This is a genomic window from Thiobacillus thiophilus (assembly GCF_055378705.1).
Genome location: NZ_AP042404.1, coordinates 286,404 through 514,691 on the forward strand (window position 1 = coordinate 286,404; position 228,288 = coordinate 514,691).

A 228,288-nucleotide genomic window follows, 5' to 3' on the forward strand; every position below is an offset into this window, starting at 1 on the left:
AGGCGGCGGGTGCATGCTGAATCGGGCCACCGCTCAGTTCCAGCCCGAGAACCGGGCCGGGCTGATAAAAAATGAAGGAAAACACGTGGTGGCAGTGATTGCCGTGATGGCCGTCTTCATTGTGCTGCTCGCCGTCGGTACTGACGAGCGCGGCGAGGTCATGGCTGGCGTGCCCGCCATCGTGATGGTCATGGTCGTGGACCTGCGCGCCGACGGCATCCGCCCCCACGTAACCATGCAAGCCAGCCGCCGCTGCCCAGGCAAACTGGAGCGGTACGATGAACATGATGATTAGGGCGATGAGACGACGCATGGGTCGGATTGTACAGATTCCAGCGTATTCACCAAGAGTTCGATCGTACGCATTCGCCGGAGTTGGTCATTCATCGGCATTTCTAGTCAATGGCCGGTGTGCGCTGCTTAGCTGACTTGGCAGGCGCAGTACACCAGCGGCGGCTCTGGCCGACGACCAGCCTCCCGAGAATATTCGGCCCACCGTCGCTTCCTCGGCCGAAGCTGACATTCGGCCTGCTGACCGATTCGGTCGGCAATGCGGCGGCAAGCTGATCTTCAATGGCCATCACCCTGATCGGCAGTTTTTCGGTTTTCGTCACCGCACAACTGCAGTGACGCTAGTATGCTACTGGGGTTAGGGAAACGTACCCGTCCGAGTTTCATGCCCGAGGAGCATCAGCGTTTCATGCAGCGTCAGATCACCCGCGACAACCACTATGTGCCGCAGTGGTACCAGCGAGGCTTCTAGCAGCCTGTCGGACTTGGAGCCCCGCACGGCAGCAATTTCCCCGCCGGGACGGTATTTGCACAATATTTAGGCATTTTTAGTCGTTCATCGCCGCATCGGTATCAAATTTGAACGGGTTTCTGCTCTTTTCAGGCGCTTGGGACGGATTTCTGGCGCAACACGGCCATGCGTTTCAAATTCCACGCCAGACATACCAGCGTCCACTCGCCCTTCGCCTTCTCCAAACCACGCAGCAAGAACTGCCTGAACCCCATCACCGATTTGATGATGCCAAACACCGGTTCCACGCTCTGCTTCCTCAGCGCATACAGCATCCGCCCCAGTTTGGTCTTGAGTTTATGCGCCATCTTTTGCATCGGCGTGGCGTCCGCTTCCAACTGCGGCGGCTCGGTGAAACGCTCGCGCCAGCCGGGATGGTGATCTTCGCGGGCGACGGCAATGTAAGGTTCAACTCCAGCTTCTTCGCAAGCGGTGATGTTGTTCGCGCTGCAATAGCCCGTGTCAGCCAGCAGGGCATCGACTGTGCCCAGGCTGGCGGGTAGCGCACCGAGCTTGTCCAGCATCGGCTGAACCTGCTGTTTGTCGTTGCCCGCATTCGTGAGTGATGCCGCCACTACCAGCATCGTCGGCGCATCGACCGCCGCCTGAGCGTTGTAGCACTGCTCAAAGCCGCCGCCGGCAATCTTCATGATGCGGGATTCCTCGTCGGTGAGATTGATCTGGTCTTCCGGACGGGGTTCCGGCGTCGGCGGCTGGGGCGGCTTGCCGCTGGGCTTCTTGCCTGATTCCGCTGCGCGTGCGGCTCGCTGGGCGAGCTTCGTTTCATAAGCCGCTTGTTCCGCTTCGAAGCGGGCTCGGGCACGCGCTTCGATCTTGGCTTTGGCGGCGGCCATGACGGCCAGCCGGTCTTCACGGCGTTTGATTTCTGCGGGCAGATTCACGCCATCCGGGATGTCGGCCTGGTCAGCGGCTTCGGCTGTCGCCAGCAGGTCTTGTACTTCGGCCTTGAGTTGGGTTTCGAGCTTGACGATGTGGCCGTGCGAGAGCGCACTGTGGCGGGAGGCGTTGGCGTGAACCTTGGTGCCGTCGAGGCTGACTGTCCCCAGCTTCAGGAGCTTCATCTCGCTCGCCAGTTCGAGCACTTGCAGGAACACGCCGGCGAGTTCTTCAAGAAAGCGGCGGCGGAAGCTGGCGAGCGTGTCGTGATCGGGGTGGCTGCCTGCGGCGAGGTAGCGGAAGGCGACGGAATCGTAGGTGGCGCGTTCGATGCGGCGGCTGGAGAAGGTGGCGGTGGCGTAGCCGTAAACCAGCAGGCTGAGCAGGACTTCAGGGTGGTAGGCGGCGCTGCCGCGCCCGGCATAGACGCGGGTCAGTTCGGTGAGGTCGAGTTGTTCGATGGCTTCGACGATGAAACGCGCCAGGTGGTCTTGGGGAAGCCAGTCTTCGACCGAGGGCGGCAGCAGGTAGGCAGTCTTGCGGTCGATCGGGCGGAAGCGGCTCATGCGATGGAGGGGCTCGGATTCGATAGCGGGATTATCGCGGATTGGAAGACGAATTGGGGGTTCAAGTCCGACAGGCTGCTAGGTAAGGGCCGGCACAAGTTGCATGTCCTTAACCTGCATCCGAGCGCTAGGCCATTGCCAAACGGACAGACCCTCTCTGAGCCCGAGGTGGAGGAACTTGGACCGAAGCTGGCCTTCAAGGAATTTGATCTGTACACGACGCGCCTGGGGCGGGCACTGAACGACGACATCGAGACATTCCTTTTTGGGAAAATCGACAAGAGCGGTGCGGATGCTGTCCGCGGGTGGATCGCCGGTGACCCCGTCAAGATCCACCGCAGGTTTCAAGACTTCTTCGCGTACATGGATGCCCAGAAGCTGCGCACTCCAAAGGGCCTTGACTGGATTCTGAAGCACTACCAGGGCCTACCGCAGATGGATTTGATGGCGCAGATGCAGGCGCTGCGGCAGATGCACTGCACCATGTGGTCCGAAGGTGTGCGAGAGATCGTGTCGGCGGCGAAGTCGCCAGTGAAATTTCTGGTGAGCGACCACCCGGTCACCATCTACCACCCGAAGCTATCTCCTGACGCAACCGAATGCCAATATCCAGGTGATCCGGGCGTCGAACTCGTTGGTTCGCAAACTCTCTTTGCGTTGGACGCGAATCACTGTTTGATCCTGACCAACTTCGAATACGCCGAGGATCCGGAGGAAGCCGCTCTGCTGTCACGTCGAACGAATGCTCGGTTCCGCGGCGACTCAATGGCACGGACTGACGCATTCATTCGTAGTCGCGAGCTGAGCGAGGCCGAAGTCCATGCGATCAACTTGGTGCTCAAGTCTCGCGCGAGGAAGTATGTGGCGTCGTCCAATCCTGCCTGGCTCTACCCAGAACAGCACTGCACCCTTCCGTGGGAGCGCATAGCAGAGATCCTTCTGCCTCGGAGCGATCTTTGGCGGTTCGGCGGCGAGATTTACATTGGGTATAAGGACGGCACTTCGGCGTACCGCGACAAGTTCGGGCGGACCTCCAAGGCGCACGAGTTCCTGACGAAGCCGCCGCAAATGGAGGACCCAACGGCAGATGCTCCATGCGGTTGCGGCGGTGGTATCGCGTTTCGCGACTGCTGTGCAAACGTAGCGCCACAAAGACGGCCGTCCTGGCGTGTGATGAGCATCCGCGAGCGCAATCTGGCCCTCGTGGGCGGCATCAACCGCATCCTGCGATTGGACGAAGATCAGACGACTTGGCTTGATGTCCGCCGGAGGCTATCTGACGACCACGTTCGCCAAATTCACGAGCTCTATGCAGCGCTTTGGCCAACAGACACTCGGCTGATTGAGCTTCTCCCGAGTCCGCAGAGCAAGCGATCCCGCGCGCTATATTTGGGCATGATGGATGCGCGGACGCTATCAACAAACGTTACGGCCATGCTGGCGTACATGGACGAGTTGGTTCTGGTCCACCCCTTTGTCAACGCAAACGGTGTACGGCCGGAGTTCAGTCCGATTCATCACCCCGAGCAGTTTCGAGATCAGACGTTGCGCAATGTTTTCTTGCTCATGGTTCTGGAGCCCGAAATAAGGGCGGGCCGAATTCACCTCGTCCCGGATCCACTAGACTACGACGTCGGCTTCCGGAATGAGATCATGGCCATCACGGAGCGGACTGGCCATAACGTCAAGCTCGGCCCCATCGACAAGAAGCTTGCTCAGGCCCTCAGTCGTGACGAAATGAAGAGAGCGATAATGCGGCTCCCTCCGGCCAAAATGAAAGCCTATATACAGCAGCACCTCCCAGAAGGCCCAGAAAGGCTGGCGGATGCCGATATTGATTCAGTGGTCCGCCTCTGGAAGCGGGAAGTCGAGGAGGATCCGTTGGCTTTGCTGGATCAACCTTTGTCGTCTGGTGAGAGGGGCGAATTCAAGATCATGAAAGGTTTTGCCCGCGAGACTGGCCTTTACGTGGCGACGTTGACCGGATCCCTCGTATACACAGATTCAGACACTCAGTGGGCGCGGCTCCACGAGACCGATGGCATTCATCGCTATGAACCGGATCCGGCAGCCTCGGAGGCCGTTCATTACTTGGATAGCCTCCACATCAAGGTTCCCATGCTCACATATCACCACCAGGTAGAGCCTTTAGGCGCTAGTGGAATTCGGGCGCTTCTGCGAAGTGTCGCGGTTGCACTGAGGGCTGGGGTGGCGCTTGATGTCGATGCCTGGGCCATCGCACAGGAGGTGCCTTCGTCCGAGGAGGAAGGATTGCTCATACGCAAACTGCAATCTTCAGTGCCGCGGAATGGCTTCCAGCACACTGACGTCTCGCGACTGGTTCTGATGTTTGGTCGCCAGGAAGACGTGCCACCGGTTCGACTGGCTCTATTCCTTGAACCCGTCTCCCAACCCGGCTAGGCCTTTTCCAATCATGCAGAAATCCATTCAAGAGTTGCAAGCCTACTTTCGTAAGAGAATCCCAGAGTACGCAGGCATTGATGGGGAGGCTTACGCTGAAAAATGGCTTTCTAAGAGCGGTTGGAAATATGAGATGGTTGAACAAGGCAAGCATAATCTGTCCAGCGAACTGCGCAAATTCGGAGGCAAGCGGCCTGACTTTATAGTCGATCCCGGCGACTCCTCGCTTGTCCTCGTCGACGCAAAGTACCACTCGACTGATAACGGTAAAGTCTTCTGCCTGCCTGACGGCGAGTTAGCAAAATATAGACGCCTAAAGGAATTCACAGAACGACTGTGCCCAGACACTATGATTGATGTGCTTTTTATGGTTATTCCAAAAGAACACGACGGCAAAAGGCTTGTTTGGGTGCATTTGGATGAATTCAACAATGGAGCCCCAAGCCTTATCAAGGATCTCCCAGCAACGGCGGTGAGCCTCTTGGATCGGCAAGAGCTTTGGTCCGATATTGATTGAGGCCCAGCCGTTGAACGGCAACTTAGCGACGGATCGCTGACCGAATTAGCCACCGGGTCGAATGGCGGCAAAGGCCAAACTCCGGCCTAATGGCATCCTAACTTGGCCGTCTCAAAGTCGGCAGTACGGCCAGTCCTGACATACCTGCATCACGTCTGCTTCATTGCTAAGAGCAGTCAGTGAAGCTGGCCCAGGCGACATGGAGGACGCCGTTCTCCCATGAGGTTCGCTCCTGATGGTTGAGGTTAAAAATCAGGCGCATAATCCGGCAGACCCTGTCTCCTTTTGCATAACGTAATAAAGAGATAGACGAACCAGTATCCATAGAAGAATCAAGACTATAGACCGAGCAAATGCCTGTCTCTTTATCAAAAAACGTCCGGACCCATGGGTCTCTCTATTAACTGTTGGGCCTCTTAGCAACTGACAGAGCTTCTCTATGCCAAGAAAGAAACGGCTATCGCCCGCCAAACCACCTGCAACGTCTTCAACTGTTCAGGTCAAAGCGCCGTGGTATCTGCGCGTGTGGTTCGTGATTACTCTCGTTGGCGCAGGGCTGTATGGTTTACTCGCAAATGGCCCAATGTTGCTTTCAAACGCTGAGAAACTTCCTTCTGAATTTGAACGTGTGTCTGGAAAATTCCTTTCGTGGCACTACGAAGATCAGGCATGGGAAGGACTTTGGTCAGCCAATCCTGAAGGGTATGTTGATTCCGTTGAAATGAAGCTTTCTGATGTTGATATAAAGCTGCATCTCTTGGTGGAACACGGCAATATTGGTGGCGAAATCTCAATGAAATCCATATGTCACGTGGTCCCGATGTTTGACTATCTCTTGTTAGAAGGAAAGGTCAGCGGAGACACTGCAACAATTACTGCTTTTGACTTCATTGGAGGAGAACGGAAGAATTTTTTCCGGTTCTTCGCCAAACGCGATGGGGTAGTGATCACTGTTTCCCCTGGAGAGGGAGCTCAGGATTGGCTACCGTCTGCCCCCGTGAGAATTGGGCTTCACCCGTCCAACAAGAGCGAGGATCCATATGACCAATTATTCGAAACATGTAAGGTAGAGAAAGAAGCGCTAATGAAGAAGATTCGACCGGATGGACTGGGGCGGTGAGGCCCACCCCATCATTCCACCGGACGCTGCGCGATAAAGCCGCGCATCGCCGGTGAATTCAAACGTTATGCCTCTTGAGTTGCGCCAATGACCGCTCTCGTCTTCGCCCTCCAGCCCGAGCAAGTTTGTATCGCCATGGACACCCTCGTAATCGGTGCCGATGACAGAATGCCCATGTCTTTTCAACGCAAGTTCTTGTCTGTTCCAGAGTCCGATTTGGTTGTCGCCGGCACTGGCCACGCAGGTTTCATTAACGGATGGTTTCAGCATCTTCAGGCCAATCTCCAAGGAGCGACGATTGACGACCTGAACGCAGAAGCCCCGAGCATTTTTCGTGCATCCGTCAGTCCCGAAGGCGGTTTGAGTGGCCTTACTGCCACGATCTATCACTTTGGCTACTCAGTCCGAGAACACCGGTATGCTGGTTATGCCTATCGTTCAGAACATGGCTTTCGTTCCGATAGACTTCAGTATGCCCTTGGGTTCAAGCCCGTTGTCTCAGTCACGCCAAACGACGACATTCGCTTTCCCGACTTTCTCATTGACATCATATTGGAGCAGCAGCGCCAAGATCGCCTCCTTCCAATAACCGAAAGAGTAGGCATAGGCGGCGAAATTGAGTTTGTAGCTATGTCGGATCGCGCAATCCATGTTGAAACCGCACACCGTTTTTCGTCGTATGAAGCCGAGTTAATCCAAATTGAGCAACGCGCAGAGGCACCGGGCGCTGCGCGATAAAACCGCGCAGCGCCCCTGTGGTTGAACGTTGAGCGTCGTAATCCGAGTTCCGCATCCAGGCACTTATGACTATTCTAGAAAAAGACTTCTTCACGCTCGAAGAAATTGTCCATCGGTGGCGCTTCGCAGGAATGGACAACACAACATTGCTGAAGCTCGCGACTGATGATCTTCTCGTTTTCTCGATCTACATACGTGACATCGGCAGCCATACCGCGACAAGGGAAACGCCGAACGGAACAGTGACGACGAATCACCAAGTGCAGTTCAGCTTTCGAGCGGAAGACTACTCGCGCCCAGCACTTCAATACCTGAAATCTGACGACGCACGCCGCATCCTTGAGTCGCGCCCGGGTGAAAAGATTGCAGTACGGGGTCACTACAGCGTCCCGGAAAGAACCAAAGAATCCGGGCTTGGGCATGCAAATGCCCCGCTATTCACACGCGAGGATCTTCTCGTTTCAAGAATTGAAAGAGATCGCTTCGAGAAGACGCACAAGGTCACTTTGTCTCCGCCTTGGCACTCCCGCGTGTGGCAATGGCTAAGCGATCAGGCAAACCATCGTGTTCTCACGATGCTGAGCGGTTGGTTAACAGCACTTTTAGCTGCTGCGTGGGCTGCATGGGTTTGGTGGCATCAGCAACCTCAGATTCCGCCCGCAGCGACACCCAGCCCTTCCATCGAGAGGACGTTGCCCGGCAAGCCGGGCGCCGGCTCTCATGTCAAACGTTGAATGGCGCTTTGACCGGTAAGTGGCGAACATCGGTCATATGGAGCGATCAGCCTAACAGGCCGCTAATGCCGAGGACGCGACGGTCGTCAACCAAGCCATGGCAGGCAGGTCATTGGCCAGAGCGGTCAGCCAATATTCCCCGTAGCGGACATTTCAGTCAGCCTTTCAGTGCTTGAAATCAGTCCACCGCCTGCGTGATGACTTTTTCATCCCAGACCGATTCATTCTCGATTACCTCGATGAACCTAACTGCTGAAAAGCCTTCTGGATAGAGCGTCAATTGTTGTCGCGCATCATTCACTTTCTCTGACTCGATATCTGGGTGTCGTCCGGAAATAATCCCATCTGGATCGTTCAGCAGATGTCGATCGTCACGAAGTGCGATCAACACTTCTTCCAGCGAAACCTTGAGAAAGCCACTGAATCGTTGGTGGTCGTGCTCGATCGACGTATCGACGATCCAGCCATGCATAGTCAGTGGGGCGGCTAAGTTATCTATGCCAAGCGACGAAGCAAGTCCCACTTCTTCAGACAATGCCCGCCGCACGGCGGAAACCTTTCTGCTTACCTGCTGCCCCGCCTTCCTAAGTGTTGTTGTCGCGTGAAGCCACGCATCGCGTTGCGAACGCCTGAGGAACGTTGATTTGACCTCCATAACGAGGACGATGCCGTCACGGGCGCAGATCAGATCGACCTCACCGGCTTTTGGGTGGTTTTCCATTGGCGGGTGCCAGTTTAATACGACCTTAAAGCCGCGTACCTCGAAGAGCCTACCAAGACGCTCCTCGATTCGTCTCGTCTCGCCACCGGCCTCGCCGCGCCGCGCACCCAGGCGCCGGAGATTGTTAATCGCTGCCGTGCTGTTGTTCTGCAAGCCAACAAGCCAAGGTAGCTGAACGAGTAGTTGCCCAAGTTTCAAGATTGGGCGCTCGATCAATTCCGGGTGCAATCCAGATTCCCCCTTGCTCAACCGCTCGGATAGCGCCACCCAATCGCTTGTCCAGAAATCAAGAATGACAGCCGCGATGAGGGGATTGCCCTGTGGGGAATTCGCGTTGACGGTCCAGCCAACGATATTGGCGATCTTGGCCTCACGATCCGACCAGGTCAGGGGAAAGCGATTTTGGTTGCCGTTCACCAGGCCGTCCAAAGCCAGACGGCCAAGTGCCGCCACCCAATGGCCCGACTCCTTCAGATTCTGGGCAAAGGTTTGCAGAAAGTCACGCTGAAAAAACGCCGACATCAACTCCAGCGACAGTAACGCCTGAAACAGGTTGACTCGTGCCCCAGAGTCCGTGATCACCATCTCATCCACCCCGTACACCTCCGTCAACCGAAGCTGCGTGCGCATTGCTTGGATGTAGGCCAAACGATTGGCTTCGTGGTTCTCCGGGCGCCCAATCAGCTGCGTTGCCATGGCGGAGCTAACGAACTCGTCCATCGCACGGTAGAACCAATAGCCGTGAAGGCGCGCAAGCCTGAGACCATTGCGTCGCCAGGCTGCACGGGCGGTGGGGTCTACCTCTTCGATTTCCAGACGTTCTTCACGTCGCACGAACTGGATGCCATCGTCGTAGCTGAACGCATCAGCCGATTGAGTGATGAAGCTATTCAGTTCGATTTGCGCATCAACGAGTGTCCCGAACGCTGCTAGCAGGTCGTGCCTGGGGACCTGTGTTGATGGCGATGGGAACAAGAACGGTGACAGATGCTTCGCGAGCGATGGACCAATATCGGCTTCCTTCAGGTTGACGGAGGCCTCGGATGTCTTGAGCTTCCATATGAGCAGATCATTGATCGCATCCCACGCCTCCTGCATCCAGGAATCCGCACCCTCAGCCAAGGTTGGTATATCTAACCGACGAGGAACGAGGTGCTCGAAGGCATACAGGCTGGCGTAGATCAGCAGATCGACGGGTGAAAGCTCTGTCAGGGAGGCCTTCCATTTGTTCACAGCCGCTATTCGCTCTCTGTGCGCTTGGTCGAAAATATCCAGTACCCGACACAATTCAGCGATCTCAGGCGTCGATCCAGCTATCTGATCAAGCTCGGCGCGTCGCGGGGAATGCGGCAAGAGGACAAGGCCGGAATGGCGGACCGCGCGTGACACCGCGTCAGGGGCCAACAATGCGATGCGTCCCAACAACTTCACATTCGCCACCCGCTCTTGGCGCAGGTAACGCGTCAGAGCAAGTGTCAGGATGTCCGACCTCCACAATTCCGCAGGCACGTCGTTCACAAACCCGCTCGACCAGAAAGCCGCATCACGCTCGGGCTGAGTGATTTTCTTTTTCCCGCGGTTGCTCGGTTTTCCATCGAGATATGCCTCGACAACGACCTCCACGGCGGCTTTCGCTGACTCACCAGATTCGATTAAGCCCCCATACAGCCTGTCATAAAAGTTTGGCTGTGTAGGTTCTTCTAAGGACCGATTCATGCGGGAGATGTCCAGAATTCTATGTTTTTATTGATGACTGTTCCTGGCCGGCCTGTCTCGATGGATGGTCACCGGAGTTCGAACGAAGATGCTGAGTTTAATCAGAATACTGACAGACTACGACCGGCCGTTATGGCCGATCATAGAAAGTGCGCTCCGATTTAACGTCTGGTACTTACTGTCCTACACCGACCGCCGAGTAACGCATTCCCCCCCACTCAGCCAGTGACGGCGATGACCGACTAGAGACGGCGCAACCGCTTTACACGAGATGATGTCTCGTCAGTTGATGCACCGCAAAGATGAATTCCATCGATCATGGAGTGTGGCCTTGGTGGTCACGATGCAGCGCCAGATTTTTTATCCTGCAAGAATTTGGAATTCAGTCGCCATGACAATGGGCCGCACGTGGCGATTCTCCCGGCGCATTTCCACTATCCCATAGTGGGACATGGTTTTTAGAGTGCGCGAAAGGTTTCCGGGTTTGCGACCAGTGATAACGGCCAGACCGCTGATGGATTCAGGCTGCAAATCACGGATCGTCTTAAGCAGGGCGCGATTGTCGTCGCTCAGGACTTCAGCCAAGGATTTCATCGAGGTGAACCAGATTTTGGGTTCGCTGGGTTTGGGTTTGTACTCGCCCTTGGCGATGGCCAGCATGCGTTCGCGGATTTTCTCTTGGGTCATGATCCCGAAGGTGATTTTTTTCATTGCTTTGATTCCTTTAATACAAGATCCACTTCGGCACGTCGACCTCACTTCAGTCGACAGTATCAAAGAGAAATTGACCACGCTTTCGCAGGTTCTCGATGTCTTTCGCAAGATCCGCCTCGGCAAGCTCGCGAACATGAACCCATACCTCACGCATCTCGATGTGCTCAGCAAAAATCACGTCATCACTCTCATGAGCAAGGCTCAATTCTTCATGGTGTTCATAGAGCACACCACGCATCCACCCTTCCTGAGAAAAAACCTCAACCAGGCCATGCACGGAATGCATGGCCATGCTGCCAACCGGGCACTGAAACCCTGCAAGGTCCACCACATTACTCATATCCCGCTCCATGACAATTCATCCACATTTTCTGTGGATAAGACTTTAGCATTTCACCCAAAATCTCAGTCCGATCAAGCATCCTTGCCGCGCGATTATTTTTTCATCAATCGGTAACGATCAATGCAAACCATTCTGAAAGCGTGCCAGCCATTCAAAGGCCGTGGCCATGCCACTTAGCCACCCCGCCCCTGGCGCGCGCGGCCCAAAATCATGCACCGCCCTATCCCATGAACTCGCCACGGTATCGAGCGTACCGATTTCGTCGATCAACCCGATCTCCCTGGCTTGCACCCCATCCCAGACTTCACCGGTGGTGTAATCCACCCCGCTCTGCAGTTTCGTCCCCCTGGCAGCCTGAACCTCTGCCTTGAATCTTTCGCCCATCTTCTGAACCATTTCCTGCGCCTTGCGATCGGCTTCTGGCGTCATGGGCATATAGGGATTGAGCATGGATTTCAGATTGCCGGAGGCATACACCCGCTGGCTGATCTGGAGCGTCTCAAGCGCCTTGTGGAAGTCCCAACCTGTCAGAACCGCGCCTACGGATCCGACAAGCGAATAATTCGCAGCGTAGATTTTGTCGGTATGCAGTGCCACCATGTAGGCGGCCGATGCACCGACGTTGTTGATCACCGCAACAACCGGTTTGGGATGCTTCTTTCTGAAAACCTTGATCGACTGGTAAATTCGCTCCGCTTCAACCGGAGCGCCTCCTGGGCTGTCGATACTCAGAACCACTGCTTTGACGTTCTTCGCCTCGAAGGCCTTCCGGAGCAAGGGAACCACTTTCTCCGCCGAGGCCGTGGCGCCGGCGGAAATCTCCCCATCGATGTGAATCACCGCCGTGATCTCGTTGTTGGGGATCATCTTCCATCCCATCTGCTTCGCGTAGCCGAAGAGATACAAGGCAAAGAACACCACGCCGGCCGCGACCATCATTCCGCGCTTGATCAGTCGCCAGCGCCGTTCTGAGCGGCGCTCGCGAAGCACATCCCTCACCAGCTCGTCGCTCACTGCGTGGCGGATTTCACTCTCTGTCATGTGCAATTCGGGCTCCATCGTTGAGTTTTAATTGGGGTGAATCCTTCGTCGTGCGTCAGCACTCGAACAATCTGGTAGTCGTCGCTCATGTGTGTCATTTCACGCAGCTCATGAAGATCGCACCAGGTGCCGTCCGGCCATTCGGCAACCAGCCACACCGGCTCGGCGCATGGAATTTCAATCCGTGTGGTGTGCATCACTCGCATCCGGCTATTTCTCTGGCCATGCGAAGAATCTGCACGCCGGAAAGCGATTGCATCCCACGAATGCCTTACCGGAATCTTTCATGGTTTTGCTGACGAGCAGGCCCGTCTTGCAGTCCGGACAGGCTGCACCTGCCCTGGCGGTACGCATGGGTGTTCCTCGCGCCACGGCCGCCTCGGGTCGCTGAACCTTGCCTGCCACCTCGTCAGTCCGCACGCCTGGTTTCCCATCGTCATCCGGCTGGGTGTGCTTGCATGCCGGGTAGCCTGTGCATCCCCAGAATGGCCCCTTGGGGCCTTTTACCAGGCGCAAGGGCTTCTGGCATCTGGGGCATGGATAGGAAGGCCCTGCCTGCGATTTTGGAAGCGGCGCCTGTCTGGCGGCGCCGGGCTTGCCATCGACATCTGGAAGCGTCGACTTGCACCCTTCCTGGTACGCCGTACAACCCCAGAAGAAGCCATTCTGGCCATCAATTCTGCTCATTGGCTTGCCGCAAGCAGGGCACGCCACGACCGAACTACCCTTGGCCGGCAAATCACGAGTCTTACCAGACAAGATCTGCCGCGTGCCCTTCTGACTCTTGATGCCGCCAATCACCTGCACCAGCCACTCGCCAAGACTGAGTTCAAACTGCGACAACTCGATCTCGCCCTTCTCAATCTGGCTCAGTCGATCTTCCCACTGAGCAGTCAAGACAGGATCTGCAATTTCCGGCGAAACCTCCTCGATCAGTCCAATAAGCGCGACAGCTTTCTCGGTCGGCAGCAGCTCCTTCTTTTTGGCGACGATGTAGTCCCGCTTGAACAACCCCTCGATAATGGCCGAACGCGTTGCATCCGTTCCGATGCCCGCTTTCTCCTTGTTCTTCATCACCGCCTTCCAGCGCGGATCCTCGATCTCCTTGTCGATCGACTCCATCGCAGCCAACAGCGTGCCCTCGGTATAACGCTTGGGCGGTGAGGTCTTTCTGTCCTGCACCTCGCAACGCAGGTTGCGAGCATCCTCGCCGACACGTACCTTCGGGAGCGTTACCGCCTCCTCCTGGTCATCGTCCTTGTCCGTGGGTGCTTTCGTCGCCTCGGGCAGGGTCTGCCGCCAGCCGGGGACCAGCGGCGTCTTGCCGCTCACCCTGAATTTCTCTGCCTCGCAGATCACTTCGATCACCGTCTTGCTGTACTGGTAATCCCCCAGGAATTGCGCCAGATACCGTCGACAAACCATGTCAAAGACTGTCCGCTCGGTCGGCGTCATGGCCGACACATCGATGTTCGGGTTTCGCGTCGGAATGATCGCGTGGTGGGCCGTGATCTGTTTGTCGTTGAATGCCCTGCCCCGGAAACGCTCATCGGCACCCTTGAGCGCCGACTCGGCAACCGTGGCCTGTGTTGCCAGTTCGGGCTTCGCTCCGGCGATGGCCTGCAGCGTCTCGTTCGATTCGGCCAGCATCGAGCGCGGCAGGTATTCGCAATCCGTTCGTGGATACGATGTCGCCTTATGTTTCTCGTAAAGTGCCTGCGCAGCATCGAGTACGGCCTGCGCCTTCATCCCGAAGCGCGCCGAGGCCTCCCGCTGGAGTGATCCCAGGCTGTACAGCAACGGCGCGACTTCGCGTTCCTGTGTCGTCTCGACAAGGCTCACCTTCCCGGTCTGCCCTGCGACCCGCTTGACCACCGCTTCTGCACTTCCGCGGCCGAGGAGACGCCCCTCATCGTCGAGAAGCGCCGCTCGTGCCATCCAGGCCATCGGCACGGATGCCCCGCCCATCAGGAAGGTCGCATTGACCCCGAAGTGCGCCTTTGGAACGAACGCGGCGATGGCCCGTTCGCGCCGCACCACCAAAGCCAACACAGGCGTCTGTACACGACCACAATGCAAGGTTCCGTCCTTGCCGCCGGCACCGAACGCCTTGGTCAAGGCCATGGTGAGATTCATCCCGGCCAGCCAGTCCGCCCGGCTTCGGCCCATCCCAGAGAAATACATCGGCAGCGTCTTCTCGCCCGGCAGAATATTAGCCAGAGCCTTCTTCACCGACGCATCGTCGAACGCTGAAAGCCAAAGGCGCGAAACCTTCCCGCAGTAACCGTTCAGCTGCATCAGCTCCCGTGCGATCACTTCGCCCTCACGGTCGGCATCGGTGGCAATGACAACCTCAGTTGCCTGCTTCAACAGCTTCGAGACGATCTTGTACTGATCACGGGTCTGGTGCTTCACCTCCATGTGCCACTCATCCGGCACCACAGGCAAGTGCGCGATGTCCCAGAATTTCAATGCCGGGTTGTAGTGCTCCGGTTTCGCCTGCTCAACCAGGTGGCCGATGCCCCAGGTTACCGTTACACCGTTGCCAGTAATGCATCCTTCGCCACGTGTCCGAGCACCGATGTGGCTGGCGATTTCTCTGCCTTGTGAGGGCTTTTCGCAGAGGTAGAGCTTCACTCAAGCCCCTCCTGACATCGCAGACACATCAATGAGAACTGCCAGCGCGGTCGATAACATCAGGCCCCAGATCGCAAGGGAATTCATTCCCCCCTCCCATTGATCCGCCATAGCATCATCGCCAGATTGGCAATGTCCACCTCCTGCCCACGGGCCAGCGGTACCGCAGCGCCTTGGGCAAGCATGGCATTCCAGATCTTGATGCCCGATTCAGGCTGGTCCCAGCCCGTCCAGCCCTCATGTGCTTTCTGCGCGAGCTTCGCCTTCATGGCGCTGGCAAATTCATCGACTGCCTCATTCAGGCGGGCCACTTCCTGCCGCACCCAATCAGGATCCGGGGCAATTTCCTGCCAGTTCTTGTCTATCACTGCATCGCCTCCCTGAACAAACCGTTGCGTCCCATCCAAGAATGACGGTCACGGGTTCACCGTCAAACGTCGTGTTGAAATAGTGCTGGCTCATATCCCGGACTCAACCCAGCCGCGGCCTATAGCGGATCATTCAGGACATCGAGTAATCGTGATTCGATCACCTCGCCATCCTGGCTGACCACAATCTTCAATCTTGCCATTGCACCTGGCCGACCACGCCGCCCAAGCCTCATGGCCTTGAACTCGAACCCATGAAAACATCCCGAGCCCATCCCATGCCGACACGCATCTTCCGACACCGATTGCAGCACCGCTGCCATCATGTTTTCCTCAGGCTGTGTTGGGTGTCTCATGAAGCCTCCTATTTCTGGGCAGGTGAAGCGGGGCCGGATGTCGTTGTCCGGTTCAACAGGAAAATCACCGTCGCCTCCCCGGATGAGCTCGCCGGGTAGGTCGACATGGACTCAACCCTCCAACCCTGGCCGTACAGGTCCGTTAGACTCGTAGTCCAGAATTTGCTGTAGCCGCGAGCATCCGGTTCGCCTTCGCACTTGAGGGTTCTGCCCTTGACGCTGACACCTCCGCCACCCGAATAGGTGTTGCACATCATCAGCTCGTGACTCTCAGCAGCAAATGCTGAGGTATTGAGCATGAGCGCTGATGAAAGCAGCAGAGATGGGACTGTTCGCATCAAGCACCCACTTCCTGCGCTTTCGGCCTGAATTTCACTTCCTCCAGACGAGACAGCGACAGATAGACATCGTCGGCATTGAGCTGCATCGTTTTCCGCACTTCGCCAGACTCTTTGTCTGTCCACTCCTGCTCGGCCAGGCGGCCGGCGATATGCACACGCGCCCCCTTGCGCAGGTGCTGGGCAACATCCTCGCCGCGCTTGTCCCACACCGAAGCATTCATCCAGAACCCACCGGACTGCTCGAAACCACCCTGACCATCCGGCTTGTATTCGTCGAAGAAAACCCGGATCTCTGCGACCTTTCGATCCTCGCCCTTCACCAGTACGGTCTTCAGCGTGGGGTTGTCACCCAAATTGCCAGTGCCACGAAATTCATTGCTCATTGCCTCTTCTCCTTCAGTTGATTAAAAAACCCACGCCAAGGGGTGGCGTACCCACTTCAATGCTTCAATCCTCACTGTTCAGTTCCTGTGCCATGCGTATTGCCTTCCTGGTCACGACCTCCTTCGCATTCAGCAACCGTACTGCCGCATTGACCTCCTCAAACCAGTCCTGCTGTGATCGTGTCATTCGGCCCAGCGTGAGCTGGATGCTGTCCCATGTCAGGTGGACATGCTTCACGCCAAAGCTGCGCCACATCAGGAAGCGTTGCCCAGTCGATTTCCGGTGATGCAGATACACATACCAGGCATTGCCTGCGGCACGCTTTGAGTGCTCGGACAATTCCTCCATCTCAAACACGACCTTCCGGTAGTCACGATGGAGCCGCGCCAACCATTCATCCGCCCCCTTACCCTTAAAAGGCCTTTTATCCATCTGGATTGATGACAAACCGCTCATAGGAGCGTGTTTTCCTGGTTCAGATCACTTCCGGCCGTATCCACTTTCCCCTGCGCCACATCCACCAGCAATCGCATCTCTGCCTCACTCACATCCGCCCGACGACGGCTATGACGCGGTCGCATTTCACCGGTGAAGATCGGCTGCGGCACCTCACCGAATATCCCAACCGCAGCTTCAACCCGCTTCCTTGCTTCATCGCTGGCGCCAGGGAGGAAATCGCTCCTGGATAGCAGGCGCAACTCCTCACGGAGGAGATACTTCTGATAGGGCAAGGTGGACTCGAACAGCGCCCGAATCCGTTTGGTCATCTGGTACAAGTCCTCCTTCCCTTCGATGTCGCCCAGACGATTCTTCTGCACCATCGTCTTGACCACACGCGCATACCAGTCAAAGTCCAGGATCAGATCCACGATCATGTAGCCGTAGGGACTGCGGAAACCCAGTTCCACTTCCACTGGCGCACGACTCTTCAATACGGACACGCGCAAGCCACGCGCCTGCAACTTGTCCAGATCGTCCTGGAAATGCTTTCCGGCATGCTCAAGCTGTTGGCGCAGTTCGCCGACCCGATCTGTCACCTGCACCAGAATCCAGTCTGCATAGGGATTGTCATTGGCCGACAGATTCCAGATGGACCGGAGCACTGCTGCAACCTTCTTCCCGCTGGTGATTCCGTAGCCGCGCGGGCTTTCATCACGCGTCCTGCCGATGAACAGTCGATAGGCCTCCTTGGTATGGATTGCCATCACATCCGTCTCATCAGCAACGAGGCTGCCGATAGCCTTCAGTGCGCGTGCCTCATGATCGGGAACGATCGGGTCAGCGTATTGGCGTTGCTGGCGATTCGCCTGTTCCTGCCGCAGGCGCTCTTCCCTTTCGAGCAGGTCCATGAAACGCTCCCAGCGAGGATCTTTCTCGTCCGGTTCCTCCGCCTCGACCAAATCTTTCAGAGCATCTCGCTCCCCAGCAATGTCATACCCATCCTCGAACGGAGAATCCGCCGAGGTAGGGAACTTGATCTTCGATTTCGGTGTTGCCATCAAATGCCTCCGTCTATAGTCATCACTTCCTGCTGCGCCACCTTGCGGTTGCCTGTTCGGTGATGGCACTACCATCACCCTCACTTCCTGCTGCGCCACCTTGCGGTTGCCTGTTCGGTGATGGCACTACCATCACCCTCACTTCCTGCTGCGCCACCTTGCGGTTGCCTGTTCGGTGATGGCACTACCATCACCCTCACTTCCTGCTGCGCCACCTTGCGGTTGCCTGTTCGGTGATGGCACTACCATCACCCTCACTTCCTGTAGCCGTGGCTCTGGTCATTTCTTTCCCCAAATGGTCTGACGCAGTTCGGTCAGCTTGATCCGGGCGGAATCCCGGTTTGTCGCAAACTGTGTTTGTGGCTCAACGATCAGGCGCTTTCGCTGTTCCAGTATTTCCTGCCGGCGCTTTCGATCTGCTTCAACCCGATGGGCGTACTCAGCCTCAAATGTCCCGGCCTGTTGTCTGGTTTTCAGGGTTCGCAGGTAGCCGATCGCATTTTTGACGTGGCCGTCCTGCATCTGGCCTGCCAGCTCGTCGAGGATGAGTTGAGGATTGGGGCTGCCGTGCAGAATCTGCCGTGCGGTCTGTTTCTCGCCGGGAAGCAGCTTGTCCGGATAGATCAGGTTTTCCAGATCAGCGCTTGCTGGCGCAGTCCGGATGGTCTTGGGGAAATCGAATACGCCCACCCCCTCCAAGCTGTTATGGAGGGGGTGGTATGGAGTATTTATTTCTTTATTAGAGTGAGTTGCTGTTTCCGCAGAACTTGTTTCGCGGAAACGTGAACTGTTGTCTTGCGGTTCCGGCAACTCTTGTTTTACGGTTCCGGCAACTCTTGTTACGCGTTTTGAGCAACTGTTGTTTGTCGGATTCCGGCAATCTAGTTTGTTGGATTCCGACAAACTGTGGAATTCATTGGATTCCAGGCAGATTTTGGCCGGCAGAGTTGTCAACATAATGCGTGACAACAACTGGGATTGCATACGGCTTTCCCGCACCTCTTCCATCATGCCGGACTCGATCAGTTTGGCTCGGGCATTCGTCAACATGCGACGGCCAAAATGGAGATGGATCAGTGATTGGCTGGTCGGGCTGCTGAACCAGCCTTCCTTGTCAACTTCGTTCCGGGATAATGTCTGCCGCAGCCGATTGAACAGGCTGGACATGTAGAGACCCGCCAAGGCGCTGTCCGCCGTCCACGCAAAAGGGGCGTAGAACATCACCGGTTTACCGAGCAGCGTTTTCAGCACCCGGTCTTCCCATGACCAGGGACGGTAGGTGGTATTGGCATACTGGCACAGCTTCAAAGCCAGGCGGTCAAGATCGACCCTGAACCAGAGTTTGGCTGGCATTCCACGTCTTGATTCCTGCAAGATGCCGTCTTTTAACAGCACTTTACGAGATGTTTCAATCTCCCGGACGCTCAACCCGGCGACCTGCTTCCATTCCTTCGATGTCTTCCAGAACCACCCTCCGCGATTGGGCTGCTTGTCCAGGACCACACGGGTCATGAACATGGCGTGTCCAAGCATCAGGGCGGCTTTGGGAGAACCCGTCAATTCGGCGAGGGAGGGGTAATACGCCACGTAGCGGTTACCAAGCGCAGACAGAAGGTCTTTCACCCCCTGGGCCAGGTTTTCGTTCACCTGACTCGATTTGGCAGCTATGGCGTATCCGTGGGGCATCATCTGGTCCTAGATGACCTGCCCCCACTTGGCTTCTGCCTGATCCGATAGCAGCTCAAGAATGCGATCAATTCGAATCTTGAACCAAAGCTCGGCCGGCAAGCCCGCCCGCCGTTCAATCAGAACATCCAGCTCCCGCAGGATACGGCGAGCCGTTTGCTGCTCGAAGCGGGTCAGTCCCGTTTCAGCCTTCCATTCATCCCCAGTCTTTCTGAACCAGCCTTCCGCGTCTTTCGGAAGACGGTCTATCGTGTAGATCGCATAAGACAGGAACAGTGCTGCCACAGCGCTGCCTGTCAGACCCACATAGGCACGCTGGAACACGATTGGCTCGTCGAATATGTCCAGCAACATTGCTGGGCTGATCGTGTTGTAGACGGCCTGATCGTCTGTCGATGGATTCATTGGCAGACAGTCCGGAGGCGTGGCACGGCTTTTATTTCTGGCCATGGTGCTTCCTTGGGGGTTCGTTGAATTCATTGACGGTGGCGTACAGCCCGTCGAGGGAATAGTTGCTGAAAAACCCATGCAGAAGCATGAGTTTTTCGCGGAGAGTGGTGATCTCGGGGTATTCCTCATTCATCCCGAACCAGCATTGGTGGATCAGATCGCGGACACTTTCATCAGGTAGCGCGACACGGCCGATTTTGCGGTCATTCTTGAGGAGCTTGCGGTAGGTCTGGATGACACGCGGGTCGGTCGACGGGAACAATTGGTTCAGCATCGACTGGCTGGCGCCATTCTGGATGCAATACACCAAATGCTCGGTTTCCTGCTTGCGCCGAAACAGGGTTTCGATTCCGAGTTCAAAACCGCCCTCATCGATCGAGAAATGGATGTCGGGATGGCCTGATGAGGCCAGGTGCAGAATTTCATTAATGGCGAGACCTCGCAACCGATCCATGGACCGCGGACAAGCGCCCTTTTCCAGCAGGACGGCAAGGTCGCCACGCTCAAGCTGCTCGATCAAGTGCATCAGCAGCGAGGCTCTCAGCGTGTTGTCGGTGACGCGAACCATCATCATGATCGAGTCCCTCCACGAATGACCGAGAGCAACTCAAGGCACACGCCCGCAATAGGGTTGTCCGGGTTCAGCAGCCATGGAATCGGCAGAAACTCACCTTGGCCACCAATGTTGTGCTGGATGGCGAGCTCCAGGCCTCCCAGCGTTTCCTGACTGCCTTCTTCCAGGATCAAGGTGCGCCACTCATTGGGGTCGTCAAGGCCAGACCGGCACACGTCCGCTTCAAACTGCCCGCTTGCCATCGCAAGCACCCACCAGGCAGCCTGGCGGCTTTGCGCGTTCTCTTTCAAATCAAGTGGGCCATCCTTGGGGAAACCCATGCAATACCCCATGGGCATGTCGGGTGCAGGCTCATAGCATGAGCCGAGGCCAGCGGAGACAAGCACTTGCTGAATCAAGGTCATCAACCGGTCAGGCCCTCCACTCTCAGTTGAGATTGGGGGGAGACTGACTGTGGAATGAGGAGCCGGTGAACTCACTTTTTGGCTGCGCTCACCGGGTTCTGTAGCGGCCGGAATGGAGGGTGTGGCCGTCCCAGGCAATCGTGGAGCAAGAGCAATGGACTGTGACGATTTCCCCGGTTCCTGGCCAACAGACTCTGCTGTGGATTGAGTCTGGGGTTCAACCGGACACTGGGGCTTGCATATCCGCTGCAAACCTTCCAGCGTCATGTCAGGGAAGCGCTCCATGGCGGTGAGCAACTTGCCCATGTCCCTCCCATTCAATTCCAGTCGGGCAGACAAGTTGGCTTCGCATCGACCAAGAAACAGGTCAGCGGTAAACGCATGGCTATCTTCCAGAACCATGCCGGCTATGGTCTTTGCGGTTGGCGTGACCACCTCGGCGTAGAAAGCGCTTTCCTCGATGTCGTGATGATTGGCCAGCTTCAACAACAGGTTCAGGCGGGGCTGGATGGCTCTCACGGCTAAACCGGAAAGCCACGGGCCGACATCGGCAATTTTTTCGACTGCGAATCGGTACATGCTGAGTGTTCGCAGATCAGTCTGGAGGCCGAATTTCTTGATTTCGGCTTCAAACTCCCGGTGTGAGAGTGTTTTACCGCCCTCCTCTTCCATCTGCCGCTTTATTTCCAGCGTCCCGTTGGCACGATCCCAGAAGGTCATGTCGTTTCGCTGGGTGTTTTCGGCCATGTGGGCCAGCAGAACAGATGCCTCGCCGCGCCAGGCTTTGATGATGACGCGGGTTTCGCGAAACATCGGATCCCCGGTTTCTTCCCACAACTCCCGGATAGCCTGCAGGCGGGTATTGCCACCTGCGTACAGGATGTAATGGGTTTCTCCCGGCCGCTTGGTGACAGTCAAGGGTTGGAGGATTCCGTTGACCCGGATACTCTCCTTCAGCTCAGCATAGGCTTCGTTGTTCGCCTTGCGGGGATTTCGCTCATAGAAGTGGACGGCGGTTACGGGAAGACTCGCCCACGAATCATCCACTTCAGTGTCATGCTTGAGGCCGCTCCCGCTGTTTGGCGCCGGCACGTTCAGGCTATTGGACACCTCCAGTTTCAGGCGCTCCCGTACGGTCCGCTTTTCCGAATCGGACTTTGGGGTAAACCCATGCTTGGCCGCCAAGTCCACCATCTTGATCGAATTCGGAATGTTCATGAGTGGTGGCTTTTTCTTTCCGCCCGCCATCATGCTTCAGCTCCGTCACGGCCTATGTCTTGTGCTGCCTCCGATCCGGCGTAATGCCATGCAAGGCTCGGCACCAACTCCCAGAGGAGAGCATGCATGGTTTCATAGGCAGATGGCATCGTGCCCTTGCGCGACGGTTCATGCCGGTGCGCAGGGATGCACAGGGTGGCCGATTCCTTGTAGGACTTGGCGTCAGGAACTACCGTATCGAGGACCGTGACCCGTCCGCCAAGCTTGATGAAGTCCTGTCTGATCGACTCCGCGATGATTCTCGCGTCGGCAGTCCGGTCCTGCATCGAAATGACTGCTTTGACCGGCCCTACCCTGTATTTCGAGTTTGGGGAGGGCTCAAGCCGCGCCAGCAGTTCCATCGTGCCCGTTTTGAACTCACGCGCTGACAGAATTTCCGGCTTGATTGGAGAGATGATCTGCGTGGCGGCGAGTGCGGCGGTGTCCTGCAGTGGGCCTACGGTTCCCTGCGTGTCGATTAAGACGCAGTCGTAATAGTCTTCGGATACTGCGGGGGAATTCAGGGCATTGCCAAGTCGCTCGCCTCGATCAATACGATGCAGGAGCCAGGTTTGCAGACTGCCATCTGGATCATCCGACCGGATTACATCAAGCCCATCGATTACCGTCTGAGAGATGCAATCCTCTGTGACATACCCGGTGGTGATGACTTTTGTGAGCCCAAACGGAGCTTCGCGTTTTATCCGGTAATATTTCGAGAGCGCTGGCTGCACATCGGCGTCGACAAGCAGAACTCTCAGCCCCATGTCCGCCATGAGTGCGCCAAGATTTGCTGCCAAAGTCGTCTTGCCGACCCCGCCCTTCGTACTCAGTACAGTGAACTTGATCATATCCCTCCCCAGGTTTAACGAGGGACATGGAGACAACCAGTCTGAATGCTACGGAACCCGCAGCAGGCTTGAGTTTCGCGTTACTCAATAGAGTACTATATCAGGACTTGCTAATATACATTATGCGAAGTACAGCAAAGAAGCCGGAAAGAATTGCCCATGGTGTGACTAGCAGCCCAACCCAACTGACTAGTTGGTGAAGCCAACTGACTACCACCGGAGCCAACGCCTCTCCTGATTTAAAAGTTGCCGATTGGTATAACTATAAAAGTGGAAACTCCGGGCATGATGCTGGGCTGGAAGATGCCTGGCGAGAAGGCGTTTTTGATGGTCAAGAAATCGGCACGGCGCCACCCACAATCCGGCATTCAAGGCGCGCGTAGCGCTGGCAGCCCTTCGCGAAGACAAGACGATGGCTGAGCTGTGCAAGGAGTTCGAGTTGCACCCGAACCAAATCGCCGAATGGAAGAAGAAATTGCTTGAACGTGCCACCGACGTCTTCGGCGCGGGCACGGAACCCATCGAACCGGTCGATCTGGTTCCGCTGCACGCCAAGATCGGCCAGCTGGTGCTGGAGAACGATTTTTTAGAATGCGCGCTTACCAAAGCGGGATTGCTGAGCGCAAAGCCAGATCGACCGTGACCATATCCTCACCGTCACCCGTCAGGCCGAGTTGCTGGGCATCGGCCGGGGGGGCGGGTGTACCTACCTGTCCAAGCTCGTCTCCGAAGCCGACCTGGCGCTGATGCGCCGGATCGACGAGCTGCATCTGGAACACCCATTCATGGGCAGCACGGATGCTGCGTCGCCAGTTGTGGCAAGTCGCATCGCCACGCTCATGAAGAAGATGGGCATCGAAGTCCGCCAGGATGCAGCGTCCGCTAAACGCGATGCCGACTACAAAGTGGCAATCGAAAAGTGCGGCAATTTTTCCGGCGACGCGAAAGATCAATGTGTCGAGCACATGCTAAAGTGCAGTACGGTAAATAAACTGCAGTGATTCTGGCCCTCCGCCCGGCCGCTCACCCAACCTGGCATGTCGACCACGATCGCTTGCCGATCAGGATCGAACCACCGCCTTGAACGGAAACCCACTGATGAAGACTCCAAGCCCCCCCACAGGCAAGACTCGCTGGATCGTGCTCGCTATCGCCACCATCGCCGCCATGGTCGCCGGTGGCTTGTTCGTCTTTTGGCTAATGCACGACAGGGGCAATGACAATGTGTTGCGTTTGTATGGAAACGTGGATATCCGCGAGGTAGAGCTGGCCTTCCGCCAGCCCGGCCGCATGACGGATATGGCTGCCGATGAAGGCGATGCCGTTACCGCCGGCACGGTGATCGCTCAACTCGACGCCGTACCTTATCGCGAGAAACTTGCCGCAGCGCAGGCCGAATTGAACGCAGCGCAGGCCGAACTGGACAAACTGCGCAACGGCAACCGACCACAGGAAATTGCACGGGCACAAGAACATGTGCGTCAGGCGCAAGCAACCTCCCGCGAGGCCGAGCGCAACTTCGCACGCCAGAGCACCCTGCTCGAATCGGGCGCCAGCAGCCAACGCACCGTCGACGCCGCACGTGCCGCGCGTGACCGGGCCGCAGCCGATCTGGCATCCGCCGAGGCAGCACTGTCGCTGGCCAAGGACGGATTCCGCAGCGAGGACGTCGCCGCCGGCAAGGCGCGGGTAGCCGCGGCTGCGGCGGCCCTGGCACAGGCGCACACTGCACTGGCCGACACCGAACTTGTGGCGCCCAGCGACGGCACCGTGATCGCGCGGGTTCGTGAACCAGGCAGCATGGTGGCGAGCAGCACGGCCGTGTACACCCTGAGTCTGCGCGATCCGGTCTATGTGCGCGCCTATGTCAGCGAGCCGGGCTTGGGCCGCATCGCGCCAGGGGCGTCGGTGCGCGTGCTCACCGACTCTTCCGACAAGGTCTATCACGGCCAGATCGGCTTCATCTCGCCGCGCGCGGAGTTCACCCCGAAGACGGTGGAGACCACCGACTTGCGCACCGACCTGGTCTACCGGCTGCGCGTGGTGGTTGCCGATGCTGACGAGGGTCTGCGCCAGGGCATGCCGGTAACGGTCGATGTCGACACCGCCCGCACTGCTGACAAAAACGCGTCAGGGCGTTGAAATGAGTGCGCACACCGCCAGCGATACCACGGGCGAGCGCGGCAAGGACACCCCTGCGGTCGTCATCGACAGCGTCGCCAAGCACTTCGATGAGGTCCACGCCCTGCGCGGCTTCAGCGCCGAGATTCGCTACGGGCGCCTCACCGGCCTGGTCGGCCCCGATGGTGCCGGCAAGACCACCTTGATGCGCATCATGACCGGTCTGTTGGTGCCCAATGGCGGTAGCGTCACGCTGGCCGGTCTGGATGTCGTCAAGGACAACGACGCGATCCACATCGTCAGCGGCTACATGCCACAGCGCTTCGGCCTTTACGAGGACCTTTCGGTGATGGAGAACATGCGCCTGTACGCGCAGCTGCGCGGCATGGACGCCGATCAGCACTCCGACACCTTCAAAAGCCTGCTCGATTTCACCAAGTTGGGCCCATTCACCAAACGCCTCGCGGGAAAGCTCTCCGGCGGTATGAAGCAGAAGTTGGGACTGGCGTGCGCGCTGATGGCGAAACCCGAAGTGCTGTTGCTGGACGAGCCCAGCGTCGGCGTCGATCCGGTCAGCCGTCAGGATCTGTGGCGCATGGTGCAGGAACTCACCGACGATGGCATGGCCGTGGTCTGGTCCACGGCCTACCTCGACGAGGCTGAGCGCTGCGAGAGTGTGCTGCTGCTCAACGAAGGCAAACTCGAGTTCGACGGCCCGCCGCAGGAGCTCACCGATCGCATCAAGGAGCGCAGCTTTCGCCTGACCGGAGTCAGCGACGAGCGCCGCGCCGTGTTGTCGCGGGCACTGAATCTTGGCAGCGTCGGCGACGGCGTGATCCAGGGCGACGCCGTGCGCGTGGTATTGCGCGCGGATGCCGGACGCGAAGAAATTGATGCATTGGCCAACGAGGTCGGTGCGAAAGTCGAACCCGTACAACCGCGCTTCGAGGACGCCTTCATCGATCTGCTCGGCGGCGGCCCCGGTGGCACTTCTGCCCTGGCCGACCGCATGGATGAGGTCAAACTCGATTCGGACATCGCGGTGTCCTGCAAGGATCTGACCAAACGCTTCGGTGATTTCACTGCCACCGACAGCGTCAGCTTTGAGGTCCGCAGGGGCGAGATCTTCGGACTGCTCGGGCCCAATGGCGCCGGCAAGTCCACCACCTTCAAGATGCTCTGTGGACTGCTGAAACCGACCGCAGGCGAGGCGCACGTGGTCGGACTCGATCTGCGCCGCGCCACCGGAGCGGCCAAGAGCCAACTTGGCTACATGGCGCAGAAGTTCTCCCTGTACGGCTTGCTGACGGTGAAGCAGAACCTGGAATTCTCCGCCGGCGTCTACGGGCTGGAAGGCGCGGCTAGGCGTGAGCGCATCGACGAGATGATCGAGACTTTCGATCTGAAGCAATACCTCACCACCTCGCCGGACGCGCTGCCGTTGGGCTTCAAGCAGCGCCTGGCCCTGGCGTGTTCGTTGATGCACCGTCCGCCGGTGCTGTTTCTCGACGAACCGACCTCCGGCGTCGATCCGATCACCCGACGCGAGTTCTGGACCCACATCAACGGCCTGGCGCGCAAGGGCGTGACGGTGATGGTCACCACCCATTTCATGGACGAGGCTGAGTATTGCGACCGCGTGGCACTGATGTACCGCGCGAAGCTGATCGACCTCGACACACCTGACGCGCTCAAGCGCGCTTCCAGGAGCGACAAGCATCCCGATCCGACGATGGAAGACGCCTTCATCCATCTGGTCGAATCGGCCGATCTCGAAGACGAGGCGCGCGAAAACGCCAAGGCGGCGGCATGAACGTTGAAACCACCGATATTGACGCAGGTGCAGCGCCACGCGGGCAAGCCAACCGCGAGCAGGCCAGCCGCAAATTCGACTGGCGTCGTCTGATGGCGCTGGTGCGCAAGGAAAGCCTGCAGGCGATCCGCGACCCGTCCACCATCCTGATCGCCTTCGTGATGCCCGTGGTGCTGCTGTTCCTGTTCGCCTATGCAGTGTCGCTGGACGTGCGCGAGGTGCGCATCGGCGTGGTACTGGAATCCGATGCCGCCTCGGCGCAGTCGCTGGCTGCCGGATTTGCCGGCACCCGCTACCTGAAAGTCACGCCGGCGCGCGACCGCCGCGAGGTCGCCGATCAGGTGGTATCCGGCAAGCTGCGCGGTTTCGTGGTGATTCCACAGGATTTCGAACGGAGGCTAGCGTCTTCCGTACCACAACCACTGGTACAGGTGATCACCGACGGCTCGCAGCCGAACACGGCCAATTTTGTCGCCAATTACGCACAGGGTGTGGTGCAGACTTGGGGAGCAGGCCGCCGTGCCAGCACGCCGCCAGCGGCCATCCAACTGGAGCCACGCTACTGGTTCAACGCCGAACTCGAAAGCCGTCGTGCGCTGGTGCCCGGCGCCATCGCGATCGTGATGACCATCATCGGCACCATGCTCACCGCGCTGGTGGTCGCGCGCGAGTGGGAGCGCGGAACGATGGAGGCCATCATGTCGACCCCGGCTTCGGTGGCGGAGATCCTGATCGGCAAATTGCTGCCGTATTTCATCCTTGGTATGCTCGCCACACTGGCTTCCGCGGCGCTCGCGATCTTCGTATTCGATGTGCCGTTGCGCGGTTCGCTGCTGGCGCTGCTGACCCTGTCGGCCGTATTCCTGATTCCCGCGCTCGGCCAGGGATTGCTGATCTCGGCGGTCACCAAGAACCAGTTCCTCGCCTCGCAGATCGCGCTGTTCTCCGGCTTCCTGCCGTCCTTCCTGCTCTCGGGTTTCCTGTTCGAGATCGACGCCATGCCAGCGGCCATCCAGGCCATTACCTACGCGATACCCGCGCGCTACTTCGTGGCCTCGTTGCAGACGGTATTCCTGGCCGGCGACGTCTGGGCGGTGTTCCTGCCGAATCTGGCGGCTATGGCGGCGATCGGCGTGTTCTTCTTCGTGATCGCCAAGTACAAGACACGCAAGAATCTGGAGTTCTGAACGATGCGCCGCCTGTTCAATACATTCTTCAATGGCCGCCTCCGTGCCCAGGTGGTCAAGGAGTTTCTCAGCATCCTGCGCGATCCCCGCAGCCGTATTATCGTGTTCGTGCCGCCGCTGATGCAGTTGCTGATCTTCACCTTCGCCACCACGCTGGAGGTACGCAACGCCAACATCGCCGTCTACAACCAGGATGCCGGCCATTGGTCGTATGAAATGGAGGCCCGTGTCGGCGTCGCCGACTTCGTCAACAAGGTGTACACGGTGCACAACCGTGACGAGTTGCAGACGCTGATCGATGAGCGCAAGGTCATTGCCGCGCTCGACATGGGACCGGACTTTTCGCGCGACATTGCCGCAGGAGGCACCGGCACCATGCAGGTCATCGTCGACGGCCGGCGCAGCAATGCCGGCCAGATCACGGTCGGCTATCTCAATGCCATCGCGGCGGAGGTTGGCACCGATGCCAGGAAGGAGCCGCAGCGCGCTTCCCCGGTTGTCGTCCGCAACTGGTTCAATCCCAATCTGATCTACCGCTGGTTCGTGGTGCCGGCCCTGTCGGGCATTCTGGTCTTCTTCAGCGCGCTGATGATCACGGCACTGTCGATTGCGCGTGAACGCGAGCTGGGTACGTTCGACCAGTTGCTGGTCTCGCCAACCACCACGCCGGAAATCATCGTCGCCAAAACCGTACCTGCGCTTGCCATCGGCGCCGTCCTGGGGTTGCTGATGATCGCCGCGGCGGCGTTCCTGTTTGGTATTCCCTTTACCGGCTCGTTCTGGCTGCTGCTGCCGAGCCTGCTGTTGTTCATCCTGTCGGTGGTGGGCATTGGCCTGATGATTTCCTCGGTCTCCGCGACGCAGCAACAGGCCATCATGGGGGCCTTCGCGATCGGCGTACCGGCGGTGCTGATGTCAGGCTTCGCCACGCCGGTGGAAAACATGCCCCTGGTGCTGCAGTGGATGGCACAGGGAATTCCGCTCACCCACTTCCTGATCATCGTCGAAGGCACGTTCCTCAAGGCGATGCCGGTTTCGGACATTATCGCCAATACCTGGCCGCTGGTGGTGATCGCACTGGTGACGCTGACGGCTGCGACGCTGCTGGTCCGCAGTCGTCTGCAGTGACGGATCCCGACGATTGATAAAGGAATTACCATGAAACGTTCACCGAATCTCCGGCCTCACGCAGCGGGCACAGCAATCACCGCGCTGAGCGCGCTGTTGCTCGGCGCCTGCGCCGTCGGTCCCGACTACCGCAATCCACCGCCGGTGGACACGGGCAGCGGCTGGACACAACCGACCGAGGACGCGCGGGCGTCGGTCGTCCTGGCGACCTGGTGGAGGTCGCTGAATGATCCCATCCTGGACCGGTTGGTGGATGTCGCGCTGGCCGGCAACCCCGACCTGCGCCAGGCGCAGGCGCGCATCCGCGAGGCGCGCGCGCTGCGCGACCGTGCCGCGGGCGATTACGCACCAGTCGTCGATGCCAGTGGCAGCGTGACCCGACGCCGGCAGAGTGAGAACGGGCCGTTGCCGATCAATTCCATTCCCGGGCTCGAACGCGACCAGACGATCTACGATGCCGGTTTCGACGCCAGTTGGGAAATCGATCTGTTCGGCAGAACCCGACGTGCGGTGGAAAGCGCCGAGGCCAGTATGCAGGCGGCACAGGCTGATGCGCAGGCCATGCGCATCAGCGTTACCGCCGAGGTCGCGCGCAGCTACCTCACCCTCCGCGGCGCCCAACGCGAGCTGGCCGCGCGTGAGGCCTCAGTGCAGACCCTGCAGCAGACGTTGGATCTGGTACGCAAGCGCCTCGATGCAGGCGATGCCGCGCAGGCCGATGTTGACACCGCGCAGGCGCGCCTCGCGGCTGCCGACGCCGACGTGCCCGGTATTCGCGCGCGACTGCGTGCGGCCGTACTAGGTCTTGGCGTACTGCTTGGTGCGCCGCCGGAACGCGAGCTGGCGCTGGTGGACACCAGCGCAGCGGAGATCACGCTGACCCCGATACCCGTGGGCGAGCGCGCCGACATACTGCGCCGCCGACCCGATGTGCGTGCTGCCGAGCGTAGCCTGGCCGCCCGCACCGCCGATATCGGTGTGGCCACAGCAGAGCTGTTTCCGAAGTTGTCGATCGGTGCCGGCGGCGGCTTCGAGTCGCTGGATGCAGGCAGCCTGTTCAATTCCGCCAGCCAGAATTTTTCGATCATGCCGCTGATCTCCTGGCGCGTGTTCGACGGTGGTCGCGTGCGCGCGGAAATCCATGCCAGCGAAGCACGTCAGGAGCAGGCCGCGCTGGCCTATGAAAAGGCCGTGCTGGCGGCGCTGGGTGATGCGGAGCGTGCACTGAGCGACTACCAATTGGGCCTGGACGCGGTGCAGCGCCAGCGTGTGTCGTGGGAGGCCGCGCGCAGCAGCTACGCCCACGCGCAAACGCGCTACAAGGCTGGTGATATCTCGCTTACCGACCTGCTCACCGAGGAGCGCGTCCTGCGCGATGCCGAAGATGCCTACGTGCGCACTCACACCGACACCGCGATCAATCTGGTCTCGTTGTTCAAGGCACTGGGTGGGGGCTGGGACGCCCCCGCCTCTGCGCCGGATGCGCGCGCAGGTGAGCAACAACCCTCAACACAGCACCTTTCAGCACAACGCAATGGGCATACCGGTCTGTGACGGGGTGGAACAGCAGCTTCTGCAACGCCGGACGGCTCAGATTGCAAACCTACTCTTCGGTTGGCGGTTTGTCAGGTCGGCCGCATACCCTTGCAAGTGGGATATTGAGTACATCCCCAAAACGCATTTCCAGAATTGGCACCGCGCCTGGCTGTGTGAACCGCCCCGGATTTTGTGGAGGCTCCATCTTCTCAAGAGTTGGAGCCTCCACAAAATCCGGGGCGGTTCAGTCCTGTTACTTCCGCTTGGTAGACCCGCATATCAGCGCTTCCCAGCCTGATATGCGGGGCGACCCGGTTGGCTCGAACACGAGTTCGCGGACCGAAATCTTGTCTTCGTCATGGATGCCCGGCCGGATAGGCAACAGCAGTTCGGCGCACTGCGCCTGCTCGGTTTGGCGAAGCGCCCATATCACCTGTTGACAGGCCTTCGCGACGGCATCCGGCAAAGACGCGCCGGTGAGCCAATACCCGGTCAAGGCGGCGCTGAACAGGTCGCCGGTTCCCTTGGGGGTGGCGTCTATGCGCGGATGCGTGATGACCTGGGCGTGCGTGTGGGTGACAAGAACGACCTGCATCTCGTCAACCGCCCAGGTATCGGGGGCCGCGCTGGTCACGGCGATCCATTCGGTGTGACCTGTCAACAGGGTTTGAGCTGCGGCGACGACGCTTTCGAGATCGTTCACCGGCCGCCCTGTCAGGTGCGCCAGTTCAAAACCGTTCGGTGCCAAACCATGGGCCAGTGGCAACAAGTGCTGGCGGTAGGCATCAGCCATACCGGCATCGACATAGATGCCGTGGTCGTGGTCGCCCATCACGGGATCAACGATAACGCGCAGATCAGCGTGTCGGGCCAACAGCAGCCTGGCCCAGCGGGCCAGTACCACGGCTTGCGCCGGACTGCCCAGATATCCGACCAGAATGGCCTTTAGGTTTCGCAGCGCGCCGCGCGCAGACAAATCCTCCAAATAGCCGCTGAACCATTCGATGGGCAAAGCGCCCCCGTGGATCGTCGGGTAGTGCGGCGTGTTGCTGAACACGACGGTCGGCACGGCGGCCACCGACAGGCCCAGTGCTTCCAGCGTCGGGAACGCAACGTTGTTACCCACCCGGCCATAAACCACTTGTGATTGCACCGAGACCACATCAAGCAGCAGCGGTTGTCGTACTGTGCCTGGCGTTATCTCTGTCATGACGTCTCCCTTGGCGGGTCAGTCTCGATACCGGGCAGGCGTTGGATGGCGACAGCGGTCTTCATGATTTTGGCTCCTCGGTGTCGCCCGTGGGCCAATAGTAGCTGTCTGGCAAGGCTCGCGCGCCGAAGATGGCCTGGCCCACGCGCACCACGGTGGCGCCCTCCTCGATGGCGATCTCGAAGTCGCCGGACATGCCCATGGATAATTCATCCAGGCCGATACCCGCGGGCGCGCTCTGTCTCAATTGATCGCGTAAATCTCGCAGTAATATGAAACACCGGCGCACCCGCTCGGCCTCGCTGGAGAATAGCGCCAGCGTCATCAGCCCGCGCACGCGCAGCGCTGAAAACGCCGGCAATTTTTCGATGAAGTCCGGCACATCCTCGGGAGCCAGCCCGTACTTGCTGGCCTCGCCCGAGGTATTCACCTGCACGAACACGTCCAGAGAACGGCCCTCGATCTGCAAATGGCGATCCAGCGCCTCGGCCACGCGCAGGCTGTCCAGCGCCTGGAACTCGGCGGCAAAGTGCGCCACCAGCTTGGCCTTGTTGGTCTGCAGGTGACCGATGACCGACCAGCGCAGATCTTCCAGGTCCTGCATGGCCTGCCATTTGCGGTGCGCCTCCTGCACCTTGTTCTCACCCAGCAAGCGGCAGCCCGCCGCGTAGGCAAGGCGGATACTGGCTTCGGGCTTTGTTTTGCTGACCGGCAGCAGGCGCACGCTGGCGGGGTCACGCTCGACGCGATGACAGGCGGCGGCTATGCGCGCCTGCACGGCGCCCAGGTTGTGCCGGAAATCCTCCACGCTGGCGGCCTGGGGATAATTGCCGTGTTGGTCATGCCTCGTCGGTGTATCGGGTAGGGGCTGCATCAGTTGGGCACTTCCTTTTCAATTGCTGCAAAGCTCGCTGTCACATCCACTACTGAGTGACCTGCTTGACCACTTCAACCTTGGATTCTTCCGTATAACGCTTGCTCGTCATACCACTTCCGTCAAGGAAACACTGATTTATTCACGATTCGTCATTCCGGTGAAGGCCGGAATGACGAATTAATCGGCGTGTCCTTAAGCCAAATTTATAGGCTCAAAGGTGTCTAGTAAACTAGGGGGCGATTCACTTTTGATTCATGAGACAAGCAAAGAATGGCTAAGGATTACAACGCAGACTCGATCCAGGTTCTCAAAGGACTTGAGCCTGTCAGGGCGCGCCCCGGCATGTACACCCGGACCGACAGTCCGCTTCATGTCATCCAGGAGGTGATCGATAACTCGGCAGACGAAGCATTAGCGGGGCATGCCACCCGGATCGATGTTCGCTTGTGTGTGGATGGCTCTGTCAGGGTCAGCGATGATGGACGCGGCATTCCTGTAGACCTCCATCCTCAAGAAAAAGAGCCCACGGTCGTGGTGGTGCTGACCCGTCTGCACGCCGGGGGCAAGTTCGATAAAACCTCCGGCGAAGGGGCTTACGCTTTTTCCGGTGGTCTGCACGGTGTGGGCGTCTCGGTGACCAATGCCCTCGCCACCCGTCTAAGCGTGACTGTGAAACGAGACGGCCAGATCAACGAAGTCGTGTTTGCGGATGGAGGAAAGGTCAGCAAGAAGCTCGCTGTCATCGGCAAGTGCGCCAAGAAAGAGACGGGCACCACAATTCATGTCTGGCCCGACCCGGCCTTTTTCGATTCCCCCAAAATCCCCGAGCGTGAACTCGCGCGTCTGCTGCGCGCCAAGGCGGTGCTGCTGCCTGGCGTGACCTTCCGGCTGGAGATCGAACGTGACAACGCGGTGGATGAGCAAGTCTATTGCTACCGCGGCGGGCTGGTCGACTACCTGTCCGAACAGGTCCCCCCTGACGAAGCCTTGGTTCCTGTCTTCGCTGGCGAGGCCTACGCGGACGGGTCCGATGGGTTTGCCAAGGGCGAAGGCGCGGCCTGGGCGCTGACCTGGGCGGAGCCCGGCAGCTTCTCTGAATCCTACGTCAACCTCATTCCGACCCTGCAGGGCGGGACCCATGAGGCCGGTTTGCGCGCCGGCGTCTTCGATGCGGTGAAGTCATTTGCAGAACATCACGCCCTCCTTCCGCGCGGCGTGCAGCTGCGCCAGGAAGATGTCTCGGGGCGCATGTCCTTCGTGCTCTCCGCACGACTGCTTGACCCCCAGTTCCAGGGGCAGGTTAAGGAAAAACTCAACTCACGTGAAGCGGTGAAGCTCGTATCGACAAGGATCCGCGATCCCTTCGAAGTCTGGCTCAATGGTCACGTGGAGTATGGCAAAGCCATCGCCGAGATGGCGGCCAAGGCCGCAGCGACCCGTCTCAAATCCGCCCAGAAAACCGAAAAGCGGAAAACTTCCGGAGTCGCTGTCCTGCCCGGCAAGCTTTCGGACGCCGCAACGGACGATCCGGTTATTCGTGAAATATTCCTCGTCGAGGGGGATTCCGCCGGCGGCAGCGCAAAGCAGGCACGGGACCGCGAAACCCAGGCCATCCTGCCTTTGCGCGGCAAGGTGATGAATTCATGGGAAACCGACCCCAACGCGCTCTACGCCAACAAGGAAATCCACGACATCGCGGTCGCGCTCGGGGTGGAGCGGCATAAGCTGGGCGACCATCCGGACCTCACCGGCCTGCGTTACCACAAGGTGGTGATCATGACCGATGCCGACGTCGACGGCGCGCACATTTCCACCCTGCTGCTGACCCTCTTCTTCCGTCACTTCCCGAAGCTGGTCGAGTTGGGGCACATCCATGTGGCGCAGCCGCCTCTTTACCGGGTGGACGCGCCGGCCAAGGGCAAGAAACCGGCTCGACGCCAATACGCGCTGGATGACGGTGAGTTGACGGCCATCAAGGACCGTCTCCTGCTGGACGGGTTCAAACCTGAGGCCATCGAGGTTGGTCGCTTCAAGGGCCTGGGCGAGATGAACCCGTCCCAGCTTCGTGAAACTGCCATGGACCCGGCCACCCGGCGCGTCCTGCCCGTGCTCGCCACAGCCGACGAAATGCACGAGGCGCTGAAGCTGTTCGACATGCTGATGGGCAAGAGCGCAGCCGGCGATCGGCGCGACTGGATGGAAGCGAAGGGCAGTCTGGTGGAGGCTGACGTATGAGCAAGGCGGTTGAAACCCACACCCTGGACCTCTTCGGCAACCCGGCTGAAACGCCTTCCCCATCCACGCCCCCTCCTCCGCCGTCTTCCGGTGACGGCGGTTTGAGTGGTGATGATGGGCTTCCGCTGGGCATTTATGCTGAGCGCTGCTACCTGGCCTACGCGATGAGCGTGGTGAAGGGCCGTGCGCTGCCTTACGTCGAGGACGGCATGAAGCCCGTTCAACGCCGCATCCTCTACTCCATGCGCGAGATGGGTCTGACGTCCAGTACCAAGCACGTCAAGTCTGCCCGTGTGGTGGGCGACGTGATCGGCAAGCTCCATCCTCACGGCGACCAGTCCGTCTATGACGCCATGGTCCGCATGGCCCAGGGCTTCACCCTGCGCTATCCACTGATCGACGGCCAGGGCAACTTCGGGTCGCGCGATGGCGACGGCGCGGCCGCGATGCGCTACACGGAAAGCCGCCTCACACCCGTCGCCGAACTGCTGCTGTCGGAAATCGACATGGGGACGGTGGACTTCGTGCCCAACTACGACGGCGCCTTCAGGGAACCCGCCCTGCTTCCGGCCCGGCTGCCCATGCTGCTGGCCAACGGGGCGTCCGGCATCGCCGTCGGCATGGCCACCGAGATTCCCTCCCACAACCTGCGCGAACTCGGTTCCGCAGCCATCGCCGTCCTGAAAAAACCCGAGATCAGCCTCGACAGCATGCTGACTCATGTGCCCGGCCCCGATTTTCCCGGCGGCGGGCAGATCATCACCGCAGCCGCAGATCTGCGCGCGGTCTATGAATCGGGTCGAGGCAGTGTGCGCGTGCGTGCGCAATGGACGGTCGAGCAGCTTGCCCGCGGCCAGTGGCGCATCGTGGTCACCGAACTGCCGCCTGGCGTGTCCACGGCCCAGGTGTTGACCCAGATCGAGGCGCTGGCCAACCCGCAACCCAAGACCGGCAAGAAGGAACTGTCGCCGGAACAGAAGAACCTCAAGCAGGCGATCCTCGCGCTCGTCGACAGCACCCGCGACGAATCCGACGAGAAAAATCCGGTTCGCCTGGTCCTGGAACCCAGCTCACGGAACCATGATCCCGAACCCTTCATGCGTTTCTTCCTGGCCCAGACCAGTCTGGAAACCAATGTGCCGGTCAACCTGACGGTGATCGGCCGCGATGGTCGGCCTGGACAAAAGGGGCTGGTGGCGTTGATCGCCGAATGGGCGGGCTTCCGGGTCGACACCGTACGCCGTCGAAGCCAGCATCGGCTCGAAGTGGTGAACCGGCGCGTCCACATTCTGGAAGGACGGCTGACCGTCCTCCTCAACATCGACGAGGTGATCCGGGTCATTCGTGAGTCGGACGATCCAAAAACTGATTTGATTGCCGCTTTTGACCTCTCCGAAGTGCAGGCCGACGACATCCTGGACATTCGCCTGCGTCAGCTGGCCCGGCTTGAATCCATCAAGATCGAAAAGGAATTGAAGGAATTGTTGAGCGAGCGCGACGAACTCAACCGCATCCTGGGCGACGGCAAGGCCCTGACGACGCTCATCATCGACGAGATCCGCGCGGACATGAAGAAACACGGCGACGACCGCCGCACCCGCATCGAGGCCGCGCAGTCGGTTACCGCCTCAACGACGAGCGAAGCGTCCATCGTGGACGAACCGGTGACCGTCATCGTTTCACTGAATGGCTGGCTTCGCACCCGGCAAGGCCTGGGTGTCGACCGGGCATCCATCCAGTACAAGGCGGGCGATGGCGAAATGGCGGCCATCGAAACCCGCACGGTGAATCCGCTCATCCTCATGGACAGCAGCGGCCGCACGTATACGCTTCGCATCGCCGACTTGCCCTCCGGTCGTGGCGATGGGGTGCCGTTCACCAGCCTGGTTGATTTGGCCAAGGGCGCGAAGCTGATTCATGCGCTTTCGGCGCCACCAGAATCCCGCTGGCTGGTATCAACCACATTGGGCTACGGATTCATTGCCAGGTGTGCCGACATGGTGTCCCGGCAACGCGCTGGCAAAGCGTTCATGGCGGTCGAGGACGGCCATATCCCCCTGCCCCCAGCCCCCACAACGGGCGACTGGGTTGCGGTTGCGGCAAGCAACGGCAAGGCCCTGGTGTTCCCCATCGAAGAAGTCAAGGAAGGCACGGGCGGCAAGGGCGTGCAGCTGATCAAGCTCGACGCGGGTGAAAAGATGATGGCGCTGACCGTATTCGACGGCCAGACCCTGATGGTGGAAGGCGCCGGCAAGGGCAAACGCAGCGGCAGGCTGAAACTTTCGGGTGAGAACCTGGAGCGCTACCGGATCCACCGAGCGAAGAAAGGCTGCCCCCTCGAAAAAGGGATAGTGGCGAGCAGGCTCTGGACAGATTGATCCTGCCTGTCCTATCTCTTATTGGTGCCATCGAGCAGCGCCGACAAGCCCCTCTCGGCCACTCGATACGTCTCCAAAAGGCGCCCTTGGCGCGGGGCGGCGGCCGTCCGCACATAAGCCCCCCGTGTTACTGGCAACTATTCAGCGATTAAATCGCAGATCAAGTATGCCCAACGTCTTTTATCGGCCGGAGGAGTCAGTGGAGAGTTGATCTGGCGAATTCCGCTATGGATTCGTTACCGAAAGTACGCTGGAAAATCTTGCCGAACATCCTCTCGCGGCAGGTACCGAGATCGATTCTGAGTTTGCGAAATCACACGGCATCACTTGGCTCCTCTCTGCCCCATGGATCTGGCGATCACGAGCAGGGAAGAGAATGCACCGATAGTCATTCGATTAGAGCAGGCTTTCGAGCTATTTTCAGCGACACAAACGCTCTGATGAGAGTTGCCGGCAAGGTGATCCGGCAGTGCCCGATGCGACGCTTATCCTCCATCCCTGGTACCCTGCAAGCATCAACTGCCTCACAATCGTTTAGCATCCGGGTCTCGTTTCTTTGGCTATACTTGCTCTCAGACAACGATGTCAGAGTGCGCTACCCGCGCCACGATTCTGACCGTTTGGATTCTGATCTCTTGCGCGCGGCGAAGTGCATGACCGCCTGTCAGTGTCCTCACCATCTCCGTATCGAGGGAGAACTACGTGCTCAAACATTCATCCGAATCTTTTCACGATCCAGCAGGCAGGCAGGGCAACATGGGTATTCTGTTCAGGCTCGGGCGCCTGTCAGGCTTTTTCAAGGCGCTGCTGGTGATGATCACAGTCGCAACGATGCTACCCATGCAGCAGGTGTCGGCGGCCAATGCCGACTCGGCTACCGACGTGCAGGTGCCAATATCGCAGGAGAGATTCGACTCCCTGCTTGCGCCGATCGCACTCTATCCTGACCAGTTGCTGACACAGACATTGATGGCATCGACCTACCCGCTCGATGTCGTCGAGGCGGCACGCTTTGTCAAGGGCAACAGGGGACTCAAGGGCGAGGAACTCGACAACGTCGTCGCAGAAAAAAACTGGGATCCATCGGTGCAGTCGTTGACCGCATTCCCCCAGGTGCTTGAGATGATGAGCGACAATCTCGAGTGGACGCAGGAACTCGGCAACGCGTTCCTTTCCGATGAAAAGCGCGTGCTGCAGACTGTCCAGGACTTGCGCCAAAAAGCAGAGGTCGCGGGCAACCTGAAGAGTGACGATGAGATGAAGGTCGTCAAGCAACAGTCGGTCATCATCATCGAGCCCGCCAGTCCCAATGTCGTCTACGTTCCGACCTACAACCCGACCGTAGTGTATGGCGTCTGGTGGGCACCCGCATATCCCCCCTATTACTGGCCACCCCCAGTCTACTACTACCCCCCCGGCGCCATGATCAGTGCGGGGCTGATCGGATTCGGCCTCGGCATCATGATCAGCAACAATCACTGGGGCTGGTCCAATGCAGGCTGGCATAGTGGCAGCATCAACATCAACAGGAACAGGAACAATACGTTCATCAATAACAACGCCAGGTTCAGGAACAACGTAAGTAACGGCAACTGGAAGCATAGTCCGTCGCAGCGCAAGGGCGTGGCTTATGGCGACGTCAGGACACGTGACCAGTACCGCAAGTCGGACCCAAACGCCGTATCGTCCCGCCGCGATACACGCGGTTTCGAATCGAGCGCAGGCACACGGGGTGCGCAGCGGCCCGATCGGGGCGGCAGCGTCAGCACGCGGAATGCGCAACGGCCGGACCGTGGCGGAGGTTCGAAATTTGGTGGCGGCGCCGGTACCCGCGATGCGCAACGGCCCGATCGGGGCGGCAGCGTCAGCACGCGGAATGCGCAACGACCGGACCGTGGTGGAGATTCGACGTTTGATGGCAGCATCGGCACCCGCGATACACAACGCTCATTCGGCCGATCCTCCGGCGCGAGCCCGTCGTTCAATGCCGGTCACTCCCGCCAGCAGACGCAGGACTACAGCAACCGTGGTGCGTCGAGCCGTTCGACGATGGGCCGAAATGGTGGGTACAGCGGTGGTGGTGGACGTAGCGGCGGCGGGCGCAGCGGCGGGCGTGGTCGCTAAGGAGACAGGATGAAACCAGGAATGAATAAACGAACACTCATCTCAGGTGTGGTAGGCGTCGCGATTGCGCTGGGCGCAACACATCTGACTGCAGCGGACTTTCCAACGGGGCAGATTGCGTCGACACAGGCCAAGGCTGCAGCGCAGACACAAGCATCGTATGCTTCGCCTCAGCAGGCTGCCAAGGCGCTCTACGAGGTGATCAAGTCACACGACGTCAAGGCCATCTACAAGGTGCTCGGGCCGGGCAGTGCGAATCTGATCTACACCGGCGATGCCGTAGTGGACCGTGAGATGCACGATAAATTCATCACCGCATATGACACGTCGCTCAAGATCGAAAAGGATACCGAAATAAAGGTGACGCTGCTGCTTGGCGACAATGAATACCCGTTCCCGTTCCCACTGGTGAAGGAATCAGAAGGATGGCAGTTCGATGCCAAAGAGGGGGCGGAAGAACTCGTTAACCGCCGTGTCGGGGAAAACGAGCTGTTCACGATCAGGTTCTGCCTGGCTTTCGGCGACGCCCAGCGTGAATACGCCGAGCAGGACCGCGACGGCGACGGACTGCTTGAGTACGCGCAACGTTTCCGCAGCAGCGAAGGCAAGCAGGACGGTCTCTACTGGCCAACCAAACAAGGGCAACCCGACTCACCATTCGGCCCCCTCGTCAGCAGTGCGGTCAATGAAGGCTACTCGATCGAAGGCACGGCTTCATTACCCTTCCACGGTTACTACTACCGCATCCTCACCGCCCAGGGTAAGGATGCGCCTGGCGGCAGCTACGACTACCTGGTCAACGGCAAGATGATCGGTGGTTATGCACTGATCGCCTATCCGTCGCGCTGGGGCGCCTCGGGCGTGATGACGTTCATGTGCAGCCACGAAGGCACCGTCTACCAGAGGAATCTTGGCGCGGACACCCCCGAAATCGCGAACAGGGTAATGTACTTCGATCCCGATGCGACCTGGACCAAGGTGGAGTCGCATTAACAAGTCATATCGGATGGATCAACTGCCCGTCGTGCCATAGGGCGATCCTCCATTCCGGCAAGGCTTAATCCGTGCTTACTGGAAGTAACACCAACCCGGTCTGGATGCTTTTCACATGAGCACGCGGAATCACCGGCATTGCCATGGCCTGCCCCGCAACAAGTTAGAAAAAAGCTACCCCGTTACTTAAGCTTATAAACCCCACTAACATGGGAGTGTCCAGAGTATTGTTTGTTGGTAGTTTTGTTGGTACAGAAAACGCCTTGCATGACATCCTCGTGGATAGGCGTCTGTATGGCAGTAGGCGGAGAGGGTGGGACTCTCCGCCACTTTTCCAATGCCACCTCAAACCCTAGTGTTTATTGGGTTTCAGTATAATCTGAATTTCCGATAGTGGACCACTTAGTGTGCCAAATTAAATTTGCCAGTTCGCCACCCGACCAAAATAGTTTGTCATGATTGGCTCATCCAGAGTCCATTCAGTGGATGAGATGGCCAGACGATCTCAATCTCACCAGTGAAAAAGAACTTCCGACGAATTGGGGAGGTGAATCAAGACGGCCAAAATCAATCGTCACCCCCCTCGCCGTTCCCAAATTCACCGCGAATGTCCTCCTCGTTTGCGTTGCGGTGGCACTCGACGCAATTCTTGAAATCGCGAATGCCTTCCTCGATGTGCTCGCGGCGGATGTCGCCTGGCGTATGCTCGTGGCAGCCGTAACAGGTATAGCGCCGATAGTCGTTGCGCACATGACAGGTCACGCAGCGGGTCGTGTGGTCGCGGTCGAGCGCGAAATACTTGTCGTGGTCGAAGGTCGCCGGCGTCCACTTTTCCTGGCTGTGGCACTGGCTGCAGGTTCCGCTGATTCGTTCATGCAGCGGATCGACTGGCGCTTTGTGACAGGATTGGCACTGATCAAGCGTCGCCTTCTGCAGCAGGGCGTGCTTGAACAGTCCATGTTGCCGGTAGCGCCTCACCCCTGAGTGATCGCTATGGCAGACCACGCAGTCCTGGCTGGTCAGCTTCTGATGGAAAGGCACGGAGGTAAGCGGCTTCACGACGGGCAGGCCTGCTGTTGTCAGACGCCCGATCTCTTTTGGCTCATGGCAGGAAATGCAGCGTTCCGACCTGGCGCCGAGCAAGGGGGTATGGCAGGCAAAACAATCCGCCTCCAATTTCGTGTGGCCGGGAATCAGCTTGCCCGGCCCAACCATCAGGTGTGGGTAGGCGAACGCCAGAACCGCGATCACGATCAGGTTGGCGGCCAGAATGATCTTGAGGAGCCGGCTCATATCCAGCCCCAGAACAGGAAGATGCTGACGATGTGGCCCAGCGCCAGCACCGCAAAGACGATGAAGATCGGAATATGCACCTTCCGCCATTTGGCCATGGCATCGAGTGTCACCGCATTCCAGAATACGGCCCGCTCCACCTCGGGACGCGACAGGCCCCCCAGCTGATATTGCTCACGCTGTGCCTGCACGTAGTTGCGTGATCGGGCAAGCAGCAGCTTGCCGACCATGCCGCTGATCACGTTCACCCCCATGGCGACAGTGGCCAGCCACGGCAGGATGGCATTGAAATGTACGCCGGCATGGAGCAGCACCATCAGGGACCCAAGCCAGGTGCCGATCTCGTGCAGGGTCAGCAGGGTTTTCGGATTGCCCGCCGTGATGAACTTGCGCTTGCGCAGCGAATAAACCAGCGAGCCGATGATAAGCAGCGTGCCCGGGATGCCGAGATAGCGACCGACCCAGACGAGATTCATGCGATGCAGCAGGTAATCGCCGGCCAAGGTGCCCGCGGCGAGCAGACCCAGCAGCCCGGTGAAGGGTAGAACATATTGGCGCCAGAGCGAGGATGTCATCTATACCTCCAGGGTCACACTCGTGCGGGGAACGCCAACACAGAGCAGGCAGCTGCCTGGCTCGGGATCGAAATCCGGCGGCTCGCGGTAGGACACCTCGCCTGTCCGGATCGCCGTCTGGCAGGTCCCGCAGCTCCCCGCCCGGCAGCCGGAATTGACGGCGATGCCATTGGCCTCGGCAAATTCAAGCAGGCTGCCTGCATCGGGCCGCCACGGCAACTGTTTGCCCGACCTGGCGAAGGTCACGACGATGCCGGTGTCCGCCGCTTCGGCAACCGGGCTTGCCTGGGCCTGCTTGCGCTTGATCGATGCCGGACCGAACGCCTCGAAGTGGATGTGTGAATCCGGCACCCCCCACTCCTCAAGTGCTGGCACCAGACTCTCCATCATCGGGGCAGGGCCGCAGATGTAAAAATGATAGGACCTGAACGGCAGCTGCATGCGCAACAGGCCGACGTCGATGCGGCCGCGGTGTTGATAATCGCGCCCAGCGATCTCTTCCGGCAGTGGATTGCTGAAGCATAGATGCAGATGAAAATTCGGATGTTTGGCGGCCAGTGCTTCGAGATGGGCCTTCATCACCAGCTCCCGGCCATCGCGTACCCCATAGAACAGCCATAGCTCGCGTCCCGGCTGCTCGGACAGGCACCAGTTCAGCATGCTCAGCATCGGCGTGATGCCGATGCCGCCGGCGACAAGCACCACCGGGGTATCGCCGCGGTCGATGTGAAAGTGACCAGACGGTACACGTACCTGCAAAAGCGAGCCAGCCGTAATCCGGTCATGGAAGTAGTTCGATGAACGCCCCGGCGGAACATCGCTGCCCAGGGGGGCAGGCATACGCTTGATCGATATGCGGTAGTAATCGGGGCAAGGCGCATCCGACAGCGAATAGCAGCGGATGATCTGCTCGCTGTCTCCCGCCGACGCAGGGGCGTCGAGGCGAAACGTCAGAAATTGTCCTGGCAGGAATGTGGGCAACGGCTGCCCATCTTCGGGCACAAGGTAGAACGAGCAGACCGAGTGCGCGGCATCCTCCATGACCTTGCGGTCAACCCTGAACGTCCGGAAATCCTGCCTGGGGCCAACGCCCGCTTTTTCGGATGCCCGGCGTGCATCCTGCCCAGTGGGCACATTCAACTCCGCCCCACGACTGCGCAAGGCCAGGTAATTCAGCCAATGGTGCCAGAAGCCGATGCTGAGCCACAGCGCCAGTTGCAGCGCAATACCGAATACGATCCAGAGCAACAGGGAGAACGAAGTCATGTTTTTCAGTCTACAACAGACCAAGACAGGCTAACGGCACGTTGCAGAAGAATGAATAACCACTGGTTGCCGTCCCGCCAAGGTCGGCTTTCCGTGGGATTGCCGCGTCTGCACCTCAATCGTCATCGTCGTCGCGATGCTTGGCCCGGCGGTCCCGACGCTCTTTTTCCGGCATCGGTTTGTCACCAAAGGCGGCCTGATACACCTCGGCCGTCGAAAAACGACATTCCGGCTGTGCGTCCAGCTTTTCCAGCATGGCGGTGTCCGGCGTGGGCAGCACGCCAGTTTGCGCCTTGATTTGCAGCCTGATTTGTTCGCAGGACTCAGCCTGGGGAGCTGCGGCATTGGCATTGACGGCTAACAGCCCGAGCAAGCCGATGACAGGGAAGTAGTTGTGTTTAATGTATGTGAGCATCATGGACTCCAGTTTGGTGTTTGATGGATGTCACTTTGCCGGAGCCGACCTGAACAGGTGTTGAATCTACTGTTCACCTTGCATTCATCGCACACGCTGGCGTGCCCCCGCTCATAACTGGGCAATTGCCAAAGAGGTTGGGCTGCAAAGCCCAGCCCGCACGGGTTGATTGAACGACCCGGCTTAAAGGTCTTCGCGCCGCAGCATGAATACGAACTGGCCGCCGCTTTCGGTGTCGAGCCAGGTGAAAGGGAGCCGGGGTAGGCGAAAATGGTGTCCGACACGAATGACACTTACTTAATCTGACTGTGTCACTAAATTCTGAAACTTGCCTATATTTCAGAACATCTTCCTTACTGAGGGCGATGTCATGGAAGTCGAAGACGAACTGGAACGGTATCTTGATCGCCTGGCGGGTGTGCTTGGCCATGCGGATCGAAGGACGGGGTTGATGGACTACTGTCGGGGATTGATGTTGCCGATCAAACGCAAGAGCGTGGAGCCGCTGGCAGCGCATGTCGATCCGCTGCACGTTCAGGCCAAGCACCAGTCGCTGCACCACTTTGTGGCCAAGTCGGCGTGGTCGGACGAAACGGTGTTGAGGGAAGTGCGAGCCGTTGTGGAACCGGCGCTGAATTTCGATCGCGGTTGCTACTGGATCATTGACGACACAGGCATCCCGAAGCAGGGCACTCACTCGGTCGGCGTCACCCGGCAATACTGTGGTCAACTGGGCAAGACCGAGAACTGCCAGGTTGCTGTCAGTTTGTCGCTGGCCAGCGACACGGGCAGTTTGCCCATCCAGTGGCGCCTGTATCTGCCCAAGGAATGGACGGGTGACCTGCCGCGCTGCCATGCAGCGGGTGTTCCGGAGGACATCAAGTTCTCGACCAAGATTGACATTGCCTTGGCCCAAGTGAAGCAAGCTCAAGACGATGGAGTGCCTGCCGGAATTGTTCTGGCTGACCCGGCGTATGGCGATAGCGCCTCGTTTCGCGACAAACTGGCCGCGATGGGTTTGCGCTACGCGGTCGGCATCAGATCGGCCACCAGTGTGTGGGCGCCAGGCGTGGCGCCCTTGCCGCCCGAGCCCACGGCAGGCCGGGGACGCCCCAGCAAGAACCTGCGCCGTGCGCCCGGCCACACGCCGGTGTCGGTCAAGGCGCTGGCGCTGGCCTTGCCGGGCGAAGCCTACCAAACTGTGGCCTGGCGCGAAGGCACGAACGAAACACTAAGCTCGCGTTTTGCCGCAGTGCGCATCCGTACCGCCTACCGCGACTATTGGCAAAGCACCCAGCGTCCCGAGGAGTGGTTGCCGATCGAGTGGCCGGAAGGCGATGCGGAACCGCTGAAGTACTTCCTCTCGACCTTGTCTGCGGATACGCAGATTGAGCAACTGGTGTTCGTTACCAAGATGCGCTGGCGCATCGAGCGTGACTATCGGGAATTGAAGCAGGAGTTTGGCCTGGGCCAGTATGAAGGGCGAAATTGGCGAGGGCTGCATCATCACGCCACCCTGTGCATTGCTGCCTACGCCTTCTTGCTGCATCAGCGCCTCGCGCTGGGCAGTAAAAAAAACGCTGCTCGACCAAAAGCGCCTACCCTACCCAAAAATTACCAGCCTCGCGGCAGCGGGGCGAGCACAACGACACGTACCCGATTCGATCGCCACGCTTCGCTTTCTCATCGCCGCTCGTATCGTACTTTGCCTGCAGCGATGTCCGTGTTGCGGATCGGTTAAACGCAATTTGTGACACAGTAAAATTAAGGAACCGCTGATTAATTTGTCATTGCGAGGCGCGCAGCGACGTGGCATACGATTCCACATGGGCTTCAGCCCATAGCGGATCGGAGTCCTTTAGGGCAATCCAGAAATGCCCGCATCGTCTGGGCGCTGTTGGCGCATGACAGGAATGACCAATCCGCTTTCACCCGCACCATCAAATCGGTGTGAGGCGGGGTGACGGGGATTCTTTACCTTTTACTGAAGCGTACACACCACCGATTGCTCAGGCGATCTTGAAATGATGGCAAAACAGGTCAGACCGTGGTTGGCTAAACCCGCTCATTGCGAAGCATATCAAGTACATCATCTCGTTGGAGGAGCCAACCATCGGCCGGCACCTGGCAACGGCGACGCTCGAAGGCATCGCGGAAAGACGGTTTTTCGGCAACGGTTTCGCCGCGTGCGTTACTGAGTTTGGCGCCGATGCTCGGGTCTTTGGCCCAGTGCGGTACCAGCCCCCAGCGCAACAAGTGCATCACCCGTTTGCCTTCGGGTGAGTGGTGGATGGTCGGGATGTCGGTTCCTGGGGCGATGTTGTAGCGCGGCATTACCTCCACTGTTTCATCCAGCTTGAAGTGGCTGGCTAACACGCCGGTCGGGGCTTTCAGGGCAAAGCGTCCGCACATGTCAGTTCACCCTCGGCAGCCAGATACGCTGTGTCTGCATCGACAGAAACCAGCTTTTCGTGTGCGCTGTTTTTTGTCGCGGGTGCCAAGCGATAAGCGAAACTCGGTGCGGCCGCAGCAAGCTAGGTGCAGGCGTTCGGGGACGACGATGCGGAAATAAAAGATGCTGGAACGCAACAGCAGATGGGACGGGATATGCATGTCCAATGCGCCATGGCTTTGGAACACTTCTTTGTGACACCCGTCTGATGGCCTAACTGATATTCTTATTGCTATTCAGTTGGTTAAGATGTATTGGCGGAGAGGGTGGGATTCGAACCCACGGTAGGCTTGCACCTACGCCTGATTTCGAGTCAGGTACATTCGACCACTCTGCCACCTCTCCGGCGGCGCGTATTGTAACCGAGCCGCACGGTTTGCTGGACGAAAATTTCACACTCGGGCAGACTATGGTCATGCCCATTACAAGAAAAATGGCTGGTTTCGGGAGGGGCACCGCGCTTGCATTGAGTCTGATACTGGCTGCCTGCAGCCAGCCGGTGCCGCCGCCTGAAATCAGCGGCGAGTTGCGGGTGGGCGCGCGCAACAGCCCGACCACCTACTACGTCGCCCACAACGGCGAACCTGCCGGCTTCGAACACGATTTGATCCTGGCCTTCGGCCAGTCGCAGAACTGGTCGCTCGTGTGGACGGAAAGGCCCCACCCCGAAGCACTGTTCCAATTGCTCGACCGCCACCGTATCCACCTGGCGGCGGCGGCCCTGCCGCGTGCAGTCGTCAAAGACCACCACCTGATTGCCGGGCCGGTCCTGTTCGAGACCCCGGTCCATGTCGTATACCGCACCCGCGACAAGCGGCCGCGCAACACGGCAGACCTGTCCGGCAGGAAACTGGCGCTGATTGCCGGCTCCGGGCACACGCCCATCCTGATGCGTCAGAAGCGCAAGCATCCCGAACTCGCCTGGGCGACACTGGAAAATGTCTGGCCGGAGGAACTGCTGGCGCAATTGCAGGCCGGCCTGTACGACGCGGTGCTCATCAACGGCATGGATTTCGACCTGATGCGCAATGCCTACCCCGAACTGGCCGTGGCATTCGACATCGGCGACATGCAGAAAATCGTGTGGGCGCTGCCGACCCGCAGTTCACGGGCGATGCGCAATGCACTGGCGCGCTTTGTCGGGCAGGCGCGCAAGGACGGCACCATCAAGCGCATTTACGAGCGCTATTTCGGTCACGTCAGGCAACTGGGCAGCAGCGACATCCTCGGCATCCTGCAGCGCCGTCCGCAACGGCTGCCCGAGCTGCGCCAACACTTTCACGAGGCGCAGACGCTCACCGGGATCGACTGGCGCCTGCTGGCCGCGATCGGCTATCAGGAGTCGCAGTGGAATGCCCTCGCCACCTCGCCGACCGGGGTGCGCGGCCTGATGATGCTGACCGGGCAAACCGCCGACCGCATGGGCATTTCCAACCGCCTCGACGCGCGCCAGAGCATCCTGGGCGGCGCGCGCTATCTGGCACTGATGAAAGACAGTCTGCCCGCGCGCATTGCGGAACCCGACCGCACCTGGCTGGCGCTGGCCGCCTACAACCAGGGACTGGGACACATGGAGGATGCGCGCCGCATCGCGCAGACGCGCGGCGGCAGTCCGGACAGCTGGGCCGATGTGAAGGAAGCGCTGCCGTACCTGAGCCGAGGCGCCTACTCAAACATGACGCGATACGGCTATGCCCGCGGCGGCGAAGCCCTGAATTTTGCCGAGAACATCCGCAACTATTACGACATCCTGCTGCGGCTGGAGCCGGCGTTCAACCCGATGATCAACCTGGGAAGCAGCGAGGATGGGCTGGCCGTACCGGGCTGACCCGACTCAGGTTGGCGTGAGCCTGTCCACGCCGCTCGTCCACGGGCGCAGCGCTTCCGGAACGGTCACGCTGCCGTCGGCGTTCTGGTAATTCTCCAGGATCGCCACCAGCGTGCGCCCCACCGCCAGGCCCGAACCGTTCAGGGTGTGCAGCAACTCCGGCTTGCCCTGCCCTACCTTGAAACGCGCCTGCATGCGGCGCGCCTGGAAGGCCTCGAAATTGGAGCAGGAGGAAATCTCGCGGTAGGTGCCCTGCGCCGGTAGCCACACTTCGAGGTCGTAGGTCTTGGCCGCCGAAAAGCCCATGTCGCCGCTGCACAGGGCCATCTTGCGGTACGGCAGGCCGAGCTTCTGCAGGATTGCCTCGGCGTGTCCGGCCAGCGCCTCCAGTGCGGCGTAGGAATCCTCCGGGCGCACCATCTGCACCAGTTCCACCTTGTCGAACTGGTGCTGGCGGATCATGCCGCGGGTGTCGCGTCCGTAGGAGCCGGCCTCGGAGCGGAAGCACGGCGTGTGGGCGACGAACTTAAGCGGCAGCGCTTCGGCGGCGACGATCTCGTCGCGCAGCAGGTTGGTCACCGGCACTTCGGCGGTGGGGATGAGATAGAGCTTCTCGGCGTCCGGCCGCGGCACTTGAAATAAATCTTCCTCGAACTTCGGCAGGTTCCCGGTACCACGCAGTGAATCGGCGTTCACCAGATACGGCACATAGACCTCGGTGTAGCCGTGCTCCGCCGTGTGCACGTCGAGCATGAACTGCGCAAGCGCCCGGTGCAGCCGCGCCAGCTCGCCTTTCATCACCGAAAAGCGGCTGCCGGTGATCTTCACCGCCGCGGCAAAGTCGAGCTGCCCCAAGCCCTCGCCGAGGTCGACGTGGTCGCGCACCGCGAAATCGAATGTCTTTGGCGTGCCCCAGCGGCCCACCTCGACGTTGGCGGTCTCATCCAGGCCCACTGCCACCGATTCGTGCGGCAGGTTCGGTACCCCCATCAGGAAATCGTTGATTTCCGTCTGCAGCGCAGCCAGCCGCGTTTCCATCTGCTTCAACTCGTCGCCGAGCCCGGCCACCTCGGCCATCACCTCCGTAGTGTCCTCGCCCTTGCCCTTCAGCATGCCGATCTGCTTCGAAAGTGTATTGCGGCGGTTTTGCGCGTCCTGGGTGCGGGTCTGGATCGTCTTGCGTTCGGCTTCCAGCGCGTCGAAACGCGCCGCGTCGAAAGCAAAACCGCGCGCCGCCAGGCGCTCGGCAACGAGGGCTGCGTCTTTGCGCAGCAACTGGATATCAAGCATGGGAATTCAAATTAAATAAGGCAAAAAAGGGATTGTCCACGAAAGTGTTTCGCCGGGGTGAATCGGGTGAGCTTCCTCATCGCGCAGCCGCCTGCGCTAATCGGCAAACAAGCCAATCGGTACACCGAAAACGCAATACCTCCACTCCGCTCATTTCAGGCGGCATGGGGTAATGCGTATGCTCCCAGGCCGACACCAGATTGCCCAGCATCACCGCCAGCCCGGCCAACGGGTGCGTCTCGTCCGCCCCGTCCCATTTGGCGATGAAGTCGTGCGGGGTCATGTGCGAGGGATAACGGACGCGAGTCGTAAAAATCAAAAGGCCCGAATTGGACCGGGATATTGGGCGATCAGCGCATCCGCCGTAAGTAGCGTGATGCCTTCGACCGTTGCCTGCGCGATCAGGATGCGGCCAAACGGATCCTTGTGGATAGGCGGCAGGCTGTCGATGAAAACTGCATGCTCACTGGTAATCGGCAACTCCAGATAGCCGTTGTCCAACAAGCCGCGACGCAGCACCCGTGCATCGACCTGAAAATCGGCGCGCCCCAGACCGCGCTTGATCGTGATTTCCCACAGGCTGGCCGCGCTGAACACCAATTCATTATTTGGGTCTTTCAGCATGGCGCGTGCGGCGGGCGGCAATTGCGCGGGTGAACCCGCCGCCCAGAGCAACACATGGGTATCCAGCAGCAGCTTCATCCTTCTGCGCCAAAAAGCTGCTCGATGACTTCAGTGCCCATGCGGTCGAAATCGTCCGGCACGGCAATCTGACCCGCCATGAAACCAAGTCGTTTGGCCTGCCCGGTCGCAGGTGCATCCAGCCGGGTGACCTTGACCAGGGGTTTCCCGGCCTTGGCAATAATGAAGGCTTCGCCTTGCACCGCCTGCTCGATCAGCTTTGACAACTGGGTTTTGGCTTCGTGAATATTGACGGTATGCATGGCACCTCCAATCAAACTAAGTTTCATTAGTCTAGTTTGATTAGCCGGGAATGGGAAGTCCTGCCAGGGGCTCAGGCCGCCTCGACCATCCCCACCGCTTCTTCCACGTCTACCGTGACGATGCGCGACACGCCCGGCTCCTGCATGGTGACGCCGGCCAGATGCTGGGCCATTTCCATGGTGACGCGGTTGTGGGTGATGAAGAGGAACTGGGTGTGGTCGGACATCGCCTTGACCAGATTGCAGTAGCGCTCGGTGTTGGCGTCGTCGAGCGGGGCGTCGACCTCGTCGAGCAGGCAGAACGGCGCCGGGTTGAGCTTGAACATGGCGAACACCAGCGACAGCGCGGTCAGGGTTTTTTCGCCGCCGGACAGCAGGTGGATCGAGGCGTTCTTCTTGCCGGGCGGCTGGGCGAACACCTGCACCCCGGCGTCGAGCAGCTCGTCGCCGGTGAGGATGAGCCGCGCCTGGCCGCCACCGAACAGCCTGGGGAACAGCTCGCCCATATGCCGGTTGACGGTGTCGAAGGTTTCCTTCAGCCGTGCGCGCGATTCCTGGTCGATGCGGCGGATTGCGTCTTCCAGCGTGGTGACGGCCTCCAGCAGGTCGGCGCACTGCGCGGCGAGGTAATCCGAACGCTCCTGCGCCTGGGTGAGCTCGTCCAGCGCGGCGAGGTTGACCGCGCCCAGCGCAGCGATTTCGGCCTGCAGGCGATTGATTTCGGCCTGCAGCTGGCTGGGTCTGGGGCTATCGGCCAGGCCCGATTCGAGGCTGGCCTCGTCGGCTGCCGCCTCGCGCAGCTGCAACTCGAACTGCGACTGCATCAGCATGGCTTCCTGGTCCTTGAGCTTCAGCTGCTCAATGGTACGGCGCAGCGGGTCGAGCCCGTGCTCGCAGACCAGGCGCGCTTCGTCGTGTGCACGTAACTGCGCGGTCAGGCCTTCCAGCGCGTCGCGCGCGGCGGCCAGCGCGGCTTCGGCCTCGGTGCGCGCGGTCAGGGTGCGTTGCAGTTCGACATCCAGCGCGTCGGCCGGCAGGCGGGCCAGTTCGTCGCGCGCCTGGGCGAGACGCGTCTCGTCGTCGGCGATTTCCTGGTCGATCCGTGCCAGCGTGTCGCCGAGTTCCCTGATCTTGTTGCTGCAGGTAGTGAGTGCGAAGCCCGCCTCCTGATGCCGCCGCTCGGCCGCGCGCTGCAGTTCACGCGCCTCGAACACGGCGCGGTCGGCCTGGTCGCGCAGCTGGCGCGCGGCGTAAAGCGCCTCGCGGGCGGCGTCGCCCTGGCTGCGGTAATCCTTGAGGCGGTTTCCCAGCATTTCCAGCGTGGCGTGCTCGCTGGTCTGCTGATGGATGACCTCTTCCAGTTCCTGCGCGATCTGCGTCGCCCGGCCCTGCACCCGCTCCACCGCCTGCTGCAGGCGCAGCAGCTCCATCTGTGCGGTGTGATGGCGGCTCTGCGTCTGCCCGGTCTGCGCGCGCAGCGCCTGGATTTCGCGCTGGCGTTCCAGGAAGCGCTGCTGCGTCTCGGCGTAAGCGGCTTCGAGCTGCGCCACCTCGTCACGCAGGCGCACGGCATCGCTGGCCAATCGTTCGAGTTCGCGCCCGCGCGCGAGGATGCCTTCGACCGCGGTGTGCGGGCCGTGGAAGGTGACGCTGTGGCGAGTGAACAGGTGACCCTGCGGGGTGACGGCGTATTCACCGGCTTGCAGGCTGGCGCAGCGGGCGCGCGCGGCATCCGCGTCGTCGGCCCAGTACACGCCGGCCAGCCAGTCGGCGAGCGCCGCGTGGGCTGTCCCATCGTCGCTGGCAATTTTGCTGGCCAGGCCTTCCGCTGCGGCCGGCGCCGCAATACCGTCCCCGGCCCACAGCGTGAGCCGCGCCGGTGGCGCATCGGTGAACCAGTCGGGGGCAGCATCGGCGGCCACCGCCTGCAGGCGTTCGCGCAATACCGCTTCGACCGCCGCTTCCCAGCCGGGGGCGACGCGCAGTTTTTCCCACAGGCGCGGCGCGGCATCGAGGCCGCGGCTACGCAACCAGGCGCCAAGTTTCTCGTCGGCTTTCAGGCTTTCCTGCAGCTTTTTCAGCGCGGCGAGTTCGGCTTCGGTCTGGTGCAGCGCCTTGCGGGCAGCTTCGAGTTCGTGCGTGTGCTGGGTGCGGACGGCGTCGAGTTCGGGTAGCGCGACCTCGGCTTCCTTCAGTCCGGCCTGCGCGGTCGCCAGTGTCTGCGCCAGTTCCTCGACCTCGATCTGCTTCTGCGCCAGGCCCACGGTATCGGTGCGCGGCAGCTGCGCCTGTTCCTGGGCGAGCCGGCGCTGGCGCGCGTCCAGTTGTTCGAGCTGGCGCTTGGTGTGACCGAGGCTGTTTTCGTCGACCTGGCGTGCCTGCTCGGCTTGCGACACCACGCGCTGCGCCTCGCCCACGCCCTGCTGCGCCTCGCGCAGCGCGGCTTCCTTTTGCGGCAGCGTGCTGTCAGTGGCCTGCCGCGCGGCGGCTTCGGCCTCCATCAGCGCGGCCTCAAGGCCGGGCTGCTGTGCGCTTACCTCGTTCAGCGCCTCCTGCGTGGACGCGCGGCGCGCCTGCTGCGATTCCATGCGTGCGGTGAGATCCTGCACCTGGCGATACAGCCGGTCGCGGGTGGCGTTCTGGTGCGCCATGGTCTGCTCGATGCGCGCGACGTCGGACTGCGCCTGGTAATACGTCGCCTGCGTGGTGTTCAGCGTGTCCTGCCCGGCGAACTGGGTTTGGCGCGCGGTTTCCAGTGCGGACTCGATATGGCGCAGGCGGGCGGTTTCGGCTTCCAGCCGGTTCTGTGCCTCGACCAGATCCTTGTCGATACGCGCACGCTGCTGGGCGGCGTCGTGCTTCCTGGCGAACCACAGGCGCTGCTGGGCAAACGTCAGGTCGGCCTGCAATTGCTTGTAGTGCTGGGCGACTTCGGCCTGCGCGGCGAGCTTTTCGACCTGGGTCTTGAGTTCGCGCTGGATGTCCTCGACGCGATTCATGTTGTCGCGCGCGTCCTTCAGCCGGGATTCGGTTTCCTTGCGGCGTTCCTTGTACTTGGACACGCCGGCGGCTTCTTCCAGATAACCGCGCAGTTCCTCCGGCCTGGCCTCGATCAGGCGCGAAATCATGCCCTGCTCGATGATGGCGTAGGCACGCGCGCCGACCCCGGTGCCGAGGAAGAGGTCGGCAACGTCGCGCCGCCGCACCCGCATGTTGTTGATGTAATAGGTGGAGTCGCCGTTGCGATCGAGCACGCGCTTGACCGAGATCTCGGCGTATTGCGACCACTGGCCGGCGGCGCGGCCAAGCTCGTTGTTGAACGCCAGCTCGACCGAGGCGCGCGATGATGGTTTGCGCGTGCTGGAGCCGTTGAAGATCACGTCCTGCATGGTTTCGCCACGCAGGTGCTTGGCCGACGATTCGCCGAGCACCCAGCGTACCGCGTCGATCACGTTCGACTTGCCGCAGCCGTTCGGCCCCACCACGCCAGTCAGCTGCGCGGGAACGGGAATGACGGTGGGATCGACGAAACTCTTGAACCCGGCAAGTTTGATGTGGGTTAAACGCAAGACAGCGGACCTAAGCTTTTATAATGGGTGTCGTCGTCAACGCATGGTCAGGGAAGTTCCGGGCAAGCCGTCATTGCGAGGAGCGTAGCGACGTGGCAATCCAAAAGGCCTGTTCATATTGATACGCTGGATTGCCGCGCTTCGCTCGCAATGACAAAGTTGTTCAGGAGTTCCTTGGCGGCGTCTGATTTCGCCACATTCTACACCGAGCCCCCTATGTCCTCCACGCCCGCCAAAACCCTGGAAACCTTCCCCAACCCGAAACCGGGACGTGACTTTCACATTCACATGGAAGTCCCTGAATTCACGTGCCTTTGCCCCAAGACCGGACAGCCCGATTTCGCCACTCTGATCCTCGACTACATCCCCGACAAGGCCTGCGTCGAACTGAAGAGCCTGAAGCTCTATATGTGGAGCTTTCGCGAGGAAGGCCATTTCCACGAGGATGTCACCAACCGGATTCTCGACGACCTGGTCAAAGTGACGAAGCCGCGCTTCATGCGGCTCACCGCCAAGTTCTATGTGCGTGGCGGCATCTTCACCAACGTGGTGGCCGAGCACCGCAAGAAAGGCTGGCAGCCGGCCGCGCGCGTCGACCTTACGCAGTTCGAGCATCAGTCGAACACACGCGGATAAGCTTTTGTATTTTCTTGGAATTGACTTCGGGACATCGGGCGCACGTAGCTGCGTCATCGACGCTAAAGGCGCAATCGTTGCCGAGGATGCGCGTGATTTCGGCGAACTCGCCGAGTACGAGCGCGCCGGCATCTGGCGCGAGGCGCTGTGGGATCTGGTCGCGGCGCTGCCGCCCACGATTCGCGGCCTGCTGTCGGACATCGCGCTCGACGGCACTTCCGGCACGGTGCTCGCCTGCGACGAAGCGCTGGCGCCGCGCCACCCGCCGTTGTTGTACAACGACGACCGCGCGGCCGACGAAGCTGCGCTTATCGCCAAAACCGCCGTGCCAGGCCATCCCGCCGCGGCGGCGACCTCGGGCCTCGCCAAGGTGCTGTGGCTGAAAAAGCGGCTCGGCCTCACCGGCGCGCGGCTTTACCTCAACCAGGCCGACTGGCTGTCGGGCCTGCTCACCGGCCGGGTGGGGATGACCGACTACCACAACGCCCTCAAGATGGGCCTCGATCTCGACGACCTGAAATGGCCGGAATGGGTGGAATACCTGGCCGACATCAACTATCTGCCAGTGCCGATCGCGCCCGGCGCCCGGCTCGCCACCGTGTCGCGCCCGCGTGCGCGCTACCTCGGCATCAACCCCGGCTGCATGGTGCACGCCGGCACCACCGATTCGATCGCCGCATTTCTGGCGGCAGGCGTTACCCAAAGCGGAGACGCCGTCACCTCGCTCGGCAGCACCCTGGTGCTGAAACTGCTGTCCGACACCCGGGTGGAATCGACCGAACACGGCGTCTACTCCCACTGGTTCGGCGAGCGCTGGCTGGCGGGCGGCGCGTCCAACGCCGGCGGCGCGGTGCTGCGGCAGTTTTTCGACGACCGCCAGCTGGCCGCGCTCAGCAAAAAGATCGACCCCACGGTCGTCAGCCCGCTCGATTACATGCCGTTGCCGAAACCCGGCGAACGCTTTCCCGTCAACGACCCACAGCTCGCACCGCGCCTGACACCGCGCCCGGCCGACGACGCCGAGTTCCTGCACGGCCTGCTGGAAAGCCTCGCGCGGATCGAGGCACGCGGCTATGCGTTGCTGGCCGAACGGGGCGCGCCGCTGCGCCGGGTCGAGACCGCCGGCGGCGGCGCGCAGAATCCAGTCTGGACCCGAATCCGTGCGCGTTTATTGGGCGTGCCGGTCGCGCGCGCAGCACACACCGAAGCCGCCTACGGCGCCGCGCTGCTGGCGCGCGATGGATTAGGGTTGTTCAAGTGAGTGGGCTGACAGCGACGTAAAGCCGGCGGCAGGCCAGGCGAGGATCAAGCCGAAATCCGAAGGGCAGTAACCGGCCAGGTGCCGTCATTTGAGCATTTTCCCCGCATCAGACATTCTGTACGGATTATCATTACATACGTGAACAGACACCTGCGACGAACCGACCATGAATCAAGCAGTTACTGCACATCAGCATGTTCTGCGAATTCAATCGATGAGGGTAATATTTTGGCATCCAACGAAGGGCGTGCTTACTTCTCACTCCGAGGCTATCATTTCAATCCCGACGATGTCACTCGCCTGCTGGGCATACAACCCACCTCGGTCGATGCGGCCGGTGCAGGTGTTGTATCAGCAAGTGCAGAAGGTTGCTGAAGACCTGCCGAGTGACGACAACAAAAATTGAATCCGTTCAGGTTGCATGACGGAAAAAGTGTACTAAGCTTTCTCAATAAGGTCGCTCCCTGAGGTTCTGGTGCCAGACATGGTTCGCATGTGCGCCTCTTCCTTGAGCATCCGGTCCAGCTGGCGAGTGATTCTGATCGACTTGGTCAATCTACCCTCTGCCCCGCTAGAGATACCCGCTGCAGGCATATTGCGCACCCCAATGGTGTTGAGCGGCCAGACCGACGACGTGATCAAACGATTTGACATTGATGATCACAGACAGTATCTATCCGGATACCGATCAATGTTGACATCGAAACAACCACTGCTTAGCACCCCTAAAAAAGGTAGTCAGCACAAAACACCCAGGGCCAAGGTATGAAATCAGATAATTCTGCCTTGATATTGAGGTTGCTCGGCGTCGCGTCGTTTCAACACCCTCGACAATTACATATGCAGGACAGCCGTACTGTGCTTAGGAAATCTGCTGGGTAATGTCAAATTGCCCACATTGTTGCAGTAACTAACTACGACTTGCGACTTGGAGGCGATAATGAAATTGAGGGATATCCGCAGGATGACTGCTATCATCCTCGCGCTGCTTGTTTTTTGTTCATCTCCGGCAATTTCGCAGTCCTCAGAAGAAGGAGAGGAACCATGGACAGGCGGTGTGTTCGACAATCGAGAAGGTGGCACTTCGGTTGATCTTCCGCTGCCAGATAACATCCCGTTGCCCCCAATAATCAATAACAGGGGAGAAACAAACGAGTTAGTACTTCTACCAGATTATTCCGATGGTAGTTTTATTCAAGCAGCTGTTCCATCTGTTAATAAAGGGACTGACATGCGACCTGAGGACGTCCTGATTCATGCAGTTAATATTAATACCCCAACTACTCTTAGTGCCCTGGGCAACCCGACGAAGGGCGCGCGATATGTAATTAAAGATGGTCGATTAGACGAGTTGGCTCGGCGTCGCTTGAGCTACAACGATCCGGTTGAGGAGTTGCATCGGTTTATTATCCTGAGCTATCCCTCAATTGACGCTGCGAAGTCTGCACTTCAACTCCTTGCAGGGCAAAGGGGACTAATAACTGTTGCTCTCAACCGAGCTTTGGACTTTTCTTTCTATCCAAATGATCCATATTTCGCAGTAAAACCCCAAGCCCCACTTTACCAGTGGGGAATGCACGCGATGAATTTCCCATCGGCTTGGGACAGGACCAAGGGGCATGGTTATGTCGGCCTAGTTGACTCAATGTCCTATTTATCCACTCATGCCGATCTATCTAACGTTCGCTCACAATTATCGTTTATTGATCAGAGCTATAGCAACTCATACCATGGATTACATGTGGCTGGTGTCATCGGTGGCACACAAAATAACGGACTCGGAGTCACAGGTGGATGCCCTAATTGCAGTATTGCGTCAGCCCAGTCCAATCTTACCGACAGTAGCATCGCCAATAGCCTATATGGGCTAATCAGCCGCGGGGTCTCAGTCATCAACCTGAGTTTTGGTAGTGATACTGGAAGTTGCTCGGTTTTACCGCTAACTTGTGCTGCGATCAATAATGCAAATCAGCGCGATGTGCTACTGGTTGGAGCAGCTGGCAATTTCAGAAAAACATCCCCCCAATATCCCGCGAGTGATCCATCCCTACTTTCCGTTGGCGGAGCCCAATCAGCAGGTGGGACAAATTGGAACCTCTGGATATATGATGCTGCAAATGGCACGAACTATGCTGGCTCCTCTGGTGTGATCGCACCAGCGCGTTCAGTGGTGTCTACGACCCCAAGCGGGGGGTCTTGGAATCCATATCCCCAATACATGTGCGCAGACACATCAGGTGTCGACGAGTCTGGGATTCCCGGCGACGGTTACGGTTCCTGCACTGGGACATCTATGTCAGCGCCGCACATTACGGCGCTTGCTGGTCTAGTACGATCCATTTACCCAAGACTGTCAAAGGACAGCATCAAAAGTATTATCAGGAATAGCGGAAACCGTGCAGGCTTTCCAGATAGCCAATACGGATATGGCATGCCAAATGCGCGTAGCACGGTTGATCTAACGATGAGCTACAACCCATATCGTCTCACACCATTGTTTGCTTTCTACAGTGCCCAGCGAGAAGACTACTTCTACACAACATCCCCACAAATGGGAGCCGCTGCACGCTCGGGTACCATTAGGCCTGCCCCGATAATCCAGTCTCCTCCATACGAAGTATTCCCGCAATACGAAACCCGTGGAATTACGATTAACGCTTACCTCAACTTTCCAGGTATGCCTGGGGGTTGGCAAGACTATATACCGCGTGCGCAGGTATGGATTTTTACTACGCAGGACAACCCAATCACTCCGTCGATTCCATTAGTCCCTCTGTATCGGTTAAGCTGGAAATGTGGCGATTCATACTCTCCGGCCTGTGCTGGCAACCCATATCACACCGATTTTGTATATACCGCAGACACAGCCGGTATTAGTGCATACCAGTCTGTCGGGTACAAACTGGATGGGATAGAGGGTTACATCTATCCAAAGACTGTTTCGCAACCCGCCGGCTCAGTGCGTCTTATGCGTAAATACAACCCCACGCGCGACGACCACGCCATTTTCCCAGAATCTGAGCTCGCGGCCATGGCGTCGCAAGGATATACCCAGAACTCCGGCAGTGACTGGTTGGGGTATGTCTATCCGAATCTGACTGGGGCCATGCCAATTTACTAGCCCCTGCGCCACCACGTCACAGCACAAGGAACTGTTATGTCGAGCACAATTGGAAAGATGATACTTTTCACATGTTGCATTGCCCTCACTGCTTGCGGTGGTGGTGATGATTCCTCACCCACTAATGGTGGCGGGGACAATGGCAGTACCGGGCCGGACATTCAAACGACGGTCCCAGAGCCCACCTATCCCGCTGGTTCCGGTGAGTCGACGTACTTTCAGTTCATCAACCAGGTTCGACAGCAGCTCGGGATGGGCTTGCTCGCCCAAAATCCACTCTTGGATACCGTGTCGAGAAACCATGCCCGATACCTTGACTCCTCCGGCACGTCTGATGAAATCGTCTCTGGTATCGAGGATCCCGCGAAGCCTAACTTTTCGGGAGCCGCTGCGCAGGATCGATGCGTCGCTGTAGGGTACTCAGGTCTGTGTCCGCAGACCAGCATGTGGTCGGAAGCCATTTATCAAGAGCATCCGTCGCCATACCTCGGACTGACGATCCTATCGCAAGGCGCGCGTCAGATTGGTCTGGCGATGCATACGACAGCCCTTTTCACAGGTACATTCAACGGTCCAGAGGTCCAACTTGGCTTCCCGGCCGGAACAACGCCCCAGAAGCAAGCGGCAGGTTACGTCATGTCGACACATCTCTGGGGGGCTTTCCATGTGCAGATCAACGAGGGGGAAACCCTGATTGTCGATGCCTTCCATATCTGGAATGCGCTCGGGCAGGAGGTTGTTGGCGATATTTTGACGAATGGCACAGATCCGCTACGGCGGGTTCCGCCGCATGCCGTAATGTTGGTCCCATCGTCAGGAAGCGTCCGGTGCGACGGCAGTACGTACTCGATATACCTTGCTGGAAAGAGAGATGGAGTGCCGTTCACGCACACCCGTAGTTTGACTCTAACACCTTATCTTCATTGCATGTAATTGATTAGATCACGGTTCTTCCTCAATTTCACTGTGATTTTTCCCACAATGCCTGAGAATTTGGTTTTTCAAACTGACTGCTGCCATCATGATCGCTTCGCAATGCGCAATCCAACCGTCGGCTCTTCGATATCCAGCGCCGATAGCGGACGGCTTGGCCTTGCGCTGGAATAACGCCGTTTGCCACTTGGCGCCGCGCCAAAGAATTGGGCGTATCCGCTTCAGGAGGCGATATCAAACTGCTGCCCAACAGAGGGTGATTCGCCTCATCGTCACGTCCAGCACGAGTGCGGCCCTTCAAATCCCCATAGACCGATAGGCTCTCCAGCCGCCATCGGAACATCCTGCGGTTTCCTCCCTCGAGGCTTGTCCGACGCCTGCCCGCCAGGCTCGTGCGTACGGGACCTGTGTGAGGGCAGGCATCGTACAACCCTTAACAGTTTGAGTCAGCCCCGATCGGTTAAAGGCCCCAAGTCGACAGAAGCTCGAAGCCCGCCACCTGTCAACTGACTTCAACGAACTCCAGCGTGTTCGCATCCGGGTCCCGGCAGAACAGCGCCGCCCGCCCCGACTGGCTGGCGGTGTAGCGCACCCCTGCCGCATCGAGCCGGCTTTTCAGCGCGGCTATATCCCTGACCGCCAGCGCGATGTGGCGGTCGCGGCCGCCGTGCTCGGGGCGGGTCGATCCCACATCGGGATTGGGTAACTGCATCAGGTGCAGCTGCTGGCCGTTGCCGAGTTCGTACCACTCGCCGGGGTAAGGCAGGTCGGGACGATTCGGGTACACCTGCAGCCCCAGCACCGCTTCGTAGAAGCCCCTGGCGCGATCGAGATCGGAAACCAACAGGCCGGCGTGGTGCAGTGCGCAAACATCAGGCATGGGGGTTCTCTTTCGCCTGGTCGTCTTCCATGTGACCGGAGAACAGGCTGGCGGCGACGATCATGATGGCGCCCACCCACTCCTGCAGCCCCATGCGTTCCATCGACAGGAAGTAGGCCGCGACTGCCGCCACCACCAGTTCGAACAGGAAGATGACGATGGCCTGGTTGGCCGGGACGCGGGCGAGGCCGTACTGCACCGCGTACGTCATGCTGCCAATGGCGAGACCCACGCCCAGCAGGAGCAGCCAGACGCCCCACCCCGCCTGTTCGATGAAATCAAGCTCGCCGGGATAGCGCCACAGCCCGATCAGGGTCAGCACCACCACCCCGGCCCAGATCGACACCGACTTGGCGCCTTCGGTGACGCCGCCGAGATGGCGGCTGATGACGTTGCTGAACGCGAACATCACCCCGGCCGACAGCGCCAGCCATTCGGCGCGGTTGGTCGGCAACGGCAGGTCGCCGCCGGGCTGCCACAGCATGACCATCGCACCACCCGCCGCCAGAACCATCACCGCCCAGCCGCCGCGGTTGAGCTTTTCATGCAGCAGGATTCGCGCGAACACCACTGTCCACAGCGGCGACAGAAAAAACAGCAGCAGCACGCGCACCACCTCGCCCTGCAGCATGGCCAGCACGTAGGCCAGATTGGTCCAGCCCGCCGCCAGTCCCAGCGCGGCCAGCCACATCCAGCGGCTGCGCGCCCGCTGCAGCTCGCGTCCGTGCAGCCAGCCGAGCGCGAGCAGCGGCACGGCATAGGTGAAGAGGCTCGATGCAATTCCGCCGACGCCGGCTTCGTTGAGCAAGCGGTAGGGGTACCACATCATTCCCCACAGGGTGGCGGCATAAATCAGACTGCCGATGGCAAGGGTGCGCTGCAGGGGAATCGGCGGCATGGGGCTTTATAATGTGTGGCTTTAGTTAAATTCCGTTGCGATGAATCCGCGTCTCGAACAACTCCACCCCTATCCGTTCCAGAAACTGCGCGAGCTGTTCGCGGGGGTGACGCCGAATCCGGATCTCGCGCCGGTCAACCTGTCGATCGGCGAACCGAAACACCCGACGCCGCAGTTCATCAAGGATGCGCTGGTCGCCGGCCTCGGCGGGCTTTCGAATTATCCCATCACTCAGGGCTCGGATGCGCTGCGCGAGTCGATTGCCGCGTGGGCCGGGCGCCGCTACGGGGTGAAGCTCGATCCAGCGACCGAGGTGCTGCCGGTGAACGGCTCGCGCGAAGCGCTGTTCGCTTTTGCCCAGGCCAGCGTCGATTCGAGCCGTCACGGCCGCCGCGTCGTTATTTCACCCAACCCGTTCTACCAGATCTACGAAGGCGCGGCGCTGCTGGCCGGCGCCCGCCCCTTCTTCCTCAACACCCTGCCGGAAAACGGCTTTGCCATGGACTGGTCGAAGGTGCCGCAAGACCTGTGGGGAGAAGTGAATTTGGTTTATACCTGCTCGCCCGGCAACCCCACCGGCAAGGTGATGTCGCTGGCCGACTGGAAGGAACTGTTCGACCTCTCCGACCAGCATGGCTTCGTGATCGCCGCCGACGAATGCTATTCGGAAATCTATTTCAACGAAGCTAGCCCGCCGCTGGGCGCGCTCACCGCCGCGCAGCAGCTCGGCCGTGGCCTCAACAACCTGATCGTGTTCAATTCGCTGTCCAAGCGTTCCAATGTGCCGGGTATGCGCTCCGGCATGGTGGCGGGCGATGCCGCGCTCATCAAGCAGTTTCTGCTGTACCGCACCTATCATGGCAGCGCGATGGGTCCGGTGGTGCAAACCGCCAGCATCGCGGCATGGAACGACGAGACGCACGTCATCGAAAACCGCCGCCAGTACGCCGAAAAATTCGCCGCGGTGATGCCGCTGTTGAAAGACGTGCTGTCTTTCGACGCCCCCGACGCCGCCTTCTATCTGTGGGCGCGGGTGCCGGGCGGCGACGATGCCGTGTTCGCGCGCGACCTGTATGAAACGCAGCATGTGACCGTGCTGCCCGGCAGCTTCCTCGCGCGCGACGCCGCCGGCGTCAATCCGGGCCGGGGCTTCGTCCGCATCGCCCTGGTCGACAGCCTGGATGCCTGTGTCGAGGCCGCCGGGCGCATCGTCCGCTTCGTGGGCGAGGCTGCATGAAACCCACCAATTACCGCCCCATTCGTTAAACATCCCCTACCCAACAAAAAGGAAACCCTCATGCAAGACCTGCAAAAAATCATCGAAGACGCTTTCGAGCGCCGTGCCGAGATCACTCCACGCAATGTCGAACCCCAGGTCAAGGACGCGGTCATGGCCGTGATCGATCTGCTCGACATGGGCGAACTGCGTGTGGCCGAGCGCAGCCAGGATCCAAACGATGGTGGCCAGAACTGGATCACTCACCAGTGGTTGAAAAAGGCCGTGCTGCTGTCGTTTCGCCTGGAAGACAATGCGTTCATCAAGGGCGGCTTCACCAACTACTACGACAAGGTGCCAAGCAAGTTCGCCGACTTCAACTCCAGGGATTTCCGCGAAGGCGGTTTCCGCGTAGTACCGCCGGCGGCCGTGCGCAAGGGTTCCTACATCGCCAGGAACGTCGTACTGATGCCAAGCTACGTCAACATCGGCGCCTACGTCGGCGAAGGCACCATGGTGGACACCTGGGCCACCGTCGGCTCCTGCGCGCAGATCGGCAGGAACGTGCACCTGTCCGGCGGCGTCGGCATCGGCGGCGTACTCGAGCCGGTGCAGGCCAACCCCACCATCATCGGCGACAACTGCTTCGTCGGTGCGCGTTCCGAAGTGGTCGAGGGCGTGATCGTCGAGGACAACAGCGTGATCTCGATGGGCGTCTACATCGGCCAGTCGACCAAAATCTACGACCGCGAGACCGGCGAAGTCACCTATGGCCGCATTCCCTCCGGCTCGGTGGTGGTGTCCGGCAACTTGCCGTCCAAGGATGGCAGCTATAGTCTGTATTGTGCGGTGATCGTGAAGAAGGTCGACGCGAAGACGCTGTCCAAGGTCGGCATCAACGAACTGCTACGCGGAATTTGATTCCGGCCTTGGGAAAACGCTGATTAATTCGATATGGCCGTCATTGCGCAGCGAAGCAATCCAGCGTATTGATCAAGCGGGCATTTCTGGTTTGCCGCGTTGCGCGCGGCATGACAAGGGAATGGACTTGTCCGGCCCGATCACATGATCTGCTTCAAGGAGTCGCCATGAAGAAATACCCGCTCATCTCCACCGCCCTGCTCGCCGCCAGCCTGGTCGCCTGCCAGGCCAACCCGGTGTCCGGCCGCCAGCAACTGGTGCTGGTGTCCGAGGAACAAACGCAGGCCTCGTCGGCCGAGGCTTACACGGAAACGCTTAGCGAGGCGCAGAAGAAAGGCAAGCTCAGCACCGACGCGGCGCTGAACAGCCGCGTCAAGCGCATCACCGACCGCCTGATCGTGCAGGCCGGCAACATGTATGCACCCAGCCGCGAGTGGAAATGGTCGGTCGCGGTGATCGACGAACCCACGCTCAACGCCTGGTGCATGCCCGGCGGCAAGATGGCGATCTATACCGGCATCGTCCACAAGCTGAAACTCACCGACGACGAAATCGCTCAGATCATGGGCCACGAAATCGCCCACGCCCTGCTGGGGCATGGACGCGAGCGCATGTCGCGCGCCATCGCCATGCAGGGCGGCATGCAGATCGGCTCCGTCCTCGCCGGTCGCGACCTCAGCGGCCTGGCGCCGGTGGCCGACCTCGCGCTGACCCTGCCCCACAGCCGCGCCAGCGAATCCGAAGCCGACCGCTACGGCATCGAACTCGCCGCCCGCGCCGGATTCGACCCGCGCGCCGCGGTGCGTCTGTGGGAAAAAATGGAGGCCGCCAGCGGCGACGGACCGCCGCAGTTCCTCAGCACCCACCCCGCCTCCGGCAATCGCATCCAGGCGCTCGGCGCGCTGGTGCCGCAAATGATGCCGATTTACGAGAAAGCACGTTGATGAACATGGACCTCACTCCCGCCACAGACGAAAAAATTGCAGGCCTCAAAACCCTGACCATGGTGATTTATGCGCTGTACGCCGTCTCGCTGTTTATCGGCGTCACCGCCATCGTCGCCATCGTGCTGAACTACATCAAGCGCGAGGACGCCCAGGGCACCTGGCTGGAAAGCCACTTCAGCTGGCAGATCAGGACCTTCTGGTGGGGCCTGCTGTGGCTGGTCGTCGGCGCAATCACCTGGATCATCCTGATCGGCTGGCTCGTCTGGGGCGTGGCCAGCATCTGGTTCATCTACCGTATCGCCAAGGGCTGGCTCAACCTCAATGACAACAAGCCGATGCCGCTTCAATAGCGGCGCGACATCCCGTTGCTGCCGGTTCGGATGATCCCGGCACGACGGATTGCGGGTGCGGGCCGCCTGTTCGCCTGCATCCTTGCAGGCCTCAGCCTTCCGGCCCTGGCAGGCGGCCTGCCGCCGCTTGCTCACAGCGTGACGGGCGGCTACACCGAATACACCATTCAGTCCGGAGACTTCCTGATCGCCATCGGCGCCCGCTTTGGCGTGGCCGCCACGCTCCTGGCCCTGCAGAACGCCATTCCCTACGATGCCATCATCTACCCCGGTCAGCGCCTCTATATCCACAACCCCCACATCGTCCCGGCGGCGCTCGACGACGGCATTCTCATCAACCTCCCGCAGCGCATGCTGTTCCACTTCAGCCAGGGCAAGCTGCGCGCGGTCTATCCGGTCGGCCTGGGCAAGCCCAGCTGGCCCACGCCGCAAGGCGAGTTCAGGATCGTCTCGCGGGTGAAGAACAAGCCCTGGCTGGTGCCGAAATCCATCCAGGAAGAAATGCGTCGCGAAGGGAAAGTCGTGCTGGAGGAAGTGCCGCCCGGTCCCGACAATCCCCTGGGCGCCCACTGGCTCGGGCTGAGCATATGGGGCTATGGCATCCATGGCACCATCGCCCCCGCGAGCATCTACCAATTCCGCAGTCATGGCTGCATTCGCCTGCATCCAGACGATGTGGCCGAACTATTCGACCAGGTGAAGGTCGGTACTCAGGGCTGCCTCGTTTACCAGCCCGTCCTCCTGGCGGTGGTCGAAGACGGCCGCATCTTGCTCGAAGTCCATCGGGACATCTACAACAAGGGCATCGACCCGGCGCAGATCGTGCGCGACATGGCCGAAGCCAATGGCTTGTACCATGCTGTCGACTGGATCGCGGTGGACGCGGTCATTGCGGCGCAGGACGGCCTTGCCCGCGAAGTGGGCCGCCTCGCGCCTTATGAATTGAAGGGAAATCCATGAAACACATGATCAGCCGACGCAAATTCCTCAAACTGGGCATGCTGGCTGCCGCTCTGCCGGGCGCCGCATTCGCCGGCCAGGGACTGTCCGAATCCGAGCGCCGGCTCGGCTTCCTCAACCTGCACACCGGGGAAAAGGCCGACCTGCCCTACTGGATCCAGGGCGATTACGTGCCGGAATCGCTGGTGGAAATCAACCGCGTCCTGCGCGACCACCGCACCGGCGAGGTCGCCGTCATCGATACGCAGTTGCTGGACCTGCTGCATCGCGTCAATGGCGCACTCGGCGCTTCCCGGCCATTCCAGGTCATTTCCGGCTACCGTTCGCCGGCCACTAACCGGATGCTGGCCGGAAACAGTTCAGGCGTCGCCAAGCGCAGCCTGCATATGGAGGGCAAGGCCATCGACATCCGCCTGCCCGGCGTCCCGCTGGCCGACCTGCGCCGGACCGGACTCATGCTGAAAGGCGGCGGCGTGGGCTATTACCCGGGCTCCGACTTCGTGCACCTGGACGTCGGGCGCGTGCGGACCTGGGGCGGCTAGCAGCGCCGGCTCAACCTCTCCCCGTAAAGCCCGGTTCGCGGCCTGCCTTTTGAAGCAGGCCGTCCCCCGACGCACCTTTCCGCTTTTCGCGATTCCCGCCGTACGGAACAGCCGCCAGCGAAGCGACTATATTTAAACTGGTGGTGTCCGGTTACCGCGTGGATACCGCGGCGCAGGGGCACAAGGGCGCTCCGCATGCGGGCCCGGCCCGTTCGCCCCATGCCCCTCATCTTTCAACGATAGAGGACGAAAACATGGCTAGACAGGCAGGCAAACCCGCCAACCCGAAAGGCGCTTCGGAAACAACCTTTTGGCAAGGCGCCTTCGACCTCGATCAGCGCGAGGCGATGATTCGCGATGCCGCCTACTACCATTACGCAAAGCGCGGCCACGCCCCCGTGCATGGCTTTGACGACTGGCTTGCGGCCGAAGCCGAAATCGAGCGTCGGATGGCCGAGTCTCCCGAATTCCCGCCGGACGCCCCTTGCTCGGCGCCAGGTCGGAACGCTGCATTTCCTGCCATGAGCCAAAAGAGATCAGGCGTCTGACAACAGCAGGCCTGCCCGTCGTGAAGCCGCTTACCTCCGTGCCTTTCCATCAGAAGCTGACCAGCCAGGACTGCGTGGTCTGCCATAGCGATCACTCAGGGGTGAGGCGCTACCGGCAACATGGACTGTTCAAGCACGCCCTGCTGCAGAAGGCGACGCTTGATCAGTGCCAATCCTGTCACAAAGCGCCAGTCGATCCGCTGCATGAACGAATCAGCGGAACCTGCAGCCAGTGCCACAGCCAGGAAAAGTGGACGCCGGCGACCTTCGATCACGACAAGTATTTCGCGCTCGACCGCGACCACACGACCCGCTGCGTGACCTGTCATGTGCGCAACGACTATCGGCGCTATACCTGTTACGGCTGCCACGAGCATACGCCAGGCGACATCCGCCGCGAGCACATCGAGGAAGGCATTCGCGATTTCAAGAATTGCGTCGAGTGCCACCGCAACGCAAACGAGGATGACATTCGCGGTGAATTTGGTGAAGGGGGCGATGGCGGTGACGACGATTGAGCGTGTTGGCCTTGATTCATTCCGCCATGCGGGCGGCGAGGGCGGATTCTGATTGCCGGGTGACGCCCGCCTCAACCATTAGCCGGGAAACGTACCCTGGCCCCGAGGCCACTGCCTTCCAGGCCCTCGCCGAAGACCAGTTCGGCGCCATGCAGTTCCGCGATGCGTCGCGCGATGGACAAGCCGAGGCCGACACCTTCGACAGCTTGGTTGCCGAAGCGATGAAAGCGCTGGCCGAGCATATCCCGCTCCTCCACCGCCACGCCGGGGCCATTGTCCGCCACCGTCAATACCACGTATCCGCCCTCCCGGGCCAGGCCCACCCGCACCCTGCCAGCGTCGGGCACGTAGCGAATGGCGTTGTCGATCAGGTTGCGCAGCAATACCCGCAGCAGTTCGGCATTGCCGGTCAGCACGCAGTTCGGTTCAGTGTCGGTCTTCACCTGGATGCCCCTGGACTCGGCCTGGGGCGCCAGCCCGGCAACCACGTCATGAAGCAGGTCATCGAGGTTCACGTTCGCATCCGGCTTGTCGGCGGTCTCCGCCCCCAGCCTGGCCAGGGCCAGCAACTGCGCCACCAGATGCGTCATTCGGCTGGTTCCGCCCAGGGCCTTGGCGATGGCCGCCTGCCGTTCTTCCGGGTCCGGCGTGCGCTCGGCCACCTGCAGCTGGGCGCGCAGGGCCGCGATCGGCGTGCGCAGTTCGTGGGCCGCATCGCTGGTGAAACGGCGCTCCTTGTCCATGGCCATGCGAATGCGTCCGAAAAGCTGGTTCATGGCGCGGACGGGCGGTCGGAGTTCCCTCGGCAGCCCGGCTTCCGGCAGTTCGTCGAGGCGTTGCGGGTCGCGCCCGGAAAGGTCGGCTGCCAGGACATGCAAGGGTTTGAGCCCCCGGCGGATGGCCAGCAGCAGCAACACGGCCAGGATCGGCACCGCCAGCAGGTAAGGCGACATGTTGCTCAGCGCGATCTGGCTTGCCAGTTCCTGATGGATATGCAGATCGTTGGCTGCCAGGACGACGTAGCCGTTGTCGCCCCTGGCAACGAAGAAGCGCCATGCATGCCCCGTCAGGGTGACTTCCGAATAGCCGGACGGTTTCACGCCCTGCGGCCAATGGTGCGGCGCCTCCGGGGAACGGAGCATCAGGCGGGGGGCGCCCCTCATGTCCCATATCTGGAACATCAGCTTGCTCTGGTAGGGGTGGGCCTTGATGTCCGGCAGCCGCACCTCGTCATCCCGCCCCTCGTGGGCCAGGGAGAGCATGATCTGGGCGTACTGGACCAGCTGGGCATCGAGCAATTCATCGGCCTCGTGCAGCGCCCGCCGATAGCCGGTCCATCCGCTCACCAGTTCGACGGCCAGCAGCGCCCCCAGCACCAGCAGGATCAGGCGCGACTGGATGGAAGATGGCCGGGTTGTCATCGCTTCATTCCATCAGGTAGCCGACACCCCGAACGGTGCGGATCAGGTCCGCCCCGAGCTTGCGGCGCAGATGGTGGATGTGGACCTCGACCACATTGGATTCCGCCCCCTCCCCCCAGCCATAGAGCGCGGATTCCAGCTGGGTGCGAGAGATCACCTTGCCCACGTTGCGCATCAGCATTTCCAGGATGACAAACTCCCTGGCCGAGACCTCCACCGTCTGGCCGTGCACGCGAACGCGCCGGGCCGCGGGATCCAGTTCCACATCCCTGAACTTCAGCAGCGGCGCGCGCGTGCCCGAGCCCCTGCGGGTCAGGGCCCGCAGGCGGGCAGCCAGTTCATCCAGATCCACGGGCTTGATCAGGTAGTCGTCGGCGCCGCTATCCAGCCCGCCCACCTTGTCCCAGGTGGTATCCCGCGCGGTTAGGATCAGGACGGGGATGGCATTGCCTTCCGCCCGCAGAAGGCGCAATACAGCCATGCCGTCCAGGCGCGGCAAGCCGAGGTCGAGCACCAGCGCGGCATAGTCCTCCGTCGCCAGCACCACACGGGCGGATTCGCCGTCCCGCAACCAGTCGACGTTGTAGCCGCAATGGCGAAGACCGGCGGCGAGCCCGTCACCGAGAAGTTCATCGTCTTCCACCAACAGGATGCGCATGGCTTTCTTCAGGAAATCGATCGAATCTGGATTATCCACGCCCGGCTTAAGCCTTGCTTAAGATCATGCTGAAGAATGGGCAGACTGCCGATAACTGGAACCTTTTCTCTCTGACTTCGTTTAACGAGGGTGCGGCAATTTGTCACAATTAATTTGCCAAAATTAAGCGTAAATTAAGGCCCGTATGGAGTTGCTATCTCAACAAATGTTCGCGGCAATCAATGTTGCCGGACCTTGCCTCGACAAACCGGCCGACAATCGTTGCAAGACCTGCATCCTGGACAGTTCCGATTATTTCAGCACCCTGAGTCTGGAAGTGAAGCGCGCCCTGCAGGAATTTCTGCAGTTCAAGTCCTTCGATCGCCGCGCCCTGCTTTATCGGGAAGGGCATTCCGGCGAAAATCTGTTCATCCTGATGTCGGGCGAAGTCAAGATCTACAAGTCCCTGTCCAACGGGCGCCAGCAGATTCACAAGCTGGCCGTCATCCCCGGCGATCTGATCGCCTGCGAGGATATCTACCTCGACAAGTACAGCAGCTCAGCCGAGGCCATCAGCCCGGTCACCATCTGCTACCTGCCGAAAGCGCATTTGCAGAGTGTCATCAGCCGTCACCGGGAGATTCCGGACGCCCTGATGCGCTCCATGGCGCGCAACCTTAATTCCTATATCCGCAACATCGCAAACCTGGGCCAGAAAAATGCGCTGGAGCGGGTTGCGTCCTACCTGCTGTTCCTGCACGAAACCCACCATGAACGCAATCTGCACAGCGAGGAGCTGCGCGAATCCCTGACCCGCACCGAACTGGCCGACATGATCGGCGTAACCCAGCGCACCCTGATACGCGGCCTGAAGAAACTTGAAAGCGACAAGGTCATCGCCCTGGTCAAGGATGGCTTCCGCATCCTCGATCAGAAGGCCCTGGAATATCTGAGCGCGGGCGGCTGAGCCCCGGCTTCAGGCGCAACCCATTGCGGACCCGGTCCGCACCTCTCCCAAACGGGGCGGACGCCCCACCCCCTTCTTCGTGTCTTGGCGCCTGCGGAATCGTATTCCGCGATCACGTCGCCGCCACATTCTGAAAATTTTTTCAGGTTTTTAAAAACCTAGAAAAAGCACCTCCGCTGACATTTGTCATCGTCATCCCCCTGTAATATTTTTAGTATTAAAAATCCTTAAGGGGACTTAAGAGAAGTTTAAGAAAAAACCACGCCGCCGACCAGCCTTTTGACGGAGAAGCGCTTGCCGGCGGTTTCATCGCAACGATTTGAGGAACAGGTCCACATGGCGACTCACAAACACGATCGGCACCCTGTAAAGGTGTTCACTCAGACCGAGCTGAAGGAGCTCAAGCAGGAGCCGCAACTCTGTAACCACGAACGGCGTACATTCCTCAAGTGGGGCGCGCTGCTGACCTCGCAAGCCATTGTCGGCGGAGGCGTGCTGAACCTGCTGACCGGCGAGGAGGCGATGGCCGACGATACCTTCGTCAATGTGGTCAGTTGGGTGAAGTCGGTGTGCGGCTACTGCTCGGTGGGTTGCGGCCTCGAAATCGGCATCAATGCCGCCGGTACGGCGGTGGCGGTGCGCGGCAATGCGGCGCACCCGACCAATGCCGGGCGGGTCTGCGTCAAGGGCCTGTACGAACACAAAATCCTGGCCGACCAGGACCTGCGGGTGGGCAGCCGCGCCAAGTATCCGATGAGCCGCGACGCCAGCGGCAACTGGCAGAACATCACCTGGGACGAAGCCACCACGCTGCTCGCCCAGAAGATCATCGAGGCGAGCAACACGGCCGGTCCCGATTCGGTGGGCATCTACAACACCGGCCAATGGACCATCGAGGAATACTATTCCATGGGCAAGCTGGGCAAGGGCGCCATCAAGACCAGCACCATGGACTCCAACACCCGCCTGTGCATGGCGGCGGCGGTGTACGGTTACATGAGCACCTTTGGCTCCGACGGCCCGCCCGGGTGCTACGACGACATCGAGAACACCGACTGCTTTTTCCTGATCGGCACCAACCCGGCCGAAATGCACCCGCAGGTATGGCGGCGCATCATCCAGGCGCGCCGTTCGGCGCGTGCGCCCAAGATGATCGTGGTCGACCCGCGCCGCACCGCCACCGCGCGCAGCGCCGATCTTCACCTGCAGCTCAGGCCCGGCACCAACGTGGCGCTGATGAACGGCATCCTGCAGCAACTCATCGCCAACAACTGGATCGACAGCGCCTACATCAATGCGCACACCCGCAATTTCTCTGCACTGGCGGCCAAGGTCGCGGCCTACACGCCGACCTACGTTGCCGGCATCACCGGGCTGGCGGCCGTCGACATCCAGACCGCGGCGCAGTGGATCGGCCAGTCGCCCGAAGTGTGGTCGATGTTCATCCAGGGCGTATACCAGTCGATGGGCGGCACCGACACGGTGCGACTGATCTGCGCCATGCACCTGATCACCGGCACGATCGGCCGCCCGGGCTCGGCGCCCTTCTCCATCACCGGCCAGGCCACCGCCATGAGCAACCGCGAGGCCGGCGGCTCCTCGGCGCTGGCCGGCTACCGCAATTACTACAACCCCACCCACATCGCCGAACTGGAACAGCTGTGGAACGTGACGCCCGGAACCATCCCGCCGCACGGCACCACGGTCGTCACCTCCGACATCGACCTGCAGCCGACCATTCCCAGCATGGTCGACATGATGCGCAAGGGCACGCTCAAGGTGTACTGGGTGGCCTGCACCAATCCTTCGGTCACCCTGCCCGACCTGGACAAGTATCACGACTACCTCAGCTTCAGTAACCCGGCGCGCCCCTTCGTGGTGGTGCAGGACATCTTCGACCCGATGGAATCCATGCACTTCGCCGACCTGTTCCTGCCGGCGGCGCAATGGGGCGAGAAGACCGGCACCTACACCTGCTCCGAGCGTCGCGTCAACCTCGGCCGGCAGGCAGTGCAGCCGGTCGGCTTCGATCTGCGACCGAACTACGGCGCCTATTCCGACCTCGAGATCATCAAGATGGTTTCCGACAAGCTGGCGGCATTCGACTTCCGCTTCCGCGATCAGGCCGGCGGTTCGCTGGTGAAAAGCGCCGACCCCGAAACGGTGTTCAACGAATGGAAGCAGGTGTCGACAGGCAAGATCTGCGACATGAGCGGCATGACCTACGCCAACATCGCCGCCAACAGCGGCATTGCCTGGCCGTCGACGCCCGCCAACGTGCTGGGCGGCAAGCGCCTGTACGCAGATGGCCTGTTCAACACCAACTGGGGCCGCGCGCAGTACGGCAAGACCCCGACCGCCGCGTGGATCGATCCGGACGGCCTGAGCCGCGCCTACCTGTGGGCGGTGGACTACGTGGCGCCGCCCGAGGTACCGAATTCAACCTACCCCTTCTGGCTCAACACCGGCCGGGTCATCGAGCATTTCCACTCGCGCACCAAAACCAAGCGCGTGGCGCAGTTGCACGAGATGGCGCCGGAGAACTACGTCGAGATCAGCACCGCCGACGCCAGCGCGCTGGGCGTAGTCACCGGCAACCTGGTCAAGGTAACCTCGCGCCGCGGCGAAATCGTGGTCAAGGCAAAGGTCACCGACACGGTGAAGGCGGGGGCGGTGTTCATCCCCATGCACTTCGGCGACCTCGACCCGATCGACGTGGCGGAGAACAACGGCCGCAAGGTGTCGGTCAACCGGCTGACCATGAACTACGTCGACAAGGATTGTGGCCAGCCCATCTACAAGCATTGCGCCGTCAAGCTGTCCAAGGCATAAATAAGGAATCCAACATCATGATGCTATCCAGAACATTCGCGTCGATTTCCAAGGTCTTTCTCGCCGGCCTGCTGCTGGCCAGCGCTTCGGCGTGGTCCGCCCAAAGGGGCGGCGGAGGCACGACCAGCGGCGTCTTGCCTGGCGAGGACACCAGCTATGCCATCGAGAAGGAGTACTCCTGCCTCACCGGCGGCTGCCACGAAACCAACACCCAGCTGCTGACCGAGCACGCTGGCTCGCTGATGACCCACGCCATGGTCAAGTGCAACGCCTGCCATGGCACCCATACCGCCTCGCAGCTGGGGCTGCCGAAACCCAATCTCACCGGCTACTATCCCGGCATCGGCGCAATCGGCTACGTGGTGGGCAAGGACCGCTGCCTCACCTGCCACAGCGCCCAGCTCCTTAGCGCAGCGGGGCATCGGAGCAACCCGAGCGAGTGCATCAGCTGCCATACGCCGCACATGTTCCTCAAGTAGCAGCCTCAGCATATTTCCCGGCAAGACCGGGAAATATGCTCCGCAAGCAGGACAGCAGCGGAGGCTCTCTGCGCTGCGCCTGCTTTTTTGTTAGCATCGACGTCACATGCGTGCTTCCACCGATTTTTGCCGTCATCAAGCCCGTTTTGCAGGGGCCGGACTGTGAATGACCTGCCGCCAGTCGCGGCAATCCAGCTCCTGGTCGGGCGGGCGCAGCCCTTTGGGCCCAACGGCGAACCCAGCGCCATCGACAAGCATCCTGTCGTGTACCCCTTGAGGCTCACCGCAAACGGCTTCGAGGGCGACGAGCAGGGCGACCCCCGCCATCACGGCGGCCCGGACAAGGCCGTGCACCACTATCCGGGGGAACACTACGCCGCATGGCGCCTCGAACTGCCGGAACTGCTGGCGGAACGATTCGGGGTCGGGGCCTTCGGCGAAAATCTCGGCACCGACTGGTCGCGCCGTCTGAACACGCCCGCAAAACAGGCACGGCGTCAATAAATGACGCAACCTTTTCTGACAGGTCGAGCTTCCAGACGCTAACGCCCGCTCGGGCCCGTTGCCGCAGCAGCACCGGCACCCTTACCTACCAGATCGGCACCCGCCATGCCGGCACCACGCTGCGCCTGGCGGTTCAATGCCCCTGCATAGCCGTCGTCGTATTACTTGTTGCCTTGATTGTTGCCTTTGTGCTGCCTGGTGATGGCCATGGTCTTGTCGTTGCCGGTGCCGGAATGCTGCACGTTGACATACAGGGTGTGCGGATCCTTGCCGAAGTAGATGCCGGAGCCTTCGGCCGGCTTGTCCTTGAGCGAAGCGAACAGATGCACGCCATCCTTGTAGCCGTCGCCGTTGGCATCTTTGGAGCGCAGATCGTACACCCAGATGTCGCTGTAGTCGTTGTCTTCCACCATCCACAGCTTGCCGTCAGGGCCGCTGGCCAGGTTGTCGACCTTGGCGAAACCGGTCGTGGCGGTCGCATGGTTCTCGTACGGCGTGTTCTTGCCGGACGCCACGACATACCTGGCAGAAGTCTTCTCGCCCAGTTCGACGGCCAGCACAGCGCCGACGTTGAAGCCGGCGGCATTCTTGCCGCGGGTGTTGGCGGGGTTGTCGACGTCCTCGCAGGTCAGTGCCACATACAGGGTGCTATCGATGCGCTCGAGGTCTTCGGGACGGCAGTACTCGGTGGCGCCAACCGCGGTCGCAGCGGCATGTGCCTTGATCTGGACCTGGGTCATGTCGAGAGCAATCCATTCGGCAGCGCCGGTCTTGCCGCCGTCCATCACCTTCAGGGCATACAACCGGCCGCCGGAAAGATCGCCGTAGGTGGTCGGCACGAATTTATAGATCGAACCTTTGCGGTCTTCGTCGATGACATAGACGTTGCCTTTGGCGTCGATTTCGAGGCCTTCGTGGGCCAGCGCGCCGAGCATTGGACGCACGGTCACGCTCGCGGCGGACATGGGGTCATGCTTGTCCAGTTTGAGCTCATACACCAGGCCAGCCCGGGCTTGGGGCGCATCGGGGTCGGGACGCGCAGCGGTGCCGACTTCTTCGGCGAACAGCACGGTCCGCCACGGGGTCCAGACGATGCCGTCCAGCGCTTCCCAGTCGGCACGGCCGACGACTTCCCTGGCGACCCCTGTCTTCAGATCGACCACCGACACAACACCGCCGCTGCTGTCGTCATTGCGTAGCGAGTTGCCGTCGATGCCGATGGCGCCGCCGCGCACTTCGTGGGTGCGGTACAGGTAGCGGCCGGCGTGCTGGCCGGTTTCGTTGACGGTCAGCATGTCGTACCAGTCGTTGGCGACGTAGATGTCGAGGCGGGTCTCGTCGGAAACGATGGACTGAACATAGCCCTCGGGAATCACCCAGGGGGTGGCGGCAATTCCGGGATCGGCGTCCATGCCGTAGGCGGAAGCGGCGATGGGGTTGAACGACATGGAGCCATTCACGACGGTGGCGGCGGCGTGGACATTGACGGCGAAGGCGGCGGCCAGGGTGAGGGCAAGCGCGGAAATCTTCATTGAATATCTCCTGAAACAGCAATGATAAATGGGGCTGCGGCACGGCCATGCCGCGCCCCGCATTGTTCTGGGAGTGTGTTACTTGCGGATGATCGTTTTGTGAGATGTAGCGTTGCCGTCATCTCCGGAACCCGCTGCCGCAGGCAAGGCTTGCGAGATGAAGCAAAGTTCGTCCGCAATGATATCGGCCAGTTTCTGCGTTGAGGCCCGAACCTCGGCACAGGGACTCTCACCCGGTATTGCACCGCCGATCTCGATGCCATAAAGATCCAGCCGGAGCGGCAAACTGCCGAGTTCGCGCGCCAGCGTCAAGGCATTGAGCACGCCGAATCCATGACCGGAGAGCCCCTGGCAGTAAGCCGGCCAGTCGTTCACCCCATACCGCTGGATCCACCCGGGCTGGCCGCCGCTTTGCATGGCGTCGACCAGAATGACCCAGCTGGCGTTGTCCAGGAGCGCAATCAGGCCGGCACCGGGCCGATCCAGCTTTTCGATGACAAGTTCGTCGCCGGCCTTCATGCCGCCGGCCAGCAAGGCGTCGACGGTGAGCCAGCCGGCCTGGTCGTCGCCCGACGGCGAGCCGATGCCGAAGATGCGTACCTGGTTCATCCGCGCTCGACCTTCATCCGCAAAAAATGGGTGGCGCAGGAAATGCAGGGGTCGTAGTTACGGATGACTTTTTCGCAATGCAGGCGCAGCGCGCCGTCCGCATGGTCGAGTCCGAAGTTGAGCAGCGACAGCCGCAAATCCTGCTCGATGCGCGCCTGGTTCTGACTAGTTGGCGGTACGATGCGCGCGTTGACCGCACGGCCTTCGTCGTCCATTTCGTAGCGATGCCACAAAAGGCCGCGCGGTGCTTCGGTGCAGCCGATGGCAATGCCGGCGCGCGGGCTGACCGGCACCGCGGGCGAATCCGGCACGCGGTAGGCGTCGAGCAGGCGCAGCGCTTCGTGCAGGGCGAGCAGGATTTCCAGCGCGCGTGCGACCAGGCTGTGAAACAGGTTGCGGCTGGGCAGCACCAGACCGGTCTCGTCCAGCAGCGCTTTGACCCGTTCGGGCAGGCGTTCATGATTGAGATTGAGACGCGCCAGCGGCCCAACCAGATAGGGCTGGCCGCGATAGCTGCCGAACAGCGCGGTGGAATGCGCCTGCTGCTGCTCGGTGAAGTGTTCGTCGAAAACTTCCGGTTCGATGAGCAGGCCGTCGCTGGTGGCAATCGTACCGGCCTCGATGGCGTAGTCGTGCGCGTGCCGCATTGCGACCGAGACAAAGGCCTGGTCGTCCTGCGGCACCGCAATGCCGGCCGCCCAGCGGATCAGCGCTTCGGCCTCGGGCAAGGCGGCGCGCAGTTTCTCCCGGATTTCCTCAACGCGGGACAGCGCGGGCGCGCCATGGAATCCCCCCACCCGGATGCCCACCGGGTGCACCGAGCGGGCGCCGAACAGCTCCATCAGCTCGTTGCCGAGTGCCTGGATGCGCAGGCCGCGACGCACTTCCTCCGGCGCGATTTTCGCCAGTTCGATGGCGTTGTCGCAGCCGAAAAAGTCCGGCGCGGCCAGCAGATGGATGTGCAGGCTGTGGCTCTGGATCCACTCGCCACAGTAGAACACCCGGCGCATGTCGCGCGCCCACGGATCGAGTTCGACGCCAAACAGCTTTTCCAGCGCCTGCGCCGCGGTCACCTGGTAGGCCACAGGACAGATGCCGCAGATGCGCGCCACCATGTCGGGGATTTCCGTGTAGTGGCGGCCCTCCAGAAATTTCTCGAAGAAGCGCGGCGGCTCGAAGATGCGCAGGCGCAATTCGGTGATGTCGCCGTCTTCGATGCGCAGATCGAGGGCGCCCTCGCCTTCCACCCGCGCGAGTACCGGGACATGGATCGAAACCGTTCGTTTCTGTTCACCCATCGCCGCGCATCCTGATCTTGTCGGCGGCCGCCAGAAACACCGGCGCCTGGCTGTTGATCGACTGGAAGCGCTGCACGATGGCCTGCGGCGTCAGCCCCTGGCTGGCGAACTGCGTCGCCAGCGCGTCGGTGTTGGCGTTTTCCGCCGGGCCGTAGCAGCCGTAGCAGTCGCGGCCGAGGCCGGGGCACAGCGCTCCGCAGCCGGCCCGCGTCACCGGCCCCATGCAGGCGATGCCGCGGCTCACCAACACGCAGGGATAACCGTTGCGCTTGCATTCGGTGCACACCTTGTCGGCATTGTCGCGCGGCGCCACCCCGAGCAGCAGGGAATTTACCACCGCCAGCATCTGCGCGCCGCTGACCGGACAGCCCCATAGCTCGAAGTCCACTTTCACGTGGCTGGCAATCGGCATGGAGCATTCCAGGCTGGCGATCGCCTCGGGATGGCTGTATATCTGCGCCACCCATTGCACGCCGTCGGCGTCGTTGCGCAAGGCCTGAATGCCGCCGGCGGTGGCGCAGGCGCCGATGGCGACCAGCTGGCGGCTGTGGGCGCGGATGTGGCGGATGCGCTCGACGTCTTCAGGCGTCGATACGCTGCCTTCGACGAAGGCGACATCCACGTCGGCATCCGAATCGAGCGGCCCGGCTTCGGCGAAGTGCACCAGATCGATGCGTCCGGCCAGCGTCAGCAGATCCTCGCCGAGGTTGAGCAAGGCCAGCTGGCAGCCGTCGCAGGAGCTGAACTTGTGAACAGCCACGCGCAGTTTGAGCGGATTTTTCATCGATGCATTCATCCTGGATAGCCATAAGCAATGAAGAAGATGCGCCGCGCCATGGGGGTGACCCATCGGGGCTGAAGCCCCTCCCACAGGTGACGGCGGCCACACGATCCTGTAGAAGCGGAGTTGTCCGCGATCAGAGCAGGCCATCGGAGCTGACAATGCAGGCACCGGCGCGCACGGCGCACGCTTCGTTCCACAAACCGGCCAAATGGATAATCCGAATTCATCAGAAGCCCCGGTGCGTCAGCAAGACCTTGGCCTCGCCCCAGTTGAACACCGGGCCGTCGCGGCAGACGAAGGCGCCGCCGAACTGGCAATGACCGCAGCGCCCCACTGCGCACTGCATGTTGCGCTCCATGCTCAGGTACAGGCTCGATTCAGGCAGGCCGCGTGCCAACAGGTGTTCGGCGGTGACGCGCATCATGCCTTCCGGGCCGCACATCATCGCCACTGCGCAAGCCTTGTTGAAGCGGGCGAGATCGAACAGTTCCGTCACGCGTCCGACATGCCAGGGCCATAGCGCGCCGCCCTCGTCGGCCGCCACCAGCACCTGGGTGTCCGGCAGCTTCGACCAGCGGCTGTAGTGCTCGCGCCAGATCAGGTCGTCGGCGTGCTTCACCCCCTGGATGATGACCAGCTTGCCGAAGCGCTCGCGCCGCCGCAACACGTAATGGATCACCGACACCGCCGGCGCGCAGCCGAGCCCGCCGGTTACCAGCATGACGTCGCGCCCGCCCATTTCCTGCAGCGGCCAGCCGCGCCCGAACGGCCCGCGCAGCCCCACCCTGTCGCCCGGTTGCAGCGCCGCCAGCCCTCGCGTAACGCGCCCCACCGCGCGGATGGTGTGACCGATCCCATTGCGCTCCTCCGGGTCGGACATGATGGAAATCGGCACCTCGCCGACGCCGTAGAGATACAGCATATTGAACTGGCCCGGCGCGAAGCGGTACGCCGCCTGCGCCGCCGCATCGTCGAGGCGCAGCTTGAGGGTAAAGATGGTCGACGACTCCTGGCTGCGCGCCACCACGCTGGCCGCGTGCGGAGGTCCGGAATCCATGGCGGGCGGCGCGTTCATCGCTGGACCCCGGCAGTGAGCGCGGCGACTTCTTCGGTCAGGTCGATTCCCGCCGGACACCAGGCGATGCAGCGGCCGCAGCCGACGCAGCCGCTGCGGCCGAACTGGTCGTGCCAGGTGGCAAGCTTGTGGGTGAGCCACTGACGGTAGCGGCTGCGGATGTCGGACCGTACGTTGAAGCCGTGCAGGTAGCCGTGGCTCTCGCCGAAGCACGAATCCCACACCCGCTCGTGGCGGCTGCTCTGCCCGTCGAGTGCGGGGGCGTCGGCCTCGGCATGGCAGAAACAGGTGGGGCACACCGCGGTGCAGTTGCCGCAGGCGAGGCAGCGCACCGCCACCTCGTCCCAGCGCGGGTGTTTCAGCCGGCTCATCAGGGCCTCACGCAGATTGCGCCCGGGCAGAGTGCGTGTCTGGGTGGCTGCGGCGGCCTGCCCCTGCTGGCGGGCGGCGTCGAGCTGCTGCGGCGTGGCCGGCAACAGGTTCAAGGCGTCCAGCACGGCATTTCCCTTCGCGCTCCCCGCCACCGCGACGAAGCCTTCCGCCAGTTCCGCCAGTGCCAGGTCGTAGCCCGCGGTCGGGGTCGGGCCGTCGCCGGTCGATGCGCAAAAGCAGGTTGCCCCAGGTTCCGCGCATTGCACGGCAACCAGAAACAGCTGTTCGCGCCGCTTGGCGTAGTGTGCATCGCGCCGGCCTTCGGACATGAAATGCGCGTCCTGCAGGGCCAGCGCCGCCAGGTCGCAGGCGCGTACGCCGACGATGGCCTGGGCCGGTGCGGCCGGCTCCACTGCGGCGAACTGCAGGGCGCCCGCATCGTCCCGTTCCACGCGCCACAGCGATTCCTTCGGCGCAAACGCCTGCGGCTTGATGGCCTGCGGCCCGTTGGCCCAAGCGAAATAACGATTAAGCGGATCGCGCGTCAGCCGGTAGCGGCCTGCTGCCTGCTCGGCCTGCAAGCCGCGCGGCAGGCCGTCCGGCGCATCCAGTTCGCGCATGACGATGGCGCCGTTTTCCACCGCCGGCCCCAGGCATTGATAGCCCAGCTGCATGAGCTGGGCTATCAATGCCTGCAATTGGGCGAGCGGCAGAAATCGGGCGTGATCGGGCTGAGAAAACATGGTAATGGAGATGCCGTGGTTCTTTACCAGTGTATGCATAAAGCCACGCTTGCAACAGGCTTGTGCAATTGCCAGCCCACCCAATGCCGGACAGCTGAAAAGGCCATCCCGGACCATTCGCTATAATCGGTCTTTTCAAGCAGCAAAAAAGGAGCGTGCCATGCAGCAACAATTCGACGTATTCGTCGCCTCCCTGACCACATTCTGGACGCAGCTGGCAGGTTTTGTTCCGCAATTACTGGCCGCGCTGCTGCTGCTGTTCGTTGGCTGGCTGCTCGCCAACCTTGCCCGCACGGGGATCACCAAGCTGCTGGACCTGCTGCGCTTCGACCGGCTGGCGGAAAAAACCGGCATCGAAGCTTTTCTCAAGCAGGGCAATCTGGATCTGTCGCTGTCGCGGCTGCTCGCCAAGCTGATCTACTGGATCGTCATCTTCATCGTGGTCGTCACCGTGGCCAACAGCCTGGGCCTGCACATGGTGGCCGAACTGTTCAACAAGATCGCGCTCTACATCCCCAACATCATCGTCGCCATTCTGGTGCTGGTGTTCGGCGTGCTGATGGCGCGCTTCATCAACAGCATGGTGTTCGCCTACCTCAACAACATCGGCGTGCAGGGCGCGCTCACCATCAGCACGCTGGCGGAATACGCGACCATCATCTTCGTGGTGTTCGTGGCGCTGGAACAACTGGCGATCGGTACCACCCTGCTGACCGCCGCCTTCCAGATCGGCTTCGGCGCGATCGGCCTGGCGCTTGCACTGGCGTTCGGGCTGGGCGGCCGCGAATGGGCGGCGGGGGTGATCAAGAAACTGACCGAGAAATAATACAAACCGGCCCCTGGCCGTTGCCTCGATGGTCGGAGACAGACGCTTGAAACGCCTGGCCGGGTTTCAAATCAGGAAAACAATATGGCGTGGAAATTCCACGCCATATTTATTTGTGCATCGAGAGCCCGGCTAAAAAGGATCAACCGAACGCGAGTAGACGGATAGCTTGAAGTTTCTCCTCACCCAGGCCTTCAAGATCTTGTTCTTCAATCCACTTCTCCCGCAGCAATCTCGCAAATACGAAGACCAGTTGCGAATAGCGGTAGTCGTACTTTGTGTCGATTGCTTTCCGCTGTTCGGTGAGGGAATCGTGGATTGCCCAGATGTCTTCAGGCTTGCTCGCACTGGCGGCAAGTTTCTTGAGCATCGCCATCATTGCCGTGCACTCTCTGTTCAATGCAGCATCGAATGCCCGCCTTGCAATTTTCTTTTCGGCACCCGACCACTTGAGACCTGTCATTGCTTCGTCCTGGTAAAGCCCCAACGTTCACGTGGGGGATTTGGCATAAGCGCGCTCGACCTTTGCGATTCTGAGTTCATAATGCTCGTACCAAGCGCGCTTGCCAACTTCTTGCGCAGCGAGGTGCTCGACATCGGCCTTCCAGGCTGTAATGGCCTCGGCTGACTTCCAATACGAGACGGTAATGCCAAAACCATCATCGCCCCGAACGCTTTCGACACCGATAAAGCCGGGTTGGCGGGCCGCAAGTTCGACCATTCTTGCAGCCATTTGGCTGTATCCGTTATCGCCATCGGTGCGCTGTGAAGAAAAAACCACGGCGTAATATGGTGGCTCGGGTGTATTGGCGAACGTGGGCAATGTGCTCATTGCTGCGGCCTGACGTTAAGCTTGAGGGACGCAGAGATAGCAAACGAAGCCCTGCATGAAGTTGCTCAAGCTTTTCTGTCTCCGGGGCCGGCCTGCACGGCTTTTCGTGCAGTGTCCGGTTGGAGGGTGTAAGAATTTTTGTGTAAACGGTCATTCGGCATAATTTTACAGCGATCAGAGTGAAAAGAGACAGTGACGGGTTGTTCGGTAGTTGTGGACTTCAGGGAAGATGGCTTTTATTCTTCTTGCACTTCCTTGTTGTTGAATAACCTTCGCAACTAGCCGGTCGACTGCTAACGTTTAGCCGCGTACAAACGGCCTAAGCTTTTCGCATGACTCATTCCATAGGCAGCAACGTGTTCAACTTTCATTCTTTCCGTGCCCCTGTTATTGCCATGCTCGGTTTTATTCTACTGAGCGGCTGTGCGGGGGTAAAGACTGTATCAGTCAGCACCAATGATTATATGTCGCAACGCCGTGGTGATATTTTAACCACGGGTGAAATAAGCTCCGCTGTAGGGGTTGCCTTGCAAGTGGTAGGCATCAGCGAAAAACAATGCCGCGCCAGGCCGCAACAATGCCGTAGCCGATTAGCTGACAATATCGGCCTCGATGATGAACAACGCATGTCGGCTTTGGCCGAACTCTGGCTGCAAGAAGCGCTTTCCATTGATAAAGAAATTAATCAGGAAATTCTTGCTGAGGATGTGCTCAATGCTTACTTAGAAAGTGCTCGCCACGCTTATGCCTATTTATTTTTAACTCATCGCTCGCCCAGCCAGCGCGCACTGGAAGACCGACAAACACAAGTCCGTGATTACTATAATTTTGCCGTACAGAAAACGGTGACTCATGCCTTTAATCATCATCCTAAGCTCCTACGCGACAGTATTGATGAGCAAGGAAAATTCAGTATTATCTCAAAACAATGGACGATTGTCGGGCAGCTCAATGAAGTGCGCTTAGCCGAGCATCAACAAATACCCGAACAACTGATTCCGGCGTCATCATTGACCTTTAAAGGACTGCGCAACCAATACCGCCGCGATGGGATCGGTGCAGAACTGGTCGCAGTCACCGCCAAGCGTGTGGTCAATACACACAGCCGTGAAGAGGCCTTCAGCGAAACACCTTTCCCCGCCATTACCGTAGTGCTGCGTTTTTCTGGCGACACCCTAGAAGAGGTGCTGAGCAGGCAATATGTCGAGCTGCTGGGTTTTGACCCTTACCGCCGCAGCAGTGTGCTCTTAGCCGGCACGCAAGTACCGTTGGCTGCCAACTTCACCTCAGGTTACGGTTTATGGTTGGCGCGCTCAGGCTTTGCTCGACAATCGCTACTGACCCTAGTCGGACGCGGCGAAGTTTTAGAGAAACCACGCGTCTACCTGATGCAACCCTATGACCCAAAACGTCGAGTGATCATTATGTTGCATGGCTTAGCCAGCAGTCCAGAAGCCTGGATTAATGTCGCTAACGAAGTATTGGGCGATGAAACCTTGCGCAAAAACTTTCAAGTATGGCAAGTGTACTACCCGACCAATGCACCTTTAGCTTTTAATCAGCACGCCATTCGCCAGGCCATCCAAGACACATTGCAAGCTTTCGATCCAGAAGGGCATAACCGTGCCTCGCATGATGTGGTGCTGATCGGCCACAGCATGGGTGGTGTCTTGGCTCGCCTTTTAATCTCTGACTCCGGTGATCACTTCTGGCAACCGATTGTAGAAATGTATGGCCTGGAAGGTGAGCGTAAAGAACAAGCTCAGAAGAAGTTACGCAACTACGCATGGTTTAAGCCCATGCCAGAAGTCAGCCGTGCGATCTTTATTGCCGCTCCGCATCGCGGTACACCCTTTGCAGAAAACCGTTTTTCACGCTGGGCAGCGGGCATCGTCAAGCTGCCGGTCTCCATACTTGGGCGTATGACGGAAATTGCGCAACTGCTGGTCGATCCAAGTTCTGCCAATGCGGTACCACTGACACGACCGCTAAACAGTATTTCCAACCTTAGCGATCAAGACCCTTTTGTTCGTTTAGCCGCCGACTTATCCATCTCAAAGCAGGTGCCGTATCACTCAATTATCGGCAACAACACACCAGCGCTAAGTCTGCAGCTATCCACTGACGGTGTAGTGCCCTACAGCAGTTCTCACTTAGCAGGCGCGCAATCAGAAAAAGTCATACGTTCAGGGCACAGCGTGCAAGAGGCACCGGCAGCAATTGTGGAAGTCAGACGCATCCTGCATAAACATTTACAAGATACCAATGGGATTTCCTATGCTCATTAGGCTCTGCTCAACCCCTTGTTTCAGTTTGCAACTGCTGCTCTCGCTGATCATCCTCTGCGCCGCTGTGTGGGGCGGTTTGGCGCTGTATTATCAATTGCCACTGAGCATGCCGTGGCGTGCTGCGAGTCTGTTGTTATGGGCGGGATTATCAATATTTGCACTATTGCGCCTATGGCATGAAGGTCTACTGCAAGGTGTGCTGATCTATCTCGCCCTGCATATGGCACTCTTGTGGTGGTGGAATAGCTTAACGCCCTCCAATCAGCACCTCTGGGAGGACAATGTTGCGCAAATGACCTCAGGCCATGTCGACGGCAATCAAGTCACTTTATTTAATGTGCGCAACTTTACTTGGCGTTCAGAAACCGACTACAGCCCGCACTGGGAAACCCGCCAGTATGATCTCAGCAAGCTGCAATCAGTGGATATGCTGACCTCGCACTGGGGTATGGAAGCGATTGCCCATGTACTGGTCTCGTTTGGCTTCAGTGACGGTCAGTTTGTCACCTTTTCGGTAGAAATCCGTAAAAAGAAAGGTCAACAGTTTTCAGAAATTGCCGGATTTTTCAAACAATATGAGCTTAGCATACTGGCCGCCGATGAACGCGATGCAGTGGCTGTACGCCCGAATATTCGCGGTGAAGATACCTTTTTATACCGTATCGATATGCCTGAAGAGATTCGTCGCCAACTGTTTTTATCCTATATCGAGCAAGCCAATCAACTGATCGAGCAGCCGCGCTTCTACAATACAATAACCGTCAATTGCACCACCTTAGTGCTCGCTATGATGCAACATATCAGCGGTGGTTTACCGCTGGATTTTCGCCTGTTGCTCACCGGCTATCTGCCCAGCTATATCGAAGAGCAAGGTGGCCTCACCGACGGCTTTGATTTATCGCAGTTACGTACAGCAGGACGAATCACCGAACGATCAAAGCAAGCCGCACAAAGTCCCGCTTACTCGAAAATTATTCGCCAAGGTGTTCCAGGTTGGTAATTACAAAATCTAAAAGAAAGCAGTAAAGGGCAAGTAAAGGGTCGCTAACCTTTATTTAGGGTGATAATAGGCAAAAGGGTAGCGTCTCCTTTATTTTGGCATAGAATCCGGAGTCCCGGCCGATATAACGCACGAGATCGTCCAGGTCGTCCCCCGCGCAATCCGACCACTCAACCTTCATGGTTGAGATAGCGTTTTTCCATTTCTTCCTGGGAGATGATCTTGCCTTCTTCAGCCGCCTTCAGTGAGCGCTCCAGTTTCTGGCGCACGTAGAGAGCATACATGGCATCGTCGAAGCTTGCCTGGTCTGGCAAGTGGTCTGCCTCAAACTTGAATTCCCGGCTGAATTGCCGTCTTGTAACCATAAACCTCCTCCGGTTTCACACCTTAACAAAGTGTCTTTGAAACCGGCAGCAGCCCGCGAACGACGTCTCCCCATTTTCAGTAGCACTCGGGTTTAGAGTCCGGGGTTAATGTAGCTGATTTCTCGGCCAATCGTCTGGCATAGGCAGACGGCGTCAATCCGCCCAGTGCCTTCTTCGGTCTTTCCTCGTTGTATTCCCGTCTCCACGCCTCAATCACAACCTTGGCGTGCGACAGGCTGGTGAACCAGTGCTCGTTCAGGCATTCATCGCGAAAGCGCCCGTTGAACGATTCGATGTAGGCATTCTGGTTGGGCTTGCCCGGTTCGATCAGGAACAGCTTCACGCCTCGCGCGTGTGCCCAGGTCAGCATGGCCTGGCCGCAGAACTCCTTGCCGTTATCCGTGCGGATTGCTTGTGGCAATCTACGATGGTGTGCAATCCCATCCAGGATCCGCGTCAATGACTGTCCGCCAATCGCCCGCTCTGGCACGATGGCCACCGCCTCGTGGGTGGCATCGTCCACCACGGTCAGGTTCTTGATCACCCGCCCTTCGGCAGTGCGATCGAACACGAAGTCCATCGACCAGACCTGATTGGCGGCTTGCGGCCGCCCCAAGGGCTGACGATCCGTAACCGGTACCTTCTTGCGGCGCCGCCGCTTCACTTGCAATCGGGCTTCGGCATACAGCCGTTCCACCCGTTTGTGATTGACCGCCAGACCCGCCTGACGCAGCTTCAGGTAAATCATGCCTGAGCCATATCGACGATGCCGCTGAGCCAGGGTGATGATCTGCCCCCGCAAGGCCTGGTTGCGATCAGGTACCGTTTGGTAACGCAAGGTGCTCGCACTCATGCCAACGACCATCAGTGCTCGGCGTTCGCTCAATCCGCGCGTGGTCATATGGCGCACCAGCTCGCGGCGTGAGGGTGCGCTTACCACTTTTTTCTCAAGGCCTCGCGGGTGATCTCGTTCTCCAGAACCGACTCGGCCAGTAGCTTCTTCAAGCGAGCATTCTCGACCTCCAACTCCTTCAGGCGCTTGGCATCCGAGACGCTCATGCCACCAAACTTGCTGCGCCAGAGGTAGTAGCTGGCTTCGGAGAAACCATGCCGGCGGCATAGCTCCTTTATCGGCAGACCTGCCTCGGCTTCGCGCAGGAAACCAATGATCTGCTCTTCGGTAAAACGCTTCTTCATGTCCAATCTCCTTAGTATGGGATTGGACTCCAAAGCTAGGTGCTACTCAAATAGGGGGAGACGTCGCGAAGACAATCGGTATATAAAGAAGTCAATGCACAACCCCGAAGCCAGTCTGCCAAACACCCGCAAACATGATTAAAGAGAATGACAGGTAAAGCATCCGATTGGCGGTCATAGTGATTTTTCCTGTTTTGTGTTTGCTTGATCTTGGCAGCCCTGCTGCTCCCAAATCAAGTTAAGAAGTTCTGATATTTGAAGCTTTTGATTGACGGGACACTGTGGGCATCCTTTTCTAGTGGGCGGATTAGCGCAATGGAAACAGCCCTCCACGGTGGACGAGGCAAATAACAACTCCGATTCCAAATTAGCAAGCGACACGATTTGGTCCTTAACTTGCGAGATCAATCGGTGGAGAACAGCATGGACTTTGTGGCTGCTCTCCTCTCCGGTAGCGCATTCGCTTCTTATAGAGGCGAGTTTTTTGATGAGGCTAATCGGCAGCCCCGAATGAGCCAAACGCAGAACGGCCTTGAACCGGGCAATGTCTTCCTTCGAGTAGAGACGCATGCCGCCGGGTGTGCGGCAAGCCGCAACCAACCCTTCTTCTTCGTAATAACGTAAGGCTCTTGGTGTGGTGCCCAGTAGGTCGGCGACCTCTCCGATTTTTTTTAGGCTCTCCGCATCCATATTGACTAGCCGCCGATCAATTGTGCGTTGTAGCCGAAGGACTGAACCTTGGTCAATAGTGTTGCCGTGCTGGCAACGTCGGGGTTGAAAGCGACAAGTAACAGGTGCTCTTTTCCTGGATTAAATCGAGGTGCAACTACCCCTTCGATTTGGCGGACTGCTTCTTCCAAGGCGCTTCGCTGTTGTTCGTTAAGAGATTCGTTGATGTGAATCAAAATATCGCTGACGTTCATGATATTGCTCCTTTGTCGGTTTGCCGGTACGGGCAATATCTTTATATTACGTTAACGTAAGATAATCAAGTGCGCGAATGCCTAACGAATGAAAGGGACTTCCCCGTCCCGTGGCTGCGGCGAAGTAGCCGCGACCGGCATCGAAAGTGCCATGATGGAATTTCTGGATTTCATCAACACCTCAGGAGGGGAAGTCATGAGCATTATCGTCATAGGAATTGATCTGGCCAAGTCCGTTTTTGCGGTTCATGGTGTGAACGAATCGGGTCAAGCCGAACTGGTCAAACCCCGGGTAAGCCGGGAACAGTTGCTGCCGCCGATTGCCAATTTACCGCCGTGCCTGATCGGCATGGAAGCCTGCACCGGCGCCCACCACTGGGCCCGGCTGTTCCGGCAGCACGGCCACAGCGTCAAACTGATTGCCCCCAAGTTCGCACCCCGTACCGCATGAGTGGCAAGCGAGGCAAGAACGACGCAGCGCCGCCATCTGCGAAGCCGTCACTCGTCCCCAGATGCGCTTTGTCCCCACCAAGGAAGAACACCGGCAAATCATCCTGCTGTGCCTGCACCGCACCCGGCAAGGCTTTATCGAAGAACGCACCGCCACCTACAACCGGCTGCGCGGCCTGATCGCCGAATTCGGCATCGTCCTGCCGCAGAAAGTCACCGGCCTGCGACAGAGCATCGGCCCGCACCTGGAAGACCTGCCCGGTTATGCCAACCAATGTATTGGCGATCTGCTGGCGCATGCCGACCAGCTCGACCTGCGAATTGCTGACTATGACAAAGCCATTGCACAGGCCGCGCGCGAAGACGCGCGGAGCAAGCGTTTGATGCAACGCCCCGGCATCGGCCCCATCACCGCCAGCGCGCTGCTGGACAGCATCGGCAACGGCCACGACTTCAGGAACGGCCGCCAGGTCGCCGCCTGGATCGGACTGACGCCCGGCCAGCACAGCAGCGGAGGCCGTGCCCGATTGGTCACATCACCAAAGCCGGTGACCCCTACCTGCGCAGCCTGCTCGTCCTGGGCGCACGCGCCGTCCTCAACAGCACCGGCGACAAACAGGACAGCTTCAGCCGCTGGGCCCGCAGCCTGGTCGAACGCCGCGGCTACTGGCGCGCAGTCGTCGCCATCGCTGCGAAGAATGCGCGGCTGGCCTGGGCCGTCCTGCATTACGGCGAAGACTTCAAGCTCAAGCCGAGCGCAGCTTGAACCCATTTAAAAAGAGTCTGCAAGAAAAGGAAATAGAAAGGAACGCGTAAGCTGCCGGACGGCGGACAAGAATCACCGATGCACTGCACGTGTTGATGTGAAGCGGGTTGGACCCGCGCCGGGGGAACCTGATTAGCTCAGGGGGAGAAAGTGTTCCCGACTAACGATAGAGGTCCCGGCGCGCGTCTTTCATCAGGGTCCGGGCATTGAGCCCAACATGACCGTTTGTAGTCTCGCAGTCCTTCGCCTACTTTCACGACCGGAGCGGCGCACTAGAGAAACCGGATGAGGAAATGGAAATGAACTGACAGCAAACCGCTAGTTGTAATTCTGAGGAAGCCCTTGTGGTTTGAGTTAGGCCTTGCGCGCGATCAGTCATTCGTTTTACCTCGGCCTTGACGAAGAATCATGGCGATTCCTCCCAAGACAAGGATGCTGCCCGGAATGAACATAGATGAAAGCTTTTCCCCGAGTATCAAGAAGGCGAATAGTCCTGCGAACAAAGGAATGAAAAGTGAAATCGTCGCCGTAACAACCGCAGGCAAACGCCTTGATGCAAGCGCGAAACCTATTGATGGAATGGCCGTAGAAAGCACACCAAGGCCGAGAAATACCAGCAGAGCATGTCCATTCAGAGTATCTAACCCGGAAGGTGTCGATGCAAAACTAACCATTAACACCAGGATGACGCTTCCAGAGATAAACGTCAGCAAAGATACGCCTATTGTCTCTGGTGCGACACCGCGCTCATGCAGAATCCGGTATGTATAAGCGTAGAGCGCGGTCAACCCCGCAGCGCACACTGCAAGAATGTTTCCCGTGAGATGGTGAATTGGACTATCTCCAGCGAAGGACATTCTGGGAACCAGAATCAAGCCTATTCCGGCGACCGCCAGCAGGGCGCCACCAATTTCAGTGTGGTTGGGGATATCACCCCGCATTCGGCGGAAAGATAGTATAAAAAGTGGTGGGGTACTCAGTAAAAGCGCCACATCCGCCACCGGTGCCATTTGAAAAGCCGCGGTTGCTAACAAGAAATATCCTGCTAATAGCAAGGCGAGAACATGAGCGATGGGGCGCTCCAGTGCTAATTTAAAACTCTGGCGACTGCTTCGGAATAGCCCAAAAATAGGCAGAACAACCACCAGCGCCACCAAGAGCCGCCCCGCAGTGACCGTCAACGGTGGGAGAGAGGGTAGCAGGCGCACAAAGATTCCGGTGAGTCCCCACATCAAGGATGTCAATCCGGCTGCTAGCAAGGCATTTCTTTGCATGGACACTGCTTCCTTAGGCCTAACGAGGCTGTATAAAAAGCCCCTAAAAATAATCATTCCCGCATCTTGCCCCAGCCTCCCGCCTGCATCAACATCGCTGCATTGATTTTGTGATGGCACAGACCGCATGGCGCGCTACAAGCATATCGACACCAGCCCCCGTTTCCTTGCCGTCGACCTGCAACGGCAACTGCTTCCCGGTACTTTCGAGCACGCGCTCAATCACCTCATCGACCACGAGCTGGACCTGTCCAGCTTCGATGCCCGCTTCAACAACGACGCGACCGGTGCGGCGGCTTATCCGCCTGCCATGCTGCTCAAGGTCGTGCTGTTTGCCTACAGCCAGGGCATTATTTCCAGTCGCAACATTGAAGCAGTCTGCCGTGACCACGTCACCTTCATCGCCCTGTCAGGCGACACCCAGCCCCACTTCACCACGATTGCCGGATTTGTCTCGAAGCTTGCCGACGACATCGCCCGCGTCTTCACCCAAATCCTCTACCTGTGCGACCGGCAGGGTTTGATCGGACGCGAGATGTTTGCCATCGACGGCGTCAAGCTGCCCAGCAACGCCAGCAAACAGAAGAGCGGCACCCGTGCCGACTTCGAGCACCAGGCCACCAAGCTCGAAGCCGCTGCCCGCGTCATGCTCGAACGGCATCGGGAAGAGGACAGCAAACCGGTCGAGGCCGACCTCAGACAGAAAGAAGTCCAGCGCATCAGCCGCCTGCAAACCGATGCCGCCCAACTGCGTCAATGGCTCACCGCTCATCCCGATGATCGCAAGGGCAGCAAAGGCACGATACGGAAGAGCAACCGCACCGACAACGAATCCGCCAAGATGGCGACCAGCAAAGGCGTCATCCAGGGTTATACGGGTGTGGCCGCCGTCGATGCCCGTCACCAGATCATCGTGGACGCGCAGGCCCACGGTACCGGCAGCGAACAGGAACTGCTGGTACCGGTGGTCAAAGCCATCCAGGTCGCATTGAATGATGCTCCACTCATCACCCCGGCCAGCCTCATCACAGCGGACGCGGGTTACCACTCAGAAGCCAACCTTAAGCAACTTACTGAACTGGAAGTGGACGCCTTGATTGCCGACAACGGTATGCGGCAACGCGATCCACGCTTCAAGGATCAGGACAAACACAAGCAGGCCCCCGATCCTCTGCACGACAAATCCGGCCAGAAGAAAGAGAAGAAGCCGACTGCTGTTTATCGCCCCGCAGACTTTCGCTATGACATGGACGCGCAGACCTGCGTTTGCCCTGCGGGCAAGACACTCTACGGCAACGGCAGCCATTGCATCATCAATGGTTTCGTTGCCGTCAAATTTCAGGGCGCGCAGCAGGACTGCGTACCGTGCGCACAACGGGATAAGTGTCTACGCACGCCGACCAGGACCAAGACCCGGCAAGTGAGTTTCTTTCAGGGCAAGGCTGACGGCACGGAGTCCTTCACCGACAAGATGAAAGTCCGTATCGATTGCCCGGAAGGACAGGCGCGATACGGACGACGCTTCGCCACGGTGGAACCGGTGTTCGGCAACTTGCGGCACAACAAACAGCTCAACCGCTTCACCTTGCGGGGGCAGAAGAAAGTGGATGCGCAGTGGAAGCTCTACTGCCTGGTGCACAACATCGAGAAGCTGGCGCATCACGGGTATGCGCAGTAGGGACGGGGCGGGCAGCCCGCACTACGTCAATCAGATGCTGCCATGACTGATCGGAACATCCCACCGAATCGGTTCGGTAAGTTGCAAATCATGAATTGAAAACGGCGTGGAAATTCCACGCCGTTTTTTACGTCGCCAATTTGGCTGAAAAGGGGTTTTTCTACAGCGTCAACGTTCGCCTTGAGGGACCAAGGGAAGCGCGCAGCGCTTTCCGAGGTCCCTCTCGAAAGCGGTGTTAAGCCGACACGCGGCACATGTCGACTTTGACAACTGCTTGCCCATCCAAACCCTCGAATCCAGTAGCTGGTGCCTCACTGACGACGGTGTAACCCAGTTGGCAGAAGAACTCGAGATTACCGGTCTCCTTGATCGTGCTCAGGGTCACGCTCGGCGTCCCTTCTCGGGCAGCAATTGCTTCGACCTCCCGCATCAAGGCTTTCGCAATTCCTCGCCGCCGCCGCTTTGGATGAACAGCGAGCCCACGGACATGCAGCGATTTTTCCCTTTCGCAGTACTCAATGACACCGACGATAACATCATCCTCAATCGCGACAAGAGATGGTGCTGCGTTGTCGTCTTGAGGTGCGGCGGAACCATGGGTTCTCGGTGCTGGCCGATACACACGACGCAGGTCCTTCGTTGCTAGAGCAACGATCTCGACGACATCATCTGTTGAAGTCTTCTCGCGTATCTCTGCCATGGTTCAACAGGCCCAACGTGGAGCTAGGGGGCTGCGCGCTTTTGCGCAGTCCCGCTTGAGCGTAGGGTTAGACAGGCTTGATGACCAGCATTTCATTGCCACCTCGCTGAAACTCGTAAGGTACGCGCTTGACCTCAACGCCGAAGCCGTGATTCTCAAGATATTTGCTCACAAAATCAAGGTGGGGCGATGGCGCGCCATCGAGCGCAAGCAGTGGAAACACACGCACTTCGCGAGCAACACGCAACATTTCTTGAAGAGCCTGAAGATGAAACTCCGCCGATAAGTGGGTACTGTACAAAAATAGAAAATGAGACGACAAGGCGATGTCGAATCGTCCACTTTCGAAAGGCAACGATGGTAGCTCCCCTGCAATGTATCTGCCTTCCTGTTTTCCTATTTCGAAGTCAGCAAGGAAAGTTTTCATCGCAGACATACGAACATTCCCGAGTTGTTCCACTGACGGAATGGCACCCCAAACGTAGTCGTTTTTGTTTTTGCGCATTTGAGTCATCACGGTTTCATACGTATCAGAGACGCGGCTTCTGATCTGCGCAGCGTCAAAAACATAGATCGGATCGACTGAGACGACGTTTCCGCCACGCTTGCTCAGAGCGGAATTAAATGCGGCAGGACCATCGCCACAGCCGAGAACACGAAGCTCCAGATTGCTCTCTGTGAGGTCGAACATGCTGACGTATTCGTCATACGATCGTCCCCACGGTACTACTTCGTCGAGCGAAAATCCCATAGATGGCTTGCCTGTCTAACGTAGAAGTCACCTGCGCTGTACGGCTTTATCGCGCAGCGTCCCTTGGAGCGCCGGGTTGGGCGATAATCTTTTTTGAATCAAAGTAAATCAAAGGGGCCAGGCACGAATTAATTTTTCTATGATGGTTCATGCTCCGTCGCGCCCGGAGATAAAATCGAGCCTGGCCCCTTTGATTGATGAAGTTTTGTACCAATTGTTTCCGTGCGAACAAGAACTGCCATGAATACTCTCCTGAGAGGGCTAATGCTTTAAGGTCAATAGGGTCAGACACGATTAATTGACTTCAATATCGTGTCTGACCCTATTTACAATATTTACAATACGATTAATTGACTTCAATATCGTGTCTGACCCTATTTATTGCTTTGGCGCGTCCCTCTTGTGACTTGTTAGCAATCAGAACCATTGCAACCGCAAGCAAGACCAGCCCGCCGAAACCAACGCTAGGAATGGGAGCCGGAAATGGTAGGACACCCTGCGACACGGCCAAGGCTTGAGATTCCATAATACTGCCGCCTAGACTCAGCGTAGTCGTGTAGTCGCCAGGTGGAAGGCGACCAACGTTCCAAGTAAAGCTAAACGAAGGCGGTGTTGCGAAGCACGTGCCGTTAAGAATAACCGTGAACTCAAAATTTGCGCCGACCTGCGCTTGGCTGGTCGAGAGCACACACCCTGAGCCGGAGAAGACGAGTTCAATGCTGTCGTCCGATGTTGGAGCTGGTGGGCTAATTGTGATCGGCATGCTGTCTCCTGCTTGCTAACGTCTGAATTCACCGGTCTGCGCGGCTTTTCGCGCAGGTCCGGTGGAATGATGGGTTAGCCATTTCCCAGTTCTCCCGTGAGGCAACAGATTAGGCGGTGATCTGAAACAACGAAATCAGATGGGTTGGTCGACTCCTGCTGGCCAACAAAGAACACCCAACTCTTCTCAGATTTCTTGCCTGCGTCAGCTCGTTCCTTGGCTTCTTTACGGGAAACTTCTAGCTCAGTAAGAACATAGTTCTTCTTAGCAGCACTCCAGCTCGAGGAATCGATGACTAAGCGATAGGGCGACAAAAGCTTCTTGTTGGCCCAAAAGCCATAACTCAGTTCTACAATAATTTTTCCAGGAATATCTTTCGGTTTTGACCAGCTCAGTGGAGCAACGAAAATATGTTGTTTTGGATATACCACGATATCCTGTGACACAAGTTTGCGAATGACCTCATCATAGTTGTTCCCGTCTGCACCGGGAACGCTCAGTGGAAGATCGCGGTCCTTGGGGAAATTTATATATGTACGGCAAATAGGACGAATCGTGTGTGCTGTCCATTGAGTGTGCGTCTTCCCCGTTGCAGTTCCTGATGAACTGCCTCCAGATGAGGCCCCTTTCCCTCCAATGGGTGCCCCTGGTATAGCTACTTTCTCCCGTTCATCAACTAGCTGTAGCTTTGAAGGGAAAGAGCCTGGAAACCCTACCTGAGTAGTAACGCGCTCTTTGCGCGCCTTGGCGACGAGCTTCTCTTCACCCTCAACGTCGCACCACGATTCATGAGGTTTGGATGGAAGCTCTTTGAAATGAGGACGTACTTTGTGATGAGCCTCAAAGGAAACTGGGTTAACCATAACTCCACATCCTCGGCAGATGTAACCCTCCTTATCAACCGGGTCGATATACCAAAGTTGCTCACCATCAACGATTTGTCCTGTATAGCGGTCTACAGCTGAATCCATAGGGGAGTCCTTAGAAATGGCTAACGTAGAAGTAACGGGCGCTGCGCGGCTTTATCGCGCAGCGTCCCTGTTGACTGCCGGGTTGGGCGTTTCATGGCCGAAAGAAGATGACGAACAGCCCTGCTGTAGAGACGACAACGCCAACCCAATACCACATAAACCAATAGCGCCGCTTGTAAGGCGGATTCAATGGTGAACCTGGGATATAGACCCCAGGCTCATCAAACCCAAGTGCCGTATTGATGTTCTTGATCGTGTCTGCTACTTCCTGCCGTCTGCAGTGCTGGTTGTGAAGGAGCTTTACGGAAAGAGCAGCTAGTACGACATCAATGACGGCAAGCCCGACGCGAACCGTACAGGATGAAATGGGATTTGCTGAGAGCCAGCCTCCCATGACCAACTGAAGTGTGAAGAAAGCGACAAATATTTTGAAGTCGAACTGAGTCAACGAGCGGAGAAGGCCAACCTGATCTTCGTACCGCAACTTCAGTGCGTCAAACTCATGTCCTTCGTAGGCCTTGGTCATGTCGGCTCTTCTCCGTTATTCAGACGCCCAACGTAATTTAGACAGCACACTCTCCTGAATCTTTTGCCGTCTAAATCAAGCAGGCCATCTGGCAGTGTGCTGTATTGGGTTGATTGAATTGGAACTTTACGCCTTGCTTGCCCGTATAGGCAAGCCTAAAATTTCGCGGATGAAAGTTCACGTTGTCTCTCAAGATTCGCCCAAGCTGCTTGATCGGATGCGGGCTGAAATTCGGCTGCGTCATTACAGTCTGCGCACGGAACAAGCTTATGTCGATTGGGCACGGCGCTACATTCTTTTTCATGGCAAGCAACATCCCCAGGCGTTGGGTGCCGAGGCGGTGCGGGATTTTCTGTCCTATCTGGCCAGCGAGCGGCATGTTTCGGCATCCACGCAGAATCAGGCGAAGTCGGCCTTGCTATTTTTGTACCGTGAGGTGTTGAAGATCGAGTTGCCGTGGCTGGACGAAGTGATTGCTGCAAAATCCACGCAGCGCTTGCCGGTGGTTTTGACGCCGACCGAGGCGCGGCGACTGCTGGACGCGACATCGGGAACGATGGGCCTGATTGTCGCTTTGCTGTATGGCACGGGGATGCGCCTGCTGGAAGGGCTGAGGTTGCGGGTGAAGGATGTGGAGTTCGAACGCCGCGAAATTGTGGTGCGCGAGGCAAAGGGCAACAAGGATCGGGTGACGGTGCTGCCGGAAAACCTGATTCTACCCTTGCGCATGCATCTTGAAAAAGTGCGTGCCTTGCACGAGCGCGATCTGGAAGCGGGGTTTGGCAAGGTGCAGTTGCCCGATGCGCTGGCTGTCAAATATCCCTCTGCGCCGCATGCCTGGGCCTGGCAGTTCGTGTTCCCATCGGGCAACCGCTCGCTCGACCCACGTTCGGGAATGGAGCGACGTCACCACGTTCATGAATCAAGCGTGCAGCGTGCAGTGCGCGAGGCGGCAAAACTGGCGCGCATCGCCAAGCCGGTATCACCTCATGTGCTGAGGCATTCGTTCGCTACGCATCTGCTCCAGGCTGGCTACGACATCCGGACGGTGCAGGAACTGTTGGGCCACAAGGATGTTTCGACGACGATGATTTACACGCATGTGCTGAACAAGGGCGGGCGCGGGGTGGTGAGCCCGCTGGATCGATAGGCTGCAAGCAGCTCGCGCCAGACTCCCTCAACGCATGCGCGGCTTGCGGGTGTGCTTGTCCGGCACGCCACGCGTATGCCGGCGCGGGCTGGGCGTCATCTCGGCCCATTCCAGTACGCGCGCGACCAGTTCGTCGTCGAGTTCCATTTTCTGCCCGCGGCGCAGCTGCGGCGGCAGCGCGATCGGGCCGAAGCGGATGCGGGTGAGGCGCGAAACCGTGAGGCCGAAGTGTTCGAACAGCCGCCGCACCTCGCGCTTGCGGCCTTCCTTGATCACCACGCGATACCAGCGGTTGGCGCCCTCGCCGCCCGCGGCGAAGCAGCTTTGCAGCTGCGCCATGCCGTCGTCGAGCTCGACCCCGGCCAGCAGTTGCGCAATCATGTCCTCGGTCAGCTCGCCCAGCACCCGCACCGCGTATTCGCGCTCGACTTCGAAGCGCGGGTGCATCAGGTTGTTGGCGAGTTCGCCCGAGGTGGTGAAGATCATCAGGCCGTCGGTGTTGTAGTCGAGCCGGCCGATGGCGATCCACTTGGCGCCGCGCAGCTTGGGCAGTGCGTCGAACACGGTGTCGCGGCCTTCGGGGTCGTCACGGGTAACGATTTCGCCTTCTGACTTGTGGTAGATCAGGATGCGCGTGCGCTTGTCCTCGAAGCGCAGGTACACGCGCCGGCCGCTGACCTTGACCACGTCGCCCGGCCCCACCTTGCTGCCGATCAGGGCCGTTTCGCCGTTGACCTGCACGCGGCCCTGGGCAATCCATTCCTCCATCTCGCGGCGCGAACCGAGCCCGGCTGAGGCCAGCGCCTTTTGCAGGCGCTCGCTGGGCGCCTCGGGGGCGGTCGCCTGTTGCAGGCGGCTCGCCGCGCGCCCCATGGGGGCGGTGGGCGAACGACGGATGGGGGTTGGGCGGCGCATAGTCAATCAATCTCGGTTGCTGCTCGAACAGGAGCGGTGCCGGCGGCGGCAGTCTCGATCACTGCGCCGAACAGCTGGGGGACGCCATTGTCCAGCAATTCCCCGCGTAATTCAGGAATTAATGCAGTTTCATCCGGGGTGACGAGGTGGCCGAGCTCTTCCAGCGGCGGCAACTCCGACAGCGTGACCAAGCCCAGATCGCCGAGGAAATGCCCGGTGGTGCCGAACAGCGCCGGGCGTCCCGGCACGTCGCGATGGCCGATGGCCTCGATCCAGCCGCGCTCTTCCAGCGTCTTGATGATATGGGGATTGACCGACACCCCGCGGATGTCCTCGATGTCGCCGCGCGTCACCGGCTGGCGGTAGGCGATGATGGCGAGCGTTTCCAGCACCGCGCGCGAGTAGCGCGGCGGCTTCTCGTTCTTCAGCCGCGACAGCCAGGGCTGCATCTCGGCGCGCGTCTGGAAGCGCCAGCCGTCCGCCACCTGCACCAGTTCCACCCCGCGGCCGTGCCACTGCGCGCGCAATTCGTCGAGCGCGCGGCGCAGTACGTCGTTGGACAGGCCCTGATTGGGGGCATCCTGTTCGAACATGCGCTTGAGTTCGGCCAGCGTGAGCGGCTCGACGGCCGCCAGCAAGGCGGCTTCCAGCACCCGCTTCAAATCGTCGGGATGGTCATTCGGCTGCAGATTCATGGAGCTTCACGTAGATGGGGGCAAATGGTTCGGCCTGGGTCACGTCGAGCAGGGTTTCCTTGGTCAGTTCCAGCACGGCGAGGAAGGTAACCACCAGTTCGTGCACGGTCGACGCTTCCGGGAACAGATCCTTGAATTCCACGAACTCGCCCGGCGCCAGCCGCCTCAGAATCCGGCTCATGTGTTCGCGGATCGACAGTTCCTGGCGGCCGATGCGGTGGTGGGTGCGATTTTTCGCGCGCGACAGGATCGCCAGCCAGGCCGCGGCGAGCTCTTCCGGATGCAGGCTCGGCAGGCGTCTGGCGGCTGCCGGCAGAAACACGCTGACCGTGTCGAAATCGCGCCCGGCCTGCGGCATGGCATCGAGATGCTGGCCGGCAAGCTTCATCTGCTCGTATTCCAGCAGGCGGCGCACCAGTTCGGCGCGCGGATCGTCGCCCTCGTTCGCCTCCTCGCTCTGCTCCCGCCGCGGCAACAGCATGCGCGACTTGATGTCGATCAGCATCGCCGCCATCAACAGATATTCCGCCGCCAGTTCCAGCCGCGTCGCACGCGCGGCTTCGACGTAGGCCATGTACTGCCTGGTCAGCGCCGCCATCGGGATGTCCAGCACGTCAAGGTTCTGGCGGCGGACCAGGTAGAGCAGCAGGTCGAGCGGGCCCTCGAAGGCATCGAGAAAGATTTCGAGCGCGTCGGGCGGAATATAGAGATCCTGCGGCAGTTCGATCAGCAGCTCGCCACGCACCTTGATGACGGGGGCAGGCGGTGCGGACGGCGTATCGAGAAGCTCGGGGGCGTTCATGGCGGCCATTTTACCCGAGGGCTCGCACAACCCGATGGGTGGCTTTTCCGGATTGACTATAGCGCGCATAATGCACATTATTCTGTACAAACCCAGTTAAGGAATCGCCATGACCTTCTCGACACGCGACGTCGTTCCCCTATCGCAAGCGCGCGCCCACCTTTCCGAACTCGCTGACCAGGTCAAGGCGGGCGCTGAAAAGATTGTCACCAAAAACGGCGAGAGCTATGTCGCGCTGATCGATGCGAAGCGACTCGACTACTACCACCAACTGGAACGCGAGCGCATCCATCTGCTGCTTCTCGACGACGCACGTCGCGGTCTGGAAGACATCGCCGCCGGACGCACCGAAGACGCCGATGCCGCTCTTGCCCGCCTGCAGCAGCAGCACACGGAAAAATCAGCCAGCCGCAAACGTGGCTGAACGCCGGCATGCGGTCGAACTCGCCGCGAGCTTTCTGACGTGTCTGGAATCCATCGAGACTTTTCTGACGGAAGCTGAGGCCGCGCATGCCTACGACGACCTGCTGACCATGCTGCGCACGGAGGTTCTTCCAAATCTGCACCGCTTTCCCAATATGGGCCGCCCTTACCTGGAGCAGCCGCCCCGCTCCGTCGAAGCACTTGCCATGCTCGCCACGCTACCGCCCGGCATGACGGACAGCCTGCGGGTGTATCTGGCGGGCGATTACCTGATCCTGTATGTCGTCGACAAGGCCGGTTCGGTGACCACGCTTTTATCCATCCGGCATCACCGCCAGCTATCCTTCGATTTCGGGAAAATCTGGAACGGCAATACCTGACCACATTGCCATTCAATACCTCCAGGCAGGTTAGCCTTGTTCAGAAATCAGGCATCGATTATCGGGGCGTTTGACCTCGATGCAGGGCAAAGCGAACGCAGTACCGAGTAACACGCATCAAGATGCTCGTTGATGTGATGGAGTAACTGCGTGTATGCAGCGGTTGCGTCCGACAGGTGTTCGTCTTTGCCCAGCCATAAATATTCACTGCGCAACCGATCAAGAGCATCCAGCGTTTTCAGCCACTGTGTGGCAATAAGGCGTAGAGATGTTGTGTATGCGGATTGTGGATGCCTTCGGCCATGCTGTGCATGAAAAGACCTTGCCTCAGGTATGGCTGCGATAGCATTGAACGTCGAGGAAAAAGGTTTCCATGATCCAGAACATTGCGTTTAATCAGCATACGGCTTTGACCATTTAATCCGCACCGAAAATCACCGTCGCCACATCCTGATAGCGCTTGGCGTAATGCACGGTGAATCCGGCGCGGATATGCTCGGGTAGCTTGTCGAAGTCGCGCCGGTTGGCGTCGGGCAGGATCAGTTCGCTGATGCCGACCCGGCGCGCGGCGATGACTTTTTCGCGGATGCCGCCCACCGGCAGTACCTGGCCGGTCAGGGTGAGTTCACCGGTCATCGCCAGCGGGCGGCTGATTTTGGCGTTTTTCGCCAGCGACAGCAGCGCGGTGGCCATGGTGACGCCGGCACTGGGGCCGTCCTTGGGGGTGGCGCCTTCCGGCACGTGCAGGTGGACGAAGCTGGTGTCGTAGAACTTGGCGTCGGCACCGTAGAGTTTCAGGTGCGAGGCGATATAGCTGTAGGCGATCTCGGCCGATTCCTTCATCACCTCGCCCAGCTTGCCGGTGAGCTTGAAGCCGCGATTGAGGGTGTGGACGCGGGTCGCCTCGACCGGCAGCGTGGCGCCGCCCATCGAGGTCCACGCGAGACCCGTGACCACGCCAACGCCGCTCATCGGCTTTTCGCGGCTGAACACCGGCTTGTCGAGATAGGCCTCGACTTCCTTGACGCCGATCCTGATCGGCGTTTCCGCACCGCCGAGGATCTTGACCACGGCTTTGCGCGCCACCCGCCCCAGCTGCTTTTCCAGGTTGCGCACGCCGGCTTCTCGCGCGTAGCCCTCGATGACGTGGCGGATCGCGCCTTCACTGATGGCGAGCTGGTTCTTTTTCAGCCCGGCACGGGTGAGCACGCGCGGCCACAGGTGGTGCTTGGCGATGGCGACTTTTTCTTCGGTGATGTAGCCCGACAGGCGGATGACTTCCATGCGGTCGAGCAGCGCCGATGGAATGGAAAAATCGTTCGCGGTGCAGATGAACAGCGTCTTGGACAGATCGAAGCGCACGTCGAGATAGTGGTCGAGAAAGTCGGCGTTCTGCTCGGGGTCGAGCACTTCCAGCAGCGCCGAGGCCGGATCGCCCTGGTAGCTGGCGCCGATCTTGTCGACCTCGTCGAGCATGATGACCGGGTTGGCCGATTCGACTTCTTTCAGTGCCTGCACAAACTTGCCCGGCATGGCGCCGATGTAGGTACGGCGGTGACCTTTGATCTCGGCCTCGTCGCGCATGCCGCCGACCGAAAAGCGGTAGAACTTGCGCCCCAGCGCCTCGGCCACGGACTTGCCGATCGAGGTCTTGCCGACGCCGGGCGGCCCGATCAGCAGCAGGATCGAGCCGGCCATTTCGCCACGCATCGCGCCGACGGCGAGGAATTCGATGATGCGGTCCTTGACGTCGTCGAGCCCGTCGTGGTCGCGGTCGAGGATGCTGCGTGCGTGTTCGAGGTCGACCTTGTCCTGCGTGTGCACGCCCCACGGCAGCACGGTCAGCCACTCGAGGTAGTTGCGGGTGACGGTGTATTCCGGCGAGCCGGTCTCCAGCAGTGACAGCTTGTGCATTTCCTCGTCGATGCGTTTTTTCGCCGGCTCGGGCAACGTCAGTTTGGCGATACGCTCGCTGAAGGTGTCGAGTTCGGCGGTCTTGTCGTCCTTGGCCAGCCCCAGTTCCTTCTGGATCGCTTTCAGCTGCTGGCGCAGGAAAAACTCGCGCTGCTGCTCAGTCATTTTCTCGTCGACCTTTTCGCGGATGTCCGACTGCAGGCGCGCCACGTCGAGCTCCTTCTTCAGCAACACCAGCACTTTTTCCATACGCTTTTTCAGGCCGAAGGCTTCCAGCACCTCCTGCAATTCCGGCTTGGAGGCAGTGGTGAGGCTGGCGGCGAAGTCGGTCAGGCGCGAGGGTTCGTTCGGCCCGAAGCGGTTGAGGAAAAACTTGAGCTCCTCGGAATACAGCGGGTTGAGCGGCAGCAAGTCCTTGATGGTGTTGATGATGGCGATGGAATAGGCGCGGATTTCCTCGGAATCCGGCTTACCGGTTTCGTTCGGGTATTCGACCCGAACCTTGTAGGGTACCGTCTCCGACAACCACTTGACGATACGGAAGCGCCGCGTGCCTTCGGCGATGAACTGCATCTTGCCATCGGTGCGGACCGGGTGATGGATGCGCACCACGGTGCCGACGCTGTGGAAATCCGACCGTTTCACGTCGTCGGTGTTGTCGGCCTTGACCACCACCAGGCCCACCATGTGGTGCGGAGTCTCGCCGATGGCCTCGACCGTCGGCAGCCATGGCGCCTCGTTCATCAGCAGCGGCAGGGTTTGCGCCGGAAAAAAAGGCTTTTCGGTCAGCGGCAGCAGGTAAAGCTCGTCCGGCAGCGCCGGGGCGGCTGGCAACTGGCGGTCATCGGACAGGATTTCGCCTTCCAGTGCGGAGTCGTTTGGCATGGTTTGATCTTCACAATCCGGTCAACAGGATTTAGAAGTATCGGGCCTGTCGGCCGAATTTCAAGGTCGGGACGGATTGGGCCGCAACGGAATTTCCTCGACCGTGTCCGGCAGGCCGGACAGGACCATCAGTTCGACCCGGCGGTTGCGCGCGCGCCCTTCCGCCGTGTCGTTGGCGGCAATTGGCTTGCTGGCCTCGCGTCCGATGGCGAGCAGGCGCACCGGTGCGATGCCGTTATCGGCCAGCAGGCGCACCACGCTGCTGGCCCGCACCGCCGACAATTCCCAGTTGGAGGCAAATATCGAATTGCTGATCGGCACGACGTCGGTATGGCCGGTGATTTCCAGGTTGAACGGCTCGTTCTTCAAGGTTTCCGCCACCGCGCGCAGCACTTCCAGCGAGCCGGGATCCAGTTCGGCACGTCCCGGCTCGAACAGCACGTTGGCATTGATTTCGATGCTGACGCCGCGCCGGCTCTGGGTCACCCGCACCTTGCCTTCCTTCACCAGCGGTCCCATTACGTCGAGCAGGCTGCTCGCCACCTCGGTCATGTGCGCCTGCTCTTCGATCGCCTGCTGCTGTTTGAGGGTGCGTTGCCTGACCTCGGGCGACAGCGCGGCCGGCGTCAGCTGCGGCACCGGGGCGTCGCCCGCCGGCGACCTGCCGAAAGCGTCGCCGAGCGCGCCGGCCAGCACGCGAAACTTGTTTTCATTGACCGCCGAAATGGCGTACATCACCACAAAGAAAGCGAACAGCAGCGTGATGAAGTCGGCGTAGGAAATCAGCCAGCGGTCGTGGTTGTCGTGATCGGCGGCGATGCGGCGGCGACGGCGCATGATCCTAGGAACCGTGGTTGGACGCACCCGATGGTGCGTCTGGGCAGGTGGCTGCCGCGAAATGAGGAGGCGGCAGGCCATCGCCTGCAACGACGAATGGCAAAGGCAGGCGCGTGACCAGGCGTGCCAGCGGGTGCGTAGCGGACCCACCTTTTCCATGGGCGCGATCAAAGGCACAGAAAACAGTATTCAAGCGGTACGCCATGAGCTTATAAGCGGTCAACCGCGGTTTCTAGGATCATAGGTAGCCTTTGAGACGCGCCTCGATGATGCGCGGATTGTCGCCCTGGGCAATGCCGATGAGGCCGTCGCAGATGATCTCGCGCTCGGCCACGCGGCGCGCGATGGTGAACTTGATCTTGTTGGCGATCGGCAGGAACACCAGGTTGGCCAGCCCGACGCCGTAGATGGTGGCGACAAAGGCGACCGCGATGCCGGCGCCCAGCTTGCCCGGATCCGCCAGGTTTTCCATGACGTGGATCAGGCCGATCACCGCGCCCAGAATACCGAGCGTGGGCGCATAGCCGCCGGCCGCCTCCCATACTCGCGCAGCCTGGCGCTCGGACGTTTCGAAGTTGACGATCTGCACGTCGAGCGTGTCGCGCAGCTTGGCGGCGTCGGCGCCGTCGATCAGCAACTGCAGGCTCGACTTCTGGAACGGATCCTGGGTCAGGTTGACGTATTTCTCCAGCGCCAGCACGCCCTCCTGGCGCACGGTGTGCGACCACTGGACGACACGGCGGATGAGCGAACCGGCTTCCGCCTCGGGCGGGCGAAAAACCCACTTCGCCATGCGCATCCCGCGCATGAAAACCGGCAGCGGATGATGCAGCAGCACCGCGCCCAGGGTGCCGATCACCACGATGACGAATGCGGCTGGCTGCAGGAACAGGCTGATCTGCCCGCCTTCCATCGCCTGGCCGCCGAGGATGGCGACCCCGGCCAGGCCGAGCCCGATCAGGCTGCCACGATCCATGCGTCTTCCTTGAGTTTGGTGCGCAGCCGCGCGATGGCCTGGCCGTGCAGCTGACAGACGCGCGATTCGGTGACGCCGAACACTTCGCTGATTTCACGCAGGTTGAGTTCCTGTTCGTAATACAGCGACATCAGCAGCTGTTCGCGCTCGGGCAGGTTCTCGATCCCGGCAATGATGCAGGCGCGCAGGTTGGCGTCGAGCAATTGTGGCAAGGGCATGCTGGCTTCGTTCGCCGACTGCTTGTCGAGAAAGGAGTCGCCCTCGTCGGTGTCGCCAAAATCCTCAAAATACAGCAACTGGTGACCACGCGCGTCGGCCAGCATGGCCTGATATTCGGCCAGCGGGATTTTCATGGCCATGGCGATTTCGGTTTCGCTGGGCTGGCGTCCCAGTTGATGCTGCAAGGCGCCGATGGCTTGTTCGATCTTGCGCATCGACTGCCGCGCGCTGCGTGGCAGCCAGTCCGACTGGCGCAGCTCGTCGATCATCGAGCCGCGGATGCGCTGGATGGCATAGGCCTCGAACTGCGCGCTCTGCGCCTCGTCGTAACGGCTGATGGCGTCGAGCAGGCCGATCATGCCGGCCTGCACCAGGTCGTCTTCCTCGACACTGGGCGGCAGCCGCCCCATCATGTGATGGGCCAGCCGCTTGACCATGGGCATGTGTAGCGTCAGCAGATCGCTTTTTTCGCTTTTTCCGCTTGCGGTATACATGATCCTGAATTATCCCCTTCTGCAGGCGTCCACCAGGCTGCTGCCCTGTATCACGCGCTGCATGAATCCTCCGACACTGCCCAGGGTGGGCGGCTGCGGCCAGCGCAACAGGCCGTCGGCCAGCTTGCGAAACTGCGAGGTGGACTGCGCAACCGGAAATGCGTCCACCACCGAGGTATGCAAATGACCCGCACGGGTCAGGCGCTCGTCCAGCGGAATATAACCCAGATAATCGACCGACACGCCCAGATAGCGCTCGGCAGTGTGGGCGAAATTGTGCGCCACGGCCTGCGCCTGCTCCGGCGACTCCATGCGGTTGAGCAGCAGGCGGAACTGACGTTTGCCGAAGTTGTGCGCCAGCCGTTTGACCAGGGTGTATCCCTGGGTGATCGCCGTGCCGCCGGGCGGCAGCACCACCATGATTTCGGAGGCGGCGAGACCCAGCGGCAGCGCATCGGGATCGGTGGCTTCTTCCATGTCCACCAGCACCACGTCGACGCCGCACTGCAGGCGGTTGAAGCTCTGCGCCAGCCATTCCTGGTCGCGCTCGGACAATTTTCCCAGCTGGTTGAAGCCACCGCCGATCGGCAACACCTGCACATTGTCGGGGCCGGTGAGCAACAGCGCATCCAGGGTGCAGCGGCCTTCGAGCACGTCCGCCACGTCGTAGCGCGGCGTCAGTCCCAACGCTGCACAGGCACCGCGACCATGCCGGTCCTGGTCGACGATGAGCACGTCGCGCCCGGAACGTGCCAGGGCGACCGCCAGATTGGCGGTCGCGGCGGTCTTGCCCGCGCCCTGCTGGCCCGACATCACGGTAATGACCTGAAACCCGGGCTGCCCCAGCAGGCGGCGTAGTCCGGCGGCCTGATCGCTGACGAATTTATCCAAGGGACACCGCGCTTTCACGCTGTAGGGTTTGAATGCCGGAGAGCGCAAATCCCAGTTCGCTGTCGTCCAGCTGCCAGGGCGAGGCGTGCGTGCGAGCCTTGAAGGCGCGGTGAATGAGCGCCTGGCGGTTGGCCAGATGAAGGTCTTCCGGCACGCGCTGGCCGGTCGCCAGATAGTGCACGTTCAGTTCGTGGCGAATCGCGCAGTCGAGCGCCGGGCCCAGGCTCGCCGCTTCGTCGATTTTCGACAGGATGCAGCCGTCGAGCCCGCGGGTCCGGTATGCCTGCACCACCTCATCCAGCGTATCGCCGTGACTGGTGGCGTTCAGCACCAGCAGGCGCTTGATCTGCTTGCCGGCCTGGCACAGCATTTCGACCTGCTCGGCGACGGCCTGGTCGCGCTGGCTCATGCCGACGGTATCGATCAGCACGGTGTGCTTGTTGCGCAGCTCGGATAGCGCCAGCCGCAGGTCGGCGGCGTCGCGCACCGCGTGCACGGTCACGCCGAGAATCTTGCCGTAGATGCGTAGCTGCTCGTGGCCGCCGATCCGGTAGCTGTCGGTGGTCAGCAGCGCCAGCCTGTCGGCGCCGTGTCGCACGACGAAACGCGCGGCCAGCTTGGCGGTGGTGGTGGTCTTGCCGGCCCCGGTCGGCCCCATCAGGGCAAACACGCCGCCGCCGTCGAGCATGTCGGTCTCGCTCTGCATTACGTTGAGGCGCTTCATCAGCGTGTTACGCATCCAGGCCTGCGCCTGTTCGGCATCGCTCTTGGGCAGGGTTTCCAGCAGTTCGCGCGCCAGCGTAGCGGAAAATCCGGCCGCCAGCATGTCGCGCATCACTGCGGCGCCGGACGGATCGCGTCCCGGCAGGTCGCGCCAGACCAGGTCGGCGAGCTGGCTCTCCAGGCACGTCTGCATCGACTTGATTTCGCTGATGACACTTTGTGCAAGCTGGGCGCTGTCCTGGCTGGACACGGCGACCCGCTCGATCAGGCGGCGCTTGATGGTGACCGCGGGCGCCGGCTCGTCCTGCGCACGGGGCGCCGGTGATCGGGGTTCGGGCGTCGGTGCGGGCGCATCGTTTACCGGCGGCGCCATCGCGGCGATGTCGTCCGCCGCCAGGGCCAGCACTTCGACCCCGCCGTCGACGGCGCGATTGGAGAGAATGACCGCATCGGGTCCGAGTGCGTCGCGCAACTGGCGCATGGCCTCACGGGATGTTTTGGCGACGATACGTTTGACGTTCATGCTGCTCCTCCAATCAGGGAAGTCACTTTGATCTGTTTACCTTCGGGCACTTCAGCGTGCGAAAGCACCTTGAGTTGCGGCACGCTGCGCCGCAGAAAACGTGCGAGTAGCGGACGCAGTACGGCCGGCGTCAGCAATACGGGGGGGTGGCCCAGCGCTTCTTGCCGCTGCGTCGAGGTCTGGGTCCGCTCCAGCAGGGTATCGGCCAGTCCCGGCTCCATGCCGCCGGCGTCGTTGCCGGCCTGCAGGGTTTGCAGCAGCAGGCGCTCCAGTCCCTGGTCCAGCGCAATCACCGGTAGCTCGCTGGTCGAGCCGTAAATCTGCTGCACGATCGAGCGGCCCAGCGCCACCCGCACCAGTGCCGTGAGTTCATGCGGATCCTGGACCCGTGCGGCGTTCTCCAGCAGGGTGTCGATGATGGTCCGCATGTCGCGAATGGCCACGCCTTCGGTGAGCAGGTTCTGCAGCACTTTCTGCACGGTGGAGAGCGTCAGCATTTTCGGCACCAGATCTTCCACCAGCTTGGGCGCACTCTTGCCCAGGTGGTCGAGCAGCGCCTGCGCTTCCTGCCGGCCGAGCAGTTCGGCGGCATGCTGGGTCACCAGATGATTCAGATGGGTGGCGACCACAGTACCCGGGTCGACCACGGTGTAGCCCATGGCCTGCGCTTGTTCGCGCAGACTGGATTCGACCCATACCGCCGGCAGGCCGAATGCGGGATCCGTCGTGGCGACACCCGGCAGGCTGGCGGTGATGCTGCCCGGGTCGATGGCAAGAAACAGCCCGGTGCGCACTTCGCCGCTGCCGATTTCAACGCCCTTCAAGGTGATGCGGTAGCTGTTCGGATTGATTTCCAGATTGTCGCGGATATGCACAGCGGGGGGCAGGAAGCCGATTTCGCGGGCGAACTTCTTGCGGATGCCCTTGATGCGGCGCACCAGTTCGCCGTCGGCGGCGCTGTCCACCAGCGGGATCAGGCGATAGCCGACTTCCAGCCCCAGGGTGTCGATGGGCGCGACGTCTTCCCAGCTGGCTTCCTGCGACTCGACCGCGGCGACGGGCGCGGTCTGCACGTCCGGCGCGGCCTCGACCGCCTGTTGCCGCTTGCCGTTCTTCCAGGCCAGCCAGACCATGCCGCCCGCCAGCAGCAGGAAGGCAAAGTTCGGCATCCCCGGGATCATACCCATCATGCCGAGGATCGCGGCGGTGATATAGAGCGCCTGCGTCTTGTTGAAGACGTTGGACATCATCTGGCCGGTGATGTCCTCATCGGTGCTGACGCGGCTGACGATGATGCCGGCGGCGATCGAAATCACCAGTGCCGGAATCTGCGCCACCAGGCCGTCGCCGATCGCCAGCAGGGTGTAGTTGCGCGCCGCATCGGCCACCGTCATGTCGTGCTGCATGACGCCGACCAGCAGGCCGCCGACGATGTTGATCAGCAGGATCAGGATGCCGGCGATGGCGTCGCCGCGGACGAATTTCGATGCGCCGTCCATCGAGCCGTAAAAATCGGCCTCCTGGGAGATTTCGGAACGCCGTTTGCGCGCCTCGTCCTCATTGATCAGGCCGGCATTGAGGTCGGCGTCGATCGCCATCTGCTTGCCCGGCATCGCATCGAGGGTGAAGCGCGCGCTGACCTCGGCGATGCGTCCGGCGCCCTTGGTGATGACGATGAAGTTGATCACCACCAGGATGACGAAGACGATGATGCCGACCGTGTAATCGCCGCCGACCAGGAAATGGCCGAAGGCCTCGATCACCTTGCCCGCCGCGTCCGGGCCGGTGTGGCCTTCCAGCAGCACGACACGGGTCGAGGCCACGTTGAGCGACAGGCGCAACAAGGTGGAGAGCAGCAGCACCGTGGGAAAGGCCGCGAATTCGAGCGCCTTCTTGGTCGACAGGCCCACCAGCAGCACCATGATGGAGAGTGCGATATTGAAGGTGAACAGCATGTCCAGCGCAAACGGCGGCAGCGGCAGCACCAGCATCGCCAGGATGAGGATGATGAAAATTGGCGCGGCCATCGCGCGGGCGTTGGCGCCGCTGAACAGGCCGGAGATGCTCAGGGTGCCGTTCATGCTTGAACGCCAGTGCCCGCCTGCAGCGGGTCAAGTTCGGGCGGCACCGGCAAGGCGGTTGGCACATTGGGGTAGGCCCCGCCGACTTGCTGGAAATGACGCAGCTGAAACACGTAGGCCAGCACTTCGGCCACCGCTGCGTAGAGCCTGGCCGGAATTTCGTCGCCTAGCTCGGTATGGCAAAACAGCGCCCGCGCCAGCGGTGGCGCTTCCAGCAAGGGCACCTTGTGCTCGGCGGCCAGCTCTCGAATCTTCGCGGCGACGGCGTCGGCGCCCTTGGCCACCACGCGCGGCGCACCCATCTTGCCTTCGCTGTATTTGAGCGCGACGGCGTAATGGGTCGGGTTGGTCACCACCACGTCGGCGGTGGGGATCTCGGACATCATGCGGCGGCGCGCCACTTCGCGCTGCTGGGCGCGAATGTGCGCCTTCAGGTGGGGGTCGCCTTCCGACTCCTTGTTTTCCCGGCGCACTTCCTCCTTGCTCATCCTGAGCTTCTTGAAGTGACTCCAGAGCTGGTACGGCAGATCGATCACGACGACAAAAATCATCGTGCCAGAGACCAGCAGGAATACCTTGCCGATGAGGTCGCCCATGTGCTGGATGGCGACTGAAGGCGCCTCCAGGCTGAGCGAAAAAATCGCGCCGACGTTGGACCAGATCAGCCACACGGCGACCCCGCCCAGCAGACTGGCCTTGGCCAGCGCCTTGATCAGCTCGATCAGCCCCTGGCTGGAAAACATGCGCTTGATGCCTGAAAACGGGTTCAGGCGATTGAATTTCGGGGCGAAGGCCTTGGCGCTGAAGAGCCAGCCGCGCAGCAGCAGCGGTGTAGCCACGGTGGCGACCACCACCGCCGCCAGAAAGGGCGACAACGCCAGGGCCGCCTCAAAAAACTGGTTCGACAGCTGCGCCATGACGTGTGCGCTGTCGCGGGCGATGCCGGGATTGAACTGCAGGCCGTCGCGCACGATATGCGACAGGGTCTGGCCGAGGCCACTGGCCATCGTCCACAGGGTCGCGCCCCCCATCATCAGCACGACAAAGGTGGACAATTCGCGCGATTGCACGACCTGCCCTTCTTCACGTGCCTTTTGCAGCCGCTGTGACGAGGCTGGTTCGGTTTTTTCCTGATCGCTTTCTTCAGCCATCCCTGATTTCACCTGTTGGTGGGGACCCTGCCATCTGCATCAAGCAGATGCGGGCTTTCTTCAGGCTGAATTATTGGCCATGCCCGGTACGGGCAATCAGGGGAATAAGGGTGGATTTGGCCTGCTATTTAACACCAGGCGGCGTGGAGGGAAGCGAGGGAGGTGTACCGTCATTCCCGGTTTCACCGCCCCCTCCGGCCTCGTCGGCGACGTTGACGCCTGAAGCTTCCTTGGTGACAGCGTCTTCGGTACGCTTGTTCATGACGATGATGCTGATGCGGCGATTGACCGGATCAAGGGGCGCGGCATTGCTGAACGGCACCGATGAGGCCAGTCCGACCACCCGCAACATCTTCTCTTCGGCCATGCCGCCGGCAATCAATTCGCGTCGCGAGGCATTGGCACGGTCGGCCGACAACTCCCAGTTGCTGTAGCCGCGTTCGCGATTGGCATAAGGCTTGGCATCGGTGTGGCCCGACAGGCTGACGCGGTTCTGCACATCGTTCAGAATCTGGGCGATCTCATGCAGGATGATCTTGGTGTAAGGCTGCAGATCGGCGCTGGCCAGGTTGAACATGGGCCGGTTCTGCTCGTCGACGATCTGGATGCGCAGGCCTTCGCTGGTGATATCGATCAGCAGCTGCCGCTTGAATTGTTTCAGGGTGGGATTGGCGTCGATCGCCACTTCCAGCCGCTTTTTCAACTGCTTCAGGTTTTCAGTTTCACGGCGTTCGAGCTCGGCCTGCGCCGCCTTCAGGTTGTAGGATTTTTTCTCGGCCGCGGTCTCGCCTCTCTTGATCTGCCCGGTCTTGCGCGTGAGGTCGGCGCCGCCGCCCTTGATGACGCTGGAACTGTCGCCGCTGCCTGAGCCCCCCTGCATGGCCACTTTGAGCGGCGTCTTGAAATACTCGGCAATGCCTTCGAGATCGCCCTTGGTGGTCGAGCCCAGCAACCACATCAGCAGGAAGAACGCCATCATCGCGGTCACGAAGTCGGCATAGGCGATTTTCCACGCGCCGCCATGACGGCCACCCGCCGCCTTCTTGATGCGCTTGACGATGATGGGCGCTTTTTGCTCGCTCATGAGGTGATTTTATGCAGGCCTGGCAGCGGAAAATCAGCGCGATTTCGCGCTCTTGACGTGCTCTTCCAGTTCACTAAAGGACGGCCGCTCGGTCGAGAACAGCACCTTGCGCCCGAACTCGACCGCAATCGCCGGCGCATAGCCGTTGATGCTGGCCAGCAGGGTAACCTTGATGCACTGAAACATCTTGGTCGATTCGTGGAGTTTCTGTTCGAGCAGCGTGGCAAGCGGGCTTACAAAACCGTAGGCCAGCAAAATACCAATGAAAGTGCCGGTCAACGCAGCCCCGATCAAAATCCCCAGTTCCGCGGGCGGCAGCCCCACCGACCCCATGGTCTTCACCACACCCATGACCGCCGCGATAATGCCGAAAGCCGGCAGGCCATCGCCAATCTTGGCGACGGCGTGCACCGGCACCTCGCCTTCGTGATGATGGGTTTCAATTTCATTGTCCATCAGGTTTTCGATTTCGAAGGCATTCATGCTGCCGCTGACCATCAGACGCAGATAGTCGGTGAGGAATTCGACAATGTGGTGATCAGCCATGATCGTCGGGTATTTCGTGAATAGCGGGCTGTTTTCGGGCGAATCGACGTCGGCTTCAACCGACATCAGGCCTTCCTTGCGGATTTTGGTCAGCAACTCGTAGAGCAGCGCCATCATATCCAGGTAAAGCGCCCGTGTGTATTTCGAGCCCTTGAATACGGTGGGCAGCGCGCTGAGGGTCGCCTTAAAAGCCTTGCTATTATTACCGACGACGAAGGCGCCGATCGCCCCGCCCCCAATGATGATGAGTTCTATCGGGTGCCATAGTGCCGCCAGGTAGCCGCCAGCCAGCGCGTAACCGCCGAACACGCTCAACAACACGACAATATATCCAACGATGACTAGCACAACCGTCTATTCCTTTTGATTGATCCACCGGGCAGAAGCGGTCCCCCAGTTTTTTCCGCACACAAAGCCAATGCTCTCCGCAGGAAGATTCGACCAGTTTGAAAAAAACTTGATGGCGCAGCACGAGTATTTCCGCTTAGCGACGCCTCACATCCGCCATACATACAAGGTGTGACGGATGCCATCCGCCAGGGATATCTCGCGATCGGGCAGCCGCCCTTTCACGAGGAACGACAGGCTGATGAGAAGACTGCCGCTGCGCATCTGGGCCTGCGCCTGCTGCCACAGGGCGGGCATGGCCGCAGGCGAGAGAAAGGCAAAGACCACATCGAAATCGGCCAGATCGAGGGTTGCGTAATCGTGCCGCATGAAGGTCACCCGGCTGCGTTTGAATCCGGCACGCAGACGGCTGATGAGCCAGGGTGCCGGGGCCGTTTCCGTGCCGCAAAAGCGGCCCTGCGGAAAACGCTGCGCCAGGTAAAACGGCACACCACCCAGGCCGCTGCCGAGATCGATGAAACGGAACGCCTGCGTCGCGGGCAGCAAGGATGCCACAGCCTGCCAGGCTTTGCGGTCGGACAGATACAAGGGCACCCGTGTGCGGAAGCTGCTCCAGTAAAACAGGACCAGCAGCAGGAATGCCGCCAAATAGACCCAGGCGGGCACGCCTGCCTGCCGGGCCAGCAGGATGGCCGGCAAGAAGCCGAAATGCAGCGGCGGCCACCAGGCAGGTTGCCGCCAGAGGACGCTCAGCACGGCGGCGATCGCTCCCTGGACGAAGACGAGTTGCCACAGGGCGGGTTGATATGAGAAATGAATTTGCAGCAGAAGGTTCAGCAATGCGGCCAGTAACAGCGCCATGCACTGGATGACGAGCGACTGGAGACTGACCGGTAGGCGCGCCATTACCGGACGATCGGGGAAATTGTCAGGCGGCGGTCAGTTCGATTTTGGCCGAAGTACCCGCAAGGGGTACGCCGGCGGGTGCCCCGCTGCTGCGCAGCGACCCTTCCGCAGCACCCGTAAAGGGTACGCCGGTGGGTGCCCCGCTGCTGCGCAGCGACCCTTCCGCAGCCTTGGCCTTGCGGGTTTTGCCGGCGCGCGCAGGCACGTTGCACAGGCCGCACACGTATTGGTCATGCAGGTCGTCCGGATGCACCACGAAGTGGCCGCCACACCCGCTGCAGACAGCGGTTCCGAGCATCCGGTTTTCGAAGAAACGGTTCAGGGTCCAGGCGCGGGTGAAGCTCAACACGGCTTCGGCCTGATTGGTGTGAAGGTATTCCTGGTACAGGCGATAGCTTTTGAGCACGACTTCGATGCCGCTGCAATCGCTGTTCCTGGTGATGTAGCGGTGAATGTTGATGAACAGCGAAGAATGCACGTTGGGCAGCCAGGTCAGGAACCAGTCGGTCGAGAACGGCAGCATGCCCTTGGGTGGCGACACGCCTTTGACTTCCTTGTACAGCTTGAGCAAGCGCTCACGCGACAGCGTGGTTTCGGATTCCAGCACTTGCGGACGGGCGCCGAGCTCGATCATTTCGATCGCCAGTTGAGTGTCGCGCATTTCGGTCAGCAGACTCTTCTTGCTCATTGGGGTGCGCCTTCTTTCTTTGTTGTGCGGCAGAATCAGGCAACGGCTTCCACAGCCTGACCCGCCATCAGGATGGCGGCGTGAGACTGCGCCATGGCGCGATCCTTGGTGTAGCCGGTCAGCATGTTGAGCACCATGCCGTCGTCGAAGCGGAAGCGCGATACCAGCATGCCGGAGGCGGCAAGCTTGAGAATCTGTGCGGGAGTCAGTGCCTCGATCAACTCGGCGACGTCCTGGCTGATGCCCAGACGAAAGACGGCGGTCGCCTTGTCGTGCTGGATCATGCTTTGCGCCAGCATCAGGTAGTTGAGATTGACATCGCGCATTTCGTCCAGCATTTCGTCCAGTTTCATTTGCCTGTACCCCTTCGTTGAACTTTTTTTTCGATTCCACGCTTAAGTCAGCGTGGTGAATTCGTTATCGGACGACACCCGACAAAGTTAACGTGGACTAGCACTGTATTCGCAGTCGGATATTGCCGACTTATCTTGTAGGCGTTTGTCTTACACGATTACGCAGGTCGAAGCACATGTTGTCATAGGAAGAGGAAGGCGGCTCAATTGCGCTGGTAGATATCCTCGAAACGCACGATATCGTCCTCGCCAAGATAAGTGCCCGACTGCACCTCGATCATGTGCAGGTCGATCTTGCCGGGGTTTTCCAGCCGGTGCGTCGTACCGAGCGGAATGTAGGTCGACTGGTTCTCTGTCAGCAGTATGATCTCGGCGCCGCAGGTGACACTGGCGGTGCCCGACACCACGATCCAGTGCTCGGCGCGGTGGTGGTGCATCTGCAGGCTGAGCTTCTCGCCCGGCTTGACCATGATGCGCTTGACCTGGAAACGCTCGCCCTCGTCGATGCCCTCGTACCAGCCCCACGGGCGGTAAACCTGCTTGTGGACCAGATGCTCGCAGCGTTTTTCGGCCTTCAACCGGTCGACCAGCTTCTTCACGTCCTGCACCTGGTCCTTGTGCGCCACCAGCACCACGTCGGCGGTTTCCACCACCACCAGATCCGACACGCCCAACATGGCGACCATGCGGGTTTCGGCGCGGACGAAATTGTTCTGCGCATTTTCCAGCATGACGTCGCCGCGCGTGGCGTTGCCCTGCCCGTCCTTTGCCGCCACGTCCCACAGCGCGGTCCAGGCGCCGATGTCGTTCCAGGCGATGTCGGCCGGCACCACGACGGCGCGGCGGGTGTGCTCCATCACCGCGTAGTCGACCGATTCCGACGGGCAGGCCTCGAACTCGGTGGGCGCGAGCCGCACGAAATCGAGATCGGGCGTGGCGGCATCGAGCGCGGCACGGCTGGCGTCGAGAATATCGGGACGCAGGGTCTGCAGTTCATCGAGAAAATCCGCCGCGCGAAACAGGAACATGCCGCTGTTCCAGAAATAGTCGCCGGAGCCGACATATTTCTGCGCGGTAGCAAGGTCGGGTTTCTCGACGAATGCCGCAACTTGATGTGCCCCTGCGGTATCCGCCAGCGGCGCGCCTTTCTTGATGTAGCCGTAGCCGGTTTCCGGTGTGGCGGCGACGATGCCGAAAGTGGCGAGGTGGCCATTTTGCGCTGCCTGCGCCGCAGTGAGAATGGCCGCATGGAACGCCGCCACGTCGCCAATCAGGTGGTCGGCGGGCAACACCAGCATCAGCGCATCGGGATCGTCGCGCGATAGCATCAGCGCAGCCACGGCAATCGCCGGTGCGGTGTTGCGGCCCACCGGCTCCAGCACGATGGCATGCGGCAGAAGGTCGATCTGGCGCATCTGCTCGGCGATCATGAAGCGGTGCTCGACGTTGCACACCATCAGCGGCGCGGTCATTTCCGGCATATCCGACAGGCGGCTGACGGTGTCCTGCAGCAGGCTGCGGTCGCTGGCCAGCGGCAGCAGCTGTTTCGGCAGCGCCGCGCGGGACAAGGGCCACAGACGGGTGCCCGAGCCCCCGGAAAGAATCACGGGATGAATAGGAGTCATGTCGTGTGCCCTATTAAAAAATTATTTTATTGCCTGACGCAAATTCTGTTCCAGACACAGGGCCAGCGCGGTTTCCCAGTCGGGCAGCCGCACGCCGAAGGTCGCCGCCAGCTTGTCGCAGGCCAGCTGCGAATTGGTCGGGCGCGCTGCGGGCGTGGGATAGCCGGAGGTCGGGATCGCCGTGAGGCTGGCCAGTTTCGTGTCCGCTCCGGCCAAGTGCGCCCGGATCGCCGCGCTGAAGCCGTGCCAGCTGGTGCGCCCACCGCAGCTCAGATGATATAGCCCGGACGTTGCAGTTTGGTCGGGCCGATCCAGCCAGCGTGCAACCACCAGCGCCGTCGCCTCGGCGACCAGGCGCGACCAGGTCGGCGCGCCGAACTGGTCATCGACCACCGCCAACGTGTCGCGCTCGCGCAGCAGCCGCTGCATGGCGAGCAGGAAATTGTGGCCGCGCCGGCCGTATACCCAGCTGGTGCGCAGGATCAGGTGCGGCGCACCGGCACGCGCAACCGCCTGCTCGCCTGCCAGCTTGGTGGCGCCATACACGCCCAGCGGATTCGGCGCGTCGGCTTCCGTATAGGGCGTGGATTTGCGTCCGTCGAACACGTAGTCGGTTGAAAAATGCACCAGTGGAATCCCGCACGCCGCCGCGGCCTGCGCCAGTTCGCCCGGTGCAGCCGCGTTGATGGCGTGCGCCAGCTCAGGCTCGGTCTCGGCCTTGTCGACCGCGGTATAGGCGGCCGGGTTAACGATCAAATCCGGCGCAATCGCGTTCACCGTGCGACGAATGCTGGACGTGCCGGCAAGATCGAGGCAGTTGCGGTCCGCCGCAATGACCTCGCCCAGCGGCGCCAGCGCGCGCTGCAGTTCCCAGCCCACCTGGCCGTTGACGCCGGTGAGCAGGATCCTCACGCGAACACCTCGCATTCGGCGAGTGGCCGGCCGGCCTGGTCCTTGATGGACAAGAGCGGCGCGCCGTCCAGCGGCCAGTCGATGCCGAGCGCCGGATCGTTCCAAAGCAGGCAGCGCTCGAACTCGGGCGCGTAATAGTCGGTGGTCTTGTAGAGAAACTCGGCGTGCCCGGACAGCACCTGGAATCCGTGCGCGAATCCCGGCGGAATCCACGCCATGTCGTGCGTCTCGGCCGACAGGCGGAAAGCGGCGACGCGGCCGAAATGCGGCGAACTGCGGCGCAGGTCGACCGCCACGTCGAACACCTCGCCCGCCACGACCCGTACCAGCTTTCCCTGCGGCTGGCAGATCTGATAATGCAGGCCACGCAGCACGCCCTTCGCCGAGCGCGAGTGGTTGTCCTGTACGAATTCGGCATCGATGCCAAGGCTTGCAAAGGCCTTGCGGTTGTAGCTCTCGAAAAAAAAGCCGCGCGCATCGCCGAACACACGAGGGCGCAGCAACAGCACCTCGGGATGCTGGGTGGCAGTCACCTGCATCAAAACACCCGGTCGTTCAGCACGTCGATCAGGTAACGCCCGTAGCCGTTTTTCATCAGAGGTGCCGCCAGCGCCTGCAACTGGGCGGCGTCAATGAATCCCTGGCGGTAAGCGATCTCCTCGGGGCAGGCGATCTTCAGGCCCTGGCGCTTCTCGATGGTCTGGATGTAGAGCGCCGCCTCGATCAGCGAGTCGTGGGTGCCGGTGTCGAGCCAGGCCTGGCCGCGCCCCATCACCTGCACGTCGAGTTTGCCCCATTCCAGGTACTGGCGGTTGACGTCGGTGATCTCCAGCTCCCCGCGCGGCGACGGCTTCAAGGCACGCGCGATATCGATCACCCGGTTGTCGTAGAAATACAGGCCGGTGACGGCATAGCGCGACTTCGGTTTGGCGGGCTTTTCCTCCAGGCTGACCGCGCGCCCGGCGGCGTCGAATTCAACCACGCCGTAACGCTCGGGGTCGGTCACCGGATAGGCGAACACGGTGGCGCCGTGCGCGCGCTGCCCGGCCGCCTGCATGTCCTGGCTCAGCTCGTGGCCATAGAAAATATTGTCGCCCAGCACCAGGGCGCAAGGGTCATTGCCGATGAAGTCGCAGCCGATGAGGAACGCCTGCGCCAGTCCTTCGGGCGCGGCCTGCACCGCGTACCGGATGTCGAGTCCCCACTGCGCGCCATCGCCCAGCAGCTGCTCGAAACGCGGCGTGTCCTGCGGGGTGGAAATCAGCAGGATGTCGCGAATCCCCGCCAGCATCAGCGTGGTCAGCGGGTAATACACCATGGGCTTGTCATAGACCGGCAGCAGCTGCTTGGACACCACCTGGGTGATGGGATAGAGCCGGGTGCCGGAGCCGCCGGCGAGGATGATGCCCTTGCGTGTGGTCATGTCTAGCGTGCCGTGTAGTTTTCGGAAACCCAGTTGCGGTATTCGCCGCTGGTCACGTGATCCACCCAGTCCTGGTGGGACAGATACCAGGCCACCGTCTTGCGGATCCCGCTCTCGAAGGTCTCGGCGGGCGTCCAGCCGAGTTCGCGCTCGATCTTGCGGGCATCGATCGAATAGCGCAGATCGTGGCCGGGCCGGTCCTTGACGAAGGTCATCAGGCCGGCATGCGGCGTGACGGGCGAATCGGGGTGCAGTTCGTCGAGGATGGCGCACAGCGTCCTCACCACCTCGAGATTGGTCTTTTCATTGCAGCCGCCGATGTTGTAGGTTTCCCCCGCCCGTCCGGCTTCCAGCACCCGCCGGATCGCGCTGCAATGGTCGCTGACATACAGCCAGTCGCGGATATTGCTGCCGTCGCCGTAGATCGGCAGCGGCTTGCCCGCCAGCGCGTTGTGGATCACCAGCGGGACGAGCTTTTCCGGAAACTGCAGCGGCCCGTAGTTGTTCGAGCAGCTGGTGGTCAGTACCGGCAGGCCGTAGGTGTGGTGGTAGGCCCGCACCAGATGGTCCGACGCGGCTTTCGATGCCGAATACGGGCTGTTCGGCGCATACGGCGTGGTTTCCGAAAACGGCGGATCGGTGGGGCCGAGCGAGCCGTACACCTCGTCGGTCGACACCTGCAGGAAGCGGAACGCCGTCTGCTCGTCTGCCGGCAGCTGCGACCAATGTGCGCGCACCGATTCCAGCAGATTGAAAGTGCCGACCACATTGGTCTGGACGAACTCGGCGGGGCCGTGGATGGAACGGTCGACGTGGCTTTCCGCCGCGAAGTTGATCACCGCGCGCGGGCGGTATTGCTGCAGCAGTGCATCGACCGCTGCGCGGTCGCCGATGTCGCCCCGCACGAAAATATGCCGGGCGTCGCCCTGCAACGATCGCAGGTTCTCCAGGTTGCCCGCATAAGTCAGTTTGTCGAGGTTGACGACGGCTTCGTCGCTCACCGCCAGCCAGTCCAGAATGAAATTGGCGCCGATAAATCCGGCGCCTCCGGTCACGAGTATCATTTGATTTGCGCGCTCAGTTGGCAGGTTTTTCGACGACGTTTGCTTCGACAGCCGGCGCATAGCCGCTTGCGTATTCGATCTTGGCCGCTTCGCGCAGCTTTTTCAGGTCCGCTTCCATCATTCCCTTGCGCTTCCGGACTGTCAGGGCCTGCTCGATGGCGTTTTTTGCCTGTTCCAGCGAAACGGACTGCAACTGGCTTTCCTGCAACTGCTGGATCAGCACATGCCCAGGACGACCTGGCAAGATCGTCACCTCGCCGTCCTTCATCTGGCTAAGGCTATCCAGCAAGGGTGCCGGAATCTGTTCGGCCGGCTTGACGGCCACGGCGGTCTTGCCCTCGATGCCCTGTTCCTTGACCCAGTTGACGAAGTCGCCCATGGAATGACTGCTCTTGAGCTTGGCCTCGACTTCCGGCAAACGCGACGGCTCAAGCTTCAGATCGAGTTCCTGGATGCGGTAGATCCGCCGCTGGGAAAAAAGCTCGGGATGCTGGTTGTAATACTCGGCGACCTCGGTTTCCGAGGGTTTCTCGACATCCTTGAAGCTGCGTTCCGCATAGGCTTCCACCAGCACCTGGCGGCTGGCCTGCTCCATTGCGATCGCCACCTCAGGCGCCTTGTCCAGCCCGGCTTTTTTGGCAGCCTGCGCCAACAGACGCTGATCGACCAAGGCCTGCAATAGCCTGATTTTGGCCTCGGCGGTCTGCGCCTCGCCCAGCGCACCCAGGCCGGAAAGCGCCAGGTTCAATTCGGCTTCGCCGATCTTGTCGCCGTCCACCGTTGCCACCGCCTCGCTTTTTACTACGATGGCAGGCTTTTCACAGCCCGACGCCAGCACAGCCAGGATGGCCAAGGCGATAAACGATGCATGCTTGGGTTTCATGAATACTCTCATCTCATTACAAAATGTGGTCGTATGGTGCGGGATTCTGCCGGACTCGGCAAGCGCGTTTGAGCCGCGAATTCACGGCAAATGGGAAATCACCCATCCCCGGACGATTCCAGGCCCAGGGTTGACGAGCGATCATTTGAGCAAAAGCCAAAATGTTCAGCGCTCTCAGCAATATCCCATTTAAGGAACCGCTGATTAATTTGTCATCCTATGCTTGCGCCAACTCGTTTTGAATAGGATATTCGAGACGAGCCAGGAGTAGGGTCTGAAGCCGAAGTTGTCATGAGTCGTTCGAGGCTGTTCGCAATGGTGGTTGCCCTTCTCCGCCCTTACTGATTCCGGACAGTTCATTGGGGCGTGACCCCGCATTCAGGATGGATGGAAAGTGTAAGTGGCTGGTTTTTCATACATTTCCAAGGATTCAGGGGTGATTGATGATTGTAGGCATTGATATCAGCAAGAAATGGTTTGATGCGGCCTGGCAGGTGGATGGTCAGGGCCGGCATCAGCGCTTTGAGTACACCGATGAAGACATCGGCCAGTTGTTGGCGCAAACGCCCGAGGCGGCACACTACGTGATGGAAGCAACGGGAACCTACCATGCGCGCTTGGCGCTCAGGCTGCATGAGTCGGGGCGGCGAGTGAGCGTAGTCAACCCGCTGGTCATCAAGCGCTTTTCCCAAATGCAGCTGTCACGGGTAAAGAGCGACCGTGCGGATGCCGAGTTGATCCGGCGCTATGGCGAACAGCAGCCCTTGTCGCCCTGGGCGCCCGCCACGGATGAAGTACTTGAATTGCAGCAGGCGCATGGCTGGCTGAACGACCTGATCGGGGAGCGCACCCGGCTGCTCAACCGGCGCGAAGCCCATGCCCACCACGCCAAACCCAACGCCTTCGTCATTTCGCAGATGGCAGCGCAGTTGCAGCAACTGGACGGACAGATCAAGACATGCGAACGGCATCTGGAGGTGATGGTAAAAAAGTCTTTTACCGAGTTGTTTGAGCGGCTGCTCACGATTCCCTCGATCGGCGCCAAGACGGCGATCGAGCTGATCATCGTGACGGACGGCTTCAGGCGCTTCGAGGACGTCAAGGCGCTGTGCGCCTATATCGGGGTGAGCCCGACGACATTCCGCTCGGGCAGCTCGGTCAATGGCAAAGGCGGGATCGCCAAGCTGGGGCAGGGGCGGATGCGTCAATTGCTCTACCTGTGCAGTTGGACCGCGAAGACCTGCAATCCGGCCTGCAGGGCACTGTATGCCCGCTTGAAAGCACTGGGCAAGCCGCCGAAGGTCATCAACGTCGCAATTGCGCATAAATTGTTGAGGCAGGCCTTCGCGGTGGCAACGACCAATGCGCCTTTTTCGACAGAATATGCTTGACGAGAAGCACAGTTCATTGCGAGGCGCGTAGCGACGTGGCATACGATTCCACATGGGCTTCAGCCCATAGTGGATCGGAGTCCTTCAGGGCAATCCAGAAATGCCCACTTAATCGATACGCTGGATTGCTTCGCTGCGCTCGCAATGACGGCCATATCGAATTAATCAGTGCTTCCTTAAAGAAAAGACTATGTCACTGTTGGCTTGTTGAAGTTGTGTCTTGCCCCCGCTGATGAAGCCCCTACCCTGCGGCATCCCGTAGCGGCGAATGCGAATGTAGCCTGGATTTTGTGTAAAGAGGGAAAAAAACACTTTAAGTGTTTGATATAATTGTAGTTATCCAGAAACCAATTTGTAAGAAACACCTACCGGAACTCGCCCTGCTGTTGATTTTACCCCGGGGCAACTCCGGTTTCCGCCCGCTGCGGGCTTCACGGTTCGCCCGACTTCACCGGCGCAGAGGTATCCTCGAATCTGGACGCCTTGCTGCTTGCCGCCGTGGATCGTCGTATCAGCCCGATTGATCGCCTGACCGGCGCTATGTGGATTCCCGCCACCCCAGCTGCATCACGCACCCTATGCGCGATTTACTGACGCAGCGCGTATTTCAGATCGCCTCGGGTTATATTGCCAAAAGGCGGCAACCAGACGGCTGTTTATACCGGATGGCCCGCGCACTGGTCATGCAGTTCATCGCCGGCTACGAATGTCCCCCCGCCACGATCACGCTGGATCTCGACCACACCGACGATGCCACCTATGGGCAACAGGCCCTTTCCTTATACAACCACCATTACGCTCACCATTGCAGTATCAGGTGGCGATCGAAGATCACCTGTTTGGCCGCGTGCGAGATCTGTTCGACCTGGATGCCACCGTCACCCTGTACGGCCTGACCAACCCCTGTTTTGAGGGCAGCGCGGCGCCAAGCGCCCGGAGGTAATCCATGCGCGCATCGGCCGGCTCCAGCAGGCAGGTTTCGGTGTGGGGCAACATTACGCCATCACCATCGAAACCGACCCGGAACAGCCCCGTGTGACACGGCTCGCCTGGGAGAAGACAGCGGTAGAGGGAACGATGTTGACCGATCACGGGGCGTACTGCCTGCACAGTAACGAAACTGGCTGGAGCGAAGCACAGCTTTGGCGGACCTGCATGACGCTGTCGGTACAACGTCGGGTAACGGCGCGCTTCATCCAGAAGGATGGCTGTACTTTGAACGTGCACAAAACTACGCAACCTGAGCCAAAACTGAAGGCAATTTACGATGCGTTGAACCTGTATCCCTTGCCAGGAGGGACGAAAAAAATGGTCGCCTGAGCCAATTCCCCCGCGAAAAGATTACGTGTAGCGATACTTGGGAAAGGCATTTGATGTAAGCTATTGTTTGTTAATGCATCTTTTGTTTGGGCGCTAAAGATGGGATCGACAACACAGAGCCAAGTGCCGCACCTCCCGCTTCACAGAATGTCCGGTCAGACCCCCTGCCCTCTCCCGGTAGCAAGCGCTGCTGACTGCGAGCCGGGCAAATGCGGTTCGGGCGTGGTCCGCATGGATCCCCGCAAGCTGAATAACCCATGTCTCCATCGCCCCGCTTACCGAATATAATCGGCACCAGCCCGATTCTCGGGTCGCCCTACCTATTTACCGATGTGAAATCGCCATGTCCGAATCTAACCATGAATTACAAAACGAGGTTGCCGGACTCATCGTCTCCACCCTGAACCTCGACGTCAGCCCGGATGAAATCCAGCCCGACGCCTCCCTTTACGGCGAGGGACTCGGGCTCGACTCCATCGACATCCTGGAAGTGGCCCTGGTTGTATCCAAGCGTTTCGGTTTCCAGTTGCGCGCCGACAACGCGGACAACGTCAGCATCTTCAGCTCCCTCGCCAGCCTGACCCGGCATATCGCGGCCAATCGGGAAAAATGAGTTGACCCTGTTCCGCGCAGTCCGCTGGATCGTCATTGCCGCCGGGGCCATTGCTTATCCGCTGCTGGCGCATTACAGCGCGGCCACTTCGGCGGCCACCACTTTGCCGTCCCTGGGGGTGGCCGTGTCCCTGGCGCCTTCCCTGGCCATCCTGCTGTGGCTGACCTGGCGTTCGCCCAGGCGGCCGGCCATGTTGCTCCTGTGTGCTGTCGTGGGCGGGCTGCTGTGGGGGTTTTGGGGCATGCTGGAACGCAATTTCAGCTGGGTCTATTTCCTTCAGCACGCCGGCACCTATGCCATGCTGGCCGCCGTGTTCGGCGTCACCCTCGGACGCGGGCGGCAAGCGCTGTGCACCCGGTTTGCCGAAGCGATCCATGGCAGTCTGGCGGCGGACGAGATCCGTTATTCGCGCCAGGTCACGCTGGCATGGACGCTGTTTTTACTGGCGATCAGCCTGGTTTCCAGCGTCCTGTTCTTTTTTGCCGGCATCGAGATCTGGTCGGTTTTCGCCAACTTCCTCTCCTTCCCTTTGATTCTGCTGATGTTTGTCGTGGAATACGGGATTCGCCTGCGCAAGCTGCCACAGCAGAAAAATCACAGCATCATGGACGGCATCCTGGCCTTCTGGAAGACGCCGGCCACGCGCCCGGGTACTTTCCCCGATCCCCGCTAGTGCCGTCCATGCCATCCTTGTCACCCCTACCGCTCATCGCCCATCACCGCCCCGATGCCGTCCTGGCCTGGCGCAGCAACACGCCGATCAGCGCCGGGCAGTTTCTGGCCGAGGTCGCGCACGTCGCCGGCCAGTTGCCGCCGGGGCGGCATGTGCTCAACCTGTGCGGCGACCGCTACCGTTTCACGGTCGCCCTGGCGGCCTGCATCGTTAGCGGCCGGATCAGCCTGCTGCCCTCCACCCACACCCCGGAGATGGTCCGGCAGATGCAGCGCATCGCTCCGGACGTCTTCTGCATTGTCGATCAGGGTGCTGGCGTTGAGCTGCCCACCTTCCGCTACCCCGAATCGGTGCCGCCCCCTGGGGACGGCCATGCAATTCCCGCTATCGATCGCGAGCAGATCGTTGCGCAGGTCTTCACCTCCGGCTCCACCGGCATGCCGGCGCCCCATGCCAAGCGCTGGGGCAATCTGGTGCGTAACGTGCAGGCGGAGGCGCAGCGCCTGGGCATCGGCGCCGACCATGCCATTCTCGGCACTGTCCCCCCGCAGCACATGTACGGTCTGGAATCCACCGTGCTGATGCCGCTGCAAAGCGGTGCCGCGCTGCATGCCGGCCGTCCTTTCTACCCGGCGGACATCTGCGCCGACCTGGCGAGCCTGCCGCGCCCGCGCGTGCTGGTCACCACGCCCTACCATCTGCGCGCCCTGCTTGAGGATCAGGCCTCGCTGCCGGCAGTCGACCAGATTGTCTCGGCCACCGCCCCGCTGTCGCAGGACCTGGCCAATGAAGCCGAATCCCGTTTCGGTGCGCCGCTGCACGAGATCTACGGCTGCACCGAAACCGGGCAACTCGCCTCGCGCCGCACCTCCGCTGGCGCCGAGTGGCAAACCCTGGCGGGTGTCCATCTACGCCGCAAAGGATCTGCGCTGTGGGCCGAGGGCGGGCACATCGAGCACCCCACCGGGCTCAATGACGTCATCGAGTTCACCGGCGACGGCCCGCTGTCGACCACCTTCCTGCTGCATGGTCGCCACGCCGACCTGGTCAACATCGCCGGCAAGCGTACCTCGCTGGCCTACCTCAACCATCAGTTGAACGCCATCCCGGGAGTTGCGGATGGCGTCTTCCTGCTGCCGCGCGAGGACAGCGCGGATCGCATCGGCCGCCTCGCCGCCCTGGTGGTCGCCCCCGGCCTCACCCCGGCTGCCCTGACCCGGGCGCTGCGCGCACACATCGATCCCGTCTTTCTGCCGCGCCCCCTGCTGTTCGTCGACGCCCTGCCGCGCAGCGCCACCGGCAAGCTCCCCAGCCAGGCCGCCCAGGACCTGCTGGCCCTCCTCCTGCAGGTCCGCTCCGCGACCGGGATGACGGCATGAGCGAGCACGCCGTGCCTCTGCCCATCGCCGCTGACCATCCCGCCTATGCCGGGCACTTTCCCAGCCAGCCCATCCTTCCCGGGGTCGTGCTGCTGGATGAGGCCCTGCATGCCCTGGCGACGCGGCTGGGCAGGCAGGGCACGGCCTGGCAACTCAAGTCGGTGAAGTTCCACAGTCCGGTCCAGCCCGGCGAGTCCCTCACCCTGCACAGCGCCGAATCGCCGACCGGCGGCTTCCGCTTCGAGATCCGCTGCCTCGATGTCCGTGGCGACGAGCGCGGCGTGGCCAGCGGCAGCGTCGTTTTTTCGCAAACGCCCCCGGCGTGACCGCACCGGAAATGGCGCGTCAAGCCTCGCCGCACGCAGAATGGGCTATCCGCCCCGAGCGCAGCAATCGGGCCATGCTGCGCCTGATGGCCTGGATCTCCCTGCGCCTGGGGCGAGTCCCCGCCCGGTTTGTGCTGGCCGGCGTCAGCCTCTACTTTCTGCTCTTCGCACCCACCGCCAAGGCCGCCTCGCGTATCTATCTGTGCCGGGCACTGGATCGGGAGCCCACGTTTGCCGATTTGTTCCGCCACTTCTACAGCTTTGCCTCCACCATCCACGACCGAATTTTTCTGCTCAATGGGCGCTTCGACCTGTTTCAGGTGGAGGTGCATGGCGAGGACATCATCCAGGACGTACTGGCCGCCGGGCGGGGGGCCATCCTGATGGGCGCGCACATGGGCAGCTTCGAGGTGGTGCGCGCCATCGGCTGCCGGCAGCCCGGCCTCAGGGTGGCCATGCTCATGTACGAGGAAAACGCCCGCAATCTCAATGCCACGCTGGCCGCAATCAACCCGGCGGCGGCGCAGGACACCATCCCGCTGGGGCAGATCGACTCGATGCTGCGGGCACAGGCCTGCCTGGACGAGGGCATGGCGCTCGGCGTGCTGGGCGACCGTACCCTCGGCGGCGACCCGACGCTGCGCGTCTCCTTCCTGGGGCAGGACGCCGAGTTTCCGGTCGGCCCCATGCGCCTGGCCGCGATGCTGAAGCGCCCGGTGCTTTTCATGAGCGGGCTTTACCTGGGCGGCAACCGCTACGCCATTCACTTTGAGCGGCTGGCCGATTTCAGCGCGCTCGAACGGAGCGGCCGCGATGCTGCCATCCAGTCTGCCGTGGCGGTCTACGTCGCCTGCCTGGAACGCCATTGCCGCGCCGCGCCCTGCAACTGGTTCAACTTCTTCGATTTCTGGCGCGCCAGGGATGCCGCTAAAACATGACCCGACTCACGCGACCCCGCTTTCGGCTGTATACCCTGGTCTGGCTGGCGCTGCTGGTCAGCCCTATGGCTCAGGCCGCCCCGCTGAGCATTGCCCAGCTCATGGCGGGTCTGGCGAAGCACCCGCAAGGCGCGGCCACCTTCACCGAGACAAAAACCATTTCCATCCTCGACCAGCCGATCGAATCTTCCGGCGAACTGCTGTTCATCGCGCCGGCCCGTTTGGAAAAGCGCACCCTGAAACCGAAGCCCGAGACCATGGTGCTCGACGGCGACACTCTCACCCTCGAACGTGGCCGCCGCAAGCACGTCCTTCAACTTAAGGACTACCCGGAGGTGGCCGCCATGATCGAGAGCATTCGCGCCACCCTGGCCGGCGACCGCAAGTCTCTGGAACGGGTCTACCACCTGGCCCTGGACGGCGGCCAGGAACGCTGGACCCTGATGCTCACCCCCCTCGACCCCAAGGTCGGCGCCATCGTCGCCCGCATCCGGATAGAAGGCGCCCGGGACGTGGTGCGCAGTGTCGCGATTCTCCAGGCCGACGGCGACCGTTCGCTGATGACCATCGAGCAGTCGGCGCCACAGCGATGATCCTGAAAAGCTCACCATGGAGACACAGAGGCACGGAGAACGGCAGGAAATCAATGGGTTGCCGATCAACCAGCCTTCACCCGTCTGGCCGACGCACTGACCCATGCAAGGTGTTGTATGTCCTCTGCGCGCTCTCTGCCTCTGTGGTTCAACTGCGGTTTCAAGGATGATCCGGACGCACCGCAACACCACCGCCATCGTGCTGTGGCTGATTTTTTTGCTGGCCTGTGTCGGCATCATCAGCCGCACCCATTTCACCACCGACTTGTCGGCATTTATGCCGCGCACGCCCACGCCCGAGCAGCAGCTGCTCATGGATCAGATCAGCGACGGCCTCGCCTCGCGCCTGATTCTGGTGGGTATAGAAGGTGCCGACGCGCCCACCCGCGCCAGTCTTTCCAGGCAAATCGCCCAGCGTCTGCGCACCGACCGCACGTTTGTCAGCATCAATAACGGCGAGCCCGTCAGCGCCGAGCGCGACCGGGCCTTCCTGTTCGGCAATCGTTACCTGCTGAGCCCGGCCGTGACGCCTGAGCGCTTTAGCGCAAGCGGCCTGCATGCGGCCTTGAGCGACAGTATCGATCTCTTGGCCTCGCCTGTCGGACTGCTGGTCAAATCCCTGCTGCCGCGCGACCCCACCGGGGAAATGCTGCAATTGCTCGAGCAGCTCAACAGCGGCAGCCAGCCGCAGCTGGTGGAGGGCGCATGGGCGTCGCGCGACGGTGCGCGCGCCTTGATGCTGATGCAAACGCGTGCCGCGGGAAGCGACACCGATGCCCAGCAACACGCCATGGCCGCCATACGGCAGGCGTTCGACCAGGCGTTGGACCAAGTCCCCGGCGCGACCGCCTCCACCCAACTGGTGATGACCGGCCCCGGCGTGTTTTCGGTGACGTCGCGCGACACCATCAAGCGTCAGGTCACCCGCCTGTCCATCATTAGCCTTGCCCTGATCGCCACGCTGCTGTTGCTGGTTTACCGGTCATTTAGTGCACTGACATTGGGATTGTTGCCCGTGATCAGCGGTGCGCTGGCGGGCATTGCGGCGGTCAGCCTGGGCTTTGGCGCGGTGCACGGCATCACCCTGGGATTCGGCACCGCCCTGATCGGCGAAGCCGTGGATTATTCGATCTACCTGTTTGTGCAATCGGAGCAGAACAGCGCGGATCATCAAAACTGGATCAAGCGCCTCTGGCCGACCATTCGCCTCGGCGTGCTGACCTCGATAGCCGGCTTTGCCTCGCTGCTGCTGTCCGGCTTTCCCGGTCTGGCGCAGCTCGGCTTGTATGCCATTGCCGGGCTGATCGCGGCCGCAACGGTGACGCGCTTCGTCCTGCCTTCACTGCTGCCCGCCAACTTCCGTATCCATGATTTGTCGGCGATCGGGCTCACCCTGTCCCGCGTCGTGCAACGCGCTGCCGCACTGCGCTGGCCGGCGGCGATCGTGCTGCTGGCGGCCTGCGCCATCGTGGTCAACAACCGCGACAGTTTATGGAACGACAAAATCGCGTCGCTCAGTCCGGTGTCGCAAGCGGACGTGGAACTCGATACCCGTTTGCGCGCCGACATGGGCGCGCCGGATGTGCGCTACCTGATCGTCGTCTCGGGTACGAACCAGGAATCCGTGTTGCGCGCCGCCGAGCGGGTCTCCACACTGCTGCAAGTCCAAGTCGAGCAAGGCGAACTGGCCGGATTCGAAAGCCCGAGCCGTTATCTTCCCAGCGTGGCAACGCAACGCGAACGCCAGGCCAGCCTGCCTCCTCGCCCGGTGCTGGAAACACGCGTGGCGCAAGCGGTCCAGGGCCTGCCGGTGCGCGCGCAACTGTTCACGCCATTTCTGGCCGACACCGCCGCCGCGCGCAGCCAGCGTCTACTGCAGGCAGGCGACCTGCAGCAGACCTCGATGGCGATGGCGGTCGATGCCCTGCTCATCCAGCAACACGGGCAATGGCGGGCCTTGTTGCCGCTGACCGCGCCCGAGGGGGGCAGCATCAACGCCGAACCTATCCGCGCTGCCTTGAGTGCCATGCCCAATGTGCTGTTCGTGGACATGAAAGCCGAGTCGGATCGCCTGTATTCCGGCTACCTGCGGGAAGCCATTGCGCTGTCGCTCGGCGGCCTGGTTGCCATCGTCGCGTTGCTGCTCGCGGTTTTTCGCTCGCCCATGCGCGTGCTGCGCATCATTGCGCCGCTTGCCGCTGCGGTCATTACGGTCACCGCGGGATTGAGCCTGTTTGGCCAGCAAATGATCATTCTGCACCTGGTGGGCCTGCTGCTGGTGGCCGCAGTGAGCTCCAATTACGCCCTGTTTTTTGATCGACCCGATCCGCGCACACCGATCCTGCCGCGCACGCTGGCCTCGATGCTGTTTGCCAGCCTCACCACCGTCGCCGGTTTTGGCCTGCTCGCGTTTTCCGACGTCTCCATCCTGCAGGCGCTGGGCGTGACCGTCGCACCGGGCGTCATCCTGGCCTTGTTCTATGCGGCGATTTTTGCCCGGCAAGCCGATGCCTGCCCATCCAGTGTTTAATCCAGTCTGGCACCCCACGCTGCTGATCCGCGCATCGTTCGCGCTGCATGGTCTGGCATTGGTGGCTGTGATCGCCGAACCCGCGCAATGGCGCTGGGCGCTGGGCGCCGTGGTCATCAACCACCTGCTGCTGACCGCCGTCGGCCTGTGGCCGCGCAGCCACTGGCTGGGACCGAACTGGACGCGGCTGCCCGCTGCCGCGGCGGCCAGAAATGAAATCGCCCTGACTATCGACGATGGCCCAGACCCCCTTGTCACGCCGCAGGTGCTGGATATTCTGGATCGCCATGCCGCGCAAGCCACCTTTTTCTGCATCGGCGAAAAAGCGGCACGCTATCCGGACCTATGCCGTGAAATCGTCCGCCGCGGCCATGCCGTGGAAAACCACAGCCAGCACCACCGCCATTTTTTTTCCCTGCTGGGTCCGCGTGGTTTCATGCGCGAACTGCAGGCCGCACAAAACACCCTCGGCCAGATTACCGGTCAGCACCCCGTGTTTTTTCGGGCTCCTGCCGGCCTGCGCAATCCTTTTCTCGATCCCGTGCTGACGCGACTCGGTTTGACGCTCGCCAGCTGGTCGGCGCGGGGATTCGACACCCGCATCGGTGACGCCGAGCGGGTCAAGCATGCGTTGTTGCATGCGCTGCGGGCGGGCGCTATTTTGCTGTTGCACGATGGCAATGCTGCACGGACACCCGGTGGCACTCCGGTCATCCTCGACGTGCTGCCTGCCGTGCTGGAGTCGGCGGCCGCTGCCGAACTGCGTTTTGTCCGCTTGCGGGACGCCTTTTCATGACCGGCACACCGCATGAATCGACGCTACCGCACCGCGGAGAACCTGCCTTGAAAAACAGTCAGCACACGCCCTGGTACCGGCAAATTGCAGCGGCCACCACCCGGCATATGGTTCTGAAAGGGATCGGCACGCCGTTTTTTATCGGCCTGTTCTTCGGCGCGTATTTCTACGTTCTCAAAGCCCCGGCCTACCCGACAACGGTGATGCCCTTTACCTGGCTGGACCGGATGATCGGTTTTCAGCCGTGGGCGATGCCGCTGTATGTTTCATTGTGGGTGTATGTTTCGCTGCCCCCGGCCTTGCTCGCGACGCGACGTGAACTCTATTGGTATGGCATGGCGATGGCTGCAACCTGTCTGGTGGGGCTGATTGCGTTTTACTTCTGGCCCACCGCGGTCCCCGCATCCGATATCGACTGGGCCCGCTATCCTGGGGTGGATTTCCTGAAGAACGTCGATGCCGCCGGCAATGCCTTCCCTTCGCTGCACGTCGCCACCGCCATTTTTTCGGGACTCTGGCTGGACCGCCTGTTGCGTCGATTCGACGCGCCGCTGTGGAGCCGGCTATTCAGTTGGATATGGTGTATCGGTATCATTTATTCCACCCTCGCCACCCGCCAGCATGTGGCGGTCGATGTGTGGGGCGGCCTGATGCTGGGATGGGTGGCGGCCTGGCTGTCATTGCGCCACCATGCCTACGCAGCGTCAACACCTGACCGGATCTGAAGGGAAGCGGCCCGTGGAATTTATTAAAAACGCACGACATCTGGATGGGTTGACTTGTTGAATTCGCTCTGGCTTTCCCATTTCACCGCCGCAAGCTGCCTGGGTCACGGCCTGGCGCCGACGCTGGCTGCCCTGCGTGCACAAAAGAGCGGGCTCGTGCCCTGCGCCTTCGAGACGGTGACCGACCTGGCAACGTACATCGGCGAAGTCGCCGGCGTCGATGAGGCGCCTTTGCCGGCCAGCCTGGCCGAATACGAATGCCGCAACAACCGTCTCGCCTACCTGGGTTTGCGTCAGGATGGCTTCAATGCCGCCGTCGAATCAGCCATTGCACGCCACGGCCGCCGCCGGGTCGGCGTGCTGCTCGGCACCAGCACCTCCGGCATCCTGCAGACCGAACAGGCCTATCGTCGCCGCGACCCGGCGAGCGGCGCCCTGCCGGACGACTTCATCTATCGCACCACCCACAACACTTATTCGGTGGCCGATTTTGTGCGCACCGCCTTCAATCTGGAAGGCCCGGCCATGGTGGTCTCCACCGCCTGCTCGTCGAGCGCCAAGGTGTTCGCCGCCGCCGCGCGGATGATCGCGGCCGGCCTCATCGACGCCGCCATCGTCGGTGGCGTCGACTCCTTGTGCCTGACCACGCTCTATGGTTTCAATTCGCTGGAGCTGCTCTCGCCCGCGCCCTGCCGCCCCTACGACGCCGACCGCAACGGCCTCTCCGTCGGCGAGGCGGCGGCCTTCATCCTGCTTGAGCGCCCGGCCGACAGCCTCGATACCGACGCCGTGCTGCTGCTGGGGGCGGGCGAATCGAGCGATGCCCACCACATGTCGTCGCCGCATCCGGAAGGCCTGGGCGCGCGCATGGCGATGGAAGCCGCACTCAAGACTGCGGGCCTGCAGCCCGCCGACATCGACTACATCAACCTGCACGGCACTGCGACGCCGAGCAACGATGCGGCCGAGGGCCATGCAGTGGCAACCCTGTTTGGCCGCCAGGTGCCGTGCAGTTCGACCAAGGGCGCGACCGGCCACACTCTGGGCGCGGCCGGTGGCCTGGAGGCGATCATCGGCGCGCTGGCGCTGCAGCACGGTTTTCTGCCGGGCGGGATCAACACGCGTCGCGTCGATCCGGACATTCCCATCCACTACCTGACCGCCAACCGCGAGGACGCGCCGCGCCGGGTGCTAAGCAATTCCTTCGGATTCGGCGGCACCAACTGCAGCCTGATCCTGGGGCGCGCAGCATGAACAAGACAATGAAGCTCACCGCCTATCTCGACGGCATCGGCCTGATCGGCCCCGGACTCGACAACTGGCCTATGGCGCGGCCCATCCTGGCAGGCACCGCCCCCTATGAATCGCGTCCCCTCACGGTGGCCGCGCCGCTGTCACTGCCGCCTGCCGAGCGCCGCCGCACCGGTCTCGCGATCAAGGTCGCGCTGGCGGTGGCGCAGGAGGCCTGCGCCACCGGACAACTCGATGCCCGGCAACTGGCCGCGGTGTTTTCCTCCTCCGGCGCCGACAACGACAATTGCGATGCCCTCTGCAAGGTGCTGGCCTCCGACGACCGCCACATCTCGCCGACCCGCTTTCACAACTCGGTGCACAACGCCCCGGCGGGTTACTGGGGCATCGCCTCCGGGGCCATGACCCCGGCCACGGTGCTGTGCGCCCATGACGGCAGCTTCGGTGCTGGCCTGCTGGAAGCGCTGACCCAGGTCGCGGTCGAGGGCCGGGTCACGCTGCTGGTCACCTACGACATGCCCTATCCCGAACCATTGCACGCCAAGCGCCCGCTGCCCTCCGCCTTTGGCATCGCGCTGGCGCTTAGCCCCCAGCGTAGTGCGCAATCGCTGGCGCGGATCGAGCTCAGCCTCACCGATGACGCGCCCGATATGCTGGCCGAGCCCGAGCTCGAAATGCTGCGCCGTGCCATCCCCTGTGCCCGCGGCCTGCCCTTGCTGCAGGCCGTGGCGCGCGGAACAGGCGCGCGGGTCGTTCTCGACTACCTGGCGCCGCTGCGCCTGGCCGTGGCGATCGAACCATGCCGCTAGAGCGCGCCTGGCTGCTCGCCCACCTGCCGCACCAGGGCAGCATGTGCCTGCTCGATGCCGTCACCGCCTGGGATGCCCAGCGCATCCGCTGCACGGCGACGAGCCACCGCGAAGCCGACAACCCGCTGCGCGCCCACGACCGCCTGGGCGCGGCCTGCGGCATCGAGTACGCGGCGCAGGCCATGGCCGCCCATGGCGCACTGCTGACGTCTGCCAACAGCGCGTCGCGTGCCGGCTACCTGGCCAGCGTGCGCGGCGCCGAACTGCATGTCGCACGGCTGGATGACATCGCCGCCGACCTCGACGTCGAGGCGGAGCGTCTGTCCGGCGACGGCAATGCCATTCTGTACGGCTTTCGCGTCAGCGCCGACGGGCGCGAGTTGCTCAGCGGCCGGGCTGCCGTGATATTGGATGCGGCGTTGCTGGGCGCCAACAAACTGGGGAATCTGAAATGAAACGCGCATTGGTCACCGGCGGCAGCGGCGGCATCGGGTCGGCAATCTGCCGCCGTCTCGCCGCCGACGGCTGTTACGTCTACATCCACGCCAACCGCAACCTGGTGAAAGCGCAGGCGCTGGCCGATGAAATCAAAACGGGTGGCGGCCAGGCCGAGGCCATCGCCTTCGACGTCACCGATGCCGACGCCAGCCGCGCCACACTCGAAGCACTCATTGCCGACACACCGATCCAGGTGCTGGTGAACAACGCCGGCATCCACGACGATGCCGTCTTCCCCGGCATGAGCGCGGCGCAGTGGCACAGCGTACTGGATGTCTCACTCAACGGCTTCTTCAACGTCACCCAGCCGCTGACGATGCCGATGCTGCGCAGCCGCTGGGGGCGCATCGTCAACATCACCTCCATCGCCGGCCTCACCGGCAACCGCGGCCAGGTCAACTACGCCGCCGCCAAGGGGGCGCTGCATGCCGCGACCAAGTCGCTGTCGCTGGAACTCGCCAGCCGCGGGGTGACGGTCAACGCCGTGGCACCGGGCATCATCCAGACCGACATGATCGACGGCGCATTCGACGCCAAGGCCATCGCCAGCATGGTGCCGATGAAGCGCGCCGGCCGCCCGCAAGAGGTGGCGGACCTGGTCGGCTTCCTCGCCTCGGAGCAGGCGAGCTACATCAGCGGCCAGATCATCTCGGTCAACGGCGGCATGATTTGATCCCGACCGCGCACGCCCTCGCGAACCATCCGACCGGGCGGTTCATGGTTTGGCGGTAGCGGGGGATGAATTTTTTCGGGACGACGCAGGGCGTGCCCACGGCCCATTCACCGACAAGACCCTGTCCCACTTGGGAAACAAAAGAAGATCCAGGCAATGCGGAAGACGGTTACCGATAGTCAGGATAAAGAAATCATTTTTTCTTTTTACACATTATGCTAGAGTGAAAGCGCGACAAATTGTCGCAGTGGCGAGTTGGCGCTACATCTATTTCTTGAACGATTCGGTTTGGTCCGCTTTTTCCTCGAATCGACAATCGACAATCAGCGATTTATCTTTTTTGACAGGGAGTCACAATCATGACACAGGACGACATCAAAACACCCGACACCCAACCTGACTTGGGGCGACGCAAATTCCTGAACACCGCCGCACTGGTTGGTCTTTCCGGCGCCGGGCTTTCGGTGGGCCTGACCGCCTGCAAAAAGGAAGAAGCTCCCGCCACCAGCGCCCCGGGCCTTGCGAAAGGCGATGTGGTTGCTGCGCATGGCAAGTACGAGGTGCCGCCTGGCGAACTCGACGAATATTACTCGTTTTCCAGCGGCGGGCATTCGGGCGAGGTGCGTATCTACGGCCTGCCATCCGGGCGCGAACTGAAGCGCATCCCGGTCTTCAACATGGACTGCCTGGTCGGTTGGGGCATTACCAACGAATCGAAAGCGATCATCGGAACCAAGCCAGATGGCACCCTGAAGTATCACACCGGCGACACGCACCACCTACATCAGTCCTACACCGACGGCACCTATGACGGCAAATACATGTTCGTCAACGACAAAATCCATGGTCGTCTGGCGCGCGTCCGCATGGACACCATGGAATGCGACAAGATTCTCGAACTCCCCAACATCCAGGGCTTTCACGGCACCTTTCCCGACAAGCGCGACCCGGTCGATGCCAGCGTCAATCACACCACCCGCGTGTTCTGCGGTGCCGAGTTCACGATTCCACTACCCAACGATGGCCGCGGCCTGGATGACAGCAGCAAGTACAAAGCGCTGTTCAGCTGCGTCGATTCCAACACCATGGAAATGCGCTGGCAGGTGCTGATCGACGGCAACTGCGACCTGGTGGCGAGCTCGTACGATGGCAAACTGGCATGCACCAACCAGTACAACACTGAGAATGGCGTCCATTACGAAGACATGATGGCGGCGGAGATGGACGCCTGCCTGTTCTTCCACGTCGCCCGTATCGAAGAAGCGGTCAAGGCCGGCAAGTTCACCACCATCGGCACTTCCAAAGTGCCGGTGGTGGACGGCACCCATGCCTCCAACCAGGACCCGAAAACCGCGCTGATCTGTACTGTGCCGATTCCGAAGAACCCGCACGGCGTGAATATCAGCCCCGACGGTAAATATTACGCCTGCTCGGGCAAGCTTTCGCCGACGGCTTCGGTAATCGAGCATGACCTCGTGCTGAAATGGTTCGACGGCGAACTGGCCAATCCGCGCGACGCCGTGGTCGCAGAACCCGAGATCGGCCTCGGGCCGCTGCACACCGGATTCGACAACAAGGGCAACGCCTACACCACGCTGTTCCTCGACAGCCAGATCGTGAAGTGGAACGTGGAAGCGGCAATCAAATCGTTCAAGGGCGACAAGGAAGCCAAGGTGGTGCTGGACCGCATCGACGTGCATTACCAGCCGGGACATGGTTTCACCTCGATGGGCGAAACGAAGGAATCGGATGGCCGCTACTTTATCTCGGACAACAAGTTTTCCAAGGATCGTTTCCTGCCCGTCGGCCCGCTCCATGCCGAGACTGCACAGATGATCGACATCAGCGGTGACAAGATGATACTGGTGGCCGACCACGCGGTGTACTCGGAGCCGCACGATTCAATCATCGTCCGCCGTGACATCATCAAGACGCGCCAGATCTATGATATGAACGAGTTTCCGCTGGCAGTGAAAGACCCGGCGGAATCAGGCGTTTTCCGCAACGGCAAAAAGGTCACCGTCAAGCTCACCAGCCAGGCGCCGACCTTCAGCCTTCGAGAGTTCAAGCTCAAGAAGGGCGATGAGGTGACCATCATCCTGACCAACCACGACAAGGTGGAGGATCTGACCCACGGCTTCGCAATCCCGAAGTACGACATCAACTTCATCGTCAATCCGCAGGAAACCAAGTCGGTCACTTTCCTTGCCGACAAACCCGGAGTCTACTGGTGTTACTGCACCAACTTCTGCCACGCCCTGCATCTGGAAATGCGCAGCCGCATGATTGTCGAGGCTTGAAACGCCCCCCGTTCCCCGAAAGGGGAATGGGCTGTCTCTCGATAATCTGCGATAATCCGGGCAGATAAAAACCGCGCCCGCAAGGGCGTTGGTTTTTTGCGCCTTTTCCGGTTTTTTTGTCCGTTCCTGACAATACTTTAGCCGTTATTCAGCGAGGCCTACCCCAGGCGCCTGATGCTGCCGGCCAAAGGTGTGGCCGGGCCTTTGTCAGCTTTGACCAAGAATACTGGCTACCTGACTGCCATCTTGTCGGTGGCCGGCCGAAAGCGTCCCCCTCGGGAACGAGAGGAAAAACCCGCAGTCCAATAGTAGTTTTAAATTTGTTGCATTTATTTCAGCTGATGGTTTTAGGCTTGGGAGCTTTTTTATGAGTAATCCTGCCGGTATTTTTGTCCGTTTCCTGACGACCCTTCTTCTTTTCTGTGTCAGTGGGCTGACTGCAGCCGCTGAGCCGGGAGCCTCCTATGAAGCGCCGTTGCCGGTACAGTTATCGACCGATCCGGATCTCTGCGCCTATGTGCCGTGCAAGGACGTCATGCCGGGCGCGGACAGCTTCTCCCATCGCATGGGCAAGCCCGCTTACGTGGAGGCCTATCGCAACAAGAAAGACGGCCACGGTGAACAAAAAGGCCGCGCCGAGAAGGACCGCCAAAGCGGTAGCGACGACGACAAGGAAGCCGGCCACGGCAAACAAAAGGGCCGCCCCGAGAAAGGCGGCCAAAGCAACGACGATCGCGAACTGATCGGTTACGTATTCCTGTCCACCGACATCGTGGACATCCCCGCCTACTCGGGCAAGCCGGTGGTGACCCTGATCGGTATGGATACCCAGGGCATCGTCACCGGCGTCCGGGTTCTGCGACACTCCGAACCGATCCTGCTGCTGGGAATTCCGGAGGCGGAACTCACCAAGTTCGTCTTCCAGTACGTCGGCAAATTTGTGGGCTCCAAAATCGAAGTGGGTGCGGGTACGGGGCAAGGGACGATCGGCCTGGATGCCATCACCGGGGCCACGGTGACCGTGATTGCGGAAAACCAGGTCGTCCTGCGCAGCGGTCTGGCGGTCGCACGGCAGGTGGGCATCATCGAGCCCACCATTCGCCCCCAGGCGAAATTCAGCAAGATGGAGAACAAACTGGACTGGGATGCACTGGTCAAGAATGGCAGCATCCAGAGGCTCAAGATCGAAACCACAGAGGTCGGGATGCCACGCTCAGCCCAGCCCTACATCGATATTTATTTTGGCTATCTCAATGCACCTGCAGTGGGGCGTAGCGTACTCGGTGATTCCGTCTATCGAAGCCTGATGTCTCGGCTCAAGCCCGACGAGCATGCCATCTTCCTCATCGCCAACGGGGTGGAATCGTTCAAGGGCTCGGGCTTCGTGCGCGGCGGCATCTATGACCGGGTGCAGGTGGCGCAGGACATGGACACCACCACCTTCCGCGATCTGGATTATCTCAACCTGTATGGGATCGAGGCAGCCGGTGCGCCCTCCTATCGGGAGTCGGCCATCTTCATCATCCGCTCACCGACCTTCAGCGCGGCCTACCCCTGGAATCTGGTGTTTTTGGCCAACAAAATGGACCGCCAGACCGGTGCCAAGACCTTTGTCAACTTTGGCCGCGAGTACTGGCTGCCCAGCAGTTATCTCGTGGGCGGGCGCCCAAAAATAGAAAAGCCGGAAGCGACCTGGGTGACGGTGTGGAAATCACGCAAGGTCGAGATTGTGCTGTTTCTACTCTGGCTGGCTGCCTCGGCAACGGTCTATGCGCTGCGCGACAAGCTGGTTCGGCGCTCAACGATGAAAGACACGCGCTGGAAGGACACCCCTAGATATCTGCTGTGGATTACGTCGATCGGCTTCGTCGGCATCTACCTGCTGGCCGTGCCTTCCATCACGCAGGTGCTGACCTGGTTCCACGCCATCCTGTTCGAATGGCGCTGGGAACTGTTCCTGTCCGATCCATTCATCTTCCTGTTCTGGATATTCATCATCGTCAGCGTGTTCTTCTGGGGACGCGGCATGTTCTGCGGCTGGATGTGTCCCTATGGCTCGCTTGCGGAGCTGACCTACCATGTGGCCGGCAAATTGGGGCTGAAACGTTTCCAGCGCCACCTGCTGCCACAGCGCTGGCATGATCGCTTGAAATGGCTCAAATACGGCATCTTTGCCGGTTTGCTCGCGGTGTCCTTCTATTCCATGGGGATGGCCGAGAAACTCTCCGAGATCGAACCGTTCAAGACCACCTTCCTGGTCGGCGCGTGGAACCGTACCTGGCCCTTCTTCACCTTCTGGGCGGTCCTGATGGTCGCCTCGGTCTTTTTCGAGCGCCCGTTCTGCAAATATCTGTGTCCGCTCGGCGCAGCCCTGGCAGTCCCTTCCACCTTCCGCTGGTGGGGCCTCAAGCGCAAGAAGGAATGCGGCCCCTGCGCTGCGTGCGCAGTCGGCTGCGGCTCCCAGGCCATCGACGAGGCCGGCCGCATCGACCAGCGCGAATGCTTGCTGTGCCTGGACTGCCAGATATTGTATTACGACGATCATGCCTGCCCGCCGCTGGTCAAGGAACGCAAGCGCCGCACCAAGGCCGGCGAGCCGCTGACCGCGATCGCTTCGGACGGCTATTTCATTCCCATCGTGCCAGCCGCCGCAGCCCCCGTTGCCGCCGCACGGCAAAGCCTGCCCGCCTTCATCGGACAGGAACTCTTCGATCACCTGTTCCCCTGGAGCCGCAAGGCATTGCAGCAACCGCGCCTGTTGCAGGCGATCAGCCTCGCCCTGGCTGTTCTGGTGACCTGGGTCTGGGTGCTCGGTGCGGCCGGCAGTATCGGCCCCGGCATCGTGCTGGGCTGGTGGCTGGCCTGGAGCGTATATGAACTGGTGGTACGCATGCGCTGCAAACCGTACGTCAAGGAAGGTCCATGGTGGGGACGCAATTTGCGCCCGGCATCCTGGGCCGACATGGCCTCCTACGTGGCGTTCAAGAACCTGTTGATTGCCATCACCCTGTTCCTGCTGATGAAAGGCACCGGGGTGCTGGATTTCATGCAACAACTGCCGTCGCTGCAATGGCTTTACTAGAGGCTCGTCGGACTTTCTTCTTCCTGCCTCCCCTGCTTGGTACCCTGGCCTGCCTGCTGGTCGCCGGCGCCGGGTTGGCAGGCGAACTTACGGTACAGCCGGGAGAATCCATCGCCGCTGCCATTGCGCGGGCCGCGCCTGGCGACGTGGTCAGGGTGGAAAAAGGCTATTACCGGGAGCGGCTGCTGATCGACAAGCCCATAACCCTGAAGGGGATCGATCGGCCAACAATTAGTGGCGGATTAAAAGGCGATACCATCCGGATCACCGCCGAGGACGTCATCATCGAGGGGCTGATCGTGCGCGATTCAGGCGATGAACTGATCGACAAGAATGCTGGTATTTTCATCAAACCCGGGGCACATCGCGCAGCGGTGCGCAACTGCGACCTGACCTACAATCTGTTCGGAATCTATATCGAGACGGTCAAAAAAGTCGAGATCCGCAACAATGTCATCACCGGCAAGCGCGACTACAAATCGCCCCGGCGCGGCAATGGCATCCAGCTCTATAACTCCGAAGAAGCACAGATCATCGGCAACAATATCAGCTTCGTGCGCGACGGCATCTACGTGGATGTGTCGCACCACGCGGTATTCCGCAACAACCGCATCCACAACGTCCGCTACGGCACCCACTACATGAATTCCCATTACAACGTGTGGGAAGGCAATGACTCGTATCACAACCGCGGTGGCCTCGCGCTGATGATGACCCGTCATCAAGTAGTCCGCAACAACCGCGCATGGGGCAATTCCGACCACGGCATCATGCTGCGCACCATCCAGGACTCGGTCATCGAGGGCAATATCGTCGCCGGCAATGCTCGCGGGTTCTTCATCTACGATGCCGAGTACAACATCCTGCGTAACAACCTCGTGATGGACAACAGCGTGGGCGTGCACCTGTGGGCAGGCTCCTATCGCAACAAGGCCGAAGGCAACGACTTCATCTCGAACCGCACCCAGATCAAATACGTGGCCAGCCGGGACGAGATATGGCCCGGCAACTACTGGAGCAACTATGTGGGATGGGATCGCAACGGCGACGGCGTTGGCGACGTGCAGTACGAAGCCAACGACATGGTGGATCGCCTGTCCTGGCGCCACCCGATGATGAAGCTGCTGCTTGCCAGCCCGGCGGTGCAGACGCTGCGACTGGTGAGCCAGCAGTTCCCGCTGCTGCGCGCGCCGAGCATTGTCGATCCCACCCCCCGGATGAAACCGCACCACACTGACTGGAGCCAATGGAGTGGCCGCTATTTCCACCATGCAAACTGAAACGGATACTGCGCTGATCGTCGCGCGCGGGGTGCACAAGCACTATGGGCCGATTCGCGCAGTCGACGGCGTCGACCTCGACATACGCCCCGGTGAGCTGTTCGGCCTCATCGGCCACAACGGCGCCGGCAAGAGCACGATGTTCAAGATGATGCTCGGCCTGACGCCCCCCACCGCGGGCGATATCCGCATCGACGGCGCGCGCGTCGGCGGCGGCGACTTCCGTGCCGTCCGGCGCTCCGTAGGCTACCTTCCGGAAAACGTCGTGCTCTATGACAACCTTACCGGCCTCGAGACCTTGCATTTCTTCTCGCGCCTGAAAGGCGTGTCGGCGGCAGAAAACAACCGGGTGCTCGAGCGCGTAGGCCTTGCGCATGCGGCCAAACGGCGGGTACGCGAATACTCCAAGGGCATGCGGCAGCGTCTCGGCTTTGCCCAGGCGCTGCTCGGCAAGCCGCGCTTCCTGTTCCTCGACGAGCCCACCACCGGCCTCGACCCGGAAGCGATCCGCGGCTTTTATGCCACCCTCCGCCAACTCAGAAGTGAAGGCGTGACAATGGTGATCACCTCCCACATCCTCGCCGAAATTCAGGAGCGGGTAGACCGCCTGGCCATCATGACCGCCGGCAAGATACAGGCCTGCGGCACGGTGCAGGCCTTGCGCGAACAGATGGCCCTGCCGCTGCGGATCGATATCCGGATTGACGCCGAACACCTCGATGCGGTGCGCGCGATGCTCGACCAACTGCCGGTGAGCGCCATCGAAGCCCATGCCGGTCACATTACCGTGCAGTGCCGACGCGAAGCCAAGATGGCGGTAATCGAAGCGCTTGTGCGGGATGGCCGGATGCGTGACCTGACGGTGCGGGAACCCTCGCTCGAAGACGTTTTTTTCGGTTTTTCGGATTAAGGGGCGGCAATGGAAATCGCACAAATCGCCACCATCGCCAGCAAGGAATTCTGGGACCGCATCCGCAATCGCTGGGTGCTGGCCGTGGCACTGGTTTTCACCGCTTTCGCGCTGACCATCGCCTATTTCGGCGCTGCGCAGCAGGGTTCCATCGGCCTTCGTTCCATCGACGTCACCATCGCCAGCCTGGTCAGCCTGGTCATCTATCTGATCCCGCTGATCGCGCTTATTCTGGGCTTCGATGCGATCGTCGGCGAGCGTGAACGCGGCTCCCTCGACCTCCTGCTGTCGATGCCGATCACGCGCCTGGAATTGATTCTCGGAAAATTCTTCGGACTCGCGGCCGCGCTGACCTTCTCCACCGTGGCCGGCTTTGGCCTGGTTGCGGTCATGCTGTCGACACAGATCGATTTCAATGGGCTGATCCATTACTTCGGCTTCATGCTCAGCTCGGTGCTGCTGGGCTGCGCCTTCCTGAGCCTGGCGGTCATGCTGTCGGTGTTTGCAGCCGACCGTGCACGGGCATCGGGACTCGCAATCGCCATGTGGTTTTTCTTCGTGCTGGTGTTCGACCTGCTGCTGCTCGGTGCGCTGGTCGTGACCGGCGGCCAGTGGGGAGGCGAGATTTTCCCCTACCTGCTGCTGGCGAATCCCGCCGACGTGTTCCGCATACTCAACATCTTTACCCTGGCCGACGTCCGCACCATGTACGGACTGGTGACCGTTTTCCCCCCGGTGCTGGCCGATCCCTGGCTGCTCGGGATGGTGATGATCGCCTGGATTGTGGCGCCGCTGGGCATTGCAACCTGGAGATTCCGTCAATGAAACCTTTACGCCTTGTGCTCGTTTATTCCACCCTGGCCGTGATCGCACTTGCGGCCTGCGGGAAGCCGGATACTGTGGACACAATCATCCCGCTGGAGATCGGCCCCGGCACGTCCTGCAGCCTGGACGGCATGCTGCTCGCCGACTACCCCGGCCCCAAGGCGCAGATCCACTACGCCGGGCAGGAAGAGCCCGATTTCTTCTGCGACACGGTGGAAATGTTCAACATTTATCTCAACCCCGAGCAGGTCAGGGTCGTGCGCGGCCTGCTGGTACAGGATATGGGCAAGGCCGACTGGGAGGTGCCGCGCGACCACTGGATCGATGCGAAAACCGCATACTACGTCCACGGCAGCAAGCGGCATGGCTCGATGGGCCCCACGATTGCCAGTTTTGCGCAGGAGAGCGACGCAGTGAAATTCGTCGCCGAATACGGCGGCAAGATCTATCGCTTCAGCGACATCACGCCCGACATGGTGGTGCTGGACGGTAATGCGCAACACGACAGCAGCATGTAAGCGTCATGACAAATTTCTTTGAGAACCTTGAGCCCGACGTGGCAGCAGAATTCGAACTGTTGTCGCGGTTGGTCTATGATCTGCGCGAAAATCGCATTGCCGTCCTCGAGCCCTATGGTGTGGAGGACGAGGCGGCGCTGCTGCAAAACATCCAGTCCGGCACGGTGGCCGAGCACCCTGCCTATGAACATTACCTGGCTGCCCGGATACTCGCCGACACTCGCGAAACGGCCCGTACCGTGCTCGCCGAACGCCTCAAGGACGCCGCACGTATATGAGCCTGCACCTTGAACTCGGTTTGGCGATCGAAGCGTCCTTCGAGGGAGACTTCGCTTTCCCCGTCGAACAGAAGCAGGACGCCATGATCGTCCACCTGAAGAATGGCGTGACGCTGGAAGTCCGCTATGCCGCAGCCGATGCCTATTCGCTGCGCTGGGCCTATGGCGATGCCCAATCCGGCATCGACACCGCGCCCCTGCACCACGGGCTTGAGACCTTCCCCAACCATTTCCACGATGCGGGGGGGCGTATCGTTGCAGACCCGATCACTCGCCCCGATGCCCTTCCGCAAGACAATCTGCAAAAACTGATCCGTACCCTGATTGCTGACCCGATGTTCGGAATTGGAGGCGTCAGCTGATGCGACTGCCAGGGAAACGCCTATCCCTGGGGATAGCCGTACTCGCGATAGCCGTTGCTGCCGCTGCCGTCGTGCTGCTGTCCCATGACGAGCGGGCGGTCACGGACCCCGACCTGGTCACGAACGAGCTTTGCATCGTTGCACCGGCAACGCCCTACGATCCGGCTTCAGGCCTGGCGATGTTTGCACCGCGGCCGATACCCGTCGCTGCGCGCTGCCCGGTATGCGGCATGTATCCCGCCCGCTTTCCGCGCTGGGCGGCGCAAAGCATTTTCAGGGATGGTGCTGCCCACTACTTCGACTCGCCGATCGACCTGTTCGTTTTCCTGCAAAAGGTCGATCGCTACGACATCCGCTACGCCCTGAACGAAGTTGCCATCAGCTTTGTCACCGACTTTGACACCGGGCAATGGATCGAGGCCCAGGATGCCTTCTTCGTCCACGGCTCCAGCGCCTTCGGCCCGATGCGGGATGCCGACCTGCCCGCCTTTGCCAGCCGCGAAGCGGCAGACGCCCTGACCCGCAGCCGCGGCGGCAGGGTGCTGGCATTTACGGAAGTAACCCCCGAACTGATCCAGTCGCTGAACCGCAGCGTGCACCATCGCCACTGACGCCTGCCGCCAGTCGCACTCATAAACCTGAAAACCCCACCACAGAGATATGCCCTGCAGGGACGGCATCCCTTGGGACACGGAGGCACGGAGAACGGCAGGAAATCAATGGGTTGCCGATCAACCTTCACGCATGGTGCGTACTGACACATGCAAGATGTTGTTTTTCCTCTGTGCTCTCTGTGCCTCTGTGGTTCAACTGCGGTTTCAGGGATAAAAAAAGCGGGGGAGATCTGCATCTCCCCCGCTTTTCATTGACCAGACTGCGGTCGTTGGCGCCTGGCGCTTATTTCGACAGCCCAACCATGTAGTCGACTCCCGCCTTGACTTCGTCGTCGGTCAGTGCGGTGTTTCCGCCGCGCGCAGGCATCGTGCCTTTTGCACCCGTAAATCCTTCCATCGCATGCTTGTAGAGCAGATCATTGCCCTGCGCAATACGCGGTCCCCAGTCAGCCGTGTTGCCGGGCTTCGGTGCCCCGGCAACACCCGCCGCATGACACAACGCGCAGGTCTTGTTGAATATGCTTTTGCCTAGAACATTCTCAGCCACAACGGGCGCCGGAGCCGGTGCGGCCGCCTCGGGTGCAGGTGCTTCCGGAGCTGCACCCTCCTCCTTACCGCAAGCGCTCAACAAAACCGCAAGCGAAACAGCCAGAACGAGTGATGTCTTCTTCATTTAAATCTCCATGTTTTGTCAGCACCGGTTTAAAAATCCCGAACCGATGCAACGGGCTGCCATTATGGCGTGGAATGATTTCGATCAAAATCGGAAATACGGTGGATCGGCCGTGGCCAAGTCGAAATGATAGCACCCCGCCCCCGCATATCGAAATGAATAAGAGATCAGCATCCGGATATCCAATCCACTATGCCATCCCGCGCGCACTGCCATGAACGATTCCACCCTTGCTGCTTCGGGAATGAGGCGCGTTGCATGGGCTGGAATTTTACGTATTTTCATCTACGTTCATAAGCGTATGCATCGACCAGAATTCCGGATAAGCGAGTTCTTGATCGATCCCGGTAAAGGACGCACATGGCGGCCCAGACCCAGCGGCAGTTTTTCAGTACCTGGCATGAGCGCCGGCATTCAGTGTGCGTTGCTGCCAGAGCGCCGTTCTCCGCTATCGGCATTAAAAAACCGATTCGGCGGTCGCTGTCCCAATCCACTCCGCCCATCTGCCCCTGAATCCTGCGACTAAAAGGAGCAACAATGAGTCACTTCCTCGACCGACTGACCTTTTTCAGGAAGACCATCTCCGAGTTTTCCGATGGCCACGGTGCCGTCAGCAACGAAGACCGCAGCTGGGAGAATGCCTACCGCAACCGCTGGCAGCATGACAAGGTGGTGCGTTCCACTCATGGGGTGAACTGCACCGGATCGTGCAGCTGGAAGATCTATGTCAAGAACGGCCTGATCACGTGGGAGATCCAACAGACCGATTACCCACGCACCCGCCCCGACCTGCCCAACCACGAGCCACGCGGTTGCCCGCGTGGTGCCAGTTACTCCTGGTACGTGTATTCGGCACAGCGCGTTAAATATCCGCTGATTCGCGGCCGTCTGATGGAAATGTGGCGCGAGGCGAGGAAGACGATGGACCCGGTTGAAGCGTGGAAATCGATCAGCCAGAATCCCGAGAAGGCCAAACGCTATAAATCGGTGCGCGGCCTGGGGGGATTCGTGCGCGCCAGGTGGGACGAGGTGACGGAAATGATCGCCGCCGCCAACGTCTTCACCATCAAGGAATTCGGCCCCGATCGTGTCGCCGGCTTCTCGCCGATCCCTGCCATGTCGATGGTGAGCTACGCCGCAGGCTCGCGCTATCTGTCGCTGATCGGCGGCACCTCCCTATCCTTCTATGATTGGTACTGCGATCTGCCGCCGTCGTCGCCGCAGGTGTGGGGCGAGCAGACCGACGTGCCGGAATCGGCCGACTGGTACAACTCGACCTATCTGATGGTGTGGGGCTCCAACGTGCCACAGACCCGCACCCCGGACGCTCACTTCTACACCGAGGTGCGCTACAAGGGCACCAAGACAGTGGCGGTGTCGTCCGATTTCGGCGAGATGGTCAAATTCGGCGACATCTGGCTGGCGCCCAAACAAGGCACCGATGCCGCGCTGGCACTGGCGATGGGCCACGTCATCCTGTCCGAATTCCACGTCAGGAACCGCAGCGAATATTTCGATTCCTACTGCCGCCAGTACAACGACATGCCGATGCTGGTGATGTTGAAGGAACACGAAGGCACGCTGATCGCCGACCGTTACCTGCGCGCCTCCGACCTTTCCGGCAAGCTTGGCCAGGACAACAACCCCGAGTGGAAGACGGTGCTGGTTGACGAAAACACCGGTTATCTGGTGGCCCCCAACGGCTCGATCGGCTTCCGCTGGGGCCAGTCCGGCGCGTGGAACCTGGAAATGCGCGACAGTTATTCGAGCAAGGACGTGAAGCCGAAATTGACCCTGCTCGGCAGCCACGACGAAGTCGTCGAGGTGGCGCTTCCCTACTTCGGCGGCGACGACCACAATGAGCTGCTGACACGCAACCTGCCGGTCAAGGTCATCTCGGTGGAGGGGCGCGACGTGCGCATCGCCACCGTCTACGACCTGACGCTGGCCAATTACGGCGTCGACCGCGGCCTCGGCGGACCGAACCTGCCCACCAGCTACGACGACGACGTACCCTACACCCCGGCCTGGGCCGAGAAGCACTGCGGTGTGCCGCGCGCCGACATCATCACGGTGGCGCGCGAGTTCGCCGACAACGCCGACAAGACCCATGGCAAGTCCATGGTCATCCTCGGCGCGGGGCTCAACCACTGGTATCACAACGACATGATCTACCGCGGCATCATCAACATGCTGATGATGTGCGGCTGTATCGGCCAGTCGGGCGGCGGCTGGGCGCACTACGTGGGGCAGGAAAAACTGCGCCCGCAGACCGGCTGGACGCCGCTGGCATTCGCTCTGGACTGGTTCCGGCCGCCGCGGCAGATGAATGGGACGTCGTACTTCTACGCCCACACCAGTCAGTGGCGTCACGAAAAACTGATGGCCTCGGAGATCCTGTCTCCCACCGCAGACAAGAGCAAGGGCGATTACCGGCTGATCGACTTCAACGTGCGTGCCGAGCGTATGGGCTGGCTGCCCTCCGCTCCGCAGCTGGAGACCAATCCGCTGGAGATCACCCGCGCGGCCGACGCCGCCGGCATCGACCCGGTCAAGTACGCGGTCGAGCAGATCAAGAGCGGTGCGCTCAAGTTCTCCTGCGAGGACCCGGACAATCCGAAGAACTTCCCGCGCAATCTGTTTGTATGGCGCTCCAACCTGCTGGGCTCCTCGGGCAAGGGCCACGAGTATTTTCTCAAGTACCTGCTCGGCACCCAGAATGCGGTGCTGGGGCCCGATCTCGGTGAACTGGACGAAGCCAGGCCGAAGGAAGTGGTGTGGCACGACAAGGGCGCCGAAGGCAAGCTGGACCTGCTGGTGACGCTCGACTTCCGCATGTCGACCACCTGCCTGTATTCCGACATCGTGCTGCCGTCGGCCACCTGGTACGAGAAGGACGACCTCAACACCTCGGATATGCACCCCTTCATCCATCCCCTGAGCGAGGCGGTGCAGCCGCTGTGGGAATCGAAGTCGGACTGGGAGGCCTACAAGACCATCTCGAAGAAATTTTCCGAGCTCGCGGCCACGCACCTCGGCACGCAGAATGACCTGGTCCTGACACCCTTGACGCACGATACGCCGTCCGAACTCGGGCAGAGCCTCGGCGTACGCGACTGGAAGAAAGGCGAAGTCGATCCCATTCCAGGCAAGACCATGCCGGGCATGACGGTGGTGACGCGCGACTACGGCGACACCTACAGGAAATTCACCTCCCTTGGCCCTCTGATGACCCAGGTCGGCAATGGCGGCAAGGGCATTGCCTGGAACACCGAAGACGAAGTGCGGCAGCTCGCCGAGCTGAACTACACCGTCACCGAAGAGGGTGTCGCCAAGGGTCTGCCACGGATCGAATCGGCCATCGACGCCTGCGAAGTGATCCTCATGCTGGCGCCGGAAACCAACGGCCAGGTGGCGGTGAAGGCGTGGGAGGCGCTGTCGAAGATCACCGGACGCGACCACACCCATCTGGCCATTCCGCGCGAGGATGACAAGATCCGTTTCCGCGACATCCAGGCACAGCCGCGCAAGATCATTTCCTCGCCCACCTGGTCGGGGCTTGAGTCGGAGCACGTGTCGTACAACGCCGGCTATACCAACGTCCATGAACTGATCCCATGGCGCACGCTGACCGGCCGCCAGCAGTTCTACCTGGATCACCAATGGATGCTGGATTTTGGCGAGGGCCTGTGCGTGTACAAGCCGCCGGTCGATACCAAAACGATTGCACCGTTGCTGGGCAAGAAGCCGAACGGCCACCACGAGCTGGTGCTCAACTGGATCACCCCGCACCAGAAGTGGGGCATCCACAGCACCTACACCGACAACCTGCGCATGCTCACGCTGTCGCGCGGCGGCCCCCACGTCTGGGTATCCGAGCCGGAGGCGAAGCAAGCCGGCCTCGTCGACAACGACTGGGTCGAGGTGTTCAACGTCAACGGCACGCTGACGGCGCGCGTGGTGGTCAGCCAGCGGGTGCCGCGCGGCATGTGCCTGATGTATCACGCCCAGGAAAAAATCGTCAACGTGCCGGGCGCTGAGGTGAGCGGCTTCCGCGGCGGCATCCACAACTCGGTGACGCGCACCATCACCAAGCCGACGCACATGATCGGCGGCTACGCGCAGCTGGCATATGGCTTCAACTATTACGGCACGGTCGGCTCCAACCGCGACGAATACGTGATCGTGCGCAAGATGGAAAAGGTCGACTGGATGGAAGGACCGCTGGTCGAACATGGATGAAAACCATTCACCACAGAGACACAGAGGCACGGAGAACCCCCTTAAGCCTTTTTGCTTTTCTCTGTGACTCTGTGCCTCTGTGGTGAAACGCTTTTAAGGTTTAAAGGAGTCGGAACATGAAAGTGCGCGCGCAAATTGCCATGGTGCTGAACCTCGACAAGTGCATCGGTTGCCACACCTGCTCGGTCACCTGCAAGAACGTGTGGACCGCGCGCGAGGGCATGGAATACGTGTGGTTCAACAACGTCGAGTCGAAGCCCGGAATCGGCTATCCCAAACAGTGGGAAAACCAGGACGTATGGAACGGCGGCTGGAAACTCAAGGGCGACGGCAAGCTGGAGCCACGCCAGGGAAGCCGCCTGAAGATTCTCGCCAACGTTTTCGGTAACCCCAACCTGCCGGAAATCGACGACTACTACGAGCCTTTCACCTTCGACTACCAGCATCTGCAAAAGGCACCGCTGTCGGAGACACCGCCCACGGCGCGCCCGATCTCCGCCATCACCGGCAAGAAGATGGACAAGATCCACTGGGGCCCCAACTGGGAGGACGACCTCGGCGGAGAGTTTTCCTCACGCGGACGAGACAAGAACTTCGACAACGTGCAGAAGGAAATGCACTCGACCTTCGAGAATACCTTTCTGATGTATCTGCCGCGCCTGTGCGAGCATTGTCTCAACCCGACCTGCGTGGCCTCCTGCCCCTCCGGCTCGATCTACAAGCGCGAGGAGGACGGCATCGTGCTGGTCGACCAGGACAAGTGCCGCGGCTGGCGCATGTGCATCTCGGGCTGCCCCTACAAAAAGATCTACTACAACTGGAAGAGCGGCAAGGCCGAGAAGTGCATCTTCTGCTACCCGCGCATCGAAGCGGGCCAGCCGACCGTGTGCTCGGAGTCCTGCGTCGGGCGCATCCGCTACCTCGGCGTGATCCTGTACGACGCCGACCGCATCGAGGAAGCCGCCAGCGTGGCCGATGAGAAGGAGCTCTACGAAGCGCAGCTGAAGATATTCCTCGACCCTTCCGACCCGTCCGTCATCGCCGCCGCGCGCGCCGAAGGCATCGCCGAGGCCTGGCTCGACGCGGCGGTGCAGTCGCCAATCTACAAGATGGCGATCGACTGGAAGATCGCCTTCCCGCTGCATCCGGAATACCGCACGCTGCCGATGGTGTGGTACGTGCCGCCACTCTCTCCGATCCAGTCCGCCGCCGAATCGGGCCAGATGGGCATGAACGGCATCATTCCCGACACGAAGTCGCTGCGCATCCCGATCGCCTATCTCGCCAACCTGCTGACCGGCGGCAAGGAAAAACCGATCGTCGTTGCGCTGGACCGCCTGCTGGCGATGCGCGCCTACATGCGCGGCAAATCGGTGGAAGGCAAGCCCAATACTGCCGCGCTCGATCAGGTGGGGCTCTCCTCGGCGCAGGCCGACGAAATGTACCGCTATCTGGCGATTGCCGACTATGAGGACCGGTTCGTCATCCCGACCGTCCACCGCGAAGAGACGATCAACACCTTCGAGGAAAAGTCGAGCTGCGGCTTCACCTTCGGCAACGGCTGCTCCGACGGCGTATCGCCCAAGACCAGCCTGTTCGGCAACCGGAAAAATTCGGTTCCGGTCGACCTCTCGCAGCTGCATGCCAGGAAGAAGACGGGGTAAGAACATGACTCACAATTTCCGAACCGTCATTGCGAGCAACGCGAAGCAATCCAGAATGCCAGCGGCATTGACGGCCTGGATTACCACGTCGCGTCACGCTCCGCAATGACGACTGGTACAGTCCGTTAATACAGGAAACCACACGATGAAAACCTTCAAAATCCTGTCTCTGCTGCTGATGTACCCCGAGTCCGACTGGCTGGCGGCGCTACCCGAGCTGGAAGACGCGCTGGTGGACGAGGCAGGTTTCAACGGCGATGCATGTTCCCGACTGGCGCCGCTGTTAAAGCAGTTACGTGAATCCGGGCTGATTGCGCTACAGGAAAACTACGTCGCCACCTTCGACCGCAACCCCTCGCATTCGCTGCACCTGTTCGAGCACATCCACGGCGAATCGCGCGACCGCGGCTCCGCGATGACCGATCTGCTGAACGAATACTGGAAGCACGACTTCGACGCCAGCGCCACGGAACTGCCGGATTACGTGCCGCTGTTCCTCGAATTCCTCTCGCTGCTGCCGCCGGAAGAAGCCCTGGTCCTGCTGGGCGACGCCGTCCACGTGCTCGCCGCCATCGGCCGCAAGCTCGATGCCAGCGGCAGCCCTTATGCCACCGCGTTCCAGTTGCTGGAAGCGCTGTCGCCGGTGGAAGCGCAGGCGCTGGCCGAGCCGCCGGTGCGCGATATGGACGAGGCAATGGAAATGTTCGGCCCGTCGATCGACGGCATCGAGCCTTTAATGAATCCCACCTCGCAGGTCGCGGTGGTACAGATGCCTGTCTCGCACCGTCAGGTGGCCACGTCCCGGTCCCATTGATTAAAACCGTTTAACCACAGAGGTACAGAGACACAGGGGAAAAGCACAGTATTACGACACACCGCCTGTTTGATCTTCTCGTGTCTCTGTGGTGAAAACCCTGGTTATAAGGAGTATCGGAAAATGACCTACTCGCAAACTTTCCTGTTCGGGATCTATCCCTACATCGCCCTGACGATATTCCTGCTGGGTAGCCTGATCCGCTTCGACCGCGAGCAGTACACGTGGAAGAGCGATTCGTCGCAGCTGCTCAAGCGCGGCCAGCTGCGGCTGGGCAGCAACCTGTTCCACATCGGGGTGCTGTTCCTGTTCTTCGGCCATTTCTTCGGCATGCTGACGCCGCATTACGTCTACGAGCCCTTCATGAGTTCCGGCGCCAAGCAGATTCTCGCCATGGTCTCGGGCGGCATCGCGGGCGTGCTCGCCCTCATCGGCATCTCGCTCCTGCTGCATCGCCGGCTGACCGAGCCGCGCATCCGCGCCACCTCGAAGCCAAGCGACATCCTGATCCTGCTGCTGCTGTGGCTGCAACTGCTGCTCGGCCTCGCGACCATTCCGCTGTCGGCACAGCATCTGGACGGCAGCATGATGATGCTGCTGGCCGGATGGGCGCAGCACATCGTCACCTTTCGCGGCAACGCAGTCGAACTGCTGGCAGGTGCGGGCTGGGTGTTCAAGACCCACCTGTTCCTCGGCATGACGATCTTCCTCATTTTCCCGTTCACGCGCCTGGTGCATGTCTGGAGCGGCTTTGCCGCAACCACCTACCTGGTTCGCGCCTGGCAGCTGGTGCGCCCGCGCGGCTAACCCTAATCGATCGAGGAGACTGAAATGACGCATGTTGTCATCCTGGGGGCCGGCATCGCAGGCGTACCCACGGCCTATGCGCTGAAAGCCAGGCTGGGGCCGCACGACGAAGTGACCGTGGTGTCGGACAAACCCTACTTCCACTTCGTTCCGTCCAATCCGTGGGTCGCCATGGGCTGGCGCGAGCGCGCCGACATCGCTTTCCCCATTGCCCCCTATCTGGAATCGCGCGGCATCAAGTTCATCCACAGCGGGGTCAAGCGCATCCAGCCCGAAGTCAGGCAGATCGATCTGGAAAATGGCGACGGGCTGTTCTACGACATCCTGCTGATCGCCACCGGCGTCGTCGGCATGCGTGACGACATCCCCGGCCTCGCCGAATACACCCATTCGGTGATACACATCGACGAGGCCGAGCGCGCCTTGGCGGCGTATCGCGAATTCGTGCGCCATCCCGGCCCCATCGTGGTGGGCGCGGCGCCAGGCGCCAGCGTGCTGGGACCGCTCTATGAATATGCTTTCCTGGTCGACGCCGACCTCAAGCGACGCAACATCCGCGAGCGGGTGCCGATCACCCTGGTGACCCCGGAGCCCTGGCCCGGCCACCTCGGGCTGGGCAGCGAAGACACCAGCCGCGGCGCACTGGCCGCGGCGCTGACCGACAACAAGATCAGCGTGATCTGCAACGCACGCACGCTGCGCATCGATCAGGACATCATCCACGTGGTCGAACTCGATGCTGCCGGCAACGAAAAACAGACCCACACCCTGCCCTATGCCTATTCGGTTTACTGGCCGGTCTTTGGCGGCGTGCCGGGCATACGCAGTGCTACCGGACTGGTCGATGAGCACGGGCTGGTACAGGTGGATGAATACCTGCGTAATCCGAACTATCCCAATGTGTTCGCGCTTGGTACCTGTGCAGCACAACCGGCTGTAACAAAAACGCCCGTACCGGTGGGCGCGCCCGACTCGGCGTACTCGATCCAGAAGGCTGGCGAGATCGTGGTGCAGAACATCCTCGCCCAACTCGGCGATGCGCCGCTGGCGAGCCACGTGCCACAGCGCGTCAAATGGCTGAGCGACATGGGCAACACGGGTGCGGCCTACCTGTCGGAGCCACAGGTGCCGCTGCGCAACATCAACTGGATGCGCCAGGGGCGCTGGGTGCACCAGGCCAAGGTCGATTTCGAAAGGTACTTCATCAACAAGATCCGGCTCCAGCCTGAGCCTGCGGGCCAGGCGTCTTCGGCTGCCTCAAGTATTGCCGATGTGATGGGCCGGTTACTGGGCGAAAGGCAGGGCGGCGAGCAGATGCCCCCACCCACAGCATCCGGTAGCGGCCAGCCGATGGAAATCTGGTTGCCGCAAGATCCCTGGATCGAACTGCGGGCCCTCGCCAAATCGGTCGGCCACGATCCCGACGCGCTGGCGGCCGAATTACTGGCTGCTGCGGTATCCGATGCCAAATCGTACCTGAGCGAACCCGGCGTCGAGGCCATGACGCACGCACGTCGCGAGCTGCTGGTGGAGGCCTTGCCGGAGCGGCAACCGGGCGTCCAATTCAGCGGAGGGGGAACTTAACGAGGGTTTTCCGCCTCTTGCAGGCTTGATTGCGACGGCAGAACATGTAAACATACATGCTAAATAAATCATTAAGTGACCACTGGAAAAGGAGTTAAGGCCATGGTGAGCGATATGCCCGAGCGCGATACTGAAGGTTATCTGATCGAGCCGGCAGACTGGAACGAGAACGTGGCCAAAGCCCTGGCCGAGAGCGAGAACATCCAGCTCACCGACGACCATTGGGATGTCGTCCATTTCATGCGCGACTTCTACGAGGAGAACCAGATCGCCGCCGACGCGCGTTACGTCATCAAGCACCTGGCCGAACGCGTGGGCAAGGATGCACAGAAGAAGCTGTCCCAACTGTTTCCCTATGGCTATGTGCAGCAGGCCTGCAAGATTGCAGGAATGAGACGGCCCCGTGCCTGGAGCACGGGCTGATTGCCGGACCAGAAAAATCCACCATTTCACGCTGTCGATCCGCTAAACGCACGCACCGGCATTTCGTCCGGTGCGCCAGTGCCCTTCATGGGGCAAGTATCGATACGCCTCACTATTATTGATCCCAACCGCACCCCATGGCCAAGCTGCCCATCGAAGATCTGCAGAAGCGCCCGCCGTCCGCCGGCTGGGCACCTTTCGCCCTCGGCTTCCGGCCATTTTTCCTGGCGGCCGGCCTCTATGCCGTGCTCTTGATGGTACTGTGGCTGCTTGTATTGGACGGCGTCATGACTCCGGGCGAAATGCTGCCGCTGGTCTGGCACGGTCATGAAATGGTGTTTGGCTTCGCCGTATCGGTGATCGCCGGCTTCCTGCTCGCTGCGGCGCAGAACTGGACCGGCATCCGCACACTCTCGGGGCGACCGCTGGCCGCGCTGTTCCTGTTGTGGTTTGCGGGACGACTGTGTTTCCTGATTCCAGGCCTGCCGGCCGGACTGGTCGCACTGGTCGACCTGGCGTTTCTGCCGGTGTTGACGGTTACGCTGGCATGGCCGATCCTGCGGGCGAAACAGCTGCACAACTATCCATTTCCCATCCTGCTGCTGGCGCTGACCGCAGCCAATGCACTGGTACATACCGATGCCCTGCACTGGACCTCGGGCACGGCAAAGCCCGGGCTGCTCATGGCTGTCTACGTAGTGGCGATGATAATCACGGTGATGGGCGGGCGAGTGATCCCCAGCTTCACCGACAACAAGCTGCACACCCGTGCGCGGCGCTGGAAAACCATCGAATGGCTGGTGCCGGTCGCCACCCCGACGGCGCTGATTGCCGCGCTGATCGCGCCGGTTTCTCCTGTCACGGCCCTGCTCGCCGCCGTGGCGGCGGCGGTCCATGCCATCCGCGTGGCGGGCTGGTATACCTCGAAGCTCTGGTCGGTGCCGCTGCTGTGGATCCTGCATCTGGGCTATGCGTGGATCCCGATCGGCTTCGCCTTGCTGGCGCTGACGGCGGCAGGATGGGGCGCCGCTGCCGGCAGCGCGCTGCACGCCTTCACTGCGGGCGCCATCGGTGTCCTGACCCTGGGCATGATGGCGCGCGTGTCGCTCGGCCACACCGGTCGCCAGCTGGAACCACCGTCGGTCATGACACTGGCTTTCGTGGCGATCAACCTCGCCGCACTGGCTCGCGTCGCGCTGCCACTGCTTTTCCCGGCCGCCTACACGCAGGGCATGGTCGTGGCCGGGTTGATATGGATCGCCGCATTCGGCCTGTTCGCCTGGATGTATACGCCGATGCTGTTGCGTCCGCGCATCGACGGTAAACCCGGCTGAGACCGTCGGGCCCGCGCATTGACGCGTACGGCCAAACCGGTGCGGGCTCTGGCCTGTTCTGCCGCTCCCGACTGTTATCCATGAATCGCATTGCGCACTGGTTCGTCCTCTGTCTGCTGTCGTCGCCCGTGCTGGCCGCCTCGCCAGCCGGCGTGGTAGCGGTCTCGCAACCCGCCGCCGCCGCCGCTGGTGCGCGCATCCTTGCGCAGGGCGGCAACGCTATCGATGCCGCCGCAGCGGTGCAGTTTGCGTTGAACGTCGTTGAGCCGCAATCGTCCGGCATCGGTGGTGGCGGCTTCATGCTGGTTCACCTGGCCCGGACCGGCGAAACATTCTTTGTCGATTCGCGCGAACGCGCCCCGGCACATGCCCGTGCCGATATGTTTGCGCCCGACGGCCTGCCGATGCGTTTCCCGCTGGCCTCGACCAGCGGTCTCGCCGTGGGCGTGCCGGGCACGCTCCTGGGCATCGACACCGCATTGCGCCGCTGGGGAACGATGAAACTGGCCGATACGCTGGCCCCCGCGATCGAACTCGCCGGGCACGGCTTTCGCGTCAACCGCTTCCTCGCGGAGGATATCGCGAACGATGACGGCCGCACGCAGATCCAGCCGGAAACCGCCGCGACCTTCCGTCCTGGCGGCGTGCCGCTGGCCGAAGGCGACTGGCTGGTGCAGCCCGACCTGGCGAAGACCCTGAAGCTGATTGCGGCCAGGGGACCGGATGCCTTCTATCGCGGTCCGATCGCGCGCGCCATCGTCAGGGCGCAGCAGCGCGAGCGCAGCGAACTCGGTGACGCAGGCAAGGGCCGCATGACTCTGGCCGATCTGGCGCGATATAAAGTCGCGATCCGCGCGCCGTTGATCGGCCGCTATCGCGGCTGGACGCTTGCCGGCATGCCGCCGCCCTCCTCCGGCGGCCTCACCCTTTTTGAAATCCTGAAGCTGCTCGAACGCTTTCCACTCGGTGACGCCTCGCAGGGTTATGGCTTTGGCAGTCCCAGGACCCTGCATGTGATGGTCGAGGCGATGCGCCTGGCCTTTGCCGACCGTGCGGTGTGGATCGGTGACGACGATGCTGCGGCGATGCCGCAGCGTGCCCTGCTGAATCCCGACTACCTTGCGACGCGTTCCGCCCTGATCCGGCCCGACCGCCGCATGGACACGCCGCAGGCAGGTGACATCGCGCTCCAGGACGATTCTGCCGCCATGCGGCCGAAGCTACCCCGTACACGCGAAGAAAGCCTCCATACCACCCACTTCGCCATCGTCGATCGCTGGGGCAACATGGTGAGTGCCACCACTACCATCGAATACACCTGGGGTTCCGGCATCACCGTGCCCGGCTATGGCTTCCTTCTCAACAATGAATTGACCGATTTCAATTTCCTGCCTGTCGCCGACCCCGCCACCGGCAATCCTGGTGCCAACGACGTCGCGCCGTTCAAGCGTCCGCGTTCCAGCATGGCGCCGCTGCTGCTGAAAGACGGCAAACCCGTCGCCGCATACGGCTCGCCCGGCGGCGCCACCATCATCAACTCGATGCTCAATGTCACGCTCAACCTCATCGATCACGGCATGCCCCTGCAGCAGGCCATCGCCGCGCCACGCCTGTCGGTGACCCATGCAGCGGGGCGGGTGAGTTGCGAAGGCGGTGCCGCGTTCATGCAGCCGCATTTCAGCGTCGCCGCCCAGGATGCCTTGCGCAGCCTGGGACATATCGGCCTGGACGAAGCGGGGACGGATAGCTGCCGGGAAACAATCGGATCGGTGCAGGCTGTCGCCATCGACCTCACAACGGGCACCCATCACGGTGCCGCCGACCCGCGCCGCGAAGGCACGGTCATTCAGATCAAGCCGGCGAAATCCTTGCCGAAACCCAGGCCCCATTAATCCGGCTCTCAAACCGGAGCGTCGCGCAGGCAAGCGCCAAGGCCATGGGTTCCGGGAGCACGTGTCAGGGCCGAGCGCAACGGTCAGCGCAAGGGGCACGACGAATGGGGAAATGGGCGTCATGAGAACAGCTGAACAATCAGCGGGGAAATGGCTTACCCTATTAGCTTTCACAAACCAGCAAAAGAGATGTCATATGGCCAAACCTAATTATTCGTTTGCGAAGCGTCAGCGAGACCTCGCCAAGAAACAGAAAAAGGAAGAGAAGCTACGGCGCAAGGCCGGTGCAGGCGAGTCCCAGCCCCAGGATGACCAGCCCCAGGACGATCAGCTGCAAGGGGGTGAGCCGTTGCCAACCGGCAACGAGGAACCGGCCACCTGACCTGCCGAGTCCTCATGGCATCGTTCGATGATACTCACACGTGCACCCGACTTGCCCATGCGGCGGACGGTTCAACGAGCTTGGTTGCCATTTTGTCGCGACGTGTCGTGGCCGGCGCGAAGCGGCACAGCTGTAGTGGCGCCAGGATGACGGCATGAACATCCAGGTAAAGCGTGTCTATGAAGCACCGTCCTCCGCGGACGGCATGCGGATTTTGATTGACCGGCTGTGGCCGCGCGGGCTCACCAAGGAAAAGGCCCACGTCGATCTGTGGCTGAAGGAGCTTGCGCCCAGCACCGCACTGCGCAAGTGGTTCGATCACGATCCGGCAAAGTGGGAAGCGTTCCAGCAGCGCTACGCGCAGGAGTTGCGCCAGCAGCCAGTGGCGCTGGAACGTTTGACCGGGCTGATCGGTAGCGGACCCGCGACCTTGTTGTTCGGGTCGAAGGAAGAACGTTTCAACGATGCCGTAGCCCTGAAAGCGTTCATGCTGGCTCGGGACGAATAATCACTAGCCATTCCACTAGTGTTGCGAACCGGAAATGGCGGAACAAATGAAACAGACGGGTTTTTTCGCCAGGCCAGGCGCAGACCCGCCGCCGTATGGCGGTATACGGCAAGGGGCTGCAACGACGCATGGCGGAAAAAGACGCTGTTTCATGTTTCGTTATTTCCGGTTCGTGGCACTTGGTTGCCAAAAGACGGCAACCAAGTGGCTGGTTATACCGGATGGCCCGCGCACTGGTCATGCAGTTCATCGCCGGCTACGAATGTCCCCCCGCCACGATCACGCTGGCCGTCCAGCAACGGGCCTGTTCCGACATTTCAGGTACCCATTGTTCGCTTGTCCTGCCGATCGCCTGCTCTTCGTCGGTGGGGATGACCCAGGCCGAAATGCTGCTGTGCGGCATGCTGATGCGGGGACCATGGCGACGGTTGGCGGCCTCGTCCAGCGTCAGGCCGAGCCAGCTGCCGGGCCGGCGGCGGCAGCATGTGGTGGAAGGCGGTATCGAAGCAGGCGACCTGCGGCAAGCCCGGGCGCAGCCGGGCCAGTGCGCGGATGCCCGCCAGGTTGTGGGGCTGGTGCAGGGCTCAGCGGAATCAGACTTTCCAGCTTCGAGAGAACGTGTTCATCGATCCGCACCGGATGGATGTAGTCGGTGCCGCCATGCACCACGCGATGCCCGGCGGCGTGGAATGCCTGGCCGCAGTGGCGGGCTTCCAGCCAGTCCAATACCTGATTTAGCGCCTGTTCGTGGTTTGCCGCGGTAACGGCGTGGTCGATCAGGCCTCCGGCGTCGGGCGCGTGAAACACCTGGAAGCGCCCATTGCGGTGCGATACTCCGCTTGCAGGTCGTCCACCGGGCCGGCCTGATAGATGGCGAATTTGAGGCTGGAAGAGCCGGCGTTGAGAATCAGCAGGGCGGGGTGCATATCGGCTCGGGAAATAAAATCGTTCACCACAGAGGCACAGAGTCACAGAGAAAAATTGTGCGTACAGGACTTTTCCTTTTTCTCAACTCTGTGCCTCTGTGTCTCTGTGGTGAACCGCTTTTGCGGGAGAAAATCCCCTTCTACTCGGAATACCCGCCGCCGTTACGATAGCCCTCGCGCGCGTAATACCGGACATCTCCCAGCGGAAGCACGACCAGCCCGCCTTCGGTGACATGATAGCCGGCTGCGCGGTCTTGCTCGTGGTCGTAGCCGATCCGGGCGCCGGGCGCGATCTTGTTATGCCGGTCGATGATCGCATGCCGCAGCCTGGCGCCGGCGCCGATGTGCACATAGTCCATGATCACGCAGTCCTCGATCACGGCCCCCGGTTCGACCACCACTTCGCGCCGCAGCAGCGAATTGCGGATAGTCGCGTCGCTGACGATGGTCGCCGCGCCCAGCAGCACGTTGTCGAGCGCGCCGCGTATCACCCGCGCGGTCGGGCCCTGGTAATGGCTGGAATAGATCGGCCATTGCGGGTTGAAAGCGTCGAAGCACGGCTCGACGCCAAGCACGTCCATGTGCGCCTCGAAATAGGTGTCCAGGGTACCCACATCGCGCCAATAGCACGCCTCCTCATAAGGCTTGGTGCCGGGCACCACGTTGGTTGAAAAGTCGTAGGCAAACACCCGATGGGTCTGCGACAGGCGCGGCAGCACATGGTGGCCGAAATCCGTCTCGCCGCGCTGGTGTGCCTCCTCCAGTGCGGACCTCAGCAGATCCGCGTTGAACAGATAATTTCCCATCGATGCGTAGGCGCGCTGCGGATCGTTCGGCATCGGCTTCGCCTGCGCGGGCTTTTCCTGGAATCCCTGGATTTTTCCCGCCGCATCGGTTTTGATGATGCCGAAGCTGGAAGCCTGGTCGAGCGGCACCGGCAGCGCGGCCACCGTGACGTCCGCCTCGTTCTCGCTATGGAAACGTACCATCTGCCGCACATCCATGCGATAAATATGGTCCGCGCCGAACACCGCCACCAGATCCGGGCGATGCATGTTCATCAGATTCAGGCTTTGATACACCGCGTCTGCCGTGCCGCCGAACTGCATATGTTCCTGCGTCATCTGCGGCGGCACCACTGTCACGAACTGCTCGGAGAACAGCGCGGAGACCGTCCACGCCTTGCGGATATGTTCGATGAGCGACTGCGGTTTGTATTGCACCAGCAAGTAGATTGAACGAATATCGGAGTTTGCCAGATTACTCAACACGAAATCGACGATGCGGTAGCGGCTGCCAAACGGCACCGCCGGTTTGCAGCGGTCTGCCGTCAGGGGCCGCAGGCGTGAGCCCTCGCCCCCCGCCATCACAAACGCCATCACCTTTTCGCGCCCCCGTCTTTCAAGCATCGCGGTTCTCCACTACTGTTCCCCTCATGGGTAATGTCTCCTACTCATTGTTTATAGCCAACGAAACAATAACGCATCCCCGAACATGAAAATCTGGCCTGGTAATTCCTACCCGCTCGGCGCCACCTGCGACAATGGCGGCACCAATTTCTCGCTGTTCTCGGAAGTCGCCGAGCGCGTCGAACTGTGCCTGTTCGACGAAGCGGGCCGCGAAACCCGCGTCGACCTGCCGGAGGTCAGCGGCCACTGCTGGCACGGCTACTTCCCTTCGATCAAGGCGGGGCAGCGCTACGGCTTTCGCGTGCATGGCCCGTGGCAGCCGCAAAACGGCCACCGCTGCAACCCCGCCAAGCTGCTGCTCGATCCTTACGCCAAAGCCATCGACGGCGACGTTCAGATGGACGAAGCGGTGTTTCCCTACCCCTTCGCCGAAGACCCGGACGTACGCAGCGATGCCGACAGCGCGCCTTTCATGCCCAAGTGCATCGTCCAGCAGCCTGCCTTCGATTGGGCGGGAGACCGCCTGTTGCGGCGGCCCTGGCACGAAACCGTCATTTACGAGCTGCACGTCAAGGGCTTTACCGCCCGCCTCCCGGAGGTGCCGTCCGAACTGCGCGGCACCTATGCCGGTCTTGCGCACCCGGCATCGGTCGAGTACCTGAGGCACCTGGGCGTCACCGCCGTCGAGCTGATGCCGGTGCATTATTTTGTGCACGACAAGCACTTGACCGACCAGGGATTGCGCAACTACTGGGGCTATAACTCCATCGCCTACCTCGCGCCGCACACCGGCTACGCGGCCGACAAGCGCCCCGGCGCCGCCGTCGCCGAATTCAAGCAGATGGTGAAGGCGATGCACCAGGCCGGCATCGAGGTCATCCTCGACGTGGTCTACAACCATACCGCCGAGGGCAGCGAGTACGGGCCGGTGCTGTGTTTCGAGGGCATCGACAACGCGTATTACTACCGGCTGCTGGAAGACAACCGCAGCCGCTACATGGACTACACCGGCACCGGCAACAGCCTCAACATGCGCCATCCCCACGTGCTGCAGCTGATCATGGATTCGCTGCGCTACTGGGTGCTCGAGATGCATGTGGACGGCTTCCGCTTCGACCTCGCCGCCGCGCTGGCACGCGGACTGCACGATGTGCACCGGCTGTCCGCCTTCTTCGACCTGATCCAGCAGGATCCGGTGATCAGCCAGGTCAAGCTGATTGCCGAGCCGTGGGATGTCGGCGAAGGCGGCTACCAGGTCGGCAATTTCCCGCCCGGCTGGTCGGAATGGAACGACAAGTACCGCGACAGCCTGCGCGACTTCTGGCGCGGCCAGGACGAAACCCTGGCCGAGTTCGCCTACCGCTTCACCGGCAGCTCCGACCTCTACGCCGATGACTCGCGCAACCCGTACGCCAGCATCAACTTCGTCACCGCCCACGACGGCTTCACCCTGCGCGACCTGGTGTCCTACCAGGACAAGCACAACGAAGCCAACGGCGAGGGCAACCGCGACGGCACCGATGACAACCGCGCCTGGAACTGCGGGGTCGAAGGTCCCACCGACGATCCCGATATCCTTGTCCTGCGTGCGCGCCAGCAGCGCAATATCCTCGTCACCCTGATGCTGTCGCAGGGCGTACCCATGCTGCTCGCGGGGGACGAAATCGGCCGCACCCAGCACGGCAACAACAACGCCTACTGCCAGGACAACGAAATCTCCTGGCTCGACTGGGAACAGGTCGACCTGGCGCTGCATGCGTTCACCCGGCGACTGATCGCCTTCCGCCATGCCCACCCGGCGTTTCGTCGCCGCCGCTGGTTCCTCGGCCGCGCCATTCACGGCGCCGGCTGCGAGGACATTGCCTGGTTCACGCGCGAAGGCACGCAGATGAGCGAGGAGCACTGGGGCGAATGGTTCGCCAAAAGCCTCGGCATCTTCATCAACGGCGACACCATTCCCAACCCCAACACCCACGGCGACCCGGTAACCGACGCCAGTTTCTACCTGATCTTCAACGCCCACTACGAGACGCTGGTGTTCACCCTGCCCGGGAATCCCTGGGGCGAACGCTGGGCACTGCTGCTCGACACCGCGCGGGGCTGGATCGACGCGACGCCGCCGCTCCTGGCCGGCGCCCGGCTGGAAGTGGCGCCGCGATCCGTCGTGCTGCTGCAGCGCGCGGCCTGATCGGGCCTATTCGACGGGTGCGGACGGCTCGACGGGTGCAGGCGGCGGCGCCCGGTAGTCGATGGCCACCGTACCGAGGCGCGCATTCAGCCCCATCACCGGCACCATCAGCAGCCACTGCCCGGGCGCGGTCTCCTCGGCGGTGATCTGCTCCGCAGTCAGATAGCGTTCGGCATAGAGACTACCGAAGGCGACGCCCATATTCCTGCGATCGCTGGCCACGACGATCGAGCCGTCCGCCTTCGCCACCGTCACGCCCTCGAAGCCGTTCAGCTTCACCAGGTCGGACACGTACTGATCCACCTGATCCAGGTTGCCCGCCATCATTTCGCGACGGACCGCCCACGCCAACGGCACGCCGAACTGGTTGAGCGACTGCTTCACCAGCTCGGCCTGGCGGGCCTCGGCCTGCTTGCTCCATTCCGCGCGCTGGGCCGCCACGGATTCCTGCGCCTGTATCACGTCTTCCTGCACCTGTCTCACCGCGATGCCCTTGGAGACATAAAGCCAGCCGATGATGGCAATGCCGATTACGGCGACGACGATCGGCAGACGGTAGCGATGCCAGAATCCCGGTGCGCCAGACGCCTGTTCGTTCGGATCGATTTCAGTCATGTTGCTCCTCCTCAGGTAATGAATCGGGTCTTGGGTGCGTCCACAGCAACGCATAGGGAAACCACTCGAACACCTGTGCCGCCAGCAGGCCGTGCGCTTCACCCAGGGCCTGCATGGCGACGGTCTGCCCGGTCAGCACATTATCCCACTGCACGTGCATCCGCTCCGGCGGCAGTTCGACCCAGGTGTCGCCCCACACCGCGGCGCCGACCGGCACGCGGCCGTCCTCGCCCATGAGGCTGCCGAACAGGCGTGGCACCAGCACCACCAGGGTCTCGCCATTGCGCTGGCGGGCGAAGGCACACAGCTGTTCCGCGCGCGCGCCGTGGGTCTTGAGCGGCAGGTAGTCGCCGTCGCGGAACAGCACCTCGCATTCGCGACGCAGCGCCAGCGTCTTCCATGTCAGGTATAGCTTGATCTGCCCGTCCTGCACCCGTTCGAGCAACTCGCCCACGTACGCCGCCTCGCCGCGCTCGGCGCACGCGGCCCGGATCGCCTGCAGCGCCGCCTGTCGCTGCGCGTAGTCCACCGGCCGCCGGTTGTCGGGATCCACCAGGCTGAAATCCCAGAGTTCGTTGCCCTGGTAGAAGTCCGGCACGCCGGGCGAGGCCAGCCTGAGCAGCAGTTGCGCCAGGCTGGTGAAGACGCCCACGCGCGCGACCCGCTGCGCGAACGGCACGAAGTCGCGCAAAAACAGGTTATTCGGCTCGGGCGCCAGCAGCGCGCGGACGAAGTCGCCGGTCGCCGCTTCGTAGTCGGCGTTCGGATTGATCCACGAGCTGTTCACCTTGGCCTCGCGTACGGCCTTGGTCATGTAGGTCTCGGCCCGCTGCGCCAGCCCGGCCAGCGCGTCGGCATCCGCCGCCTCGAACGGCCATATTCCGAGCAGGGTCTGGTACAGCAGGTACTCGTCGTTGCGGCTGGGCGCGCGTTCGGCGTCCAGCCTGCGGCGCTTGCTGCGGTTGAGCTTGCTCCAGCGGGACAGCGCGTGACGCCACGCGTCCGGCATTTCCGAGAGCGCGGCAAGTCGCGCCCGCACGTCCTCCGAGCGCTTGCTGTCGTGGGTGGAACCGGCCAGCATGGCGTGCGGCCAGCGGCGCGCGCGCGCCTGGTTCTCGTGATGGAAGGCCGTCAGCGACACGCCGAAGCGATGCGGCTCGCTGCCGACCTCGTTCAGGGCCAGCAGCCGGGTGTACTGGTAGAAGGTGGTGTCCTCCACCGCCTTCGCCATCACCGGGCTGCTGTACTGCTGGAACTTCATGGCGAAGGCGCACGCCGCCTGCCGGTAGTCCTCGCTGCGGCCCTGCCCCTGGCGCGCCAGAAGGACGTCGCGGACGAAATCGAAAATGCTGGGGTCCGCAGCCGTGCTGCGCTTCTTCGCCACGCCAACCGCCCACTCCACGTAGCGGGCGTCGTCCGGCGTGGTCTCGCAGTCCGCGACGTAGGTGCGGTAGACCGGGAAGCCGGCGACGATTTCGGCCAGTGCGCCACGCAGGCTGTTGAAGGTAAAGTCGCAGGTACGGCGGTCCCCCTTGGCCAGCCGCGTCAGCTGGGTCGCCAGCACCTGCAGCTCGCCCGCCAGCGCAGTCTCCATGATCAGGTGCTTGTTGGTACGCACCATCTCGTCGAAATCCGGATGCGCACCGATGAAGCCCTGATAGATGCGGTTGAAATGGGCTTCGGCGGCGGCGTCGACGAACAGGCCGCCGCACGCCGCCGCGAAGTCGTAGCCGGTGGTGCCGTGAACCTGCCACGATTCCGGCAGATGCTCGTGGGCGGCAAGGATTTTCTCTACCACCAGGTACAGCGGCCGCGTGTTCTCTGCGTCCGTTTCGGGCGCCGCCGCCATCGCCTGGAGGCGCCCGAAATATGCCTTCGGGTCATAGAGGCCGTCCGGATGGTCGATGCGCAGCCCGTTCACGTAGCCGCGCGCGAGGAGTTCGCGCACCAGGCTGTGCGTGGCCTCGAACACCTCGGGGTTGTCCATGCGCAGCGCCGCCAGGTCGTTGATGTCGAAGAAGCGGCGATAGTTGATTTCGTCCGAGGCCACGCGCCAGAACGCCAGCCGATAGGCCTGGGCCTGCAGCAGTTCGTGCATCAGGTCGAAACCCTCGGCACCCGGCGCCGCGGCGCCGTTGAACGCCGTCACGTTCTCGTCGACGAACTGCGCGATGTCGGCATTACCCACATAAAGCGAGGCCAGATGGCGTTTGTGCATTTCCTTGTCGCGGGTGCGCTCGGCTACCGAATCCGCGTCCAGGCTGTCGCGTCCCGGCAGATGGCCGAAGGCCGTGACCAGCGACTGGAATTCCAGCAGCGCCGCATCCTCGGTTCCCAGGCGCGATTGCAGGCGCGCCAGGTCGTGGCTCAGGATGCGCGGGTACTCGCGCGGGTCCACCGGGAAGCGGTGCTCGTAATAGAAAACGCTGAAGGCGCCCTCCTCCAAATCGAATACGAGCCGGAGTTCGCCGCTTTCGAGCACGGCGCCGTAGTGGTCGCCCAGCACCGGTAGCAGCACCCGCCCCGGCAGTTCCCCGGCGATGGCATACCAGTCGATGTCGAAGTAGCCGGCGAAGCGGGAGGCCGGGCCGTTCTCCAGCACGTCCAGCCACCAGCTGTTGTCGGCGCCCATGATACCCATGTGATTGGGCACCATGTCGACGATCAGGCCCATGCCGCGATGCTTCAGTCCCGCGACGAACTGCTCGAAATCCTCGGCGTTGGCGATTTCCGGGTTGAGGCTGCTGTGGTCGGTGATGTCGTAGCCGTGGCGGCTGCCAGGGCGCGCTTTGAAAATCGGCGACAGGTAGCAGTGGCTGACGCCGAGTGCGTCCAGATAGGGCAGCAGCGCCGTCGCCTGGCGCAGCTTGAAATCGCGGTTCAACTGCAAGCGGTAGGTCGCGCGCGGAATCCACAGGCGCACGCCCTCCCCACTCCCGCCGCCGGCCGGGCCGGACACCTGGACCACCGGACGCGCCTGGCGCAACGCCGGCAGAAGGGCTTGCAGCCAGGGGCTGTCGTACCACGCCTCCAGGTCGAGCGGTACCTTCAGCCGCCAGTTCGGATAGACCGGCTCCACGGTGCCCGGCAGATTGGGCTGCTCATGCACGCCGAAGGCGTCTTCCAGCTGCACCAACAGCAGTTTTGACGGCGCGCGTGCCAGGTAGGTGTAGACCGCGGCCGCCAGCTCGGGCGTCATCTCGGGGAAAGCCACCGGCTGCATCCCGCTGCCGGGCGGCAGCACGCCCTCGCCTTCCAGCGCCACCAATAGCTGGGCGCGGTCTTCCGAGCGCAGGATCACTTGCTGGTTGCGCACCTCGTCGTCCGGAAACAGGTGCAGGCGGTCGCGCAGGTCGATGTCCAATCCCTGCCAGAAACCCGCCAGCGTCGGCAGGTCGTGGGTGGTCACTGCGGCTGCGGCATTCTCCGGATAGGCCTGTGGCGGCTGCAGTCGGCCGTTGTCCTGCCGCTCGAAATACAGCAGCCGCGTCGACAGCACATTCATCGGATGCAGGGCATCACGCACCGCGTCCGGCACCGTGCCGAGATCCTCGCCCACCACCAGACAGCGGTTACGCTGGCTTTCCAGCGCAAGGATGCCGAGCAGATCCTCGAACGGGTACAGCACGTAGGCGCCTTCTGCGATCGGCAGGCCGCGCGCCACCCAGAACAGGCGCTGCAGCCCCATCACGTGGTCCAGGCGCAGCGCGCCGGCGTCGTGCATGTTGGCGCGCAAGAGCTCGATGAAAGGCGCGTAGGCCGCGTCGGTCAGCCGGTGCGGGATCCATGGCGGCAGACCCCAGTCCTGCCCCATGCGGTTGATCAAATCTGGCGGCGCGCCGGTGCTGGCGCCGAGCGCGTAGAGTTCGCGCCGCCGCCAGGTGGCGGCGCCGCCTTCCGCCACGCCGACCGCAAGATCGAGCATCACGCCGATGCCGAGCCCCAGTTCCCACGAGCGGGTGCCGGCTGCGGCCAACTGTCCGGTCGCCTGCCACTGCAGGTATTCGAAATACGCCACCCGTTCCGGATGGGCCTCGCGGAAGGCTTCCACCTCGGCCGCGTGGGGATCGCGGTAGGCTTGCGGCCATACCGGCCAGCCCCACACCGCGCTGTCCTGTCCGTGGAAATGTTCCTGCAGCGCCTCGAACAGCGCCTGTTTGCGCAGGCCCTCGCCCTGCGTCGCCTGGAAGGCGCGAAAGCCCTTCGCCCGCTCGCTGTCGCGCTCGACGTGCTCGCTGCGGAAATGTTCATACAGGCGCTCGAGGACCTGCTTTTTGACCTCCGCTACGCCGCGGTAATCGACCTGGGCGACGGCGCGCAATGCGCGCAGCCGCGCCTGGAACTGCGGCACGCGCACCATCGCGCGAGCCTCTTCGCACTCGGCGAAATCGGCGATGGCCTCGACGTCGAGGTACAGCGTGTTGAAGAACGAGCGGCTGGAAGGACTGTAGGGGCTGGCGTGCTCGGGGGCATCCGGGAACAGGGCGTGCAGCGGATTGAGCAGCACTGTGCCGGCCCCGATCCCGGCGCAGAATTCGATCAGGTTGCGCAGGTCGCCGAAGTCGCCGATGCCCCAGTTGCGTTCGGAGCGGATGCCGTAGAGCTGAGCCGCGAAACCCCATGCGCGCCCCTCGCCCTGGATCGCCGGCGGCACGTAGCAGGTGGCGGGAGCGACGATGAGCGACATCCCGGCGGCCTCGCCCTGGCCGTCGGCGCGTTCGAGGATGAAGCGGTGATAACCCGGCTCCAGCGGCATATCCAGCGGCAGCACACGCCGCACGAAAGCCTGGCCGTCGAGATCGCAGTGTCCGGCCGCTTCCAGATCCGCCGGCACGCATTCGCCGTGGTCTTCGGCGCCCGACTCGCGCTGCAGGCGCCAGCGAAACGCCTGTTTCTCTTCGGCCAGCGCCAGCCTGATGGCGATGCGATGCGGCAGCGCCGGCTCGCGTACCACCCGCACCGGCGGCAGCGGCCGCGTCCACTCGCGCCGGTCCAGCGCCCGCAGGGATGCCGCCACCTCGTCGTCACTGTTCGCCGGCAGCCCCATGGCCTCGAGCAGGGCGCGCCGGGTCGCGTCGGGCGTGCGATGGAATCCATCCCAGATATCGTGGTAGCCGGGCAGCACGCCAACGCGCTCGCACAGCCGGTCAAGCAATGTGCTCATGGCGATTCCTCCAGCGTCCACAGCACCGACCATGGCTCCAGCACGCCCTGCCCCGCCGCCTCCAGGGCGAACAGCATTTCCCCGGGCGGGGCGGCGGCAGCGACCGGCTTGCCGGACAGGTTCGCCAGCAGCCGCAGCGTCGAGCCGTCGCCGAGGTGCCAGCTCACCTGCAGGCCGGCGGCAGCGAATGTCTCGAACGCGCCGGTGTGGCCAGCCATGCCGTATAGCCGCGGCACGACGATTTCCCGGCGCAGCCGCAGCAGTTTCCGATAATAGGCCAGCCAGTCCGCCCGTTCCGGTTCGCCGAGCGAATCCCAGTCGAGCTTCGAGGCGGCAAAAGTTGCGGGCTCATTGGGGTCGGGGATCGCCGCCTGTGTCGCCGTGTCGGCGAAACGCGCGAACTTGCGAAACTCGCGCCGCCGTCCTTCGGTTACCGCCGCACGCAGGTCGCCGCCGAAGTCACAGAAAAACTGGAACGGCGTCGTCGCCGCGAACTCCTCGCCCATGAACAGCATCGGGACGGCCGGCGCCAACAGATAGACCGCAGCCGCCGCGCGTACCGCCACTGCCGGCGCGAGCTGGCCAATGCGCTCGCCGAAGGCACGGTTGCCCACCTGATCGTGGTTCTGCAAAAAGCTCACGAAGGCCTGCGGCGGCAGCTGCGCACTCGGCTCGCCGCGCGCGCTGTGGTCGCGGTAGGCTGAAATCTCGCCCTGGTAGGCGAAGCCTTCGGCGAGGCAGCGCCCGAGGTGGTGCGCGGGCGCATCGGCATAGTCCGCGTAATAGCCGTCGGTCTCGCCGGTCGCGAGGACGTGCAGCGCGTGGTGGATGTCGTCGTTCCACTGCGCGGTGTAGCGCCCCGCGCCCAGATGGTGCGCCTCGTTGGCGTCGTTTTCCAGGATCAGATGGACCCGGCGCTCGGGGCCGAGCGCCGCGTGCACGCGTGCCGCCAGTTCGGTCAGGATATGCGGCGCGGAATCGTCGATGATCGCGTGCACCGCATCCAGGCGCAGGCCGTCGAAGTGGTATTCCGTGAGCCAGTACAGCGCGTTGTGAATGAAGAACTCGCGCACCGGGCGGCTGTCCGCGCCATCGAAGTTGATCGCCGCGCCCCACAGCGTGTGGTGGCGTTCGGTGAAAAATTTTCCGGCGTAGACATGAAGGTAGTTGCCCTCCGGTCCGAAGTGGTTGTAGACCACGTCGAGCAGCATCATCAGGCCGCGCGCGTGCGCCGCCTGCACCAGCGCCTTCAAGTCTTCCGGCCGGCCGTAGCGGCTGTCCGGCGCGAACAGCAGCGCACCGTCGTAGCCCCAGTTGCGCGCCCCCGGGAAATCCGCCACCGGCATCAGCTCGATCGCCGTCACCCCCAGTTCGACCAGATAGTCCAGCCGCTCGATCACGCCGGTGAAGGTCCCCTCCGGCGAGAAGGTGCCGACGTGCAGTTCGTACACCACCGCTTCTTCCCACGGCCGTCCGCGCCATGTCGCATCCTGCCAGTCGAAGGCCGCCGGGTCGATCACCTCGCTCACGCTGTGTACATCGTCCGGATTGAAGCGCGAGACCGGGTCCGGGACGTGCAGGCCGTCGTTGACCTCGAACCGATAACGCGTCCCGACCCCGACATCCGGGACGACGAGCTCGAACCAGCCGTCGCCGCAGGCAGTCATCGACAGCACCGGTTCGTGCGGCACGTCGGCGATGCACAGGCCCACCCGCTCGCAGCCGGGCGCCCACAGGCGGAATTGCACACCGCCCGGCGTGATCCGCGTTCCGAATGGCATGTCGTGGCGTCGTGTCGTCAAGCCCATGCTCCCTTCAGCGCTGCGCCACCTGGGTCAGGCGCCGCATGGCGCCGACGATGCCGGTCGAATGATGCACGAGTGCGTCGCTCACCTGCAGGATTGCCTTTTTTGCGAGGAACAGCGTTATCAGCGCCTCGGCGGTCGCAGGCTCGGCCGGATAGGACGGATGCCCGGACATCGCCCGCCGGTAGCTCTGGAAGAACGCCCGGCGCGCCGCCCGTTCCCAGTCGTCGACATGGCGCTGCAGCGCCGCGCCCACCTCCGGCGAACCGCTGGCCACCTCGTCCAGCGCGGCGGTCCCGGCCTCGCCCAGGGAGAGCAGCATGCCCGCCACATCCTGCAGCGGCGTGTGCTTGCGCCGCCGCTCGGTCCAGCTGCGTCCCGGCGCCCCGCCATAGTTGGCGATCAGAAAATCGTTGTTCACCAGCCAGGCCTGGCCGAGGTGATAGTTGCCGTGGCAGCGCGTCTTCATCGCATCCAGCCGCAGGCTGGCCGGCCGCACGATGCGCTGGTAGAGCTTCGGCCTTGCCGCTTGCAAATCAAGGCCAATGGATTGCGCCGCGTCCGGCAACTGCGACAATGCCTGATCCAGACGTTCGTACATCGCCTCCATCTCGTGCTGCACCGTCTTGACCCAATCGGCGATGTCCCCTGCGTCGACGGGCTCGCTGCCGAAGGCACCCGCCTCGTCGGACAGGGCCAGCGCCTGGTGAAATTGCGCCGTGCGCTGGCCGAGCGTCTTCATCAGCGCCAGGTAGGCACTGTGGCGGACATCCGACGGTTGCTCGGGCCTGCTGCGATGCACATCCAGATGGCGCTCCAGATAATCCAGCGTATACGCCCAGGCGTTGCCCTGGTTTTCCATATAGCGCTCCAGGATCGACACGGTCGAGCGTTGCTCCTGCGCGTCCCTGTATTCCGCGGTGCCGGCCAGTTGGGGCACATGGGAGAAATGCGCTATTTCGGTCAGGAAACGCGACATTTCAAGTTCCGGGTGCATGCCTTCCAGCAGCCAGCGATACCCCTTCAACACCAGCTTGTTGTCGAAATTCACCCGCAGGCGTCCATGCTCGGAAACGCTGCGAACAATGTCTGCCGCCGCCGGGCAGGAGAATCCTGCTAAAACGCCGATCGCATTGAATTCGAGTTTTCCATCGTCAAGGTCGATCGTCTCGCCCCGTTCCATCGCCGACACCACGGCGCAGCAGAAGCGGTCGTCCCAGAAGGCGTCGAACAGCACGCCGACGCGCGCGCGCCGCCGCACCTTGGCCAGGGTGGCGTGCAGTAGCGCAGCGACACGGCCTTCGTCCTCGTCTTCCCAGGCCAGCGCCAACGGAATGGCGTAGCGATGAATTTCGCCGCCGGCAAGCGCGACCGAGACTGTCGCCAGCAGCCAGCTGCACGACTCCACGGACCACTCGCGCGTCGTGTCGAACGCGTATTTCTCGACCGCCGCGTCGCGATCCGCGAACCATGGCTGCGCGTGCAAATAGCGCGGGATGATCTGGCGCTCGAGTTGCTCGCGTGCGCGCCGCGCCATCAGCTGGTTCACGCCCTCGCTGTCTTCCGTGCGCGCGAACAGCGTGCGCCAGCCGCTGTCCACCAGCACCAGCACCGGCAGGTCCGGCGGCACCGCGCGCTCCTCGTGCCAGGACGGCGCCTCGACGTCGGTCGCCAGGCGGAAGGAATAGAAGCCATACCCGCTGAGGGTGAGCAGATAGAGCAGATCGCCGATCGGCGGAAAGCGGCTGCGGCCCATCAATTCCACCGGCACCCGCTGCCTGAAAGCGGACAGGTCCAGTTCCACCGCCTGCGGCGCGCGCGACAGATTGGCCACGCACAGGATCGTCTCGTCTTCGTGCTCGCGCAGGTAGGCGAGGATCTTGCGGTTGCCGGGCCGCAAAAAACGCAGGCTGCCACGGCCGAAGGCGCGGTGCGCGCGGCGCATGGCGATCAGACGCCGGGTCCAGTTGAGCAGCGAGGACGGATTGCGATGCTGCGCCTCGACGTTGACCGCGCCGAAGCCGTAGACCGGATCGTCGATCGGCGGCAGGAAAAGCCGCGCCGGATCGGCGGTGGAAAACCCGCCGTTGATGCCGCGGTCCCACTGCATCGGCGTGCGCACGCCGTTGCGGTCGCCGAGCCGGATGTTGTCGCCCATGCCGATCTCGTCGCCGTAGTAGAGGATCGGCGAGCCCGGCATGGTCATCAGCAGCAGATTCATCAGTTCGATGCGATGGCGGTCGTTGTCCAGCAGCGGCGCCAGCCGGCGGCGGATGCCGAGGTTGAGGCGCGTCTGCGGGTCGCTGGCATAGGTCTGGTAGAGATAGTCGCGCTCGCGGTCGGTCACCATTTCCAGCGTCAGTTCGTCGTGGTTGCGCAAGAACACCGCCCACTGGCAGCCGTCCGGAATGTCCGGCGTCTGCTCCATGATTTCGATGATCGGATGGCGGTCCTCCTGCGCGATCGCCATGTACATGCGCGGCATCAGCGGAAAGTGATAGGCCATGTGGCACTCATCGCCGTCGCCGAAATACTCGCGCACGTCCTCCGGCCACTGGTTCGCCTCCGCCAGGAACATGCGGTTCGTGTAGTGGCGGTCGAGTTCGGCGCGCATCTGCCGGATCACCGCGTGCGTCTCCGGCAGGTTCTCGTTGTGGGTGCCCTCGCGCTCGCACAGGTAGGGCACCGCGTCCAGCCGCATGCCGTCGACGCCGGCGTCGAACCAGAAGCGCATCGCCTTCATCAGCGCCTTGAATACATGCGGATTGGCGAAGTTGAGGTCGGGCTGGTGCGAAAAGAAGCGATGCCAGTAATACGCCTGCGCGGTCTCGTCCCAGGTCCAGTTCGATTTTTCCGTGTCGGTGAAAATAATGCGCGTGCCGGCGTACTTCGCGTCGCTGTCGCTCCACACGTAATAATCGCGCTTGACCGATCCGGGCGGCGCCCGCCGCGCCGCCCGGAACCAGGGATGCCGGTCCGAGGTGTGGTTGATCACCAGTTCGGTGATCACGCGCAGGCCACGGCGATGGGCTTCGTCGATGAAGGTCCGGAAATCCGCCATCTCGCCGAAGTCCGGATGGATGTTGTGATAATCGGAAATGTCATAGCCGTCATCGCGTCCCGGTGACGGATAGAACGGCAGCAGCCACAGCGTGTTCACCCCCAGTTCCTGCAGGTAATCGAGCCTGGCGATCAGCCCGGGGAAATCGCCCACGCCGTCGCCGTTGCCGTCGAAAAATGCCTTGACGTGCAGCTCGTAGATGATCGCGTCCTTGTACCAGAGTGGGTCTTCTTCCATGGGCCCTTTTTGTTCCGCGTTGAAGTGCCGGGCATTTATGCCTGCTGCCGGGCGAGTAATCGGACTATTAAGGATAGATGCTAATGCGCGTCTGTGTTTGAGCGCCGACTAAGTCTTGAGTGTACACGCTACGAGGGATTGCTCTCCCTCGCCGATGTGGTCTCGCTCGAGCGTGATGCTTCAGGGTTTTTCCAGCATGTGTTTCAGGCGCAGCGCATCGAGGGCTGCATGGCCTTGCTGGTCGTTGTCGAAATAGCAATACACCGCCCTGCCCTGCCTGATCCAGGTAGAGAAGGCACCCGCCCAGCCCGCCAGCATGCGGTTGTCGTAGCGGCCCTGGTAGGCGGCAGCCGGACCGTGCAGGCGCACGTAGACAAAATCTGTCGTGACATATTTGGGCGACACCTGCCCGCCCAGGTCGTAGATGCAAAAGGCGGCATCGTGTTTTTCGAGCAGACGCCGCACGGATCGGTCGAACCAGCTCGGGTCGCGGAATTCGAAGGCATAGCGATGGCGCCGGTCGAGGCTGTCCAGAAACGCCTCCAGCCGCGCAGGGTCGGCATTCCAGCGGGGCGGCAGCTGGAACAGGATAGGGCCCAGGCGGTCGCCCAGCCGGTCGACGGTCTGCAGGAAGGGGGGCGCGGTTTCATGCGGATCCTTGAGCTTCTTCATGTGGGTGATGTAGCGGCTGGCCTTGGCGCTGAACACGAAGCCGGCGGGCACCGCATCGCGCCACTGGTCCACGATCGCCGCCGCCGGCAAGTGGTAGAAGCTGGTGTTGATTTCCACGCTGGAGAAGCGTCCGGCGTAATGGGCGAGCCTTTTCCCGGCGGCAAGCCCCTCCGGATAGAGCGGCCCTTCCCAATGGTCGTAGGACCAGCCCGAGGTGCCGATATGGAGATGGTTCATGGTCTAGACGAAGGGCACGCGCGAGCCGTCCATTTGTTCGACTATATTGGTCAATGACTTGCTGCAACGCGCGGCAGTGGCCACGAGGAGGACACCATGTCAGTCGCCAAAATCATCGAAATCAGTTCCGAATCCACCAGCAGCTTCGAAGACGCCATTCGTCTTGGCATTGAGACCAGCGCCAAGACCGTGCGCAACATCCAGAGCGCATGGGTGAAGGAACAGTCGGTCGTCGTCGAGAACGGAAAAATCGTGAAATACCGGACGGTCCTCAAGGTCACTTTCGTCCTCGAGTAATGCCGCAGCGTGTCCCTCGGGCCACGCTTGCCGCACATCAGGCCAAACCTGAATTTCCACGCTTCAAGCACGGCTGGCCGCTTCGCGCTGCCGCTCGTGCGACACCAGCTTCGCCAGTTCGGTCATTTCCTCCGCCAGCAGGCTCAGCAGATCGTCCAGCGTGAGGATGCCGACCAGACCCCCGTCACGGTCGACCACCGGCATGCGCCGCACGCCCTTGCCGCGCATGTAGCGCAGCGCCTCGAACAGGCCTTCGCTTTCGCGCACGGTCGCCACTTCCGGGCCCATGATGTCGCCCACCTTGAGCACGTCCGGATTCACCCCCGCCGCTACCACCTCCACCACGATGTCGCGGTCGGTGACGATGCCGACGGGATGCCTGCGGCCGTTTCTTTCCTCGACTACGACCAGATCGCCCACGTGATGCTGGCGCATCAACTGCGCCGCGTCCACCACCGAAAGCGCCTTCCTCGCAATCACCACCTCACGGTTGCAAATTTCGCCCACTGCCATGTCGTGCTCCTTGTTTCAACGGGCCTGCTATTCAAGATAGCCGACGCCTGGAAATCAGTTGGCACGATGCAGGGGGGTGCGGCGGTGGCCGCCGAAGATGGCGGTACGGTCACGGGGCGGGCATTGAGGCGCATCCACCCACTTTGTCGTTGCGAGCGTAGCGAAGCAATGACCAAAAAAAGTAAAGGAGCAGCCTCGCAACAAAAACTCTGCGATGCCGCCCCTTTAATTCTGGTCGGAGCGCGGTAGGTCAGCGCACATACAGCGGGTTGCGCTGGTGACCCGCTTTGAGCGTTGTCAGCGGCCGATACGTATGGTGTCCATCGATCCCAACACGCCGAAAACCTGCAACAGCCATATCACGACAACAATGACGACGACGATATTCAGGATGTTTTTGATCTTCCGATCCATGGGTATGTAGGTATTGACGAGCCAAAGCAGCACGCCAACCACGATCAAGACGATGACTAAGTTAATCAGAGGCATGCGGATTCTCCTGTGAGCGCATTAAAAATTGCCAGGGGCACTGACAGAATAGTTTAGATGCGGCTAGATGCTACCTCTTCCCTCTTTCTTGCTTTATAGCCGATCGTAAGCGGCGTCTTCGTCGTTGCCCCACAACGGCGCGAAACGTGTCTCGCTCGCAGACGGCGGCGTGCGACTCAACCCGGCTTGACCGCCTGATATTCCGCCAGGACTGACAGCGCACGGCTTTCGATGTGCCGTCTCACGCCCGTGAAACCCGCATTCTCCAGCGTGTCGAGCACCCCGCTCGGCGGCACGCAGGCTTCGATGGTGTCCCAGTAGTAGCGCCACAGTTTGGCCGACTCGGTGCTGCTGCCGGCCAGGCGGGCCAGCACCGGCACCACGCCGCGCATGTAGATCTTGAGCAGAGCCTGGCTCCAGGCGCGTTCCGGTTTGGTGATCTCGAGCAGGCACAGGCGGCCGCCGGGCTTGAGGACGCGATGGAATTCGCCGAAGGCGACCGAGAGGTCGCTGATATGGCGCAGCGCGTAGCCCATGCTGAGAAAGTTGAAGCTGGCATCGGGAAACGGGATCGCCTCCGCCCGCCCCTCGATGAGCTGGACGCCGGGCAGGTTGGCGCAGGCCATCATGCCGGCGCTGGGATCGACGCCCACCACCAGGGCGGGATCGCCCACCAGCGTCACCGCTTCGCGCGCCATCAGGCCGGTACCGACACCGATGTCGACGATACGCATGCCGGGTTTCAGCCCCGCCCGCTGCAGCGCCTGGTTGCGGTACCAGGGCCCGCTGCCCAGCGCCAGCAGACGGTCGATGCGGTCGTAGTCGGCGGCGGTGCGGTCGAACAGATTGCCGACGAAACCGCGCCGTTCCTGTTCGCTGGCGTAGTAGCCGGTGAGGGGCGGATGCGGGGCGTGCACCGTCTGCGCGGACGAATCGGGGGTAGTTTTCATGGGAGGGTTGACCGGTGAATGTTCAGGCGCCGCAGCAGCAGAAGCGGCAAGCGCAGCAGGAAACCCAGCATCAGCCGGAGGTGCATCCAGGTGAGCAAGGTGTTGTCGCGCAGGTAATTGAAGTGGGAAACGCCACCTTCGTCGGCGCGCAGGTATTTCACCGGCGCGGGCAGGTTGATCGGGTGCACGCCGCGCCAGCACAGGCGCACCACAGCTTCGGGGTCGAAGTCGAAGCGGCGCATCCAGCGCTGGCTGCGCATCACCTGACGCAGGGGGTCGATCGGGTAGACGCGAAAGCCGTAAAGCGAATCGCCGATGCCCGCCCACAGGGTTTCCAGATTGGCCCAGCCGTTGGAAATCTTGCGGCCCTGTACCCGCAGCGCGGGGGCGTCGGCATCGAACACCGGCTTGCCGAGGATCATCGCCTCGGACGCCCGCTGCGAGGCGGCCATGAAGGCCGGGATGAGGTCGGCCGGATGCTGGCCGTCGGCGTCCATGGTCAGGGCGTGGGTGAAACCCTGCCGCGCGGCGAGGTCCAGGCCGTGCAGCACGGCCGCGCCCTTGCCGCCGTTTTGGGGCAGCACCAGCACCTTCAGGTGAGCGTCGTTCGCCGCCATGTCCTGCAGGCCTGCGGCGGTATCGTCGGTGCTGCCGTCCACCACCACCCACACCGGCGCCCACTGGGCGCGGGCGGCGCGCACCGTCTCGTAGACCTGTGCCCCCGGGTTATAGCTGGGGATCAGCACCAGATGGCTGGCGGAGGCGTTCACGTCCATCAGGTGGGCCGCGCTGCGCCGGATTCCGCGGCCTGCGGGGCATCGGGCTGCAGGAAACGCGGTGCATCGCGTAGTTCATCGATGAAGTAGCGTTCCAGTTCCCCAGTAAAGGGCCCGGCCTTTACCGGCGGATCGAAGCGGCGGCCGAGCCGGATGCGATAGGTGATCGGCATCGGTGGGCGGCGGAACAGCGGCCAGCCTTTGCCGAGGTAGCCCGAGTCGGTCTCGATGAACACAGTCTGGATCGGCACACGGGCCCGGCTGGCGATGAGCGCGGTGGTGCCCTTGCAGGCGTTGATCGGCCAGCGGGTGGTACGGGTGCCTTCGGGGAAGAGCAGCAGGTGGCTGCCATTCCGCAATTCAGCCACGGCCTGCCTGATCATGCTCAGCTGCGCGTCGTTGCGGATGTAGCCGGCCAGGCGGGCGCCGGCACCGAGGAAGACGTTGTCGAAGATGTCGGCCTTGATGATGCAGGCCATGTTGGGCAGGCGCGAGATAACCATCAGGGCATCGAGCAGGCAGGGGTGGTTGGGGGCGATGATCAGCGGGCCTTGGCCGCGCAAGGCATCGAGTTCGGTAAGGTCGAAGCGGCAAGCCCCGATGAGGGCGAGCGCGCCAATGTAGAGGCGCGTACAGAGGGTGGCGGCCCAACGCCCAAGCGGGTCGGCCCAAGGTTTCGGCAAGACGTGATAAAGGGGTACGGCGAACAGCGTCCAGGTCAGGGAAATCGTGCCGAGTAGCCCCAGACCGAACCACAGTGCGAAATATTCGTAGAGCCGATGCAGCCAGCGCCGCGGCAGACTGGGCGGCGAAGCCAGGCTTGTGTTCACTCGGCCGCCTCGACGCGGGTGGACGATTCGCCGAGGATCCAGGCAATGCCGACGCCAGCGGTAAAGTAATTTTCACTCTTGACCAGCGGGCTGTCGGCGAAGACGGCGCCCTTGAGGGTATCCTGGCGCACAAACGCGCCCAGCCAGTATTTCGGGTAACGCTTCGACAGCGACATCAGGAACTGGCTGCCGGCGTAGCCGCCCTTGGCGTCGAAGGCCGGGCGGTCTGCGGTGGCGTATTGCGGCGCCACCGAATAGAAATAGTCATGGTTGCGTTCCGAGCCATATATCGGTCCGGCGAGCAGCCCCAGATTCCAGCCGGGAAGCCCCGCGACATCGACGATGTCGAGGTTGAGGCGCGGCGAGAATACCCAGCCGACCTCGTTCATTTCCCCTTCCACGGCGACGGCGGGGCGTATCGGCAGGCGCAGGTCCAGCCGGGTGCGCCGGTCGGGGGTGCGCCACAGGTTGAGGTTGAGCGAGGGGCCGAATTCCACCGTCGGCTGCAGATCGGGCATGCCCTGGCGCGCCCGGTTGTCGTCGCTGTTCACCGGCAGCGAGGCGCCGAGGCTGAGATTGAGTTCGATGCGGTCGTTGCCGAACAGGGTGCCGCGAATGCCCTGCCGGTCCGCCTTGAGAAACTCGCCGCGGTAGATGAGGTAAGGGAACGGGATGGCGTAGAGGCTGGACTGGTCCGAACCGCGATAGTCCGGAAAAAACAGGGCGCTGATGCCGACGCCAAGTTCCCACAGGGGCTTTTCAGTCGCGCAGGCATGGCCGGAATGAAGGCCGGCGAGCAGCAGCGCGGCAAGCGGGATCAGGCGGAGGTGGAGCGACATGGCATGTCCGCTGTTGGAATATCCGCCTGTCCGGAGCCGATGGCATGGCCGCCCGAGGCCTCGACTTCGACCAGCAGCTCGGCACGACAGACGTCGGCTTGCAGGAACACCACCGACACCGGGGCGCCGATGAATTGCGCCATTTCGCGGCGCACCGTGGCCAAGTCTTCAGGGCGCCGGACATAGACCGTGTAGGCAAACTGGTCGAGACGGAAGCCGGCAGCCGGCGCCTGGCGGTTGGCCTCGGCGACGATGGCCGCGATGTTGTGCAGGCACTCCCGCGTCTGCGCCGCCACATCGCCGTGATGCAGGGTTTGATGGCCGACGATGCTGGCGGTGCCGGAGATGAACAGCATGTCGCGCCCTCCCAGCCTGACCAGCCCCGCGCGGGAGAAGGTCGGGCTGCGCGGCCCATACTGGCTGGGATAATGATAGGCACTGAGCTGGCGCGGATTCTCGACGCCGACCACGTTCACCCGCGCCGCCAGGAAGGCAATCTGGAGGCCGCCGCCGGCGGAGCCCAGGGCGCAGGCGGCGGGCACATTGTCGACGACCGAGCGGCCATGAGACAGGAAGGCATCCTGACGGCCGATATTGAACTGACGGTAGCGCTCCATGGCGTGGCTTTCCCGGTTGATCGCGGGGAAATAGTTCCAGACGCGCAGGACGGTGCGATAGCCGCGGGCTTCAAGCAGCTCGAAGATGGCCTGGTAGGCCGCTTCCGTGGCGGCCTGCAGGGGTGCGCGCGCATCATCCGGCACGGCCTCGTCCAGACTCATGCAGCCGTACAGCAGCGTGTCGCCCTGACGGTAGCGGATGGGGCCATGCCGGCCAGACGTCAGGGGCTCCGCGCAATGCCAGACTTCGCAGATCGCCTCCTCCCCGGCCGGCAGGCTCATGTCCACGGCCAGCAGCGGCAGCCCTGCCCCATCGAGCGGGCGGGCGGGATGGGAAAAGCAGACGCCGCCCAACACACTGCCCTGGCCACTCAGGCGGGAAAGCCGGGACGCGGGCAGAACCTCCAGCCGCAGAGTCGCTTCCGCAAGCATCATTGGCGGCCGGCCGGGATATTCAGCCAGCGCCGCGTCCTGGCCGGAGCGTTGAGGGAATCGATTGCCTTGAACGCCGGCAGCGCGGCGGCCGCCGACCCGTGTGGCATGGAATCGTGCGACATGAGGCTTCCCCTGGGTGATGGTTGCACTGCGAAAGGCCCTGTCCGCATGAACCGAAAAACCAGGCAATTTTACCTAAACAAACGTCGTTGCTGGGGGTATTCGCCCGTTCCGGTGTTGGGCTGGCAGGCTGCTAGGCTTAATCTGACCCGCAAATCCGGCGAGAACCGCCCATGACGGCCGAACGAATCGAGACCCTGTGTTATGCCGTGCGCTGGCAGGTGCTGCTGAAGTACCTGGGTATGCTCGGCGTCGTGCTGGCAGCGCTGAACAGCGTGCCATTCGCGGTCGCCGCGCTGCTCGGCGAATTCACGGTGGCCGGACGCTACGCCATGATGCTGGTCGCGCTGCTGGCGTTGGCCGTGCCGCTGGCGCGCATGGCGGCTCCCGACCGCCTGCAGGTGAACGAGGCGCTGGCGGTGGTGGGGCTGGTGTTTATTCTCGGCTCGCTGGTGATGAGCTATCCCCTTGGCGCGGCCGGCGACAGCTGGCTCGATGGCTGGTTCGAGGCGGTTTCCGGCATCACCACCACCGGCCTTAGCACCACGGCCTCGGTAGAGGACAAATCCCGCGCGTTCCTGTTCGCCCGTGCCTGGATGCAGTGGTACGGCGGCCTCGGTATTGTGATCCTGTCGCTGGCCCTGTTCCTGCACAACGGCGTGGCCGGGCGGCGGCTGATGGACACCGAAGCCACCGGCGACACCCTGGTTTCCACCACGCGCACCTATGCGCGGCGTATCGGCCTGGTGTACGCGGTGCTCACGGTGTGCGCGGTGCTCGGCATCTGGCTGGCGGTCGGCGATGGCTTCGTTGCGCTGGCGCACGGCCTGAGCGCGGTCGCCACCGGTGGCTTTTCCACTTTCGATGACAGCCTGGCGGGGCTGGAGCCCGCTGCGGCCGCGGCGATCATGGGCTTCTCGTGGCTGGGAGCGGTGTCCTTGCCCCTCTACTCCCTCGCCTGGCAGAAAGGCCCGGCCAGCCTCTTCCGGGATCCCGAGTTGCGTGCGTTGATCGTTGCCACCGCGCTGCTGGGCACGCTGCTTTACCTGTGGATGCCGACGGGCGGCGGCCGGCTGGATGCGCTGCTCATGGGCATGAGCGCCCAGAGCACGGCCGGGTTCTCCACGGTGGCTGTCAGCGACCTTGATGATGCCTCCAAGCTCGCCATGACCGGCGCCATGCTGATCGGCGGCAGCGTCGGCTCCACCGCCGGCGGCTTCAAGCTGCTGCGGCTGCTGCTGTTGCTGCGACTGCTGCAACTGGTCCTGATACGCACGGCCGCGCCGCGCCACGCGGTGATTGACGTGCGGCACAGCGGGCAGCAGGTGGATGACACGGACCTGTGGCGCGCCATGCTGCTGATAGTGATGTTCGCGCTGCTGGTTTTTCTGTCGTGGCTGACCTTCGTCGCCCACGGCTATCCGGCGCTGGATGCCTTGTTCGAGGTGGCCTCCGCAAGCGGCACGGTCGGGCTGTCGACCGGCATTACCCGGCCGGATCTGGAGCCGTTTCTGAAGGCCGTACTATGCTTCGATATGTTGGCCGGGCGGATGGAAATCTTTGCGCTGCTGGTGGTGCTGTATCCGGGCACCTGGTTCGGCAAGCGATCGGGGGCGTTATGAGGGCGGTATTCGTAGGGGCGGGATCGCTGGCGGTGATGACTGCACGTCACCTGCTCAAGCGCGGCCACGAGGTGGTCATGATCGATTGGAACAAGGATCGCATCGATGCGCTTGCGGAGGAGATGGACTGCGGTTTTCTGCACGGCGACGGCAGCAAGCCGGCACTGCTGCGCGAAGCCGATCCGTCAACGACCGATTTCCTGTTCTGTCTCACCGGAAACGACCAGACCAACATCCTGGCGAGCCTTGCCGGCCGCTCTCTCGGCTATGGCCGGGTGGTGCCGAAGATCGACGACCCGGAGTTCGAGCACCTGTGCATCGAGCTCGGCCTCGAGGACGCGATCATTCCGGCGCGGACCACCGGCCGCTATCTCGCGGACATGTTCGAGGGCCATGACCACATGGAGATCATCGCGCTGGTCAAGGACGAGGCGCGGGTGTTCTCCTTCGTCGCCCGCGAAGCGGACGAGAAGCCCATCGATGAGCTGGATCTTCCGCGGGACAGCCGGGTGATGTTCCTGTACCGGGATGAGAAATTCATGCTGCCGGAGCCGGACAGCAAATTAAAGCGGGGCGACGAGGTCATGATCGTCACCCACAGCAGGAACATCGAAAAACTGCACGAGCGCTGGCGCGCCTGAGCGCCAGTTTCGGGCGTAAAAGCCCGTTCCCCTGCCCCGGTTCGCATTTCGGCGAGAAGAGCGCGCAACGCGCATTCGGACAGCTTGGTCTACGCTGAACTTGTACGCTCATCGTGCAACGGAGACAGCCATCCAGGCGACGAGAACCGCCGTAAGGGCTCGCCAAAATGAATGATTTATCGTCTCCCTAAAGAATCGGCAAAGAATCGGCAGATGACGAAATCGACCTTGAAGAAATCACCCGGCAGCCGTATCCAGTCGCCCTTGTGGGCGATTGCGGCCAGCATCCTGTTCGTCGCTGCGACGCTCGCCCTGTTGATCCATTTCGGCGCGCACGAGCAGGTGCTGCACCTGCTGCGGTGGTTCGATGCGCAGGGCGCGTGGGCGCCGCTGCTGTTCATCCTGATCATGGCGGCGGTGGTGATACTGGTGCTGCCGGGGGTGCTGTTCACCACCGGCGCCGGGTTTGTGTTCGGCGTCGTGGAAGGATCTATCTACGTGGTGGCGGGCACGACGCTCGGGGCGACGCTGGCCTTCCTCATCGCACGCTATCTGTTCGGGCAACGCGCCAGACAGTTCGTCATGGCCCGCAGCCGGCTCCGGCTGGTGAGCGACGAGCTGACGCCGTACGGATGGAAGATCGTTCTGCTGACGCGCCTGATCCCGTTCTTTCCCAGCAAGCTCTCCAACTATTTTTTCGGGCTGACGCCATTTTCTCTGCGTGGGTACGTCGGCGGCTCGCTGCTGGGCTTCATTCCCTTCTCGGTCAACAACGTGTATCTCGGCTCGATCGCCGCCGATCTCTCCACCCTCGGCGCGCGCAGCGCGGACCGCTCGCCACTGGAATGGACGCTTTACGGCGCCGGCTTCGTCGCCGCCGTGCTCGCGGTCGTCATCCTCAGCCGGCTCGCGCGCCGGGCGCTGACCCGCTATGCTGAACAAGGCGCGATCGAGGAGGACTTGCCGTGAGCTGGATGAAATGGCTGCCCTGGCGCTTTGTCGTGCGATATGCTGCGCGTCGCCAGGGCTTCCTGGACCCCATTGCCCTGCTGGCGCGGCTGCACAGCTTTGCACAGCCGTCCGAAGTGGGCGAGCCGATCGAATTGCTGCGCGCCGGCGTAGTGTTCCACGCGCGCGGCCTGATCAACAGCCGGGTCATCCAGCACAACCTGGACTGGGTCTGGCCCTACTGGATCGAACGCCAGTTCGATCCGCTCGACGTGTCCTTCATCCCGCGCGCCTTCTCCATCACCCATGTCAATCTCACCCACCGCAACTGGACTGCGGTCGGCTATCCGGATTGCGCGGAACTGCCGATCGTCGACCCGCGCGGGCTGCTGACCCCCCTGCTCGATGGCTGGTCGCTCGACGGCTGGCTGCTGGCCGAGGACGGACGCTGCCTGCTGCCCTCGCGGGCCGCCGATTGCCGCCAGCGGCAGGACATCGACTCTGGTGTTCGCATCACCACCGAAACGAAAACGACCGGGCTGGCGCTGACCAGCAGCGCCTGGGTCGAGCTCGAATCGGGCATCCCGGTCTGCAAGCTGAATCTGCGGGCGCGGGCCGACAGCGCCGCCTGGCTGGTACTGGCGCTGCGTCCGGCAAACCCGGAAGGCATCAGCTTCATCCACCAGGTCAGCCTGTCGCCGGCGCGCGATGCCTGGATCATCGACGACGATCAGCGGGTCGAATTCGGCAGTGCCGCCGTGCGGCATCACGTCTCCGATTATCGCCACGGGGATGTGTTCATTCATCTCAGGGATCGCGACGACCAGACCGAAGGCCTGTGCGACGTCGGCATGGTCACCGCGGCCGCGCTGTTTCCGGTCGGGGCCGAGAGAGATGCCGAAATCACCGTGAGCATCCCGCTCGCGGCCGCGGCGCCGCTCGCCGCCGATGCCTGGGACACCGCACAGCGCGGTCGCTGCAGGCTTACCTGTCCGGAGCCGCGTTATCAGTTTCTCTACGACGCCGCGATCGCCTCGCTGATCCTGCATTCGCCGGACGACGTCTACCCTGGTCCCTACACCTACAAGCGGTTCTGGTTTCGCGATGCCGCCTTCATCATCCATGCCCTGCTCTGCGCCGGTCTCACGGATCGCGCCGAACGCGCGCTGGCGCGCTTCCCGGCGCGGCAGACGACGCTCGGCTATTTCCGTTCGCAGGAGGGCGAATGGGACGCCAACGGCGAAGTGCTGTGGATCCTGCAGCGTTTCTTCGCCCTGAGCAATCGCCCCCCCTCTCCCGAATGGCTCGGCCCGATCCGGCGCGGCGCACGCTGGATCATGCGCAAGCGGCTCAGCGACGATCTGGACGCGCCGCACGCCGGGTTGCTGCCGGCCGGCTTCAGCGCCGAACACCTGGGGCCCAACGACTATTACTACTGGGACGATTTCTGGGGGATCGCCGGCTTGCGCGCGGCGGCGGCCATGCTGGCGGACTCTGACCCCGCCCACAGCCGGGAATTCGCACAGGCCGCCGACGATTTTGCGGCGGCGGTGGAGAGCAGCCTGGCCGGCTGCGAAGAACGGCTCGGCCGCCCGGCCATGCCGGCGTCGCCCTATCGCCGTCTGGATGCCGGCGCCATCGGTTCGCTGGCGTGCGGCTACCCGGTGCAACTCGCTGCGCAGGACGACCCACGCCTGCTCGATTGCGTCGAGTTCCTGCTCGACCGCTGTTTCGTCAAGGGCGCGTTCTACCAGGACATGATCCATTCCGGCCTCAATGCCTACCTGACCCTGCACGTCGCCCAGGTGCTGCTGCGCGCCGGCGACCCGCGCTATCTCGAACTGATGGATGCGGTCGCCGCCCTGGCTTCGCCGACCGGCCAGTGGCCGGAGGCGATCCATCCGCTGACCGGCGGCGGCTGCATGGGCGACGGCCACCATGTCTGGGCCGCCGCCGAGTGGCTGCTGACGATCCGCAACTGCTTCGTGCGCGAGGAAGGCGAAGGCCTCATCCTGTGTGCGGGAATTCCCGCGCGCTGGCTCGACCAGACCGCGCCGATCCGCTTCGGCCCTGCGCCCACCACATTTGGAACGGTATCGATCGGCATCACACTGGATCCAGGCAAAGCGCCGCGCGTCGAATGGCAGGCCGACTGGCATCGCAGCGCGCCGCCAATCGAGGTCCACCTGCCCGGTTACGCACCGGCCAGCCCGCAAGCCGGCGCCGACTCGGTGATTCTCGTCAAAAAGGAGCCGGGGGCATGAACTCAAATTCCTCACCACAGAGGCACAGAGGCACAGAGAAAAACCAATGGGTCGTTTCTGCCTGGCACCTCGCCCGAAGGCGTGCCGCCGGAAAATCGACTATCCGTTGTTTTTTCGATTCTCTCTGTGCCTCTGTGCCTCCGTGGTTCAAACCGGGGGTTCAAGGATGAATATCCTCATCTTCACCAACACCTTCACCCCGCACGTCGGCGGGGTGGCGCATTCGGTAGAAGCGTTCACCGAGGAATATCGCACCCGCGGGCACCGGGTACTGGTGGTGGCGCCCGAGTTTCCCGACATGCCACACGACGAGACCGACGTGATGCGCATTTCCGCGATCCAGAATTTCAACGCCAGCGATTTTTCGGTGGTGCTGCCGATCCACCCAGCGCTGTCCGACACGATCGATGCCTTTCGGCCCGACATCGTGCATGCCCAGCACCCTTTCCTGCTCGGCATGACCGCGATGCGGATCGCGCGCCACCGGGGGCTGCCGCTGGTGTTCACCCATCACACCCTGTACGAGCGATACACCCACTATGTTCCCGGCGACTCCCCCGCGCTGAAGCGCTTCACGATCGAACTCGCCACCCGCTACGCCAACCTCGCCGACCAGGTGTTCGCGCCCAGCGAGAGCATCCGCGACCTGCTGCAGCAGCGTGGTGTCGTCACGCCGATTGCGGTGGTGCCCACCGGGGTTCGGCTGGAACACTTCGCACACGGCGACGGTCCCGCCTTCCGCCAGCGGATGCGGATTCCGGCGGATGCCTTCGTGGTCGGCCACCTGGGCCGCCTGGCGCCGGAAAAGAACCTGGAATTTCTGGCGCAGGCGGTCGCCGACTTCGTCGGCAGCCACCCGCGCGCGCACTTTCTGGTGATCGGCAGCGGCCCCTCCGAAACCGCCATGCGCGACGTATTTGTCCGGGCAGGACTCGAAGCGCGGCTGCATGTCGCCGGCATCCTGAAACAGCAGGCACTGGCCGACGCCCTGCACGCCATGGATCTGTTCGCCTTCGCGTCGACCAGCGAGACGCAGGGCATGGTGCTGACCGAAGCCATGGCGGCCGGCCTGCCGGTCGTCGCTCTGGATGCGTCCGGTGTCCGGGAAGTAGTGCGGGACCGGCACAACGGCCGCCTGCTGCGCGAGACGACGTCCGCGGCATTCGGCGCCGCCCTGCAGTGGGTGGCTGCGCTGCCTGCCGAATCCTTGCGCGATCTGAAACAGGCCGCACTCGAAACCGCCGAGGCCTTTTCCATGCCCCGCTCGGCGGACAGGGCCCTGGCCTGTTACGAAGCGCTCAAACCCGGAAAAGCCACCGAATCGGGCGAGGATGTGAGCGCCTGGGAAGAGGTCATGACCGCGATCAGGACGGAGTGGGACATTCTGAAAAGCGTGGCCGGCGCGGGCGATGCGGCCTTTGGCGCCGGCCTGTTTTCCGACAAGGAAGACAGAACCTAAAAACCGCAGTTGACCGCTCATCACCCATGCAAACGCCCATGAACACAAGAATGAGTACCTTCAATACCGTTCACCCGGTGGGTGAGTCCGGCTACACGCCCGATGGCACGCCTGCTCGTGCGCCTGCCTTTGTCGCGCCTCCTTGCGGGCCCCGGCCCGCGGCGTCGTTGCTTCGCGGCAGACACCCGATCAGACGCACCCTCGGGCGCGTCCAACTGCGGTTTCTAGGATGATGCATGATGCGCGGCCCGCGCACGGTTTGGCTTTGAATGCGAGCGGATAGCCGATGCTCAGCCGAATCGAGACCCTTTTTCGCCGCCTGCGCCGCAACCTCAGCCGCAGCGTCTGGCTGGCGCGTCTGCTGCGCCTGCCCGTGTCGGAAGGATCGTCGACACGGCCGGGGCTGATCATGGTTCAGATCGACGGACTTTCGCACCCGCAGTTCGAACGCGCACTGAATCGCGGTGAATTGCCGTTTCTGCGGCGGCTGCTCAGGCGCGAGCACTATCGGATGCATGACCACTATTCGGGCCTGCCGTCGACGACGCCTGCGGTCCAGGCCGAACTCTTCTATGGTGTCAAAGCTGCCGTCCCGGCATTCTCCTTCAGGGACCGCGAATCGCGCCGGATCGTGCGCATGTACGAGCCGGACACGGCGGCGCGCGTCGAGGCACTGCTCGCGAGCAACGGCAACGAGGCGCTGCTCAGGGACGGCAGCGCCTACTCGGACAGCTACACCGGCGGCGCCGCAGAATCGCATTTCTGTCCCTCATCGATGGGCTGGGGGTCGACGTTTCGTGCGGCCAATCCATTGGTGCTGCTGGCATTTCTGCTCAGCAATTTCTACAGTTTTCTGCGCGTCGCCGTCCTGGTGGCGATGGAGCTGGGGCTGGCGCTGCACGATTTTGTGCGCGGCCTGATCGCAGGGCATGACTTCTTCAAGGAGCTGAAATTCGTTCCCACTCGGGCCGCCATTTCCATCCTGCTGCGCGAGCTCTGCGTGATCGGCGGCAAGATCGATATCAGCCGCGGCCTGCCCGTCATCCACATCAACTTCCTCGGTTACGACGAACAGTCGCACCGTCGCGGCCCGCGTTCGCTGTTTGCCCACTGGACGCTGAAGGGGATCGACGATGCCGTCGCCCGTCTGTGGCGCGCCGCCAACCATTCGGCATGGCGGCACTACGAAGTCTGGGTCTATTCCGACCACGGGCAGGCCGCCGTCCAGTCCTACCTGCAGCTTCAGGGCTATAGCCTGGAGGATGCGGTGACGGCGGCGTTCGAGAAACTGGGCACCACCGGGCTGAATATTCGCAGCCAAAACGCGGGCGGCATCCAGACGCAGCGGGTTCGCTTTCTGGGCGGGCGAAAATTTCAGCGTCTGTTTTCGGTGCTCGGCATCAATGGTGGGGAAGCGGACGAACAATACCCACTCGTCGCCGCCCTCGGCCCGGTGGGCCATGTCTATTTTCCGCATGACCTCGCCGGCGACGCGCGCGATTTTGTCGCCCGCGAACTGGCGCACATGCACAAGGTTCCGCTCGTGCTCAGCGTGACGGCCCCGGGCACGCTGTGCGCCCGCACCGACGCCGGCGAATTCCTTTTGCCGCAGGATCGCGCCGCACTGTTTGGCGCGCAGCATCCGTTTCTCGATTCGGTCGGCGAGGACCTGGTGCGCCTGTGCGAACATGCGGAGGCCGGCGACCTTGTCCTGCTCGGCTGGCGCGACGGCGTGGCACCGATGAGCTTTGCCACGGAGAACGGTGCACACGCCGGCGCCTCGCCGGAAGAAACCCACGCCTTTGCCCTGCTTCCCGCCGACACGCCACTGGCAGCACGCGAGCATGAATATCTGCGGCCGATCGATCTGCGCAACGCCGCGCTGCAACACCTGGGGCGCACCGAGAATCGGCCTCGCGGCGCCGGCAAACGGCTTCCCGCAGCGCCGACGGACAGCCTTCGCGTCATGACCTACAACGTACACGGCTGCGTCGGTATGGACGGCAAGCTCGATGTCGAACGCATTGCCCGCGTGATCGCCCGCGCCCGGCCGGATGTGGTGGCGCTGCAGGAACTGGACGTGGGCCGCCAGCGCAGTCTGGGCATGGATCAGGCGCACCTGATCGCCCGTTACCTGGAAATGGAATTTCACTTCCACCCGGCCATGCACCTGGAGGAAGAACGCTACGGGGATGCCATCCTGACGCACCTGCCGCAGCGCCTGGTCAAGGCCGGCTCGCTGCCCGGACTCGCCGGCAAGCCGCACCTCGAACCGCGCGGCGCGCTCTGGGTTGCCGCCGACCTGCACGGCAGGGAAGTTCAGATCATCAATACCCACATGGGCCTCTATCCGCGTGAACGCATCGCGCAGGTCGCGACCCTGCTCGGTAGCGACTGGCTGGCGCACGAACAGTGCCGGGGACCGGTGATTCTGTGCGGCGACTTCAACGCATTGCCGTCATCGCCGGTGTGCTGCCAGATCGGCGCTCAGCTCAGAGATGCTCAAGCCGAGGCGAAACACCACCGCCCCCACGCCACCTTTTCCAGCCGCCTTCCGCGTATGCGCATCGACCACATCTTCATCAGCCCTGGGCTTGAAGTGAGCGGCATTGAGGTTTCCCATTCCGAACTGGCGCGCGTCGCCTCCGACCACCTGCCCCTGATTGCGGAGATACGTATTCCCGTGCATCGGCCGTCGGCCGCAAACAGGGCGGGACGATCGGCGTGAACAGCCAGGTGGTTGCTGGCGATGGCCTGTTACCTGCCGGCAATGCGTGGTTGTTGCCGATTAATCGGCTTACAGCCACGGCCTCCCCTTTACGGGGAATACTTTGCCGGCACGCGGTCCGAGCGCTATCCGTTGTGTCGGGAAGGTATCCCCGAGAGAGACGGAATGAAGGAACATTGCGAAAAACAACGCTTAGGGAAGCGCTGAACAATTCAATACGGCCGTCATTGCGTGCGCAGCGAAGCAATCCAGCGTATTGATTAAGCAGACTTTCTGGATTGCCCTGAAGGACTCCGATCCACTATGGGCTGAAGCCCATGTGGAATCGTATGTCACGGTGAAAGTGCCTGAATCGTCGCTCTTTTATTTCGATTTATTCAGGCGCCGAACTTGTTCAGCCGGCCGGCATGGGCCAGTGCCAGCCCATGAGATGCAGGCCGGGGCGCAGCCCGCCGGCGCGGATCAGCACCGGCACCGGATGCCAGCTGTGGGCGGCCATCACAGCCGGGGTCGAATGATCCGCGGTCACCACCAGCACATCGGGCTGCAGATCGAGCAGGCCGGGCAGCAACCGGTCCACCGCCTCGATGACGGCCACCTTGCCCTGCATATTCCCATCCTCGCCGTGCTTGTCGGTCCCGTCGCCACGTCCAGGCCGAGCAGCCGGCTGAGGCCGCGATACATGGGATAGTGCGCGAGGCACAGCCCCTTCAGGCCGAAGCGCGCCTGCAAGGTCGGCAGGGGTGCATGGCGCTGAAATCCGCGCAGCAGGACGGCGTTGGCGCTTTTTTCGCCGGCAAGCGCGTCGCGCGCCTGCCCGATGAAGGCATGTGCCAGTTCCGCCGTCGGCCGTGCCGTGGCGGACAGGGCCATCGGTTCGCGAGGGGGAACGCCGGTGGCTTGTGGATCCGTATCCTGGATATCTCCCGCCAGATTGGCGCCTCTTAGCACCAGTACGGCGCGGTGCTCGGCGACGGTCTCCAGAAACCACTCGCCGTCGAAATCCAGCTGGACGGCACCCCGAAGCCTGTCGCACAGACGGCGATTGGTTTCGCTGGAAATGCGGCCGGCGCGACGGTCGGTAACACGGCCCTCGCCGTCGATGGTGGCGAAGTTGATGCGCGCCGCCACATCGCGCCCTCACGCAGGTCGAAGTCGACACCGAGCGCGGACAGCACGCCCCGGCCCAGACGGAAACGTAGCGGATCGTAGCCGAACAGCGTCAGCTGGCCGGGGCCGCTGCCGGGCGTGATGCCGGGACCGACCAGTTCCAGCAACCCGCATGCCGAGTCGCGCATGACCCGGTCGAGATTCGGCGTGCGGGCCATTTCCAGGGCGGTCTTCCCGTTTGCACCGTCGCGCAGGCCGCCGGCGCCATCCAGCACCAGATAGGACGATGCGGCCGCCGGCGCGGGCAAGTTCTTCCCAGACCGACGAGATATCGCTTGGGGCACTCATGATGGGCTCAGCGGTTCATCGCGCCCATGGGCAATCAGCTTAAATTGCCGCCCGGGTAACGCGCTCGTGTTCGTTTGCCCCGATCGCCGCGTTCGCCAGGTCGAGGAAAATCGCATCGCCAAAAGAGTCGTTGGCGCTGAAGCGGTTGCTGGAAATCAGATTCAGCCGTTCGCTTACCCGGTGCGGCGTGCCGAGATCCGACCAGCCGCATTGCGGCACCGGAACCACCCGCAAATCCGCGACCTGGAGCTGCAGGATGTGGTGCGAGAAATCGACGTCTGGAATCTGCTGATACAGATGGCCCAGTGCCCATGACGGATTGGCGGGGTCGGCTATCCTCGCCGTCGTGGTGTCGATGCTGTGGGCGTGGTTCGGAAAGCGCATCTTGAACAATTCCAGCAGAAGGTCGCCTGCCGCGGCGAAAATACCGCTGTTCCACAAGGCGCCTTCCTGGATCAGCTTGCCCGCCACGGTGCGGGACGGCTTCTCGACAAAATGCCGTACCCCTTGCGCATCCTGTCGGGTCGCCTTCTGCGGCATGATGTAGCCCAGTTCCGGGTCTGCATCGGCAGGCTCGATCCCCAGCAGGAAGATTTCCCTGGCCCGGGCCGGCATTCCGGCAAGCATGGAAGACATGGCCTGAATCAAGGTTCCCTCGTTCAGCACGTGATGGTCGGCGGGGAGGAAGATCAACCGGGCCAGGGGATCGCGCTTGAGAATGTACGCGAGCGCAAGCAGCACGCCGTTGCCTGTGCCGCGGTTGCGCGGCTGGACGATCAGGTTGTCCGGACGGATGTCATGGGGGTTTTCACGCCACCAGCGCTCATGCTCTTTTGCAACGACCGCACAGACACGATCATCGGGAACGACGGCCCTTGCCCGCGCCAGCGCAAGTCCGAACAGCGAGGGTCCGCCGTGAAGCGAGCAGAATTGCTTGGGCACATGCCTGCCCGCTTCGTCCATCGTCAGTGCCGCAAGGCGTTTGCCTTCACCCGCCGCCAGCACCACCGCCCAGATATGGTTGTCCTGCATAAATTTCCTCCGTGCCGCCATCCAGTAAAAACATTAGCCGGCTTCTAGAATCTTGCCGAGAACCCATGGGAGGGGCGCCCTCGCCCCGAATGTCGTGCCGTCTTGACCGGGCCCGCGCCGAACCAGGCCGGATTGAATGGCAGCCTTTCCGTTGCCCCGCTTCCAGTTGGCCGGTCGCCATCAGGAAGCCACAACGCCGCTGAACAGGCCAACGGGTTGCGACAGGGCTCTCAAGGGGACTCTGGAGCCCCAGTTCTTCATGCTGTCAACCAGGATCAGGCGAATGTCCTTGTGACGACTCGCATGTTTCAGCACAGCCTGACCGAGACATCCCGCCTGCCGGTACAGGCAGCCATTCAATCCGGCCTGCTTCAATCGGGCCACGAAATCCGCCAGTACCGGCGACGGCGCATCTTCATCGTCCACCAACAGGACATTGACCTTGAATTTCATCTTCATGCAGTATTCGAAGACGGCATTCAGCACCGACCGTTTGACCAGATGGCCATGCAGGGCAATCAGTATGCGGCTCATGGTCTGACGGCCTCCCGGATTTTGTTCGCGCGGGACGTCATGGCAGCCAGTTCTCTTTAAACACACCTTTTTCCCCGAGACCGATGGCCAGTTCTTTTTGTGCCTCCACCTGGATCTGCCGGACCCGCTCGCGCGTGACCTTGAGGTCCTTGGCCAGTTCTTCCAGGGTGGCCACGTCCTGATTGTTCAGCCCGAAACGCCGCTCGATCACCCAGCGATGCTTGTCCGAAAGTTTGGCCAGCCACTCCGTCACGAACCCTTCAAGCTGGGCTTGATACAGATGCTCGTCGGGGGGCACGCAACGCTCGTCGGCGATGGCTTCGCCCAGTGTCAGGTCGGGGTCGATGTCGAGGGGGGCATCGAGGGGAACAGGCGGCCGGTTCAGTTGCATGACCCTGCGCACCGCCTCGATGGATTTGCCCGTGAGGTGGGCGATCGCATCCGCCCCCGGATCCGACACGCCCAGCTTGTCCAGCTTGCTGCGGGCACGCAGGCAGACATTGAGTTCCTTGACCACATGCACGGGCAGGCGGATGGTGCGCGACTGGTTCATCAGGGCGCGCTCGACGGATTGCCGGATCCACCAGGTGGCATAAGTCGACAGCCGGAAGCCGCGATCCGGGTCGAATTTCTCCAGAGCGTGCATCAGCCCCAGATTACCTTCCTCGACCAGGTCCAGCAGCGGCAGGCCGCGTCCCAGATAGCGCTTGGCGACATACACGACCAGCCTGAGGTTATGCGTGATCAGCACCTCGCGTGCCTTTTCATCGCCGTCACGCATACGCCGGGCGTATGCCTGTTCCTCGTCGGCCTTCAATATCCGCAGGCGGCTGATGTCCTCGAAATAGCGCTGGGTGATGTCCAGGGCGTACTCGTCCTCGTCATGAGTCCCGGTTGTAGCCTTCCCGCCGGTTTGCGGCGCATCGATATCGATGGTATCGACGGCGCTTTCCGGTGCGCGGTAATGCGTCTCGGGATCATGAAAGTTATCGTGCCACATGCTCACCTCCGATCTGGAATTGCCGTACAGGATGGCGGGGGGCGGTCGAGGGCAAGGCACATACCCCGCTTGAAAGCTGCCGGATCTCCAGCGCGAAATCCAAGGTAGTCGGTTCGATATGTTTGACCATAACCCTCTCCTCTTTAATCTTTTGATTTGACAAGCCCGATAGCGAAGTCGGCCAGAATGCACCGGCGACGGTGGGTCACTCGACAAGCTCAGTCGACAGGCAAAGAGTACCGATCATGGCGCCGCGGCATCATTCGTGCGGACACTCAGTGAAACCACGTAGTGGAACCGTAACCAGGAGGAAACAGGGATGTATTAGGGAAGCGCTGAACAATTCAACATGGCCGTCATCCTATGCTTGCGCCAACTCGTTTTGAATAGGATATTCGAGACGAGCCAGGAGAAGGGTCTGAAGCCGAAGTTGTCATGAGTCGTTCGAGGCTGTTCGCAATGGTGGTTGCCCTTCTCCGCCCTTACTGATTCCGGACAGTTCATTGGGGCGTGACCCCGCATTCAGGATGGATGGAAAGTGTAAGTGGCTGGTTTTTCATACATTTCCAAGGATTCAGGGGTGATTGATGATTGTAGGCATTGATATCAGCAAGAAATGGTTTGATGCGGCCTGGCAGGTGGATGGTCAGGGCCGGCATCAGCGCTTTGAGTACACCGATGAAGACATCGGCCAGTTGTTGGCGCAAACGCCCGAGGCGGCACACTACGTGATGGAAGCAACGGGAACCTACCATGCGCGCTTGGCGCTCAGGCTGCATGAGTCGGGGCGGCGAGTGAGCGTAGTCAACCCGCTGGTCATCAAGCGCTTTTCCCAAATGCAGCTGTCACGGGTAAAGAGCGACCGTGCGGATGCCGAGTTGATCCGGCGCTATGGCGAACAGCAGCCCTTGTCGCCCTGGGCGCCCGCCACGGATGAAGTACTTGAATTGCAGCAGGCGCATGGCTGGCTGAACGACCTGATCGGGGAGCGCACCCGGCTGCTCAACCGGCGCGAAGCCCATGCCCACCACGCCAAACCCAACGCCTTCGTCATTTCGCAGATGGCAGCGCAGTTGCAGCAACTGGACGGACAGATCAAGACATGCGAACGGCATCTGGAGGTGATGGTAAAAAAGTCTTTTACCGAGTTGTTTGAGCGGCTGCTCACGATTCCCTCGATCGGCGCCAAGACGGCGATCGAGCTGATCATCGTGACGGACGGCTTCAGGCGCTTCGAGGACGTCAAGGCGCTGTGCGCCTATATCGGGGTGAGCCCGACGACATTCCGCTCGGGCAGCTCGGTCAATGGCAAAGGCGGGATCGCCAAGCTGGGGCAGGGGCGGATGCGTCAATTGCTCTACCTGTGCAGTTGGACCGCGAAGACCTGCAATCCGGCCTGCAGGGCACTGTATGCCCGCTTGAAAGCACTGGGCAAGCCGCCGAAGGTCATCAACGTCGCAATTGCGCATAAATTGTTGAGGCAGGCCTTCGCGGTGGCAACGACCAATGCGCCTTTTTCGACAGAATATGCTTGACGAGAAGCACAGTTCATTGCGAGCGCAGCGAAGCAATCCAGCGTATTGATTAAGCAGGCATTTCTGGATTGCCGCGTCGCTGCGCTCCTCGCAATGACAAATTAATCAGCGCTTCCTTAGGGAAAAACGGCTTCGGCCCGGAGCGGGTTCCCTTGTTCAGGGCCAGGGACCTGTGGGCGAGCCGCCCTCGCCACTGTTTTCGGGCTCAGGGTTTGCAGCAAGTGGCCATGTTGAGCAGGTCCGCCAGGTTGGCGGCGCCCATCTTGTGCATGACATGGGTGCGGTGGACTTCCACCGTGCGCGGGCTGATGCCCAGTTCCCGTGCGACCTCCTTGCTGGTGAGGCCCGACACAATGAGTGCCATGCACTCGATTTCGCGTGGACTCAAGCGGGCATAGCGCTGCTGGATGGCCTGGGTGCGGCCCTGTGTCTGGCGCCATTCCAGATCCAGCGCCAGGGCCCGCTGCACCCGTTCGAGCAGTGCGGCGCCCTGAATGGGCTTTTCCAGGAAATCCACGGCGCCGGCCTGCACCGCCCGTACGGCCATTGGGATGTCGCCGTGACCGGTAAGGAAGATAGTGGGAATGGTCAAGCCGCGCGCGTTCAGCGCCGCCTGGACTTCAAACCCGGTCATGCCCGGCATGGCCATGTCCAGTAACAGGCAGCCGGGGCGGTCTGCCTCATGGGCCACCAGGAAAGCGGGGCCACCGGCGTGAGCCTCCACCTGCAGGCCGGCCGTTTCCAGCAACTGGGTCAGGGCATCGCGCATCGCGGCGTCGTCGTCGACTACAAATACGGTCGGGTTCATGGGGCGAAGGGAAGAACGAAATGGAAGATGCCGCCGGGAATGTGGGGCTCGACCCACAGCCGACCACCGTGGGCCTCGATCAGGCTGCGGCTGATGCGCAGCCCCACGCCCAGACCATATTCCTTATGGCTGGCCAGCGGCTCGAACACCTTGTCGGCCACCGCCGCATCGATGCCGGGGCCGCTGTCGATGACGCTGACCTGGGCCATGTCCTCGAACCGCCGTGTCGTCACGGTGATGCTCCCGCTGCTCATGTTGGCGTCGCGGATGGCGTCGATGGCGTTGCGCAGCAGATTGAGCAGCACCTGTTCGATGTGCACGTCCACCGCCAATACCGGCGGCAGCGTTGTCAGGTCGAGCGCGATGTCGACCCCCCGGGCACGTGCCTTCGGCGCCATCAGGGTGCAGGTGCTGCGCGCCACGGCATTCAGGTCCGTGGGCACCGGGTCGATCCGGCCCCGCCCCACGAACGCGCGCAAATGTCGGATGGCTTCGCCGGCGCGCAGGGACTGCTGGCTGATCCGCTCCAGATTGGCGGCCAGCCTGTCGTGATCCAGCGGCATGTGGCGCAGGAGCTGTTTGCCCGTTTCGGCATAGGTCGCGATGGCGGCCAGCGGCTGGTTGAGTTCGTGGGCGAGCAGGGTCGCCAGCTCGTTGGCGGTCTGCAGGCGTTGCAGGCGGGAGGCTTCTTCCAGCGTTTCCCGCGCCCGGTTCTCGGCATGGCGCTGTTCGGTGATGTCGATGCCGGTGCAGATAATGTGTTGAACCTGCCCCGCCTCGTCCCGCAGCGCCGAATTGCACCAGCTGATCAGACGCATGGAGCCGTCCCGATGAAGCCAGTGGTTTTCGTGCCGGATATGGTCCTCGCCGGACCGTAGCCTGTCGTTGACGCGGCGCACCCCGTCCTGTTCGTCGGCGGGAATCAGGTTTTGCCACTTGGAGCTGCCCTGGAATTCGGCAAAGTCATAGCCCGTCGTGGTATTGCAGGCCGTGTTGAACCGGACCAGCCGTTCTTCGGTGTCGATCACGAGAATCATGGCGCCCACGGTATTCACGATGGCGTCGATGAAATTGCGCTCGTGTTGCAGTTGCGCGCTGTTCTCGCTCACCCGCTGCTCGAGATGCGCCGTCAGATCGCGCAGTTCCAGCTCGGCCCGCTTGATCTGCGTAATGTCGGTCAGGCTCAGCACCACGCCGCCGATGCGGTTGTCCGCGATTCGGTAGGGCGTGATGCGGCGCAAAAACCATTGCTCGCCGCCGCGCGACACTTCGCGCTCGCATGGCGCCAGAATCTGCAGCACCCGGTCGATATCCCGCGACAATTCCGGATCCTCGAAACGGGCGGTGATGTGGTCGATGGGGCGGCCGACGTCGGTGGCGATCAGGTTGAACAAGCGGGTGGCGCTGAGCGTGAAGCGCTGGATGGTGCGGTCCACCCCGAGAAACAGGGTGGCGTTGTCGACACTGGCCAGCAGATTGGTCATGTCGTTGTTGGAATTTTCCAGCTCGTCGACCTTGTCACGCAGTTGGGAGTTGACCGTGCTCAATTTCTCGATGGCACTCTGCAGCGCCTCGTAGCGCCGGTTGATCACCACGGCGGCGGGGGCGACGAAGTGCTGCACGTATTTGAGCAATTCCTCCGGCATCTGGCCGGGCGGCAGCACGTAGTCCGCAAGCCCAGCGTCGATGGCGGAGAGGGGCATGCCGTTGTATTCGGCGCTGGACGGCTCCTGCACCATGGCCATCCCGCCCTCGGCCTTGACGGCCTTAAGCCCTAGCGAGCCGTGGCTGCCGGTGCCGGTGCCGGACAGAATGATGCAGATGGCGCGTTCCTGCTGGTCCGCTGCCAGCGAGCACAGGAAGGGATCGATGGCGGTCTGGCCGGCCCCCCGGTCGGGGGGCGCGCTCAACTGGATGACCCCCTTGTGCAGGGTCAGGTGATGATTGGGCGGGATGACGTAGACATGGTCGGCTTCGAGACGTTGCCCGTCCCTGGCTTCCACCACCGGCATGGCGGTCTGCTTGTCCAGCAGCGGGGCCATCAGGCTTTCGTGCTTGGGGTCGAGGTGGGGAATGAGCACAAAGGCTATCCCGCTGTCTGCCGGCATCGCCTGGAAGAATTGCTTGAAGGCTTCCAGACCGCCCGCCGAGGCGACCATGCCCACGACCGCCTGGAGCGGCTGCGCGGTGGATTCCGTGTTTTCCGTATTCGGTGACGATGGCGCTGCCTTCCTGCGGTTGGCAGCGAACCTGGCGCGCTCGGCCCCGGCTTGGCCGGGTTTTTCCTGGGGTGCAGTCTTTTTGACGGGCATACGCTCAGGAAGCGGAATCGTGAAACATCAAGGTCATCTAATCTCCCCGGCAGCCAAGTCTGGAACAGGTGTTCGTTATCGTCATGAACAAGCCATGCCAACAGCAGAGATAGTAACAAAAAATTTTGCGCGCGCGGGACCGTCTGTGCGGCGGGGAGAGGCGAGCCAGCCCTGAAAACTGCAGCGCCGAATTCCGGCAGGGTCAGCCTATTGAGAATGTGCTGATCAACAGCAAAAACAGCAGCATGCCATTGATGCCGCATAAACCTTGAAACAGCAGTTGAACCACAGAGGCACAGAGAGCACAGAGGAAAAACAACACCTTGCATGGGTCAATGCGCCCACCCGATGGGTGAAGGCTGGTTGATCGGCAACCCATTTATTCCCTGCCGTTCTCCGTGCCTCTGTGTCCCAAGGGATACCGTCCCTGCAGGACATATCTCTGTGGTGAGGTCTTCAGGATAAAACACCTTATACGCCTTTCTGCTTCGTGGGCGGGCTGTGCTCAACATCGTAGCCCCCCGTCAGGGCATGAAGCACGGCAAGTATCCTTGACAGCTGCGAAGACTCGCCGCCTGACATGCCCTCTTCTTCGGCGACGGCAAGCTCGCTGGCATCGTACGCCCAGCGGCGTAGCAGATCGATTTTCTGTTCCTGCGTCAATCCGCGAAAATCACGCAGCGCCTCGGGGCTGCAGAATACCGAACCGGGATCGAGCCGTGCCCTCTCGAGATCTATCTCATATTTGTTTTCAGTCATTCGCGTGCCTGGCTCCATGAACGCGTCGCAGCATGTCATGACCATTGCCCGTCGGCATGCTGCCTCCAGTCTAAGCGGACGACACATGGACGGTGTGCGTCAACTTCAATGCTCAGAATAGACCCGGCAGGCCACTTATTCCGCATTGCCCATAATTTTCAGGCGTAGAGCGGGAATGCTTTCCCTCCGTGTCGCAGGCTCACATTACCAGGCCGCCACCCATGCCCGTCCACAACGCCGATATCGCCGCCGTCCTCGATGAAATCGCCGAGCTGCTGAAAATCCAGGGCGCCAACCCGTTCCGCATCCGCGCCTACCGTAACGCCGCGCGCACGCTGGACGAACTGCCGCCCGGCAGGAAATCGTTCTGGATATTCGTGACCGGCAATACATCGCCTGGCTGAAGCTGCCAGCGTTCCGGTTTGGAAGACTTCGCTTCAGCGTTCAAGTCGGCGCGCTAATGCAGCTCTTCGTCCTGATCGTGGTGGAAGACCAGTTCCGCCAACTCGACCCCGATCGGTTTGCCCAGTGGCTGCCCGTGCACATCCACCGCCTGAAACAGCCACCGCCCATCCGACAGCCAGCAGTAGCCGAACTGCTCCTGATAAAAACACTCCTTGGGTTCCATGGTTCCTGCCTTTCTGCTGGACCGACATCCCTTTGAGTCTGGCATATTATGAAAATGCTGCCAGCCGCCATTAAGGAGACGCCGATGAGCCCGGATGCGCTTTGCCTGTTTGCGCTTGACGCCAGCCGCCCCTTCGGCAAGCGGGTGGCGACGGCACTGGGGGTCGCGCTGACCCGCCACGAGGAAAGGGAATTCGAGGACGGCGAGCACAAGGCGCGGCCGCTGGAAAACGTACGCGGCAAGGATGTCTACGTGATCCACTCGCTCTACGGCGAGCCGGGCATGAGCGCCAACGACAAGCTGATCCGCCTGCTGTTTTTCATCGGCGCCCTGAAGGATGCATCGGCCGGCCGGGTCACCGCCGTCTGCCCCTATCTGGCCTATTCCCGCAAGGATCGCAAGACCAAGTCGCGCGACCCGGTCAGCAGCCGCTATGTCGCCCAGCTGTTCGAGTCGGTGGGCGCCGACCGCATGGTGACGCTGGACGTCCACAACCCGGCCGCCTATCAGAATGCCTTCCGCATCCCGGCCGAGCACCTCGAAGCCCAGGGTCTGTTCGTCGCCTGGTTCACGGCACGGCTGCAGGACGAGCCTGTGGTGGTGGTTTCACCCGACGCCGGCGGGGTGAAACGGGCGGAAGCCTTTCGCCAGGCCCTCAGCCAGACGCTCGGCCGCCCCATTGCCGCCGCCTTCATGGAAAAGCGCCGCAGCGAAGGCGTGGTGTCCGGCGAAGCGGTGGTGGGCGACGTCGGCGGCAGAACCGCCATCATCGTCGACGACCTGATCAGCAGCGGCACCACCCTGGCGCGCGCCGCCGCCGCCTGCAAGGCGCTGGGGGCAAACCAGGTTTACGCGACAGCCAGCCACGGCATGTTCGTCGGCGCGGCCGACGCGGTGCTGGCCGACCCGGCGCTGGACAAAGTGCTGGTCACCGACTCGGTGCCGCCCTTCCGCCTGCCGCCGGCACTGCAGGAAAGCCGGGTGAAAGTACTGGCAGCCGCCCCGCTATTCGCCGAGGCCATCTACCGCCTGCACAGCGGCGGCTCGCTGGTCGAACTGCTGCAGGTGTGAGCCAGTGGGGCTCGGGCCGAATGCGGGCGGCGGCGCGGTGCGGGCATTCGCGGCGAGGACGCCGGTGCGTGGTTGTTGCCGCTTCAGCGGCTTAGTGCATGGCTGTTGCTGCTTTAGCAGCTTACAGACATGGCCTCCCCCTTGCGGGGATAACCACGGCCTACCCCTTGCGGGTGCTCCCCGCATAAAGGCATCGAAGCACGGTTGAATGGTTTGCACGTCTCAGTTCCCGGCCGAGTCGGCATGCCGTTGCGCCCATTCGAGATAGTCCCTCGCCGTGGCAATCCATTTTTCCGGCAGATGCCGCCCGTCGTCGCGCAGGTGCCACAGGGCGAGCTTGGCGCGCAGCATCGCCCGGCAGCTCTGGTAGAAATGCAGCAGGCCGATGGGCGGCGCATCGCCACTCGCCTCGCCATATTCTTCCAGCAGCCAGCGGGCCACGTGCGGCGCGTGCAGCCGCTCGCACTCCAGCGCCAGATAGCCCAACTCGTCGGCCGGGTCGAGGATGCGGTACTCGCGCTTGAACTCCAGGCAGTCAATGACGACCGGTTGCGCCAGCAGGCACACATGTTCCGGCCGCAGGTCGCCGTGACCCTCGACGATGCGACCCGCTTGCACGCGCCGGTCGAACAGCCCCGCATGATGTTCCAGGAAGTCAAGCTGGAAGCAGGCGAGCCCCGCCGGCACGTCCCGGGGCAGGCCGAATTCCGGGCTGCCGAGTTCGCGCAGATTGTCCTCGATCCACCCTGCCAGGGATTGCCGATACGCCTCGGGCGCGAGGGGTTCTGCGGGAAGCGCGGCGTAGAAGCGGGCAAGCCGGCGGGCCAGTTGAACGATTTCCGGCTGCCTGACCGCCCCGTTGCGGAGCAGATGGTCGAGCATGCGGTCCGCCGGCAGCCGCTGCATCCGCACCAGCCAGTCGACCGTCTCCCCTGCTCCGCCCAGGCTCAGGCGGCCCGCCGCGTCCAGCACCAGCGGGACCACCCCCAGGTAAACCTCGGCGGCCAAGCGGCGGTTGAGCCGCACTTCCACTTCGCAGTCCAGGCGCCGCGCCTCGACCGTGCTGAAGTCGAGGTAGTCGTAGCGCACCGGCTTTTTCAGCTTGTAGGCGTGGGTATCGGTGAGGAAAATCCAGGACATGTGGGTCTCCACCGCTTCCACCCGCGACGGCGCCTCGGGGTAGGCAGCCGGCCGCCCCAGGAAATCGAGCTTTGTTTCGAGGCTGGCGGCCTGTTCCGGCCGGATTGAAACGTGTGGAGGGCGGCTTTTGTCCATCCGTTAATGATAGGCGGGCCACGCACCGGGAAATGGGGGCAGCCTTGCCCGGGAAACCATCTGCTATACATTTAAACAGGAAGTGGTTTTGGGCAAATCGTCATATCTCCATGCGACACCAAACCAGCAGGAAACACCATGATCCGTAATCCCATCGATGTTGCCAGCCGCGTCAGCCCACGCTTATCGGCACTGCTAGGCAGCTGGGTCGACAACCCGGAATGCGAGCAACCCGTCACGCTCATGGCGGTGCGCCGTTTTCTCGCCGACCTGTTGCCGGACGACTTCAAGGAAGCCGAGCGACTGCATCACTTCGATGTCGACATATCGATCCTCGACGAACTGGATGCGCTCATCGAGGAGTTCGGTGGCTCCTCATTGGCTGTCGATTTTGTGCAGGTCAGCGCAAGCGAATCTCTCTCGCGCGCGATCGAATCGGTAGTCGGAGACGAGAACCGCGAGAATCCTCCTACGCTCGATACGGTCAGGGACGCCCTTCTTGCCGGCCTCGGCGCGCGTCTGGTGGGTGACGGCGTCCTGGAGGACGACGAGGACGATACGCTGCTGCCGGAGATCGACGCGCTGATCGAGCATTTTGGCGCCGATACGCTCGCCGAAACGCTGCTGCGCTATGAGTAACCATCGTCCGGTCTTGATCGGCGTGAGGGAGCTGCCGGCATGGTGAGGCATCGGCGTTCGAGGCGTGCGCTCGCCCTGTTTCTGGTGGTGCTGGGCGGCATCCTGATGTATCTGGCGCCCGAGATGTGGGGCGGACTGGCGGTGCTTGCGCTGGGGGTGGTGATCGAGCTGGTCGGCATTTCACTGGAACGTAAAGCCCCATGAAAGCCCTGATCGTCAGCGCCGACCATTTCGAGGATTCCGAGCTTCTGTTTCCGTTCTACCGGTTGCAGGAAGCGGGGCTGGTGGAGGTCGACCCGCAGGCGTACGACCTGCCCGTTCTTCCTGGCGGCAAGGCGCCCGCGACCCTGCGCAAGGACGCGGGCGCCATACCGGATCAAGCCTGTACCACACCCTGGCCGTGGCGTGCATCAAGGGCGTAAAAAGCGCACTAACGACAGAACGCCATGTCATAGACGGCGCCCTCCAGCGCTATGTCTATGTCGAGCTGGAGCCCTCGGTGGACGCGGATGAAATTGAGGCCACCATCGTTAACGATCCCCTTCCTCGATGAACAGACGCTGGTCTTCGCAGTGCCCAGTGTCGCCGCGCTGGCGAAAACCGACCATGGCGTGATACGGGAACGCCACGCCGCGCCGGAAGAAATCAGCCACGCCTCGTTCCTGCTGGAAGCCCGCTACGATGAGGCGGGGCTCGCGGCGCGAGTGATGCTTGCCGCCGCACGCGCGTTGCCGTTTCTGCCGGCGGGCGCCTATTCGCTGCTCGATCTGCCGCCGGGTGCGCTGTGGGACAGATCAGCGTCCTGTCGCAGAAAAAGAATGGCTGTAAGCACGGTTATTTTTGGTGTCATCAAAAGGAGCGCAAAATGAAAACCCGTTTCACTGACTTTCACCCTGTCCGGCGTGACCGTCTGATCCAGGAAAACCGGCACGATGCCTACAAGGCCAAGCACAAGCTGCCGGAACCCACGATATGTCCGCAATGCGGCGCCGTGTTCCACGAAGGGCGCTGGCAATGGCTGGCGAAGCCTGCCGAGGCCCACGAGGAAATGTGCCCGGCCTGCCATCGCATTCATGACGAGTTCCCGGCCGGCTATGTGAGCGTGGGCGGCTCGTTCTTCAAGGATCATCGCGAGGAATTGCTGCATCTGGCCAGGAACGAGGAAGCGCGGGCCAAGGCCGAGCATCCCCTGAAGCGGATCATGAAGATCGAGGATCAGGACGACGGCATCCTGATCACCACCACCGACATCCATCTCGCCCGCGGCATCGGCGAGGCGCTGCATCATGCCTGCCAGGGTGAACTGGAATATCACTACAACGAGCAGGAGAACCTGCTGCGCGTGGTGTGGGAACGCTAGCAGCCAGTCGAACCTGAAGGAAATCGGCTGCGAATCCGTCTGCCGGTTCACTGTCTCCTTTAAAACGGGCTCTCAAGGGAGCCCGTTTTTTTGCCGCGTAGATTAGTATCCAATACATTGAGGTCGTTAATGCCTGTATACATCCACCCATGAAATGGTCCATTGAACAAAAGGTGTTTACCGGCTTTGCCGTAGCGCTGGCTATTTTTGCCATCATCGGCTGGCTTGCCTATCAGTCGACGGTAAGCTTCATGCATGCGTCCACCCAGGCCACGCGCAGCCAGGAAACCATCACTGCCCTTGAAGAAATCTTCTCCCTGGCAAACCAGGCGGAAACACGGCAGCGCATGTATCTGATCAGCGGCGATGAACGCCACCTCGCCCCCCGAGACACCTACATCGACCGCATACATGTACTGTTCGGCAACGTCCGCGATGCAACGCTGGGCGATCCCGGCCAGCAGGCATTGCTGCGCCAACTGGACCAGCATATCGAAACACGTCTTGCGCTGCTGGAAGGCGTATTGGAGATGCGCCGCGAGCAGGGCTTCGAGCAGGCGCGCCTCAAGCTGATGGCCGGCGACGGTGAGCGGGAAATGGATGCCATTCATGATTCGGTGCGGAAGATGCAAAGAGGCGAAGCCGCCCGTCTGCAACAATCGGTGGACACCTCCCGGCAAAATGCCGACCGCATGCTGACCACTTTCTTTGTGGCGCTGGTTTTTGTCGCCCTCTTCTTCAGTGTGCTGTTCGCATTCATCGCTCGCGAAATGGCGGTGCGCAAGCGCAGCCAGGAGCAGCTCGCCAGGCAAGCCGAACAACTGCGCGAAGGGGAAGCCCGGTTGCGCGCTGTGGTGGATACTGCGGCTGAGGGAATCATCGTCATCGACGAGCAAGGCATCGTCGAAAGCTTCAATCCGGCGGCGGAGCGCATCTTCGGCTTTACCAGAGACGAGGTCGAGGGCCGCAACGTCAGCATGCTGATGCCCGAGCCCTATCGTCAGGAACACGATGGCTACCTGGAACGTTATCGCTCAACCGGCGAGAAAAAAATCATCGGCATCGGGCGCGAAGTGCTTGGTCAACGCAAGGGGGGCAGCGTATTTCCGCTGGAACTCGCCGCGGCGGAAATGTATGTTGGCGGCCACCGCAAATTCACCGGCATGGTGCGCGACATCAGCGAGCGCAAACAGGCGGAGGCGCAGAAGTCGCGTTTGATGCACGAACTGGAAAGCGCAAATGAAGAGCTAAAAAACTTTGCTTATGTCGTGTCTCACGACCTCAAGGCGCCGTTGCGTGCCATCGGCTCATTGGCAGACTGGCTTTCCACGGATTACGCGGACAAGATCGATGACGAGGGCAAGGAACATATGCGCCTGCTGGTCAGCAGGGTACACCGCATGAGCGGCCTGATTGACGGGATTTTGCAATATTCGCGGGTGGGCCGGGTGACCGAGGCGGTCGTCGCGGTGGACCTCAACCGGCTGGTCGGGGAGGTGGTCGATCTGCTTGCCCCGCCGGCGAACATTACGATCAGCGTCGAAAACCCCTTGCCGACCATCATGGCCGAACCGACCCGCATCCAGCAGGTGTTCCAGAACCTGCTCTCCAACGCCATCAAATACATGGACAAACCCGAGGGCGAAATTCGTATCGCCTGTGGCGCCGAGGGCAAGCAATGGAAATTCAGCGTCAGCGACAACGGCCCCGGCATTGAATTGCGCCATTTCGAAAAAATCTTCCATCTGTTCCAGACGCTCGCCCCGCGCGACCGGGTGGAAAGCACCGGCGTGGGCCTGGCGCTGGTCAAGAAAATCGTGGAAATGTACGGCGGCCGCGTCTGGATCGAGTCTAAAGTCGGGGAGGGAAGCACCTTTTTCTTTACACTCCCCAACACTGCAGCAAGCGCAAGCTCAACCAAAGGAAAAAGAATTTGAAGATCATCAACAAACCCATTCTCCTGGTGGAAGACGATCAGGTGGACGTCATGACGGTCACGCGCGCCCTGAAGGAGATCCACGTGACGAATCCGCTTGTCACGCGCGAAAACGGAGAGGAAGCCCTGAATTACCTGCGCGACCCTAACAGCGAGAAACCGTGCATCATCCTGCTCGACCTCAACATGCCCATCATGAACGGCATCGAGTTCATGCAGGTGGCGAAGCACGATGACAAGTTGAAAGCCATTCCGGTGGTCGTGCTGACCACGTCCGAGGAGCAACAGGACAAGGTGAACAGTTTCAATCTGGGGGTGGCCGGCTATATGGCCAAACCGGTGGATTACCGGCAGTTCGTCGAAGTCATGCGGACGATCAACGCCTATTGGACTGTCAGCGAAATGCCCTAGCGCTCCGGGAGCATTGCTCGTTGTTTAACGACAAGATGGACTGATTGTGACCAAGTCGAAAGTACACGTACTCATCGTCGAAGATGACGCGGTGGACCGCATGGCCTGCCGCCGCGCGCTTGCGCGGGACCCGGACTACGAATTCGTGCTGCTGGAGGCCGAAACCGGCCGGGAGGGGTTGCAGCTTGCCCACGCACACAAGCCGGACTGCGTCTTGCTCGACTACCACTTGCCGGACCTGAACGGTTTGGAATTTCTGGCCGAACTGGCCGACGACACGGGCACGATCCCGGTGCCCGTAATGATGCTGACCGGCACGGACAACGCGGCAGTCGCGGTGGAGGCCATGAAGCGCGGCGCGCAGGACTACCTGATCAAGGACGTGGACCGGCAATACCTCGAATTGCTGCCCGCCGTCATCCAGCGGGTGCTGCGCGAGCGGCGGATGCTGACGGAAAAGAAACAGACAGAAGACAAACTGCTCCAGGCCGAAGCCAAGTACCGTTCCCTGGTCGAGCAGGTTCCGGCGATCACCTATGTCGCGTCTCTGAGCGAAACCAACCCGATCCTGTACATCAGCCCCCAGATCGAGAAAGCATTGGGCTTTTCCCAGGAAGAATGGCTGGCTGATCCTGAGCTTCACATCAGGCAGATTCATCCGGACGATCGCGTGCGCGTGGACGATGAACTGGCGCAAAGCCGCCTCAAAAGCAAGCCGCTGCGCTGCGAATATCGTCTGCTTTCCCGGATTGGAGAGGTTTTTTGGTTCCGCGACGAGGCCAGCGTGGTGCAGGATACGTCGGGGCGCTCGCTGTTCCTTCAAGGCATTTTGGTGGACATCACCGAAAGCAAGCGAGCCGAAGAAGAACGCCAGGCGTATCGCGCCCACCTTGAAGAACTGGTGGAACAGCGCACCGGCGCACTTGAGAATGCGAACAAGCAGTTGCGCCATGAGCTCATCGAGCGCAGGCGGACGAAAGAAGCCCTGTTCAAGGAAAAGGAGCGTGCCCAGGTCACGCTCGAATGCATCGGCGATGCCGTCATTACCACCGACGCCGCAGGAAAGATCGAATATCTGAATCCCGTTGCGGCACAGCTAACCGGCTGGAGCGTCGCGGAAGCGCAAGGCCAGCCGCTGCAGCACGTGTTCAACATCATCGACGAAACCACCCGGGAGCCGGCGGAAAGCCCAGTGGCCCGCTGCCTGCGCGAAGGCTACAGCATCGGCTTGACCAACCACAGCATTCTGGTGCGCCGCGATGGCAGCGAGCTCGCCGTCGCCGCCACGGCCTCGCCCATCCACGACCGGGAAGGGAAAGTGACCGGCGTAGTGATGGTGTTCCGTGATGTCACCCAGGCGCGCACGCTGGCCCAGCAGCTTGCCCACCAGGCCACTCACGATGCGCTCACCGGCCTCGCCAACCGGCGCGACTTCGAGCGGCGCCTGCAGCATGCCCTGGAAAATGCTCGTGTGGACGGCGGCGAACACGCCTTGTGTTATCTCGACCTGGACCGCTTCAAGGTGATCAACGACACCTGCGGCCACGCCGCGGGCGACCAGTTGTTGCGCCAATTGAGCGCCATGTTGCAGAAAAAGATGCGCAGCCGGGACACTCTGGCACGTCTCGGAGGCGACGAATTCGGCCTGCTGTTTGAACATTGCCCCCTGGGACAGGCATCGCGCATTGCCGAGGAGCTGTTGCTGGCCGTGCAGCAGTTCAGGTTTGTGTGGGAGGGAAAAGTTCATGGCGTCGGCGTCAGCATCGGCGTTGCCCCGATCACCGCTGCCAGCGAAAACCTGTCCTCCGTGCTGAGCGCTGCCGATGCGGCCTGTTACACCGCAAAAGGAAAGGGGCGCAACCAGGTTTATGTTTATCAGGTCGATGATGCCGACCTGGCGCAACGCGGCAGTGAAAAGCGATGGGTGGCGCGCATCGCCCAGGCGCTTGAAGAAGACCGGTTCGGGCTGTACTACCAGCCGATCGTCACGCTGGTGCCACAGGCCAGTAAGCTTGCCCATTACGAGATCCTGGTACGCATGCTGGAGCCAGACGGTCAACTAATCGAAACAGGCGCCTTCATGTCTGCAGCGGAACGCGGCAATCTGATGCCGGCCATCGACCGCTGGGTGGTGCGCCGGGTCATTTCCTGGCTGGCCGCCCTGCCGCCTGGGAGCGTACAGCGGGCTGCCCTCTATTCGATCAACCTCAGCGCCGCCTCGCTGGCCGATAACACCCTGCCGGATTTCATTCAGGAGCAACTGCTCCTGAATCAGATCCCGGGGGATGTGCTGGGTTTCGAGATTGCGGGAATGACAGCCATCGCGAACCTGACGCAGACTGCCCATTTTTTTCATGAACTCAAAAAACTGGGCTGCCGGACCACGCTTGATAACTTCGGTGGCGCCATGTCTTCCATCGCCGGTCTGAGCGTGCTGCAGATGGACTACATCAAGATCGACGGTACCTTCGTAAGGGACATCGCGCAGGACCGCGTCGCTCAAGTGTTGGTGGATGCCTTCAACCAGGTGGCGCACGAAATGGCCGCCAAGACCGTGGCGGGATGGGCGGAGAACCCGGCCATCCTGGGCAGCCTGGTGGAGATCGGCGTGGACGCCGCGCAGGGCTACGCGATCTCCAGGCCGCGGCCATTGGAAGAATTGGGAAAAGAACTGGTGCACCACCGCCCCGAACCATGAAGGCTCTTTCATCGTTATTTATTGGTGTTGGGCGCCGCCGATAGGGGTAGAGAAAGGCTCTCGCCCTCCCCTCCCTCCGAACCGTGCATGCGGTTCTCCCGCACACGGCTCTCCAGTCAGTGGTTTCCTCATCGGGATTGGCTCGCCGACATTCGGGCTTCTGTCATGGTGAACAGCCCCAATGCAGCGAAGTAGGCATTTGGCCAGCGCTGGTGATCGGCGTGACATTTCCCAAATCCGGGGCGCTTTTCCTGCTTGCGCAGGATCGCCCGGAGTCTTCGACGGATGAATCCATCCAGCCTGGGAAATGCCCAGCGGCAGGCGTGCTTGAAGTAGCCATACCAGCTCCCGATCAGCGGGGTGAGGTCGGCAACGATCCGCGTCAGGCTGTCGCCTCGGGTGCGACGTGTCTTTTCCCGTATCTTGTCCTTGAACCCTTGCAGGCTCTTTTTCCTCACCCAGCGCTTGCCCGCTTCAAACCGGTAGCCAAGAAACTCGAAGCCTTGTCCCTCTATCCGGCAATCCCCAGTGTGGGTCTTGTCGGGGCGCAGGGTCAGGCCGTTTTCTTCGACCCACGCTTTGACTTCTTCCAGTGCCGCGTGCGCTTGTTCCGCTCTTCAGCCTTGCGGTACGACGAAGGCTCTGACTCCTGATACGCGTCACCGCGCGCACAGGTCTCCCCGCTTATCTAGGGAACCGCTGATTAATTTCATTGCGAGGAGCGCAGCGACGCGGCATACGATTCCACATGGGCTTCAGCCCATAGTGGATCGGAGTCCTTTAGGGCAATCCAGAAATGCCCGCTTAATCGATACGCTGGATTGCTTCCCGCCGCGCTTCGCTCGCGGTCGCAATGACGGCCATATCGAATTAATCAGTGCTTCCCTAGGGTCTTGCCGTGCCACCTTTGCGGGCTACCGCCCGCATCGCGGCTGGCCGACACCAACAAATAACGGTGAAAGAGCCTTCTTAAAGGGACTCTGCGGGCAGGTGCTTCGCGAACCAGGCCGCGGCCTGGCGCGCCACCTCCTCCAGGGTGCCGGGCTCCTCGAACAGGTGGGTGGCGCCGGGAACGATCACCAGTTCTTTTTTGCAATGCAGCTGGTCGTAGGCCCGCTGGTTGAGGTCGATCACGACGTCGTCGAGGCCGCCAACCAGCAGCAGGGTCGGCGCGGTCACGGTCGTCAGTGCCTGGCGGCTGGCCAGGTCGGGGCGGCCGCCGCGCGAAACCACGGCCCGGGCATCCGCACCCAGCATCGCCGCCGCCTCGATCGCGGCGGCAGCGCCGGTGCTGGCGCCGAAAAATCCGAGTGGCAACTCGCGGGTGGCGGGCTGCGACACCACCCAGCGCGCGGCGTCCAGCAGGCGCTGCGTCAAGAGCGCGATGTCGAAGCGGCGGTCGTAATCGCGATCCTCTTCCGGCGTCAGCAGGTCCATCAGCAGGGTGCCGACGCCGGCCTGCCGCAGCACGCCGGCCACATGGTTGTTGCGCGGTGAATGGCGCGACGAGCCGCTGCCGTGGGCGAACAGCACCAGCCCGGCGGCGTGCCCGGGGATCTCCAGCATGCCTTCGATGGTGACCGTGCCGGCGGGAATATACGCCAGGGTCGACGTGCTCATGCCCGATCCTCACGATGCATGGCAATCGGAATACGGCGGTTGCCGAAGGGATGGCTGAACGCACCGAAGCGGCCGGCGATGGCGTTGCCGCAATGCGGGCAATGGCCGTCCGGGGTCACGCTGTAGTGGTCGATGCGGTACCAGTCGCGCACGATCAGCGCTTCGTGGCAATTCGGGCAGAACGTGGTGCCGCCGGTGGTGTCGTGCACGTTGCCGGTGTAGACGTAGTGCAGACCGGCCTTCAGCGCGATGTCGCGCGCGCGGGTCAGCGTGGAGGCCGGTGTCGGCGGCACGTCCATCATCTTCCAGTCGGGATGGAAGGCGGAAAAGTGCAGCGGCACGTCGGGGCCGAGCTCACGCAGGATCCACTGGCTCATCGCCTCGATCTCGGCGTCGGAATCATTGTGGCCGGGAATCAGCAAGGTGGTGATCTCGAACCAGACGTCGGTCTCCCGTTTCAGATAGGTCAGCGTGTCGAGCACCGGCTGCAGGTGCGCGCCGGTCAACTTGACGTAGAAGTCGTCGGTGAAGGTCTTGAGGTCGACGTTGGCCGCGTCCATCCTGGCGAAGAATTCCCGGCGCGGCGTCTCGGTGATGTAGCCAGCGGTGACCGCCACGGTCTTGAGGCCGCGCGCATGGCAGGCGTCGGCCACGTCCATCGCGTATTCGGCGAAGATCACCGGGTCGTTGTAGGTGAAGGCCACGCTCTTGCAGCCGGCGCGCTCGGCAGCGGCGGCGATCTCGTCCGGCATCGCCTGGTCGACCATGGTGTCGGTCTCGCGCGACTTGGATATGTCCCAGTTCTGGCAGAACTTGCAGGCGAGGTTGCAGCCGGCGGTGCCGAAGGAAAACACCGAACTTCCGGGATAAAAGTGGTTCAGCGGCTTCTTCTCGATGGGGTCGACGCAGAAGCCGGACGAGCGCCCATAGGTGGTCAGCACCATCTTGCCGCCTTCCATCTTGCGCACGAAGCACAGGCCGCGCTGGCCCTCGTGCAGCTTGCAGTAGCGCGGGCACAGGTCGCACTCGATACGGCCGTCGGGCAGCACGTGCCACCAGCGCGCCGGGGTGTGAGATTCGGGGATACTCATGCGGATGACTCCTTCCACTTGCTGACGGTGTAGCGCGACAGGCGCACCTCTTCCGCCCAGAAATCCATCGGCAGCCCGGCCTTGCGTTTCAGGTGCGCCATGAACTCGGCCGGATCGGGCAACTGCTCCCACACCTGCGGCAGAAAGGTGCTGCGGTAATGGGCATATTCGAACACCACGCCGTCGACGTTCGGCCGCAAACTCGCCAGCGCATGTTCTTCACTCACCACCACCAGGATTTCACTCGGCGAAAGCACCGATACCTCGACCCGGATCTCGTCGAACTCCACGTGTGTAAGCGGCATGAAGCGCGGATCGCGAAACGCCGCCGCCACCGCGTTTTCACGCACATCCAGCCCCAGCGGACGGTGCGCCTCCAAAGTGCCGATGCAGCCGCGCAGCTCGCCCTGCCGGGTCAGGGTGACGAAGCTTGCGCCCGGTTCCGCAAGCCAGCCGGCCGGCGCAGGAGATGACACGTCATGCCCCAGTTTCGTGGCGATTTCCGACCGTGCCAGTTTCAGCAGGGTCGAGCCTTTTTCCGCGCTCTGCTGCGCCAATTCGACGCTTCGATTCTGCTCATGCGTGTTCATGATGGGCCTCGGGCTCGAATGCGAAGGCGGCATAGCCGACCACCCGATCAGGGTCGCCAGCGGTGTCGCTGGAATTGCATACATTCAGCTTGACCGCACGCAGGTCATGCTTTCTCGCCGCCAGCAGCAGCCCATTGACCGGCGTGGCGCCGCAGGCCTGCTCGTGGCTGAGGTGCGAATCCAGCGCCAGGATGGCCTCGATGGTGCGGCCGTCTACCTTGCGCGCCTCCGCGTCGGGCAGGAAATGCGACAGGTCGGAACTGATCACGATCAGCGTCTCGTCGCCGCCCCATACTTTTTCCAGCACCTCGGCCACCTCGGCCGCAGTGGCCTCGCCCACTGCCAGCGGCAGCAGCTGGAAATCGCCCAGTACCTGCTGCAGGAAAGGCAGCTGCACCTCCAGCGAGTGCTCCATCTGGTGCGCCGCGGTACTCCTGGTCACCTGGGGCAGCGCATCCAGCCGCTGCATGGCCTCACGATCCAGCTGCACCTTGCCGAGCGGCGTGACAAAGCGATCCGCCTCCGGCAGCGCCAAGCCGCGGACGTAGACGCGATGGGCGGGGCCGAGCAGCACCACCCGGCGGATGCGGTCGCGTAGCGCCTCCAGTTGCGCATAGGCGCTGGCCGCGACCGCGCCGGAATAGACATAGCCTGCGTGCGGTACGATCAGCGCCTTGGGCGGGCGCGACGGAGAACCGGCCGTAGCATTCGCCAGCAGCGCATTTACGGTGTGCCTGAGCTCGGCCGGATCGTCCGGGTAGAACATTCCGGCAACGGCAGCGGGTCGGATAATCGACATGCAATTCTCCCTCTTGGTTCAGCTTAGTAAATCTGGGGGAACACCCCGGATTTCAAGCCGGACATGCCGGGGAAACGCGTTTTCCACCGATAATGACGCGGGCAGGACGGACAGGTTCAATCAGCGGAGGGTATATGAGGTCATCCAGGGCGGCCGACGCGGACGCATTGTTAAAGGCGATCCTGCGGGAATCGGCTACCGAGGTGCTGGTCTTCGACGCCGACTCCCTGCGCATCACCCACGCCAACCCTGCCGCCACGCGTAACCTGCAATATCCGCTCAAGGCCCTGAAACAGCTGACGCCACCGGACTGCCTGGCCGAAGCGGATGTGCACGTCTTCCGCTCCCTGCTGGCCATGCTGCAAAGCGGCAAAAAACGCCGTACCACGATCAGCGCGCACTGCCGCCGCCGCGACGGCAGCAGCTATCCGGTTGAAGCCAAGCTGTTCCGTTCTGTCGGCCAGGGCCGGCCGATATTCACCTGGATCGCCAGCGACGTCAGCCAGCGCGAAGCCACCCGCCAGGCACTGGCGCATTCGGCGCTGGACCTGCGCGCCATCGTGGCACACATCCCCGGCATGGCCTACCAGGTGCTGCGCAAGCCGGACGGCAGCATCTCGCTGCGCTACATCAGCACGCAATCCGCGCAACTGCTCGGCATCAAGCCGTCCGCCCTGCGCGCCGACCCGGCACGCTTTTTCGAGCTGATCCTGGAAGAGGACAGGGCCGACTATCTGTCCCGCCTGGCCAGGGCGGACGGCGGCCATCTCAGCTTCAACTGGGAAGGCCGCATCTGGATGGAGGACTGGAAGGACGTGAAGTGGGTGAGCCTTCGCCTCAGCCAGCGCGAGACGCCGGATGGCCTGATCTGGGACGGCATCATGCTGAACGTGACAAAAAGCAGGCTGGCCGAGGCGGAAATCCGGTATTCGCGAGCGCAGCTCGCCGCGCTGGCCACGCACGTCGAATCGGTCAAGGAACAGGAGCGCCTGCACCTGGCGCGCGAAGTGCACGACGACCTCGGCGGCAATCTCACCGCGATCAAGATCGGCCTGTCCTGGCTGATGCGGCATCTGCCGCCCGGTGAAGCCAACCTGCTCAAGCGCACCGCCTATCTGGACAAGGTGGTCGACCAGACCATCGATGCCACCCATCGCATTGCCTCCAGCCTGCGGCCGCCGGCACTGGATTTCGGCATCGTGTCTGCGATCGAGTGGCAGCTGCGGCACTTTGGCCGAAACACCGACCTCGTGTGCGAACTCAGCGCGCCCGATGCAGCAATTCCGCTTGGCCCCGACGCCGCGATCACCGTGTTCCGCATCGTGCAGGAAGCGCTGACCAACGTGGCCAAACATGCTCGCGCCACACGGGTCAAGGTCGTCCTTGCCCAGCACCAGAACGAACTGCGGGTGACCGTCACCGACAACGGCCGGGGCATCCAGCCGCTGCGCGGGAAAAATGACGGGCATGGTTTTGGTGTCCTCGGCATAACCGAGCGCGCCACCGCGCTGGGCGGCGAACTCACCGTGCAGCCCGCCAAGCGCCGGGGCACCCAGGTCAGCCTGTGCATTCCGCTCCCCACCACCCCGCCCGACGCGACGAAATGACGCATAATCCTGGAAACCGCAGTTGACCGCTTATCATCCTCAGGAATTACACATGAATGCTTGCTCCAGTGCCGTCGATCACGTTCGCCTGTTGGGTGAGTACGCTACGCGCCCGATTGCACAATTTGCGCGCCGCCTGGCTGCGTTGCTCTTCGTTGCAGGGAACGACCATGCGCCTCATCGCGCCTTGCCAGACGACGTGCAAACCGCACACTCGAGCGCGTCCAACTGCGGTTTCTAGGATAATCCGCCCATAACAACTCCAGGCTGAGAACAACCGTGGCTGTCGCAAAACCCTATCGCATCCTCATCGTCGACGACCATGCCATCGTGCGCGAAGGGCTCAAGCAGATCCTCGCCGAAGTCGGCGACATCGAAGTCGCCGGCGAGGCCGACTGTTCCAGCCGTGCCCTGCAGATGGCCCGGCGCGAACCCTGGGATCTGGTGCTGATGGACATTTCCATGCCCGACCGCAACGGGCTGGAAACCCTGGAGCTGCTGAAAAAGGAGCACCCCGGCATCAAGGTGCTGATGCTGTCCATGTACCGCGAAACCCAGTATGCGGTGCGTGCGCTGAAGACCGGCGCCGCCGGCTACCTCAACAAACAGAGCGCGCCGAATCAGCTGGTCGACGCCATCCGGCTGGTTGCCTCGGGAAAAAAATACATCAGCGCCGAAGTGGCCCAGGAACTCGCCAGCCAGGTCAGCGGCGAGCGCGATGGCCTGCCGCACGAGGGCCTTTCCAACCGCGAATACCAGACATTGTGCATGATCGCCTCCGGATTGCCCGTCTCCGCCATCGCCGAAAAGCTGGTCCTGTCGGTCAAGACCATCAGCATGTACCGCGCCCGTCTGCTGAAAAAGATGCAGCTCAAGAACAACGCCGAACTGACGCATTACGCCATCAAACAGGGCCTGCTGGATTAAGCTGAAAACCGTATCTGAACCACAAAGGCATAGAGGAAAGCCCATGCGGCTCATGGGTACTGGACGCTCACCAAATGAATGAAGCGGATAGCCCGGCAAGCCGTGATTTCGGATTTTTTCTGTGCCTCCGTACCTCTGTGGTGAGCGGTTTGAATGGGCTGCATGGGCCGCGACCAATGCGCCACTTGAAGCGACCCGGTTAAGCCCATGGCCAGTGCGCTGCACAAGGAACGGCTGGATGCGATCGTCCGCCGCTTGCTGGATAGCGGCGCTGCCCGCGTACTCGATCTGGGCTGCGGCCCGGGCGAGTTGATGCTGCGACTGGCACAGCAGCCGCAGTTCACCCGCATCGTCGGCATCGACATCGATGCGCGCCTACTCGACGCGGCGCGGCAGGTCCTCGGGCTCGACTTACCCCACCCCGGCGACCGCATCCAGGTGCGTTATGGGTCTTACGAAGAAGCCGACCCGGAACTGGCCGGCTTCGATGCTGCAGCCCTGGTGGAAACCATCGAGCACATCGATCCGGGCCACCTGCCGCGGGTCGAGCGGGCCGTGTTCGGCGGCATGCGTCCGCACACCGTGCTGGTGACCACGCCCAACCAGGAATTCAACGTGCGGCATGGCATGGCGCCGGGCCAGCGCCGTCACCCCGGCCATCGCTTTGAATGGAACCGCGCGAAATTCCGCGAATGGGCACAGGGGGTCGCGCAGCGCAACGGCTACGCGGTCAGCTTCATCGATATCGGCGCGCGTGACCCTGCTCGCGGCAGTTCGACGCAGATGGCGCACTTCATCGCATCCCTGTAGCACGGCATATTGAGGGCCGGCTTGCGTTGGGAATACGTTGAGGTCACGCAGGCGCCGCTACCCCATCATCCGGTCGTAGATCGCATTGTCGGCTGCGTAACACCCGCAGGAAGCGGCTTCCAGGCCGCCGCGGTCGAGAATCGTGATATCCCCGCGGCTATAGCGAATCAGCTTGTTTTTTTGCAGCGAAGTGGCGGCCTTGGTGACGCCGACGCGGCGCACACCCAGCATGATGGCCAGGAATTCGTGTGTGGCATGAAACGCATCCGAGTGGGCCCGGTCCTGCGCCATCAAGAGCCAACGGGCGAGGCGCGCCTCCACCACGTGGAAGTGGGTGCAGGCGGCCGTTTGCGTGAATTGGCCCATCACCACATAAAGATAGCGCTTCAATTCCCGTTGCAGCGCAGGGCTCAGTCCGAGTTCGCGGCGAAACGGTGCAGCCGCCATGCGTAGCGCCGAACCTGCGCCCTGCACCACGGCGTGCAGCGGCGATACATCCACTCCGAGGACAAGCGTGATCCCGAGCATGCCTTCGTCGCCGACCAACCCCACCTCCAGGCCGGCGCGGCCATCGATCGGCGTGACCAGGGAAATGAAGCTTTCCATGGGAAAGTAAACGTGACGAATGCGCTCACCGGGTTCGGCCAGGATCTCGGCGAACACCATCTCGACCGGCTCGCAGCCCGCCAGAAAACGCTGACGATCCTTGCGCGGCAAGGCCGCAAGCAGACGATTGGCAGCAGGAACAGGCTTGGTGGGCGGCACGTGGACTCTCCTGGTGTGGGAAAACCCGGCAAGCGGCACACGGAGAGATGGCGATAAAATTCCGGTGTCGGATGCGGACCAGGGGCGAACGCGGCTTCCCCAGGATGGATGCTGGAGCTTGGCGCGAAACGTGAGAATTGTCTGGGCGGTAGCACACATAACACACCCGCCAGGCGGTGAGGGACGCAACCATGAGGTCAGGTTCGGATTCGAATGGCGTGTGCTCCGGGCACCCGACGCGACGCCGGCAGAGCGGTCGGTTTGGATGCCATCAAGGCATATACTGATCCGGCAGCCCTCCGAACCACACAATCCGTGCACCATTGACCGGATTGTGTGTGTCAGCGCACAGACGGCCGCCGGAAAGACCGCGATGATCCACTCTCCCCTGGGAGAGACGAGGTGTTTTTTTTTGACTGTGGAGGCCGCAATTTTCTGTTGCCGGTCCGACAAGCGCAGCCATCCTCCGGATCGTTGCACGCTTTTCACGGAAATCAACCATGTCAGAAACAAAAAACGGTCCCACCCTTGCCGACGATGCCGGCAAGGCGAATGGCAGCACCGAAGTGCGGCGCCAGAAGGCATTGCTTAAAACGGGAGCGTTGCAGAACGCGATTCTTACCAGTGCCAATTTCTCGATCATTGCCACTGACGAGAAAGGTATCATTCAATTATTCAATATCGGCGCCGAGCGCATGCTGGGCTATCTGGCCGCCGACGTCCTGAACAAGATCACCCCGGCCGACATTTCCGATCCAGAGGAAGTGATCGTGCGTGCCAAGGCCTTGAGCGTCGAGCTCGGCACCCCGATTACACCGGGCTTCGAGGCTTTGGTGTTCAAGGCCTCGCGCGGGATAGAGGACATCTATGAACTGACCTATATCCGCAAGGATGGCAGCCGCTTTCCGGCAGTCGTGTCGGTCACGGCGCTGCGCGACGCGCAAAACGCCATCATCGGCTACCTGCTGATCGGCACCGACAACACTGCGCGCAAGCTGGTGGAAGCGGAGCGGGCGCAGCTCTATAAGGCGCTGCAGGACAAGAACGCCGAACTGGAGAGCGCCAGGTTCGTGGCGGAAAAAGCCAATTTGGCAAAATCGAATTTTCTGTCCAGCATGAGCCATGAGTTGCGCACCCCGCTCAATGCCATCCTCGGCTTTGCACAGTTGATGGAAACGGGCGCACCGGCGCCAACGGCCACGCAAATCATAAGACTGCACCAGATTATCAAGGCCGGCTGGTATCTGCTGGACCTGATCAACGAAATCCTCGATCTCGCGGTGATCGAGTCCGGCAAGCTTTCGCTGTCGCTGGAACCCTTGTCGCTGTCCGAGGTGCTGCTCGAATGCCAGGCGATGATCGGACCCCAGGCGCAACAACGCGGCATCGACATCGTCTTCGCCAAAGTCGACCCTGCCTGTTTTGCCCATGCCGACCATACCCGGGTCAAGCAGGCGCTGATCAACCTGCTGTCCAATGCGATCAAATACAACCGCGAGCATGGAACGGTCGACGTGGCATGCAGCGCGACCCCGGAACGCATCCGCATCAGCATCAAGGACAGCGGTGCGGGATTGCCGCCGGAAAAGCTGGCGCAGCTGTTTCAGCCTTTCAACCGTCTAGGTCAGGAGACCGGCACCGAGGAAGGGACGGGTATCGGCCTGGTGGTCACCAGGCAACTGGTCGAACTGATGGGCGGCAGCATCGGGGTGGAAAGTACCGTCAGCGTGGGCAGCGAATTCTGGATCGAACTGATCCGCGATGTGATGCCGCAACTTTCCCCTGAACAGGCAATGGCTGCAGAACTTGCGCCGCAAGCACAGGGAAACGCGGCACTACGCACCCTGCTCTATGTGGAAGACAATCCGGCCAACCTGATGCTGGTCGAGCAGATCATCGAGGGCCACCCGCATGTGCGCATGCTGAGCGCGCGCAATGCCAATCTCGGCATTGCACTGGCGCGCGTCCATCAGCCGGAGGTGATCCTGATGGACATCAACCTACCTGGCCTCAGCGGCATTCAGGCGCTGAAAATCCTGCGCGACGATCCGGTCACGGCGCACATCCCGGTGTTGGCCATCAGTGCCAATGCCATGCCACGTGACATCGAGAAAAGCCTGGCGGCAGGATTCTTCCGCTATCTCACCAAGCCGGTCAAGGTCAACCAGTTCATGGAGGCACTGGATGGGGCGCTGGAGCTTGCGGAAACGGAACCGTACAGCGTAATTGATCCGGCGCCCCTGTGATGCTGCGTGCCGACGATACGCTTAACGCCAGCATTCTGCTCGTGAATACTCAGGCAGCCAATGTGCATCTGCTGGTGCAAATAAAGGAAGCAAATTTTATGGTAAATAACGCCGATATTCTGAATGCCAACATCCTGATCGTCGACGATCAGGATGTCAACGTGCAGCTGCTGGAGCAATTGCTGCATGAAGCCGGCTACACCCGGGTTGCCTCGACGACGAACCCAAGCGAGGTCCGCACGCTGCATCGCAAGAACCATTACGACCTGATCCTGCTCGACCTGCAGATGCCCGGCATGGATGGATTCCAGGTAATGGAAGGTCTCAAGGAAAATGCTGCCGACGACTACCTGCCGGTCCTCGTGATCACCGCCCAGCCAGATCACAAGCTGCGTGCATTGCAAGCCGGCGCCAGGGACTTCATCAGCAAGCCGTTCGACCTGCTCGAAGCCAAGATGCGCATCCGCAACATGCTGGAAGTACGTCTGCTATATAAAAAGCTCGAACATTACAACAAGGTGCTGGAACAGACGGTGGAGGAACGCACCGCCGAACTGCGCGCAAGCGAAGCCCGCTATCGCAGCCTGACCGAACTGGCCTCCGACTGGTACTGGGAGCAGGACGAGAACATGAACTTCACCCGGGTTTCCGGCCCGGTCCTGGAGATGCTCGGCATCCAGGCCGGCACCCCGGCGGGAGAACCAGGCGGTGCTCAGGCCGCAGGCTGGAACGAGACGGAACGGAAGCTGCTTCAGAAAAAGATTGCCGCGCGGCAGCCATTCCTGGATTTTGCCTTTAGCCGCGTCAATGCCGATGGCTCGCAACAAACGTTTCGGGTGAGCGGGGAGCCGATGTTCGACCAATCCTCCCGCTTCATCGGCTACCGCGGAATCGGCGTGAAACTCAGCGCCAGAAAATAGAACAATATCCCGACGATTACCTATGCCATTGCCATCACCCCATAATCCGAATCAGAACCACCTTCTCGCCGCCCTTCCCGCGGCGGAATTCGAGCCCCTGGCTGCGCTCCTGGAGCGGGTTCCGCTGGCACTCGGCGAAGTCCTCTACGAGCCCGGCGAACAGTTGCAGCACGCCTATTTTCCCACCACCGCCATCGTGTCGCTGCACTACGTCATGGCGTCCGGCGCATCGGCCGAATCCGCCGGAGTGGGCAATGAAGGTATCGTCGGTATTGCGCTGTTCATGGGCGGCAACACCACGCCAAGCTCGGCGGTGGTACAGACCGCGGGCCACGCCTACCGCCTGGAGCGCAGCAAGCTGCTGCAGGAATTCAATCGCGCCGGCGCGATGCAGCGCTTGTTGCTGCGCTACACCCAGGCGCTGATTACCCAGATGATGCAGGCCGCGGCCTGCAATCGGCACCATTCAATCGAGCAGCAGCTGTGCCGCTGGCTGTTGCTGACGCTCGATCGATTGCCTTCGAACGAGCTGGTCATGACGCAGGAACTGGTCGCCAGTATGCTCGGCGTACGCCGCGAAGGCATCACGGAAGCGGCCGGGAAATTACAGCGCGCCGGCTTGATCAGTTACCGCCGCGGCCATATCGCAGTGCTTGACCGGGCCGGGCTGGAGCGTCACGCGTGCGAATGCTATGCCGTGGTCAAGAAGGAATTGAGCCGGCTGCTGCCCGATGTGCGGGATCGCCAAGGCGATGCTACGGTCGCTCGATAGCTGCCCCCAGCCGGTGCGGCCGTTCGCATGCGGCAACGGCAGGCCAAGTCTGAATTCCTTGCGGAAGTGTGCCGACACCGTGGGTGAAAAGCTGTTTGCAGTGCCAGGGAGCGCATTAACACCGACACAGAAAACAAATGCTTCGTCTCAAGATGAAAATGGATCACAGCCAGGAATGCTGCCGGAAACACCCTCCCGAGCATCCGAACCGTCAGCCCGGCCCGACCGCAACGGGGCCGCCCGGCTCGCAAATGCGTGTCATCGGAGGTCGGCGCCTGAAACGACCCTGAAATTTCTCAATTTTGTCTACATTTCTTGTCTACATTACTGATGTGGGTGGTAATATCCAACCGTCCTTAAACTATTTTGCCTTGTTAGACAAGCTGCAATAAATAAAAGGAGAGGGATTTATAATGACTTACAAATTTTCCAAGGGCCATGCCATGAACGATCAGAACGCCTCTGCCACTCAGGTCCAACATGGTATGCCCCGTGTTGCCGCAAGGGACTCCAGGCTCAGTCGAATAACTCGTGGCTTGCTGGCAGGCTTGGGGGTCACTGCATTTGTTTTGGTTTCCGCCCAGGCATTGGCCGCGACCGCGCCAAACCTTGGAACATCTGCCACATATGGCGTTCTCTCCAGCACCTACACCAATACCGCAGCAGGAACCACTATCAATGGGGATCTTGGATATACGACCGGACCCGCGGTAGTGCCCACGGTGAATGGCACGACACACGTTGCTGATGGTCCATATGCCACAGCAGGGATAGATCAGGGCATTGCCTTGGCGGATTTGAACGGTCAATCCTGCACTTCTCTCGGCGCTGGCGCGGTTGCTCTGGACACTGTGGACCTTGGGGCTGGGCCTGGAGTATTTCCTCCGGGTTGTTATTCCAGCGGCGGCGCAATGACGATAACCGTAAGCACGACAGTGACCCTCAATGGCGCCGGCGTTTACATCTTCAGGCCAGCAGGGGCGCTTACTACTGGAGCCAATTCCAGAGTTGTCGCGGCGGGCGGCGCCTGCGAGTCCGATGTATACTGGGCTCCCGTCGGCGCCACGACGCTTGGGGCAAATGCGGCAGCATCGCTTACACCGACGTTCCTGGGAACGATCATTGACGACGCCGGTATTACGCTTGGACATTTTGCAAACATGACAGGACGAGCCTTGGCATTTGGCGGGACCGTCACAACAGATACAAATACAATTACCGTCCCTACTTGTCCCGCCTTCGTTCCCCCAGTGACGCCTCCGGGCGGTGTTGCGCTCGGCAAGGTATTCTCCCCGACCTCCATTTCTGCAGGTGGCGTCTCGAGGCTCACCATTACGTTGAGCAATGACAATGTTGGTGTCGCCACCCTTTCCTCGCCCTTGATTGACAACTTGCCCACCAATGTGGTGGTCGCGCCCACCCCGAATGCAGCCACTAGTTGTGGCGTCGGGGTGCCGACGGCAGTTGCGGGTACCTCGATAGTGTCCCTACCGATCGGAACAACAATTCCGGGCGGCGCGCCCGGCACTTGTTCGGTGACCGTGGACGTGACCGCCGCGACCGCGGGTAGCTACACCAACACGCTGCCCGTTGGCGCCTTGGTAACCAGCAACGGCAGCAATGCCACACCAGCCAGCGCGGTCTTGACCGTCACATCTCTCGCCGCCACGAGCATCCCCACGCTTTCCGAGTGGGCGATGATCATGCTTGTAGCCCTCCTGGCTATGGCAGGCTTTGTAGCGATGCGCAGGCAGGTTTAAGTACGGTCGTTGAAATAACCCAGGGGCGCGCAAGCGCCCCTTGTTGTTTGCGTGCAAGGCGTGGCTTAGGTTGCACCCCTCACATAAGCCCGGATAATTCATCAGGGCGGTACTCTTTTTTGTGGGAGCGGCTTTAGCCGCGATTGCCACGGTTCGATCTGTCGCGGCTAAAGCCGCTCCGAAGGCAATGCTGCCATTCGATGGTAGCGGATTCTATTACTGAATTATTCTGGATAAGCACGCTTTTAATCCATTCGCTTATGTTGCGCTTCTTCATTCTCTTTGTTGTCATCCTGGTTACGCTGTTCGCGGCCGAGTTGACGCAGCCTGTGCAAACCGCCGTCGTGCTGCCGTGGACCGAAGCGCTGGCGCGAATCAGTGCCGGCCTGATCACGCTCTTCGATTCGAACGTTGCCGCGTACGGCAAGATTCTGCAGAGCACGACCAACGGCTTCGCGGTTTCCATCGAGGCGGGATGCAACGGCATTGAGGCGGCCATTGTTCTCATTGCCGCCATGCTCGCCTTTCCTGCGCCCTGGAAGCACCGCGTAATCGGCATCCTGGCCGGCCTGACTGCGGTGCAGGTGTTGAATATCGTGCGCGTGATCAGCCTTTTCTATCTCGGCCAGTGGAATATGAAGGTCTTCGAGTGGGCGCATCTTTATCTGTGGCAGGCGCTCATCATGCTCGATGTGCTGATTGTCTGGCTGGTCTGGATTCGGATGCTGCCGCCGTCCTCATCCTCCTCCGACGTACCCCCTCCTCCATCGGCAGGTGCCGGGGTGCGACAAGCGACAGCGCCATGATGGCGGGTACCCCTACGCTCGGGAAGTTTGTTCTGCGTACCCTCCTGTGGTTGCCACCCTGTCTCGCGGCCTGGTATTTCAGCGCGCACTATCACACGGCCGGCGCCGGCGCACTGGCTCACCTGCTGGTGGACGGGTTCCAACCCGGCATCGTGTCTGCGCTAGAGCAGCCTGGAATCGATCAGGTATTTGTGACCACCCTCGAGGTACACCCCGAGCCGGGACGAACCGGCCTGCTGGTACTGGAAGTGAATCCCCTGCTCTACACTTACGGATTGGCGTTTTTCGGCGCGCTGATGCTTGCAGCGGGCGCCAAGTGGTGGAAAATCCTGGTCGGCGCCGTTGTTCTTCTGCCCTTCCAGAGCTGGGGCATCGCTTTCGATTTGCTGGTACAAGTCGGCGTAAAACTCGGCCCTGACATTGCAGCACAGGCGGGTTTGTTCGGCTGGCACAGGGAGGCCATCGCGCTCGGCTATCAAATCGGCAACCTCATTTTTCCCAGCCTCATACCCGTCGTGTTGTGGGCAGGTTTTAACCGGTCGTTCATTGAGAACTTGCTACGCTCGCAGGCCCGCAATACTCCTACCCATCCTTGACGACCCGTGCACCGGAGAGAAGTGGCTCCGCTTGTCTGAACAACATTCCCCGATTTATAAGTGGAACTCTGGCGGGTTAAAGGTGCGTCGTTGTTTCCGTGGATGTCGGGCAACGCGGGGCGCACCGAAAACTTCATTCTACGCAGCCTCGGCCAGCTTCGGCAGCCAGTCCATATAGGCTTGTTCGGACGTGGCGTCACTCAGACTCGAATGCGGCCTGCCCGTGTTGTAGCAGTCGATGTATCGGCAATGTCGGCACGCGCGGCGCTGACGCTGTCGTAGGCCTTCAGGTACACCCGCTCGTACTTCACGCTGCGCCATACGCGCTCGACGAACACGTTGTCCCGCCACGCGCCGCGCCCATCCATCGACAACTTGCAACCCTGAGCCAGCACCGCCTCAGTGAACGTCTCGGCGGTGAGCTGACTGCCCTGATCGGTGTTGACGATTTCAGGCGTGCCGTAGCGGGCAAAGGCCGCATCGATCACCTCCCGTGCGTGGCACGCTTCCAGCGTGATTGCCACCTTGTGTGCCAACACCCGGCGGCTGGCCACGTCGACCACGGCGGTGAGGTAGACGAAGCCGCGCGCCATCGGAATGTAGGTGGTGTCCAGCGCCCACACCTGATTGGAGCGGACGACGGCAAGCTTGCGCAGCAGATACGGGTAAATCTTGTTCCCCGGCGCACGCTGGCTGGTGCCCGGCTGGGGCGCAAGTGCAGTGATGCCCATCTTCTTCATGAGCCTGCCAACGTGGCGGCGACCGACCTTCACGCCTGTCTGCCGCAACTGACGACGCAGCATCCGTGCGCCCATGAAGGGGTGTTCCAGATGCCGTTCGTCGATCCGGCGCATCAGCGCCAGGTCGGCTTCGGAGACGGGCCTGGGCAGGTAGTACACCGATCCCCGGCCGATTCCCGGCAACGCAGCCTGGCGGCTGACGCTGAGGGTGTGGTCACGGTCGATCATGGCTTTGCGTTCAGCAATCCCGCCTTGGTGAGCGCGTGTTCTAAAAAATCGTTCTCCAGCGCCAGCTGGCCGATCTTGGCGTGCAATGGAACCAGATCGACCGGCTCGGTGGCTTCAGTCGTCGCGCCGAATACATCGGCGGCGCGTTCG

213 protein-coding genes, 1 tRNA gene and 6 pseudogenes (1 of these 220 cut by a window edge) are annotated in these 228,288 nt (G+C 61.4%); 107 read left to right on the forward strand and 113 right to left on the reverse strand.

The annotated features are described in order from the left end of the window. Positions 1-13 precede the first annotated feature (13 nt). Positions 14-295 (forward strand): hypothetical protein, encoded by a 282-nt coding sequence (locus tag ACZ41T_RS01390; RefSeq protein WP_464922705.1) that lies wholly within the window; start codon positions 14-16, stop codon positions 293-295. A gap of 100 nt (positions 296-395) precedes the next feature. On the opposite strand, the gene ACZ41T_RS01395 is transcribed toward ACZ41T_RS01390, so the two are convergent. Both ACZ41T_RS01395 and ACZ41T_RS01400 read right to left on the reverse strand, forming a co-directional pair. Further along, a complete protein-coding gene (locus tag ACZ41T_RS01395; protein WP_464922706.1) occupies positions 396-614 on the reverse strand; it encodes a hypothetical protein in 219 nt (72 codons plus the stop codon). 277 nt (positions 615-891) lie between these two features. Beyond that, positions 892-2,265, reverse strand: a complete 1,374-nt coding sequence (locus tag ACZ41T_RS01400) for an IS1182 family transposase (protein WP_464921300.1) — start codon at positions 2,263-2,265, stop codon at positions 892-894. Between the two features lie 135 nt (positions 2,266-2,400). On the opposite strand from ACZ41T_RS01400, the gene ACZ41T_RS01405 reads away from it, so the two are divergent. The 5 genes from ACZ41T_RS01405 (at position 2,401) to ACZ41T_RS01425 (ending at position 7,795) form a co-directional block, all read left to right on the forward strand. Further along, positions 2,401-4,686, forward strand: a complete 2,286-nt coding sequence (locus tag ACZ41T_RS01405) for a hypothetical protein (protein ID WP_464922707.1) — start codon at positions 2,401-2,403, stop codon at positions 4,684-4,686. A gap of 13 nt (positions 4,687-4,699) precedes the next feature. After that, entirely contained in the window at positions 4,700-5,203 is a 504-nt protein-coding gene (locus tag ACZ41T_RS01410) for a hypothetical protein (protein WP_464922708.1), read from the forward strand. A gap of 439 nt (positions 5,204-5,642) precedes the next feature. Further along, positions 5,643-6,323 carry a hypothetical protein gene (locus ACZ41T_RS01415; RefSeq protein WP_464922709.1) on the forward strand — a complete coding sequence of 227 codons (681 nt, stop codon included), beginning with the start codon at positions 5,643-5,645 and terminating at the stop codon, positions 6,321-6,323. Between the two features lie 87 nt (positions 6,324-6,410). Continuing rightward, positions 6,411-7,061, forward strand: coding sequence for a hypothetical protein (locus tag ACZ41T_RS01420; RefSeq protein ID WP_464922710.1), 651 nt, complete (start codon positions 6,411-6,413; stop codon positions 7,059-7,061). 65 nt (positions 7,062-7,126) lie between these two features. Further along, the gene (locus ACZ41T_RS01425) at positions 7,127-7,795 is read left to right on the forward strand and encodes a hypothetical protein (RefSeq protein ID WP_464922711.1); all 669 of its coding nucleotides are present in this window, start codon (positions 7,127-7,129) and stop codon (positions 7,793-7,795) included. A 178-nt stretch (positions 7,796-7,973) separates the two neighbouring features. On the opposite strand, the gene ACZ41T_RS01430 is transcribed toward ACZ41T_RS01425, so the two are convergent. From ACZ41T_RS01430 to ACZ41T_RS01505, 16 genes are all read right to left on the reverse strand, one after another. Then, entirely contained in the window at positions 7,974-10,139 is a 2,166-nt protein-coding gene (locus ACZ41T_RS01430; protein WP_464922712.1) for a hypothetical protein, read from the reverse strand. Positions 10,140-10,592: 453 nt separating this feature from the next. Next, the gene (locus ACZ41T_RS01435; protein WP_296641423.1) at positions 10,593-10,943 is read right to left on the reverse strand and encodes an HVO_A0114 family putative DNA-binding protein; all 351 of its coding nucleotides are present in this window, start codon (positions 10,941-10,943) and stop codon (positions 10,593-10,595) included. 49 nt (positions 10,944-10,992) lie between these two features. Continuing rightward, positions 10,993-11,286, reverse strand: a complete 294-nt coding sequence (locus ACZ41T_RS01440; protein WP_296641420.1) for a hypothetical protein — start codon at positions 11,284-11,286, stop codon at positions 10,993-10,995. A gap of 120 nt (positions 11,287-11,406) precedes the next feature. Continuing rightward, positions 11,407-12,330 carry a S49 family peptidase gene (locus ACZ41T_RS01445; RefSeq protein ID WP_296641418.1) on the reverse strand — a complete coding sequence of 308 codons (924 nt, stop codon included), beginning with the start codon at positions 12,328-12,330 and terminating at the stop codon, positions 11,407-11,409. After that, complete coding sequence (locus tag ACZ41T_RS01450) at positions 12,327-12,527, reverse strand: hypothetical protein (protein ID WP_296641416.1); 201 nt, start codon at positions 12,525-12,527, stop codon at positions 12,327-12,329. The genes ACZ41T_RS01445 and ACZ41T_RS01450 overlap by 4 nt, the downstream gene beginning before the upstream one ends. Positions 12,528-12,540: 13 nt before the next feature. Continuing rightward, positions 12,541-14,967 carry a DNA topoisomerase 3 gene (locus ACZ41T_RS01455; RefSeq protein WP_464922713.1) on the reverse strand — a complete coding sequence of 809 codons (2,427 nt, stop codon included), beginning with the start codon at positions 14,965-14,967 and terminating at the stop codon, positions 12,541-12,543. Between the two features lie 83 nt (positions 14,968-15,050). Beyond that, entirely contained in the window at positions 15,051-15,335 is a 285-nt protein-coding gene (locus ACZ41T_RS01460; RefSeq protein ID WP_296659550.1) for a hypothetical protein, read from the reverse strand. 119 nt (positions 15,336-15,454) lie between these two features. Next, positions 15,455-15,691 (reverse strand): hypothetical protein, encoded by a 237-nt coding sequence (locus tag ACZ41T_RS01465; protein WP_464922714.1) that lies wholly within the window; start codon positions 15,689-15,691, stop codon positions 15,455-15,457. A 337-nt stretch (positions 15,692-16,028) separates the two neighbouring features. Then, entirely contained in the window at positions 16,029-16,415 is a 387-nt protein-coding gene (gene ssb, locus ACZ41T_RS01470; RefSeq protein WP_018079411.1) for a single-stranded DNA-binding protein, read from the reverse strand. A gap of 64 nt (positions 16,416-16,479) precedes the next feature. Further along, positions 16,480-16,872 carry a hypothetical protein gene (locus ACZ41T_RS01475; protein WP_464922715.1) on the reverse strand — a complete coding sequence of 131 codons (393 nt, stop codon included), beginning with the start codon at positions 16,870-16,872 and terminating at the stop codon, positions 16,480-16,482. Beyond that, on the reverse strand, positions 16,869-17,915 hold the full coding sequence (locus ACZ41T_RS01480) for a PFL_4669 family integrating conjugative element protein (RefSeq protein WP_464922716.1): 1,047 nt from the start codon (positions 17,913-17,915) through the stop codon (positions 16,869-16,871). The genes ACZ41T_RS01475 and ACZ41T_RS01480 overlap by 4 nt, the downstream gene beginning before the upstream one ends. Before the next feature lie 279 nt (positions 17,916-18,194). Next, the gene (locus ACZ41T_RS01485; protein ID WP_464922717.1) at positions 18,195-19,562 is read right to left on the reverse strand and encodes a hypothetical protein; all 1,368 of its coding nucleotides are present in this window, start codon (positions 19,560-19,562) and stop codon (positions 18,195-18,197) included. A gap of 48 nt (positions 19,563-19,610) precedes the next feature. Further along, a complete protein-coding gene (locus ACZ41T_RS01490) occupies positions 19,611-20,051 on the reverse strand; it encodes a hypothetical protein (RefSeq protein ID WP_464922718.1) in 441 nt (146 codons plus the stop codon). Continuing rightward, positions 20,038-20,625 carry an STY4526/YPO1902 family pathogenicity island replication protein gene (locus ACZ41T_RS01495; RefSeq protein WP_296639107.1) on the reverse strand — a complete coding sequence of 196 codons (588 nt, stop codon included), beginning with the start codon at positions 20,623-20,625 and terminating at the stop codon, positions 20,038-20,040. The genes ACZ41T_RS01490 and ACZ41T_RS01495 overlap by 14 nt, the downstream gene beginning before the upstream one ends. After that, positions 20,622-22,280 carry a ParB family protein gene (locus ACZ41T_RS01500; RefSeq protein WP_464922719.1) on the reverse strand — a complete coding sequence of 553 codons (1,659 nt, stop codon included), beginning with the start codon at positions 22,278-22,280 and terminating at the stop codon, positions 20,622-20,624. The genes ACZ41T_RS01495 and ACZ41T_RS01500 overlap by 4 nt, the downstream gene beginning before the upstream one ends. Continuing rightward, on the reverse strand, positions 22,277-23,137 hold the full coding sequence (locus ACZ41T_RS01505) for a ParA family protein (protein WP_464922720.1): 861 nt from the start codon (positions 23,135-23,137) through the stop codon (positions 22,277-22,279). The genes ACZ41T_RS01500 and ACZ41T_RS01505 overlap by 4 nt, the downstream gene beginning before the upstream one ends. A 412-nt stretch (positions 23,138-23,549) precedes the next feature. On the opposite strand from ACZ41T_RS01505, the gene ACZ41T_RS01510 reads away from it, so the two are divergent. The 7 genes from ACZ41T_RS01510 (at position 23,550) to ACZ41T_RS01540 (ending at position 30,940) form a co-directional block, all read left to right on the forward strand. Next, the gene (locus tag ACZ41T_RS01510; protein WP_464922721.1) at positions 23,550-23,780 is read left to right on the forward strand and encodes a transposase; all 231 of its coding nucleotides are present in this window, start codon (positions 23,550-23,552) and stop codon (positions 23,778-23,780) included. A gap of 31 nt (positions 23,781-23,811) precedes the next feature. Beyond that, positions 23,812-24,138 carry a hypothetical protein gene (locus tag ACZ41T_RS01515; RefSeq protein ID WP_464922722.1) on the forward strand — a complete coding sequence of 109 codons (327 nt, stop codon included), beginning with the start codon at positions 23,812-23,814 and terminating at the stop codon, positions 24,136-24,138. A 97-nt stretch (positions 24,139-24,235) separates the two neighbouring features. Then, positions 24,236-25,279, forward strand: coding sequence for a secretion protein HlyD (hlyD, locus tag ACZ41T_RS01520; protein ID WP_464922723.1), 1,044 nt, complete (start codon positions 24,236-24,238; stop codon positions 25,277-25,279). A 1-nt stretch (position 25,280) separates the two neighbouring features. Next, positions 25,281-27,071, forward strand: coding sequence for an ATP-binding cassette domain-containing protein (locus ACZ41T_RS01525; protein WP_464922724.1), 1,791 nt, complete (start codon positions 25,281-25,283; stop codon positions 27,069-27,071). Then, the gene (locus ACZ41T_RS01530; RefSeq protein ID WP_464922725.1) at positions 27,068-28,258 is read left to right on the forward strand and encodes an ABC transporter permease; all 1,191 of its coding nucleotides are present in this window, start codon (positions 27,068-27,070) and stop codon (positions 28,256-28,258) included. The genes ACZ41T_RS01525 and ACZ41T_RS01530 overlap by 4 nt, the downstream gene beginning before the upstream one ends. Before the next feature lie 3 nt (positions 28,259-28,261). Further along, complete coding sequence (locus tag ACZ41T_RS01535) at positions 28,262-29,386, forward strand: ABC transporter permease (protein ID WP_464922726.1); 1,125 nt, start codon at positions 28,262-28,264, stop codon at positions 29,384-29,386. 30 nt (positions 29,387-29,416) lie between these two features. After that, positions 29,417-30,940, forward strand: a complete 1,524-nt coding sequence (locus ACZ41T_RS01540) for an efflux transporter outer membrane subunit (RefSeq protein WP_464922727.1) — start codon at positions 29,417-29,419, stop codon at positions 30,938-30,940. A 235-nt stretch (positions 30,941-31,175) separates the two neighbouring features. On the opposite strand, the gene pdxK is transcribed toward ACZ41T_RS01540, so the two are convergent. Further along, entirely contained in the window at positions 31,176-32,132 is a 957-nt protein-coding gene (pdxK, locus tag ACZ41T_RS01545) for a pyridoxine/pyridoxal/pyridoxamine kinase (RefSeq protein ID WP_464922728.1), read from the reverse strand. Positions 32,133-32,193: 61 nt separating this feature from the next. Further along, on the reverse strand, positions 32,194-33,006 hold the full coding sequence (locus ACZ41T_RS01550) for a YggS family pyridoxal phosphate-dependent enzyme (protein WP_464922729.1): 813 nt from the start codon (positions 33,004-33,006) through the stop codon (positions 32,194-32,196). A 273-nt stretch (positions 33,007-33,279) separates the two neighbouring features. On the opposite strand from ACZ41T_RS01550, the gene parE reads away from it, so the two are divergent. The 4 genes from parE (at position 33,280) to ACZ41T_RS01570 (ending at position 40,739) form a co-directional block, all read left to right on the forward strand. Continuing rightward, entirely contained in the window at positions 33,280-35,244 is a 1,965-nt protein-coding gene (parE, locus tag ACZ41T_RS01555) for a DNA topoisomerase IV subunit B (protein ID WP_464922730.1), read from the forward strand. After that, complete coding sequence (gene parC, locus ACZ41T_RS01560) at positions 35,241-37,622, forward strand: DNA topoisomerase IV subunit A (protein ID WP_464922731.1); 2,382 nt, start codon at positions 35,241-35,243, stop codon at positions 37,620-37,622. The genes parE and parC overlap by 4 nt, the downstream gene beginning before the upstream one ends. 756 nt (positions 37,623-38,378) lie before the next feature. Further along, a complete protein-coding gene (locus ACZ41T_RS01565) occupies positions 38,379-39,746 on the forward strand; it encodes a DUF3300 domain-containing protein (protein ID WP_464922732.1) in 1,368 nt (455 codons plus the stop codon). 9 nt (positions 39,747-39,755) lie between these two features. Then, entirely contained in the window at positions 39,756-40,739 is a 984-nt protein-coding gene (locus ACZ41T_RS01570) for a DUF2950 domain-containing protein (RefSeq protein WP_464922733.1), read from the forward strand. A gap of 567 nt (positions 40,740-41,306) precedes the next feature. Here ACZ41T_RS01570 and ACZ41T_RS01575 read toward each other — a convergent pair. From ACZ41T_RS01575 to ACZ41T_RS01590, 4 genes are all read right to left on the reverse strand, one after another. After that, entirely contained in the window at positions 41,307-42,032 is a 726-nt protein-coding gene (locus ACZ41T_RS01575; protein WP_464922734.1) for a class III cytochrome C family protein, read from the reverse strand. Then, positions 42,029-42,607, reverse strand: a complete 579-nt coding sequence (locus ACZ41T_RS01580) for a hypothetical protein (RefSeq protein ID WP_464922735.1) — start codon at positions 42,605-42,607, stop codon at positions 42,029-42,031. The genes ACZ41T_RS01575 and ACZ41T_RS01580 overlap by 4 nt, the downstream gene beginning before the upstream one ends. Then, entirely contained in the window at positions 42,608-43,873 is a 1,266-nt protein-coding gene (locus tag ACZ41T_RS01585; RefSeq protein WP_464922736.1) for a 2Fe-2S iron-sulfur cluster-binding protein, read from the reverse strand. 115 nt (positions 43,874-43,988) lie between these two features. Continuing rightward, positions 43,989-44,291, reverse strand: a complete 303-nt coding sequence (locus ACZ41T_RS01590; RefSeq protein WP_464922737.1) for a hypothetical protein — start codon at positions 44,289-44,291, stop codon at positions 43,989-43,991. A gap of 367 nt (positions 44,292-44,658) precedes the next feature. On the opposite strand from ACZ41T_RS01590, the gene ACZ41T_RS01595 reads away from it, so the two are divergent. Beyond that, entirely contained in the window at positions 44,659-46,029 is a 1,371-nt protein-coding gene (locus ACZ41T_RS01595; protein WP_464922738.1) for an IS701 family transposase, read from the forward strand. A 314-nt stretch (positions 46,030-46,343) separates the two neighbouring features. Here ACZ41T_RS01595 and ACZ41T_RS01600 read toward each other — a convergent pair whose 3' ends face one another. The 3 genes from ACZ41T_RS01600 to ACZ41T_RS01610 form a co-directional block, all read right to left on the reverse strand. Then, entirely contained in the window at positions 46,344-46,700 is a 357-nt protein-coding gene (locus ACZ41T_RS01600) for an SOS response-associated peptidase (RefSeq protein WP_464922739.1), read from the reverse strand. A gap of 6 nt (positions 46,701-46,706) precedes the next feature. Continuing rightward, complete coding sequence (locus tag ACZ41T_RS01605) at positions 46,707-46,901, reverse strand: DUF6538 domain-containing protein (RefSeq protein WP_464922740.1); 195 nt, start codon at positions 46,899-46,901, stop codon at positions 46,707-46,709. Positions 46,902-46,995: 94 nt separating this feature from the next. Then, a tRNA-Ser gene (locus ACZ41T_RS01610) sits at positions 46,996-47,085 on the reverse strand. A gap of 121 nt (positions 47,086-47,206) precedes the next feature. Here ACZ41T_RS01610 and mltF point away from each other — a divergent pair. Continuing rightward, positions 47,207-48,568 carry a membrane-bound lytic murein transglycosylase MltF gene (mltF, locus tag ACZ41T_RS01615; RefSeq protein WP_464922741.1) on the forward strand — a complete coding sequence of 454 codons (1,362 nt, stop codon included), beginning with the start codon at positions 47,207-47,209 and terminating at the stop codon, positions 48,566-48,568. Between the two features lie 6 nt (positions 48,569-48,574). On the opposite strand, the gene serS is transcribed toward mltF, so the two are convergent. The 5 genes from serS to smc all read right to left on the reverse strand — a co-directional run bounded on the left by serS (position 48,575) and on the right by smc (position 54,371). Then, positions 48,575-49,858, reverse strand: coding sequence for a serine--tRNA ligase (serS, locus tag ACZ41T_RS01620; protein ID WP_464922742.1), 1,284 nt, complete (start codon positions 49,856-49,858; stop codon positions 48,575-48,577). Positions 49,859-49,934: 76 nt separating this feature from the next. After that, a complete protein-coding gene (locus ACZ41T_RS01625; RefSeq protein WP_464922743.1) occupies positions 49,935-50,141 on the reverse strand; it encodes a hypothetical protein in 207 nt (68 codons plus the stop codon). Between the two features lie 32 nt (positions 50,142-50,173). Further along, positions 50,174-50,560, reverse strand: coding sequence for a type II toxin-antitoxin system VapC family toxin (locus ACZ41T_RS01630; protein ID WP_464922744.1), 387 nt, complete (start codon positions 50,558-50,560; stop codon positions 50,174-50,176). After that, positions 50,557-50,802 carry a type II toxin-antitoxin system Phd/YefM family antitoxin gene (locus ACZ41T_RS01635; protein WP_464922745.1) on the reverse strand — a complete coding sequence of 82 codons (246 nt, stop codon included), beginning with the start codon at positions 50,800-50,802 and terminating at the stop codon, positions 50,557-50,559. The genes ACZ41T_RS01630 and ACZ41T_RS01635 overlap by 4 nt, the downstream gene beginning before the upstream one ends. A 71-nt stretch (positions 50,803-50,873) precedes the next feature. Further along, positions 50,874-54,371, reverse strand: coding sequence for a chromosome segregation protein SMC (gene smc / locus ACZ41T_RS01640; RefSeq protein ID WP_464922746.1), 3,498 nt, complete (start codon positions 54,369-54,371; stop codon positions 50,874-50,876). Positions 54,372-54,587: 216 nt separating this feature from the next. Here smc and queF point away from each other — a divergent pair, with 216 nt between their 5' ends. The 4 genes from queF (at position 54,588) to ACZ41T_RS01660 (ending at position 60,322) form a co-directional block, all read left to right on the forward strand. Beyond that, positions 54,588-55,007: a preQ(1) synthase gene (queF, locus tag ACZ41T_RS01645; protein WP_464922747.1), complete on the forward strand. Its 420-nt coding sequence runs from the start codon at positions 54,588-54,590 to the stop codon at positions 55,005-55,007. 4 nt (positions 55,008-55,011) lie between these two features. After that, on the forward strand, positions 55,012-56,268 hold the full coding sequence (locus ACZ41T_RS01650) for an FGGY-family carbohydrate kinase (RefSeq protein ID WP_464922748.1): 1,257 nt from the start codon (positions 55,012-55,014) through the stop codon (positions 56,266-56,268). A 964-nt stretch (positions 56,269-57,232) separates the two neighbouring features. After that, complete coding sequence (locus ACZ41T_RS01655; protein WP_464922749.1) at positions 57,233-59,389, forward strand: S8 family peptidase; 2,157 nt, start codon at positions 57,233-57,235, stop codon at positions 59,387-59,389. A gap of 36 nt (positions 59,390-59,425) precedes the next feature. Further along, positions 59,426-60,322: a hypothetical protein gene (locus tag ACZ41T_RS01660; protein ID WP_464922750.1), complete on the forward strand. Its 897-nt coding sequence runs from the start codon at positions 59,426-59,428 to the stop codon at positions 60,320-60,322. A gap of 502 nt (positions 60,323-60,824) precedes the next feature. Here ACZ41T_RS01660 and ACZ41T_RS01665 read toward each other — a convergent pair. Both ACZ41T_RS01665 and ACZ41T_RS01670 read right to left on the reverse strand, forming a co-directional pair. Further along, complete coding sequence (locus ACZ41T_RS01665) at positions 60,825-61,202, reverse strand: VOC family protein (protein WP_464922751.1); 378 nt, start codon at positions 61,200-61,202, stop codon at positions 60,825-60,827. Next, positions 61,195-62,100, reverse strand: coding sequence for a DMT family transporter (locus ACZ41T_RS01670; protein ID WP_464922752.1), 906 nt, complete (start codon positions 62,098-62,100; stop codon positions 61,195-61,197). The genes ACZ41T_RS01665 and ACZ41T_RS01670 overlap by 8 nt, the downstream gene beginning before the upstream one ends. A gap of 40 nt (positions 62,101-62,140) precedes the next feature. Between ACZ41T_RS01670 and dapC the strand changes: the two genes are divergently transcribed. The 8 genes from dapC to ACZ41T_RS01710 all read left to right on the forward strand — a co-directional run bounded on the left by dapC (position 62,141) and on the right by ACZ41T_RS01710 (position 68,102). Beyond that, positions 62,141-63,337, forward strand: a complete 1,197-nt coding sequence (gene dapC, locus ACZ41T_RS01675) for a succinyldiaminopimelate transaminase (RefSeq protein WP_464922753.1) — start codon at positions 62,141-62,143, stop codon at positions 63,335-63,337. Between the two features lie 60 nt (positions 63,338-63,397). Next, positions 63,398-64,237: a 2,3,4,5-tetrahydropyridine-2,6-dicarboxylate N-succinyltransferase gene (gene dapD, locus ACZ41T_RS01680; RefSeq protein ID WP_464922754.1), complete on the forward strand. Its 840-nt coding sequence runs from the start codon at positions 63,398-63,400 to the stop codon at positions 64,235-64,237. Positions 64,238-64,404: 167 nt separating this feature from the next. Then, on the forward strand, positions 64,405-65,181 hold the full coding sequence (locus ACZ41T_RS01685) for a M48 family metallopeptidase (protein ID WP_464922755.1): 777 nt from the start codon (positions 64,405-64,407) through the stop codon (positions 65,179-65,181). Beyond that, positions 65,181-65,534 (forward strand): DUF4870 family protein, encoded by a 354-nt coding sequence (locus ACZ41T_RS01690; RefSeq protein ID WP_464922756.1) that lies wholly within the window; start codon positions 65,181-65,183, stop codon positions 65,532-65,534. The genes ACZ41T_RS01685 and ACZ41T_RS01690 overlap by 1 nt, the downstream gene beginning before the upstream one ends. Positions 65,535-65,564: 30 nt before the next feature. Then, positions 65,565-66,494: a L,D-transpeptidase family protein gene (locus tag ACZ41T_RS01695; protein ID WP_464922757.1), complete on the forward strand. Its 930-nt coding sequence runs from the start codon at positions 65,565-65,567 to the stop codon at positions 66,492-66,494. Further along, complete coding sequence (locus ACZ41T_RS01700; protein WP_464922758.1) at positions 66,491-67,036, forward strand: YcbK family protein; 546 nt, start codon at positions 66,491-66,493, stop codon at positions 67,034-67,036. Before ACZ41T_RS01695 ends, ACZ41T_RS01700 begins: the two co-directional genes overlap by 4 nt. 158 nt (positions 67,037-67,194) lie before the next feature. Then, positions 67,195-67,584 carry a DUF2934 domain-containing protein gene (locus tag ACZ41T_RS01705; RefSeq protein ID WP_464922759.1) on the forward strand — a complete coding sequence of 130 codons (390 nt, stop codon included), beginning with the start codon at positions 67,195-67,197 and terminating at the stop codon, positions 67,582-67,584. Positions 67,585-67,604: 20 nt separating this feature from the next. Further along, the gene (locus tag ACZ41T_RS01710; protein WP_464922760.1) at positions 67,605-68,102 is read left to right on the forward strand and encodes a hypothetical protein; all 498 of its coding nucleotides are present in this window, start codon (positions 67,605-67,607) and stop codon (positions 68,100-68,102) included. 71 nt (positions 68,103-68,173) lie between these two features. Here ACZ41T_RS01710 and ACZ41T_RS01715 read toward each other — a convergent pair whose 3' ends face one another. Next, complete coding sequence (locus ACZ41T_RS01715; RefSeq protein ID WP_464922761.1) at positions 68,174-69,523, reverse strand: ATP-binding protein; 1,350 nt, start codon at positions 69,521-69,523, stop codon at positions 68,174-68,176. Between the two features lie 4 nt (positions 69,524-69,527). Further along, a complete protein-coding gene (locus ACZ41T_RS01720) occupies positions 69,528-70,220 on the reverse strand; it encodes a response regulator (protein ID WP_464922762.1) in 693 nt (230 codons plus the stop codon). A gap of 166 nt (positions 70,221-70,386) precedes the next feature. Here ACZ41T_RS01720 and ACZ41T_RS01725 point away from each other — a divergent pair, with 166 nt between their 5' ends. From ACZ41T_RS01725 to ACZ41T_RS01740, 4 genes are all read left to right on the forward strand, one after another. Beyond that, on the forward strand, positions 70,387-71,127 hold the full coding sequence (locus ACZ41T_RS01725; protein ID WP_464922763.1) for a Crp/Fnr family transcriptional regulator: 741 nt from the start codon (positions 70,387-70,389) through the stop codon (positions 71,125-71,127). A gap of 336 nt (positions 71,128-71,463) precedes the next feature. Next, positions 71,464-73,959, forward strand: a complete 2,496-nt coding sequence (locus tag ACZ41T_RS01730; RefSeq protein ID WP_464922764.1) for a molybdopterin oxidoreductase family protein — start codon at positions 71,464-71,466, stop codon at positions 73,957-73,959. Positions 73,960-73,976: 17 nt separating this feature from the next. Continuing rightward, positions 73,977-74,438, forward strand: a complete 462-nt coding sequence (locus ACZ41T_RS01735) for a hypothetical protein (RefSeq protein ID WP_464922765.1) — start codon at positions 73,977-73,979, stop codon at positions 74,436-74,438. 162 nt (positions 74,439-74,600) lie between these two features. Beyond that, positions 74,601-74,942 (forward strand): MOSC domain-containing protein, encoded by a 342-nt coding sequence (locus ACZ41T_RS01740; protein ID WP_464922766.1) that lies wholly within the window; start codon positions 74,601-74,603, stop codon positions 74,940-74,942. A 161-nt stretch (positions 74,943-75,103) separates the two neighbouring features. On the opposite strand, the gene ACZ41T_RS01745 is transcribed toward ACZ41T_RS01740, so the two are convergent. From ACZ41T_RS01745 to ACZ41T_RS01770, 6 genes are all read right to left on the reverse strand, one after another. Continuing rightward, positions 75,104-76,474 carry an alkaline phosphatase PhoX gene (locus ACZ41T_RS01745; RefSeq protein ID WP_464922767.1) on the reverse strand — a complete coding sequence of 457 codons (1,371 nt, stop codon included), beginning with the start codon at positions 76,472-76,474 and terminating at the stop codon, positions 75,104-75,106. A 78-nt stretch (positions 76,475-76,552) separates the two neighbouring features. Continuing rightward, a complete protein-coding gene (locus ACZ41T_RS01750) occupies positions 76,553-77,083 on the reverse strand; it encodes a hydrogenase maturation protease (RefSeq protein WP_464922768.1) in 531 nt (176 codons plus the stop codon). After that, positions 77,080-78,381, reverse strand: coding sequence for a Ni/Fe hydrogenase subunit alpha (locus ACZ41T_RS01755; RefSeq protein WP_464922769.1), 1,302 nt, complete (start codon positions 78,379-78,381; stop codon positions 77,080-77,082). The genes ACZ41T_RS01750 and ACZ41T_RS01755 overlap by 4 nt, the downstream gene beginning before the upstream one ends. Further along, the gene (locus tag ACZ41T_RS01760) at positions 78,374-79,165 is read right to left on the reverse strand and encodes an NADH-quinone oxidoreductase subunit B family protein (RefSeq protein ID WP_464922770.1); all 792 of its coding nucleotides are present in this window, start codon (positions 79,163-79,165) and stop codon (positions 78,374-78,376) included. The genes ACZ41T_RS01755 and ACZ41T_RS01760 overlap by 8 nt, the downstream gene beginning before the upstream one ends. A 226-nt stretch (positions 79,166-79,391) precedes the next feature. Further along, the gene (locus ACZ41T_RS01765; protein ID WP_464922771.1) at positions 79,392-80,222 is read right to left on the reverse strand and encodes an FAD/NAD(P)-binding protein; all 831 of its coding nucleotides are present in this window, start codon (positions 80,220-80,222) and stop codon (positions 79,392-79,394) included. Positions 80,223-80,236: 14 nt separating this feature from the next. Beyond that, positions 80,237-81,394: a 4Fe-4S dicluster domain-containing protein gene (locus ACZ41T_RS01770; protein ID WP_464922772.1), complete on the reverse strand. Its 1,158-nt coding sequence runs from the start codon at positions 81,392-81,394 to the stop codon at positions 80,237-80,239. Between the two features lie 121 nt (positions 81,395-81,515). Between ACZ41T_RS01770 and ACZ41T_RS01775 the strand changes: the two genes are divergently transcribed. Then, positions 81,516-82,181 (forward strand): mechanosensitive ion channel family protein, encoded by a 666-nt coding sequence (locus ACZ41T_RS01775; protein WP_464922773.1) that lies wholly within the window; start codon positions 81,516-81,518, stop codon positions 82,179-82,181. Between the two features lie 142 nt (positions 82,182-82,323). On the opposite strand, the gene ACZ41T_RS01780 is transcribed toward ACZ41T_RS01775, so the two are convergent. Both ACZ41T_RS01780 and ACZ41T_RS01785 read right to left on the reverse strand, forming a co-directional pair. Next, on the reverse strand, positions 82,324-82,644 hold the full coding sequence (locus ACZ41T_RS01780) for a hypothetical protein (RefSeq protein ID WP_464922774.1): 321 nt from the start codon (positions 82,642-82,644) through the stop codon (positions 82,324-82,326). Between the two features lie 27 nt (positions 82,645-82,671). Beyond that, the gene (locus ACZ41T_RS01785; RefSeq protein WP_464922775.1) at positions 82,672-83,013 is read right to left on the reverse strand and encodes an antibiotic biosynthesis monooxygenase family protein; all 342 of its coding nucleotides are present in this window, start codon (positions 83,011-83,013) and stop codon (positions 82,672-82,674) included. Positions 83,014-83,345: 332 nt separating this feature from the next. Between ACZ41T_RS01785 and ACZ41T_RS01790 the strand changes: the two genes are divergently transcribed. After that, on the forward strand, positions 83,346-85,301 hold the full coding sequence (locus ACZ41T_RS01790; protein ID WP_464922776.1) for an esterase/lipase family protein: 1,956 nt from the start codon (positions 83,346-83,348) through the stop codon (positions 85,299-85,301). A 25-nt stretch (positions 85,302-85,326) separates the two neighbouring features. Further along, a complete protein-coding gene (locus tag ACZ41T_RS01795; protein ID WP_464922777.1) occupies positions 85,327-86,301 on the forward strand; it encodes an Lnb N-terminal periplasmic domain-containing protein in 975 nt (324 codons plus the stop codon). Between the two features lie 170 nt (positions 86,302-86,471). Here the strand turns inward: ACZ41T_RS01795 and ACZ41T_RS01800 are convergent, their stop codons facing one another. The 4 genes and pseudogenes from ACZ41T_RS01800 to ACZ41T_RS01815 form a co-directional block, all read right to left on the reverse strand. Then, complete coding sequence (locus ACZ41T_RS01800) at positions 86,472-86,615, reverse strand: hypothetical protein (protein ID WP_464922778.1); 144 nt, start codon at positions 86,613-86,615, stop codon at positions 86,472-86,474. A gap of 146 nt (positions 86,616-86,761) precedes the next feature. Beyond that, positions 86,762-87,863 (reverse strand): annotated as a pseudogene (locus ACZ41T_RS01805) (IS3 family transposase); the annotation flags it as partial. Positions 87,864-88,037: 174 nt separating this feature from the next. Further along, positions 88,038-88,553 (reverse strand): helix-turn-helix domain-containing protein, encoded by a 516-nt coding sequence (locus ACZ41T_RS01810; protein WP_464922779.1) that lies wholly within the window; start codon positions 88,551-88,553, stop codon positions 88,038-88,040. A 5-nt stretch (positions 88,554-88,558) separates the two neighbouring features. Next, complete coding sequence (locus ACZ41T_RS01815; protein ID WP_464922780.1) at positions 88,559-88,786, reverse strand: hypothetical protein; 228 nt, start codon at positions 88,784-88,786, stop codon at positions 88,559-88,561. Positions 88,787-88,982: 196 nt separating this feature from the next. On the opposite strand from ACZ41T_RS01815, the pseudogene ACZ41T_RS01820 reads away from it, so the two are divergent. Next, positions 88,983-90,002 (forward strand): annotated as a pseudogene (locus tag ACZ41T_RS01820) (IS110 family RNA-guided transposase). Between the two features lie 371 nt (positions 90,003-90,373). Here ACZ41T_RS01820 and ACZ41T_RS01825 read toward each other — a convergent pair. Further along, positions 90,374-91,276 carry a DMT family transporter gene (locus ACZ41T_RS01825; protein ID WP_464922781.1) on the reverse strand — a complete coding sequence of 301 codons (903 nt, stop codon included), beginning with the start codon at positions 91,274-91,276 and terminating at the stop codon, positions 90,374-90,376. Between the two features lie 127 nt (positions 91,277-91,403). Between ACZ41T_RS01825 and ACZ41T_RS01830 the strand changes: the two genes are divergently transcribed. Then, a complete protein-coding gene (locus ACZ41T_RS01830) occupies positions 91,404-92,954 on the forward strand; it encodes a transposase (protein ID WP_464921023.1) in 1,551 nt (516 codons plus the stop codon). 235 nt (positions 92,955-93,189) lie between these two features. Here ACZ41T_RS01830 and ACZ41T_RS01835 read toward each other — a convergent pair whose 3' ends face one another. The 5 genes from ACZ41T_RS01835 to ACZ41T_RS01855 form a co-directional block, all read right to left on the reverse strand. After that, positions 93,190-93,654, reverse strand: a complete 465-nt coding sequence (locus ACZ41T_RS01835; RefSeq protein WP_464922782.1) for a GNAT family N-acetyltransferase — start codon at positions 93,652-93,654, stop codon at positions 93,190-93,192. 67 nt (positions 93,655-93,721) lie between these two features. Next, the gene (locus ACZ41T_RS01840; RefSeq protein WP_464922783.1) at positions 93,722-94,405 is read right to left on the reverse strand and encodes a class I SAM-dependent methyltransferase; all 684 of its coding nucleotides are present in this window, start codon (positions 94,403-94,405) and stop codon (positions 93,722-93,724) included. 346 nt (positions 94,406-94,751) lie between these two features. After that, on the reverse strand, positions 94,752-95,168 hold the full coding sequence (locus ACZ41T_RS01845) for a hypothetical protein (protein ID WP_464922784.1): 417 nt from the start codon (positions 95,166-95,168) through the stop codon (positions 94,752-94,754). A gap of 74 nt (positions 95,169-95,242) precedes the next feature. Further along, positions 95,243-96,139, reverse strand: a complete 897-nt coding sequence (locus ACZ41T_RS01850; protein WP_464922785.1) for a hypothetical protein — start codon at positions 96,137-96,139, stop codon at positions 95,243-95,245. Between the two features lie 91 nt (positions 96,140-96,230). Continuing rightward, the gene (locus ACZ41T_RS01855) at positions 96,231-96,665 is read right to left on the reverse strand and encodes a hypothetical protein (RefSeq protein WP_464922786.1); all 435 of its coding nucleotides are present in this window, start codon (positions 96,663-96,665) and stop codon (positions 96,231-96,233) included. A gap of 169 nt (positions 96,666-96,834) precedes the next feature. Between ACZ41T_RS01855 and ACZ41T_RS01860 the strand changes: the two genes are divergently transcribed. Continuing rightward, a complete protein-coding gene (locus tag ACZ41T_RS01860; RefSeq protein ID WP_464924011.1) occupies positions 96,835-97,815 on the forward strand; it encodes an integron integrase in 981 nt (326 codons plus the stop codon). Positions 97,816-97,842: 27 nt separating this feature from the next. On the opposite strand, the gene ACZ41T_RS01865 is transcribed toward ACZ41T_RS01860, so the two are convergent. From ACZ41T_RS01865 to ACZ41T_RS01875, 3 genes are read right to left on the reverse strand one after another with little or no spacing between them, the layout of a single operon-like run. Further along, on the reverse strand, positions 97,843-98,730 hold the full coding sequence (locus tag ACZ41T_RS01865) for a pseudouridine synthase (protein ID WP_464922787.1): 888 nt from the start codon (positions 98,728-98,730) through the stop codon (positions 97,843-97,845). A 2-nt stretch (positions 98,731-98,732) separates the two neighbouring features. Further along, the gene (gene scpB / locus ACZ41T_RS01870; protein WP_464922788.1) at positions 98,733-99,425 is read right to left on the reverse strand and encodes an SMC-Scp complex subunit ScpB; all 693 of its coding nucleotides are present in this window, start codon (positions 99,423-99,425) and stop codon (positions 98,733-98,735) included. Beyond that, on the reverse strand, positions 99,406-100,227 hold the full coding sequence (locus ACZ41T_RS01875; RefSeq protein ID WP_464922789.1) for a segregation and condensation protein A: 822 nt from the start codon (positions 100,225-100,227) through the stop codon (positions 99,406-99,408). Before ACZ41T_RS01875 ends, scpB begins: the two co-directional genes overlap by 20 nt. A 109-nt stretch (positions 100,228-100,336) precedes the next feature. Here ACZ41T_RS01875 and ACZ41T_RS01880 point away from each other — a divergent pair, with 109 nt between their 5' ends. Then, a complete protein-coding gene (locus tag ACZ41T_RS01880; RefSeq protein ID WP_464922790.1) occupies positions 100,337-100,651 on the forward strand; it encodes a type II toxin-antitoxin system Phd/YefM family antitoxin in 315 nt (104 codons plus the stop codon). Next, positions 100,644-101,030 carry a type II toxin-antitoxin system RelE/ParE family toxin gene (locus ACZ41T_RS01885; protein ID WP_464922791.1) on the forward strand — a complete coding sequence of 129 codons (387 nt, stop codon included), beginning with the start codon at positions 100,644-100,646 and terminating at the stop codon, positions 101,028-101,030. The genes ACZ41T_RS01880 and ACZ41T_RS01885 overlap by 8 nt, the downstream gene beginning before the upstream one ends. A 417-nt stretch (positions 101,031-101,447) precedes the next feature. On the opposite strand, the gene lon is transcribed toward ACZ41T_RS01885, so the two are convergent. From lon to ACZ41T_RS01980, 19 genes and pseudogenes are all read right to left on the reverse strand, one after another. Further along, the gene (lon, locus tag ACZ41T_RS01890) at positions 101,448-103,829 is read right to left on the reverse strand and encodes an endopeptidase La (protein ID WP_464922792.1); all 2,382 of its coding nucleotides are present in this window, start codon (positions 103,827-103,829) and stop codon (positions 101,448-101,450) included. Between the two features lie 60 nt (positions 103,830-103,889). Continuing rightward, a complete protein-coding gene (gene motD / locus ACZ41T_RS01895; RefSeq protein WP_464922793.1) occupies positions 103,890-104,666 on the reverse strand; it encodes a flagellar motor protein MotD in 777 nt (258 codons plus the stop codon). Positions 104,667-104,904: 238 nt separating this feature from the next. Continuing rightward, positions 104,905-105,642 carry a flagellar motor protein gene (locus ACZ41T_RS01900; RefSeq protein ID WP_464922794.1) on the reverse strand — a complete coding sequence of 246 codons (738 nt, stop codon included), beginning with the start codon at positions 105,640-105,642 and terminating at the stop codon, positions 104,905-104,907. Continuing rightward, positions 105,624-106,355, reverse strand: coding sequence for an RNA polymerase sigma factor FliA (locus ACZ41T_RS01905; RefSeq protein WP_464922795.1), 732 nt, complete (start codon positions 106,353-106,355; stop codon positions 105,624-105,626). The genes ACZ41T_RS01900 and ACZ41T_RS01905 overlap by 19 nt, the downstream gene beginning before the upstream one ends. Before the next feature lie 9 nt (positions 106,356-106,364). Continuing rightward, on the reverse strand, positions 106,365-107,246 hold the full coding sequence (locus ACZ41T_RS01910) for a MinD/ParA family ATP-binding protein (protein ID WP_464922796.1): 882 nt from the start codon (positions 107,244-107,246) through the stop codon (positions 106,365-106,367). Then, positions 107,239-108,492, reverse strand: coding sequence for a flagellar biosynthesis protein FlhF (flhF, locus tag ACZ41T_RS01915; protein ID WP_464922797.1), 1,254 nt, complete (start codon positions 108,490-108,492; stop codon positions 107,239-107,241). Before flhF ends, ACZ41T_RS01910 begins: the two co-directional genes overlap by 8 nt. Next, the gene (gene flhA, locus ACZ41T_RS01920; RefSeq protein ID WP_464922798.1) at positions 108,489-110,573 is read right to left on the reverse strand and encodes a flagellar biosynthesis protein FlhA; all 2,085 of its coding nucleotides are present in this window, start codon (positions 110,571-110,573) and stop codon (positions 108,489-108,491) included. Before flhA ends, flhF begins: the two co-directional genes overlap by 4 nt. Next, complete coding sequence (gene flhB, locus ACZ41T_RS01925; RefSeq protein ID WP_464922799.1) at positions 110,570-111,724, reverse strand: flagellar biosynthesis protein FlhB; 1,155 nt, start codon at positions 111,722-111,724, stop codon at positions 110,570-110,572. The genes flhA and flhB overlap by 4 nt, the downstream gene beginning before the upstream one ends. A gap of 124 nt (positions 111,725-111,848) precedes the next feature. Further along, on the reverse strand, positions 111,849-112,808 hold the full coding sequence (gene motB, locus ACZ41T_RS01930; protein WP_464922800.1) for a flagellar motor protein MotB: 960 nt from the start codon (positions 112,806-112,808) through the stop codon (positions 111,849-111,851). A gap of 33 nt (positions 112,809-112,841) precedes the next feature. After that, positions 112,842-113,702, reverse strand: a complete 861-nt coding sequence (motA, locus tag ACZ41T_RS01935) for a flagellar motor stator protein MotA (protein ID WP_464922801.1) — start codon at positions 113,700-113,702, stop codon at positions 112,842-112,844. A gap of 147 nt (positions 113,703-113,849) precedes the next feature. Next, entirely contained in the window at positions 113,850-114,608 is a 759-nt protein-coding gene (locus ACZ41T_RS01940) for a class I SAM-dependent methyltransferase (RefSeq protein WP_464922802.1), read from the reverse strand. Between the two features lie 166 nt (positions 114,609-114,774). Next, positions 114,775-115,296: pseudogene (gene flhC / locus ACZ41T_RS01945) on the reverse strand (flagellar transcriptional regulator FlhC); the annotation flags it as partial. A gap of 35 nt (positions 115,297-115,331) precedes the next feature. Continuing rightward, complete coding sequence (gene flhD / locus ACZ41T_RS01950) at positions 115,332-115,649, reverse strand: flagellar transcriptional regulator FlhD (RefSeq protein ID WP_464922803.1); 318 nt, start codon at positions 115,647-115,649, stop codon at positions 115,332-115,334. A gap of 203 nt (positions 115,650-115,852) precedes the next feature. Further along, the gene (locus tag ACZ41T_RS01955) at positions 115,853-117,274 is read right to left on the reverse strand and encodes a mannose-1-phosphate guanylyltransferase/mannose-6-phosphate isomerase (RefSeq protein ID WP_464922804.1); all 1,422 of its coding nucleotides are present in this window, start codon (positions 117,272-117,274) and stop codon (positions 115,853-115,855) included. Between the two features lie 21 nt (positions 117,275-117,295). Further along, positions 117,296-118,201 (reverse strand): dTDP-4-dehydrorhamnose reductase, encoded by a 906-nt coding sequence (gene rfbD / locus ACZ41T_RS01960; protein WP_464922805.1) that lies wholly within the window; start codon positions 118,199-118,201, stop codon positions 117,296-117,298. Continuing rightward, entirely contained in the window at positions 118,183-118,725 is a 543-nt protein-coding gene (rfbC, locus tag ACZ41T_RS01965; RefSeq protein ID WP_464922806.1) for a dTDP-4-dehydrorhamnose 3,5-epimerase, read from the reverse strand. The genes rfbD and rfbC overlap by 19 nt, the downstream gene beginning before the upstream one ends. Then, complete coding sequence (gene rfbA / locus ACZ41T_RS01970; RefSeq protein WP_464922807.1) at positions 118,725-119,609, reverse strand: glucose-1-phosphate thymidylyltransferase RfbA; 885 nt, start codon at positions 119,607-119,609, stop codon at positions 118,725-118,727. The genes rfbC and rfbA overlap by 1 nt, the downstream gene beginning before the upstream one ends. Before the next feature lie 2 nt (positions 119,610-119,611). Further along, the gene (gene rfbB / locus ACZ41T_RS01975) at positions 119,612-120,673 is read right to left on the reverse strand and encodes a dTDP-glucose 4,6-dehydratase (RefSeq protein ID WP_464922808.1); all 1,062 of its coding nucleotides are present in this window, start codon (positions 120,671-120,673) and stop codon (positions 119,612-119,614) included. Between the two features lie 13 nt (positions 120,674-120,686). Beyond that, positions 120,687-121,556: an EpsD family peptidyl-prolyl cis-trans isomerase gene (locus tag ACZ41T_RS01980; RefSeq protein ID WP_464922809.1), complete on the reverse strand. Its 870-nt coding sequence runs from the start codon at positions 121,554-121,556 to the stop codon at positions 120,687-120,689. Between ACZ41T_RS01980 and ACZ41T_RS01985 the strand changes: the two genes are divergently transcribed. From ACZ41T_RS01985 to ACZ41T_RS02110, 26 genes and pseudogenes are all read left to right on the forward strand, one after another. After that, entirely contained in the window at positions 121,555-121,749 is a 195-nt protein-coding gene (locus tag ACZ41T_RS01985) for a hypothetical protein (protein ID WP_464922810.1), read from the forward strand. The genes ACZ41T_RS01980 and ACZ41T_RS01985 overlap by 2 nt on opposite strands. Before the next feature lie 250 nt (positions 121,750-121,999). Further along, a complete protein-coding gene (locus tag ACZ41T_RS01990) occupies positions 122,000-122,947 on the forward strand; it encodes an IS110 family RNA-guided transposase (RefSeq protein WP_464922210.1) in 948 nt (315 codons plus the stop codon). A 367-nt stretch (positions 122,948-123,314) separates the two neighbouring features. After that, positions 123,315-123,756, forward strand: a pseudogene (locus ACZ41T_RS01995) (transposase); the annotation flags it as partial. Positions 123,757-123,931: 175 nt separating this feature from the next. After that, entirely contained in the window at positions 123,932-124,267 is a 336-nt protein-coding gene (locus tag ACZ41T_RS02000; RefSeq protein WP_464922811.1) for a hypothetical protein, read from the forward strand. 343 nt (positions 124,268-124,610) lie between these two features. Continuing rightward, positions 124,611-124,880 carry a phosphopantetheine-binding protein gene (locus ACZ41T_RS02005; protein WP_464922812.1) on the forward strand — a complete coding sequence of 90 codons (270 nt, stop codon included), beginning with the start codon at positions 124,611-124,613 and terminating at the stop codon, positions 124,878-124,880. Between the two features lies 1 nt (position 124,881). Further along, the gene (locus ACZ41T_RS02010) at positions 124,882-125,553 is read left to right on the forward strand and encodes a COG4648 family protein (protein WP_464922813.1); all 672 of its coding nucleotides are present in this window, start codon (positions 124,882-124,884) and stop codon (positions 125,551-125,553) included. A 17-nt stretch (positions 125,554-125,570) separates the two neighbouring features. Beyond that, on the forward strand, positions 125,571-126,932 hold the full coding sequence (locus ACZ41T_RS02015; RefSeq protein ID WP_464922814.1) for an AMP-binding protein: 1,362 nt from the start codon (positions 125,571-125,573) through the stop codon (positions 126,930-126,932). Further along, a complete protein-coding gene (locus ACZ41T_RS02020) occupies positions 126,929-127,258 on the forward strand; it encodes an ApeI family dehydratase (RefSeq protein ID WP_464922815.1) in 330 nt (109 codons plus the stop codon). The genes ACZ41T_RS02015 and ACZ41T_RS02020 overlap by 4 nt, the downstream gene beginning before the upstream one ends. Further along, positions 127,255-128,196 carry an LpxL/LpxP family acyltransferase gene (locus ACZ41T_RS02025; RefSeq protein ID WP_464922816.1) on the forward strand — a complete coding sequence of 314 codons (942 nt, stop codon included), beginning with the start codon at positions 127,255-127,257 and terminating at the stop codon, positions 128,194-128,196. Before ACZ41T_RS02020 ends, ACZ41T_RS02025 begins: the two co-directional genes overlap by 4 nt. Next, positions 128,193-128,789, forward strand: coding sequence for a LolA family protein (locus ACZ41T_RS02030; protein WP_464922817.1), 597 nt, complete (start codon positions 128,193-128,195; stop codon positions 128,787-128,789). The genes ACZ41T_RS02025 and ACZ41T_RS02030 overlap by 4 nt, the downstream gene beginning before the upstream one ends. A 166-nt stretch (positions 128,790-128,955) precedes the next feature. Continuing rightward, a complete protein-coding gene (locus tag ACZ41T_RS02035; RefSeq protein WP_464922818.1) occupies positions 128,956-131,319 on the forward strand; it encodes an MMPL family transporter in 2,364 nt (787 codons plus the stop codon). Continuing rightward, positions 131,297-132,115, forward strand: coding sequence for a polysaccharide deacetylase family protein (locus ACZ41T_RS02040; RefSeq protein ID WP_464922819.1), 819 nt, complete (start codon positions 131,297-131,299; stop codon positions 132,113-132,115). Before ACZ41T_RS02035 ends, ACZ41T_RS02040 begins: the two co-directional genes overlap by 23 nt. 47 nt (positions 132,116-132,162) lie before the next feature. Further along, positions 132,163-132,840, forward strand: a complete 678-nt coding sequence (locus ACZ41T_RS02045; RefSeq protein ID WP_464922820.1) for a phosphatase PAP2 family protein — start codon at positions 132,163-132,165, stop codon at positions 132,838-132,840. A 57-nt stretch (positions 132,841-132,897) separates the two neighbouring features. Then, a complete protein-coding gene (locus tag ACZ41T_RS02050; RefSeq protein WP_464922821.1) occupies positions 132,898-134,094 on the forward strand; it encodes a beta-ketoacyl-[acyl-carrier-protein] synthase family protein in 1,197 nt (398 codons plus the stop codon). Then, positions 134,091-134,900 carry a beta-ketoacyl synthase chain length factor gene (locus ACZ41T_RS02055; protein ID WP_464922822.1) on the forward strand — a complete coding sequence of 270 codons (810 nt, stop codon included), beginning with the start codon at positions 134,091-134,093 and terminating at the stop codon, positions 134,898-134,900. Before ACZ41T_RS02050 ends, ACZ41T_RS02055 begins: the two co-directional genes overlap by 4 nt. Continuing rightward, positions 134,891-135,355, forward strand: coding sequence for a hotdog family protein (locus ACZ41T_RS02060; RefSeq protein ID WP_464922823.1), 465 nt, complete (start codon positions 134,891-134,893; stop codon positions 135,353-135,355). The genes ACZ41T_RS02055 and ACZ41T_RS02060 overlap by 10 nt, the downstream gene beginning before the upstream one ends. Next, entirely contained in the window at positions 135,352-136,071 is a 720-nt protein-coding gene (gene fabG / locus ACZ41T_RS02065) for a 3-oxoacyl-ACP reductase FabG (protein ID WP_464922824.1), read from the forward strand. The genes ACZ41T_RS02060 and fabG overlap by 4 nt, the downstream gene beginning before the upstream one ends. Positions 136,072-136,430: 359 nt before the next feature. Then, positions 136,431-138,371, forward strand: a complete 1,941-nt coding sequence (gene nosZ / locus ACZ41T_RS02070) for a TAT-dependent nitrous-oxide reductase (protein WP_464922825.1) — start codon at positions 136,431-136,433, stop codon at positions 138,369-138,371. Positions 138,372-138,738: 367 nt separating this feature from the next. Next, complete coding sequence (locus ACZ41T_RS02075; protein WP_464922826.1) at positions 138,739-141,453, forward strand: 4Fe-4S binding protein; 2,715 nt, start codon at positions 138,739-138,741, stop codon at positions 141,451-141,453. Beyond that, positions 141,441-142,733, forward strand: coding sequence for a nitrous oxide reductase family maturation protein NosD (locus ACZ41T_RS02080; RefSeq protein ID WP_464922827.1), 1,293 nt, complete (start codon positions 141,441-141,443; stop codon positions 142,731-142,733). The genes ACZ41T_RS02075 and ACZ41T_RS02080 overlap by 13 nt, the downstream gene beginning before the upstream one ends. Next, positions 142,723-143,643 carry an ABC transporter ATP-binding protein gene (locus ACZ41T_RS02085; RefSeq protein WP_464922828.1) on the forward strand — a complete coding sequence of 307 codons (921 nt, stop codon included), beginning with the start codon at positions 142,723-142,725 and terminating at the stop codon, positions 143,641-143,643. Before ACZ41T_RS02080 ends, ACZ41T_RS02085 begins: the two co-directional genes overlap by 11 nt. Positions 143,644-143,652: 9 nt before the next feature. Continuing rightward, positions 143,653-144,468: an ABC transporter permease gene (locus tag ACZ41T_RS02090; RefSeq protein ID WP_464922829.1), complete on the forward strand. Its 816-nt coding sequence runs from the start codon at positions 143,653-143,655 to the stop codon at positions 144,466-144,468. Beyond that, positions 144,465-144,986, forward strand: coding sequence for a nitrous oxide reductase accessory protein NosL (locus ACZ41T_RS02095; RefSeq protein WP_464922830.1), 522 nt, complete (start codon positions 144,465-144,467; stop codon positions 144,984-144,986). Before ACZ41T_RS02090 ends, ACZ41T_RS02095 begins: the two co-directional genes overlap by 4 nt. A 5-nt stretch (positions 144,987-144,991) precedes the next feature. Next, positions 144,992-145,264, forward strand: coding sequence for a hypothetical protein (locus ACZ41T_RS02100; RefSeq protein ID WP_464922831.1), 273 nt, complete (start codon positions 144,992-144,994; stop codon positions 145,262-145,264). Beyond that, positions 145,261-145,626, forward strand: coding sequence for a toxin-antitoxin system TumE family protein (locus ACZ41T_RS02105; protein ID WP_464922832.1), 366 nt, complete (start codon positions 145,261-145,263; stop codon positions 145,624-145,626). Before ACZ41T_RS02100 ends, ACZ41T_RS02105 begins: the two co-directional genes overlap by 4 nt. After that, positions 145,626-146,237 (forward strand): nitrous oxide reductase accessory protein NosL, encoded by a 612-nt coding sequence (locus ACZ41T_RS02110; RefSeq protein WP_464922833.1) that lies wholly within the window; start codon positions 145,626-145,628, stop codon positions 146,235-146,237. Before ACZ41T_RS02105 ends, ACZ41T_RS02110 begins: the two co-directional genes overlap by 1 nt. 286 nt (positions 146,238-146,523) lie before the next feature. On the opposite strand, the gene ACZ41T_RS02115 is transcribed toward ACZ41T_RS02110, so the two are convergent. Then, positions 146,524-146,913 carry a c-type cytochrome gene (locus ACZ41T_RS02115; RefSeq protein ID WP_464922834.1) on the reverse strand — a complete coding sequence of 130 codons (390 nt, stop codon included), beginning with the start codon at positions 146,911-146,913 and terminating at the stop codon, positions 146,524-146,526. Between the two features lie 84 nt (positions 146,914-146,997). Continuing rightward, positions 146,998-147,198, reverse strand: a complete 201-nt coding sequence (locus ACZ41T_RS02120) for a hypothetical protein (protein ID WP_464922835.1) — start codon at positions 147,196-147,198, stop codon at positions 146,998-147,000. A 252-nt stretch (positions 147,199-147,450) separates the two neighbouring features. Between ACZ41T_RS02120 and ACZ41T_RS02125 the strand changes: the two genes are divergently transcribed. From ACZ41T_RS02125 to ACZ41T_RS02170, 10 genes are all read left to right on the forward strand, one after another. After that, positions 147,451-151,155 carry a nitrate reductase subunit alpha gene (locus ACZ41T_RS02125; RefSeq protein WP_464922836.1) on the forward strand — a complete coding sequence of 1,235 codons (3,705 nt, stop codon included), beginning with the start codon at positions 147,451-147,453 and terminating at the stop codon, positions 151,153-151,155. 116 nt (positions 151,156-151,271) lie between these two features. Then, entirely contained in the window at positions 151,272-152,819 is a 1,548-nt protein-coding gene (gene narH, locus ACZ41T_RS02130) for a nitrate reductase subunit beta (protein WP_464922837.1), read from the forward strand. 145 nt (positions 152,820-152,964) lie between these two features. Continuing rightward, a complete protein-coding gene (narJ, locus tag ACZ41T_RS02135; RefSeq protein WP_464922838.1) occupies positions 152,965-153,633 on the forward strand; it encodes a nitrate reductase molybdenum cofactor assembly chaperone in 669 nt (222 codons plus the stop codon). A gap of 123 nt (positions 153,634-153,756) precedes the next feature. Continuing rightward, positions 153,757-154,440 (forward strand): respiratory nitrate reductase subunit gamma, encoded by a 684-nt coding sequence (narI, locus tag ACZ41T_RS02140; protein WP_464922839.1) that lies wholly within the window; start codon positions 153,757-153,759, stop codon positions 154,438-154,440. A 24-nt stretch (positions 154,441-154,464) separates the two neighbouring features. Beyond that, positions 154,465-156,024 carry an NAD(P)/FAD-dependent oxidoreductase gene (locus ACZ41T_RS02145; protein ID WP_464922840.1) on the forward strand — a complete coding sequence of 520 codons (1,560 nt, stop codon included), beginning with the start codon at positions 154,465-154,467 and terminating at the stop codon, positions 156,022-156,024. Between the two features lie 102 nt (positions 156,025-156,126). After that, complete coding sequence (locus tag ACZ41T_RS02150) at positions 156,127-156,447, forward strand: TusE/DsrC/DsvC family sulfur relay protein (protein WP_464922841.1); 321 nt, start codon at positions 156,127-156,129, stop codon at positions 156,445-156,447. Between the two features lie 137 nt (positions 156,448-156,584). Further along, positions 156,585-157,781 carry an NnrS family protein gene (locus ACZ41T_RS02155; protein WP_464922842.1) on the forward strand — a complete coding sequence of 399 codons (1,197 nt, stop codon included), beginning with the start codon at positions 156,585-156,587 and terminating at the stop codon, positions 157,779-157,781. Between the two features lie 80 nt (positions 157,782-157,861). Beyond that, complete coding sequence (gene ggt / locus ACZ41T_RS02160) at positions 157,862-159,673, forward strand: gamma-glutamyltransferase (RefSeq protein WP_464922843.1); 1,812 nt, start codon at positions 157,862-157,864, stop codon at positions 159,671-159,673. A gap of 196 nt (positions 159,674-159,869) precedes the next feature. Then, entirely contained in the window at positions 159,870-160,055 is a 186-nt protein-coding gene (locus tag ACZ41T_RS02165) for a hypothetical protein (protein ID WP_464922844.1), read from the forward strand. Between the two features lie 154 nt (positions 160,056-160,209). Further along, positions 160,210-160,563: a DUF488 domain-containing protein gene (locus ACZ41T_RS02170; RefSeq protein ID WP_464922845.1), complete on the forward strand. Its 354-nt coding sequence runs from the start codon at positions 160,210-160,212 to the stop codon at positions 160,561-160,563. Between the two features lie 256 nt (positions 160,564-160,819). Here ACZ41T_RS02170 and ACZ41T_RS02175 read toward each other — a convergent pair whose 3' ends face one another. The 4 genes and pseudogenes from ACZ41T_RS02175 to ACZ41T_RS02190 form a co-directional block, all read right to left on the reverse strand. After that, positions 160,820-160,966, reverse strand: a complete 147-nt coding sequence (locus ACZ41T_RS02175; RefSeq protein WP_464924029.1) for a hypothetical protein — start codon at positions 160,964-160,966, stop codon at positions 160,820-160,822. Between the two features lie 112 nt (positions 160,967-161,078). Then, positions 161,079-161,370 (reverse strand): annotated as a pseudogene (locus tag ACZ41T_RS02180) (acetate/propionate family kinase); the annotation flags it as partial. Then, positions 161,340-161,489 carry a hypothetical protein gene (locus ACZ41T_RS02185; RefSeq protein WP_464922846.1) on the reverse strand — a complete coding sequence of 50 codons (150 nt, stop codon included), beginning with the start codon at positions 161,487-161,489 and terminating at the stop codon, positions 161,340-161,342. The gene ACZ41T_RS02185 and the pseudogene ACZ41T_RS02180, both read right to left, overlap by 31 nt. 140 nt (positions 161,490-161,629) lie before the next feature. After that, entirely contained in the window at positions 161,630-162,898 is a 1,269-nt protein-coding gene (locus tag ACZ41T_RS02190; RefSeq protein ID WP_464922847.1) for a glucose-1-phosphate adenylyltransferase, read from the reverse strand. Positions 162,899-162,983: 85 nt separating this feature from the next. Between ACZ41T_RS02190 and glgX the strand changes: the two genes are divergently transcribed. After that, on the forward strand, positions 162,984-165,086 hold the full coding sequence (gene glgX / locus ACZ41T_RS02195; RefSeq protein WP_464922848.1) for a glycogen debranching protein GlgX: 2,103 nt from the start codon (positions 162,984-162,986) through the stop codon (positions 165,084-165,086). A 6-nt stretch (positions 165,087-165,092) separates the two neighbouring features. On the opposite strand, the gene ACZ41T_RS02200 is transcribed toward glgX, so the two are convergent. The 5 genes from ACZ41T_RS02200 to ACZ41T_RS02220 all read right to left on the reverse strand — a co-directional run bounded on the left by ACZ41T_RS02200 (position 165,093) and on the right by ACZ41T_RS02220 (position 176,877). After that, positions 165,093-165,701: a hypothetical protein gene (locus ACZ41T_RS02200; RefSeq protein ID WP_464922849.1), complete on the reverse strand. Its 609-nt coding sequence runs from the start codon at positions 165,699-165,701 to the stop codon at positions 165,093-165,095. Beyond that, positions 165,694-170,865: a malto-oligosyltrehalose synthase gene (locus ACZ41T_RS02205; RefSeq protein WP_464922850.1), complete on the reverse strand. Its 5,172-nt coding sequence runs from the start codon at positions 170,863-170,865 to the stop codon at positions 165,694-165,696. The genes ACZ41T_RS02200 and ACZ41T_RS02205 overlap by 8 nt, the downstream gene beginning before the upstream one ends. Then, complete coding sequence (treZ, locus tag ACZ41T_RS02210; protein ID WP_464922851.1) at positions 170,862-172,667, reverse strand: malto-oligosyltrehalose trehalohydrolase; 1,806 nt, start codon at positions 172,665-172,667, stop codon at positions 170,862-170,864. Before treZ ends, ACZ41T_RS02205 begins: the two co-directional genes overlap by 4 nt. A gap of 13 nt (positions 172,668-172,680) precedes the next feature. Then, complete coding sequence (gene treS, locus ACZ41T_RS02215; protein WP_464922852.1) at positions 172,681-175,968, reverse strand: maltose alpha-D-glucosyltransferase; 3,288 nt, start codon at positions 175,966-175,968, stop codon at positions 172,681-172,683. 180 nt (positions 175,969-176,148) lie between these two features. Further along, positions 176,149-176,877 (reverse strand): DUF72 domain-containing protein, encoded by a 729-nt coding sequence (locus ACZ41T_RS02220; RefSeq protein ID WP_464922853.1) that lies wholly within the window; start codon positions 176,875-176,877, stop codon positions 176,149-176,151. A 96-nt stretch (positions 176,878-176,973) separates the two neighbouring features. Here ACZ41T_RS02220 and ACZ41T_RS02225 point away from each other — a divergent pair, with 96 nt between their 5' ends. Continuing rightward, positions 176,974-177,174 carry a dodecin family protein gene (locus ACZ41T_RS02225; protein WP_464922854.1) on the forward strand — a complete coding sequence of 67 codons (201 nt, stop codon included), beginning with the start codon at positions 176,974-176,976 and terminating at the stop codon, positions 177,172-177,174. Between the two features lie 63 nt (positions 177,175-177,237). Here the strand turns inward: ACZ41T_RS02225 and ACZ41T_RS02230 are convergent, their stop codons facing one another. The 8 genes from ACZ41T_RS02230 to ACZ41T_RS02265 all read right to left on the reverse strand — a co-directional run bounded on the left by ACZ41T_RS02230 (position 177,238) and on the right by ACZ41T_RS02265 (position 182,745). After that, complete coding sequence (locus ACZ41T_RS02230) at positions 177,238-177,687, reverse strand: CBS domain-containing protein (RefSeq protein WP_464922855.1); 450 nt, start codon at positions 177,685-177,687, stop codon at positions 177,238-177,240. Positions 177,688-177,984: 297 nt separating this feature from the next. Continuing rightward, a complete protein-coding gene (locus ACZ41T_RS02235; protein WP_464922856.1) occupies positions 177,985-178,176 on the reverse strand; it encodes a Thivi_2564 family membrane protein in 192 nt (63 codons plus the stop codon). Between the two features lie 176 nt (positions 178,177-178,352). Continuing rightward, positions 178,353-179,126, reverse strand: a complete 774-nt coding sequence (locus tag ACZ41T_RS02240; RefSeq protein ID WP_464922857.1) for a class I SAM-dependent methyltransferase — start codon at positions 179,124-179,126, stop codon at positions 178,353-178,355. Further along, entirely contained in the window at positions 179,123-179,902 is a 780-nt protein-coding gene (locus tag ACZ41T_RS02245; RefSeq protein WP_464922858.1) for a glycosyltransferase family 2 protein, read from the reverse strand. Before ACZ41T_RS02245 ends, ACZ41T_RS02240 begins: the two co-directional genes overlap by 4 nt. Then, positions 179,902-180,732 carry a lysophospholipid acyltransferase family protein gene (locus ACZ41T_RS02250; protein WP_464922859.1) on the reverse strand — a complete coding sequence of 277 codons (831 nt, stop codon included), beginning with the start codon at positions 180,730-180,732 and terminating at the stop codon, positions 179,902-179,904. Before ACZ41T_RS02250 ends, ACZ41T_RS02245 begins: the two co-directional genes overlap by 1 nt. Then, positions 180,729-181,571 (reverse strand): MipA/OmpV family protein, encoded by an 843-nt coding sequence (locus tag ACZ41T_RS02255; RefSeq protein ID WP_464922860.1) that lies wholly within the window; start codon positions 181,569-181,571, stop codon positions 180,729-180,731. Before ACZ41T_RS02255 ends, ACZ41T_RS02250 begins: the two co-directional genes overlap by 4 nt. Next, on the reverse strand, positions 181,550-182,623 hold the full coding sequence (locus ACZ41T_RS02260; protein WP_464922861.1) for a chorismate transformation FkbO/Hyg5 family protein: 1,074 nt from the start codon (positions 182,621-182,623) through the stop codon (positions 181,550-181,552). The genes ACZ41T_RS02255 and ACZ41T_RS02260 overlap by 22 nt, the downstream gene beginning before the upstream one ends. Further along, positions 182,620-182,745, reverse strand: a complete 126-nt coding sequence (locus tag ACZ41T_RS02265) for a hypothetical protein (RefSeq protein WP_464922862.1) — start codon at positions 182,743-182,745, stop codon at positions 182,620-182,622. The genes ACZ41T_RS02260 and ACZ41T_RS02265 overlap by 4 nt, the downstream gene beginning before the upstream one ends. A 171-nt stretch (positions 182,746-182,916) precedes the next feature. Here ACZ41T_RS02265 and ACZ41T_RS02270 point away from each other — a divergent pair, with 171 nt between their 5' ends. The 6 genes from ACZ41T_RS02270 to ACZ41T_RS02295 all read left to right on the forward strand — a co-directional run bounded on the left by ACZ41T_RS02270 (position 182,917) and on the right by ACZ41T_RS02295 (position 192,405). Then, positions 182,917-184,365, forward strand: coding sequence for a TrkH family potassium uptake protein (locus ACZ41T_RS02270; RefSeq protein WP_464922863.1), 1,449 nt, complete (start codon positions 182,917-182,919; stop codon positions 184,363-184,365). Next, positions 184,362-185,006: a potassium channel family protein gene (locus ACZ41T_RS02275; RefSeq protein WP_464922864.1), complete on the forward strand. Its 645-nt coding sequence runs from the start codon at positions 184,362-184,364 to the stop codon at positions 185,004-185,006. Before ACZ41T_RS02270 ends, ACZ41T_RS02275 begins: the two co-directional genes overlap by 4 nt. Before the next feature lie 213 nt (positions 185,007-185,219). Continuing rightward, the gene (locus ACZ41T_RS02280) at positions 185,220-185,975 is read left to right on the forward strand and encodes a TVP38/TMEM64 family protein (RefSeq protein WP_464922865.1); all 756 of its coding nucleotides are present in this window, start codon (positions 185,220-185,222) and stop codon (positions 185,973-185,975) included. Beyond that, entirely contained in the window at positions 185,972-188,218 is a 2,247-nt protein-coding gene (locus ACZ41T_RS02285) for a hypothetical protein (protein ID WP_464922866.1), read from the forward strand. Before ACZ41T_RS02280 ends, ACZ41T_RS02285 begins: the two co-directional genes overlap by 4 nt. Before the next feature lie 166 nt (positions 188,219-188,384). Continuing rightward, on the forward strand, positions 188,385-189,677 hold the full coding sequence (locus ACZ41T_RS02290) for a glycosyltransferase (RefSeq protein ID WP_464922867.1): 1,293 nt from the start codon (positions 188,385-188,387) through the stop codon (positions 189,675-189,677). A gap of 286 nt (positions 189,678-189,963) precedes the next feature. Then, complete coding sequence (locus ACZ41T_RS02295; RefSeq protein ID WP_464922868.1) at positions 189,964-192,405, forward strand: endonuclease/exonuclease/phosphatase family protein; 2,442 nt, start codon at positions 189,964-189,966, stop codon at positions 192,403-192,405. A gap of 394 nt (positions 192,406-192,799) precedes the next feature. On the opposite strand, the gene ACZ41T_RS02300 is transcribed toward ACZ41T_RS02295, so the two are convergent. The 6 genes from ACZ41T_RS02300 to ACZ41T_RS02325 all read right to left on the reverse strand — a co-directional run bounded on the left by ACZ41T_RS02300 (position 192,800) and on the right by ACZ41T_RS02325 (position 196,429). After that, positions 192,800-193,015, reverse strand: coding sequence for a hypothetical protein (locus tag ACZ41T_RS02300; RefSeq protein ID WP_464922869.1), 216 nt, complete (start codon positions 193,013-193,015; stop codon positions 192,800-192,802). Continuing rightward, on the reverse strand, positions 192,931-193,467 hold the full coding sequence (locus ACZ41T_RS02305) for an alkaline phosphatase family protein (RefSeq protein ID WP_464924012.1): 537 nt from the start codon (positions 193,465-193,467) through the stop codon (positions 192,931-192,933). The genes ACZ41T_RS02300 and ACZ41T_RS02305 overlap by 85 nt, the downstream gene beginning before the upstream one ends. Beyond that, on the reverse strand, positions 193,350-193,823 hold the full coding sequence (locus tag ACZ41T_RS02310; RefSeq protein WP_464922870.1) for a hypothetical protein: 474 nt from the start codon (positions 193,821-193,823) through the stop codon (positions 193,350-193,352). The genes ACZ41T_RS02305 and ACZ41T_RS02310 overlap by 118 nt, the downstream gene beginning before the upstream one ends. Positions 193,824-193,902: 79 nt before the next feature. After that, complete coding sequence (locus tag ACZ41T_RS02315; RefSeq protein ID WP_464922871.1) at positions 193,903-194,871, reverse strand: sugar phosphate nucleotidyltransferase; 969 nt, start codon at positions 194,869-194,871, stop codon at positions 193,903-193,905. A 204-nt stretch (positions 194,872-195,075) separates the two neighbouring features. Continuing rightward, the gene (locus ACZ41T_RS02320) at positions 195,076-195,429 is read right to left on the reverse strand and encodes a hypothetical protein (RefSeq protein WP_464922872.1); all 354 of its coding nucleotides are present in this window, start codon (positions 195,427-195,429) and stop codon (positions 195,076-195,078) included. 37 nt (positions 195,430-195,466) lie between these two features. Next, a complete protein-coding gene (locus tag ACZ41T_RS02325) occupies positions 195,467-196,429 on the reverse strand; it encodes a sigma-70 family RNA polymerase sigma factor (RefSeq protein WP_464922873.1) in 963 nt (320 codons plus the stop codon). A 587-nt stretch (positions 196,430-197,016) separates the two neighbouring features. Here ACZ41T_RS02325 and ACZ41T_RS02330 point away from each other — a divergent pair. Further along, a complete protein-coding gene (locus tag ACZ41T_RS02330) occupies positions 197,017-197,964 on the forward strand; it encodes an IS110 family RNA-guided transposase (RefSeq protein ID WP_464922210.1) in 948 nt (315 codons plus the stop codon). A 205-nt stretch (positions 197,965-198,169) separates the two neighbouring features. Here the strand turns inward: ACZ41T_RS02330 and ACZ41T_RS02335 are convergent, their stop codons facing one another. From ACZ41T_RS02335 to ACZ41T_RS02345, 3 genes are all read right to left on the reverse strand, one after another. Then, positions 198,170-198,772 (reverse strand): response regulator transcription factor, encoded by a 603-nt coding sequence (locus ACZ41T_RS02335; protein WP_464922874.1) that lies wholly within the window; start codon positions 198,770-198,772, stop codon positions 198,170-198,172. After that, positions 198,769-201,084 (reverse strand): chemotaxis protein CheB, encoded by a 2,316-nt coding sequence (locus ACZ41T_RS02340; RefSeq protein ID WP_464922875.1) that lies wholly within the window; start codon positions 201,082-201,084, stop codon positions 198,769-198,771. The genes ACZ41T_RS02335 and ACZ41T_RS02340 overlap by 4 nt, the downstream gene beginning before the upstream one ends. Positions 201,085-201,555: 471 nt before the next feature. Further along, complete coding sequence (locus ACZ41T_RS02345; protein ID WP_464922876.1) at positions 201,556-201,843, reverse strand: hypothetical protein; 288 nt, start codon at positions 201,841-201,843, stop codon at positions 201,556-201,558. A 221-nt stretch (positions 201,844-202,064) separates the two neighbouring features. Between ACZ41T_RS02345 and ACZ41T_RS02350 the strand changes: the two genes are divergently transcribed. Then, positions 202,065-202,247 carry a hypothetical protein gene (locus tag ACZ41T_RS02350; RefSeq protein WP_464922877.1) on the forward strand — a complete coding sequence of 61 codons (183 nt, stop codon included), beginning with the start codon at positions 202,065-202,067 and terminating at the stop codon, positions 202,245-202,247. Positions 202,248-202,300: 53 nt separating this feature from the next. Here the strand turns inward: ACZ41T_RS02350 and ACZ41T_RS02355 are convergent, their stop codons facing one another. Beyond that, on the reverse strand, positions 202,301-202,471 hold the full coding sequence (locus ACZ41T_RS02355) for a hypothetical protein (protein ID WP_464922878.1): 171 nt from the start codon (positions 202,469-202,471) through the stop codon (positions 202,301-202,303). Between the two features lie 84 nt (positions 202,472-202,555). Between ACZ41T_RS02355 and ACZ41T_RS02360 the strand changes: the two genes are divergently transcribed. Further along, positions 202,556-203,542 carry a ribose-phosphate diphosphokinase gene (locus ACZ41T_RS02360; RefSeq protein ID WP_464922879.1) on the forward strand — a complete coding sequence of 329 codons (987 nt, stop codon included), beginning with the start codon at positions 202,556-202,558 and terminating at the stop codon, positions 203,540-203,542. A gap of 222 nt (positions 203,543-203,764) precedes the next feature. On the opposite strand, the gene ACZ41T_RS02365 is transcribed toward ACZ41T_RS02360, so the two are convergent. Continuing rightward, complete coding sequence (locus ACZ41T_RS02365; RefSeq protein WP_464922880.1) at positions 203,765-204,817, reverse strand: hypothetical protein; 1,053 nt, start codon at positions 204,815-204,817, stop codon at positions 203,765-203,767. Between the two features lie 138 nt (positions 204,818-204,955). Here ACZ41T_RS02365 and ACZ41T_RS02370 point away from each other — a divergent pair, with 138 nt between their 5' ends. The 8 genes from ACZ41T_RS02370 (at position 204,956) to ACZ41T_RS02405 (ending at position 211,861) form a co-directional block, all read left to right on the forward strand. Then, the gene (locus ACZ41T_RS02370) at positions 204,956-205,456 is read left to right on the forward strand and encodes a hypothetical protein (RefSeq protein WP_464922881.1); all 501 of its coding nucleotides are present in this window, start codon (positions 204,956-204,958) and stop codon (positions 205,454-205,456) included. Between the two features lie 39 nt (positions 205,457-205,495). Next, positions 205,496-205,660, forward strand: coding sequence for a hypothetical protein (locus tag ACZ41T_RS02375; RefSeq protein ID WP_464922882.1), 165 nt, complete (start codon positions 205,496-205,498; stop codon positions 205,658-205,660). Further along, positions 205,657-205,878: a hypothetical protein gene (locus tag ACZ41T_RS02380; protein WP_464922883.1), complete on the forward strand. Its 222-nt coding sequence runs from the start codon at positions 205,657-205,659 to the stop codon at positions 205,876-205,878. The genes ACZ41T_RS02375 and ACZ41T_RS02380 overlap by 4 nt, the downstream gene beginning before the upstream one ends. Before the next feature lie 87 nt (positions 205,879-205,965). Beyond that, positions 205,966-206,325 (forward strand): hypothetical protein, encoded by a 360-nt coding sequence (locus ACZ41T_RS02385; RefSeq protein ID WP_464922884.1) that lies wholly within the window; start codon positions 205,966-205,968, stop codon positions 206,323-206,325. Beyond that, complete coding sequence (locus ACZ41T_RS02390; RefSeq protein ID WP_464922885.1) at positions 206,322-206,816, forward strand: BCAM0308 family protein; 495 nt, start codon at positions 206,322-206,324, stop codon at positions 206,814-206,816. Before ACZ41T_RS02385 ends, ACZ41T_RS02390 begins: the two co-directional genes overlap by 4 nt. Positions 206,817-206,965: 149 nt before the next feature. Continuing rightward, positions 206,966-208,753 carry a sensor histidine kinase gene (locus ACZ41T_RS02395; RefSeq protein ID WP_464922886.1) on the forward strand — a complete coding sequence of 596 codons (1,788 nt, stop codon included), beginning with the start codon at positions 206,966-206,968 and terminating at the stop codon, positions 208,751-208,753. Next, entirely contained in the window at positions 208,750-209,163 is a 414-nt protein-coding gene (locus tag ACZ41T_RS02400) for a response regulator (RefSeq protein ID WP_464922887.1), read from the forward strand. Before ACZ41T_RS02395 ends, ACZ41T_RS02400 begins: the two co-directional genes overlap by 4 nt. Positions 209,164-209,209: 46 nt before the next feature. Continuing rightward, positions 209,210-211,861 carry an EAL domain-containing protein gene (locus ACZ41T_RS02405; RefSeq protein WP_464922888.1) on the forward strand — a complete coding sequence of 884 codons (2,652 nt, stop codon included), beginning with the start codon at positions 209,210-209,212 and terminating at the stop codon, positions 211,859-211,861. A gap of 128 nt (positions 211,862-211,989) precedes the next feature. Here ACZ41T_RS02405 and ACZ41T_RS02410 read toward each other — a convergent pair whose 3' ends face one another. The 5 genes from ACZ41T_RS02410 to amrB all read right to left on the reverse strand — a co-directional run bounded on the left by ACZ41T_RS02410 (position 211,990) and on the right by amrB (position 215,961). Further along, positions 211,990-212,319, reverse strand: a complete 330-nt coding sequence (locus tag ACZ41T_RS02410) for a group II intron maturase-specific domain-containing protein (protein ID WP_464922889.1) — start codon at positions 212,317-212,319, stop codon at positions 211,990-211,992. Positions 212,320-212,830: 511 nt separating this feature from the next. Next, positions 212,831-213,481, reverse strand: a complete 651-nt coding sequence (locus ACZ41T_RS02415; RefSeq protein WP_464922890.1) for a dienelactone hydrolase family protein — start codon at positions 213,479-213,481, stop codon at positions 212,831-212,833. Further along, on the reverse strand, positions 213,478-214,572 hold the full coding sequence (amrS, locus tag ACZ41T_RS02420) for an AmmeMemoRadiSam system radical SAM enzyme (RefSeq protein ID WP_464922891.1): 1,095 nt from the start codon (positions 214,570-214,572) through the stop codon (positions 213,478-213,480). The genes ACZ41T_RS02415 and amrS overlap by 4 nt, the downstream gene beginning before the upstream one ends. Continuing rightward, complete coding sequence (amrA, locus tag ACZ41T_RS02425; protein WP_464922892.1) at positions 214,569-215,162, reverse strand: AmmeMemoRadiSam system protein A; 594 nt, start codon at positions 215,160-215,162, stop codon at positions 214,569-214,571. Before amrA ends, amrS begins: the two co-directional genes overlap by 4 nt. Then, complete coding sequence (gene amrB, locus ACZ41T_RS02430) at positions 215,149-215,961, reverse strand: AmmeMemoRadiSam system protein B (RefSeq protein WP_464922893.1); 813 nt, start codon at positions 215,959-215,961, stop codon at positions 215,149-215,151. Before amrB ends, amrA begins: the two co-directional genes overlap by 14 nt. Before the next feature lie 134 nt (positions 215,962-216,095). Here amrB and ACZ41T_RS02435 point away from each other — a divergent pair, with 134 nt between their 5' ends. The 3 genes from ACZ41T_RS02435 (at position 216,096) to ACZ41T_RS02445 (ending at position 219,305) form a co-directional block, all read left to right on the forward strand. Then, the gene (locus ACZ41T_RS02435) at positions 216,096-217,568 is read left to right on the forward strand and encodes a PAS domain-containing sensor histidine kinase (RefSeq protein WP_464922894.1); all 1,473 of its coding nucleotides are present in this window, start codon (positions 216,096-216,098) and stop codon (positions 217,566-217,568) included. A 279-nt stretch (positions 217,569-217,847) separates the two neighbouring features. Further along, complete coding sequence (locus tag ACZ41T_RS02440) at positions 217,848-218,495, forward strand: response regulator (RefSeq protein ID WP_464922895.1); 648 nt, start codon at positions 217,848-217,850, stop codon at positions 218,493-218,495. Between the two features lie 207 nt (positions 218,496-218,702). Next, complete coding sequence (locus ACZ41T_RS02445) at positions 218,703-219,305, forward strand: methyltransferase domain-containing protein (RefSeq protein WP_464922896.1); 603 nt, start codon at positions 218,703-218,705, stop codon at positions 219,303-219,305. A gap of 57 nt (positions 219,306-219,362) precedes the next feature. Here ACZ41T_RS02445 and ACZ41T_RS02450 read toward each other — a convergent pair whose 3' ends face one another. Beyond that, positions 219,363-220,070, reverse strand: coding sequence for a Crp/Fnr family transcriptional regulator (locus tag ACZ41T_RS02450; protein ID WP_464922897.1), 708 nt, complete (start codon positions 220,068-220,070; stop codon positions 219,363-219,365). 500 nt (positions 220,071-220,570) lie between these two features. Here ACZ41T_RS02450 and ACZ41T_RS02455 point away from each other — a divergent pair, with 500 nt between their 5' ends. From ACZ41T_RS02455 to ACZ41T_RS02480, 6 genes are all read left to right on the forward strand, one after another. Next, entirely contained in the window at positions 220,571-222,316 is a 1,746-nt protein-coding gene (locus tag ACZ41T_RS02455; protein WP_464922898.1) for a PAS domain-containing hybrid sensor histidine kinase/response regulator, read from the forward strand. Positions 222,317-222,414: 98 nt separating this feature from the next. Further along, the gene (locus ACZ41T_RS02460; protein WP_464924013.1) at positions 222,415-223,236 is read left to right on the forward strand and encodes a response regulator; all 822 of its coding nucleotides are present in this window, start codon (positions 222,415-222,417) and stop codon (positions 223,234-223,236) included. Positions 223,237-223,258: 22 nt separating this feature from the next. Next, positions 223,259-224,008, forward strand: a complete 750-nt coding sequence (locus ACZ41T_RS02465; protein WP_464922899.1) for a Crp/Fnr family transcriptional regulator — start codon at positions 223,259-223,261, stop codon at positions 224,006-224,008. A gap of 413 nt (positions 224,009-224,421) precedes the next feature. Then, positions 224,422-225,768: an IPTL-CTERM sorting domain-containing protein gene (locus ACZ41T_RS02470; RefSeq protein WP_464922900.1), complete on the forward strand. Its 1,347-nt coding sequence runs from the start codon at positions 224,422-224,424 to the stop codon at positions 225,766-225,768. Positions 225,769-226,028: 260 nt separating this feature from the next. Next, a complete protein-coding gene (gene xrtH, locus ACZ41T_RS02475; protein ID WP_464922901.1) occupies positions 226,029-226,574 on the forward strand; it encodes an exosortase H in 546 nt (181 codons plus the stop codon). Next, positions 226,571-227,170, forward strand: a complete 600-nt coding sequence (locus ACZ41T_RS02480; protein WP_464922902.1) for an exosortase H-associated membrane protein — start codon at positions 226,571-226,573, stop codon at positions 227,168-227,170. Before xrtH ends, ACZ41T_RS02480 begins: the two co-directional genes overlap by 4 nt. 138 nt (positions 227,171-227,308) lie before the next feature. On the opposite strand, the pseudogene ACZ41T_RS02485 reads toward ACZ41T_RS02480, so the two are convergent. Beyond that, positions 227,309-228,288 (reverse strand): annotated as a pseudogene (locus ACZ41T_RS02485) (IS3 family transposase) (it continues 161 nt past the right edge of the window).

What these genes read in the sequence shown, in the direction of transcription:
- ACZ41T_RS01815 (WP_464922780.1), bottom strand. Translation starts at nt 88,786, where the DNA reads ATGAACGTCAGCGATATTTTGATTCACATCAACGAATCTCTTAACGAA.
- ACZ41T_RS02345 (WP_464922876.1), bottom strand. Translation starts at nt 201,843, where the DNA reads ATGACTGAAAACAAATATGAGATAGATCTCGAGAGGGCACGGCTCGAT.
- narJ (WP_464922838.1), top strand. Translation starts at nt 152,965, where the DNA reads ATGAAAACCTTCAAAATCCTGTCTCTGCTGCTGATGTACCCCGAGTCC.
- amrA (WP_464922892.1), bottom strand. Translation starts at nt 215,162, where the DNA reads ATGAACACGCATGAGCAGAATCGAAGCGTCGAATTGGCGCAGCAGAGC.
- ACZ41T_RS01580 (WP_464922735.1), bottom strand. Translation starts at nt 42,607, where the DNA reads ATGACATCCTCGCTCTGGCGCCAATATGTTCTACCCTTCACCGGGCTG.
- narH (WP_464922837.1), top strand. Translation starts at nt 151,272, where the DNA reads ATGAAAGTGCGCGCGCAAATTGCCATGGTGCTGAACCTCGACAAGTGC.
- ACZ41T_RS01770 (WP_464922772.1), bottom strand. Translation starts at nt 81,394, where the DNA reads ATGCATACACTGGTAAAGAACCACGGCATCTCCATTACCATGTTTTCT.
- ACZ41T_RS01990 (WP_464922210.1), top strand. Translation starts at nt 122,000, where the DNA reads ATGATTGTAGGCATTGATATCAGCAAGAAATGGTTTGATGCGGCCTGG.
- ACZ41T_RS02115 (WP_464922834.1), bottom strand. Translation starts at nt 146,913, where the DNA reads ATGAAGAAGACATCACTCGTTCTGGCTGTTTCGCTTGCGGTTTTGTTG.
- motD (WP_464922793.1), bottom strand. Translation starts at nt 104,666, where the DNA reads ATGCGCCGTCGCCGCCGCATCGCCGCCGATCACGACAACCACGACCGC.
- ACZ41T_RS02075 (WP_464922826.1), top strand. Translation starts at nt 138,739, where the DNA reads ATGAGTAATCCTGCCGGTATTTTTGTCCGTTTCCTGACGACCCTTCTT.
- ACZ41T_RS02145 (WP_464922840.1), top strand. Translation starts at nt 154,465, where the DNA reads ATGACGCATGTTGTCATCCTGGGGGCCGGCATCGCAGGCGTACCCACG.
- ACZ41T_RS02295 (WP_464922868.1), top strand. Translation starts at nt 189,964, where the DNA reads ATGCTCAGCCGAATCGAGACCCTTTTTCGCCGCCTGCGCCGCAACCTC.
- ACZ41T_RS01660 (WP_464922750.1), top strand. Translation starts at nt 59,426, where the DNA reads ATGTCGAGCACAATTGGAAAGATGATACTTTTCACATGTTGCATTGCC.
- ACZ41T_RS01825 (WP_464922781.1), bottom strand. Translation starts at nt 91,276, where the DNA reads ATGCAAAGAAATGCCTTGCTAGCAGCCGGATTGACATCCTTGATGTGG.
- ACZ41T_RS02100 (WP_464922831.1), top strand. Translation starts at nt 144,992, where the DNA reads ATGACAAATTTCTTTGAGAACCTTGAGCCCGACGTGGCAGCAGAATTC.
- ACZ41T_RS01735 (WP_464922765.1), top strand. Translation starts at nt 73,977, where the DNA reads ATGATGCTATCCAGAACATTCGCGTCGATTTCCAAGGTCTTTCTCGCC.
- ACZ41T_RS02035 (WP_464922818.1), top strand. Translation starts at nt 128,956, where the DNA reads ATGATCCGGACGCACCGCAACACCACCGCCATCGTGCTGTGGCTGATT.
- ACZ41T_RS02365 (WP_464922880.1), bottom strand. Translation starts at nt 204,817, where the DNA reads ATGGACAAAAGCCGCCCTCCACACGTTTCAATCCGGCCGGAACAGGCC.
- ggt (WP_464922843.1), top strand. Translation starts at nt 157,862, where the DNA reads ATGAATCGCATTGCGCACTGGTTCGTCCTCTGTCTGCTGTCGTCGCCC.
- ACZ41T_RS02340 (WP_464922875.1), bottom strand. Translation starts at nt 201,084, where the DNA reads ATGCCCGTCAAAAAGACTGCACCCCAGGAAAAACCCGGCCAAGCCGGG.
- ACZ41T_RS02275 (WP_464922864.1), top strand. Translation starts at nt 184,362, where the DNA reads ATGAGGGCGGTATTCGTAGGGGCGGGATCGCTGGCGGTGATGACTGCA.
- ACZ41T_RS02385 (WP_464922884.1), top strand. Translation starts at nt 205,966, where the DNA reads ATGAAATTGAGGCCACCATCGTTAACGATCCCCTTCCTCGATGAACAG.
- ACZ41T_RS02110 (WP_464922833.1), top strand. Translation starts at nt 145,626, where the DNA reads ATGCGACTGCCAGGGAAACGCCTATCCCTGGGGATAGCCGTACTCGCG.
- ACZ41T_RS02225 (WP_464922854.1), top strand. Translation starts at nt 176,974, where the DNA reads ATGTCAGTCGCCAAAATCATCGAAATCAGTTCCGAATCCACCAGCAGC.
- ACZ41T_RS01830 (WP_464921023.1), top strand. Translation starts at nt 91,404, where the DNA reads ATGGCGCGCTACAAGCATATCGACACCAGCCCCCGTTTCCTTGCCGTC.
- ACZ41T_RS01440 (WP_296641420.1), bottom strand. Translation starts at nt 11,286, where the DNA reads ATGAGTAATGTGGTGGACCTTGCAGGGTTTCAGTGCCCGGTTGGCAGC.
- ACZ41T_RS01905 (WP_464922795.1), bottom strand. Translation starts at nt 106,355, where the DNA reads ATGTATACCGCAAGCGGAAAAAGCGAAAAAAGCGATCTGCTGACGCTA.
- ACZ41T_RS01590 (WP_464922737.1), bottom strand. Translation starts at nt 44,291, where the DNA reads ATGATGCTCACATACATTAAACACAACTACTTCCCTGTCATCGGCTTG.
- motB (WP_464922800.1), bottom strand. Translation starts at nt 112,808, where the DNA reads ATGAGCGAGCAAAAAGCGCCCATCATCGTCAAGCGCATCAAGAAGGCG.
- flhF (WP_464922797.1), bottom strand. Translation starts at nt 108,492, where the DNA reads ATGAACGTCAAACGTATCGTCGCCAAAACATCCCGTGAGGCCATGCGC.
- ACZ41T_RS02165 (WP_464922844.1), top strand. Translation starts at nt 159,870, where the DNA reads ATGGCCAAACCTAATTATTCGTTTGCGAAGCGTCAGCGAGACCTCGCC.
- ACZ41T_RS01730 (WP_464922764.1), top strand. Translation starts at nt 71,464, where the DNA reads ATGGCGACTCACAAACACGATCGGCACCCTGTAAAGGTGTTCACTCAG.
- ACZ41T_RS01605 (WP_464922740.1), bottom strand. Translation starts at nt 46,901, where the DNA reads ATGCATATCCCGTCCCATCTGCTGTTGCGTTCCAGCATCTTTTATTTC.
- ACZ41T_RS02040 (WP_464922819.1), top strand. Translation starts at nt 131,297, where the DNA reads ATGCCTGCCCATCCAGTGTTTAATCCAGTCTGGCACCCCACGCTGCTG.
- ACZ41T_RS01690 (WP_464922756.1), top strand. Translation starts at nt 65,181, where the DNA reads ATGAACATGGACCTCACTCCCGCCACAGACGAAAAAATTGCAGGCCTC.
- ACZ41T_RS02360 (WP_464922879.1), top strand. Translation starts at nt 202,556, where the DNA reads ATGAGCCCGGATGCGCTTTGCCTGTTTGCGCTTGACGCCAGCCGCCCC.
- lon (WP_464922792.1), bottom strand. Translation starts at nt 103,829, where the DNA reads ATGCCAAACGACTCCGCACTGGAAGGCGAAATCCTGTCCGATGACCGC.
- ACZ41T_RS02150 (WP_464922841.1), top strand. Translation starts at nt 156,127, where the DNA reads ATGGTGAGCGATATGCCCGAGCGCGATACTGAAGGTTATCTGATCGAG.
- ACZ41T_RS02055 (WP_464922822.1), top strand. Translation starts at nt 134,091, where the DNA reads ATGAACAAGACAATGAAGCTCACCGCCTATCTCGACGGCATCGGCCTG.
- ACZ41T_RS01500 (WP_464922719.1), bottom strand. Translation starts at nt 22,280, where the DNA reads ATGATGGCGGGCGGAAAGAAAAAGCCACCACTCATGAACATTCCGAAT.
- ACZ41T_RS02320 (WP_464922872.1), bottom strand. Translation starts at nt 195,429, where the DNA reads ATGAGCCGCATACTGATTGCCCTGCATGGCCATCTGGTCAAACGGTCG.
- ACZ41T_RS02030 (WP_464922817.1), top strand. Translation starts at nt 128,193, where the DNA reads ATGACCCGACTCACGCGACCCCGCTTTCGGCTGTATACCCTGGTCTGG.
- ACZ41T_RS01755 (WP_464922769.1), bottom strand. Translation starts at nt 78,381, where the DNA reads ATGGGTGAACAGAAACGAACGGTTTCGATCCATGTCCCGGTACTCGCG.
- ACZ41T_RS01390 (WP_464922705.1), top strand. Translation starts at nt 14, where the DNA reads ATGCTGAATCGGGCCACCGCTCAGTTCCAGCCCGAGAACCGGGCCGGG.
- ACZ41T_RS01900 (WP_464922794.1), bottom strand. Translation starts at nt 105,642, where the DNA reads ATGGATCGTGGCAGCCTGATCGGGCTCGGCCTGGCCGGGGTCGCCATC.
- ACZ41T_RS01540 (WP_464922727.1), top strand. Translation starts at nt 29,417, where the DNA reads ATGAAACGTTCACCGAATCTCCGGCCTCACGCAGCGGGCACAGCAATC.
- ACZ41T_RS01875 (WP_464922789.1), bottom strand. Translation starts at nt 100,227, where the DNA reads ATGAACGCCCCCGAGCTTCTCGATACGCCGTCCGCACCGCCTGCCCCC.
- ACZ41T_RS02095 (WP_464922830.1), top strand. Translation starts at nt 144,465, where the DNA reads ATGAAACCTTTACGCCTTGTGCTCGTTTATTCCACCCTGGCCGTGATC.
- ACZ41T_RS02005 (WP_464922812.1), top strand. Translation starts at nt 124,611, where the DNA reads ATGTCCGAATCTAACCATGAATTACAAAACGAGGTTGCCGGACTCATC.
- ACZ41T_RS02080 (WP_464922827.1), top strand. Translation starts at nt 141,441, where the DNA reads ATGGCTTTACTAGAGGCTCGTCGGACTTTCTTCTTCCTGCCTCCCCTG.
- ACZ41T_RS02060 (WP_464922823.1), top strand. Translation starts at nt 134,891, where the DNA reads ATGCCGCTAGAGCGCGCCTGGCTGCTCGCCCACCTGCCGCACCAGGGC.
- ACZ41T_RS01700 (WP_464922758.1), top strand. Translation starts at nt 66,491, where the DNA reads ATGAAACACATGATCAGCCGACGCAAATTCCTCAAACTGGGCATGCTG.
- ACZ41T_RS01760 (WP_464922770.1), bottom strand. Translation starts at nt 79,165, where the DNA reads ATGAAAAATCCGCTCAAACTGCGCGTGGCTGTTCACAAGTTCAGCTCC.
- parE (WP_464922730.1), top strand. Translation starts at nt 33,280, where the DNA reads ATGGCTAAGGATTACAACGCAGACTCGATCCAGGTTCTCAAAGGACTT.
- parC (WP_464922731.1), top strand. Translation starts at nt 35,241, where the DNA reads ATGAGCAAGGCGGTTGAAACCCACACCCTGGACCTCTTCGGCAACCCG.
- flhB (WP_464922799.1), bottom strand. Translation starts at nt 111,724, where the DNA reads ATGGCTGAAGAAAGCGATCAGGAAAAAACCGAACCAGCCTCGTCACAG.
- queF (WP_464922747.1), top strand. Translation starts at nt 54,588, where the DNA reads ATGTCCTCCACGCCCGCCAAAACCCTGGAAACCTTCCCCAACCCGAAA.
- ACZ41T_RS01840 (WP_464922783.1), bottom strand. Translation starts at nt 94,405, where the DNA reads ATGGGATTTTCGCTCGACGAAGTAGTACCGTGGGGACGATCGTATGAC.
- amrS (WP_464922891.1), bottom strand. Translation starts at nt 214,572, where the DNA reads ATGAGTATCCCCGAATCTCACACCCCGGCGCGCTGGTGGCACGTGCTG.
- ACZ41T_RS01510 (WP_464922721.1), top strand. Translation starts at nt 23,550, where the DNA reads ATGGCTGAGCTGTGCAAGGAGTTCGAGTTGCACCCGAACCAAATCGCC.
- ACZ41T_RS01775 (WP_464922773.1), top strand. Translation starts at nt 81,516, where the DNA reads ATGCAGCAACAATTCGACGTATTCGTCGCCTCCCTGACCACATTCTGG.
- ACZ41T_RS01625 (WP_464922743.1), bottom strand. Translation starts at nt 50,141, where the DNA reads ATGACCCCGCACGACTTCATCGCCAAATGGGACGGGGCGGACGAGACG.
- ACZ41T_RS01410 (WP_464922708.1), top strand. Translation starts at nt 4,700, where the DNA reads ATGCAGAAATCCATTCAAGAGTTGCAAGCCTACTTTCGTAAGAGAATC.
- ACZ41T_RS01400 (WP_464921300.1), bottom strand. Translation starts at nt 2,265, where the DNA reads ATGAGCCGCTTCCGCCCGATCGACCGCAAGACTGCCTACCTGCTGCCG.
- fabG (WP_464922824.1), top strand. Translation starts at nt 135,352, where the DNA reads ATGAAACGCGCATTGGTCACCGGCGGCAGCGGCGGCATCGGGTCGGCA.
- ACZ41T_RS01525 (WP_464922724.1), top strand. Translation starts at nt 25,281, where the DNA reads ATGAGTGCGCACACCGCCAGCGATACCACGGGCGAGCGCGGCAAGGAC.
- ACZ41T_RS02265 (WP_464922862.1), bottom strand. Translation starts at nt 182,745, where the DNA reads ATGTCGCACGATTCCATGCCACACGGGTCGGCGGCCGCCGCGCTGCCG.
- ACZ41T_RS01600 (WP_464922739.1), bottom strand. Translation starts at nt 46,700, where the DNA reads ATGTGCGGACGCTTTGCCCTGAAAGCCCCGACCGGCGTGTTAGCCAGC.
- ACZ41T_RS02350 (WP_464922877.1), top strand. Translation starts at nt 202,065, where the DNA reads ATGCCCGTCCACAACGCCGATATCGCCGCCGTCCTCGATGAAATCGCC.
- ACZ41T_RS01715 (WP_464922761.1), bottom strand. Translation starts at nt 69,523, where the DNA reads ATGACAACCCGGCCATCTTCCATCCAGTCGCGCCTGATCCTGCTGGTG.
- ACZ41T_RS01595 (WP_464922738.1), top strand. Translation starts at nt 44,659, where the DNA reads ATGGAAGTCGAAGACGAACTGGAACGGTATCTTGATCGCCTGGCGGGT.
- ACZ41T_RS02325 (WP_464922873.1), bottom strand. Translation starts at nt 196,429, where the DNA reads ATGTGGCACGATAACTTTCATGATCCCGAGACGCATTACCGCGCACCG.
- pdxK (WP_464922728.1), bottom strand. Translation starts at nt 32,132, where the DNA reads ATGACAGAGATAACGCCAGGCACAGTACGACAACCGCTGCTGCTTGAT.
- ssb (WP_018079411.1), bottom strand. Translation starts at nt 16,415, where the DNA reads ATGAGCAATGAATTTCGTGGCACTGGCAATTTGGGTGACAACCCCACG.
- ACZ41T_RS01985 (WP_464922810.1), top strand. Translation starts at nt 121,555, where the DNA reads ATGAATACTCTCATCTCATTACAAAATGTGGTCGTATGGTGCGGGATT.
- ACZ41T_RS01790 (WP_464922776.1), top strand. Translation starts at nt 83,346, where the DNA reads ATGACTCATTCCATAGGCAGCAACGTGTTCAACTTTCATTCTTTCCGT.
- ACZ41T_RS01585 (WP_464922736.1), bottom strand. Translation starts at nt 43,873, where the DNA reads ATGACTTCGTTCTCCCTGTTGCTCTGGATCGTATTCGGTATTGCGCTG.
- ACZ41T_RS02230 (WP_464922855.1), bottom strand. Translation starts at nt 177,687, where the DNA reads ATGGCAGTGGGCGAAATTTGCAACCGTGAGGTGGTGATTGCGAGGAAG.
- ACZ41T_RS01630 (WP_464922744.1), bottom strand. Translation starts at nt 50,560, where the DNA reads ATGAAGCTGCTGCTGGATACCCATGTGTTGCTCTGGGCGGCGGGTTCA.
- ACZ41T_RS02245 (WP_464922858.1), bottom strand. Translation starts at nt 179,902, where the DNA reads ATGGACGTGAACGCCTCCGCCAGCCATCTGGTGCTGATCCCCAGCTAT.
- amrB (WP_464922893.1), bottom strand. Translation starts at nt 215,961, where the DNA reads ATGTCGATTATCCGACCCGCTGCCGTTGCCGGAATGTTCTACCCGGAC.
- ACZ41T_RS01670 (WP_464922752.1), bottom strand. Translation starts at nt 62,100, where the DNA reads ATGCCGCCGATTCCCCTGCAGCGCACCCTTGCCATCGGCAGTCTGATT.
- ACZ41T_RS02185 (WP_464922846.1), bottom strand. Translation starts at nt 161,489, where the DNA reads ATGCACCCCGCCCTGCTGATTCTCAACGCCGGCTCTTCCAGCCTCAAA.
- ACZ41T_RS01860 (WP_464924011.1), top strand. Translation starts at nt 96,835, where the DNA reads ATGAAAGTTCACGTTGTCTCTCAAGATTCGCCCAAGCTGCTTGATCGG.
- flhD (WP_464922803.1), bottom strand. Translation starts at nt 115,649, where the DNA reads ATGAAACTGGACGAAATGCTGGACGAAATGCGCGATGTCAATCTCAAC.
- ACZ41T_RS02085 (WP_464922828.1), top strand. Translation starts at nt 142,723, where the DNA reads ATGCAAACTGAAACGGATACTGCGCTGATCGTCGCGCGCGGGGTGCAC.
- narI (WP_464922839.1), top strand. Translation starts at nt 153,757, where the DNA reads ATGACCTACTCGCAAACTTTCCTGTTCGGGATCTATCCCTACATCGCC.
- flhA (WP_464922798.1), bottom strand. Translation starts at nt 110,573, where the DNA reads ATGAACGGCACCCTGAGCATCTCCGGCCTGTTCAGCGGCGCCAACGCC.
- ACZ41T_RS01420 (WP_464922710.1), top strand. Translation starts at nt 6,411, where the DNA reads ATGACCGCTCTCGTCTTCGCCCTCCAGCCCGAGCAAGTTTGTATCGCC.
- ACZ41T_RS01855 (WP_464922786.1), bottom strand. Translation starts at nt 96,665, where the DNA reads ATGACCAAGGCCTACGAAGGACATGAGTTTGACGCACTGAAGTTGCGG.
- ACZ41T_RS02205 (WP_464922850.1), bottom strand. Translation starts at nt 170,865, where the DNA reads ATGAGCACATTGCTTGACCGGCTGTGCGAGCGCGTTGGCGTGCTGCCC.
- ACZ41T_RS01415 (WP_464922709.1), top strand. Translation starts at nt 5,643, where the DNA reads ATGCCAAGAAAGAAACGGCTATCGCCCGCCAAACCACCTGCAACGTCT.
- ACZ41T_RS02240 (WP_464922857.1), bottom strand. Translation starts at nt 179,126, where the DNA reads ATGAAAACTACCCCCGATTCGTCCGCGCAGACGGTGCACGCCCCGCAT.
- rfbD (WP_464922805.1), bottom strand. Translation starts at nt 118,201, where the DNA reads ATGCGAGGTGTTCGCGTGAGGATCCTGCTCACCGGCGTCAACGGCCAG.
- ACZ41T_RS01655 (WP_464922749.1), top strand. Translation starts at nt 57,233, where the DNA reads ATGACTGCTATCATCCTCGCGCTGCTTGTTTTTTGTTCATCTCCGGCA.
- ACZ41T_RS01570 (WP_464922733.1), top strand. Translation starts at nt 39,756, where the DNA reads ATGAAACCAGGAATGAATAAACGAACACTCATCTCAGGTGTGGTAGGC.
- ACZ41T_RS02355 (WP_464922878.1), bottom strand. Translation starts at nt 202,471, where the DNA reads ATGGAACCCAAGGAGTGTTTTTATCAGGAGCAGTTCGGCTACTGCTGG.
- ACZ41T_RS01445 (WP_296641418.1), bottom strand. Translation starts at nt 12,330, where the DNA reads ATGACAGAGAGTGAAATCCGCCACGCAGTGAGCGACGAGCTGGTGAGG.
- ACZ41T_RS01435 (WP_296641423.1), bottom strand. Translation starts at nt 10,943, where the DNA reads ATGAAAAAAATCACCTTCGGGATCATGACCCAAGAGAAAATCCGCGAA.
- ACZ41T_RS01845 (WP_464922784.1), bottom strand. Translation starts at nt 95,168, where the DNA reads ATGCCGATCACAATTAGCCCACCAGCTCCAACATCGGACGACAGCATT.
- ACZ41T_RS02455 (WP_464922898.1), top strand. Translation starts at nt 220,571, where the DNA reads ATGTCAGAAACAAAAAACGGTCCCACCCTTGCCGACGATGCCGGCAAG.
- ACZ41T_RS02480 (WP_464922902.1), top strand. Translation starts at nt 226,571, where the DNA reads ATGATGGCGGGTACCCCTACGCTCGGGAAGTTTGTTCTGCGTACCCTC.
- dapC (WP_464922753.1), top strand. Translation starts at nt 62,141, where the DNA reads ATGAATCCGCGTCTCGAACAACTCCACCCCTATCCGTTCCAGAAACTG.
- ACZ41T_RS02175 (WP_464924029.1), bottom strand. Translation starts at nt 160,966, where the DNA reads ATGCCGCACAGCAGCATTTCGGCCTGGGTCATCCCCACCGACGAAGAG.
- ACZ41T_RS01665 (WP_464922751.1), bottom strand. Translation starts at nt 61,202, where the DNA reads ATGCCTGATGTTTGCGCACTGCACCACGCCGGCCTGTTGGTTTCCGAT.
- ACZ41T_RS01550 (WP_464922729.1), bottom strand. Translation starts at nt 33,006, where the DNA reads ATGCAGCCCCTACCCGATACACCGACGAGGCATGACCAACACGGCAAT.
- ACZ41T_RS02170 (WP_464922845.1), top strand. Translation starts at nt 160,210, where the DNA reads ATGAACATCCAGGTAAAGCGTGTCTATGAAGCACCGTCCTCCGCGGAC.
- ACZ41T_RS01565 (WP_464922732.1), top strand. Translation starts at nt 38,379, where the DNA reads ATGGGTATTCTGTTCAGGCTCGGGCGCCTGTCAGGCTTTTTCAAGGCG.
- ACZ41T_RS02380 (WP_464922883.1), top strand. Translation starts at nt 205,657, where the DNA reads ATGAAAGCCCTGATCGTCAGCGCCGACCATTTCGAGGATTCCGAGCTT.
- ACZ41T_RS02105 (WP_464922832.1), top strand. Translation starts at nt 145,261, where the DNA reads ATGAGCCTGCACCTTGAACTCGGTTTGGCGATCGAAGCGTCCTTCGAG.
- ACZ41T_RS01785 (WP_464922775.1), bottom strand. Translation starts at nt 83,013, where the DNA reads ATGAGCACATTGCCCACGTTCGCCAATACACCCGAGCCACCATATTAC.
- ACZ41T_RS02390 (WP_464922885.1), top strand. Translation starts at nt 206,322, where the DNA reads ATGAAAACCCGTTTCACTGACTTTCACCCTGTCCGGCGTGACCGTCTG.
- ACZ41T_RS02460 (WP_464924013.1), top strand. Translation starts at nt 222,415, where the DNA reads ATGGTAAATAACGCCGATATTCTGAATGCCAACATCCTGATCGTCGAC.
- ACZ41T_RS02445 (WP_464922896.1), top strand. Translation starts at nt 218,703, where the DNA reads ATGGCCAGTGCGCTGCACAAGGAACGGCTGGATGCGATCGTCCGCCGC.
- ACZ41T_RS01450 (WP_296641416.1), bottom strand. Translation starts at nt 12,527, where the DNA reads ATGCACACCACACGGATTGAAATTCCATGCGCCGAGCCGGTGTGGCTG.
- ACZ41T_RS02270 (WP_464922863.1), top strand. Translation starts at nt 182,917, where the DNA reads ATGACGGCCGAACGAATCGAGACCCTGTGTTATGCCGTGCGCTGGCAG.
- ACZ41T_RS01530 (WP_464922725.1), top strand. Translation starts at nt 27,068, where the DNA reads ATGAACGTTGAAACCACCGATATTGACGCAGGTGCAGCGCCACGCGGG.
- ACZ41T_RS02465 (WP_464922899.1), top strand. Translation starts at nt 223,259, where the DNA reads ATGCCATTGCCATCACCCCATAATCCGAATCAGAACCACCTTCTCGCC.
- scpB (WP_464922788.1), bottom strand. Translation starts at nt 99,425, where the DNA reads ATGAATCTGCAGCCGAATGACCATCCCGACGATTTGAAGCGGGTGCTG.
- ACZ41T_RS02395 (WP_464922886.1), top strand. Translation starts at nt 206,966, where the DNA reads ATGAAATGGTCCATTGAACAAAAGGTGTTTACCGGCTTTGCCGTAGCG.
- ACZ41T_RS02220 (WP_464922853.1), bottom strand. Translation starts at nt 176,877, where the DNA reads ATGAACCATCTCCATATCGGCACCTCGGGCTGGTCCTACGACCATTGG.
- glgX (WP_464922848.1), top strand. Translation starts at nt 162,984, where the DNA reads ATGAAAATCTGGCCTGGTAATTCCTACCCGCTCGGCGCCACCTGCGAC.
- xrtH (WP_464922901.1), top strand. Translation starts at nt 226,029, where the DNA reads ATGTTGCGCTTCTTCATTCTCTTTGTTGTCATCCTGGTTACGCTGTTC.
- ACZ41T_RS01880 (WP_464922790.1), top strand. Translation starts at nt 100,337, where the DNA reads ATGACCTTCTCGACACGCGACGTCGTTCCCCTATCGCAAGCGCGCGCC.
- ACZ41T_RS01635 (WP_464922745.1), bottom strand. Translation starts at nt 50,802, where the DNA reads ATGCATACCGTCAATATTCACGAAGCCAAAACCCAGTTGTCAAAGCTG.
- ACZ41T_RS02190 (WP_464922847.1), bottom strand. Translation starts at nt 162,898, where the DNA reads ATGCTTGAAAGACGGGGGCGCGAAAAGGTGATGGCGTTTGTGATGGCG.
- ACZ41T_RS02260 (WP_464922861.1), bottom strand. Translation starts at nt 182,623, where the DNA reads ATGATGCTTGCGGAAGCGACTCTGCGGCTGGAGGTTCTGCCCGCGTCC.
- ACZ41T_RS02255 (WP_464922860.1), bottom strand. Translation starts at nt 181,571, where the DNA reads ATGTCGCTCCACCTCCGCCTGATCCCGCTTGCCGCGCTGCTGCTCGCC.
- rfbB (WP_464922808.1), bottom strand. Translation starts at nt 120,673, where the DNA reads ATGATACTCGTGACCGGAGGCGCCGGATTTATCGGCGCCAATTTCATT.
- ACZ41T_RS01490 (WP_464922718.1), bottom strand. Translation starts at nt 20,051, where the DNA reads ATGGCCAGAAATAAAAGCCGTGCCACGCCTCCGGACTGTCTGCCAATG.
- ACZ41T_RS02470 (WP_464922900.1), top strand. Translation starts at nt 224,422, where the DNA reads ATGACTTACAAATTTTCCAAGGGCCATGCCATGAACGATCAGAACGCC.
- ACZ41T_RS02335 (WP_464922874.1), bottom strand. Translation starts at nt 198,772, where the DNA reads ATGAACCCGACCGTATTTGTAGTCGACGACGACGCCGCGATGCGCGAT.
- ACZ41T_RS01495 (WP_296639107.1), bottom strand. Translation starts at nt 20,625, where the DNA reads ATGATGATGGTTCGCGTCACCGACAACACGCTGAGAGCCTCGCTGCTG.
- ACZ41T_RS02435 (WP_464922894.1), top strand. Translation starts at nt 216,096, where the DNA reads ATGAGGTCATCCAGGGCGGCCGACGCGGACGCATTGTTAAAGGCGATC.
- ACZ41T_RS01725 (WP_464922763.1), top strand. Translation starts at nt 70,387, where the DNA reads ATGTTCGCGGCAATCAATGTTGCCGGACCTTGCCTCGACAAACCGGCC.
- ACZ41T_RS01535 (WP_464922726.1), top strand. Translation starts at nt 28,262, where the DNA reads ATGCGCCGCCTGTTCAATACATTCTTCAATGGCCGCCTCCGTGCCCAG.
- nosZ (WP_464922825.1), top strand. Translation starts at nt 136,431, where the DNA reads ATGACACAGGACGACATCAAAACACCCGACACCCAACCTGACTTGGGG.
- ACZ41T_RS02280 (WP_464922865.1), top strand. Translation starts at nt 185,220, where the DNA reads ATGACGAAATCGACCTTGAAGAAATCACCCGGCAGCCGTATCCAGTCG.
- ACZ41T_RS02300 (WP_464922869.1), bottom strand. Translation starts at nt 193,015, where the DNA reads ATGCAGGGCAAGGTGGCCGTCATCGAGGCGGTGGACCGGTTGCTGCCC.
- ACZ41T_RS01465 (WP_464922714.1), bottom strand. Translation starts at nt 15,691, where the DNA reads ATGAGACACCCAACACAGCCTGAGGAAAACATGATGGCAGCGGTGCTG.
- ACZ41T_RS02200 (WP_464922849.1), bottom strand. Translation starts at nt 165,701, where the DNA reads ATGACTGAAATCGATCCGAACGAACAGGCGTCTGGCGCACCGGGATTC.
- ACZ41T_RS01505 (WP_464922720.1), bottom strand. Translation starts at nt 23,137, where the DNA reads ATGATCAAGTTCACTGTACTGAGTACGAAGGGCGGGGTCGGCAAGACG.
- ACZ41T_RS01850 (WP_464922785.1), bottom strand. Translation starts at nt 96,139, where the DNA reads ATGGATTCAGCTGTAGACCGCTATACAGGACAAATCGTTGATGGTGAG.
- ACZ41T_RS02120 (WP_464922835.1), bottom strand. Translation starts at nt 147,198, where the DNA reads ATGAAAATACGTAAAATTCCAGCCCATGCAACGCGCCTCATTCCCGAA.
- ACZ41T_RS01835 (WP_464922782.1), bottom strand. Translation starts at nt 93,654, where the DNA reads ATGGCAGAGATACGCGAGAAGACTTCAACAGATGATGTCGTCGAGATC.
- ACZ41T_RS01425 (WP_464922711.1), top strand. Translation starts at nt 7,127, where the DNA reads ATGACTATTCTAGAAAAAGACTTCTTCACGCTCGAAGAAATTGTCCAT.
- ACZ41T_RS02370 (WP_464922881.1), top strand. Translation starts at nt 204,956, where the DNA reads ATGATCCGTAATCCCATCGATGTTGCCAGCCGCGTCAGCCCACGCTTA.
- ACZ41T_RS01480 (WP_464922716.1), bottom strand. Translation starts at nt 17,915, where the DNA reads ATGGCAACACCGAAATCGAAGATCAAGTTCCCTACCTCGGCGGATTCT.
- ACZ41T_RS01765 (WP_464922771.1), bottom strand. Translation starts at nt 80,222, where the DNA reads ATGGATTCCGGACCTCCGCACGCGGCCAGCGTGGTGGCGCGCAGCCAG.
- ACZ41T_RS01865 (WP_464922787.1), bottom strand. Translation starts at nt 98,730, where the DNA reads ATGCGCCGCCCAACCCCCATCCGTCGTTCGCCCACCGCCCCCATGGGG.
- ACZ41T_RS01955 (WP_464922804.1), bottom strand. Translation starts at nt 117,274, where the DNA reads ATGACTCCTATTCATCCCGTGATTCTTTCCGGGGGCTCGGGCACCCGT.
- ACZ41T_RS02235 (WP_464922856.1), bottom strand. Translation starts at nt 178,176, where the DNA reads ATGCCTCTGATTAACTTAGTCATCGTCTTGATCGTGGTTGGCGTGCTG.
- ACZ41T_RS02415 (WP_464922890.1), bottom strand. Translation starts at nt 213,481, where the DNA reads ATGAGCACGTCGACCCTGGCGTATATTCCCGCCGGCACGGTCACCATC.
- ACZ41T_RS02020 (WP_464922815.1), top strand. Translation starts at nt 126,929, where the DNA reads ATGAGCGAGCACGCCGTGCCTCTGCCCATCGCCGCTGACCATCCCGCC.
- ACZ41T_RS01940 (WP_464922802.1), bottom strand. Translation starts at nt 114,608, where the DNA reads ATGGCGCGCCTACCGGTCAGTCTCCAGTCGCTCGTCATCCAGTGCATG.
- ACZ41T_RS01475 (WP_464922715.1), bottom strand. Translation starts at nt 16,872, where the DNA reads ATGAGCGGTTTGTCATCAATCCAGATGGATAAAAGGCCTTTTAAGGGT.
- ACZ41T_RS01980 (WP_464922809.1), bottom strand. Translation starts at nt 121,556, where the DNA reads ATGAAACCCAAGCATGCATCGTTTATCGCCTTGGCCATCCTGGCTGTG.
- dapD (WP_464922754.1), top strand. Translation starts at nt 63,398, where the DNA reads ATGCAAGACCTGCAAAAAATCATCGAAGACGCTTTCGAGCGCCGTGCC.
- rfbA (WP_464922807.1), bottom strand. Translation starts at nt 119,609, where the DNA reads ATGACCACACGCAAGGGCATCATCCTCGCCGGCGGCTCCGGCACCCGG.
- ACZ41T_RS01810 (WP_464922779.1), bottom strand. Translation starts at nt 88,553, where the DNA reads ATGGATGCGGAGAGCCTAAAAAAAATCGGAGAGGTCGCCGACCTACTG.
- treS (WP_464922852.1), bottom strand. Translation starts at nt 175,968, where the DNA reads ATGGAAGAAGACCCACTCTGGTACAAGGACGCGATCATCTACGAGCTG.
- ACZ41T_RS02125 (WP_464922836.1), top strand. Translation starts at nt 147,451, where the DNA reads ATGAGTCACTTCCTCGACCGACTGACCTTTTTCAGGAAGACCATCTCC.
- rfbC (WP_464922806.1), bottom strand. Translation starts at nt 118,725, where the DNA reads ATGCAGGTGACTGCCACCCAGCATCCCGAGGTGCTGTTGCTGCGCCCT.
- ACZ41T_RS01780 (WP_464922774.1), bottom strand. Translation starts at nt 82,644, where the DNA reads ATGACAGGTCTCAAGTGGTCGGGTGCCGAAAAGAAAATTGCAAGGCGG.
- ACZ41T_RS02155 (WP_464922842.1), top strand. Translation starts at nt 156,585, where the DNA reads ATGGCCAAGCTGCCCATCGAAGATCTGCAGAAGCGCCCGCCGTCCGCC.
- ACZ41T_RS01745 (WP_464922767.1), bottom strand. Translation starts at nt 76,474, where the DNA reads ATGAAGATTTCCGCGCTTGCCCTCACCCTGGCCGCCGCCTTCGCCGTC.
- ACZ41T_RS02330 (WP_464922210.1), top strand. Translation starts at nt 197,017, where the DNA reads ATGATTGTAGGCATTGATATCAGCAAGAAATGGTTTGATGCGGCCTGG.
- serS (WP_464922742.1), bottom strand. Translation starts at nt 49,858, where the DNA reads ATGCTTGATATCCAGTTGCTGCGCAAAGACGCAGCCCTCGTTGCCGAG.
- ACZ41T_RS01750 (WP_464922768.1), bottom strand. Translation starts at nt 77,083, where the DNA reads ATGAACCAGGTACGCATCTTCGGCATCGGCTCGCCGTCGGGCGACGAC.
- ACZ41T_RS02290 (WP_464922867.1), top strand. Translation starts at nt 188,385, where the DNA reads ATGAATATCCTCATCTTCACCAACACCTTCACCCCGCACGTCGGCGGG.
- ACZ41T_RS01695 (WP_464922757.1), top strand. Translation starts at nt 65,565, where the DNA reads ATGATCCCGGCACGACGGATTGCGGGTGCGGGCCGCCTGTTCGCCTGC.
- ACZ41T_RS02090 (WP_464922829.1), top strand. Translation starts at nt 143,653, where the DNA reads ATGGAAATCGCACAAATCGCCACCATCGCCAGCAAGGAATTCTGGGAC.
- hlyD (WP_464922723.1), top strand. Translation starts at nt 24,236, where the DNA reads ATGAAGACTCCAAGCCCCCCCACAGGCAAGACTCGCTGGATCGTGCTC.
- ACZ41T_RS02375 (WP_464922882.1), top strand. Translation starts at nt 205,496, where the DNA reads ATGGTGAGGCATCGGCGTTCGAGGCGTGCGCTCGCCCTGTTTCTGGTG.
- ACZ41T_RS01685 (WP_464922755.1), top strand. Translation starts at nt 64,405, where the DNA reads ATGAAGAAATACCCGCTCATCTCCACCGCCCTGCTCGCCGCCAGCCTG.
- ACZ41T_RS01575 (WP_464922734.1), bottom strand. Translation starts at nt 42,032, where the DNA reads ATGAGCCGGCTCCTCAAGATCATTCTGGCCGCCAACCTGATCGTGATC.